The sequence below is a fragment of the Pseudodesulfovibrio aespoeensis Aspo-2 genome (assembly GCF_000176915.2).
Taxonomy (GTDB): domain Bacteria; phylum Desulfobacterota; class Desulfovibrionia; order Desulfovibrionales; family Desulfovibrionaceae; genus Pseudodesulfovibrio; species Pseudodesulfovibrio aespoeensis.
The window spans coordinates 3,138,231-3,368,916 of record NC_014844.1; the positions used below are offsets into that span (position 1 = coordinate 3,138,231).

At 63.6% G+C, this 230,686-nt stretch carries 207 protein-coding genes, 2 tRNA genes, 1 other RNA gene, 2 pseudogenes and 1 riboswitch (2 of these 213 only partly in view); of the genes and pseudogenes, 98 read left to right on the forward strand and 114 right to left on the reverse strand.

Annotated features, from left to right (window positions below; translation table 11 throughout):
* From ald to DAES_RS14635, 15 genes are all read right to left on the reverse strand, one after another.
* Nucleotides 1-1,101 carry the 5' portion of an alanine dehydrogenase gene (gene ald / locus DAES_RS14565; protein ID WP_013515800.1) on the reverse strand. It extends 3 nt beyond the left edge of the window, so 1,101 of the gene's 1,104 nt are visible here — the first part of the coding sequence; the start codon lies at nt 1,099-1,101; the stop codon falls past the left edge of the window.
* A 44-nt stretch (nt 1,102-1,145) separates the two neighbouring features.
* Nucleotides 1,146-1,628 (reverse strand): Lrp/AsnC family transcriptional regulator, encoded by a 483-nt coding sequence (locus DAES_RS14570; RefSeq protein ID WP_013515801.1) that lies wholly within the window; start codon nt 1,626-1,628, stop codon nt 1,146-1,148.
* A 324-nt stretch (nt 1,629-1,952) separates the two neighbouring features.
* Nucleotides 1,953-2,411: a glycine zipper domain-containing protein gene (locus DAES_RS14575; RefSeq protein WP_013515802.1), complete on the reverse strand. Its 459-nt coding sequence runs from the start codon at nt 2,409-2,411 to the stop codon at nt 1,953-1,955.
* A gap of 187 nt (nt 2,412-2,598) precedes the next feature.
* Nucleotides 2,599-4,932 carry a hybrid sensor histidine kinase/response regulator gene (locus tag DAES_RS14580; RefSeq protein WP_013515803.1) on the reverse strand — a complete coding sequence of 778 codons (2,334 nt, stop codon included), beginning with the start codon at nt 4,930-4,932 and terminating at the stop codon, nt 2,599-2,601.
* Nucleotides 4,933-4,948: 16 nt separating this feature from the next.
* The gene (locus DAES_RS14585; protein WP_013515804.1) at nt 4,949-6,319 is read right to left on the reverse strand and encodes an SPOR domain-containing protein; all 1,371 of its coding nucleotides are present in this window, start codon (nt 6,317-6,319) and stop codon (nt 4,949-4,951) included.
* A gap of 68 nt (nt 6,320-6,387) precedes the next feature.
* Complete coding sequence (locus tag DAES_RS14590) at nt 6,388-7,341, reverse strand: type II secretion system F family protein (protein ID WP_013515805.1); 954 nt, start codon at nt 7,339-7,341, stop codon at nt 6,388-6,390.
* An 11-nt stretch (nt 7,342-7,352) separates the two neighbouring features.
* Complete coding sequence (locus DAES_RS14595) at nt 7,353-8,327, reverse strand: type II secretion system F family protein (protein WP_013515806.1); 975 nt, start codon at nt 8,325-8,327, stop codon at nt 7,353-7,355.
* 2 nt (nt 8,328-8,329) lie between these two features.
* The gene (locus DAES_RS14600; RefSeq protein ID WP_013515807.1) at nt 8,330-9,760 is read right to left on the reverse strand and encodes a CpaF family protein; all 1,431 of its coding nucleotides are present in this window, start codon (nt 9,758-9,760) and stop codon (nt 8,330-8,332) included.
* Nucleotides 9,757-10,956 carry an AAA family ATPase gene (locus tag DAES_RS14605; RefSeq protein WP_013515808.1) on the reverse strand — a complete coding sequence of 400 codons (1,200 nt, stop codon included), beginning with the start codon at nt 10,954-10,956 and terminating at the stop codon, nt 9,757-9,759. Before DAES_RS14605 ends, DAES_RS14600 begins: the two co-directional genes overlap by 4 nt.
* Nucleotides 10,957-11,000: 44 nt before the next feature.
* Nucleotides 11,001-11,279: a hypothetical protein gene (locus DAES_RS14610; RefSeq protein WP_013515809.1), complete on the reverse strand. Its 279-nt coding sequence runs from the start codon at nt 11,277-11,279 to the stop codon at nt 11,001-11,003.
* Nucleotides 11,280-11,287: 8 nt separating this feature from the next.
* The gene (locus DAES_RS14615; protein ID WP_013515810.1) at nt 11,288-12,724 is read right to left on the reverse strand and encodes a type II and III secretion system protein family protein; all 1,437 of its coding nucleotides are present in this window, start codon (nt 12,722-12,724) and stop codon (nt 11,288-11,290) included.
* A 9-nt stretch (nt 12,725-12,733) separates the two neighbouring features.
* A complete protein-coding gene (gene cpaB / locus DAES_RS14620; RefSeq protein ID WP_013515811.1) occupies nt 12,734-13,555 on the reverse strand; it encodes a Flp pilus assembly protein CpaB in 822 nt (273 codons plus the stop codon).
* A gap of 15 nt (nt 13,556-13,570) precedes the next feature.
* Entirely contained in the window at nt 13,571-14,116 is a 546-nt protein-coding gene (locus tag DAES_RS14625; RefSeq protein ID WP_013515812.1) for an A24 family peptidase, read from the reverse strand.
* Between the two features lie 147 nt (nt 14,117-14,263).
* Nucleotides 14,264-14,446: a Flp family type IVb pilin gene (locus tag DAES_RS14630; RefSeq protein WP_013515813.1), complete on the reverse strand. Its 183-nt coding sequence runs from the start codon at nt 14,444-14,446 to the stop codon at nt 14,264-14,266.
* Between the two features lie 421 nt (nt 14,447-14,867).
* The gene (locus tag DAES_RS14635; protein WP_013515814.1) at nt 14,868-16,292 is read right to left on the reverse strand and encodes a sigma-54-dependent transcriptional regulator; all 1,425 of its coding nucleotides are present in this window, start codon (nt 16,290-16,292) and stop codon (nt 14,868-14,870) included.
* A 267-nt stretch (nt 16,293-16,559) separates the two neighbouring features.
* Here DAES_RS14635 and DAES_RS14640 point away from each other — a divergent pair, with 267 nt between their 5' ends.
* The 5 genes from DAES_RS14640 (at nt 16,560) to DAES_RS14660 (ending at nt 20,422) form a co-directional block, all read left to right on the forward strand.
* Nucleotides 16,560-16,946 (forward strand): TadE/TadG family type IV pilus assembly protein, encoded by a 387-nt coding sequence (locus DAES_RS14640; protein WP_013515815.1) that lies wholly within the window; start codon nt 16,560-16,562, stop codon nt 16,944-16,946.
* Nucleotides 16,852-18,180, forward strand: a complete 1,329-nt coding sequence (locus DAES_RS14645; RefSeq protein WP_083808671.1) for a VWA domain-containing protein — start codon at nt 16,852-16,854, stop codon at nt 18,178-18,180. Before DAES_RS14640 ends, DAES_RS14645 begins: the two co-directional genes overlap by 95 nt.
* Nucleotides 18,181-18,189: 9 nt before the next feature.
* Nucleotides 18,190-18,660, forward strand: coding sequence for a TadE/TadG family type IV pilus assembly protein (locus DAES_RS14650; protein WP_013515817.1), 471 nt, complete (start codon nt 18,190-18,192; stop codon nt 18,658-18,660).
* Between the two features lie 222 nt (nt 18,661-18,882).
* Nucleotides 18,883-19,653 (forward strand): tetratricopeptide repeat protein, encoded by a 771-nt coding sequence (locus DAES_RS14655; protein WP_013515818.1) that lies wholly within the window; start codon nt 18,883-18,885, stop codon nt 19,651-19,653.
* Nucleotides 19,654-19,663: 10 nt separating this feature from the next.
* Complete coding sequence (locus DAES_RS14660; RefSeq protein WP_013515819.1) at nt 19,664-20,422, forward strand: substrate-binding periplasmic protein; 759 nt, start codon at nt 19,664-19,666, stop codon at nt 20,420-20,422.
* A 10-nt stretch (nt 20,423-20,432) separates the two neighbouring features.
* Here the strand turns inward: DAES_RS14660 and DAES_RS14665 are convergent, their stop codons facing one another.
* Nucleotides 20,433-21,251: a nitroreductase family protein gene (locus DAES_RS14665; protein WP_013515820.1), complete on the reverse strand. Its 819-nt coding sequence runs from the start codon at nt 21,249-21,251 to the stop codon at nt 20,433-20,435.
* Nucleotides 21,252-21,514: 263 nt separating this feature from the next.
* Between DAES_RS14665 and DAES_RS14670 the strand changes: the two genes are divergently transcribed.
* The 5 genes from DAES_RS14670 to DAES_RS14690 all read left to right on the forward strand — a co-directional run bounded on the left by DAES_RS14670 (nt 21,515) and on the right by DAES_RS14690 (nt 28,840).
* Complete coding sequence (locus tag DAES_RS14670; RefSeq protein WP_013515821.1) at nt 21,515-23,290, forward strand: glutamine--tRNA ligase/YqeY domain fusion protein; 1,776 nt, start codon at nt 21,515-21,517, stop codon at nt 23,288-23,290.
* Nucleotides 23,291-23,407: 117 nt separating this feature from the next.
* Nucleotides 23,408-23,884: a cation:proton antiporter regulatory subunit gene (locus tag DAES_RS14675; RefSeq protein ID WP_013515822.1), complete on the forward strand. Its 477-nt coding sequence runs from the start codon at nt 23,408-23,410 to the stop codon at nt 23,882-23,884.
* A 66-nt stretch (nt 23,885-23,950) separates the two neighbouring features.
* The gene (locus DAES_RS14680) at nt 23,951-25,126 is read left to right on the forward strand and encodes a cation:proton antiporter (protein WP_013515823.1); all 1,176 of its coding nucleotides are present in this window, start codon (nt 23,951-23,953) and stop codon (nt 25,124-25,126) included.
* A gap of 51 nt (nt 25,127-25,177) precedes the next feature.
* Nucleotides 25,178-26,866, forward strand: coding sequence for a potassium channel family protein (locus tag DAES_RS14685; protein WP_013515824.1), 1,689 nt, complete (start codon nt 25,178-25,180; stop codon nt 26,864-26,866).
* 348 nt (nt 26,867-27,214) lie between these two features.
* Nucleotides 27,215-28,840, forward strand: coding sequence for a glutamate synthase-related protein (locus DAES_RS14690; protein WP_013515825.1), 1,626 nt, complete (start codon nt 27,215-27,217; stop codon nt 28,838-28,840).
* A 113-nt stretch (nt 28,841-28,953) separates the two neighbouring features.
* Here the strand turns inward: DAES_RS14690 and DAES_RS14695 are convergent, their stop codons facing one another.
* The 4 genes from DAES_RS14695 to DAES_RS14710 all read right to left on the reverse strand — a co-directional run bounded on the left by DAES_RS14695 (nt 28,954) and on the right by DAES_RS14710 (nt 32,286).
* The gene (locus tag DAES_RS14695; RefSeq protein ID WP_013515826.1) at nt 28,954-29,991 is read right to left on the reverse strand and encodes a hypothetical protein; all 1,038 of its coding nucleotides are present in this window, start codon (nt 29,989-29,991) and stop codon (nt 28,954-28,956) included.
* 39 nt (nt 29,992-30,030) lie between these two features.
* Nucleotides 30,031-30,690, reverse strand: coding sequence for an IS1595-like element ISDae1 family transposase (locus DAES_RS14700; protein ID WP_013515367.1), 660 nt, complete (start codon nt 30,688-30,690; stop codon nt 30,031-30,033).
* Nucleotides 30,691-30,931: 241 nt separating this feature from the next.
* Nucleotides 30,932-31,594: a flavodoxin family protein gene (locus DAES_RS14705; protein ID WP_013515827.1), complete on the reverse strand. Its 663-nt coding sequence runs from the start codon at nt 31,592-31,594 to the stop codon at nt 30,932-30,934.
* An 11-nt stretch (nt 31,595-31,605) separates the two neighbouring features.
* Nucleotides 31,606-32,286 carry a substrate-binding domain-containing protein gene (locus tag DAES_RS14710; protein WP_013515828.1) on the reverse strand — a complete coding sequence of 227 codons (681 nt, stop codon included), beginning with the start codon at nt 32,284-32,286 and terminating at the stop codon, nt 31,606-31,608.
* 400 nt (nt 32,287-32,686) lie between these two features.
* On the opposite strand from DAES_RS14710, the gene DAES_RS14715 reads away from it, so the two are divergent.
* Both DAES_RS14715 and DAES_RS14720 read left to right on the forward strand, forming a co-directional pair.
* Nucleotides 32,687-33,499: a restriction endonuclease gene (locus tag DAES_RS14715; protein WP_201764304.1), complete on the forward strand. Its 813-nt coding sequence runs from the start codon at nt 32,687-32,689 to the stop codon at nt 33,497-33,499.
* A complete protein-coding gene (locus DAES_RS14720; RefSeq protein ID WP_013515830.1) occupies nt 33,496-34,158 on the forward strand; it encodes a hypothetical protein in 663 nt (220 codons plus the stop codon). Before DAES_RS14715 ends, DAES_RS14720 begins: the two co-directional genes overlap by 4 nt.
* A 189-nt stretch (nt 34,159-34,347) precedes the next feature.
* Here DAES_RS14720 and DAES_RS14725 read toward each other — a convergent pair.
* The 3 genes from DAES_RS14725 to DAES_RS14735 all read right to left on the reverse strand — a co-directional run bounded on the left by DAES_RS14725 (nt 34,348) and on the right by DAES_RS14735 (nt 36,006).
* Nucleotides 34,348-34,424 (reverse strand) — tRNA-Asp (locus DAES_RS14725).
* 42 nt (nt 34,425-34,466) lie between these two features.
* Nucleotides 34,467-34,542: transfer RNA gene (locus tag DAES_RS14730), tRNA-Val, on the reverse strand.
* Between the two features lie 180 nt (nt 34,543-34,722).
* Nucleotides 34,723-36,006, reverse strand: a complete 1,284-nt coding sequence (locus DAES_RS14735) for a class I SAM-dependent methyltransferase (RefSeq protein ID WP_013515831.1) — start codon at nt 36,004-36,006, stop codon at nt 34,723-34,725.
* A gap of 200 nt (nt 36,007-36,206) precedes the next feature.
* On the opposite strand from DAES_RS14735, the gene DAES_RS14740 reads away from it, so the two are divergent.
* The 10 genes from DAES_RS14740 to DAES_RS14785 all read left to right on the forward strand — a co-directional run bounded on the left by DAES_RS14740 (nt 36,207) and on the right by DAES_RS14785 (nt 46,039).
* Nucleotides 36,207-37,880, forward strand: coding sequence for an FG-GAP repeat domain-containing protein (locus tag DAES_RS14740; protein ID WP_013515832.1), 1,674 nt, complete (start codon nt 36,207-36,209; stop codon nt 37,878-37,880).
* A 55-nt stretch (nt 37,881-37,935) separates the two neighbouring features.
* Nucleotides 37,936-38,952 (forward strand): TRAP transporter substrate-binding protein, encoded by a 1,017-nt coding sequence (locus DAES_RS14745; protein WP_013515833.1) that lies wholly within the window; start codon nt 37,936-37,938, stop codon nt 38,950-38,952.
* Nucleotides 38,953-39,001: 49 nt separating this feature from the next.
* Nucleotides 39,002-39,490, forward strand: a complete 489-nt coding sequence (locus DAES_RS14750) for a TRAP transporter small permease (protein WP_013515834.1) — start codon at nt 39,002-39,004, stop codon at nt 39,488-39,490.
* Nucleotides 39,490-40,794, forward strand: coding sequence for a TRAP transporter large permease (locus DAES_RS14755; protein WP_013515835.1), 1,305 nt, complete (start codon nt 39,490-39,492; stop codon nt 40,792-40,794). Before DAES_RS14750 ends, DAES_RS14755 begins: the two co-directional genes overlap by 1 nt.
* Before the next feature lie 48 nt (nt 40,795-40,842).
* A complete protein-coding gene (locus DAES_RS14760; protein WP_013515836.1) occupies nt 40,843-43,296 on the forward strand; it encodes an intermembrane phospholipid transport protein YdbH family protein in 2,454 nt (817 codons plus the stop codon).
* Nucleotides 43,297-43,306: 10 nt separating this feature from the next.
* Nucleotides 43,307-43,516: a YnbE family lipoprotein gene (locus tag DAES_RS14765; protein WP_013515837.1), complete on the forward strand. Its 210-nt coding sequence runs from the start codon at nt 43,307-43,309 to the stop codon at nt 43,514-43,516.
* A complete protein-coding gene (locus DAES_RS14770; RefSeq protein WP_013515838.1) occupies nt 43,506-43,868 on the forward strand; it encodes a YdbL family protein in 363 nt (120 codons plus the stop codon). Before DAES_RS14765 ends, DAES_RS14770 begins: the two co-directional genes overlap by 11 nt.
* A 54-nt stretch (nt 43,869-43,922) precedes the next feature.
* On the forward strand, nt 43,923-44,840 hold the full coding sequence (locus DAES_RS14775) for an RluA family pseudouridine synthase (RefSeq protein ID WP_013515839.1): 918 nt from the start codon (nt 43,923-43,925) through the stop codon (nt 44,838-44,840).
* 81 nt (nt 44,841-44,921) lie between these two features.
* Entirely contained in the window at nt 44,922-45,476 is a 555-nt protein-coding gene (locus tag DAES_RS14780; protein ID WP_013515840.1) for a BON domain-containing protein, read from the forward strand.
* A gap of 8 nt (nt 45,477-45,484) precedes the next feature.
* Nucleotides 45,485-46,039: a C40 family peptidase gene (locus DAES_RS14785; protein WP_013515841.1), complete on the forward strand. Its 555-nt coding sequence runs from the start codon at nt 45,485-45,487 to the stop codon at nt 46,037-46,039.
* A 59-nt stretch (nt 46,040-46,098) separates the two neighbouring features.
* On the opposite strand, the gene groL is transcribed toward DAES_RS14785, so the two are convergent.
* Together groL and DAES_RS14795 are read right to left on the reverse strand one after the other, a co-directional pair.
* On the reverse strand, nt 46,099-47,688 hold the full coding sequence (gene groL / locus DAES_RS14790; RefSeq protein ID WP_013515842.1) for a chaperonin GroEL: 1,590 nt from the start codon (nt 47,686-47,688) through the stop codon (nt 46,099-46,101).
* 33 nt (nt 47,689-47,721) lie between these two features.
* Entirely contained in the window at nt 47,722-47,982 is a 261-nt protein-coding gene (locus tag DAES_RS14795) for a co-chaperone GroES (protein ID WP_013515843.1), read from the reverse strand.
* Nucleotides 47,983-48,200: 218 nt separating this feature from the next.
* On the opposite strand from DAES_RS14795, the gene DAES_RS14800 reads away from it, so the two are divergent.
* Both DAES_RS14800 and DAES_RS14805 read left to right on the forward strand, forming a co-directional pair.
* Nucleotides 48,201-49,673, forward strand: coding sequence for an alpha,alpha-trehalose-phosphate synthase (UDP-forming) (locus DAES_RS14800; RefSeq protein ID WP_013515844.1), 1,473 nt, complete (start codon nt 48,201-48,203; stop codon nt 49,671-49,673).
* A 15-nt stretch (nt 49,674-49,688) separates the two neighbouring features.
* Nucleotides 49,689-49,922 (forward strand): hypothetical protein, encoded by a 234-nt coding sequence (locus DAES_RS14805; protein ID WP_013515845.1) that lies wholly within the window; start codon nt 49,689-49,691, stop codon nt 49,920-49,922.
* 55 nt (nt 49,923-49,977) lie between these two features.
* Here DAES_RS14805 and DAES_RS14810 read toward each other — a convergent pair whose 3' ends face one another.
* Nucleotides 49,978-50,919: a sensor domain-containing diguanylate cyclase gene (locus DAES_RS14810; protein ID WP_013515846.1), complete on the reverse strand. Its 942-nt coding sequence runs from the start codon at nt 50,917-50,919 to the stop codon at nt 49,978-49,980.
* A gap of 211 nt (nt 50,920-51,130) precedes the next feature.
* Here DAES_RS14810 and DAES_RS14815 point away from each other — a divergent pair, with 211 nt between their 5' ends.
* The 10 genes from DAES_RS14815 to DAES_RS14860 all read left to right on the forward strand — a co-directional run bounded on the left by DAES_RS14815 (nt 51,131) and on the right by DAES_RS14860 (nt 61,301).
* Complete coding sequence (locus tag DAES_RS14815; RefSeq protein WP_236608420.1) at nt 51,131-51,592, forward strand: hypothetical protein; 462 nt, start codon at nt 51,131-51,133, stop codon at nt 51,590-51,592.
* Between the two features lie 153 nt (nt 51,593-51,745).
* On the forward strand, nt 51,746-53,785 hold the full coding sequence (locus DAES_RS14820) for an ATP-binding protein (RefSeq protein ID WP_157864875.1): 2,040 nt from the start codon (nt 51,746-51,748) through the stop codon (nt 53,783-53,785).
* Nucleotides 53,786-53,952: 167 nt separating this feature from the next.
* A complete protein-coding gene (locus DAES_RS14825; protein WP_013515849.1) occupies nt 53,953-54,471 on the forward strand; it encodes a YqiA/YcfP family alpha/beta fold hydrolase in 519 nt (172 codons plus the stop codon).
* Entirely contained in the window at nt 54,468-55,676 is a 1,209-nt protein-coding gene (locus tag DAES_RS14830; RefSeq protein ID WP_013515850.1) for a rhodanese-like domain-containing protein, read from the forward strand. The genes DAES_RS14825 and DAES_RS14830 overlap by 4 nt, the downstream gene beginning before the upstream one ends.
* 3 nt (nt 55,677-55,679) lie before the next feature.
* A complete protein-coding gene (locus DAES_RS14835; RefSeq protein WP_013515851.1) occupies nt 55,680-56,654 on the forward strand; it encodes an ABC transporter substrate-binding protein in 975 nt (324 codons plus the stop codon).
* Nucleotides 56,651-58,585 carry a SpoIIE family protein phosphatase gene (locus tag DAES_RS14840; protein WP_013515852.1) on the forward strand — a complete coding sequence of 645 codons (1,935 nt, stop codon included), beginning with the start codon at nt 56,651-56,653 and terminating at the stop codon, nt 58,583-58,585. Before DAES_RS14835 ends, DAES_RS14840 begins: the two co-directional genes overlap by 4 nt.
* Nucleotides 58,586-58,597: 12 nt before the next feature.
* Entirely contained in the window at nt 58,598-58,927 is a 330-nt protein-coding gene (locus DAES_RS14845) for an STAS domain-containing protein (RefSeq protein ID WP_013515853.1), read from the forward strand.
* Nucleotides 58,928-58,931: 4 nt separating this feature from the next.
* A complete protein-coding gene (locus DAES_RS14850; protein ID WP_013515854.1) occupies nt 58,932-59,339 on the forward strand; it encodes an ATP-binding protein in 408 nt (135 codons plus the stop codon).
* 189 nt (nt 59,340-59,528) lie between these two features.
* Entirely contained in the window at nt 59,529-59,828 is a 300-nt protein-coding gene (locus DAES_RS14855) for a phage regulatory CII family protein (protein ID WP_322785281.1), read from the forward strand.
* A gap of 204 nt (nt 59,829-60,032) precedes the next feature.
* The gene (locus DAES_RS14860) at nt 60,033-61,301 is read left to right on the forward strand and encodes a class II fructose-bisphosphate aldolase (protein ID WP_013515856.1); all 1,269 of its coding nucleotides are present in this window, start codon (nt 60,033-60,035) and stop codon (nt 61,299-61,301) included.
* Between the two features lie 93 nt (nt 61,302-61,394).
* On the opposite strand, the gene ychF is transcribed toward DAES_RS14860, so the two are convergent.
* On the reverse strand, nt 61,395-62,492 hold the full coding sequence (gene ychF, locus DAES_RS14865; RefSeq protein ID WP_013515857.1) for a redox-regulated ATPase YchF: 1,098 nt from the start codon (nt 62,490-62,492) through the stop codon (nt 61,395-61,397).
* A gap of 294 nt (nt 62,493-62,786) precedes the next feature.
* Here ychF and DAES_RS14870 point away from each other — a divergent pair, with 294 nt between their 5' ends.
* From DAES_RS14870 to DAES_RS14880, 4 genes are all read left to right on the forward strand, one after another.
* On the forward strand, nt 62,787-63,440 hold the full coding sequence (locus DAES_RS14870; RefSeq protein WP_013515858.1) for a TetR/AcrR family transcriptional regulator: 654 nt from the start codon (nt 62,787-62,789) through the stop codon (nt 63,438-63,440).
* 10 nt (nt 63,441-63,450) lie between these two features.
* Nucleotides 63,451-63,573, forward strand: a complete 123-nt coding sequence (locus tag DAES_RS18060; RefSeq protein ID WP_013515859.1) for a hypothetical protein — start codon at nt 63,451-63,453, stop codon at nt 63,571-63,573.
* Between the two features lie 374 nt (nt 63,574-63,947).
* On the forward strand, nt 63,948-64,196 hold the full coding sequence (locus DAES_RS14875; protein WP_013515860.1) for a phage regulatory CII family protein: 249 nt from the start codon (nt 63,948-63,950) through the stop codon (nt 64,194-64,196).
* Between the two features lie 158 nt (nt 64,197-64,354).
* Nucleotides 64,355-64,903: a tetratricopeptide repeat protein gene (locus DAES_RS14880; RefSeq protein WP_013515861.1), complete on the forward strand. Its 549-nt coding sequence runs from the start codon at nt 64,355-64,357 to the stop codon at nt 64,901-64,903.
* A gap of 17 nt (nt 64,904-64,920) precedes the next feature.
* Here the strand turns inward: DAES_RS14880 and DAES_RS14885 are convergent, their stop codons facing one another.
* A complete protein-coding gene (locus tag DAES_RS14885) occupies nt 64,921-66,945 on the reverse strand; it encodes a methyl-accepting chemotaxis protein (RefSeq protein WP_013515862.1) in 2,025 nt (674 codons plus the stop codon).
* Nucleotides 66,946-67,227: 282 nt separating this feature from the next.
* Between DAES_RS14885 and DAES_RS14890 the strand changes: the two genes are divergently transcribed.
* Complete coding sequence (locus tag DAES_RS14890; RefSeq protein WP_013515863.1) at nt 67,228-68,526, forward strand: hypothetical protein; 1,299 nt, start codon at nt 67,228-67,230, stop codon at nt 68,524-68,526.
* 206 nt (nt 68,527-68,732) lie between these two features.
* Entirely contained in the window at nt 68,733-69,014 is a 282-nt protein-coding gene (locus DAES_RS14895) for a DUF2325 domain-containing protein (RefSeq protein WP_013515864.1), read from the forward strand.
* A 46-nt stretch (nt 69,015-69,060) separates the two neighbouring features.
* On the opposite strand, the gene DAES_RS14900 is transcribed toward DAES_RS14895, so the two are convergent.
* The 3 genes from DAES_RS14900 to DAES_RS14910 form a co-directional block, all read right to left on the reverse strand.
* Nucleotides 69,061-70,017, reverse strand: a complete 957-nt coding sequence (locus tag DAES_RS14900; protein ID WP_013515865.1) for a chemotaxis protein — start codon at nt 70,015-70,017, stop codon at nt 69,061-69,063.
* 190 nt (nt 70,018-70,207) lie between these two features.
* Nucleotides 70,208-71,299 (reverse strand): N-acetylneuraminate synthase family protein, encoded by a 1,092-nt coding sequence (locus DAES_RS14905; protein WP_013515866.1) that lies wholly within the window; start codon nt 71,297-71,299, stop codon nt 70,208-70,210.
* Nucleotides 71,300-71,301: 2 nt separating this feature from the next.
* A complete protein-coding gene (locus DAES_RS14910) occupies nt 71,302-71,922 on the reverse strand; it encodes a winged helix-turn-helix transcriptional regulator (protein WP_236608421.1) in 621 nt (206 codons plus the stop codon).
* Between the two features lie 323 nt (nt 71,923-72,245).
* Here DAES_RS14910 and DAES_RS17705 point away from each other — a divergent pair, with 323 nt between their 5' ends.
* From DAES_RS17705 to DAES_RS14940, 7 genes are all read left to right on the forward strand, one after another.
* Nucleotides 72,246-72,404 carry a hypothetical protein gene (locus DAES_RS17705; RefSeq protein WP_157864877.1) on the forward strand — a complete coding sequence of 53 codons (159 nt, stop codon included), beginning with the start codon at nt 72,246-72,248 and terminating at the stop codon, nt 72,402-72,404.
* 52 nt (nt 72,405-72,456) lie between these two features.
* Nucleotides 72,457-74,166, forward strand: coding sequence for a long-chain-fatty-acid--CoA ligase (locus DAES_RS14915; protein WP_013515868.1), 1,710 nt, complete (start codon nt 72,457-72,459; stop codon nt 74,164-74,166).
* Between the two features lie 367 nt (nt 74,167-74,533).
* A complete protein-coding gene (locus DAES_RS14920; RefSeq protein ID WP_013515869.1) occupies nt 74,534-75,715 on the forward strand; it encodes an ABC transporter substrate-binding protein in 1,182 nt (393 codons plus the stop codon).
* A gap of 135 nt (nt 75,716-75,850) precedes the next feature.
* On the forward strand, nt 75,851-76,762 hold the full coding sequence (locus DAES_RS14925; RefSeq protein WP_013515870.1) for a branched-chain amino acid ABC transporter permease: 912 nt from the start codon (nt 75,851-75,853) through the stop codon (nt 76,760-76,762).
* A gap of 13 nt (nt 76,763-76,775) precedes the next feature.
* Nucleotides 76,776-77,846: a branched-chain amino acid ABC transporter permease gene (locus DAES_RS14930; RefSeq protein ID WP_013515871.1), complete on the forward strand. Its 1,071-nt coding sequence runs from the start codon at nt 76,776-76,778 to the stop codon at nt 77,844-77,846.
* 10 nt (nt 77,847-77,856) lie between these two features.
* Complete coding sequence (locus DAES_RS14935; protein WP_013515872.1) at nt 77,857-78,624, forward strand: ABC transporter ATP-binding protein; 768 nt, start codon at nt 77,857-77,859, stop codon at nt 78,622-78,624.
* The gene (locus DAES_RS14940) at nt 78,621-79,358 is read left to right on the forward strand and encodes an ABC transporter ATP-binding protein (protein ID WP_013515873.1); all 738 of its coding nucleotides are present in this window, start codon (nt 78,621-78,623) and stop codon (nt 79,356-79,358) included. Before DAES_RS14935 ends, DAES_RS14940 begins: the two co-directional genes overlap by 4 nt.
* A gap of 94 nt (nt 79,359-79,452) precedes the next feature.
* Here DAES_RS14940 and DAES_RS14945 read toward each other — a convergent pair whose 3' ends face one another.
* The 8 genes from DAES_RS14945 to dsrA form a co-directional block, all read right to left on the reverse strand.
* Entirely contained in the window at nt 79,453-79,947 is a 495-nt protein-coding gene (locus DAES_RS14945) for a peptidylprolyl isomerase (protein WP_013515874.1), read from the reverse strand.
* 145 nt (nt 79,948-80,092) lie between these two features.
* The gene (locus DAES_RS14950; protein ID WP_013515875.1) at nt 80,093-80,482 is read right to left on the reverse strand and encodes a hypothetical protein; all 390 of its coding nucleotides are present in this window, start codon (nt 80,480-80,482) and stop codon (nt 80,093-80,095) included.
* A gap of 2 nt (nt 80,483-80,484) precedes the next feature.
* Nucleotides 80,485-81,615: a DegT/DnrJ/EryC1/StrS family aminotransferase gene (locus DAES_RS14955; protein WP_013515876.1), complete on the reverse strand. Its 1,131-nt coding sequence runs from the start codon at nt 81,613-81,615 to the stop codon at nt 80,485-80,487.
* Nucleotides 81,616-81,636: 21 nt separating this feature from the next.
* Nucleotides 81,637-83,928 (reverse strand): STT3 domain-containing protein, encoded by a 2,292-nt coding sequence (locus DAES_RS14960; RefSeq protein WP_013515877.1) that lies wholly within the window; start codon nt 83,926-83,928, stop codon nt 81,637-81,639.
* A 14-nt stretch (nt 83,929-83,942) separates the two neighbouring features.
* Nucleotides 83,943-85,388 carry a cobyrinate a,c-diamide synthase gene (locus DAES_RS14965; RefSeq protein ID WP_013515878.1) on the reverse strand — a complete coding sequence of 482 codons (1,446 nt, stop codon included), beginning with the start codon at nt 85,386-85,388 and terminating at the stop codon, nt 83,943-83,945.
* Between the two features lie 90 nt (nt 85,389-85,478).
* The gene (locus DAES_RS14970) at nt 85,479-85,727 is read right to left on the reverse strand and encodes a dissimilatory sulfite reductase D family protein (protein WP_013515879.1); all 249 of its coding nucleotides are present in this window, start codon (nt 85,725-85,727) and stop codon (nt 85,479-85,481) included.
* Between the two features lie 68 nt (nt 85,728-85,795).
* Nucleotides 85,796-86,941, reverse strand: a complete 1,146-nt coding sequence (gene dsrB / locus DAES_RS14975) for a dissimilatory-type sulfite reductase subunit beta (RefSeq protein ID WP_013515880.1) — start codon at nt 86,939-86,941, stop codon at nt 85,796-85,798.
* A gap of 18 nt (nt 86,942-86,959) precedes the next feature.
* On the reverse strand, nt 86,960-88,279 hold the full coding sequence (gene dsrA, locus DAES_RS14980; protein WP_013515881.1) for a dissimilatory-type sulfite reductase subunit alpha: 1,320 nt from the start codon (nt 88,277-88,279) through the stop codon (nt 86,960-86,962).
* A gap of 545 nt (nt 88,280-88,824) precedes the next feature.
* Here dsrA and DAES_RS14985 point away from each other — a divergent pair.
* Both DAES_RS14985 and DAES_RS14990 read left to right on the forward strand, forming a co-directional pair.
* Nucleotides 88,825-89,490, forward strand: coding sequence for a YkgJ family cysteine cluster protein (locus DAES_RS14985; protein ID WP_013515882.1), 666 nt, complete (start codon nt 88,825-88,827; stop codon nt 89,488-89,490).
* Complete coding sequence (locus DAES_RS14990; protein WP_013515883.1) at nt 89,490-89,744, forward strand: hypothetical protein; 255 nt, start codon at nt 89,490-89,492, stop codon at nt 89,742-89,744. Before DAES_RS14985 ends, DAES_RS14990 begins: the two co-directional genes overlap by 1 nt.
* 128 nt (nt 89,745-89,872) lie before the next feature.
* Here the strand turns inward: DAES_RS14990 and rdgB are convergent, their stop codons facing one another.
* A complete protein-coding gene (gene rdgB, locus DAES_RS14995; RefSeq protein WP_013515884.1) occupies nt 89,873-90,481 on the reverse strand; it encodes an RdgB/HAM1 family non-canonical purine NTP pyrophosphatase in 609 nt (202 codons plus the stop codon).
* Between the two features lie 60 nt (nt 90,482-90,541).
* Nucleotides 90,542-92,023 carry a two-component system sensor histidine kinase NtrB gene (locus DAES_RS15000; RefSeq protein ID WP_013515885.1) on the reverse strand — a complete coding sequence of 494 codons (1,482 nt, stop codon included), beginning with the start codon at nt 92,021-92,023 and terminating at the stop codon, nt 90,542-90,544.
* 102 nt (nt 92,024-92,125) lie between these two features.
* Between DAES_RS15000 and rimO the strand changes: the two genes are divergently transcribed.
* From rimO to serS, 3 genes are all read left to right on the forward strand, one after another.
* Nucleotides 92,126-93,457, forward strand: a complete 1,332-nt coding sequence (gene rimO, locus DAES_RS15005) for a 30S ribosomal protein S12 methylthiotransferase RimO (protein WP_013515886.1) — start codon at nt 92,126-92,128, stop codon at nt 93,455-93,457.
* 264 nt (nt 93,458-93,721) lie between these two features.
* Nucleotides 93,722-94,789, forward strand: a complete 1,068-nt coding sequence (locus DAES_RS15010; RefSeq protein ID WP_013513773.1) for an IS110 family RNA-guided transposase — start codon at nt 93,722-93,724, stop codon at nt 94,787-94,789.
* A gap of 783 nt (nt 94,790-95,572) precedes the next feature.
* On the forward strand, nt 95,573-96,850 hold the full coding sequence (gene serS / locus DAES_RS15015) for a serine--tRNA ligase (protein ID WP_013515887.1): 1,278 nt from the start codon (nt 95,573-95,575) through the stop codon (nt 96,848-96,850).
* A 79-nt stretch (nt 96,851-96,929) separates the two neighbouring features.
* Here the strand turns inward: serS and DAES_RS15020 are convergent, their stop codons facing one another.
* The 6 genes and pseudogenes from DAES_RS15020 to DAES_RS15045 form a co-directional block, all read right to left on the reverse strand.
* Entirely contained in the window at nt 96,930-97,118 is a 189-nt protein-coding gene (locus DAES_RS15020; RefSeq protein ID WP_013515888.1) for a hypothetical protein, read from the reverse strand.
* Nucleotides 97,119-97,132: 14 nt separating this feature from the next.
* Nucleotides 97,133-97,606, reverse strand: coding sequence for a hypothetical protein (locus DAES_RS15025; RefSeq protein ID WP_013515889.1), 474 nt, complete (start codon nt 97,604-97,606; stop codon nt 97,133-97,135).
* Between the two features lie 132 nt (nt 97,607-97,738).
* Complete coding sequence (locus tag DAES_RS15030) at nt 97,739-99,058, reverse strand: malic enzyme-like NAD(P)-binding protein (RefSeq protein ID WP_013515890.1); 1,320 nt, start codon at nt 99,056-99,058, stop codon at nt 97,739-97,741.
* 257 nt (nt 99,059-99,315) lie between these two features.
* Nucleotides 99,316-100,344, reverse strand: a pseudogene (locus tag DAES_RS15035) (TAXI family TRAP transporter solute-binding subunit).
* A 223-nt stretch (nt 100,345-100,567) separates the two neighbouring features.
* The gene (locus DAES_RS15040) at nt 100,568-102,496 is read right to left on the reverse strand and encodes a TRAP transporter permease (RefSeq protein ID WP_013515891.1); all 1,929 of its coding nucleotides are present in this window, start codon (nt 102,494-102,496) and stop codon (nt 100,568-100,570) included.
* A gap of 229 nt (nt 102,497-102,725) precedes the next feature.
* On the reverse strand, nt 102,726-103,694 hold the full coding sequence (locus DAES_RS15045; RefSeq protein WP_013515892.1) for a TAXI family TRAP transporter solute-binding subunit: 969 nt from the start codon (nt 103,692-103,694) through the stop codon (nt 102,726-102,728).
* A 483-nt stretch (nt 103,695-104,177) separates the two neighbouring features.
* Here DAES_RS15045 and DAES_RS15050 point away from each other — a divergent pair, with 483 nt between their 5' ends.
* From DAES_RS15050 to DAES_RS15080, 8 genes are all read left to right on the forward strand, one after another.
* Entirely contained in the window at nt 104,178-104,924 is a 747-nt protein-coding gene (locus DAES_RS15050) for an RNA methyltransferase (protein ID WP_013515893.1), read from the forward strand.
* Nucleotides 104,925-105,000: 76 nt separating this feature from the next.
* Nucleotides 105,001-106,179, forward strand: a complete 1,179-nt coding sequence (gene dinB / locus DAES_RS15055) for a DNA polymerase IV (RefSeq protein ID WP_013515894.1) — start codon at nt 105,001-105,003, stop codon at nt 106,177-106,179.
* Between the two features lie 129 nt (nt 106,180-106,308).
* The gene (locus DAES_RS17080; RefSeq protein WP_013515895.1) at nt 106,309-107,556 is read left to right on the forward strand and encodes a hypothetical protein; all 1,248 of its coding nucleotides are present in this window, start codon (nt 106,309-106,311) and stop codon (nt 107,554-107,556) included.
* Between the two features lie 84 nt (nt 107,557-107,640).
* The gene (locus DAES_RS17825; RefSeq protein WP_013515896.1) at nt 107,641-107,811 is read left to right on the forward strand and encodes a hypothetical protein; all 171 of its coding nucleotides are present in this window, start codon (nt 107,641-107,643) and stop codon (nt 107,809-107,811) included.
* A 15-nt stretch (nt 107,812-107,826) separates the two neighbouring features.
* Nucleotides 107,827-108,267, forward strand: coding sequence for a flagellar export protein FliJ (fliJ, locus tag DAES_RS15065; RefSeq protein ID WP_013515897.1), 441 nt, complete (start codon nt 107,827-107,829; stop codon nt 108,265-108,267).
* The gene (locus tag DAES_RS15070; protein WP_013515898.1) at nt 108,248-108,931 is read left to right on the forward strand and encodes a MotE family protein; all 684 of its coding nucleotides are present in this window, start codon (nt 108,248-108,250) and stop codon (nt 108,929-108,931) included. Before fliJ ends, DAES_RS15070 begins: the two co-directional genes overlap by 20 nt.
* A gap of 213 nt (nt 108,932-109,144) precedes the next feature.
* Nucleotides 109,145-109,921, forward strand: a complete 777-nt coding sequence (gene truA, locus DAES_RS15075; RefSeq protein WP_013515899.1) for a tRNA pseudouridine(38-40) synthase TruA — start codon at nt 109,145-109,147, stop codon at nt 109,919-109,921.
* Nucleotides 109,918-110,850 carry a DMT family transporter gene (locus DAES_RS15080; RefSeq protein ID WP_013515900.1) on the forward strand — a complete coding sequence of 311 codons (933 nt, stop codon included), beginning with the start codon at nt 109,918-109,920 and terminating at the stop codon, nt 110,848-110,850. Before truA ends, DAES_RS15080 begins: the two co-directional genes overlap by 4 nt.
* A gap of 47 nt (nt 110,851-110,897) precedes the next feature.
* Here the strand turns inward: DAES_RS15080 and DAES_RS15085 are convergent, their stop codons facing one another.
* The 6 genes from DAES_RS15085 to cbiE form a co-directional block, all read right to left on the reverse strand.
* The gene (locus tag DAES_RS15085) at nt 110,898-111,410 is read right to left on the reverse strand and encodes a cache domain-containing protein (RefSeq protein WP_013515901.1); all 513 of its coding nucleotides are present in this window, start codon (nt 111,408-111,410) and stop codon (nt 110,898-110,900) included.
* Between the two features lie 104 nt (nt 111,411-111,514).
* The gene (locus DAES_RS15090) at nt 111,515-112,027 is read right to left on the reverse strand and encodes a cache domain-containing protein (protein ID WP_013515902.1); all 513 of its coding nucleotides are present in this window, start codon (nt 112,025-112,027) and stop codon (nt 111,515-111,517) included.
* A 102-nt stretch (nt 112,028-112,129) separates the two neighbouring features.
* Nucleotides 112,130-112,528 (reverse strand): secondary thiamine-phosphate synthase enzyme YjbQ, encoded by a 399-nt coding sequence (locus tag DAES_RS15095; protein WP_013515903.1) that lies wholly within the window; start codon nt 112,526-112,528, stop codon nt 112,130-112,132.
* A gap of 8 nt (nt 112,529-112,536) precedes the next feature.
* Nucleotides 112,537-113,328: a precorrin-4 C(11)-methyltransferase gene (gene cobM / locus DAES_RS15100; RefSeq protein WP_013515904.1), complete on the reverse strand. Its 792-nt coding sequence runs from the start codon at nt 113,326-113,328 to the stop codon at nt 112,537-112,539.
* Nucleotides 113,328-113,867 carry a 3'-5' exonuclease gene (locus DAES_RS15105; protein ID WP_013515905.1) on the reverse strand — a complete coding sequence of 180 codons (540 nt, stop codon included), beginning with the start codon at nt 113,865-113,867 and terminating at the stop codon, nt 113,328-113,330. Before DAES_RS15105 ends, cobM begins: the two co-directional genes overlap by 1 nt.
* Nucleotides 113,868-114,121: 254 nt before the next feature.
* Nucleotides 114,122-115,366 (reverse strand): precorrin-6y C5,15-methyltransferase (decarboxylating) subunit CbiE, encoded by a 1,245-nt coding sequence (gene cbiE / locus DAES_RS15110; protein ID WP_157864878.1) that lies wholly within the window; start codon nt 115,364-115,366, stop codon nt 114,122-114,124.
* Between the two features lie 174 nt (nt 115,367-115,540).
* Here cbiE and fsa point away from each other — a divergent pair, with 174 nt between their 5' ends.
* Nucleotides 115,541-116,188, forward strand: a complete 648-nt coding sequence (fsa, locus tag DAES_RS15115) for a fructose-6-phosphate aldolase (protein WP_013515907.1) — start codon at nt 115,541-115,543, stop codon at nt 116,186-116,188.
* A 99-nt stretch (nt 116,189-116,287) separates the two neighbouring features.
* Here the strand turns inward: fsa and DAES_RS15120 are convergent, their stop codons facing one another.
* Nucleotides 116,288-117,058, reverse strand: coding sequence for an exodeoxyribonuclease III (locus DAES_RS15120; RefSeq protein WP_041271862.1), 771 nt, complete (start codon nt 117,056-117,058; stop codon nt 116,288-116,290).
* A gap of 327 nt (nt 117,059-117,385) precedes the next feature.
* Here DAES_RS15120 and DAES_RS15125 point away from each other — a divergent pair, with 327 nt between their 5' ends.
* On the forward strand, nt 117,386-118,582 hold the full coding sequence (locus DAES_RS15125; RefSeq protein ID WP_013515910.1) for a BaiN/RdsA family NAD(P)/FAD-dependent oxidoreductase: 1,197 nt from the start codon (nt 117,386-117,388) through the stop codon (nt 118,580-118,582).
* Nucleotides 118,583-118,697: 115 nt separating this feature from the next.
* On the opposite strand, the gene cmk is transcribed toward DAES_RS15125, so the two are convergent.
* From cmk to DAES_RS15140, 3 genes are all read right to left on the reverse strand, one after another.
* The gene (cmk, locus tag DAES_RS15130) at nt 118,698-119,360 is read right to left on the reverse strand and encodes a (d)CMP kinase (RefSeq protein WP_013515911.1); all 663 of its coding nucleotides are present in this window, start codon (nt 119,358-119,360) and stop codon (nt 118,698-118,700) included.
* Nucleotides 119,353-120,453, reverse strand: coding sequence for a histidinol-phosphate transaminase (gene hisC, locus DAES_RS15135; RefSeq protein ID WP_013515912.1), 1,101 nt, complete (start codon nt 120,451-120,453; stop codon nt 119,353-119,355). Before hisC ends, cmk begins: the two co-directional genes overlap by 8 nt.
* A gap of 125 nt (nt 120,454-120,578) precedes the next feature.
* Nucleotides 120,579-121,019, reverse strand: a complete 441-nt coding sequence (locus tag DAES_RS15140) for a universal stress protein (RefSeq protein ID WP_013515913.1) — start codon at nt 121,017-121,019, stop codon at nt 120,579-120,581.
* A 298-nt stretch (nt 121,020-121,317) separates the two neighbouring features.
* Between DAES_RS15140 and DAES_RS15145 the strand changes: the two genes are divergently transcribed.
* The gene (locus tag DAES_RS15145; protein ID WP_013515914.1) at nt 121,318-121,794 is read left to right on the forward strand and encodes a hypothetical protein; all 477 of its coding nucleotides are present in this window, start codon (nt 121,318-121,320) and stop codon (nt 121,792-121,794) included.
* Nucleotides 121,795-121,922: 128 nt separating this feature from the next.
* On the opposite strand, the gene DAES_RS15150 is transcribed toward DAES_RS15145, so the two are convergent.
* From DAES_RS15150 to aprB, 14 genes are all read right to left on the reverse strand, one after another.
* Nucleotides 121,923-122,648: an ABC transporter ATP-binding protein gene (locus DAES_RS15150; protein WP_013515915.1), complete on the reverse strand. Its 726-nt coding sequence runs from the start codon at nt 122,646-122,648 to the stop codon at nt 121,923-121,925.
* Nucleotides 122,649-122,819: 171 nt separating this feature from the next.
* Nucleotides 122,820-124,010 carry an ABC transporter permease subunit gene (locus DAES_RS15155; protein WP_013515916.1) on the reverse strand — a complete coding sequence of 397 codons (1,191 nt, stop codon included), beginning with the start codon at nt 124,008-124,010 and terminating at the stop codon, nt 122,820-122,822.
* Complete coding sequence (locus tag DAES_RS15160; protein ID WP_013515917.1) at nt 123,991-124,893, reverse strand: branched-chain amino acid ABC transporter permease; 903 nt, start codon at nt 124,891-124,893, stop codon at nt 123,991-123,993. The genes DAES_RS15155 and DAES_RS15160 overlap by 20 nt, the downstream gene beginning before the upstream one ends.
* A 70-nt stretch (nt 124,894-124,963) precedes the next feature.
* Nucleotides 124,964-126,115, reverse strand: a complete 1,152-nt coding sequence (locus DAES_RS15165) for a branched-chain amino acid ABC transporter substrate-binding protein (protein ID WP_013515918.1) — start codon at nt 126,113-126,115, stop codon at nt 124,964-124,966.
* A 38-nt stretch (nt 126,116-126,153) separates the two neighbouring features.
* The gene (locus tag DAES_RS15170) at nt 126,154-126,909 is read right to left on the reverse strand and encodes an ABC transporter ATP-binding protein (RefSeq protein WP_013515919.1); all 756 of its coding nucleotides are present in this window, start codon (nt 126,907-126,909) and stop codon (nt 126,154-126,156) included.
* A 413-nt stretch (nt 126,910-127,322) separates the two neighbouring features.
* Nucleotides 127,323-128,351 (reverse strand): glycine betaine/L-proline ABC transporter substrate-binding protein ProX, encoded by a 1,029-nt coding sequence (proX, locus tag DAES_RS15175; protein WP_013515920.1) that lies wholly within the window; start codon nt 128,349-128,351, stop codon nt 127,323-127,325.
* A gap of 47 nt (nt 128,352-128,398) precedes the next feature.
* The gene (locus DAES_RS15180; RefSeq protein ID WP_013515921.1) at nt 128,399-129,226 is read right to left on the reverse strand and encodes an ABC transporter permease; all 828 of its coding nucleotides are present in this window, start codon (nt 129,224-129,226) and stop codon (nt 128,399-128,401) included.
* Nucleotides 129,227-129,337: 111 nt separating this feature from the next.
* Nucleotides 129,338-130,552: a glycine betaine/L-proline ABC transporter ATP-binding protein ProV gene (gene proV / locus DAES_RS15185; RefSeq protein WP_013515922.1), complete on the reverse strand. Its 1,215-nt coding sequence runs from the start codon at nt 130,550-130,552 to the stop codon at nt 129,338-129,340.
* A 694-nt stretch (nt 130,553-131,246) separates the two neighbouring features.
* Nucleotides 131,247-131,906 carry a hypothetical protein gene (locus tag DAES_RS15190; RefSeq protein WP_013515923.1) on the reverse strand — a complete coding sequence of 220 codons (660 nt, stop codon included), beginning with the start codon at nt 131,904-131,906 and terminating at the stop codon, nt 131,247-131,249.
* 51 nt (nt 131,907-131,957) lie between these two features.
* Nucleotides 131,958-133,229 carry a quinone-interacting membrane-bound oxidoreductase complex subunit QmoC gene (gene qmoC, locus DAES_RS15195; protein ID WP_013515924.1) on the reverse strand — a complete coding sequence of 424 codons (1,272 nt, stop codon included), beginning with the start codon at nt 133,227-133,229 and terminating at the stop codon, nt 131,958-131,960.
* 10 nt (nt 133,230-133,239) lie between these two features.
* Entirely contained in the window at nt 133,240-135,522 is a 2,283-nt protein-coding gene (locus DAES_RS15200; RefSeq protein WP_013515925.1) for a hydrogenase iron-sulfur subunit, read from the reverse strand.
* Nucleotides 135,523-135,525: 3 nt separating this feature from the next.
* Nucleotides 135,526-136,761, reverse strand: a complete 1,236-nt coding sequence (locus tag DAES_RS15205) for a CoB--CoM heterodisulfide reductase iron-sulfur subunit A family protein (protein WP_013515926.1) — start codon at nt 136,759-136,761, stop codon at nt 135,526-135,528.
* A gap of 166 nt (nt 136,762-136,927) precedes the next feature.
* A complete protein-coding gene (aprA, locus tag DAES_RS15210; protein ID WP_013515927.1) occupies nt 136,928-138,925 on the reverse strand; it encodes an adenylyl-sulfate reductase subunit alpha in 1,998 nt (665 codons plus the stop codon).
* Nucleotides 138,926-138,994: 69 nt separating this feature from the next.
* Nucleotides 138,995-139,495, reverse strand: coding sequence for an adenylyl-sulfate reductase subunit beta (gene aprB, locus DAES_RS15215; protein WP_013515928.1), 501 nt, complete (start codon nt 139,493-139,495; stop codon nt 138,995-138,997).
* A 621-nt stretch (nt 139,496-140,116) separates the two neighbouring features.
* On the opposite strand from aprB, the gene sat reads away from it, so the two are divergent.
* The 11 genes from sat to DAES_RS15270 all read left to right on the forward strand — a co-directional run bounded on the left by sat (nt 140,117) and on the right by DAES_RS15270 (nt 156,450).
* Nucleotides 140,117-141,397, forward strand: a complete 1,281-nt coding sequence (gene sat / locus DAES_RS15220) for a sulfate adenylyltransferase (protein WP_013515929.1) — start codon at nt 140,117-140,119, stop codon at nt 141,395-141,397.
* Nucleotides 141,398-141,583: 186 nt separating this feature from the next.
* Nucleotides 141,584-143,338, forward strand: coding sequence for a chorismate mutase (locus DAES_RS15225; protein WP_013515930.1), 1,755 nt, complete (start codon nt 141,584-141,586; stop codon nt 143,336-143,338).
* Nucleotides 143,307-143,609 carry a hypothetical protein gene (locus tag DAES_RS15230; protein ID WP_013515931.1) on the forward strand — a complete coding sequence of 101 codons (303 nt, stop codon included), beginning with the start codon at nt 143,307-143,309 and terminating at the stop codon, nt 143,607-143,609. Before DAES_RS15225 ends, DAES_RS15230 begins: the two co-directional genes overlap by 32 nt.
* 113 nt (nt 143,610-143,722) lie before the next feature.
* Nucleotides 143,723-145,669: an aconitate hydratase gene (locus DAES_RS15235; RefSeq protein ID WP_013515932.1), complete on the forward strand. Its 1,947-nt coding sequence runs from the start codon at nt 143,723-143,725 to the stop codon at nt 145,667-145,669.
* A gap of 89 nt (nt 145,670-145,758) precedes the next feature.
* The gene (locus DAES_RS15240; protein WP_013515933.1) at nt 145,759-147,657 is read left to right on the forward strand and encodes a SurA N-terminal domain-containing protein; all 1,899 of its coding nucleotides are present in this window, start codon (nt 145,759-145,761) and stop codon (nt 147,655-147,657) included.
* 159 nt (nt 147,658-147,816) lie between these two features.
* Nucleotides 147,817-149,031 carry a CgeB family protein gene (locus DAES_RS15245; RefSeq protein WP_013515934.1) on the forward strand — a complete coding sequence of 405 codons (1,215 nt, stop codon included), beginning with the start codon at nt 147,817-147,819 and terminating at the stop codon, nt 149,029-149,031.
* A gap of 33 nt (nt 149,032-149,064) precedes the next feature.
* Entirely contained in the window at nt 149,065-150,474 is a 1,410-nt protein-coding gene (locus DAES_RS15250) for a glycosyltransferase family 9 protein (protein WP_013515935.1), read from the forward strand.
* Between the two features lie 203 nt (nt 150,475-150,677).
* Nucleotides 150,678-152,438: a flagellar hook-length control protein FliK gene (locus DAES_RS15255; protein ID WP_013515936.1), complete on the forward strand. Its 1,761-nt coding sequence runs from the start codon at nt 150,678-150,680 to the stop codon at nt 152,436-152,438.
* 12 nt (nt 152,439-152,450) lie between these two features.
* Complete coding sequence (locus tag DAES_RS15260) at nt 152,451-153,194, forward strand: flagellar hook assembly protein FlgD (protein WP_013515937.1); 744 nt, start codon at nt 152,451-152,453, stop codon at nt 153,192-153,194.
* Nucleotides 153,195-153,252: 58 nt separating this feature from the next.
* Nucleotides 153,253-154,917 carry a flagellar hook protein FlgE gene (locus DAES_RS15265; protein WP_013515938.1) on the forward strand — a complete coding sequence of 555 codons (1,665 nt, stop codon included), beginning with the start codon at nt 153,253-153,255 and terminating at the stop codon, nt 154,915-154,917.
* Between the two features lie 606 nt (nt 154,918-155,523).
* Nucleotides 155,524-156,450 (forward strand): flagellin N-terminal helical domain-containing protein, encoded by a 927-nt coding sequence (locus DAES_RS15270; protein ID WP_013515939.1) that lies wholly within the window; start codon nt 155,524-155,526, stop codon nt 156,448-156,450.
* Between the two features lie 106 nt (nt 156,451-156,556).
* Here DAES_RS15270 and rnc read toward each other — a convergent pair whose 3' ends face one another.
* Entirely contained in the window at nt 156,557-157,249 is a 693-nt protein-coding gene (rnc, locus tag DAES_RS15275) for a ribonuclease III (protein WP_013515940.1), read from the reverse strand.
* 16 nt (nt 157,250-157,265) lie between these two features.
* Between rnc and DAES_RS15280 the strand changes: the two genes are divergently transcribed.
* The 3 genes from DAES_RS15280 (at nt 157,266) to DAES_RS15290 (ending at nt 160,950) form a co-directional block, all read left to right on the forward strand.
* The gene (locus DAES_RS15280) at nt 157,266-159,368 is read left to right on the forward strand and encodes an acetate--CoA ligase family protein (RefSeq protein ID WP_013515941.1); all 2,103 of its coding nucleotides are present in this window, start codon (nt 157,266-157,268) and stop codon (nt 159,366-159,368) included.
* A gap of 77 nt (nt 159,369-159,445) precedes the next feature.
* The gene (locus tag DAES_RS15285; protein ID WP_013515942.1) at nt 159,446-160,510 is read left to right on the forward strand and encodes a phosphotransacetylase family protein; all 1,065 of its coding nucleotides are present in this window, start codon (nt 159,446-159,448) and stop codon (nt 160,508-160,510) included.
* A gap of 137 nt (nt 160,511-160,647) precedes the next feature.
* A complete protein-coding gene (locus DAES_RS15290) occupies nt 160,648-160,950 on the forward strand; it encodes a DUF4911 domain-containing protein (protein ID WP_013515943.1) in 303 nt (100 codons plus the stop codon).
* A gap of 61 nt (nt 160,951-161,011) precedes the next feature.
* On the opposite strand, the gene DAES_RS15295 is transcribed toward DAES_RS15290, so the two are convergent.
* A complete protein-coding gene (locus tag DAES_RS15295) occupies nt 161,012-162,385 on the reverse strand; it encodes a M48 family metalloprotease (protein ID WP_013515944.1) in 1,374 nt (457 codons plus the stop codon).
* A gap of 172 nt (nt 162,386-162,557) precedes the next feature.
* Here DAES_RS15295 and DAES_RS15300 point away from each other — a divergent pair, with 172 nt between their 5' ends.
* Nucleotides 162,558-163,280: a glutamine amidotransferase gene (locus DAES_RS15300; RefSeq protein WP_013515945.1), complete on the forward strand. Its 723-nt coding sequence runs from the start codon at nt 162,558-162,560 to the stop codon at nt 163,278-163,280.
* 119 nt (nt 163,281-163,399) lie between these two features.
* Here the strand turns inward: DAES_RS15300 and sppA are convergent, their stop codons facing one another.
* The 10 genes from sppA to DAES_RS15350 form a co-directional block, all read right to left on the reverse strand.
* Complete coding sequence (sppA, locus tag DAES_RS15305) at nt 163,400-164,302, reverse strand: signal peptide peptidase SppA (RefSeq protein ID WP_013515946.1); 903 nt, start codon at nt 164,300-164,302, stop codon at nt 163,400-163,402.
* 9 nt (nt 164,303-164,311) lie between these two features.
* Nucleotides 164,312-166,183, reverse strand: coding sequence for a 30S ribosomal protein S1 (locus DAES_RS15310; RefSeq protein WP_013515947.1), 1,872 nt, complete (start codon nt 166,181-166,183; stop codon nt 164,312-164,314).
* A gap of 371 nt (nt 166,184-166,554) precedes the next feature.
* Nucleotides 166,555-167,220: a phosphate signaling complex protein PhoU gene (gene phoU, locus DAES_RS15315; protein WP_013515948.1), complete on the reverse strand. Its 666-nt coding sequence runs from the start codon at nt 167,218-167,220 to the stop codon at nt 166,555-166,557.
* 100 nt (nt 167,221-167,320) lie between these two features.
* Entirely contained in the window at nt 167,321-168,082 is a 762-nt protein-coding gene (gene pstB / locus DAES_RS15320) for a phosphate ABC transporter ATP-binding protein PstB (RefSeq protein WP_013515949.1), read from the reverse strand.
* Nucleotides 168,083-168,209: 127 nt separating this feature from the next.
* Nucleotides 168,210-168,974 carry a hypothetical protein gene (locus DAES_RS15325; protein ID WP_013515950.1) on the reverse strand — a complete coding sequence of 255 codons (765 nt, stop codon included), beginning with the start codon at nt 168,972-168,974 and terminating at the stop codon, nt 168,210-168,212.
* Nucleotides 168,975-169,100: 126 nt separating this feature from the next.
* Nucleotides 169,101-170,060, reverse strand: a complete 960-nt coding sequence (locus DAES_RS15330) for a glycosyltransferase (protein WP_013515951.1) — start codon at nt 170,058-170,060, stop codon at nt 169,101-169,103.
* Nucleotides 170,057-170,395 carry an Hpt domain-containing protein gene (locus tag DAES_RS15335; protein WP_157864880.1) on the reverse strand — a complete coding sequence of 113 codons (339 nt, stop codon included), beginning with the start codon at nt 170,393-170,395 and terminating at the stop codon, nt 170,057-170,059. Before DAES_RS15335 ends, DAES_RS15330 begins: the two co-directional genes overlap by 4 nt.
* Before the next feature lie 17 nt (nt 170,396-170,412).
* Nucleotides 170,413-171,213, reverse strand: a complete 801-nt coding sequence (gene budA, locus DAES_RS15340; RefSeq protein ID WP_013515953.1) for an acetolactate decarboxylase — start codon at nt 171,211-171,213, stop codon at nt 170,413-170,415.
* 49 nt (nt 171,214-171,262) lie between these two features.
* Nucleotides 171,263-171,808, reverse strand: coding sequence for a chemotaxis protein CheD (locus tag DAES_RS15345; protein WP_013515954.1), 546 nt, complete (start codon nt 171,806-171,808; stop codon nt 171,263-171,265).
* A gap of 81 nt (nt 171,809-171,889) precedes the next feature.
* Entirely contained in the window at nt 171,890-173,047 is a 1,158-nt protein-coding gene (locus tag DAES_RS15350; RefSeq protein ID WP_013515955.1) for an MFS transporter, read from the reverse strand.
* 134 nt (nt 173,048-173,181) lie between these two features.
* On the opposite strand from DAES_RS15350, the gene DAES_RS15355 reads away from it, so the two are divergent.
* The 3 genes from DAES_RS15355 (at nt 173,182) to DAES_RS15365 (ending at nt 175,716) form a co-directional block, all read left to right on the forward strand.
* On the forward strand, nt 173,182-173,643 hold the full coding sequence (locus DAES_RS15355) for a DUF523 domain-containing protein (RefSeq protein ID WP_013515956.1): 462 nt from the start codon (nt 173,182-173,184) through the stop codon (nt 173,641-173,643).
* The gene (locus tag DAES_RS15360; protein ID WP_013515957.1) at nt 173,640-174,350 is read left to right on the forward strand and encodes a M48 family metallopeptidase; all 711 of its coding nucleotides are present in this window, start codon (nt 173,640-173,642) and stop codon (nt 174,348-174,350) included. The genes DAES_RS15355 and DAES_RS15360 overlap by 4 nt, the downstream gene beginning before the upstream one ends.
* 154 nt (nt 174,351-174,504) lie before the next feature.
* A complete protein-coding gene (locus tag DAES_RS15365; RefSeq protein ID WP_013515958.1) occupies nt 174,505-175,716 on the forward strand; it encodes a methyltransferase domain-containing protein in 1,212 nt (403 codons plus the stop codon).
* A gap of 96 nt (nt 175,717-175,812) precedes the next feature.
* On the opposite strand, the gene DAES_RS15370 is transcribed toward DAES_RS15365, so the two are convergent.
* Together DAES_RS15370 and DAES_RS15375 are read right to left on the reverse strand one after the other, a co-directional pair.
* Nucleotides 175,813-176,820 (reverse strand): HD-GYP domain-containing protein, encoded by a 1,008-nt coding sequence (locus DAES_RS15370; protein WP_013515959.1) that lies wholly within the window; start codon nt 176,818-176,820, stop codon nt 175,813-175,815.
* A gap of 77 nt (nt 176,821-176,897) precedes the next feature.
* Nucleotides 176,898-177,028: riboswitch (cyclic di-GMP riboswitch) on the reverse strand.
* Between the two features lie 106 nt (nt 177,029-177,134).
* A pseudogene (locus tag DAES_RS15375) lies at nt 177,135-178,251 on the reverse strand (ISAs1 family transposase).
* A gap of 294 nt (nt 178,252-178,545) precedes the next feature.
* Here DAES_RS15375 and DAES_RS15380 point away from each other — a divergent pair.
* Both DAES_RS15380 and uvrA read left to right on the forward strand, forming a co-directional pair.
* A complete protein-coding gene (locus DAES_RS15380) occupies nt 178,546-178,917 on the forward strand; it encodes a hypothetical protein (RefSeq protein ID WP_013515960.1) in 372 nt (123 codons plus the stop codon).
* A gap of 109 nt (nt 178,918-179,026) precedes the next feature.
* Nucleotides 179,027-181,795: an excinuclease ABC subunit UvrA gene (gene uvrA / locus DAES_RS15385; protein ID WP_013515961.1), complete on the forward strand. Its 2,769-nt coding sequence runs from the start codon at nt 179,027-179,029 to the stop codon at nt 181,793-181,795.
* 93 nt (nt 181,796-181,888) lie between these two features.
* Here the strand turns inward: uvrA and DAES_RS15390 are convergent, their stop codons facing one another.
* Entirely contained in the window at nt 181,889-182,575 is a 687-nt protein-coding gene (locus tag DAES_RS15390; protein WP_013515962.1) for a response regulator transcription factor, read from the reverse strand.
* A gap of 280 nt (nt 182,576-182,855) precedes the next feature.
* Here DAES_RS15390 and DAES_RS15395 point away from each other — a divergent pair, with 280 nt between their 5' ends.
* On the forward strand, nt 182,856-183,071 hold the full coding sequence (locus tag DAES_RS15395; RefSeq protein WP_013515963.1) for a hypothetical protein: 216 nt from the start codon (nt 182,856-182,858) through the stop codon (nt 183,069-183,071).
* A gap of 79 nt (nt 183,072-183,150) precedes the next feature.
* Here DAES_RS15395 and DAES_RS15400 read toward each other — a convergent pair whose 3' ends face one another.
* Nucleotides 183,151-184,314, reverse strand: a complete 1,164-nt coding sequence (locus DAES_RS15400) for a DegT/DnrJ/EryC1/StrS family aminotransferase (RefSeq protein WP_013515964.1) — start codon at nt 184,312-184,314, stop codon at nt 183,151-183,153.
* An 84-nt stretch (nt 184,315-184,398) separates the two neighbouring features.
* The gene (locus DAES_RS15405; protein WP_013515965.1) at nt 184,399-184,902 is read right to left on the reverse strand and encodes a hypothetical protein; all 504 of its coding nucleotides are present in this window, start codon (nt 184,900-184,902) and stop codon (nt 184,399-184,401) included.
* A 281-nt stretch (nt 184,903-185,183) separates the two neighbouring features.
* Here DAES_RS15405 and hisI point away from each other — a divergent pair, with 281 nt between their 5' ends.
* Together hisI and hisG are read left to right on the forward strand one after the other, a co-directional pair.
* Nucleotides 185,184-185,558: a phosphoribosyl-AMP cyclohydrolase gene (hisI, locus tag DAES_RS15410; protein WP_013515966.1), complete on the forward strand. Its 375-nt coding sequence runs from the start codon at nt 185,184-185,186 to the stop codon at nt 185,556-185,558.
* Nucleotides 185,558-186,436 (forward strand): ATP phosphoribosyltransferase, encoded by an 879-nt coding sequence (gene hisG, locus DAES_RS15415; protein ID WP_013515967.1) that lies wholly within the window; start codon nt 185,558-185,560, stop codon nt 186,434-186,436. Before hisI ends, hisG begins: the two co-directional genes overlap by 1 nt.
* A gap of 121 nt (nt 186,437-186,557) precedes the next feature.
* On the opposite strand, the gene rfaE2 is transcribed toward hisG, so the two are convergent.
* Both rfaE2 and DAES_RS15425 read right to left on the reverse strand, forming a co-directional pair.
* On the reverse strand, nt 186,558-187,061 hold the full coding sequence (gene rfaE2, locus DAES_RS15420; protein WP_013515968.1) for a D-glycero-beta-D-manno-heptose 1-phosphate adenylyltransferase: 504 nt from the start codon (nt 187,059-187,061) through the stop codon (nt 186,558-186,560).
* Nucleotides 187,062-187,064: 3 nt separating this feature from the next.
* Complete coding sequence (locus DAES_RS15425; protein WP_013515969.1) at nt 187,065-187,832, reverse strand: YkgJ family cysteine cluster protein; 768 nt, start codon at nt 187,830-187,832, stop codon at nt 187,065-187,067.
* A 180-nt stretch (nt 187,833-188,012) separates the two neighbouring features.
* On the opposite strand from DAES_RS15425, the gene selD reads away from it, so the two are divergent.
* Nucleotides 188,013-189,059: a selenide, water dikinase SelD gene (gene selD / locus DAES_RS15430; protein ID WP_083808674.1), complete on the forward strand. Its 1,047-nt coding sequence runs from the start codon at nt 188,013-188,015 to the stop codon at nt 189,057-189,059.
* Between the two features lie 7 nt (nt 189,060-189,066).
* On the opposite strand, the gene DAES_RS17085 is transcribed toward selD, so the two are convergent.
* On the reverse strand, nt 189,067-193,632 hold the full coding sequence (locus DAES_RS17085) for a PAS domain S-box protein (protein ID WP_013515971.1): 4,566 nt from the start codon (nt 193,630-193,632) through the stop codon (nt 189,067-189,069).
* 214 nt (nt 193,633-193,846) lie between these two features.
* On the opposite strand from DAES_RS17085, the gene DAES_RS15440 reads away from it, so the two are divergent.
* Genes DAES_RS15440 through DAES_RS15450 form a run of 3 tightly spaced genes read left to right on the forward strand, consistent with a single transcriptional unit; the run spans nt 193,847 to nt 195,212 of the window.
* Nucleotides 193,847-194,095, forward strand: a complete 249-nt coding sequence (locus DAES_RS15440) for a hypothetical protein (protein WP_013515972.1) — start codon at nt 193,847-193,849, stop codon at nt 194,093-194,095.
* Nucleotides 194,092-194,583 carry an acyl-CoA thioesterase gene (locus DAES_RS15445; RefSeq protein ID WP_013515973.1) on the forward strand — a complete coding sequence of 164 codons (492 nt, stop codon included), beginning with the start codon at nt 194,092-194,094 and terminating at the stop codon, nt 194,581-194,583. Before DAES_RS15440 ends, DAES_RS15445 begins: the two co-directional genes overlap by 4 nt.
* Nucleotides 194,584-194,615: 32 nt before the next feature.
* Nucleotides 194,616-195,212, forward strand: coding sequence for a VOC family protein (locus DAES_RS15450; protein WP_013515974.1), 597 nt, complete (start codon nt 194,616-194,618; stop codon nt 195,210-195,212).
* Nucleotides 195,213-195,231: 19 nt separating this feature from the next.
* On the opposite strand, the gene DAES_RS15455 is transcribed toward DAES_RS15450, so the two are convergent.
* Entirely contained in the window at nt 195,232-196,497 is a 1,266-nt protein-coding gene (locus DAES_RS15455; RefSeq protein ID WP_013515975.1) for an HDOD domain-containing protein, read from the reverse strand.
* A 143-nt stretch (nt 196,498-196,640) separates the two neighbouring features.
* On the opposite strand from DAES_RS15455, the gene sfsA reads away from it, so the two are divergent.
* From sfsA to DAES_RS15475, 4 genes are all read left to right on the forward strand, one after another.
* The gene (gene sfsA / locus DAES_RS15460) at nt 196,641-197,360 is read left to right on the forward strand and encodes a DNA/RNA nuclease SfsA (RefSeq protein WP_041271471.1); all 720 of its coding nucleotides are present in this window, start codon (nt 196,641-196,643) and stop codon (nt 197,358-197,360) included.
* Complete coding sequence (locus DAES_RS15465) at nt 197,357-198,205, forward strand: DMT family transporter (protein WP_013515977.1); 849 nt, start codon at nt 197,357-197,359, stop codon at nt 198,203-198,205. Before sfsA ends, DAES_RS15465 begins: the two co-directional genes overlap by 4 nt.
* A 166-nt stretch (nt 198,206-198,371) precedes the next feature.
* The gene (locus DAES_RS15470; RefSeq protein ID WP_013515978.1) at nt 198,372-199,703 is read left to right on the forward strand and encodes a tetratricopeptide repeat protein; all 1,332 of its coding nucleotides are present in this window, start codon (nt 198,372-198,374) and stop codon (nt 199,701-199,703) included.
* 91 nt (nt 199,704-199,794) lie between these two features.
* The gene (locus tag DAES_RS15475) at nt 199,795-201,315 is read left to right on the forward strand and encodes a tetratricopeptide repeat protein (RefSeq protein ID WP_013515979.1); all 1,521 of its coding nucleotides are present in this window, start codon (nt 199,795-199,797) and stop codon (nt 201,313-201,315) included.
* Between the two features lie 20 nt (nt 201,316-201,335).
* Here DAES_RS15475 and metW read toward each other — a convergent pair whose 3' ends face one another.
* From metW to DAES_RS15505, 6 genes are all read right to left on the reverse strand, one after another.
* The gene (metW, locus tag DAES_RS15480; RefSeq protein WP_013515980.1) at nt 201,336-201,956 is read right to left on the reverse strand and encodes a methionine biosynthesis protein MetW; all 621 of its coding nucleotides are present in this window, start codon (nt 201,954-201,956) and stop codon (nt 201,336-201,338) included.
* Nucleotides 201,946-203,187, reverse strand: coding sequence for a homoserine O-acetyltransferase MetX (gene metX, locus DAES_RS15485; RefSeq protein ID WP_013515981.1), 1,242 nt, complete (start codon nt 203,185-203,187; stop codon nt 201,946-201,948). The genes metW and metX overlap by 11 nt, the downstream gene beginning before the upstream one ends.
* Nucleotides 203,188-203,239: 52 nt before the next feature.
* On the reverse strand, nt 203,240-203,641 hold the full coding sequence (locus tag DAES_RS15490; protein WP_013515982.1) for a rhodanese-like domain-containing protein: 402 nt from the start codon (nt 203,639-203,641) through the stop codon (nt 203,240-203,242).
* A 3-nt stretch (nt 203,642-203,644) separates the two neighbouring features.
* Nucleotides 203,645-204,478: a GNAT family N-acetyltransferase gene (locus tag DAES_RS15495; protein ID WP_013515983.1), complete on the reverse strand. Its 834-nt coding sequence runs from the start codon at nt 204,476-204,478 to the stop codon at nt 203,645-203,647.
* Between the two features lie 46 nt (nt 204,479-204,524).
* Nucleotides 204,525-205,388, reverse strand: a complete 864-nt coding sequence (locus DAES_RS15500; protein WP_013515984.1) for a 4-hydroxybenzoate octaprenyltransferase — start codon at nt 205,386-205,388, stop codon at nt 204,525-204,527.
* A gap of 64 nt (nt 205,389-205,452) precedes the next feature.
* Entirely contained in the window at nt 205,453-205,887 is a 435-nt protein-coding gene (locus DAES_RS15505) for a DMT family transporter (protein ID WP_236608423.1), read from the reverse strand.
* A 162-nt stretch (nt 205,888-206,049) separates the two neighbouring features.
* Between DAES_RS15505 and DAES_RS15510 the strand changes: the two genes are divergently transcribed.
* The 3 genes from DAES_RS15510 (at nt 206,050) to DAES_RS15520 (ending at nt 210,195) form a co-directional block, all read left to right on the forward strand.
* Nucleotides 206,050-206,400 carry a TraR/DksA family transcriptional regulator gene (locus DAES_RS15510; protein ID WP_013515986.1) on the forward strand — a complete coding sequence of 117 codons (351 nt, stop codon included), beginning with the start codon at nt 206,050-206,052 and terminating at the stop codon, nt 206,398-206,400.
* 31 nt (nt 206,401-206,431) lie between these two features.
* On the forward strand, nt 206,432-208,879 hold the full coding sequence (locus DAES_RS15515; protein WP_013515987.1) for a glycosyltransferase: 2,448 nt from the start codon (nt 206,432-206,434) through the stop codon (nt 208,877-208,879).
* Between the two features lie 248 nt (nt 208,880-209,127).
* Nucleotides 209,128-210,195: an IS110 family RNA-guided transposase gene (locus tag DAES_RS15520; RefSeq protein WP_013515988.1), complete on the forward strand. Its 1,068-nt coding sequence runs from the start codon at nt 209,128-209,130 to the stop codon at nt 210,193-210,195.
* 545 nt (nt 210,196-210,740) lie between these two features.
* Here DAES_RS15520 and DAES_RS15525 read toward each other — a convergent pair.
* The 4 genes from DAES_RS15525 to DAES_RS15540 form a co-directional block, all read right to left on the reverse strand.
* Entirely contained in the window at nt 210,741-212,987 is a 2,247-nt protein-coding gene (locus tag DAES_RS15525) for a vitamin B12-dependent ribonucleotide reductase (protein WP_013515989.1), read from the reverse strand.
* Between the two features lie 421 nt (nt 212,988-213,408).
* Nucleotides 213,409-214,101 carry a hypothetical protein gene (locus DAES_RS17710; RefSeq protein ID WP_013515990.1) on the reverse strand — a complete coding sequence of 231 codons (693 nt, stop codon included), beginning with the start codon at nt 214,099-214,101 and terminating at the stop codon, nt 213,409-213,411.
* A gap of 12 nt (nt 214,102-214,113) precedes the next feature.
* Complete coding sequence (locus DAES_RS15535; RefSeq protein ID WP_013515991.1) at nt 214,114-216,498, reverse strand: PAS domain S-box protein; 2,385 nt, start codon at nt 216,496-216,498, stop codon at nt 214,114-214,116.
* 197 nt (nt 216,499-216,695) lie between these two features.
* Nucleotides 216,696-217,427, reverse strand: a complete 732-nt coding sequence (locus DAES_RS15540) for a class I SAM-dependent methyltransferase (RefSeq protein ID WP_013515992.1) — start codon at nt 217,425-217,427, stop codon at nt 216,696-216,698.
* 393 nt (nt 217,428-217,820) lie between these two features.
* Between DAES_RS15540 and DAES_RS15545 the strand changes: the two genes are divergently transcribed.
* On the forward strand, nt 217,821-218,993 hold the full coding sequence (locus tag DAES_RS15545; RefSeq protein ID WP_013515993.1) for a pyridoxal phosphate-dependent aminotransferase: 1,173 nt from the start codon (nt 217,821-217,823) through the stop codon (nt 218,991-218,993).
* A gap of 92 nt (nt 218,994-219,085) precedes the next feature.
* Here DAES_RS15545 and tyrS read toward each other — a convergent pair whose 3' ends face one another.
* The 12 genes from tyrS to atpA form a co-directional block, all read right to left on the reverse strand.
* The gene (gene tyrS / locus DAES_RS15550; protein WP_013515994.1) at nt 219,086-220,369 is read right to left on the reverse strand and encodes a tyrosine--tRNA ligase; all 1,284 of its coding nucleotides are present in this window, start codon (nt 220,367-220,369) and stop codon (nt 219,086-219,088) included.
* 54 nt (nt 220,370-220,423) lie between these two features.
* A complete protein-coding gene (locus DAES_RS15555) occupies nt 220,424-221,197 on the reverse strand; it encodes a TIGR00282 family metallophosphoesterase (RefSeq protein ID WP_013515995.1) in 774 nt (257 codons plus the stop codon).
* A gap of 136 nt (nt 221,198-221,333) precedes the next feature.
* A complete protein-coding gene (locus tag DAES_RS15560; RefSeq protein ID WP_013515996.1) occupies nt 221,334-222,251 on the reverse strand; it encodes a CheR family methyltransferase in 918 nt (305 codons plus the stop codon).
* Nucleotides 222,252-222,421: 170 nt separating this feature from the next.
* A complete protein-coding gene (gene rny / locus DAES_RS15565) occupies nt 222,422-223,978 on the reverse strand; it encodes a ribonuclease Y (RefSeq protein ID WP_013515997.1) in 1,557 nt (518 codons plus the stop codon).
* A gap of 167 nt (nt 223,979-224,145) precedes the next feature.
* Nucleotides 224,146-224,328, reverse strand: a non-coding RNA gene (ssrS, locus tag DAES_RS17450) — 6S RNA.
* 40 nt (nt 224,329-224,368) lie between these two features.
* Nucleotides 224,369-224,626: a cell division protein ZapA gene (locus DAES_RS15570; protein WP_013515998.1), complete on the reverse strand. Its 258-nt coding sequence runs from the start codon at nt 224,624-224,626 to the stop codon at nt 224,369-224,371.
* A 12-nt stretch (nt 224,627-224,638) separates the two neighbouring features.
* Entirely contained in the window at nt 224,639-224,815 is a 177-nt protein-coding gene (locus DAES_RS17830; protein ID WP_013515999.1) for a hypothetical protein, read from the reverse strand.
* A gap of 31 nt (nt 224,816-224,846) precedes the next feature.
* Nucleotides 224,847-226,223 (reverse strand): bifunctional UDP-N-acetylglucosamine diphosphorylase/glucosamine-1-phosphate N-acetyltransferase GlmU, encoded by a 1,377-nt coding sequence (glmU, locus tag DAES_RS15575; protein WP_013516000.1) that lies wholly within the window; start codon nt 226,221-226,223, stop codon nt 224,847-224,849.
* Between the two features lie 220 nt (nt 226,224-226,443).
* Nucleotides 226,444-226,866 carry a F0F1 ATP synthase subunit epsilon gene (locus DAES_RS15580; RefSeq protein WP_013516001.1) on the reverse strand — a complete coding sequence of 141 codons (423 nt, stop codon included), beginning with the start codon at nt 226,864-226,866 and terminating at the stop codon, nt 226,444-226,446.
* Nucleotides 226,867-226,878: 12 nt separating this feature from the next.
* Entirely contained in the window at nt 226,879-228,276 is a 1,398-nt protein-coding gene (gene atpD, locus DAES_RS15585) for a F0F1 ATP synthase subunit beta (protein WP_013516002.1), read from the reverse strand.
* Nucleotides 228,277-228,290: 14 nt separating this feature from the next.
* A complete protein-coding gene (locus DAES_RS15590) occupies nt 228,291-229,166 on the reverse strand; it encodes a F0F1 ATP synthase subunit gamma (protein WP_013516003.1) in 876 nt (291 codons plus the stop codon).
* A 14-nt stretch (nt 229,167-229,180) separates the two neighbouring features.
* Nucleotides 229,181-230,686, reverse strand: the 3' portion of a protein-coding gene (atpA, locus tag DAES_RS15595) for a F0F1 ATP synthase subunit alpha (RefSeq protein WP_013516004.1). 3 nt of this gene lie beyond the right edge of the window; the window shows 1,506 of its 1,509 coding nt (coding positions 4-1,509); the start codon falls outside the window, past its right edge — the gene reads right to left on this strand; its stop codon occupies nt 229,181-229,183.

Here is a 230,686-nt window from a genome sequence, read left to right on the forward strand (position 1 = left end):
GAGCACGTCCGCCGGGGTCACGGAGTCGATGCCCAGCGCCTGACCCACGGCCGGGCAGGTCAGCTTGCCCTCGAAGGTGTTCAGGCCCAGGGCCAGACCAGGGTCCTTTTTCAGGGCGCCCATGCCGTCGCGGGCAATGCGCATGGCGTAGGGCAGGGTCTGGTTGACCAGGGCAAAGGTGGAGGTGCGGGGCACCGCGCCGGGCATGTTGGCCACGCCGTAGTGGACCACACCGTCCACGGTGTAGACCGGGTTGTCGTGGGTGGTGGCCTTGATGGTCTCCACGCAGCCGCCCTGGTCCACGGCCACGTCCACGATGACCGAGCCTTCCTTCATGGTCGGCAGCATCTCGCGGGTGACCAGCTTGGGAGCCTTGGCGCCGGGCACCAGCACAGCGCCGATAACCAGATCCGCACTCTGAATGGCAGCGCGGATGTTGGGCTCGGTGGAGGCCATGGTGGTCACCCGGCCCTGGAAGATGTCGTCCAGGTACTGCAACCGGCGATGGGAGAGGTCGAGGATGGTCACCTGCGCACCCATGCCCACGGCGATGCGGGCCGCGTTGGTGCCGACCACGCCGCCGCCGATGACCACCACCGAGGCCGGGGCCACGCCGGGCACGCCGCCCAGCAGCATGCCGCGTCCGCCCTGGTTCTTCTCAAGGTAATGCGCGCCCACCTGGGTGGCCATGCGTCCGGCCACCTCGCTCATGGGGGTGAGCAGCGGCAGGGAGCCGTCGGGCAGGGTCACGGTCTCGTAGGCGATGCCAATGGTGCCCGCCTTGAGCAGGGCGCGGGTCAGGGATCCGGCAGCGGCAAGGTGCAGGTAGGTGAAGAGAATGAGGTCCTTGCGCAGGAAGCCGAACTCGGACTCCAGCGGCTCCTTGACCTTGATGACCATCTGCGCGCCCCAGGCCTCGGCGGCAGTGACCATTTTGGCTCCGGCAGCGGCATATTCCTCGTCGCTCAGACCGCTGCCCAGGCCGGCGCCGGCCTCGACCAGCAGGGTGTGGCCCTGGCGCACCAGGGTTTCGACCGCGCCGGGGGTCATGGCGACACGATTCTCCAGTGTTTTGATTTCCTTGGGAATACCGATGATCATGACAGGCTCCTTGGTGTTAAAAAATTCGTCCGCCTTGCTGCGGGTTAAGCGTTGAACTCTTTGACCACGGCGTCGGGCAGGAAAAGCCACTTGCGCCGTGATTTCATGACGACGAACGACTCGCTGGAATTGACCCCGCCCACCTTGGAGAGGTCCTGGTCCAGAAAGTCGTAGAGGTCTCCGATATCCTCGGAGCAGACGATCTCCACGATGATGTCGTAGCGGCCCGTGACCACAGCGCACCAGTTGACGCGCGGCAGGGAGCCGATCTGGGCGAGCTTTTCGTCCAGCTGCTCGTGGCTGCTCAGCGAGATGCCCACCAGGGCCACGGTCAGGCCGCGCGCCTTCATGGGGTCGATCAACCCGGCGACCTTGAGCACTCCGGCGCAGATCAGATTCTTCATGCGCGAGCGCACCGTGGGCGCGGTCACGCCCATCTCCTCGGCCACCTTGCCGGGCGAGAGCTGCCCGTCCGCGGTCAGGGCCGCAACCAGCTTCCTGTCATGGGGATCAAGGATGTTCTTCACGAGTGCCTTCCGCGCTTAAATCTTGCTTTTTGAAAATCGGGATGTCTTTTTTTTACAGAACAGATAAAATCATTGTCAACTTGTATTTTATAAAGAAATGCCGCGGCGCCGAACCGTCGGGTTGCAACGCAGCGCGTCAGGCACTGCCGGACTCGCCGCAGGGCGCGGCCCGAACAGGCCTTTGCCGTGAACATAGCACGCCACGTCCGGTGCGCATACCAATGGCCGCCAATAATCACCCCCGACGCGCGACCGCGCCACGGAACGCGGAAAGGGCCGCCCACCCGGACGGCCCCTGATCGCGAGCAGGTCGGAACGCGCGGCCTACTGGACGAGCTGCCAGCTGCCGTCGGACTGCCGGTACGCCCTGGCGTACACGGTCTCGGTCCGCCCGTCGGCCATCTGCGCCCGGAGGGTCACGTCGCGCTCGACCCGTCCGTCGTCGTGAAAGCGCGGCTGCCGGGGAATGGCCTGGTAGTGGGTGCGGGTGTCCGGGTTGACCCAGGCGGTCGGCTGGCCCGAGGGCATGGTCTCCAGCGCGTGCGCGACCTGGGCGCTGTCGGACTTGTCCATCTCGTTGCCCACGAGGTAGCCCACGAGCAACCCGGCCCCGGCCCCGATGGCCGCGCCAGAGACCTTGTTCTTGAAGGTCAGCGCGCCCAGGGTGGACCCGGCCAGGGTGCCGAGCATGGCCGCATTCTGGGCCTTGGTGGTGGTGCAGCCCGCCAGGATCGAGAGGGTCAGGACCAGGACCAGCGCTGGCCTCAGGGGGGTGATCGGCATGACAGTTCTCCTTTTCGGCCCGATGCGGCCTTGTGTCGTTGCCGTCAGGATTGCAACGGACGTGCCTGATCAAAAATGCTGGAATAACTGCGTATTTTGTGCGCACAGTGTGCAAGGCAAAGGGGACGTGGAAAAAGTGTGCGCACCGGAATGCAAAAATCGTCGCGCGCCCTGAGGGAGGAAGGCGCTACTTGGGCGACAGCAGGCGGCTGAGGCTCCCGATGAGGTCATGCTTGAGGATGGGCTTCATGATGAAATCCCCGATGCCGATGTCGCGCAGCCGGTCGTAGGAGACCGCGTCCGAGAACCCGGTACACAGGATGATGGGCATGTCCGGGCGGATCTTGAGGATTTCGCGGGCCAGCTCCATGCCGGTCATGTTGGGCATGGTCTGGTCGGTGATGACCAGATCATAGTCCTCGGCCCGGTGCCGGAACGCCTCCAGGGCCTCGATGCTCGACGTGCGCGTGACCACCTCGAACCCGCAGGATTCGAGCATCTCGCGGCCTATGTCCGTGAGCGGCTTCTCATCGTCCACGAACAGGATGCGCCCGTCGCGGAAGACCAGATCGGCGGCGACCTCGGCCACGGGCCGCTCGGCCATGGATATTCTGGGCAGGAGAACATGGAAGGCCGCGCCCGCGCCCGGATGGTTCTCCAGCTCCAGATAGCCGTCGTGCCGCTTGACGATGCCGTGGACCATGGCCAGCCCCATGCCCGTGCCCTCGCCCTGGGGTTTGGTGGTGAAGAACGGATCAAAGATGCGGCCTACCACGTCCGGGTCGATGCCCGGCCCGGTGTCGGCCACGCTCAGGCGCACGAACCGCTCCGGGCGGCCCAGATCGGCGGGCGGCAGCACCGGGTCTGCGTCGCGCACGTCGGTCAGGGTCACGGTCAGGGTGCCGCCGCTCTCGCCCATGGCGTGGGAGGCGTTGCCGCACAGGTTGAGCATGATCTGGTGCATCTGGGTGGGGTCCACCAGCACGTTGTCCTGATCGGTCTCGATGCGCGAGATGATCTCCACATTGGCGGGCACGCTGGAGCGCAGGAGTTTGAGGGCCTCCTTGATCAGCGGGGTCAGGGTGACGGGGTGGCGCTCCTGCGGCCCCTGGCGCGAAAAATTGAGGATCTGGTTGACCAGGTCGCGGGCGCGCTTGCCCGCCCGGCTGATCTCCCGGACCCGGCGCTCCAGCCCGGAGTCCGGCTCGGCCCCGCTCTCGATGATCTCGGCATAGCCGAGGATGACGCCGAGGATGTTGTTGAAGTCGTGGGCAATGCCCCCGGCCAGGGTGCCCAGCGCCTCCATCTTCTGCGACTGGCGCAGCTGCTCCTCCATGCGCTTGGGCTCGGAGATGTCGAAGAGGTAGCCGCGCAGCTCGTCCAGCTCGCCCTCCTCGTCGCGCACGGCGTCGAAGTTGACGATCAGGTGCCGCCGGAGCCCGCCGCGTCCGAGCACCGCCTCGTGGTTGGTCAGGCGCGAGTCGTCGCCCAGCAGGTCGCGCAGGGGCTCGGGCGCGCCCATGGCGTCCCAGAGCTGGTACAGGTTCACCCCGTGGGCGTCCTGGGGCGAGGCAAAACCGAAGAGGTTGGCAAAGGCGGTGTTGCAGTCGAGGATCAGGCCGTCCTTGTCCGCGGCCAGGTTGCCGGTGATGTCCTTTTCGAACAGCAGCCGGTACCGCTGCTCGCTGGCCCTCAGCTCGCGCAGCACGGCGGCGCGCTTGGAGATGTCCAGGCGCAACCTGCGGTTGGCCGCGTTCAGCTCCGAGGTGCGGGCCTCGACCTTGCTGGCCAGGGTCTCGTTGAGGTCGCGCAGCCGGTTCTCGGCGTCCCACTTGGCGCACAGGGACATGGATATCTGCTTGAGTTCTGGCGAGCGAAAGGGTTTTTGGATGTAGAGGAGCTTTTCGGGCGGGGTGACGCGCTTGTTGATCTCCTTGAGGGGCACATCGGCCCGCGAGGAGAGGAGCACGATCTCCACATCCGGGTCCAGGGCGCGCAGACGTTCGGCCAGCCGCAGCCCGGCCAGCGGCTGCCCGCCCGCCTCAAGGTGCATCTCCACCAGGGCCACGGAAAAGAGTGCGCCCTGCTCCACGGCCCTGGTCGCCTCGCGCCAGGCCGCCTCCGCCGTCAGACAGGGGACCACCTCAAAGACCGGCTTGTCCGCCTCGGCTTCCACCTCCTCGCGCGAGGGCAGCTTGACGTCGTCGCCAAAGAGCGCTTCCAACTCGGACGGTTCCTCGCTCTCATAGCAGAGCACGTCGCGATAGAAGGTGAGCATGTCCTCTTCGTGATCCACGGCGAGGATGCGAAAACTGCGTCTGGTGTCGGCGGCCACGGGTCGTTCCCTTGCGCAATCCGGACCGGCTGCCCGGATGCGCCTGTTTTCCAGAACATAATGAAACGATCTGGAAAAGGAAAGGGCCGGCCCAGGCAGGACCGTGTCCCGATCCTGGCCCAGCCGCCCCTCCTCATGCGTTGTGTCCGCAGCGGGCCGCGCCCCCTGCCTCGTCCTGGCCGCCATCGCCCGCTCCGACCGGCTACAGGTCCGCGCCGTCAGCCGTGGGGATCATCCGCTCGTAGACCATGGCCCGCTCAAGGCCCAGGGCCGAGAGGATGGCCGGACGCCCGGCCTGGGCCGCGCCCACCGAGTCGTAGCTGCCCACCAGCACGCGGAACCAGACGCCCTTGTCGCCGAGATCGATCCGGTTGATCCACGGCTCGTACCCCTGCCCCCTGAGCGTGGCGCACTGGGCAAAGGCGTGGTCGTGATCCTTCCACGAACTGACATGCAGTCCGTAGGTCTTCATCCGTATCATGTCCCCGGAACCCTCCCCGGAGCCGGGCGCATGCGCGATGACGCGGATGACGCCCTGGGGTGGCGGGCCTGCGGCGGCGGGTGTTGCCGCAGGCCCGCCGGGGATCTGCCCGGCGTCGGGGAAAGACGCCTTGGGCAGCGGGTTCGGGGTGGAACCGTCCAGATTGCGCGCCGTGGCCGACTTCCGGAAACGGGCGGCCAGCCGGGCGCGGTTGAGATTTTCGGCGGCCTTGACGTAGTAGCTGGGGGCCAGCTCCACGGCCCGCTCAAAGTACGGCACGGCCTTTTCAGGCTGGTCGTCGGTGAGCAGGACATAGCCGAGGTTGTTGTTGGCCCGGAACGCGCCGCCCGCGTACTTGAAGGATTCCAGGGCCTCGTCCAGCCGGTCGAGCCGGGTCAGGGCCAGGCCGAGGTTGTTGTAGGTGCGAGGCGAAACGTCGCCGTCCTTGAGGGCGCGGCGGAAGGCATCGACAGCCAGCCCGTATTCCTTGCGGGCGATGTGGACCACGCCGAGGTTGTTGTATATCTCGCCAGAGCCGCTGGCAGGGCCGTGGGCCAGGGCTGCGGTGTAATGCTCCACGGCCCGTTCGTGATCCCCGGCACGGTCGCTGAGTATGCCCAGGTAGTTGCTGGCCCGCCACAGGGTCGGATCAAGGCGCGCGGCCCTTTCCAGGTGCGCGCGCGCCTCGCCGTAGAGCCCGGCCCGGAAGTAGACCGCCCCGGCGGCCCCGTTGGCCACGGCGTGGTCGGCGTCGCGGGCCAGCACTTCGAGATATTCGGCCAGGGCCTGCTCGTCCAACCCCTTGAGGACCAGGAGGTCGCCCTTCTTGACCCGGACCGAGAGGTTGTCCGGATCAAGACCTATGGCCGTGTTGTAGTGCATGAAGGCCATCTCCGGCTTGTCGCGGCGCAGGAAGCCGTCGGCCACCTGCTCGTGCTGGGCCGGGGTCAGGGTGACCGGCCCATCCTCGCCATAGGCGAACTCCTTGAACGACTGGTCATGCTTCGCGGACCCGGCGCACCCGCCGAGCAGCAGCCCGGCCAGCAGCAGCCCGGCCAGTTGCGCGGCTGTGATGACGATACTTCTCTTCATGGCCTTTTCTCCTTTCCCTTGTCCGGCCCGTGGCCAGACCCGTGAACACGGCGACGGCGCCCGGCCCGTCACATCTTGATCCGTGCAAAGACGTCGATGAACAATATGACCGCCGGCCCCATGATGGCGATGAACAGGGCGGGCAGAATGAACCCGATGAGCGGCAGCAGGAGCAGGACCGGCAGCTTGGCCGCCTTTTCCTCGGCCCGCTGCGACCGCTTGGTGCGCATGGCGTCCGAGTAGACTCTGAGCGTGCGCCCGACGCTGATGCCGAAAATGTCCGCCTGGACCAGGAGCGAGGTCAGGCTGTTCAGGTCGTCGAGCCCCACCCGCTCGGACAGCCCCCGGAGCGCGTCGCCGCGCCCCTTGCCCGCCCGCAGCTCCAGGGTCAGGAGCTTGAACTCCGCGCTGATGACCGGGCCCGAGGTCCGCATCTCGTGGCAGACCCGGTCCAGGGCCTGATCAAGCCCCATGCCCGATTCCACGCAGACCACCAGCAGGTCCAGCGCGTCGGGCAGCTCGTTGGCCACGGCCAGCCGCCGCTTGGTGGTGCGCCGTCTGAGCCACACCTCCGGGCCGTAAACGCCCAGCGCGGCCAGCCCCACGGCCACAAAGCAGGTCAGGGACACGGACAGGTCCGAGAGAGTGAAAGAACGCACGACCAGGAACAGGGAGGACAGGCACAGCGCCAGGGCGACCTTGGTCCCCTGAAACTTGATGACCGCGCCGGGCGAGCGCAGCCCGGCCTGGACGAGCGCCTTGCGCGTCCTGTCCGCCTCGTCGGCGTCCTTTGGCGCAACCTTGGACCCCAACCGCTCGAACGCCCCGCTCACGGCCCGGCGCAGGCCGTCGAACAGAGGCCGCGATTCGACGGACCGGCCAGTCGGGCCGCCCGCCACGCGCTCGCGCAGCCGCGCCGCCTGCCCCGCACCGCCGAAATATCCGGCCATGCCCAGCCCGGCCACAAGTACCGTGGCAAAGGCCAGCCCTGCGGCAATGAAAGGGATGAGCGCGCTGTCCATGGTGTCTGCTCCTAGACCTGTATCTTGACCATGCGACGCATGACCACGATGCCGACGATCATTGAGGCGACCGCGCCCCAGGCCATGGAACGCCCGAGTTCGTTGGTCCACAGCAGGCTGATGTAGTCGGGATTAATGAAATAAAGCACGCCTGCGATGAAAAACGGCAGGGCCGAGAGCAGCAGGGCCGAGATGCGCCCCTCGGCAGAGAGCACCCGGACCTTGCCGAACAGGGCGAACCGCTCGCGCACCAGCCGGGCGATGTTGGCAATGATCTCGGCCAGGTTGCCGCCGGTCTCGCGCTGGATGTTGACCGAGACGACGAAGAACTTGAGGTCTTCCACATCCACCCGCAGCTGGAGATTGGCCAGGGCGCGGTCCACGTCCATGCCGTAGTTGATCTCGTCGAGCGTCTTGCCGAACTCGCCGCCAATGGGGTCCGCGAATTCGTTGGCCACCATGCGCATGCCCCCGCCAAAGGTGTGCCCGGCCTTGAGGGCGCGGCTCATGAGGTCGAGCGCCTCGGGCAGTTGCGCCTGGAACCGGCCCATGCGCCGTGCCTTGAGCCTGCGCAGATGCCACACGGGCATGGAGCCGAGCAGCCAGGCCAGGACCATGCCCACCCACAGCCTGTCGGCCATGGCCAGGCCCGCGTACGCGCCGAGCAGCCCGAGCAGTCCGCAGGCGAGCAGATACACGCCCGCCGTGCCCCTGGCATTGGCCTGGCTGATGGTCCGCTTGAGACCCGCGGCCAGACGCATGCCCGAGAGCATCCGGTTGAACCACGGCATGGAGCTCATGGCCGATTGCTTGAGCACCAGATCAATGGCCCCGGCCTCGCTCCCGGTCAGGGCAAACCGGCGCAGCCTGTGCTGCACCCGCTCGCGGGCGGCGGCCTGGCCCGCCCGCGTGAGCGACGCCACGCCGGTGAGCAGCAGAAAAACGATAACGCCGCCGCCAAGGGCAATGAGCAGTGACACGGGCATGGCTACCCCCGTCTCCCGGCCAGGGGCGAGACCTCGAACATGTCGCGCGGGAACGTGTGGCCCATGCGTTCGAGCTTCTGCGCGAACCTGGGCCGGATGCCACGGGCCGTGAAATACCCCTCCACCTTGCCCTCGGCGCTGACGTTGGTCTGCTCAAAGGCGAATATCTCCTGCATGGTGATCATCTCGCCCTCCATGCCCGTGACTTCCTGGATGGAGATGACCTTTCTGGTGCCGTCCACCAGCCGGGTGGCCTGGATGATCACTTCGATGGCCGACGAGATGTACCGCTTCATGGAAATGGGCGAGAGGTTGAGCCCGGCCATGGAGACCATGGTCTCAAGGCGCATGAGCGCGTCGCGCGGGGTGTTGGCGTGGACCGTGGTCAGGGAGCCGTCGTGGCCGGTGTTCATGGCCTGGAGCATGTCCAGGGCCTCGGAGGCGCGCACCTCGCCGAGAATGATGCGGTCCGGGCGCATGCGCAGGCAGTTCTTGACCAGCTCGCGCTGGCCGATCTCGCCGCGCCCCTCGATGTTGGCCGGGCGCGTCTCCAGCCGGACCACATGGTCCTGCTTGAGTTGCAGCTCGGCGGCGTCCTCGATGGTGACGATGCGCTCGTCCTCCGGGATGCTGCGCGACAGGCAGTTGAGCAGCGTGGTCTTGCCCGATCCCGTGCCGCCGGAGATGACCACGTTGAGCCGCGCCTTGACGATGCCGTCCATCAGCTCGGCCATGGGCTGGGTCAGGGAGTTGAAGGCGATGAGGTCGGATGTCTCCAGCGGGTCCTTGGAAAACTTGCGGATGGAGAGCGACGGGCCGTCGATGGCCAGCGGCGGGATGATGGCGTTGACGCGCGAGCCGTCGAGCAGGCGCGCGTCCACCAGGGGCTGCGACTCGTCGATGCGCCGCCCCACCAGGGAGACGATGCGGTCGATGATCCTGCGCAGGTGGTTGTCGTCCTTGAACCGGGCCGGGGTCAGCTCCAGCTTGCCCGCCCGCTCCACATAGACCTGGCGGTAGCCGTTGACCAGGATGTCGTTGACCGTGGGGTCCTTGATGTACGGCTCAAGCGGCCCCAGGCCGATGACCTCGTCCTGGATCTCGGAGAGCATCCGCTTGCGCTCGGCCAGGTTGAGGGGCGCGTTCTGGAACTCCTCCCAGAGCAGCCCCTCGGCCACCCTGGCCACCTCGGCGCGCATGTCCGCCTCGCCCAGGGCGTCGAGCAGCGAGAGGTCGATCATGTCGATAAGCCGGTCGTGGATGCGCGTCTTGATCTCGAAGTAATGGTCCGCCATGTCCGCGCGCACGGACTTGGCCGCGCCGCGACCAGAAGCGGAGGCAGAAGCAACGGAAGGGGCGGAAGAAGACGCCGTGGTTCCGGCCTTGGCCGCAGTGCGGGCGGGCCTGCCGCTCAACCTTGCAGCCAGGCTCATGACGCCGCCCCGGCCAGATGCTGGCCCGCGCCCCGCCGCCTGCCAAACAGCGCGCCAAGGGAGAAGGACGCGCGGGCTGGCCCGGCCATCTGCCGGTGGTCGAGGTCTGCGGCCATGCGCTCGATGGCCCTGGCAGCGGGCGACTTGGGGCAGGCTCCGGTCAGGGGCGTGCCCTGGTTGAGGGAGGACAGGGCCGAGGCGAAATCCTCGGGCACCACCCAGGCGATGTCGCGGCCCAGGACCTCGGCGGCCTCGGCCACGCCTATGGTGGAGTCCCTGATTACCCGGTTGGCCACCAGCCTGACCTTGGCCTCAAGGGCCGGACTGTGGCGGCGGACAGCCTCCAGCAACCGCGTGGTGCGCGACAGGCACGGCAGGGTCAGGTGCAAAGGCAGATATAGGGTGTCCGCCGTGTCCATCTCGGCTGGCAACCCGTCGCCTGCAAGAGAGGCGTCCTCAGGAAAGGCCGTGTCCACGACGATGAAGTCATAGCCGAAACGGAGCTGTTCGAGGATCTGGGACAGGGCGCCCCGGTCGGGCGCGGTGTTGTCGGTCGGGCCGGGCAGCACGGCCAGCCCGGACTCGTGCCCGGTGACCACGCTGTGCAGATAGGTGGCGTCAAGGCGCGAGATGTCCTCCATCAGGTGGCCCCAGGTGTACTCGTACTTGAGGTCCAGAAAATATGGGATCTCGCCCACGGGCTGGCGCAGGTCCAGGAGCAGGGTGCGGCCCGGCGCGCGCCGGTTGAGCGACCAGGCCAGGCTGGCGGCCAGGGTGGAGACGCCGACCCCGGCCTTGCACCCGGCCAGGGTCACGATCCGGCCCCGCTCGCCGTCGTCGCAGTGCTGGCTGCGGCGCATGGCCGTGCGCATGATGGCGGCGCGGAAATCCTCCTCGGCCACCGGAAAGGGCAGGAACTCGCGGATGCCGCTACGCATGGCCCTGATGAGGATGTCCGGGTCGGCCCGGTGGCCGGTCAGGTAGACATCGTCCACCCGGCCCGATTCCAGGGCCTTGATGATGTGGGACAAATCCTCGTCCACAGCAGCGCCTGGTTCGTACACGAGCACGCCGGTCTCGCCCGCGTCCTCGTCGGCCAGCCGGACCATGTAGCTGGCGGCCACGATGCGCTCCAGCCGCTTGCGCTCTTCCTTGTCGGCCAGTGCCAGCGTGACGGGCATGATCCTGTTGTCCATGGATTTCTCCCTCTCTTTCCTGTCCCGGTCGTCGGCCTGCCGGGCTATCGGCCTTGAATAATGATTTCAGAGACGCTCTGGCCTTCGCTCGAGTCGGTCTTAGGCCCTTCCTGATAGGTGGTGCCGACCTTGGCGGCGTAGCGGCCATCCAGGCCCACCACGGGCGCGTCGGTCCCGGCCTCCGGGTTGAGTATCTGCTGGTTCAGGGCCTGGCGCACCGAAGCGCCGAACGGCGCGGCGGATTCCTCGTGCCGGGTCAGGGGGCTGCACCCCATCTGGAGCATGATGCCGAGAACAGCGGCGTAGACGAGCATATTGCGCATGGTTTCTCCTATCTCGGCCAGGCGTGGCCGAAGTCTCCGTCAAAGCCCGTTGTCGGGCGAACAACCGCCTCGGACCCGCTGCGGGCCTGCGCGCCGACCATGGCCGCCGGGGACGCGCCCTGGCCCTCAAGCAGACCGAGCATGTAGAATTCGTAGTCGGTCGGCTCCTTGAAGCCGTCTCCGGGCAGGGTCTGCCCGGCCATGTCCAGGGGCTTGACCAGATGGGCGGTGACGATGATCACCAGCTCGGTCTTGTTCTTCTGGTAGTCGGAGCTTCTGAAGAGCGTGCCGAGCACCGGGATGTCGCCCAGCACCGGGAAGCGGTGGTTGTTTTCCTTCAGGGACTCGCTGATCAGCCCGGCGATGGCAAAGCTCTGGCCGTCGGCCAGATCGACCACGGTGGACGCCTTGCGGGTGGAGATGGCCGGGATCTCGTAGCCCTGGTAGCGCAGGGCGTTGGTGTAATCGAGCTCGGACACCTCGGGGCTGACGTGCAGGTTGATGGCCCCTGAGCTGAGCACCGTGGGCGTGAATTCGAGGCCCACGCCAAAGGGCTTGAACTCGATGCTGACCGTGCCGAGCGCGCCGGGCTTGGGGATGGGGATTTCGCCGCCCACCAGGAAGTCCGCCGACTCGCCGGACACGCAGGTCAGGTTGGGCTCGGCCAGGAGCCGGGCCAGCCCGTGCGCCTTGAGGGCGTCGAGCATGCCGACCACGTTGGTCGATCCGCTGTTGTAGCGGACCACGCTGTTGATCTTGTCGGTCAGCTCGATGACGTTGGAGCCTGTGTTGGCCAGACTGCTCAGGTTGTTCAGGAAGGAATAGACCGTGAAATTGGAGAAAGTGGCAGCCAGGTTGATGCCCATGCGCTTGAGGGCGGTGCGGCTCATCTCGGCCACGCGCACTTGGAGCATGACCTGCTGCACGCCGTCCACGCGCAGGAGGTTGACCACCTTGCCCGGAGCCTCGGCCTCGGCCAGGGAGAGGACCGAGGTCAGGTCGCCGGTGTTGGAGACCGAGCCGGACAGGGTGATGGACTCGCCCGACGAAAGCACCTGGACCGACCGCTCGCGCGGCAGGATCTCGTGGATCATGCGCTTGAGCCGGGTCACGTCCGGGGTGATGACCAGATCGTACACGCCGCTGACCTGCCCGCCGGACCACAGGGTCAGGGTGGTGGTGCCGAGCTTCCTGCCGGTGATGTATATCTGGGTGGGCGAGAGGACCACCACCGAGGCGGTCTCGGGCTGGGCCAGGGAGACGCGGCTCACGGGCGCGTCTGCGGTCAGGATGGTGGACTTGGAGACCACCAGGCTGATGACGCCGGGGGCCTCGGTGTTGAGCACGTCCACGTCGGCCACAGCCAGGGGGACCAGACCCGAAACGGTCACGGCCAGGGCCATCAGGAAAGCCAGGAGGAAAGAGCGGGGGGGGCGGGTCTTCATGGCGGCCTCCTAGAACTTCAGGGTCGTGGTTTCGCCGCCGGTGATGACCTCGACCGAGACCTGGTTGCGCCTGACCGGCGCGGGCTTGGGGGCCGGACGCAGGGCGGCCAGGGCCTTGTTGACCGTGACGCCGTCGGTCAGCACCTTGTCCGTGTCCGTGGCGTTGCGCAGGGCGAAATTCAGCGTTCCCTGGGTGGCGGCCAGGGCGAGGCGCTCGCTCTCGTCCGGGGTCAGCTCCAGGGTGTAGACATCGACCGAGGCGGCCTTGCCCTCTGTGTCCGGGGCCTGCAATTCGGTGCCCGTGGCCAGGACCTTGACCCGCTCCAGCACCAGCTTGGTCACGGGCTCTTCCTGGTTGCCGCGCCCCTGGACCAGCGAGACGATGACATCCACCCGGTCGCCGGGACGGACGAATCCGGCCAGCCCCATGACCGCGTTGCCCTTGACCGACATGGCCCGCTTGCCCGGCTCGATGAGCGCGCTCACACCGCCGCCGATGACCGAGGCATCGGCCAGCTTGGCCTCGGTCACGGCCTCGTTGGCCCCCACGGCCACGCCCAGCACGCGCCCGTCCAGCAGGCCCGGCTCGCCGAACGCGCCCGAGGGCCGCGAGTCGGGGGTGAATTGACGCGTTTCAAGCATTGCCGGGGTCAACTTGATTCCGGGACGCAGGTCTGTCAGGGCCACCACCACGGGCACGGTCTCGGCCCTGGGCGCGGCCACGGGCTGTTGGGTCACGCCGCTGGTCCACATGAAGATGAGCACGCCCGTGCCAAGGGCGAGGATCAGGGAAATGCCGATCTGGATGAGTGCGCGGGCCGATCTGCTCATGAGCATCTCCCCTGGTTAGCGGGCCAGGACCGAGCCGGTCTGGGCCACGTTGACGACCATGGCGGCCACGGTGCCCACGGCAATGGCCACGCCGTAGCACAACCGGGGCATGGACTGGGCCTCGACCACGGGCGTGTACTCGAACCTGCGGGTGGACGCGGCCAGCAGAAAGGTGGCCCAGATGTTGACCAGCACGGCCTTGAACTGGTCAAAATGGCGCGCGAGCACGACCACGGCGTAGAACCCGCCCGCAAGGCAGGTGAAGAGAAAGGCGGTGAAGGCGGCCTGGGCGCCGAGCCACGCGCCCACCCCGGCCATGAGCTTGACATCGCCCGCGCCCATCAGGCCCAGGAAAAACGGCACGACCATGACCCCAAGGCCCAGGGCAAACCCGCCGCTGCTGAGCAGCAGGCCGTCGAGCCCGGCGTGCAGGGTGTGCGCGGCCAGCCCGGAAAGAATGAGCGGGAAGGTCAGCCAGTTGTAGATGCGCTGGCGCCTGATGTCGGTGACAGTGGCCACGGCCAACGCCGCGACGAGCATAGTGGCAATGAGATGGTCCATGGTTCCCCCGATGATCAGAGCGCCTTGCCCTGCCGTCCGTTTTCCCCTCGGACGACAGGACCGGGGCTGGCGGGCTGCATTCCCGCGCGCCCCGGTCCGGCTGCTCTGCTGCTTCCGTTATACGGATTCGCTTGTTGGACGCCCGGCCTACGGAGCGGTGGCGGTGGCCGCCTGCATGCTCGTGGCGATGGAGCTGAAGGTGGTGGACACGACGCCGCCCAGGGTGGTGACTGCGCCGACGATGGCCGCGGCGATCAGGGCTGCGAGCAGACCGTATTCAAGAGCGGTCGCGCCTTCTTCATTCATGATCAGGTTCATGATCTTGGACATTGCTTTTCTCCTTGGTTTCTTTTTTTGGTCCCGACCCTCAAGGGGCCTGAAATTCGTTTTGCGAGGATTCGCACCAGCCACGCCCCGACAATAGCAACCGCTGTGCCACCGCCGCAGACCGATGAAAAAACACACATCAACATGCTGTAATTTTTACAATAAAAATTTCTCAGCGCACGAATTGCCCTCCTCGCGACCCTTTCGGCCCCAGGCACGAATCCACGATCAGTGGACTGCTCCGGGCTGCCGAAGCCGGGCTGCTTCCCTGAAAACTCCAAATGATTCGGGAGAATACGCAAATACACGAAAAATGGATGGCGCACCCAGGAGTCGGAGAGGGGTGCGTTTGCGGGCGCAAAGGCACGCGAAAAAGGGGCTGCGCCGAAGCCCAGCCCCTTGCGGAGACATCTGTGTCCTGTCGCTATCCCTTGAAGGCGGTCGGATCCATGCCGTGCTTCTGGAGCTTGTTCCAGAGGTTCTTGGCCGAGATGCCCAGGCTGGCGGCAGCATCGGTCTGCACGCCCCTGGCCCGGCGCAGGGCGTCCTCGATGCGCGCCCGCTCGAAGCGGACCAGGGCCTGCCGGAGCGGCAGCCCGTCCGCCTCGGCTGCGGCCTGGGCAATCGTTGCGCCGGGCGCGGCTTGCGGCGGGCACGGGTCGCAGGTTCCGGCGGGCCGCTTGTTGGAGAACGCCTGATCCACGTCGCCGGGGGTAATGACTGTCGAGGTGCAGAAGATGGCCGCCCGCTCCACCGCATTGGCGAACTGGCGGACATTGCCCGGCCAGTCGTAGTTGAAGAATATCTCCATGGCCTGCTGGGAGATGGCGCAGATGTCCGTGCCCAGCCGCCGGTTGGCCCGGTCCAGGAAGAACTCGGCCAGGAGCGGCAGGTCGTCCTTGCGCTGGCGCAGCGGCGGCAGGAGCAGAGTGGCCACGTTGAGCCGGTAGTAGAGATCGCTGCGGAACGCGCCGCTCTCCACGCGCCTTTCCAGCTCCTGGTTGGTGGCCGCGATGATGCGCACGTCATAGGTCACGGGTTTGGCCCCGCCCAACCGCTCGGCCTGCTTCTGCTCCACGGCGCGCAGCAGCTTGGGCTGGAGATTGAGCGGCATGTCGCCGATCTCGTCCAGCAGGATGGTGCCGGACTTGGCCTGCTCGAACTTGCCCGCCTTGGCAGCGGCGGCCCCGGTAAAGGCCCCCTTCTCGTGGCCGAACAGTTCGCTCTCGATGAGATTTTCCGGGATGGCCGCGCAGTTGATCTTGACGAACGGCCCCCTGGCCCGTGCGCTCAGGGTGTGGATGGTGTCCGAGACCAGCTCCTTGCCGGTGCCGGTCTCGCCCAGGATCAGGACATCGGCGTTGAGCCCGGCCACCCTGGCGATGCGCTCCTTGAGGGCGCGCATGGGCGCGGACTGGCCGATGATGGCGTTGAGCGGGCTCTCCTTGCCGCGTTGCTTGAGCTCGGCCAGCTCCTGCTGGAGCCGCCGCTTCTCCAGCGCGCGGCGCACCACCACCTCCATCTCCACCAGGGAAAAGGGCTTGGTGAAGTAGTCGTAGGCCCCGCGCTGCATGGCCTGCACCCCGGAATCCTTGGACGCGTAGCCGGTCATGACGATGACATCCACGCCCGGCGCGGCCTGGGCCAGATGCGCCAGGGCGTCCAGGCCCGACATGCCCGGCAGCTTGATGTCGTGCAGGATCAGGTCCGGCCCCATAACCCCTGCCTTGCGGATGCCCTCCTCGGCGGTGGACGCGGTGTCCACCGCATACCCCTTCTCGATCAGGGCCTCCACCAGCATCCCCTGAAACGCGCGGTCGTCGTCAACGACCAGTATCCGCTCGGCCATGGTTCCTCCCCTCTTCCCCTCTGTCTTGCCGACACGATACACGGTCATGGCAGGGAAATCCATGAAAAATGGATATCCATGTTTGAACACCGGGCCCGCGCCGGACCCGGCTGAGGGACGATCTTTCAAATATCAATGAATAACAGCGATATGCAATGAAACGTTGCCCGGCACCCCATGATGGCACACCCATTGCTATGACAAGGGCGTTCGGCCCGCTGTCAGGGCCGTTGCACGGAGCCTGTCCTTTGTTAAGGAGATATGCACATGAGGAAGCGGGACGATTCACGCCGGGGACTGGCCGCAGTCGAATTCGCGCTGATGCTGCCGTTCATGGCCCTCTTGCTCTTCACCCTCGTGGAAGGTGCCGGGGCCATGCACGCCTATTCGAGCGTGGTCCAGGCGAGCCGCGAGGGCGCGCGCATGGCGCTCATGGACGGCACGGCCTCGGACATCGAGGCCCTGGTCCAGGCCGTCACTCAGGGACTCAAGAGCGAGGCCGTGACCACCTCCGTCACCGCCGACTCCGCCTCCAACACTGTCACCGTCGAGGTTTCCTATGCCTACCACCCGTTCATCCAGAACGCCCTCGAGCTGCTCACCAGTCAGGCGTCCCTCGAACTCGTCGCCCAGACCACAATGCCCCTGCCCTAGGTCCGAGAGCGGCGCGGCCAGCACCTTCATCGCCCTGCTGCTGCCGGTGCTGCTGGCCGTGGCCGGGCTGGCCGTGGACATGGGCAACATGTACGTCACCCACACCCGGCTCCAGGCCGCGGTGGACGCGGGCGCCCTGGCCGGCAGCCTGGAGCTGCCCTATGACCCGGACCTGAGCAAGGGCATCGTCCAGCAGGCCGTGAGCGACATGATCCACACCAACATGCCCGATGCCGTGGTCGAGAGCGTCTCCCCCGGCACCGAGGTGCGCAGCGTGGTGGTCACGGCCAAGGCCAAGGTCAACCTGCTGGTCATGGGCTTCCTCAACCTGGCCGACCAGTGGGTCGAGGCCGGGGCCGCAGCCGGGTTCAACAAGCTTGAGATCGTCTTTGTCATCGACAACTCCGGCTCCATGAAGGGCACGCCCATCAACCTGGTCAAGGAGGCGTCCATCGGCCTGACCGACCTGCTCATCCCGGACGGGCAGCAGCCGGACACCAAGGTCGGGCTGGTGGCCTTTCGCGGCAAGGTGCGCCTGGGCGGCGACGTGGACGGGCTCGAAGCGGGCTGCCGCAACGCCGACGGCTCGGTCAACACCGGCATCCACGAGGATTTCATGAGCATGTACTGGGCGCTCTCGTCCTACTACAGAAACCAGATCGACCTCGACACCTGCTCCAGCATCCCGGAATCCAGGCCCCTGAGCCAGGACAAGGGCGACATCGTCGAAGGCATCAACTCCCAGACCGCGCTGGGCAGCGCGTCGGGCACGGTCATCTCCGAGGGCATCAAGTGGGCGCGCCACATGCTCACGCCAGAGGCCCCCTACACCCAGGCGGGCGACAAGAAGGACTTCCGCAAGATCATGATCGTGCTGACCGACGGCGACACCGAGGACGGCGAATGCGGCGGCTCCTACCGGGCCTCGTTCAGGCCCAACAACTACTGGACCAACGCCTATTACGGCATGGGCGTGGACACTGCCCACTGCCAGGACGGCGGCGTGCTCAACCAGGACATGCTGGCCGAGGCACAACTGGCCAAGGACGAGGGCATCGAGATCTTCGCCATCCGCTTCGGCGTGTCCGACAACACCGACATCTCCCTCATGAAGCAGATCGCGTCGAGCAAGGCCGGGACAAACGACCACTATTTCGACGCCCCGTCGGTCTACGACATCCCGGATGTCTTCAAGAAGATCGGCAAGCAACTGGGCTGGCGGCTCCTGAACTAGGAGGAACACATGCTGCACCAACACTCCACAGACTCCCGCCGCCGGGGCATGACCACCATGGAATTCGCCCTGATCCTGCCTTTCATGCTGGCCATGGCCATGGCCACCATCGAGGCCGGGACCATGTTCTACTCCTGGCTGACCATCCAGAAGGCGGCCCAGAGCGGCGCGCGCTTCGCCTCCACCGGCCAGGGCGACGAGCAGGGAACCCGCATGGCCCAGATCCTCGCGACCACCGAGTCGTGGCTCGAACACCTCGACAATGGCGGCACCGAAATCACCGTGCGCTCCTGGCCCGAGACCGCGGCCACGGGCGACGGCACGGCGGACGACGCAGGCGGCCCCTGTCAGCTGGTCGAGGTGGCGGTGATCTACAACTACCACCCCTTCACCCCGCTGATCGGGGCCATGCTGCCGAGCGTCATCCCCCTGGCTGGCTCGGACCGAAAGCTCAACGAACCCTGGCGGCCCTGCGAGTGATCCCGACCGGAAACGGGACGCACACGGCACCACCCGCACCCTCCTCCCGGCCAACCACCCCGGCCACCAGAAAAGCCCCGACCGGGGCTTTTCCCGTCGCGGCCGGCTGCTCCCCGCCCGGCAAGACAAGAAGAGTTATTGCTTTTTATTACTGGCTGGAATATATTTTCATGTCATATCCATTCGCCACTCGTCGACGGCCACAAGGGTTTCCGGATACGAATGCGGACAGACCGCGGGGAGAGATTCAAAGTGAGCAACTATCCATTGATCCTGGGCGTATATTCCCTTTTGCTGGATGCGGACATCGGCTCTGGCGGCACGCAGGGCAAGCATCAGAACCTGACCCACTGGTACGCGCGCCAGCTCTCGGCCACCGAGTTCGAAGTGCAGCCGCTCAACGCCCACCACGTCCCGTCGGGCGTGCGCAGCGTGCTCGGCGAGATGGACTTTCTCAAGCAGTACACCCCGGAGCCGACCTACTACCGCATCCACACGGTCCCGGCCCTCGAAACCCTGAGCCGCAAGCTCAAGATGGGCGAGGACGCCTTCAAGGCGGGCAACCTCGACGAGGCCGAGCGGCAGTTCATCAAGGCGCTCATGATTGACGACAAGAGCGTGGAGGCCAACTACGGCCTGGGCGAGGTCTACTCGGAGAAAAAGGACTTCGACAAACTCAAGAAGGTGCTGAACACCCTGCTCGGCGTCAGCGAGGCGTTCACCTATGAACACCGGCAGAAGTTCAACCAGTTCGGCATCTCCCTGCGCAAGAACGGCCACTACGACGAGTCCATCCGCTACTACACCAAGTCCCTCGAAATAGTCGAGGACGACGAGAACGTCTATTTCAACCTGGCCCGCGTCTACTACGAGAAAGGCCTCAACGACCTGTGCGTCGAGAATCTGGAGCAGGCCCTGAGCCTCAACCCGGAGTTCATCGAAGCCCAGAAATTCCTCAAGCACTGCAAGAAGCCACTGCAACCCAGGGCCTAGCGGGCCGGCCATGCCGCGCCTGATCGCCGCCCTTGGCCTCCTGTGCCTCCTGGCCTCCACGGCCCTGGCGGATCAGCCCCTGCGGGTGGCAGTGGAAGACCATTATCCGCCCTACAGCTATGCGGACGAGGCGGGCCGGATGGCCGGGTTCAACGTGGACATCGCCCACGCCCTGGCCAGGGCCATGGGCCGGGAGTGCGTCATCGTGGCCCTGCCCTGGAACGAACTGCTGCCCGGACTGGCCCACGGCCAGCACGACGCCATCGTGGCCTGCATGGCCGTCAAGCCCGACAGGCTTGAATTCGCGGACTTCACCAACTACTACCTGCGCTCAAAGACCGGGTTCATCGGGCGGGCGGGCATGGACCACGACACTTCGCCCGAGGCCCTGCGCGGCTGGACCCTGGTCTCGCAGGAGGACACGGCCCAGCTCGCCTACCTGCGCGAGACCTACGGCGCAGTGGCCGTGGTCGAAGGGCATCCGTCCATGGAGGAGGCCTTCCTGGCCGTGGCCCGTGGCCGGGCAGACCTCTGCCTGACCCCGCTCCTGGCCGGGCTGGAGTTTCTCAAGGGCGAGGCGGGCAAGGGGTGCGACATCATCGGCCCGGCCCTGACCAACGAGCAGTTTGCCCACGCCCCGGCCCACATCGCTGTGCGCAAGGGCGACACCGGACTGCGCGACCAGCTCAACCAGGGGTTGAGGACCATCCGGGCCAACGGCGACTTTGCCGCCATCAGCCGCCGCTACTTCCCCTTCAGCGTCTATTGATCCGGGACCGTCACAGCCAGCGCACGTCGGCCCTGGGCCGTGGCGGCGCGGCCACGAAACGGCGGGCGGGCCTGCCAAGGGTGAGCGCGCCGCAGCAGGTGTGGTCGTCCGGGATGCCCAACAGGCGGCGCACGCCCGCATCGTGCAGGGCCGCGGCGCGCAGGTAGCCGCACCAGCACGCGCCAAGCCCGGCTCCGGACGCGGCCAGCTCCAGATAGGTCACGGCGATGATGCCGTCCTCAAGCGGGGTCACCCCGCGCGTGGGCGCATGGGCCACGGCCAGCATGGGCGCGTCCCGGCAGATCATGTCAACGCCCGCATCAAAGGCAGCCACCAGCCCGGCCAGGTGCAGGGTCGCGGCCAGCGGGGTCTCCCGCTGAGCCTCGTCGCGCATCCAGTCCACGATGGCCTCGGCCACGGTGCGCACGCCCTGCGGGGTGGAAACCACCACCCAGCGCACCGGGCGGGCGTTGTGGCCCGAGGGCGCGTACTGGGTCAGGTCGAGCAGCCGCGCCACCAGATCGCGGTCCGGCGGCTCGGGCTTGTAGGCGCGCATGGACCGCCGCCCCAGGAGCAGCTGCTCCACCTGCTCAAGCGATGGCCTGTGCCCGCTGTCGAGGGACACCGGTCCGGCGGGGAACCGGTCCAGGTGCAGCGCCCCGTGGGGACAGACGGCCACGCAATGGCCGCACCCGATGCAATAGGCGAACTTCTTCTCATGGGGCACGGGCAGTTCGCCCGGCTGCCAGTCGATGCACCCGGCAGGGCACACCGAGGCGCACAGGCCGTCGCGCGCGCACGTTTCGGCATTGACGGTGAACAGGGTCATGGTCTTCCTCCATATTCTCTTGCCGCCCATTGTGTCTGCTTTCGCCCGCAAGGACAAGAGCGCGTCCCAGACAAAGGCGCATCCCAGACAAGGGCGCGTTATAGACAGGAGCGCGTTGCGGGCAGGGACGCGTTGACCAGCCAGCGGTTTTCCCGTATTTCGTTGACCCGGCGCGATTATCATTCCCCGTTTCATCAGCACCCGGCAATCAACATGGACAGGGCAGCGCCCGCCCGCCCCAAATGGCAGCAAGGAAACCGCACATGAGCAACACGCCAGAGGCCCCCGAGAGAGGCAAGGACTTCATCCGCACCATCATCGACAAGGACAACCAGACCGGCAAGTACGATGGCCGCGTGCACACCCGCTTCCCTCCCGAGCCCAACGGCTACCTGCACATCGGCCACGCCAAGTCCATCTGCCTCAACTTCGGCCTGGCCCGCGACTACCAGGGCAAGTGCAACCTGCGCTTCGACGACACCAACCCGGTCAAGGAGGATGTCGAGTACGTGGACTCCATCAAGGAGGACGTGAGCTGGCTCGGCTTCACGTGGGACGCCAATTTCTACGCCTCGGACTATTTCGAGAAACTCTACTGCATCGCCGAGCTGTTCATCAAGATGGGCAAGGCCTACGTGGATCATCAGAGCGCCGACGAGATCCGCGCCAACCGGGGCACCCTCAAGGAGCCGGGGACCGACTCGCCCCACCGTGACCGGAGCGTGGAGGAGAACCTCGCCCTGTTCCGGGCCATGCGCGCGGGCGAGCTGCCCGACGGCGCGTGCATCCTGCGCGGAAAGATCGACATGGCCGCGCCCAACGTCATGCTTCGCGACCCTGCCCTGTACCGCATCAAGCACGCCACCCACCACCGCACCGGCGACGTGTGGTGCATCTACCCCATGTACGATTTCACCCACGGCCTGTCCGACGCCATCGAAGGCGTCACCCACTCCATCTGCACCCTGGAGTTCGAGAACAACCGCCCCCTCTACGACTGGTGCGTGGACACCCTGATGCAGGGACTGCGCATGCCCGCGCTCTTCGGGCGCAACGCCGCCGTGTACGAGGAGCTGGCCGCCCTGCCCGGCTTCAACGAGCGGCCCTACCAGTATGAATTCGCCCGGCTGAACATCACCGGCACCGTGCTCTCCAAGCGCAAGCTCATCCAGCTGGTGCAGGAGGGATTCGTCTCGGGCTGGGACGACCCGCGCATGCCCACCATCTGCGGACTGCGCCGACGCGGCTTCACCCCATACTCCCTGCGCGATTTCTGCGACCGCATCGGCGTGGCCAAGTCGGACTCCACCGTGGAATACGCCCTGCTGGAGCACTGCGTGCGCCAGGACCTGAACGACCGCGCCCCGCGCTATCTCGGCGTCATGGACCCGGTCAGGCTGGTCATCGAGAACTATCCCGAGGACGGGCTGGACGAATTCACCATGCCGCTCCACCCGGAGGACGAGTCCATGGGCTCGCGCGTGGTCCCCTTCACCCGCGAGCTGTGGATCGAGCGGGCCGATTTCATGGAGGAAGCGCCCAAAAAGTTCTTCCGCCTCGCGCCGGGCCGCGAGGTGCGGCTGCGTTTTGCCTACTACGTCACCTGCACCGGATTCGACCGCGACGCGGACGGCACCATCACCGAGATCCGCGCCACCTACGATCCAGAGACGCGCGGCGGCTGGTCCAAGGATGGCCGCAAGATCAAGGGCACCCTGCACTGGGTCTCGACAGCCCACGCCCTCAGGGCCGAGGTGCGCAACTACGCCAACCTCTTCACCTGCGACAACCCCAATGCCGTCGAGGAGGGCAAGAGCTTCACCGACTATGTGGACCCTGCCTCCCTTGAAGTGCTGGCCGACTGCTGGGTGGAACCGGCCCTGGCCCGCATGGAGCCGGGCGTCAACTTCCAGTTCGAGCGCACCGGCTACTTCTGCTCGGATACGCGCGATCACGTGCCGGGCGGGCGGCTGGTCTTCAACCGCACGGCCACCCTGCGCGACTCCTGGGCCAAGATTCAGCAGAAATCGGACGGCTGACCTGACCACGGCACCCCCGAGCGCTCGCAGTGCAAGAACGCTGACGCCGCTATCCGTTTACAGGGCCTTTGTTCACAGGTATACAGAGACTTGCACACAACGACGCTGGAGGTCAGCATGGAAGTGAAAACAACGGATCTGCCCGGAATCGGGAAGAAATATTCCATGACAACGGTGAGCGGGAAGCACATCGTGGTCCTGCTGCACCTCACGGGCAACAGGGAGATATACTATTTCGACGACCCGGACGACGATCCGCTGACCACTGTCCAGTTTAGCGACGAGGAGTCCCGCAAGCTCGGCGCCATCCTGCTCGGCGTGGACTACCAGCCAGTGGCCGACGACCGGATGGACCTGCTGCTCAAGTCGGTGCGCATCGAGTGGCTCAGGATCGAGCCGTCGAGCCAGCTCCTGGGCAAGACCATCGCCGAATCCCAGATCAGGAAAATGACCGGCTCCACCATCATCGGCATTGACCGGGGCGGCATAATCATCGGCAGCCCCGACATCTCCGAGGTCATCACTGCGGGCGACGTGCTCATGGCCATCGGCTCGCGCGAGCAGATCAAGGCCCTCGAAGACCTCTGCCGGTAAGCGGGCACAGCCTCCCGGCCTTGTGGTCCGGATCGCCCGAAACCAGAGACGCCCAAGCGAGACATTATGGACAGCCTGCCCTTTTTGCTTCTTGCCGGGATCGTATTGATCACTTTTTTCGGCGCCTCCCTGACCTCCATGAAGATCAAGGTGCCGTCGGTGCTGGTGTTCATCCTCCTGGGCATCGTGCTGGCCGGACAGTTGAGCCACAACGACCACATCCACGAGGCCGCGGAAATCGGCATCGTCTTCCTGTTTTTCATCGTGGGCCTGGAGTTTCCGCTCATCCGGATGATGGACGTGGGGCGGCGCATCTGGCCCGCCGGGCTGCTCGACGTGGCCCTGAATTTCGGCGTGCCCATGGCTTTCGCCACATGGCTCGGCCTTGATCTGCTGTCCGGGTTCATCATCGGCTCGGTGGGCTACGCCACCAGCTCGTCCATCACGGTCAAGATGCTCGAAGAGGAAAAACGCCTCGCCAACCCGGAGTCCGAGTTCATCCTGGGCCTGCTCATTTTCGAGGATCTGGTGGCGCCCCTGCTGGTCACCTTCATCGCCGCCACCCAGGGCGGCGGCGAGATGACCGCCGGATTCGCCGGACTGCTCACCCTCAAGATCGTGCTCTTCGTGGCCGGGGCCGTGCTCATCGCCTTTTTCGGATTCCGGCGCATGTCCGTGTTCGTGGGCAGGCACATCCAGAAGGACTTCATGCCCCTGTTCGCGGCGGGCATCGCTCTGGGATACGCCGGACTGGCGCTCTGGCTGGGACTGTCCGAGATCCTGGGCGCGTTCCTGGCCGGGGTCATGCTCTCGGAGACCGGCAAGGCGCATGATCTGGAGCAGCTCTTCATGCCGCTGCGCAACATCATGCTCCCCTTCTTCTTCTTCTGGTTCGGCACCACGGTCACCCTGGGCGAAGGCGTACCCATGCCGATTCTGCTCGGCCTGTGCGTGGTCTGGGCCGTGGCGGGCAAACTCTTGACCGGCTACTTCGGCGGACGCATTTCGGGCCTGACCCCGAAGATCGCGGCCCGCGCCGGGCTCTCCCTGGTGGCGCGCGGCGAGTTCTCGGCCATCATCGCCAGCCTGGCCGCGCCGCAACTGCGGATATTCAGCGGCGTCTACGTCATTGTCACGGCCATGATCGGGGTGTTCCTCTTCCAGAAGGCTCCGGCCTACGCCAACCATCTGCATGAGTGGAAAAAACGCCGCAAGGCGGCCAAAACCGGCCAATCCGCCTGATTCCATCTGGCCCCAATGTCCAGGATCTGACAAAACCACGGGACCAACGCCATGAAGTTCATTCCGTCCCAGATACTCTACCTCATTCAGGACCGGCGCGCCCAGCGCAACCTGGGCTCCCTGGTCAAGTTCATTGTATTCCTGCTCTTCTTCATCACCCTGTACAGCTTCCTGTTTCATGTGCTCATGGAGCGCGAAGGACAGGAGTTCTCCTGGATCACGGGCTTCTATTGGACCCTGACAGTCATGTCCACACTGGGCTTTGGCGACATCACCTTCGCCACGGACCTGGGCAGGATATTCTCCCTGGTGGTGCTGCTTTCGGGCATCGTGTTCCTGCTGGTCATGCTCCCCTTCACCTTCATCCAGTTCTTCTACGCCCCTTTTCTGGACGCACAGTCCAAGTCCCGCGCCGTCCGCGCAATGCCCGAGAACGCGTCCGGCCACCTGATCATCGTGGGCGCCGACCCTGTGGCCCTGGCCCTGGCCTCGCGCCTTGGTCAGTTCAACTTCGATTACTGCATCCTGGTCCCCGACGTGCATCACGCGCTCGACCTGATGGACCAGGGATACAAGGCCGTGGTGGGCGACTCGGACGACTCTGAAACCTATGCCCGGCTTCGGACGAACAAGGCCGCCATGGTCGTGGTCCTGAGCGACGACATGAAAAACACCAATGCGGCCTACACCATCCGCGAGGTGGCCCCGGACGTGACCATCGTGGCCAACGCCGATTCCGGCGAATCCGTGGATATCCTGCAACTGGCCGGAGCCAGCCACGTCTACCAGTTCATGCGCATGCTCGGCGAGATGCTGGCCCGGCGGACCCTGGCCACAGGCACCCGGAGCAACGTCATCGGCAGCTTCGACGAGCTGCGGCTGGCCGAGGCCCCGGCCCAGGGCACCCCGCTGGTGGGGCGCACCATCCGGGACTGCGGCCTGCGCGACGCCACGGGCATGAACATCGTGGGGTTGTGGGAGCGAGGCCGCATAGAAACACCCCGCCCGGACACGGTCATCACCCCCAACTCGGTCTTTGTCCTGGCCGGAACCCAGGAACAGCTGGACGCCTTTGACCGGTTCGCCGGACCGCCGCCGCCCGTGGCCGCCCCGGTGCTCATCCTGGGCGGCGGCAGGGTGGGCCGCGCAGCAGCACAAACGCTCTCCCAGCAGGGCGTGGAATACCGCATCGTGGAGAAGAACCCCAAGCTCGTCGGCGATGGTGACCATTTTGTCCACGGCAGCGCCTCGGATCTGGACGTGCTCGTGGCCGCAGGCATCAACGAGGCCCCGTCGGTCTTTGTCACCACCCACAACGACGACCTGAACATCTACCTGACCATCTACTGCCGCAGACTGCGCCCGGACATCCAGATCATCAGCCGGGCCACCCTGGACCGCAACATCAACGTGCTGCACAAGGCCGGGGCCAACCTGGTCATGTCCTACTCCACCATCGCCGCCAACACGGTCATCAACCTCCTCAGCCCGGGCAAGGTGCTCACCCTGACCGAGGGGCTGAACATCTTCCGGGTCCGGGTCCACTCCTCCCTGGCGGGCAAGAGCCTCATGAACAGCCAGCTGCGTCAGGACACCGGATGCAGCGTCATCGCCGTGGTCCGTGGCGAAAAACTCGAAGTCAACCCCGACCCGCACGCCCCCCTCGACGACGCCGACTCGCTCCTGGTCATCGGCGATGCCACCGCCGAACGGCTGTTCATGGAATCCTATCCGGGATAGTCGACTCCAGGCATCAGGCCCCGGCTCCGGGGTTTCGCCTTGAAAAAGGCCCCCTCCATCATGACCGTAAGACCAGGACGCCACCCTGCGCTGTCCTGGCCCGCTTCACGCCAACCCGTTTGCTCCCATACGCCTGTTTGCCGCTGCCTGCCATGCGGCCACGCCCCCTCCCTCACAGCCCGATTGTCCACAAAGGGCAAATATTTTGCCCTTTGCCAGCGGCAAAACTACACATTCTACAAGTTTGTGGTTTTTCAATTTTCACAGCTGATTATTGGTGACAAAGAAGGGCATAATTGCTAATTGTGTCTCCCGAAAATCTACACTTTTGAAGGGAGTACCGATCAAATGAACTGGCCAAAAAGCAATGATGTGCTTGGAAGTGTGAACCGCGGCAACGCGATCGAGTCCGGGCTGTGTACCCTGTGTCGGGCAGACTGTCAGGGCAAATGCGAGACCTGGATGTCGTCCCTGCGTGGCCGCGAGATTCTCTATCCCCGCGATTTCGGCTTGGTCACAGCCGGAAGCGGCAACACCACCCATGTGGGCGTGTCCTACAACTCGCTGCGCATCCAGGGGCTGAACTACGGCGCCATGGGCTCGGTCAATACCGAGCAGGACCTGCTCTTCACTGATGTCAGCCTGGAGACCTCCTTTGGCGCGCAGGAGAAGACCAAGTGTCGCGTGCCGTTCATGACCGGCGCGCTCGGCTCCACCTTCATCGCCGCCAAGTACTGGGATTCCTTTGCCGTGGGCTGCGCCCTGGTGGGCGCTCCCATCGTGGTGGGCGAGAACGTGGTCGGCGTGGACCGCAAGTCCGAGATCAACAAGGGCCGCATCACCAAGGCCCCGGAGCTTGAGCGCCGCATCGACACCTACATGAATTACTACGACGGCTACGGCGCGATCATCGTCCAGATGAACGTGGAGGACACCCGCAACGGTGTGGCCGAATACCTGGCCGAGAAATATGGCGACAAGGTCATCCTTGAACTCAAGTGGGGCCAGGGCGCCAAGAACATCGGCGGCGAGATCGAGGTCTCCAGCCTGGATTATGCCCTGTTCCTCAAGCAGCGCGGCTATCTCGTGGACCCGGACCCGGAAAAGCCGGAGGTGCAGGAAGGCTACAAGCGCGGCTCGGTCAAGCATTTCGCCCGCCACAGCCGCCTTGGCTACACCAACCTCTCCACCTACGAGCAGGTCCACGAGGAGTTCATGAACTCCATCAAGTACCTGCGCGGCCTCGGCTTCAAGCGCATCTCGCTGAAGACCGGCTCCTACGGCATGGAGGCCCTGGCCATGGCCATCAAGTTCGCCTCCGAGGCCGAGCTCGACCTGCTGACCATGGACGGCTCTGGCGGCGGCACGGGCATGAGCCCCTGGAACATGATGGAGAGCTGGGGCGTGCCCTCCATCCTGCTGCACGCCAAGGCCCACGAGTACGCCAGCCGCCTCGCGGCCAGGGGCAAGCGCGTGGTGGACATGTCCTTTGCCGGCGGATTCGCCAAGGGCAGCACCATCTTCAAGGCCCTGGCCCTAGGCGCGCCCTACACCAAGCTCATCTGCATGGGCCGGGCCATGATGATCCCCGGCTTCCTCGGCTCCAACATCGAGGGCGTGCTCCATCCCGAGAGACGCGAGCAGGTCTGCGGCAACTGGGACAAGCTGCCTGCCGCGGTCTCCTGCTACGGCAGCTCCGCCGAGGAGATCTTCGCCTGTTACCAGGATGTGGAGAAGAAGGTCGGCAGGGACGAGATGAAGCGCGTGCCCCTGGGCGCCATCGCCATCTGGTGCTTGGTGGACAAGCTCTCCGCCGGACTCCAGCAGCTCATGTGCGGCGCACGCAAGTTCGCTCTGGAGGACATCGCCCGCCACGACATCGCCTCGGGCAACCGCGAGACCGAGCGCGAGACCGGCATCAAGTTCATCACCGACGTCATGGACGACACGGCCAAGAAGATCATCGACATGTAGGCTCTCCGCCTCGCCAACGACAAAGGCCCGGACTTAGGTCCGGGCCTTTTTTTATGCGACAGAGCCGGTGTGGCAAGACCCGACGGCCCTGCCCACCAGCGGGCAGTCCGGAGTTACCCTCCGGCGTGCAGGGATTGCCAGTCGGCCCTGATGATGTCGAGCAGCCCCTGTCCTTGCGGCGAGAAGAGCTTGATCTTGTCGAAGTCCGGCGTTCCCGCGACCTTTTGCAGGAGCAGCCCGTCCCGGTCATACCACTGGGGAAGCAGGCCGCCGAAGAAATAGCCCCTTGCCCGGGCCGCTTCCACGGCAAGGGAACAGCCCGGACGCCACAACGGCAACACGAGCTGATAGACATGCATGTCTGGCTTCGCCCGCTCCATTTCGGCAAGGTGCCGGGCAAAGTCCACGCCCACCGCCTCCACGGTCAGCTTGGCCAGACTGGCGTCCTCGATCACCAGTGTCGAGGCCACAGTGTCTGACTGCGGCGGCACATCCTCCACAAACGTCCGCGTGAGCCCCTCGCCCTCGCAAATGGCGCGAAGCGCGTCCGCGTACCGGGTCGGCAGGAAAATATCGTGGGGCCGGTCATGCAGAATGCAGAACTGGTCGAGCAGGGAGATGCGGCCATAGGCCCCGCCCTCCGAGATCGGCCTGGGCGGCATCGGTTCTATTTCCAGGGCACAGGTACACGCGCCGACGACCTTGCCGAGCTTCTGGGTGGTCAGGTGGTCGCACACGCATTGCCCGGAAATGACATCAAGCCCGAGATGCTCCGGCGGCTTGTTGTGGATCTTGCGGGCCAGACGCAACCCCAGCGACGTTGTCCGGTAGTCGGGATGCACGATCCACGATCCAGCCTCCATGATCTTCCGGCCCGGAGGATTGCGAAACAGGGCGTAGAGCCCCACGATGTCGCCCTTGTCAGTGCGGCCAACAGCCTGATACAGGTCATCGCCCGCATTGATCCGAGCCAACTCCTGCGGGTCGTAGACATGATCGATCGGGAACATGTCCCCGTATACCCTGTAATACAACCGGGCCACGCCAAGGGCGTCCCCTGGCCGGAAATCGTCCACCACGAACTTCTGCCCCGGCTCGACGACATACCCCTCCTCGCACAACTGCGCGAGGTTATCCTTTCTGGTCTTCATTCTCTGCCATCCCAAAAAATTAGGGGCTGTCCTAGCTAACTAGGATTTTCCCCGCTGATTAATCCACTTTTTCAGTTGCTTGAGTAACATTTTATGGTCACCACAATTGAACCGCCACTCACACTCTTTAAGGAACAGGAAAAAACTGTCCCTGGGGATGCCGTTGAACCGGCGGAGGTGGCGCTTGGCTTGGTTCCAAAAGTTCTCAATCCCATTGATGTGGTTTTGCCTGTCCACGAACCTTTCAGAGTGATTGATCCGCACATGGTGGAAGTCCGAGACATCCAGCGCATCATAGCTTCTGAAAGCGTCAGTGTACACGATACTGTCCGGCAAGATCATGCGCTCCATGATGGGGAGAAGTGTCGTGCTCCGGGCGTTTGGGATCATGACCGTATAAACCCGCCCTCCACGCTTCAACAAGCCGAAAACAGGGACTTTCCCTGCAGCACCTCGACCGCGCTTGCCTTTCCTGACTCCTCCGAAATAGCTCTCATCAACTTCAATCTCACCGTCGAATGGCGATGCCTTTTCCATCTCATCGGCAATGATTTTCCTCAGCCGAGTGAAAAACGTGGCCGCCGTGTTCTTGTTGACGTCCACCAGTTGAGCGGCAGCACGTGCCGTTGTGCCGGCAATGAAGTGCTCAATGAGCCTGGCCCGCTTCTGTGGGCTGAGCCTGCTTTTCCTTTCGTACATGATGCCATCCTAAGCCTAAGCGGAGTGCTTAGCTAGGACAGCCCCAAAAATTATTACGTTTTCACAAGGTACAGCCCATGCATCCAAGCCAAATCAGGACGCACACCGCTGTGTTCAACTACAGGAAGAGCAGGGATTGAAAAGCTTTTTACGCTCCTGGACTTTTTGCTTCCTGGAAAAAATCAGCGGCAACGGATGCCAAAAATCGCAAGAGAGGGACCGCGTCCTTAGCCGCCCGGGATCAGCCCCAGCCCCTTTTCTCCCAGTATTCGTACTGGTAGGGCCATTGCTCTTTATATTGGCGAATTTTAGCCTGAAAGTCCAACCTGTTTGCGTCGATGGCCACGTGTTGGTCGAAATAGGGCCGTTGCGAAACAATATCGTCCGCCAGGGCTTGCCCCAGGGAGAAAGACAGGATTTCGGCTCGCGCCACGGCTGCTTCACCTTCCGTGACCAGGGCCCCGGCCGTTCCCGTGACATAGGCTCCGAGGTCGTTGAAGTTGTTGGCGAGAAAACGGGTGATGATGGCATGATCGCGACCGGCCGTGCAGACGGCGGCGCAGTATTTGCCGTCGAAATACTGGCAGTGGATGACGTCGGCCATGCGGTCGATGAGCGCCTTCATGGGCGCATTCACACAGAAGGAGTAATTGGGAGAGCCCCAGACCATGCCGTCGGCCGCCAGCATTTTTTCCAACAGCGGGGCATAGTCGTCATCGAAAACGCACTTGCCGGTGGCAAAGCATTTGCGGCAGCCAATGCAGTACTCGATTGTGTACTTGCGCAGATCAATGTATTCCGTTTCCGCGCCTTTTGCCGCTGCGCCGTCCAAAACCGCCTGGACAAGCCGCCGGGTCTGGCTGGCCTTTCCCTTGGGGCTGGAGTTGAGGCCGAGTATGCGCATTCCTTTCTCCTTCAGTACGGCTCGTACCCATTTTCAAGAAACACGGCTCGGGCCTCGTCCGTTTCCAGGAATTTCAGAAAAGCCCTGGCCAGGTCCGGGTGGGGCGCGTTTCGCATCACCGTCACCGGAATCCGGCGCAGCCCCTTGGGGCCGTCGATGGGGATGAACTCGCCCTCGCCGGGGTCAAGCTGCTCGGCCCAGGTTTTGTATGTCACCCAGGCGTCCAGGTTGTTGTTTGTCTTCCAGGCCGTAAAACCCTGGCGGCCCGTGGTGACAAACACCGTTGTATTGGCGTTGGCCTTCCCACGAAGGTCGGCCATGTTCTCAAGGCTCACGTCCAGGATGCGCATGCCGGGCGCGGCCAGATCGCCCAGGCTTTGCACGCCCTTCGGGTTGCCCTGCCGCACGATGATCCCCACCCGCCGGGCGGCAGGATAGATGATGGCGGATTCGTCGAGAAGCGTCGGGTACTCCCGGATGAAATCGTCCATCATGTATTCCGCGCCGGTGTAATAGACATCGCCGTTCTTCGCAGCCTGATCCGCCTGCTTGGCCGGTTCGCCGAATTGCACATCCACTGCCACGCCCTGCCTGGCACCGAAGATCTCCGCGCATTTGCGAATGGCCGGATAAGGCCCGCCCGGTCCGTAGACCGCAAGCGAGGCGGCCCTGGCTTCACCATTCAAGACCATACATACACTCCATAACGCCATGACGGCGCACGCCAACACGCGAGATCGCATGCCCTGGCGCAAATTCGCCCCCGGCGAGCCGCGTTCTGTTTCTTGATACATGGAACCGTCATATTGGAGAAAACAAATGAAATCAAGATAACGCTGATCCGCGTTTAAGGAAATGCAAAAAAGAAACGCATTTGCCTGCCCACAAGCGCCTCACCCCCCAGGCCGGCTGGAAGCAGAACCATACTTCCCTGGGTGTTATAGCGAAGAACGGCAAAACAGGAGCCGGGTAGTTTGCCCAAGCATCATCATTTATTCTTTTGGATATTGGCTTCCCTAAGGCGATGATATATATCGACTGAAAACCTCAACCCACTACACCATGAAAAATATACCACAATACCACGAACTGATGATTCCGACGATCCAGGTCATTGACGAGCTTGGAGGATCAGGAACCAACCAGGAAATCGCCGAGGGAGTGATCCAGTTCCTTGGCCTTGCCGAAGAAATCACTTCCCAACCCCACAACCCGGAAAAGTCCAGCCAGAACGAAGTCGAGTATCGTCTCGCCTGGGCCAGGACCTATCTCAAGAAGGTCGGATTGATCGACAACTCCGAGCGGGGCGTCTGGTCATTCACGGAAAAGTACCAGCGCGGGATGAAGCTTGATGCTGAAGAGATTGTCCAATCTGTTCGCGGTCTCAGCAAGAACTCGAAGAAGAAGGTGATCAACGAAGCCCCGGAGGCCATCCCTGAAACGGGCGATTGGCGCGAGGTCATGCACCAAACAATTCTAGCCCTTGACCCCAATGCTTTTGAACGCCTGACCAAACGCCTCCTCCGTGAAATCGGTTTCGTTCAAGTCGAAGTCACTGGCAAATCCGGTGACGGTGGCATTGACGGGAAAGGGATCGTGAAGATTCAGGATGTCCTGAGCTACCACGTTGTCTTCCAATGCAAACGCTACAAGGGCTCCGTAGGGCCGGGAGCAATCCGGGACTTCAGGGGGGCCATGGTGGGCAGAGCCGACAAAGGGCTATTCATCACCACAGGGACGTTTTCACGCGAAGCCACCAGGGAAGCGACCCGTGACGGGGCTTCACCGATAGACCTGATCGAAGGCGATGACCTCGTTGAAATGCTCAAGAAGCTTCGACTCGGTGTGAATGTTCGGATGGTTGAGGAAGTTGAAGTTGATGGGCAGTGGTTTGAAAAGATATGAAAAACTCACCTCAATCACAAAATTTCATCCTTGACCTGAGATATCTCGAAATTGAAGCAAGTTTAAGCGACCTTCTTGGCCTACATAAAACTCAATTAAAACAGATGGATATCTTCATCGGCAAAGCCCAGGAAGACATGCTTAGCTGTGAGGATCAAGATGAGTTTAGACTCTACCAAGGTATTTATGAGTATACGAAAGATTTTATTGCTCCACGCTTTTTTCTTCATGGAACAATTCTGTTTGCATGGTCAACATATGAAACAATCATATCAACATTTGCTAGAAGACTCGCAGCAGACAAACACCCAAAGTTGAAGATAACCCCACAAAAGCTAAAAGGCTGTTTTCTTGAGCGCATTCAGCTATTTTTTTCCGACATACTAAAAATGCCTGATATACATTCAAAGGAAGAATGGGCTTTTTTAGAGGACGTTTATAAAGTTCGAAATGCTATTGCGCACGAGAATGGTGACTTGACCCTGATGAATGACAACACCATTGAACAACTTAAAAAGATTGATAAAAACTCAACTCGATTTAACTTTGACGGAAGCCATTTCATCGTAGCGAAAGAATATACCGATGAAATAATTTCCAACATACACAGGCTCTTGTCAGAAGTGTTTGTCAAATTTAAAACCGAGCTAGATACCTGACCCATCCCACCCCTCGAACAAATCCGAGAGGATGTGTGTATCTACCCAGAAGCCGTAATAGAAACCAACATTCCAACCCTGCACGATTGCTACCTAAAATCAATACTGTGTCCGTGGCTTTGTCCGACAATTCCCGGACCGCACAAAAGAAAAAGGACACCAACTTTCATTGATGTCCTTGATCTTTAGTGGCGGAGCCGAAGGGACTCGAACCCTCGGCCTCCGGCGTGACAGGCCGGCGTTATAACCAACTTAACTACGGCTCCGCATCTATATAAAGCGCGTTAAGTGACGCTTTACTGCAATTCTGGTAGGCGGAACAGGGCTCGAACCTGTGACCCTCGGCTTGTAAGGCCGATGCTCTCCCAGCTGAGCTACCCGCCCGCAGGAAGAGTGTCTTTAGCTTGGCCCGGAGATTTTTGTCAACCCATTTTGGCGGGGTGGCACGGTCTCCTGGCAGAACCCTCATCCACATTCAGCGAAGGGGATACTGCCCACACGCGTTGTTTTTGTCAACGCTTTTTCAAAAAATTTAAGCAGCACTCAGGCACCTGTAATCACAGACTATTTCATCGACATTACGACCCGGTTGCCTTTGCGCGACAGCCAGGCCAGGGGCACGTCCCGGTAGTAGAGGCCCACCGGCCCCTTGCCGGGCGCGTGGGGCAGGCTCTGGCCCGAAAGCAGCCGCTCAAGGTCGGCGATATCGTCGAGGCGCAGGGCGTCCGGCCCGTTTCGCGTTCCGGGCGGCGGCAGGAGTATGCGGGCCGCCCCGTCGGGCCTGAAGCGCGCATCCCGGCCCTGGCCCGACACCTTGCCAAGGGCAAACCCCTGCCAGCGCAACGACTGGGGAATCCGCGCCAGCCCCTGCTCGTGGAGAAAAAACGCCTTGCCGCCAAAGTCGTATACCTCGCCCGGCGGCAGGCCCGGCAGGTGCAGGATATCGCTCCCGGCCATGCGCGAGAGGTCCAGCCGGTGGCCGGGCAGCTCCGTTTTTTGCGCTCCAGGGTCGAGGGTTGCGCACGCGCCGCCTTGCTTGCGGAACCGGGCCAGGAAAAATCCCTGCCCCTCGGAATCCGCGGCCACGCGCAGCACGCCGTCCATGCCCGGCAGCTCGGGCTGGCCGAAGATGAAGCCGGGCGGCGCGGCCAGGGGCTCCAGCGCGAGGTCGAGGGTGTCCAAAGCCCAGGCCACCTGGGCCTCGTTCTCCTCCACATTGGTGGTGCAGGTGGAGTAGAGCACGCTGCCGTCTGGCGCGAGCAGGGCCGCGGCCTTGGTCAGGAGCGTCTTTTGCAGGGCCACCAGCGGGCCGGTCTTGCCCTCGCCCCACAGCTCCATGACCTTGGGGTTCTTGTCCACGGTTCCCCAGCCGCTGCACGGCGGGTCGAGCTGGATGCAGTCCCACGAGCCGTCGGGGAACGGCAGGTCCTGCGCCTTGGCCTTGGCCGTGGCCGTGTTGACCGAACCGGTCCGGCGCAGGTTGGCGCGCAAGGTGCCCAGCCGGTCGGCGGAAGGCTCGGACGCGAAGACGAACCCCTCGCGCCCGACCAGGCGCGATAGCAGGCCGGTCTTGCTGCCCGGAGCCGAACACATGTCGAGCACGCTCGCGCCTGCCTCCGGATCGAGCAGCAGGGGCGGCAGCATGGAGGAGCGGTCCTGAATGTAGATGAGCCCGAAGCGGGCGGCCAGGCTGTCGCCCAGGGCAAAGGGCTCCCGGATAAGCCTGCGGGCCAGCGGGTAGAACGGCTCGGGCTCGAAGGCGAACCCCTGAGCGGCCAGCAGCGCCTCGACGTGCGGCACGGCGTGGTCGTCGCAGACAAGCCTGAATGTGCGAAGTGTGGCGGTCATGAACCTCTCCGGGCAGCCGGACGCCAGGCCCGCCCCAGCGGCGGCGGTCGCCCCAGAGGGACCAATACAGCCTTGCCCGGAGGGAGGCAACCGCAGACTGCCTTTGCATCCCGGCGCAGAAACTGGTACAAGTGCCTGCCATGCAACGCCACGCGTTGCCCAGCCGCAAACGCGCAACCCGCCCCACCACGGAGGAATACATGTTGAACCGTCGATTCGCCGCCCCCATCATCGCCGCCCTGGCGGTGCTGCTCATGGCCGCCCCGGCCCTGGCGCAAGGCGCGAAAAAATTTGCCGTGATCCCGTTCTCCTACAACGGGCCCCAAAAATACGCTTATTTTCCCAAAGCCTTACAATCCAGCCTGGGCAGCAGCCTTGAATGGGCCGGGCATGTGACCCCGACCAGCGACGCGGCCATAGACGGCATCGCCGCGCCCAGGAACAAGGCGGACGCCATCAACGCCCTGCGCAGCACCGGGCTTGACTACCTCGTCTCGGGCGACATCGCCATCCTGGACACCACGGCCACCCTGCACATGATGGCCGTGGGCACCGACGGCTCGTTCTGGGAAAACAAGGGACAGATGGGCATCAACGAGATCACCACCTGGCTCGATGCCCAGAGCCGGTCGATCATGGGCGATGTCTTCAAGCGGCCCGGCTTCAGCGCCGGCGAGGTGACGGCCAAGGCCACGGATATCAAGGACGGCGTGGCCAGTCCCACGGAGCCGGCCAACACCCAGTTCCTCATGGCCAATGACGACCAATACAAGGCCGACACCCTCAACCCCCAGTTCCGCTACGAGGGCGGCTCAGAGACCGAGGGTCGCTGGCGCAGCCAGACCCTGCGCTTCTTCTCCACCAGCATGGTGGTGGCCGACGGCACGGGCGACGGCCAGAACGAGGTCTTCATCCTCCATAAGACAGGCATCTCCGCCTACAGCTACGATGACGGCAAGCTCAAGCACCTTGACACCCTCGAAATGAACCCGAACACGCAATATCTTCGCCTGGAGGCGGTGGACCTGGACAGGGACGGCGCCAATGAACTGGTCGTGGGCACCTACCAGAGCCAGTACCGCAGCGCCCTCAAGGCCCCGGAAGGCTGGCCCAAATCCCACGTGCTCTCCTTCAAGAGCGGCAAGTTCCAGTTCCTGGTCAAGGATTACGGCAAGTTCCTCGGCGTGCTGCGGATGCCGCCCACCTACACCCCGATCATGGTTTCCCAGGACCAGGGCGTCAGGCACCTGTTCTCCACCAAGATATACGAGGCCTATCTCAAGGGCGGTTCCATCGAGCTTGGTCAGAGCATCCCTTCGCCCGAGTTCGGCTCCATCTACAGCATGGTCTACCTGCCCGACGAGTTCGGCTTCAAATACGTGGTCCTCGACGACTTCCACCGGCTCAAGGTGTACGGCCAGACCATGGAACGCCTCTCGTCCACGGACGACGACACCTACAACAGTTCCGGCATCGGCATCGAGACCAGCGACAGGCCGCTCGGCATGGGCCCCGGCGCGGTGGATTCCAAGACCACCACCTTCAACGTCCCGTTCCGGATGCTCGCCACCTCCCTGACCCAGAAGGGCAAGTACGAGCTGCTGGTCAACAAGGACCTCTCCATCGCCGCCCAGGTGTTCGAGCGCTTCAACTACTATACCCAGGGCGAGGTTCACGCCCTGACCTGGGACGGCGTGGGCATGGCCCTCTCCTGGAAGACCCGGCGCATCAAGGGCCAGGTCTCGGACATCGCCGTGGCTGACCTGAACAACGACGGCAAGATGGAACTGTGCGTACTGCTCAACACCTTCCCCGGAGGCATGGGCTTCACCAACCGCCAGACCGTGGTATTGGCGTACGACCTCAATATATAGCCATGCGGACGCGCCCTGGCGCGTCCGGGAATCAAGCACCTTCAAGGAGAGAGTGATGCGAAGACCGATCATCCTGCTGGCCGCCGCCATGACCCTCGTCTGTCTGCTGGCCGCCACCGCCATGGCGGCGACCACGCTGACCTACGCCAACTTCCCGCCCGCCACCACCTTCCCGTGCATCCAGATGGAGCATTGGAAGGAAGAGGTGGAGAAACGCACCGGCGGAGCCCTGGCCATCCAGACCTTCCCCGGCTCCACCCTGCTCGGCGCCAAGAACATGCTGCGCGGCGTGCAGACCGGACAGGCCGACATCGGCTGCATCAGCCTCCCCTACTATCCCGGCGTGTTCCCGGCCATGTCGGTCCTGAACCTGCCGGTGGCTTTCACCTCCACCAAGGTGGCCAGCCTGACCATGTGGGACGTCTACCAGAAGCACCGGCCCGCCGAACTCGGCGATGTCAAGGTGCTGACCCTGTTCACCTCGGCCCCCTCCAACATCATGAGCAAGGAACCTGTCAGACAGCTCTCCGACCTCAAGGGCATGGAGCTGCGCGCCTCGGGCTCCATCCTGAACATCCTGGCCGGGCTGGGCGCACAAGGCGTGGGCATGCCCATGTCCCAGACCCCGGAGGCCCTGCAAAAGGGCGTGGTCAAGGGGCTGGTCTCCTCGTTCGACGTGCTCAAGGACTTCAACTTCGCGGAGCTCTGCCGCTTTGAGACCATCACCAACATGCCAGTCTATCCCTTTGCGGTGATCATGAACAAGGCCTGCTGGGACGCGCTGCCCGACGACGTGAAAAAGACCCTCGACGACCTGGGCCGCGAGCAGGCGCAGTGGACCGGAGAATACCTGGACAAGCACATCAACGACTCCCTGGCGTGGTCCAAGGAGCAGTATCAGGTGGAGGTCTTCACCCTGACCGAGGCCGAGCACGAGGAGATCAGGGTCAAAAGCGCCGGGCTTGTGGACGAGTGGAAGGGTGAGGCCGCCAAGGCGGGCCTCGACGCCGACACCATCCTGAACGACATGCTCGCCTTCAAGGCCAAATACGAAGCCGAGTTCGGCAAGTAATCCCCGCGTCCCCTCCGGCCCCTGGCCGGAGGGGACGCCCTGATGCGCCATGATAGACATCCTCGACAAGACCAGCGCGTTCCTGGCCCGGACGCTGACCGCGCTGGCAGGCATATTCCTCGTGGCCATGGTCGTCCTGGCCTGCGCCAACATGGTCCTGCGGGCCGTGTGGGTTCCGGTCCAAGGCACCTTTGAACTGATGGGCTACCTGGGCGCAGTGGTGGCGGCCTTTTCCCTGGCCTTTGCCCAGCGGCAGCGCTCGCACGTGGCTGTGGGCATCCTACTGGCCCGATTCCCCAGGGGCGTGCGCCGGGCTGCCGAGGCAGGCACCAGCCTCGTCTCCTGCCTCTTCTTCGGACTGGCCGGACTTGAGACCTGGAAATGGGCCGCCTTCCTCGTGGACACGGGCGAACTCTCCGAAACCCTGGGCATTGTCTTCCACCCCTTTGTCTATGCCACTGCCTTCGGCTGCCTGGCCCTGGCCTTCGTGCTCATGGTGGACACCCTCAAAACCCTGACCTCCGAGACGGTGGACTAATGGACCCGATCACCGCTGGCATGGTCGGCACCGCCGTCCTGCTGCTGGCCATCTTTTTTCTGCGCATCCCCGTGGGCTTTGCCATGGGCATCATCGGGTTTGTCGGCTTTGCCTACGTCCTCAACTGGCAGGCCGCCACAGGCATGCTCGGCACCGAGCTGTGGGACGTGTTCTCCAACTACGGGCTGACCGTCATCCCGCTGTTCATCCTCATGGGGCAGATATGTTTCTACTCCGGCGTCAACGAGCGGCTCTACCGCTCGGCCTACGCCTGGATGGGCGAGGTCCGGGGCGGGCTGGCCATGACCACCATCCTGGCCTGCGCCGGGTTCTCGGCCATCTGCGGCTCCAACTCGGCCACGGCGGCCACCATGTCCACCGTGGCCCTGCCGGAGATGAAGAAATTCAAGTACAGCCCGGTCCTGTCCACCGGCTCGGTGGCTGCCGGGGCCACCCTGGGCGTGGTCATCCCGCCCTCGGTGGTGCTCATCATCATTGGTCTGCAAACCAGCCAGTCCATTGCCCAACTCTTCCTGGGCGGCATGGTGCCGGGCATCCTGCTGACCCTGCTCTTCATGGCCACCATCTGGTACCTGTGCCGCAGACACCCTGCGTGGGGTCCGGCAGGCCCCAAGACCACCCTGGCCGACAAGCTGCGCTCCCTGCCCGGCTCCATCGAGATGGTGGTCATCTTCCTCATGGTCATGGGCGGGCTCTTCCTGGGCCTGTTCACCCCCACCGAAGCGGGCGCGGCAGGCGCGGGCATGGCCCTGATCCTGGCCACGGCCACGGGCCGCATGAGCCTCGACAAGTTCCGGATGGCGGTCAACGACACCCTCAAGATTTCCTGCATGATCATGGTCATCATCCTGGGCGCGGTCATCTTCGGCAGGTTCCTGACCATCACCCGCATGCCGTTCGAGGCAGCGGCCTGGGTGGCCGGGCTGCCCATCCCGCCCATGGTCATCATCCTGGTCATCTGCCTCATCTACGTGGTGGGCGGCATGGTCATGGACGCCCTGGCCCTGCTCCTGGTGACCATCCCCATCTTCTTCCCGGTGGTCACGGCCATGGGCTACGACCCGCTGTGGTTCGGCGTGCTCATCACCGTGGTCACCTCGCTGGGGGCCATCACCCCGCCGGTGGGGGTGAACATGTTCATCGTGGCCTCCATGGCCAAGAACGTGCCCATGACCGATGTCTTCAAGGGCGTCTCCTACTTCATAGTCGCCTACTGCGTGTGCATCGCCCTGATCATGGCCTTCCCCCAGCTTGTGACCTTTGCGCCAGGGCTGATCCGATAAGCGCGGTCTTCCTTGCCAAGAACGGGCCGGGACGGCTATGCTCCGGGAATGTCGAAATCCCTGGCCAGACAGTTGCTCAAGTGGACCCTGCGCATCACGCCGTGGGTGTTGGCCCTGGCCCTTGGCGCGGGCTGGGCGCTTTCGGCGTGGACACCCACCTATCTTGAGCGGCTGATCCCGCAACTGGCGCGGGACATGGGTCTGCCGGTCACGGAGTTCCATATCCGCAGCGCCGGGCTCTTCTCCGCCGACATCGGCCCGGTGGAGCTGGCCCTGGCCACCGGCGATCCGGACGACGGCCTGCGGCTGGAAAGCGTCCGCGTCACCTACACACCCGCCTCCCTCAGGCTTGGCCGCGTCCACCGGGTGGTCATCCGGGGCGTGTCCCTGGCCGGCTCCCATGACGGCCAGACCTTCCGCCTGCCCCTGCTCGACCTGTTCCAGGCAGCCGAATCGGGCGCAAAGGCGGGCAAGACCCCCCTGCCCGTCCTGCCCTTTGACCAACTGGTCATCGAAGACTCCATCCTGACCCTGGACACCCCGGCTGCGCGCCTGTTCATCCCCTTTGCCGCCACCGTGACACCGCCCGGCGCCCCAGGGGAGCCGATGCGCGTCACTGCGGCCCTGCGCGTCCGTGATCAAGACATATCGATAAGCGCCGATCTGGGGCCTACTCTGGACGACCTTACCCTGACCGTCGCCGCGCAAGGACTGCGACTGGCCAGTCTGGGCGACCTGCTGCCCCTGGCCGTGGACGGCCTTCTCGACCTCGAACTGACAGCCGCTCTGGACCTCTCCCGGCCCGAGAGCATCGTGGCCTCGGCTTCGGTCACCCTGCGTCAGGCGGATCTCGCCTGCCTGGGTGCGACCCTGGCCGACGACACCCTGCGGCTTGCCGCTGCCGTGGCCGAAGAGGGGGTGGCCGTAACCCTGGCCCCCCTGGCCTTGACCGGCCCGCATCCCCTGACCCTGCATGCGTCGGAGATCATTATCTCCGGCGACATGGTGCGCGCCGACTTCACCCTGGCCTCGGCCGCGACCCTGCCGGAAGGGACCGTCATCCCCGGCGCCTTCGAGGCCAGGCGCGAAAACGGGGGCTGGACCGTGGCCCTGACCATGGAGAAGAAGGATAGCTTCCGGGCGGCAGCGGGCGGACGATCCCTGCGCCTGGGCGGACTGACCCTGGCCCTGCGCGGCGCGGTCTCGCCCGCTGCGACCGAAACGCAAACAGGCGTGAGCGCGGCCATGGTCCTGGAGGCGCGGACCCGCTCCTGCTCGCTGGATGGAGCGGATTTCGCCACCGGTTCCGCGACCCTGCGTCTGCCCCTGGCCTGGCCCGCGCCCGCGCGCCACGAGCAGGGGCGGCTGACCGTGGCCGCAATACGCTCGGGGGCGCGCCGACTCGGCTCCCTGAACGCGGCCCTGTGGCAGGAATCTCTGGGCGTTCGCTTCACCGGCGATTTCAACACTGACCTGCTGCCGAAATTGCGCGCCTCCCTGGCCGGGAATGCCTCCCTGGCGGACGGAACCGCCTCGGCGACCTTTGCGGTGAAGGGCTACCCCCTGCCCAAGGGGTTTGACCCCGGCACGCTCGCGCCCGGACTGGCCGGGGTGGCCGTAGCCGGAACGCTCGACGCCGAAGGCGCGGTCCACTACAACAAGGCCGGACTCAAGAGCCGCCTGGGCGTTTTTGTCACCGACGGCTCCCTGGTCTATGGCGGCGAGGGGCAGGATAACGACGGGGTGCGCCTGGACGGACTGCACCTCTATTTCGAGTCGCCGGACATCGTCGATTTCCGCAGCGATCCGGCCCAGGTTCTGACCTTCGAACGGCTGCGGACGGCGGACATCGAGATGACCGACGGCGTGATCGCCTTCCAGGTGGAGCCGGGCGGCGTGACCCTGGTGGAGCGCGCCCGATTCGCGTGGTGCGGCGGCCATGTGGAGAGCCGGGCCTTCCGCGTGGTGCCGGGCCGCGACGAGTATGATGTGACCCTGCACTGCTCCGGGCTGCGCCTCTCCGAGCTGCTGGCGCAGCTGGGGCTGGCCAGGGCCAGGGGCGACTCGACCCTGAGCGGCGAGCTGCCCGTGGTCTGGAAGGGCGGGCAGCTGTCATTCCATCAGGGGTTCCTGCACTCCACGCCCGGCGAGGGCGGCGTCATCCAGGTGGAGGGGCTGGACAACCTCGTGGCCGCCATCCCGGAAGGCACGCCCGAACGCGCCCAGATCGAGCTGGCTCGCGCGGCCATGCAGGATTTCGAATACAACTGGGTACGCCTGCGCGCCGACACCGTGGGTCGCGACCTGCTCATGCGCCTGTCCGTGGACGGCAAGCCAGCCAAGATGCTCCCCTTTGTCTACCGCAAGGATTTCGGCGGTTTCGTCAAGGTCGAGGGGGACATCCAAGGGTCGAATTTCCAGGGATTGCGCCTGGACGTGAATTTCAGCCTACCGTTGGACCGGATATTGCTTTATAAGAACGTCATCGGACGCATCGAATAAGGGGATCATCATGAAACACGGACTCGCCATCATTGCCGCCGCCCTGCTGCTCACGCCGTACGGCTGCGGCTCGACCCACAGGGTGGAGGTAGCCCCGGTTGAGGTCAAGCCCATCCACATCACCATTGATGTCAACGTCAAGGTGGACAGGGAGCTCGACGACTTCTTCTCGGACATCGACAAGCAGAAAGAGCAGACGGAGACGCCCAATGCACAATAAAGGACAGCTCATCACCGCCATAGCCCTGATTGTCTGCCTGCTGGCCGCACCGGCCCTGGCGGAAACGCTCAAGGACCGGATGCTTGCACGGCTCCCGGCCATCACCGCCCTGCTGGCCGACGGCACGGTGGGCGAGAACAACCAGGGCTTCCTCGAATTCCGGGGACCGGAAAAGCAGGCGGACGTGGTCCGGGCCGAGAACGCGGACCGGGCCGAGGTCTACGCCGCCATCGCCCGCAAGACCAGCACCACGCCCGACCTCGTGGGCCAGCGCCGGGCCGACCACATCGCCCGGCAGGCTCTGGCGGGCACCTGGCTCCAGGACCCGTCCGGCCTCTGGTACCGCAAATAGGCTGACACGACCCGGCGGCGCGCCCCAGCAGGCGGCGCGCCGCCGCACCCCCCCATGCACAGCGCACAATTCGTCACCGTCACCCCGGCGGAATCAGGCCAGAAGCTCCTCCAGTTCCTGGAGCGCAGACTCGACGGCGCAGTGCCGCGCACGGCCATCCAGCGCTGGATACGCAAGGGGCAGGTGCGCGTGGACAAGGGGCGCAGCAAGCCCTTTGACCGCATCGAGGCGGGCCAGACCGTGCGCATCCCCCCCTATGAACCGGGAGAAACGGGCGGGGGGAAACCCGCCGCCCCGGGCGGCCCCCTGGAATTCGTTTACGACGACGACCGGATGCTGGTCATCGCCAAGCCAGCCGGGCTGGCCGTGCACGGCGGCGACGGCATCAGCGACTCGGTGGCCGGGCGGCTGGCCGCCGCCTTTGCCGACGCGGACTTCAAACCCACCCTGGCCCACCGGCTGGACCGGGACACCTCCGGCCTGCTCCTGGCGGCCAGGACCTACGACGCCCTGCGCGACCTCAACGACCGGTTCGCCGCCGGAACCATCGGCAAGCTCTACCTGACCTGGGTCACGGGGCGCTGGCGCGAACCGGGCACGGTCCTGCTTGAGGATCAGCTGGAGAAGCGCGGTGCGCCGGGCAGCGAAAAAGTCGAGCCGGTCCGGGACGGATCGGGTAAGGAGGCCCTGGCGCGGGTCGCCTGCCTGCTGGCCGGGGAGAAACGCAGCCTCCTGGCCGTGCGGCTGCTCACGGGCCGCACCCACCAGATCCGCGTCCAGCTTGCCTCGCGCGGCCACCCGGTGGCGGGCGACGGCAAATACGGCCCGGCCAGGCAGCGGACATCCCTTCGACTGCACTGCTTCGCCCTGCGCCTGGACGGCCAGACCCTGACCCTGCCCCCGCCCTGGACAGGGGGGTGGGCCGCGACGCCCGACGCCCTTGAGGCGGCCCTGGCCCTGCTCGGCGCCTGAAGGCCGCACCCCGCGCCCCTCTTGCGGTCCCGGAGCAAACACTATAATGAAAGAGCCTAGATAACACCCAAGGAGTTGACCATGCGGCGCACCGCTTCATTTTTTGCAATCCTCGGCCTGCTGGCCGTGCTCGCCCTTTCCGCTGGCTGCACCGTCTACGACGTGGCCGTGGAGGAGCGCGACCTCGGCGACTGGACCAGCGACAAGAACATCAGCTACGCCATCGAGCGGGAATATCTGCGGGACGATCTGGTCAAGTACATGGACTTCGACGCCTTCAGCTACGAGGGCCATGTCTTCATTGTCGGCGAATACGAGAGCCGGGACCAGATCGACCGGGCCGTGTCCATCGCCAAGGGGGTCAAGGGCGTGCGCAAGGTGACGACCCACCTCATCCCCAAACGCGCCAACGATGACTGCAACACGGCGGACAACCTGGAACTCTACACCATTGTCAAGCAGCGACTGGTGACCGACACACAGGTATGGTCCACCAACATCGACATCAAGACCATGCAGTGCAACATCATCCTGCTCGGCATCGTGGGCTCGGCCACCGAGCGCGACAGCGCCATAGCCCACGCCAGATCGGTCGAGGGCGCGCGCAGCGTGGAATCGTTCCTCATCGTCAAGTAGCGACCCCCATGCCAAGGCACGCCGCACCCTTCACACGCTCCTGGCCCGCGCTCCGGCCCGCCATGCTGGCCACGATCCTGATCGCCGCCCTGATCCTGGGCGGTTGCGCCACGGTCTCCGCCCCGCCGCCGGGCGCGGTTCCGTCAGCCACAGCACCCAGCCACCAGCAGGCCACAGGCAAGGCCGCGGCAGTGGTGCGCACGGCCCGCTCCCTGGTGGGCGCGCCCTATGCCTGGGGCGGCTACTCGCCGGCCACCGGGTTCGACTGCTCCGGGCTGGTCTGGTACACCTATCATCAAAACGGCGTCTCCCTGCCCCGCATGTCGTGGCAACAGTTCGGCGCGGGCAGCCCCGTGGCCGCCGACCAGCTGCACCCCGGCGACCTGATCTTCCATCAGGTGGAGACCAAGGGCAAATCCCTGCATGTGGGCATCGTCACCGACCGTGGCACCTTTGTCCACGCCCCCAGCTCCGGCAAGCCGGTCATGGAATCCGCCCTCTTCGACACCTTCTGGGGCAAGCACTTCATCGGCGCCCGCCGGGTGCTGGAAACCGAAAAATAATCCACGAAAAAGGCCGGGCATCACTGCCCGGCCTTCTGATTCATTCGTGCGCGTGAGCGCTATTTCTTGTCCTTGGGGGCCTCGGAGATGGCGCATTCGGTGGTCAGGAGCATGCCGGAGACGCTGGCCGCGTTCTGCAGGGCGATGCGGGTGACCTTCTTGGGATCAATGACGCCCTCCTTGACCAGGTCCACGTACTCGCCGGTGGCCGCGTTGAAGCCCATGGAGCCCTTGAGGCCCTTGACCTTCTCCACCACCACGGAGCCTTCGAGGCCGCAGTTGTTGGCGATCTGCTTGAGCGGCTCCTCAACGGCGCGGGCGATGATGCGGATGCCGGCCATCTCGGTGTCGTCCTCGACCTTGAGCTTGGCCAGGACCTTGCCGGCCCGGATCAGCGCAGTGCCGCCGCCGGGCACGATGCCCTCGTCGACAGCGGCGCGGGTGGCGTTGAGCGCGTCCTCGACGCGGTCCTTGCGCTCCTTCATCTCGATCTCGGTGGGCGCGCCCACCTTGATCACGGCCACGCCGCCCACCAGCTTGGCCAGACGCTCCTGGAGCTTCTCGCGGTCGTAGTCGCTGGTGGAGCTCCGGACCAGGCTGGAAATCTCGTCGCAGCGGCCCTTGATGGCCTTCTTGTCGCCAGCGCCGCCCACGATCAGGGTGTTCTTCTTGCCGATCACGACCTTCTTGGCCGTGCCGAAATCCTCGGGCTTGATGGATTCGAGGGTCACGCCCGCGTCCTCGGAGATGACGCTGGCGCCGGTCATGGCGGCGATGTCGCGGACCATGTCCTTGCGCCGCTCGCCAAAGCCGGGGGCCTTGACAGCGCAGACCTTGAGCGCGCCGCGCATGGCGTTGATGGTCAGTCCGGCCAGGGCGTCGTTCTCCACGGTCTCGGCGATGATGAGCAGGGGACGGCCAGCCTTGGCCACGGCCTCAAGGATGGGCACCAGCGGCTTGATGCTCGAAATCTTGCCCTCGGAGAGCAGGATGAACGGCTTCTCGAAGATAGCCTCCTGCTTGTCCTGGTTGGTGACGAAATAAGGGGAGAGCCAGCCGTTGTCCCACTGCATGCCCTCGACCACGTCCAGCACGGTCTCCAACCCCTGGGATTCCTCCACGGTGATGACGCCGTTGTCGCCGACCTTCTCGACCGCCTCGGCCAGGATCGCGCCGATGGACTCGTCGTTGTTGGCGGAGATGGTGCCCACCTGGGCGATCTCGGAGCTTTTCTTGACCGGCTTGGCCATGGAGTCCAGCTCGGCCACCACGGCCTCGACCGCGATGTCGATGCCGCGCTTGATGGACATGGGGTTGCGGCCAGCGGCCAGCAGCTTGACGCCCTCGTTGAAGATGACCTGGGCCAGGATGGTGGCGGTGGTGGTGCCGTCGCCAGCGATCTCGTTGGTCTTGGAGGCGACCTCCTTGACCATCTGGGCGCCCATGTTTTCGAGCTTGTCCTCAAGGGTAATCTTCTCGGCCACGGTCACGCCGTCCTTGGTCACCTGGGGAGCGCCCCAGGTCTTCTCGAGCATGACGTTGCGGCCCTTGGGGCCGAGGGTGACCTTGACGGCGTCTGAGAGGATGTTCACGCCGCGCTGCATGCCCTCGCGGGCGATCGCTTTGTAATCTATCGATTTTGCTGCCATTGCATTGCGTCCTGTTGCTGGGGTTGGAAGGGGTTAGGCGAACACGCCGAGGATGTCGTCCTCGCGCATGATGACGAGGTCGTCTCCATCCATCTTGAACTCGCTGCCAGCGTACTTGGCGAAGAGGATGGAGTCACCCTTCTTCACGGTCTCGCACTCGGGTCCGGCGGCCACGACAGTGCCGGCCTGCGGCTTTTCCTTGGCGGAATCGGGGATGTAGAGGCCCCCGGCGGTCTTGGTCTCTCCTTCCTTTCTCTTGACAATGACGCGGTCGTGCAGGGGTTTCAAACTCATCGTTTCTCTCCTTTATGAAATGACAGGCCGCTCCGGGCGGCTCCTTGGTGTGGACTGCGCGTAGAGATAAGAACCCTGTCCTTCTTGTCAACATCAACCGCGAGAAAATTTTTTGCCGACCAGGATCGATCAGCCCGACCTTGTCATCACCGGCCAGGAACGGTATCTTCCCGTATATGAAGGATCAGCACGCACACAGACCGGGGGAGGCGCAACCCATGGAAACAGGAATGAGACGGCTCGTGGTGGTGTCCAACCGGCTCCCGGCGGCTTTGAGCCGCGAGGACGGCCAGTGGAAGGTCAACGCAGGCTCTGGCGGACTGGTCACGGCCCTGGCCCCGGTGCTGCGCAACCGGGGCGGCATGTGGATAGGCTGGTCCGGCACGTCGGAAGAGGACGCGGACGTGGAGGGGCTGCTCTCGGATTTCTCGGCAGAGGCGGGGTACGACCTGCGCACAGTACCCCTGACCAGCGACGAGGTGGCGGGCTACTATTTCGGCTTTTCCAACGAGATCATCTGGCCGCTGTTTCATGACCTGCAAACCCGCTGCCGGTTTGAACCGGACTCCTGGCGCATGTACCTCGACGTGAACTTCAAATTCGCCGAGGTGGTGGCGCGCAGCACCACCCAGGACGACTTCGTCTGGATCCACGACTACCACCTCATGCATCAGGCCTTCTTCCTCAAGAGCATGGGCGTCAAACGCAGGACCGGGTTCTTCCTGCACATCCCCTTTCCGCCGCCCGACATCTTCATGAAGCTGCCCTGGCGGTGGAAGCTCATCCAGGCCCTGACGGAATTCGACCTTGTGGGCTTCCAGACCATCCAGGACCGCAGGAACTTCACCAACAGCCTGCACCGGCTCATGCCCGAGGCCTCGGTCAAGGGACGCGGGGCGGTGGTCACAGTGGACATGGGCAGCCACCAGTTCCGCCTGGGCACCTTCCCCATCTCCATCGACTACAACCAGTTCGCGGCCATAGCCAACCGGCCCGAGGTGGCCCGCGCGGCCTTTGACATCAAGGAGGCCCTGCGCCACCGCAAGATCATCCTCGGCGTGGACCGGCTCGACTACACCAAGGGCATCCCGGAACGCATCCGCTCCATCCAGACCCTGCTGCGCCGCTACCCCGACCTCCACGGGCAGCTCAACTTCATCCAGATCGCGGTGCCCAGCCGCGAGGAAGTGGACGAGTACAAGGATCTGCGCACCGAGATCGAACAGCTCGTGAGCCGGGTCAACGGCGAATTCTCCTTCCCCGGCTGGGTGCCGGTCCATTACCATTATCGCAGCTTTCCGCCCGAGGAGCTGGTGGCCTATTACTGCGCCGCCGATATCGCCCTGGTCACCCCCCTGCGCGACGGCATGAACCTGGTGGCCAAGGAATACTGCGCCTGCAACGTGTCCGGGGACGGCGTACTGGTGCTCAGCGAATTCGCCGGGGCCGCGGCCCAGCTGCAAAAGGACGCCTATCTGGTCAACCCCTATGACCTTGAGGGCGTGGCCAAGGCCCTGCACCGCGCCTTTCACTGGGACAAGGGCCAGCGCCAGAGCCACATGAGCCGCCTTCGCGACCTGATCAGGAAAAACAACATCTACTGGTGGGTCGATTCGTTCCTCCAGGCGGGCATCGACCGAAAGCTCGGCGATTTCCCGCCCGTGGACACCATGACCTACGAACGCGGCTGACCGCGAGGCAACGCCATGCTCATTCTCAAGTGTGCGGCCTGCCGCCGCAAGCTGTGGCGATACAACAAGATCGGGCCGGGCGAAGTGCACCGCTGCCACAAGGACCGCATCGACAGGGTCTGGAACCTGGAGGAGCGCGACGGCAAGGTGTGGTGCCCGTGTGGCCGGGCCGTGGGCATAGACAGGGACGGCTATTACACCATGGACAAAAAGGCCTTCACCTATTCCGGGACCAAGGCGACTGGCTAGGCATTCCGGCAGCCCGTGCCACCGTCGTTGTTCAGGGGCTTGAGGAGGGGGGAAATCAGTCCAGGCAGGGCTCGTCGCCCAGGCCGTCGATATGGAAGGCGAAGTTGTTCTTGCCCCCCCGCTTGACCAAATACATGGCCCGGTCCGCCGCTTCCATGAGTTTTTCCGCAGTCTCCCCGTCGGTGGGGTAGAGGGCGATGCCCAGGGACGCGCCGGTGTTCACGCGCTTGTTCTCGATGATGTACTGGGCCCGCAGCCGCTCCACCAGCTGTCCGGCTATCCCGGCCACAATGTCGCGGTCCGCCTTGGGAATGACCACCACGAACTCGTCGCCGCCCGGACGGTAGGTGTCGCCCTGCTGACCCACCACATAGTTCATGCGCCGCGCGGCCCGCACGAGCAGGGTGTCGCCCGCCTTGTGGCCCAGGGTGTCGTTGACCGCCTTGAATCCGTCGAGATCGATGAACAGGACCGCCACCCTGGAGTCGGCCTCCTGCGCCTGGGCCAGGACGCTGGGCAGATCCCTGCCCAGTGCCAGCCGGTTCTTCAGGCCGGTGAGCACGTCGGTGTAGGCCAGCCGGTCGGCGTCCCTGGCCGGATCGAGCACGGTGCAGAAATAGGCGTTGTGATCGGGGGAGAAAATGACGTTCCAGTTCAGCTCCACATGCCTTTCGCCCTTGCACAGGAAACGGAACGAAAAGGTGGTGGAGCCGATGTCCGAGGTGATGAGCCGCTGCATGTCGGCCAGGGCACGCTCGCGGTCGTCAAAGTGGATGTGCTCGATGAGGTACGCGCCCTGGAGCTTTTCCCGGCTGATGCCGGTGGTGCGCTCCCAGTGGGTGTTCACGTCCTCGAACTGGCCGTCGATGGAGATGACGGCGCACATGTCGGGCGAGAGCGAAAGCCACGCGTACCGCTCGACATAGAAGAGCCGTTCAAGGGTATAGGGGTCTGAACATTCGTTGAGGAGCCAGTTTACATCCATGGAGAGGTTCATACAACGAACCCGCAGCCGTTTCCAGCAAAACCAAGAAAAATTGAAAAGTGTCACATTGCACAGCCCCTCTGGGTAACACCTTTCGCAAACCGGTTGACAGGGCTGGCCCTGTCCGTGAAAGTGCCTTGAGCTGCACAAGGGCAGACACGTGATCACTGCGATGGAGAAGATTCGTTTGAAAGAGGACTTTGGTTTGAAGGAGGAGACTGGTTTGAAAAAGACACTGTGCGCCCCCCTTGCCCTGATGATGTTCCTGCTGGTCGCGTCCGGGGCCGCGGCCCAGAGCGGGGAATGCAACGCCATCCCGTGGGGCGAGCCGCTGTCCGCCCTGGAGCAGCTCGAATACTCCCATACGGGCGACGGCATCCGCTACTACCGGGTGACCAAGGTCGAGGCCTGCGGCATCTCCAAGATCGAGGACACCCGCGTCACCTACGGATTCCGGGACAACAGGCTCTACACCACCATCGTCGAGATCGACAAGGCCAAGGATGTCAAGGATGTCATCGCCCTGCTCATGGACGAGTACGGCCTGCCCACCCACAAGAAGGAAGACGGCTGGGACAACTACCAGTGGGAGAACGAGACCCTCAAGATCAAGCTCAAAAGCCAGTACCTGACCGACCGCATCAAGATCGGCATGTACTACAAACCGCTCATTCCCAAAGATTAACACACCTTTTCCGACATGTCCGGCAAGGCCGCTCCCGACCGGGGGCGGCCCTTTCCGCCTGGGTGCGCGATTCCCGGCCAGATCGTGACAATCTCCCGATGTTGCTCCCCGTTCTTGCACATTCCCCCACAAAACCGTATTCAATGAAGGAACATGCGCGACAACTCCGGAGAGACACAGGGAGCCAGGGGGCAGGCCATGACCAATCCGCGTTCGCTCAGCCGGAGAGTGACCCTGGTGCAGACCGCCGTGATCACGGCGGTGGTGCTCCTCTTCTCCACGGCCACCATATCCTGGAACGCCTACCGCCTCACCCGCCAGCTCGACGACAGGATCGCGCAGACCCTCAAGCTGGCCGAGACCACCCTGTCCACCGCCGTGTGGCAGCTGGACCATGACGCGGCCAGGGACATCCTCGACGCCGTGTTCATGGACGAAGCCGTGGTCTTTGCCCAGGTGGTGGCCGGGCAGGAGACCGTTGCGGAAAAGACGCGCCCACCTTTCTCCCGGCTCAACGCCGACGAGGTTGGAAATCCGCCGTGCTGCCTGTCCAGGACAACCGTCATCAAAAAATACGGCGAGCCCATCGGCAGCTTCAACCTCGTGGTCTCCAAGGCCCCGGTCCGCAGGGACATCCTGGTCAACGCGGGCTCGACCCTGGCCCTGGCCCTGGCCCTGATCCTGATCCTGGTCATCACCCAGGCCACGCTCCATTTCGCCCGCAAGCGGCTGATCATCCCCCTGCAGCGGCTGGAGGCATCGGCCACGGCCATTGCCGAAGGCAACCTGGACATTCCGGTGGACACCTCGCCCGACTGCGAACTGCGCAACCTGACCCGCGCCTTTGAAGACATGCGCGAGTCCATGCGCCACCTCATCAAAGACCTCCAGACGGCCAACGCCAAGCTTGAAGACCACCGGGCCCACCTCGAAACCACGGTCAGGGAGCGCACCGAGGAACTGGAGCACAAGAACGATTCCCTCAACACCGCGCTGGACGAGCTCAGGAACGCCACCCTGGTCGCCGAGCGGGCAAACCTTGCCAAGAGCCGGTTCCTCTCCAGCATGAGCCACGAAATCCGGACCCCCATGAACGCGGTCCTCGGCATGGCCGAGATCCTGGGCGAGACCGAACTGACGCCGGACCAGACCCGCTATGTCCAGATCATCAGGGCAGCGGGCGAAAGCCTGCTCGCCATCTTGAGCGACATCATCGACCTGTCCAGGATCGAGACCGGCAGCCTGCGCCTCGACGAGACGCGCTTCACCCTTTCCGAGACCGTGGACAAGGCGTTCGCGATCATCGAACCCAGGGCGGGGCAGAAATCACTCGAACTGGTCTGCACCCTGGCCCCGGACGTGCCCAACAGGCTGACCGGCGATCCGAAGCTGCTGACGCAGGTGCTCGTTCACCTGCTCGGCAACGCGGTCAAGTTCACCGAGGGCGGCACGGTGCGTTTGAGCGTGTCGCGTGCGCCGGGCAGGGATGGCGGGGTTGCGGTGCAGTTCTCCGTGTCCGACACCGGCCCCGGCATCCCGGCAGACAGGCTGGGCGCAATCTTCGACTCCTTCACCCAGGCCAACAACTCCACCACCAGGGAGCACGGCGGCGCCGGGCTTGGCCTGACCATCAGCAAGCGGATCGTCCACATGATGGGCGGGCGCATCTGGGCCGAAAGCTCTGTCGGCCTCGGCAGCACCTTCCACTTCACCGCCGTCTTCGGCAATGCCAGCGACACGGAAACACTCCGGGCCGACCTCCTATGCAGGGATGAGGACAGGGGCGCGCCGTCCGACCTTCCGCCCCTGCCCGCCTCGTCGATCCTGATGCTGGAGGACTCCCGGTACAACGCCTTTGTCATCGAGACCTACCTCAAGGACACCCCCTGCCGCCTGACCGTGGCCGAAAACGCCGAGAAAGGACTTGAGCTGTTCCGCCAGGGCGGGTTCGACCTGGTGCTCATGGACATCCAGATGCCAGGCATGGACGGCTGCGATGCCACCCGCACCATCAGGCAGTGGGAGACCCGCCAGGGCCTGCCCGCGACCCCGGTGGTGGCCCTGACCGCCTACGTTCTGGACAGCGATGTCAAGCAGTGCCTCCTGGCCGGGATAAACCACCACCTGGCCAAGCCGGTGAAAAAAAGCGCCCTCTACGACATCATCACCAAATTCGTCCGATCCGGCCAGTGACCGGACACCGGCCAGGGTCGCATCCCGCACGCCGGGGCTGCGCTCTTTTCGGAACACAGCGGCCAGCGGCTTTTCTCCGCCTGACGGCTTGAACGATTGCAGGCAGTGTACTATAGAAGGCCAGGACGCGCGGCCAGAAACCGAACTGGACCGCAACGGAGCCCACCATGAACGACCCCTGTCTGATCTGGTGCCACGGCGCTCTCGCCACGCCCTGGGGGAACAAGAGCAGATCGCTGGCCGACACGGCCAAGCGGCTCGGACTCGCCATGGAGGCCATGGACTTCCAGGATCTGGACGACCCGGACCAGCGGGTCGGGCGGCTCGCGGCGAAGCTCGGCAAGGAAGGCAGACCGGCCATCCTCGCCGGGTCGAGCATGGGCGGCTATGTGGCTGCGGCGGCCTCGATCCGGGCAGACGTGCGCGGCCTCTTTGTCCTGGCCCCGGCCTTCTACCTGCACGGCTACGCGGTCCAGGACTTCGCTGGGCTGCGGGAGAACGTTGCCGTGGTCCACGGCTGGCGCGACGAAGTGGTGCCGGTGAGCAACGCCATCCGCTTCGCCCGGCACCACGCAGCGGCCCTGCATGTTTTTGACGACGATCACCGCCTTGCGGACAGCCTGGACGAAATCAACGCCCTCTTTGCCCGGTTCCTCGAAACAGCCCTGGCACGGGAAAAACCATGACGTCTCGCCCGACACGCTCCCTGGCCGAAACCCGCATGGCCGCAACCCGCATGATCAGACCCCTGCTGGCCGCCGTCCTGATGGCGATCCTGGTCACGATGACACCCTCCCTGGTCGCCGCCCAGCAGGAGAACTTCCCCCTGCGGGCCTACTACCCGGAGGTGCCCTACATCACCACCGCCGACCTCTTGGTCGGCTACGACGACATCATGGTCCTCGATATCCGCTCGCGGTTTGAACACGATGTGGCCAACATCAACAAGGCCATCCTCCTGCCCCTCAACGACCCGGACTTTGCCGACAAGCTCGAAAAACTCCGGCCCAAGACCTCGGACACGGCCATGGCCTTCTACTGCAACGGCCACTCCTGCGCCAAGAGCTACCAAGCGGTCCAGGTGGCCCTCTCGCTCGGTTTCAATAACGTTTGCGTCTACGACGGCGGCATCTTCGACTGGATCGACGCGGCCCCGGACAAGGCCACCCTCATGGGTGAGACCCCGGCCAGGGCCGACCGCGTCATCGCGCCGGTGGAATACCTGACCCGGCTGCTCGACTACGACGCCTTCGTGGAAAAGGCGCGGGAAAAGGACGTGGTGGTCATCGACATCCGCGACCCCTTCCAGCGCGACGTGATCCCGAACATCGACACCGTCAAGCCCATCCCCCTCGACCCGCTGCTCAACCTGGTGGTCTCCCGCATCTGGACCGAGAAGCACCTCCTCTTCTTCGACGCCGTGGGCAGCCAGGTGCGCTGGCTCCAGTATTTTCTCGAATCCTATGGCTATTTCGAATACTCGTTCCTCAAGGGCGGGATAGAGGCCATCGCCAACGACCCGGACAAGATCAGGCCGGTCATCGAAACCAACCGCTCCATCGTCAGCAACCAGGAGATGCTGCTCAAGCTCACGGGCGACCTCCGCTTGGACAACAGCGACCGGAAGATTCTGGGCTACCTGCTGGCCAACGTGAAATTCAACAACTACATTGTGGTGGATATGGCCACGGCGGGCAAGGCCCTTGGCGTGTCGCGCGATCTCCTGATGGCCTCGGTGCAGAAACTGACCCGGTACAGGTACGCCACCCACTCCACCATGCAGGACACCCTCATCGTCCAGGTGGACCCGAGGCTGGGATGGAAGGGACGGGTCGGCGACAAGGCGTGGGATGACACAATGAGCGAATTTGAAAAACAGGTGCAGCAGTAGCCTATGCCATCATCACTCCGACATGCGGTAGCCCTGCTGTGGCTCGCGGCGGCCCTGCTGCTCGCGCCCGCGTCCGCCCTGGCCCAGGAAAAGACCTCCGTGGTCCTGCACTGGCTGCCCCAGGCCCAGTTCGCCGGGTTCTACATGGCCGAGGCCAAGGGGTTCTACGCCGAGGAAGGGGTGGAGGTGACCCTGATCCACGGCGGACCGGACATCCTGGCCAGCGAATACCTCGAATCGGGCCGGGCCGATTTCGCCACCCTGTTCCTGAGCTCCGCGCTCCAGCGGCGCGCCACCCTACCCATCATCAACGTCGGCCAGTTCGTGCAGCATTCAGCCCTCATGCTCATCACCAAGACCGCTGACAACATCGAGACCATCGACGACCTGAACGGCAAAAAAATCGGGCTGTGGGCCAACGAATTCCAGATCCAGGCGCGCGCCCTGTTCCGCCAGCGGGGCCTGAAGGTCACGGTGGTGCCCCAGTCCGAGTCGCTCGACCTGTTCATGCGCGGCGGGGTCCAGGCAGCATCGGGCATGTGGTACAACGAATACCACACCCTGCTCTCCTATGGCATGGAGGAGAGCGAACTCAAGCCGTTCTTCTTCAGCAGCTACGGGCTTGATTTTCCCGAGGACGGCCTCTACTGCCTCGAAGTAACGGCCAACACCCGGCCCACGCTGGCCCAGGCCGTGGTCCGGGCCACGGTCAAGGGATGGCAGTACGCCTTCGGCAACCATGAGGAAACCATCGAAGTGGTCATGAAACGCATGGCCGAGGCCGGGGTGGCGGCCAGCCGCCCCCACCAGCGGTGGATGCTCAAGCGCATGGAAAACATCATCAACTCGGACAAGGTCCCGGCCATGGGCGTGCTGCGCCAGGAGGACTACGAGCAGGTCAAGCAGACCCTCATCGACACCGGCTTCATCGACGCCGCGCCCATCTTCCCCGAATTCTACAGGGGGCCGGTCCGATGAAACGACACGGCATCGCCTACCGGCTGGCGACCCTCATCCTGTCCTGCGCCTTTGTCATCCTGGCAGCCATCCTGGGCTACAACTACGCCTATTCGCGGGCCATCATCCTGCGCCAGTCCGAGACCAACTCCCGCCATCTGGCCCAGGAGACGGCCAGCCGCATCGACTCGGTCCTGCTCTCGGTCCAGAAGGTGGCCAACAACATCGCCTACGCCCTGGAGGACACCTCCCTGAGCAAGGACGACGTGCTCAAGCTCAACAAGCGCGTCATTGCCAACAACCCGGAAATATACGGCATGGCCATCGCCTTCGAGCCCTACGCCCAGGAGCCGGAGAAGCTCTATTTCGCCCCCTACCATTTCCGGTCCGGCGGGCGCATCGCCTTCACCATGCTCGGCAATCCGGACTACCGCTATTTCTACATGGATTGGTACCAGATACCCAAGGAGCTTGAGCAGCCCATCTGGACAGAACCTTACAACGACCAGGGCGGGGGGGGCGTGGTCATGGCCACCTATGCCGTGCCCTTCTTCCGCCACGAGAACGGCAAAAAGGTCTTTGCGGGCGTGGTCACGGCGGACATCTCGCTGGAATGGCTCCAGGACATGCTCGACGACATCCACATCTTTGACACGGGCTACGCCTTCCTGCTCTCACGCCAAGGCACCTTCATCGCCCACCCCAACCGCAAGCTGATCATGAACCAGACCATATTCTCGCTGGCCGAGGAGATGGAAGCCCCGGCCTTCAGGCAGATCGGGCGCGAGATGACCGCGGGCGGCAACGCCTTTGTCCAGATAGACGAGTCCGTCTTCGGCACCGAGCGGTATCTCTTCCACGCCGGCCTGGAATACGGCGGCTGGTCGCTGGGCATCCTCTTCCCCAAATCCGAGATGCTGGCCGATGTCCACCGCCTCTCCAACGTCATGACCCTGATCGGCCTTGCCGGGTTCGTCCTCCTGGCCCTGGTCATCACCGCCATCGCCCGGCGCATCACCAAGCCGCTGACCGAACTCTCCGAATCCGCCCTGCAGATCGCGTCCGGCAACCTGGACCTGATGCTGCCCGAGGTGGACTCCAACGACGAGGTGGGCGATCTGGCCAGCTCGTTCAAGATCATGAAAACCTCGCTCAAGGAGTACATCGCCAATCTGACCAACACCACGGCGGCCAAGGAGCGCATCGAGTCCGAGCTGCGCATCGCAAGAGAGATACAGATGGGCATCCTGCCCAAGCTCTTCCCGGCCTTTCCGGATCGCACCGAGTTCGAGGTCTTCGCCTCCATCGAACCAGCCAAGGAGGTGGGCGGCGATCTCTACGACTTCTTCTTCGTGGACGACACCCACTTCTGCTTTCTGGTGGGCGATGTGTCGGGCAAGGGCGTACCCGCCGCCTTCTTCATGGCCGTGACCAAGACGCTGCTCAAGGTGGTGGCCGAAAAAGGGCTTGACCCCGGCCAAATTCTGAGCAAGGTCAACGCCGACCTGGCCTCGGAAAACGAGTCGTGCATGTTCGTGACCCTGTTCCTGGCCATCATTGATATAGAGACCGGCGAGACCCGCTACGCCAACGCGGGCCACAACCCGCCCATCCTCCTGCCCTGTGGCGGCGAGCCGCAATGGGTTCCGCCCTTTGGCGAGCCGGTGGCCGGCATCATGGACGGCATGGAATACTCGACAAAGACCATGACCATGGAGCCGGGCGACATCCTGTTCATCTACACCGACGGCGTGACCGAGGCCATGGATCCGGAGCAGACCCTCTACTCCGAGGACCGGCTCATGCGTACCGTGGCCGAGATTCCGGACCGGCTCGCCCCGGCCCTGGTCAAGACCGTCAACGACTCAGTGCTCCGGTTCGCACGCGGGGCCGAACAATCGGACGACATCACCATGCTCGCCATGCAATATTGTGGCAAGTGCAAAAAATAAAAGGAGATTATAATGGATTTCAAGAACAAAAAAGACGGGGACAAGCTCGTGGTTTCGGTCAGCGGCCGCCTGGACGCCATCACGGCCCAGGAGTTCGACGCCCAGTGCCGGGAATGGCTCGCTACGGGCGATGTCAACGTCATCGCTGACCTTTCGGGCCTCGAATACATCAGCTCCGCCGGGTTGCGCAGCATCCTTTCGGCGGCCAAGCAGCTCAAGGGTGCCAAGGGCAGCCTGACCTTCTGCAACCTTTCGGGCATGGTGGAGGAAGTGTTCGTGGTCTCGGGATTCGCCGCCATGTTCACCCTGCATCCGACCCTGGAAGACGCACTGGCCAGTTGAGCCCATGCCCGTCTTCGACGCCACCCCCGACCTTTCGAGCCTGCCCCTGGTTCGCGAATTCGTCCTCTCAGAGGCCGCGCAGGCCGGGGTCGCCCTGGCCGCAACGCCCAGGATCGACCTCGTGCTTGAAGAAGCCCTGGTCAACGTGGCCCATCATGCCTACGGCGGCAAGGAGGGCCGGTTCGAGGTCGAGTGCGCGGTGAGCGACGCCACGTTCTGCTGCCTGATCCGGGACTGGGGCACACCCTTCAACCCTCTGACCGCGCCCAGACCCGACATCTCGGCCAGCGTGGAGGAGCGCGCCGTGGGCGGACTGGGCATCCTCTTTGTCACCACCATGTCCGACGCCTGCTCCTATGCCCGTACCGGCGACGCCAACGAGCTCACGGTCTGCTTCTCTCTCGGCCTCTGATCACCGCTTCGACAACAACCATCCGTAACCGCTCTCTTTCTTCCTCAGCCTGTCCCGCACCCGGGACAGGCTGTTCCAATATTTTGCCTGAATTTCTGTTTTTCGTTGACGAAATCCGTGAATGCTGGGTAATAATTAATACTAGGCCACAAATTTCAATCAGTGGGGGATCTCATGTTTGAAAAGAGCTTGACCAAAAAAGTTCAGGACATGGTGCTTGAGGGGCGCATCCCGGCAAAACTGGTATGCAAGACGATCAAGAAGCCGTATTCGACGCTGCTTCGTGAGCTCAATCCTTTCGACGCCCATGCCAAGCTGGGTGCAGAGACCATGTTCGAGATCGTCAAGGCCACGCACAATGTCTCGGTGCTCGAATTCATGGCCAGGGAGCTGGGCTACACCCTGATGCCCCTTGAGCCCATGGCCGAGCCCAAGGTGACGAGAAAGGGCACGGATACGCCAGCGCGGCACCCAGAAGCCACCATGTAGCCACGGCCAAAAGCGCACAGGACCACGCGGCTCCTGCGCGCTTTCGGCCATCTCCCGCCCGCCATCCCGGCCTGCGCCGCAAACGCGCCGGGAGGACGGGCGGCTGTGTGCACAGGCCAGGAAATGCAGACGATCCATTTTGACTTTCAGGGACAATTCGTTCTATTTTAACGGTTGCACACAAACTCTCCAAGGAGGAAGGGCATGTCCCAGGATACGTTCAAAAAAGCACTCTCGGTTGGTCGGCCGCCGAACGTGGTTCAGAATTTTCCCAATTCCGAAGCGCTCATCGTCAGCGGCAAGGTGATCGACCGGGCCATGCTCAAAAAGGGCGGGGCCATGACCATCGCCGCCAACGGGCGCAACATCTTCATCATCGAGGGCGCGCTCCGCGCCGCCCAACGGGCCAACGCGGCCATCATCATCGAGATCGCCCGCAGCGAGGCCACCTATTGCCCGACCACCCTGTGGAACATCGCCCGGCGCGTGGACTACCTGTGCAACATGCTCGGCATCACCGTGCCGGTGGCCGTGCACGCGGACCATTACTTCATGAAGAAATGGGATGACGTGGCCGTGGCCAAGGCAGAGATCCCGTCGCTGTTCGACGCGGGCATCACCTCCATCGCGCTCGACGCCTCGCACATGACCGACGACCTGAACCTGCTCGCCAATATCGAGGTCTCCCCGACCATCCCGTCGTGGTCCGGCTACGAGACCGAGATCGGCGAGATCAAGGGCGCCTTTGGCCTGTCCACCCCCGTGGAGGCCAAATACCTCTGCCAGGGGCTCAACGCCCACGGCCTGTGCCCGGACTGGATCGCGCTCAACAACGGCACCACCCACGGCATCGAGGCCTCGGGCACCGGCATCCAGGTGGAGCTGACCGCCGAGATTCACAAGGCTCTGACCCCCTACGGCACCTCGGGCGCGCAGCACGGCACCTCGGGCAACGACTCCCAGCGGCTCAAGGAGATCGCGGCCAGGACCAACACCACCAAGGCCAACGTGGCCACGGCCCTGCAGATGATCTCCTGGGGCGTGCGCGTCAACGATTTCGGCAACGCCATCATGACCGAGGATGGCCTGTTCGACAAAATCAAGGGCGAAGGCGTGGATGACGCCCTGTGGGCCGAAATGGTGGCCTACGCCGTCGACAAGAAGCTCAGCGGCGGCGACTACAAGAAGCTCAACCTGCCCTTTGAGCGCCGCTGGCAGGGCCAGGACGCGCGCGTGCGCCAGCGCATGGCCGGGGCCGTGGAAGACTTCGTCCACCACCTGCTGGTGGATGTCTTCAACGCCGCAGACACCGCGCCCATCGCCTGCGAGCTCATCGTCAAGGCCGGCTCCCACGATCTCGGCCCCAAGGCGGAAGCCTTCGAGGACGTTGCCGAGTGGACTGTGGAGAAGATCAAGGCCCAGGCCGCAGCCATCGGCACCGACAAAGGCCCCAAGGGCAATTTCGACGACTAACCGACCACTGCCAACGCAAGAAAAAAGGCTCCTGACCGCGTTGCGGTCGGGAGCCTTTGCTTTCACGAAGTCAGGCCCGATCAAACATTGAGATCAAACATTGAAGAGAAAATGGACCACGTCGCCGTCCCTGACCACGTACTCCTTGCCCTCCACGCGCAGCGCCCCGGCAGCGCGGCACCTGGCCTCGGAGCCGTGCGCCACGAACTGGTCATAGCCGATGACCTCGGCCCGGATGAAGCCGCGCTCGAAATCGGTGTGGATGGCTGCCGCCGCCCTGGGGGCCTTGTCCCCGTCATTGATGGTCCAGGCACGGACCTCCTTGACCCCGGCGGTGAAATAGCTGATCAGGCCCAGGGAGCGGAACCCGGTACGGATGATCTGGTCAAGCCCGGACTCGGAGATGCCGTAGGACTCCATGAACTCCTGGTACTCGTCCTCTTCAAGCCCGACCAAATCCTCTTCCATCTTGGCGGAAATATTGACGAACTCGGCCCCGCGCTCCATGGCAAGGCCGCGCACCAGCCGGACATGGTCGTTGTCCTCAGCCACGCCCTCCTCGTCCACATTGGCGCAGTAGATGACCTTCTTTGAGGTGATCAGCCGCATCTCGGCCAGCAGCTCGGCCAGCACCTTGGACTCCTCGGCAAAGGATGAGGCCGGGCCGCCCTGGTTCATGTGGGCCAGCAGCCGCTTGGCCACCTCGATCTTCGGCCCCAGCCCCTTGTCGCCCTTGAGCTGCTTCCCCATCCGCTCGATGCGGGTGTCGAGCGCCTGGACATCGGCCAGCAGCAGCTCGGTCTCGATGATCTCGATGTCGCGCAGGGGGTCCACGGAGTTGGACACATGGATGACGTCGTCGTCGTCAAAACAGCGGACAACGTGCAGGATGGCCTGGGTCTCGCGGATGTTGGCCAGAAATTTGTTGCCAAGGCCCTCGCCCTTGCTGGCGCCGGCCACCAGCCCGGCGATGTCCACAAAATCCACCGTGGAGTGCTGCACCCGCTGCGGGCGGACCAGATCAGCCAGGACCTGGAGCCGGGGGTCCGGCACCGGGACCACGGCCTTGTTGGGCTCTATGGTGCAAAAGGCATAGTTGGCGCACTCGGCGTTCTGGGCCTTGGTCAGGGCGTTGAAAAGGGTGGACTTGCCGACATTGGGCAGCCCGACGATACCGATGCTCAGTGACATGGATGCTCCCCGGAAAAAGGACTGCCGGGGAGGGTTCCCCCCGGCGCGGGCCACTCACTACCGTCCCTGGGCCATCCAGGCAAGCATCTTTTCGGCAACGATCGCGGCCAAACCGCCCCAAAGGAGGCCCTGAGCCACTCCGGCAGCGGCCAGACCAGGGGAATTGCCGTGCATCCCGGCCCCAAAAAAATCATCACAATCCCCTTGACACTGATTGCACAATCAATCTATTGAGGAATCAGAACACTGATTGCACAATCAATCTGTCCCAGAACCGGCAGGAGCGGCCAGAGCATGACCAGGAAGGAAAAGATACTTCGCGCAGCCCAGGAGGCCTTTGGCCAGCTGGGATTCTCAGCCACCACGGTCAAGGACGTGGCTGGTCGCGCCGAGGTTTCCTTTGGCCTGGTCTCCCACTATTTCGGCAACAAGCAGCAGTTGTTCCTGGCCGCGGGATTCGACATGGCCGACCGCCTCTACACCCGGCTCGAAGAGGCCGTGGCAGGCGACAGGACCGGCCTTGAAAGCGTGGTCAGCTACATGACCGCCTACTTCGACTTCACCAATCGCCACCGCCACAGGTTCCCCATCCTGCTGCGCTGCTCCCCTTTCAGCCACATGGAGCCCGAAGTCGATGCCACCAAGGTGGCCGCCAAGTTCCGCCACTTCATCGACGTGCTTGCCCGCTGCGTCAGCCGGGGCATGGCCGACGGCTCCATCCGCCCGCTCCCGGTGGAGGACACGGCACTCATCATTTATGGGAACATCATCGGCAGCGTCCGCACCAGTCTCCTGACAGCCTACCGCAGCGAGGATCTGTTCGGCGAGACCATCCGACACGTGGAACGCAGCCTGAAAACAGCGCACGCCGAGGCCGCTGTTACCACAATGCCCGGCACGGCGAGGGACCTGATCGCATCACAACCCGACTCAACCCGTCATTCGTAAGGAGAGCGCCATGTTTTCCAAGCTGAACATATCCAAGATTCTCGACATCATCATCGGACGCCAGTGCTGGCACCCGTACATCGAGTCCTGGAAGTCCTGGGCCCAAGATTGGGTCAAGGATTCCAACTCTTAAGCCCGAACCAGCCGAACACCTCCAACGGCACCTAGGAATGGACCGCAACCCACACCCCTGAAAGCCTGTGAATGGTTCGGGCGCCCGGTCAAACGGGCCTCCCCCCAAAGGGAGCCGCTTCGGCGGCTCCCTTTCCTTTGCCCTGCCCATGGCAGTGTCGCAATGCGACACATGCGACACATTAGTCGCACATGTCGCATTGAATGCGACACATTTACGCCACTCCCCCGCAATCACTGGAAGTTTAGACTTTTTATAACCGTTAGATTTTGTGGGACATACCGGAAATCAGCCGTGGTTGGCACGCCGATTGCTCATAGGAAATCAGATTTCAACCGCATCTGATTCGCCAATGCAACCATGTGGAGGGAGTGATGTTTGAGAAAAACGTGACCAAGGTCGTCCAGGACTGCATTCTTGACAGCGGCATCCAGGCCAAGGTCGTGGCCGAGAAGATCAACAAGCCGTATTCCACCCTCATGCGCGAGATCAATCCCTTTGATGCCAGCGCCAAGCTCGGCGCAGAGACGCTGCTCGAAATCATGAAAGTGACGCGCGACATCCGCCCGCTCCAGTTCATGGCCACCGAGATGGGATACTCTCTGGACGGCATGCGCGCCTGATACGCAGACCATCCTGGCCGTGTCCCGCCACGGGATGCGGCCAGTCCGTTCCCGCCGGGCAGACATCGGGACGATGCTGTCCGGGCGCATTTCCCACCTCTCAAGGCCGGTCCATGCCGACAGGTTGCCGCTGCCGCTGCAACCCGCTATGATCCGGCATGTCCCTCCTCTCCCGATTCATCCCGGCCTCCCGCAGGGGCCAGCGAAATTTCGAGCGGGGCCGCGCAGCCGAGCAGCGGGGCGACATCAATGCTGCGCTGGCGTGTTTTCGCCAGGGCGCGCTCGACTACGACACCCATCTTGACGCCAGGGAAAAGGCGTGGCGGCCCGTGCATCCGTCCCATCTCGTCCGGGCGGGCATCTGCTATGTCCGCATTGGCCGCGACAGCGACGCCCTGCGCGTGTTTGAGCGCGCCCTGGCCGCCAAGGAAATCCCGGACGCCTTTCTCCACGCCGGATACGCCGCAGCCAAGCTGGACGACAGGGAGGGCGCGGTCAGATTCTGGTCCGGGTACCCGGCCTGGGCCGGACAGGTTGTCATCGCCAGGACGCTCAAACTCCAGGTGGCGGCCATAGCAGCGGGCGCGGACCTTGCCGCGGCCTGCCGGGCCGTGGCCCACGCCGTTCGCGGCCAGGACCGCGAAAATGCCAAGGCCCGGCCAACCCTCCGCCATTCGCGCCCGGTGCCGCCCCACCGGGGGTACTGAGCAAATCCCAAACCGACTTACTGCACCACCGGCCCAGGCAGGGCTGGCTGCGCAGGACGCCGCACCGCGACCTGGGCCACGGCCTCCTCGACGCGGAAATAGCGCATCGCGTCCTGCAGAGCGCAAGCCTGCCCCGCCAGCTCCTGGGATGTCGAGGCCATCTCTTCTGACGCCATGGCGTTTTGCTGAATGACAGCATCGAGCTGCTGCATGGCCCGCTCGATCTGGCTCACGCCGTGGTTCTGCTCGGCACAGACCTGGGCGACCTCCTTGATCAGGATCGCGGTCCTGGCAATCTCCGGGGTCAACTTGTCAAAGAGTTCGCCGGTCTGCTCGGCCACCACCACACTGGTGGCCGACAGGCCGCGAATCTCCTGGGCAGTGCCCGCGCTGCGCTCGGCCAGCTTGCGGACCTCGGCGGCGACCACGGCAAACCCCTTGCCCTGCTCCCCGGCCCGGGCCGCTTCGATGGCCGCGTTGAGGGCGAGCAGGTTGGTCTGCCGGGCGATCTCCTCGATAAACACGATCTTGTCCGCGATCTCCCGCATGGCCGACACGGTCTTGCGCACAGCCTCGCCGCCCGCCTCGATATCGCGATTGGTGGAGTCCGCGATCCGGCTGGTGGTCTCGGCGTTCTCGGCGTTCTTGCGGATGGACCCCACGATCTCGACCAGCGAGGCCGAGACCTCCTCGATGGACGCGGCCTGCTCCACCGTGGACTGGGACAGGGTCTCGGACGCGGCTGAAAGCTCCTCGCTGCCCGACGCCACGTTGTCCGTGGCTGCCTGCACCTCGGAGACCACGCCGCTCAAGTTGGTCGCCATCTCCCGCATGGACTTGAGAATCCCCCGCTCCTTCCCGCCACTGGCCGAGGCGATGGTCAGGTCGCCGCCCGAAACGCGGGCCGCGATGCCCGCGATGTCCACCGGCTCACCGCCGATGGTGCCGGTCACAGACCGTGAGCCCGCGATACCCGCGCCCACGCCGAGCAGCGCCAGGACAGCGGACACGCCCAGGACTAGCAGCAGCATAGAGCGGATGGTCTGGTCAAGCGACTCCTGCCGCGCCAGCACGGCCTTGTCGATGTCGTCGAGATACACGCCCATGCCCACGACCCACCCCCAGGGCTTGAAGAGCTGGACATAGGAGAGCTTGGGCACGGCCTCCCCCTTGCCGGGCTTGGCCCAGGAATAGTCGATGAAGCCCTCGCCCTGGCCCCTGGCCGCCTGGGTCATGTCCACGAACAGCGCCTTGCCCTGCGCGTCCCGGGTGCCGGACACATCCGTGCCGTCCAGCTCCGGACTGATCGGGTGCATGACCATCCGGGTATTGAGGTCCGTGATCCAGAAATAGTTGCCGTCGCTCTGGCGCATCTTGGCGACCTCGGCCAGGGCCTCGGCCTTCATCTCCACCGTGATGTCCTCGATCCACGCGCCGGTGCCCACCACCCAGTCTGTGCCGGGCACGAGCCTGACATAGGAAATCTTGAGCTTGGCCTCGCTCTCGCCCGGCCTGGGCCACAAGTAGGAGGTCATGCCCTCGCCGTCGCGCCGGGCCAGCTCGGCCATGTCGCGGATGACATAGGCGCCCTGGTTGTCCTGCAGGCCGCTGGCGTCCTTGCCCATGAGTGCGGGCGAGGGGTGGACAAGCATGACGCTGTCCAGGTCGTTGACCCAGACATAGTTATCGCCGTCGTACCGGGCAGGAAGCACGATCTCCGCCAGCCCGTCGAGCAGCTCCCGGCGAGTCAGGATGTCCCGGTTCTGCTCGTGGAAGGCCTGGACCTGACCGTGGACCGTGTCCACGACCCGTTTCAGCTCGGCCCGCTTGGCCTCCATCAGGGCGTCGACATCCTGCGACCGGTCATGGTAGCTCTGGATGATCCCTTCGGCCATCTGGACAAAGTCCTTGAGCTGGGTCTTTTCCTCGGCCAGCGCCTGCTGGCGGAAATCCTCCATTTCGGTCCTGGCGTATCCAGTGATCTGGCTGACAAAAACCCAACACAGGGCCACGATGGCCGCAGTCACCGTCGCAACCTGCATCAATGTCATCCTGGTACTCAAACGCATGGCATCCCCCTCAGACTGTGACGCCCGACATTGTCGGGCGAACCGCTACACGCAAAAGACACTTTTCGAGATCATAACTATACGCCACTTCCAACCACGGATACAAGCGACCCGTTCAAAAAATAACTCCTTGGAATATTGCCATCCGGCCAGCCTTCGCGTCAACCTGCAAAGGTGTTTGAGTATCCTCGGCAAACCATGTAAAAACCAAAGACGTAGCAGCCGCAGGCCGCCAACTTCCACGCCGGAGACCCGATGCACAGGCTTATTCCCGTTCTCGTCATGCTTCTCTTCCTGGCCCGGCCAGCCGGTGCCAACCAGGCCGTGACCGGCACAGGCAATCCGACCCAGGATGTTGCCAACGTCCAGGCCGCGGCAGACCAGGGCGGTCTGGTCATTCTGCGCGGCACCTTCAACTTCGGCCCGGACGGGCGGGTCAGGATCACCCGCGACACCCGCATCCAGGGCGAGGCGGACGGTGCGGGCGAACCTCTCACCCGGATCATCGGCGGGTTCTGGACCTTTTACTCCCCCCTGCCGGTCAAGGGCGCGCCCCCGGCGGGCAAGGGGCCGCTGGTTGTGGTGCGCTCCATCCGCTTCGAGGGGGCCAAGGGCACCCCGCTCCACTTTCCCCATGTGGGCGGGCTTGATGTCCGTGACTGCACCGTGAGCCGCGTGACCCCGCAGGAGCTGCCCGTCAAGTGGGCCGGGGGCGACACCCTGCGCTTCCAGGCGGGCGTGGTGGTGGGCAACCGGCTCGACTCCCCGGCCAAACCCCTCAAGAACGCGGCCACCGGGACCATCCGCATCGAGGACAACCGGTTCAACATGACCACCGACGCCCCGGAAAAGACCGCGGGCTACGGCATCGTGGCCGACTGGACCTGGGGCGCGGACATGGTCATCAAGGGCAACCTGATCCACAAGGTGTCGCGAAACGGCATCGAAACGCTGGACAATGCCCTGAACGACAAGGCCCAGGGGGCCATCGTCATCGAGAACAACCAGATCATCACCGCGGACAGCGGCGTGGAATACCCGCACAAGTACGGCCCCAACGGCATCGAGGCCGGGTGGTACTTCGACACCAGCGGGGGCGCGGATTTTGCGCGCAACAACCGCATCACCCTGACCGGCAACCGCATCGAGGCGCGCGGCGACGGCTCGTCGGGCCTGCTCCTCTACGCCAACGACATCGTGGCCACCTGCAACGACATCGTCATGGGCGGCGGCTCCGAGGCGCGCGGCATCATCCAGACCGGCTCGCGCGGCTTCTTCGCCAACAACCGGGTGCGCGGCCAGGCCCGCTACGCCCTCTACTGCTACCCCTTCGAGGCGCTCACGGCCACGGCCAACACCTTTGCCTGGACCGAGCTTGGCGACTTCACCGGCTCCACCAGCCAGGCCCTGCTCGGCGGCACGGCCAACGTCATCATCGGCGCGCCCCCCCTGCTCCTCGACCGCGGCAAGGGCAACCGCGTGGTCCGCATCCCGTCCTGCGTCCTGCCCGAAATCGACCCCGAAGGCGAAAGCTGGGACTTTGTGGAGGAGTAGGATTTCTGAACATCTGAGACGCTTCGGGCCGGAATTGACAGAGAACACAGTCAGTTCATTGAATTATCTTTAAAAAAATCATACCGTGGGCGCGCAAATTTTCAGATTTGTGACGTTTTCACTTTCCCCCATCTCCGTGGTTGACAATCCCTGCGGCCCCTCGTATTGGTTGAAAACGATTTTCAATTTCAACCACGGAGGCCAGCATGTGCGCGGCATTGATCGGCGGAATGGACAGGCTCAAGCGGGAATACATGACCGAGGCGGAGAAGAGTGGCATCAGGCTCAAGTGCTACACGGGCAAGGAGCGGTCCATCTCGGGCTCGCTCGGAAATGTGGACTTCGTGGTCCTGTTCACCAACAAGGTGTCCCACAAGGCGCGCAAGGACGTGATGGCTGCCCTGCGCGGCACGAACGTGCCCGTGATCATGCGCCACTCCTGCGGCGTCAGCACCCTGCGCGAAGCCCTGGGCGAAGCCACCCTGTAGGCCTTTGGCCGGGAGCGGACAGGCGCAGGGCGGCGGAAGGCGCTCGTCAGGCCGCAGCCTCGGCCTTCCAGCGGCGGATCAGATCAATGACTTTTGCCGTCAGACCATGGAACTCCGGCTTGGTCACCTGGGCGTCGGCCTTGACCGCATGACCCTTGTGCTCCACACCCTTGGAGATGAGCGACGAGAACAGGGCTACCGGCAGCACCTTGAGGACAGGGTCCTCCTTGATCTTGCGGGTCAGGGTGTAGCCGTCCATGCGCGGCATCTCGATATCCGAGACCACGGCGTCGAGATGATCCAGCGGGCTCCCGCCCTCCTGCTCGACCCTGGCCTTGATGGCCAGCAGACGGTCCCACGCCTCGGCCCCGTCGCCGACCAAGGTCACCTCGAAATTCGCCTCCGTGAAATTCCTGCGCAGCAGTTCGCGCACCGAGGTCGAGTCGTCGGCCACCAGGGCGCGGTAGCGCTCCTCCGAGTAGACGCCCGGCCCGGAGGAGTGGGCTTGGCTGTCGCCGTCGAGATCGGCCAGCATCCGCTCCAGATCGAGCATGAGCACGAAACGGTCGTTGAGCTGCACCGTGCCGGTGATGCAGTTGGTGTCCATGCTGGCCACGTACTTGCTGGGCGGCTCCACGTCCTTCCAGTTGACCCGGTGGATCTGGGTCACGCCGGAGACGAGAAACCCTGTGATGGTGGCGTTGAACTCCGTGACGATGATCGGCTCGTTGACGCTCTTGGCCCGCTCCACGTTGAGCCAGACGCTCAGATCCACCACCGGCAGAATGAGATCGCGCAGGGGAATGGTCCCCAGAAAGCTCGGATGCGTGGCAGCCTCGGACCCTTCCAAACCCTCCGGAGCCTCGACCACCTCGAGAACCTTGGCCACGTTGACCCCGAAATAATGGGTCCTGGGACCTTGCTCGGTCTTCTCGTGGACAAAAAATTCAATTATCTCAAGCTCGTTTGTACCTGTTTCCAGCAGAATGTCCTGTCCGCTCATGGTCCCTCCTGTGCGCGGTGCATGCATTAACCAACCGCATACCACTCCCGCACCGGGAGTTGAATGATTTTTTACACTTCGCGCACTCCCAGCCCGACCCAAGGGCGCAATAAAGACGCAAAAAGGCCGCCGCCCGCAGATGCGGACAGCGGCCCGTGGATTCACAGGGTCGCGAACCGGTCGCTCCACTCTAGGAGCTGGCCGCGCCCACGCACTCCTCGGCAAGCAGACGCAGGGTGTCCCACTGCACCGGCTCCTCGTGCTTGACGGACCGGCCCAACGTCGCGCCCAGAACCTCGTCCCAATGGACTGGCGACACGCCCACGCGCGGGCTGCGGGTGGTCAGGTCCGACTCGGTCAGCACATGCCCGGCAGGCAGATCGCGCGAAAAGACGATGCACTTGCGCAGCTTTTTGGCAGCGGCCTGCTCCTCGGGAAAAACCTTCTTGCCCTTGACGCGCATGGCCTTTTCCACTTCCTGGATCATGCCCACCATCCGGGCCAGCTCTTCGGGCTCCAGGGAGGCCTGATGGTCGGTGCCCTTGAGAGTCTTGTCCAGGGTGAAATGGCGCTCGACAACGCAGGCGCCCAGGGCCACGGCGGCCACGCTGGGACCAATGCCCTGCTCGTGGCCGGAGTAGCCTACAGGCAGGCCGTACCGCTCGCGCAACCCCTCCATGACCGGCAGGCCGATCTTCTCCTCGGGGCAGGGGTAGGTGGAGTTGCAGTGCAGCAGGACCACGTCGTCGTGGTAGGCGCGGATCTCGGCCAGGGCCACATCGATGTCCTCAAGGGAGCTCATGCCCGTGGACAGGATGATGGGGATGCCCGTGGCCGCGTACTTGCGCACCAGGGGAACATTGACCAGATCGGCCGAGCAGATCTTGAGCAGCTCCACATCAAGGCCGAGCACCTGCCGCAGGCTGGGCTCGTCCCAGGCCGAGGCGAAGAAGACCAGGCCGAGGGACTCGCTGTACTCCTTGAGCTGGCCCATCTGCTCGATGGAAAGCTCCAGGGCATTGCGGTGCTCCCCATATGTGGGGCCAAAGCTGTTGCACCCTGTGTAGGGGGCGGCGCGACCCTCTCTGGTCAGCAGCGCCTCCATGTCGCGTTTCTGAAACTTGACGCCCTGGACACCTGCGGCCGCGGCCTCGTCGATCATCTGCCGTGCCACAAGAAAGTCGCCCTGGTGGTTGTTGCCGATCTCGGCAACGACGAAGCAGGGATGGCCTTGGCCGATGGTGACGCCGGAACGCAGCGTAACGGACTGAATCTGTTTCATAATCAAAATCTCACGATTTGGAATCCGCGCTTTTCGGAGAGTGGCTTTATCTGCTCGTATATCTCGGCCTGCTTGCCGAACGAGGTGATGACCACGGCATCACAGTCGACCTGATCCAGAACATGCGGCGCGGAAACCACATGCCCGTTGAAAATCTGCCCCTGTTTTCTGGAATCGTTGTCAAGAAGCACAACCACCTGAAAATCGCTGTCTCGCAGGGCGGACAGGACGACCTCACAGGTCTCGGACGCGCCAAAGAGCGCGAGCCGTTTCTTCCCCTTGTCGCGAAGCCCGGTCAGCTTCGACATCACGAAATCCTTGATGGTGGTGTACAGGCGCACGGTCTCGGACGAATAGTCGGAGAACATCCTGCGCCTGGACTGCTTGCCATGGTCCGTGAGGGCGTAGCGGTAGCTCTTGCCGTTGACCGGCAAAAACTCGACCAACCCGCCCGACTGGAGCTGCTTGAGATACTGGTTGACCATGGCACCGGAGAGATTGAGCTGCTTGCCGAGCTCGAACTGGGAAAGCGCCGAATCACGGGACAGGGCGTCCAGAATGGCCAGGACGCGGGTGCTCTTGCTGGGCTTGAGGTAAAAGCCGTCCGTGATCAGCATACCCATATTTGCATTCACATGATCTGACATTGAATCTCTCAGTCGTTCGCTCGGTCAATGATTCATTCCGGTGAGAAGCGGATTCTGGCACGGGGTGTGCCACTCTAGTCTGGCACAGGAACCCTGTCAACTTGACGCCCGGCAACGCTTTGCCGGTCCTCTCCGCCCCTTGCCCTTGATTCGCCCCAAAGGGTGGATCGTTGACATACTGAATAATCGGTTCATCCGGCACATTACTTTATGAGGCTGGGCAATCATTTCCCCACCTGTGCCGTTCTTTCGACTAGCAAAATCTCTGCCAAACAAGATTTAAATTGCTCGGACTCGGAATGATGAAGAATAACAATTCGCATTTATTCATCTTAATTTTTCGTTCGGCCTTGGGGCGCACAGCGGGAGGAAAAACGGACTTCGTGCTGGCCGCCAGCGTCAAATCCGCGACAGGTGCGTGTTTCAAACATGCCGTATTGACCGAAATCCGCCTCTAATATACCTTCTTCAAGCCCATTGCCGGGCAAAATCACTCCCAAAGGACGCCCAATGGAGCAGATAGACCGCCCCTGGCTCAAATCCTATGATGCCGAGGTTTCCCCGACCCTGGACTATGAAAAACTCCCTCTGTTCAAATTCCTGGACAGGGCCGCCCACAAGTGGCCGGGACGCAAGGCAATCGTCTTCAAAAACTGGTCAGTGACCTACGCCAGGCTCAAGACCATGACCGAGGTCTTTGCCGCCAACCTGCGCGAGGCCGGGGTGCGCAAGGGCGACCGCGTGGCCCTGATGCTGCCCAACCTGCCCCAGACCATCATCGCCGTGTGGGGCACCCTGCGCAGCGGAGCCATCGCCGTGATGACCAACCCGCTCTACATGGAGACGGAGATCATCCACCAGTTCAACGATGCTGACGTGCGCACCTGCATCACCCTGGACCTGCTCTGGCCCAAGCTCGACAAGCTGCGCCCGGTCATTCCGGTGGAGAAATTCTTCGTCACCTCCATCGGCGAGGGGCTCAAGTTTCCCCTGAATCTGCTCTACGCGCTCCAGACGATGAAAAACGGGTCCGCGCCCAAGGTGCCCTATGACAAGACGCGCGTCCTGCCCTTCAAAACCCTGACCAAGGGGAGCAAGACCTTCACCAACGAGCGCGTGGACCCGGACGACACGGCCCTGCTCCAGTACACCGGCGGCACCACGGGCGTTGCCAAGGGGTGTGTCCTGACCCACGTCAACATCGGGGCCAACATCCAGCAGTGCCAGTCCATGATGCACACATTGGGACAGCGGCAGGAGACCTTCATCGGCGTGCTGCCCTATTTCCATATATACGGCTTCACCACCTGCCTGGCCTGGCCCACCAGCATGGGCGCAACCCTGACGCCCTTCCCGCGCTATGTGCCGCTGGACGTGCTCAAGGGCATTCAAAAGCTCAAGCCCACGGTCTTTCCCGGCGCACCCTCCCTGTATGTCTCGCTGCTCCAGCAAAAGGACATCGCCAAATACGACCTCTCCAGCATCAACTGTTGCGTATCCGGCTCCGCACCCATGCCGGTAGAGCACATGGAGCAGTTCAAGACGCGCGCCGGCACAGCCATCGCCGAGGGATACGGCCTGACCGAGGCCTCGCCCGTGACCCACTTCAACCCCATCAAGGGCGTGCGCAAGCCCGGCTCCATCGGCCTGCCCTTCCCGGACACCGACGCCAAGATCGTGGACATGGACGTGGGCGGCGAGGCGCTGCCGCCAGGCAAACGCGGCGAGCTGGTCATCCGCGGCCCCCAGGTCATGCAGGGGTACTACAACCGCCCCGATGCCACTGCCGACGTGCTCAGAAACGGCTGGCTCTACACCGGCGACATCGCCTACATGGACGAAGAGGGGTATTTCTACATCGTGGACCGCAAGAAAGACCTCATCATCTCCGGCGGATACAACATCTACCCCCGCGAGATCGACGAGGTGCTGCACACCCACCCCAAGATCGAGGAGGCGGTCAGCGTGGGCATCCCCCACGACGCCAGGGGCGAGATCGTCAAGGCCTACGTGGTGCTGCGAGAGGGCGAGAGCCTGACCCGCAACGAGGTCATGGCCTACTGTAGAGAAAAGCTCGCCAGCTACAAGGTTCCGCGTCAGGTGGAGTTTCGCGCCTCGCTGCCCAAGACCATGGTCGGCAAGGTGCTGCGCCGCGCCCTGCGCGAAGAGGAGGCGGCCAGATCCGCAGCCAGAAAAAACAGAACCGCGCGAACCGACTAGGCGGAACGGTCGGGGTGTGACAGCATCCACCCGGCCCCGACGCATGTGCACCGCGAATGCACCGCTCTCCCACAGCAGGCACCGTGTCCGCTCCAAGCACGGATTTGCGTTTCACGCCCCGCTGGCGGCCCTGGCTTTCAGGGGGCGTTGCATTCTTGACATTAATGAAAAAATTCATTCGCCGTAAATTTGTTTTGCACGACTTTTCCCTTGCCAATACTCAATTTATGCGAAGTTTATTCAAGCATACTGCGGTTTTTGCAAAAATGTCTGGCGCAAAACCCCTTTTACAGATGTCTCTTTTGGTGTATAGATCAGTCTTGTTTTCCGTTGGGACACTACGTAATTCATATGAGAGGAGGAAATGATGAAAGGTTTTCTTAAAGGTGTAGGCTTGCTTAGCCTCATGCTCGTGTGCAGCGCCTTTCTTCTTGCCGGTTGCGGCGAAGACAAGGCTCAGACCATCAAGATCGGTTTCAACCTGCCCCTGACCGGTGACATCCCCGAAGTGGGCGAAGGCTCCAAGAACGCTGCCGAGATGTACCTCAAGGACATCAACAGCGCGGGAGGTCTCGAAGTCGGCGGCCAGAAGTACCCCCTCGAATTCATCTACATGGACAATGAGTCCAAGGCCGAATCCGCCACCAACGTGGCCCTGAAGCTCATCGACCAGGAGAAGGTCGTGGCCATCATCGGCCCCAACTCCTCCAAGCAGGCCGTGCCCGCCGGCGGCACCTGCAACGACAACCGCGTGCCCATGATCTCCCCGTGGTCCACCAACCCGAGCACCACGCTTGACCGCCCCTGGGTCTTCCGCGCCGCGTTCCTCGACCCGTTCCAGGGCCCGGTCGTGGCCGACTTTGCCGCCAAGAAATTCAACGCCAAGACGGCTGCCGTCCTCTTTGACGTGTCCAACGACTACTCCAAGGGTCTGGCCGAAATCTTCAAGGCCTCCTGGGAAGCCAAGGGTTTGGGCCCGGTCGTGGCCTTCGAATCCCACGGCACCAAGGATCAGGACTTTTCCGCCCAGCTGACCACCATCGTGGCCGCCAATCCGGACTTCATCTTTGTCCCTGACAACTACAACCAGGTGGCCCTGATCGTCCGTCAGGCACGCGACCTCGGCTACAAGGGCCCGTTCATGGGTTCCGACGCCTGGGGCACCCCGGACCTGGTCACGCTGTGCGGCGAGCAGTGCTACGGCAACTACTTCTCCACCCACTACGCCGCTGCCGGCGCGCAGGGCGCCACCAAGGTCTTCATCGACCGCTACCAGGAAGCCTACGGCGCGGTCCCGGCAGACTATGCGGCCCTGACCTGGGACTCCATCGGCATGATGGTCGAGGCCATCAAGAACGCGGGCAAGGTTTACTCCGACCCGGTCGAGATGCGCACCGCCATCCGCGACGGGCTGGCCGCCATCAAGTCCTTTGACGGCATCACCGGCTCCTCCAAGTTTGACGCTCAGGGCGATCCCATCAAGTGCGCCGTGGTCGTCAAGATCAGCGACACTGGCGAGTTCGTCTTCGAAGAGTCGGTCTGCCCGTAGAGACCACGCAGCAGCCACGACACCGGGCGGGGGCCTCATGGCCCCCGCCCTTTTACGACTCAACGGGCCGTTTGCCTGACAGGTCCCCGCGCACCGGGACCGGCCCAAGCATCCACTACCCAAGGAACAACCGCCGTGGACTTCATCATTCAGAACATACTCAACGCCCTCCAGTGGGGAAGTTTCTACGCGCTCATCGCCCTGGGCTACACGCTTGTCTATGGCGTCCTGACGCTGATCAACTTCGCCCACGGCGACATCTTCATGGTGGGCGCGTATATCGCCTTCTTCGTCGCCTCCTGGCTCCTGGGACCGGTCTTCGGCCTTGACCCGACCATCACCTTTGTGCTGGCCATCCCGCTGACCATGATCCTGACCGCCTGCGTGGGCGTGACGCTCGAGCGCATCGCCTACCGCCCCCTGCGACGAAAGGGGGCCCACCGCCTCTACGTGGTCATCACCGCGCTCATGTGCGGCCTGATCCTCGAATACGGCAACCTCGCAGCCCTGGGCGCCAGCCGCAAGAAATTTCCCGACCTGCTCGACAAGGTCATCTGGGACATCGGCGGGGTGTCGGTGACCAACCTCAAGGTGCTGGTGATTTTCGCCGCCATCGCGGTTTTCATCTTCCTCAACTTCATCGTCACCAAGACCAAGATTGGCATGGCCATGCGCGGCATCTCCTACGACAAGTTCGCCATCCCGCTCATGGGCATCCCCATCGACGCCATCATCGTCTTCACCTTCATCCTCGGTTCGAGCTTTGCCGGACTGGCCGGGCTGCTTTTCGCCATGTCCTACCCCATCCTGGAGCCCTTCATGGGCGCGCTCATCGGTTGGAAGGCGTTCATCGCGGCAGTGGTCGGCGGCATCGGCGACATTCGCGGGGCCTTCTACGGCGGCTTCCTGCTCGGTTTCATCGAGGTCGGCGTGGTCACGGTCTTCCCGTCCACCTACCGCGACCTGTTCGCCTTCACCATCCTGCTCGCCATCCTCTGGATGAAGCCCACGGGATTGTTCGGCGTCGCAAAGCACACCAAGATCTAGGGCAGGACGAACAATGCAGAAATACACCTTCAATTTCGTCCTGGCCGCATCCTGTCTGTTGATGCTGGCCATGGCGCAGTATGGCCTGATCGACAACTACATCCAGGCCGTGTTCATGTTCGTCGGCATCAACATCATCATGTCCACCAGCCTCAACCTGGTGAACGGCAACATGGGCGAGTTCTCCTGCGGCCATGCGGCCTTCATGTGCGTGGGCGCCTACGTCTCGTCCGTCCTGTCGGTGCTGTGCTTCGGCAAGCTGCTGGGCGGGCCGCTGCTCCCGGCGTCCATGGCCGTGTTCGTCTTCCCGCTGATCATCTTCATCGGCGGCGCGGTGGCGGCCCTGGCTGGCATCATCGTGGCCCTGCCCTCCTTCAAGACACGGGGCGACTATCTGGCCATCATCACCATCGCCGTCAACTACATGATCATCTCGGCCATCGAGAACATGCCCAGCATCGGCGGCTCGCGCGGCTTCCAGGGCATGAAGGACACGGTCTGGGCCATGGTCGACACCTTCAATGGCCCCTGGATGCTCCTCTGGGTCATCCTTTTCACCGTGTTCACCGTGTGGATCATCCGCCGGTTCATCTCGTCCACCTACGGCAAGGGCGTCAACGCCATCTGCCAGGACGAGATCGCCGCCGAGATCATGAGCGTCAACACCGACCGGATGAAACTGGTCACCTTCATGCTCTCCAGCGGCCTGGCCGGTATCGCGGGTGGCCTGTTCGCCCACATCGTGGGCTACGTCAACCCGCAGTCCTTCAACATCCTCAAGTCCACAGAGGCCATGGTCATGGTCTACCTGGGCGGCATGGGCTCGCTTTCGGGCGCGGTCCTCTCAGCCATCCTGTTCACCGGCCTGATGGAGGTGCTCCGGAGCCAGTCGCTCATCGAGTTCATCCTCTCGCCCGTGACCTTTGTCTTCCCCGACTGGGAACCTTCGGCAGGCGTCATCAAATGGGTGCTGATCCCCCTGATCCTGGTCCTGCTGATGCAGTTTCGGCCCGAAGGCATCATGGGCAACAAGGAGCTGTCGGACGTGTTCCCGAAGCTGAAAAAGTACTACTCGTTCAAGTAAGGAGCCTGCAATGTCGCTACTCAAAATCGACGGACTGACCCAGAGGTTCGGCGGGCTCCAGGCGGTTTCCGAATTCTCCGTCGAGATGCAGGGCGGGGAGCTGATGGGCCTGATCGGTCCCAACGGGGCCGGCAAGACCACCATCTTCAACCTCATCTCGGGATTCTACCAGCCCACCGAGGGGACCATCACCCTGGACGGCACGCCCACTGCGGGCCTCAAACCCCATCAGGTGACCTCGCTCGGCGTGGCCCGCACCTTCCAGAATATCCGGCTGTGGCACGACATGACCGTGCTCGACAACATCCGCATCGCCCAGCACTACCGCATGGGCTACACGGTCTGGGATTCGTTCCTGCGCACCAAGCGGTATCGCGAATGCGAAAAGCGCATCGAGAACATCGCCTTCGAGCTGCTCGAAGCCATGAGCCTGGCCGACTACGCCCAGGAGCTGCCCAAGAACCTGCCCTACGGCCTGCAGCGGCGCGTGGAGATAGCCAGGGCCATGTCCATCAAGCCCAAACTTCTGCTGCTCGACGAGCCCGCCGCTGGACTCAACTCGTCGGATGTCGAGGGGCTGATCAAACTGGTGCGCTGGATTCACGACAACTTCGACATCACCATCTTCATGATCGAGCACCAGATGAAGGTCGTCACCAGCCTGTGCCAGTGGATCAAGGTCATCGACTTTGGTGCCACCATCGCCGAAGGCACGGCGGAAGACATCCAGAGCAACCCGGCGGTCATCAAGGCCTATCTCGGAGACGACACCATATGAACATCCCACTTCTCGAAGTCGAAAACCTCCACGTCAAATACGGCAACATCGAGGCCCTGCACGGTATCTCGTTCACCGTGGGCCAGGGCGAGATCGTCACGCTCATCGGCGCCAACGGCGCGGGCAAATCGACCACTCTGATGGCCGTGGCCCAGCTGCCGCCGCCCGAAGCGCCCAAGATCATCAGTGGTGACATCCGCTTTGCCGGCCAATCCATCCTGGGCATGGCCCCTGACAGGGTGGTGGCCGACCTGCACCTTGTCCTGGTCCCTGAAGGCCGCCACATCTTCGGCAACCTGACGGTGGAGGAGAACCTCAAGCTGGCCACCTACGCCCGCAAGGGCGACGTCAACGACATCAACCGCGACTACAAACGGGTCTACCAGCTCTTCCCGCGCCTGAACGAGCGCAAGAAGCAGCGTTCCGAGTCCCTGTCGGGCGGCGAGCAGCAGATGCTGGCCGTGGGCCGCGCGCTCATGTCTGGCTGCAAGTTCATCATGCTCGACGAGCCGTCCATGGGTCTGGCCCCGCTGCTCATGTACGACATGTTCCGCACCCTCAAGGAGCTCAACGAAGAGGGGATGACCATCCTGCTCATCGAGCAGAACGCCCACCTGGCCCTCAAGTTCGCCCACCGTGGCTACGTCATCGACACCGGCGAAATCGTGGCCCATGGCCCGTGCGCCACCCTGATGGAAAACCCGGAAGTGAAGAAGGCCTACCTCGGCGGGTAGCGCCTTCAAGACAATGCCCACAAAAAAAGGCCGGAGGAATCGCTTCCTCCGGCCATCTTTTTTTAGAACCGAGTCTGGCCCCTGCGGGCAGGCTCTATTCGACCACCGTGGCCTTGACGATGAAGACCGGCTCGACCGGCACGTCGTCGTGAAAGCCGTGACGGCCCGTGGGCACACCCTTGATCTTGTCCACCACGTCCTTGCCCTCGACCACCTTGCCGAACACGGCGTAGCCCCAGCCCTGGGGGTTCTTGCCGGAGTGGTTGAGAAACCCGTTGTCCTTGATGTTGATGAAAAACTGCGAAGACGCGGAGTGCGGGTCCATGGTCCGGGCCATGGCCAGGGTGTAGCAGTCGTTTTTCAGGCCGTTGTCAGCCTCGTTCTCGATGGGGGCGCGGGTCTCCTTTTCCTTCATCTTCTCGTCCATGCCGCCGCCCTGAACCATGAAGCCATTGATGACGCGGTGGAAGATGAGGCCGTCGTAGAAGCCGTCCGCCACATACTGCTGAAAATTGGCCGCGCTCTTGGGGGCCTTGTCGAAATCAAGCTCAATGACGATATCGCCCATGCTGGTTTCCATCTTGATCATAGTCGTTCTCCTTTGGGCCGGACCCTCGGCCCGGCGTGATTGCGTTGTGCTCGCCCCCCTACCAGAAGGTGCGGGCCGAGGCAAATCGGTCGCACCAGGCCAAAACCGCCAGCCTGGGGATCTGTCAGGGATGACGGAGCCTGGGTCACTGGGCCGGGGTCACTGGTACCCCGGACACGATGCCCCTCATTTTCCCGGCCCCAACGCCCGCGCCCTGCGGCGCGGGGGACAGGGTCGTGGCATTGTCGTCCTCGCCCCGGACCACGGGCCGGACTTCGAGCCGGGCCAGCGGATTGTCCGCCGGGGACGTGGCCCGGACATTGGACAGGGGGGAGCCGAGCTTCATGATGTTCTTCTCGACCACCATGTCCACCTGGGGCTCCACGATCCTCGCCTGGGCCGAGGCGTTGGGGCTCCTGGGCTGGAACTGCACAGGCGCGGGCCGGTCCACGAACGCGGTCACCAGATAGGCCAGGGCTATCCCGGCCAGGAGCGGCTTGAGCATCCGCACGATGAAACCGCGATCCGTCGACATGGCTACCCTTTCATGGCCGCGGCCACGGCCTCCTGGTCCTGGCCGCTCAGATAGGGGTGCATGGGCAGGCTGAAGATGCGCCCGGCCACATTCTCGCTGACCGGAAAATCCCCCTTGCCATACTTGAGACCAGCAAACGCCTTTTGCAGATGCAGGGGTTTTGGATAATAAATGGCGGTGGGAATATCCGCCGCCCTGAGCCTGCCCATGAGGGCATCCTTGTGCGCCGCGTCTCGGGCCAGCACGGAATACTGCGCCCACACCGAGGTGTTGCCCTCGGACACGGTGGGAACGGTCAGTCCGTCGATGTCGTCCAGCAGGGCGGCGTAGCGGTCGGCCACCTGCTGCCGTTTCTCTATCTCGCCCGGGAATATGGCGAACTTGGCCAGCAGGACGGCGGCCTGGATGGAGTCCAGCCTGCCATTGATGCCAAGGCGCACGTTCTCGTACTTGTCCTCACCCATGCCGTGGACGCGGATGGAGACGAGCAGCTTGTGCATGGCGTCGTTGTGGGCAAAGAGCATGCCGCCGTCGCCATAGCAGCCCAGGGGCTTGGCAGGAAAAAACGAGGTGCAGGCCACATCGCCCAGCGAGCAGACCGGCTTGCCCTTGTAGGTGGCCCCAAAGGACTGGGCCGCGTCCACGATGAGGAACAGACCGTTGTTGTGGGCCACGGGCTCTATCCGGGCATAGTCGGCGGGCTGGCCAAAAAGGTCCACGGCAATGACGCCCTTGGGGATCAGATCCTTGCGGGTGTCCTTGACCTCGCCGATCTTGCGGCGCAGCTCGTCGGGGTCGATGTTGAAAGTCACGGGATCGATGTCCACAAAGACCGGGGTCGCGCCGAGCAGCGCAATGGCCTCAGCTGTGGCCATGAAGGTGAACGGGGTGGTGAACACGGCGTCGCCCGGCCCGACCTCAAAGGCCATCAGGGCCATGACCAGGGCGTCGGTGCCCGAGGCGCAGCCCACGGCGTGGCGCACGGCGCAAAAGCTCGACAGCCTCTCCTCCAGCTCTGCGATCTCAGGCCCCATAATATAGGCACCGTGACCGAGAACCCTGTCGATGCCTGCCCTCACGGACGCCTCGACCTGCTGGTACTGCGTTTTCAGATCAATAAATGGTATACTCATCACTATCTCTCTTTCTTCAGATTATTGAACCACTTCATAGATTCGCGCAAAGGGCAGCCTGTCAACGACAAGCGTGAAATATGGGGCGATGTCAGGGTCGTCGGGGTCTGCCGTGAGCAGCCGGGCCATGGTGGAGCCATACCCGATGGAGTCCAGAACCACGCTCTGCTTGCTGACCATGTTGATGATCAGATGGTGGACCTTGGGCAGAAGCTGGGGCGAAAGCGCGTTCAGGGGGTATCCCCTGCGGTTCACGCCGTCCGGCTCAAGGACGGTGATGTCCTTGACCAGCCCACCGCCGCCCTTGCGGTCCATGACCCCGCCGCGCTCGACGTTGAAGCCCAGCTCGCCGGGCTGGTAGATATTCACCTTGGCCTCGCGTGTGGTCCCGGTCTCAAGGTTCCAGTTGCCGAAATGGCTGATCCACTTGGCCAGGGTCAGGTCGTTCCAGGTGACAATGAAATACTGCCTCGGAGTCGCCGGATAGTCCTGCCTGGAGAGCTGCCCTTCCAGGGTCTCGACAATCTGGTCGCGGGGGATCGAGTCCCACTCCCGCGCGGGGGCCAGACCGATATTCGGCGGCGTTTCCGGATACTGTGCGCTGAAGGCGATCATCCGGTTGGCGAGCTTTGGCGACGGGGTGGTCATGGCAAAGGCGATCGGGTAGACATCCCGCCCGGCGTGCTTGCCGCCGTCGGCCACGGTTTCCAGCCCGGCGTAATATTGGGCCGCGTAGCCCCAGTCCCACCAGGTCCAGACCATGGAGCCCGGCTCACTCCGTTTCCCGAGTTCCTGCATGGCCTCGGCATGCTGCCGCGAGAGCACGGGCGTGAGCGAGAGCGACGCGTATTGCACGTGGCAGTAGACGAGAAACCCCGCACCCAGGACCGCCTGAACGGCAAAGTCGATCACCGCCTTGCGTTCGAACCGGCAGGAGACCGCGCTGACAAGCCAGTAGACACCCACACCCAGCATGACGCACAGGGCCGCCCCGCCGAACATGGAAAACCGGATGCCGAGCTTGACGCTGGCAAGCTGCAGGGCGATCAACGGCAGCAGAAAGGCCGCTGCCGGTCGCAGGGCCACGACCACGACCCCGAACAGCACGGCCACCCAGCCGAGCCAAGGAAAGAACGCCCCGCGCTCCATGATCGCCGACAGCGGCTCAAGCCGGACCTCGATGATGCTCTGGAGGATCGAGGGATAGATGGGGCCGAGGAACTCCGCACCCGCGGCCCCGGAATCAATGGTTCCTGCGGCACCGGTCAGGTACGAGACCAGCTTTGCGGCAGAGTAGGCCACTGATTCATCGAGCAGCCTGGTGGCCAGGACCACGGCGAACAGAACCAGGGCGCTGGCCCAGACAGAGCTGAGGAACTGGAATCTCCCCCTGGCACTGTTTTTCCAGAGAAAGATCAGCCCCAGGGCCAGGGCCAGAGAAGTACCTATGATTACTGGGTAATAGGGGATAGCCAGCTCTGAAATCACCTGTCTCGTGAGAGGCCACAACTCCAGCCTCCCAAAAGCCCCGCCCGGAAAGGCGGCCAGGGCAAAGATGGCGAGCCCCTGGAGGGCGGGCGCACGCTGGCCGGGCCGGCAGTTGAGCATGACCACGGCGATGGTCATGAAGAAATACAGGATCACGATGTTGAGGATGTCATTGTGCCAGATGCAGGCAAACCGGGTCGCCAGACCGAAGGCCAGCGCCATCCAGAGGGTCTGCGCGGCGTTTGAGGACGCCGGCTCCGGATCACGGGTGAACCAGCCCGAACGCATGTGCTGTCGCGCCCAGAAGGCCAGCAGCCAGGCAATCAGCATGGGCATCAGCAGGGTGAACATGTCGGTGTCGAAATATCCGAGCCGGGTGCGGTAGAACAGCCCTGGCGTCAGGGAGCCGATGAGCCCAGCCAGGACACCGGCGTTGACCCCGCCAAGGAGCCAACCCCAGAGATAGCAGACCACACCCACCAGGGAGACGACGATGGCCGGACTCCAGAACCCGATGGCACCAAGCCCGGCCCCGGTGACCTGATTGACCAGCGCAGCGAACTCGGCCAGGGCATACCCGGACAAAACGCCGAGCCCCTTGGCCTTGGCCAGCCAGTAGTAGGCGTCGTGCGTGGCCAGGATGCGCTCCCCGGCGACCCACAGTTCCGGGTGGTCCCAGCGACCGGCAAAGCTCAGGCGAAAGGCGAGAACTATGAGATAGACGCAGACCCCGTAGACCCCCACCGTGCGCCAGTCGGCAGACCAGGAAGGCGCAGGCCCCGCATGTTTCAATCCACGGTGGTACATTTCGCCAGGAATTCGCACACTCACCTCTTGCTTCAGGTCTGTTCTTCGCTCAGGCCGCTGTCCACACTCCCACGCCAGCGGGCCGCGGCAGCCACGAAACGCGGTGCCCAGGCCGGGGCCGCCAGCGCGTGAATATGGGTATACCCTGCAAACGTGTTTTCATAAAGCACTCCGTCGCGGCCACCCCCGATGCCGCTGCCGCGAAGCATCCGCAGGCTGAAGGGGAGCGGCGCGCCCGGGTCGGCAAGACAGACGGAATAGTGAAACTCATGTCCAAGGACCGTCTCACCCGGCAGGAAAAATGGCGACCCTACCTCGACCACCGACTCGGTATACCCCAACCCCTGCGGCTTGGCGCACAGGGACGTTGCAGCGGGGATCACCCCGGTCATGACGTGTGGTCCGGCCTTCCCTGCCGCGTCCACGCAGTCGAGCGATTCGCACAGGACCATGAATCCGCCGCATTCGGCGTAGATGGGCATACCGGCCTGGGACAGGCTGCGAATGGTCGCGAGCACCCGTTTGTTGGCCGCAATGCGCCCGGCGAACACCTCGGGGAACCCGCCGCCGAGATACAGGCCGTCCATGTCAGGCCACGGGTCTTCCGCGAGCAGGCTCAGGCGGACCAGTTCGGCACCGGCATGGGTCAGGGCGTCAAGATTCTCGGGATAATAAAACCACAGGGCCGCATCGCGCACATAGCCAATGCGCGCAGAGACTGGAGCAGGCGGTCCGGGAAACAGCGGTGCGGGCTCGGCCTTGAACGGCGGCGCGCACTCGGCAACGGCCCGGATGGCGTCGAGATTGAGCCACTCCTCGGCCATTGCGGCCAGCGAGTCAAGGGCTGGCTGGCCCAGGTCGCTACCTCCGTCCCTGAATTCCTGATCCGACATCAGCCCCATGTGCCGCTCCGGGATGGGGTTGTCACCAATCTTGGGCAGCATGCCCAGGACCGGGATATCGGTGTACTCCTCGATGCTGCGGCGCAGGACCGAGCGATGGCGCTCGCCAGCCGTGCGGTTGAGAATGACCCCGGCCAGACGGAGGTCTGGCTCGAAACTGGCGCACCCCAGCAGGATTGCGGCCACGGTGCGGGTCATCTTGGTGCAGTCGATGGTCAGGATCACCGGCGCGTCGAGCTTGCGGGCGAGTTCGGCAGTGGAACACGAGCCGTGCTCGTCCTTGCCGTCGAAAAGGCCGCGGTTGCCCTCCACCAGGCTCAGGTCACTGCCCTGGGATTTGTGCCAAAAAAGCGAGCGGATGACTGGGTCGGCGTGAAAGAAGGGATCGAGATTTGAGCAGGGGCGGCCTGCGGCCAGGGCGAGCCAGCGGGCATCGATATAGTCGGGCCCCTTCTTGAAGGGCGCGACGCGCAACCCGCGCCGACTGAAGGCGCGGGCCAACGCCAGCGAAACGATGGTCTTGCCGGTGCCGCCCGAAAGCCCGGCCAATATGAATCGCGGAAGGATGTGTTGCACGCGGCTGCCGTTTCGGCTGACGTTGAACCAAGAAAAGCCTTGCCCGCCGAAGAGACGGGCAAGGCCTTGTTGACAGGTAGGGGTCGGAGTCTATCCTTCGCCCTCGGAAGCGGCCTGCTTGCCCGCACCGGCCAGACCATACATGGTGGTGGACCCGGAGGACCAGAACACCATCTTTTCTTCCTGAACCAACTGGGTCAGCAGCTTTTTGACGTCACGGGTCTTCTCGTCCGGGAAGAGCTTGGTGAAGTCATTGAAGTAGAACTTCGACTTGCTGGCTGATTTTTCTTCGCAAAATTTGAGGATTTCGGCTTTTGCTGCTGCGGGATCGAGTGCCATGACGGACTCCTTTTGGTTTGAAAAATGTCGGGGTACGACGGTGCGTCGTACCCCGACATGTCATTATTCTACCACTTGAACTGAGAAGTCTGGCGCCAAGTGTAGTAGGCCGGGTCGCGGAAGTCATCGATCAGGTGAGCGGTGAACTCCAGCTCACACTTCTCGAAGAAGCGCTCCCAACCGATGCGGTTGGCCCAGTCGCCCAGCCGCTCGTACTTGTTGGCTTCGGCGGCGTAGGTGTCGAGAATCTTCTTGATCACCTTGGTCAGCGTGGGCCAGCGGGGCGGCTCGTTGGGAATGAAGGGAACGACGACCTTGGAGAAGGCCGGCTTGGTGATGCGGTTGGAGATCTTGCCGCCAACCATGATGGCGATGCCATCGCCTTCACCATCGGACAGGGGCAGGGAGGGGCACATGGTGTAGCAGTTGCCGCAGAACATGCACCGGTCTTCCTTGATGGCCACGGTCTTGTAGGTCTTGCCGTCAAGCTCGACCTTGGACGGGCGCACTGCACCGGTCGGGCAGGCAGCCACGGCCAGCGGAATCTCGCACAGGTTGTCCAGGTACTCGTGGTCGATGAGAGGCGGTTTGCGGTGGATGCCCAGGATGGCTATGTCGGAGCAGTGCACCGCGCCGCACATGTTCAGGCAGCAGGCCATGGAGATGCGGACCGGGGCCGGCAGCTTCATGTTCTGGAAGTCGTCGAAGACGGCGTCCATGGTGACCTTGACCGTGCCGGAGGCATCGGTGGCCGGGGTGTGGCAGTGGACCCAACCCTGGGTGTGCACGATGTTGGTAACACCGGCACCGGTGCCGCCGACCGGGAACTTGTGGGAACCACCGGGGAACTTCAGGCCGTTGAGGTACGCCTTCAGGTCCAGGGCGGCCTTTTTGTTATCGACGATGAACTCGATGTTGTTACGGGTCGTGAAACGCAGATTGCCGCCAGCGAACTTGTCGGCGATCGCGCAGATTTCACGAACGTGGGACACGGTGATCAGGCGGGCGGAGCCGCAACGCACGGTGTATGCCTTGTCGCCGGAAAGGGCGGTGTGGCACAGAACGCCGGGCTCAAGGATCTCGTGATAGTCCCACTGGCCGAAGTTTTTCGCGATGACCGGGGGCAGGAACTCACCAAAGTGGCGAGGACCGATGTCGGAAATCCGACCTTCCATCGGTTTGCCGGGATTGTATCCGGAAGAAATGAAAGCCATGTTGTTTTCCTCCAATCTTTAGCGCTGGTGGCGTTTACGGAATGCGGCGAGATCGCGGTCCCAACCACCCTTGACGTCTTCCGCCTTCCAGAAGATGTAGGGGTTGTGGCGGGGCTCCTGAACGTGGCGGGGATCGGCCGCGATGCCGGCGGCGCTGGCCAGGGCGGCGAAGCCGAGACGTTTCATGGTCTCACCGATACGCTCGCGGTTCTTGCCCTCTTCCATCCACCAGTCCCAGACACCTTCGATGATGTCTTTGATACCCTGGTAGTCGTCGTCCTTGTTGACTTCGATGAAGGGCACCAGCAGGGAACCCATCTGGGGACCGTCGAGGATCGGGGCCTTGGCGCCGCAGAAGATGGACACTCCGCGCTCGTCACCGATCTTCAGGGCCTGGGGCATGGTGTTGATGCAGTGCATGCAACGGACGCATTCCTTGTGGTCCATGATCAGCTTGCCGCCTTCAAAGCTCAGGCACTTGGACGGACACAGATCAACGACTTCCTTCTGGATGTCGAACTTGCCCCAGTCGCGACCGGCATGAGCGCCGGCGTTGGGGGCGATGTCACCGCCAACGTAGGCGGCAACGACTTCCTGGTTGATCTTGATGGGGCCCTTGAAGGTGCCGAGGAAGCCGAGGTCGGAACGGGCGATGGCAGCCACGCAGCCGTTGGGGCAGCCGTCGAACTTGAATTTGAACTTGTAGGGGAACGCCGGGCGGTGCAACTCGTCCTGGTATTCCAGGGTCAGGTTGTAGCAAAGCTCCTGCGAGTCGTAGCAGGCGTATTCGCAACGGGACATGCCCATGCAGGAGGCCGGGGTGCGCAGGTTGGAGCCGGAACCGCCGAGGTCGACGCCCATGTTATGGGTCAGTTCCCAGAAGATCTCCTCAAGCTGCGGGGTGGACGTGCCAAGCAGCACGATGTCGCCGGTGGCGCCGTGCATGTTGGTAAGGCCGGAGCCGCGCAGTTCCCAGATGTCCATGAGGCTGTTCAGGAACTCGGTGTTGTACCACATGCCCATGGGCTGGGCAACACGCACGGTGTGGAAGTGAGCCACGCCGGGGAACATCTGGGGCTGGTCACAGTAACGACCGATAACGCCGCCGCCGTAACCGAAAACGCCGACGATGCCGCCGTGCTTCCAGTGGGTCTCACCGTCGGTGTAGGACATCTCAAGAACGCCGAGCAGATCGTCAGGGCAGTCGGCTGCAACCTGATACTCAATGCCCTTCTCATTCTTAGCGCGAGATGCCGCCTCCTGTTTGATGTCGGATACGAAGCTGGGCCACGGGCCGCTTTCCAGCTGATCCAACAAAGGAGTTTTGTGTTTCGCCATTCCCTTAACCTCCATTGTTTGATTAAGATGTTGCCATCAACCATTCTAATCCGGGCCGTTTCTCACACTGACTGATCGACCAGAACCCGGATGCCTTTGCTACAGTACGCGAAAAACGCTGAACCGGCACATGCGCCGTAATTCACAAGATATGTAGGGATGACAATGTACTGGATGCTCCGGCTTTTTGTCAACCGGTAATTCCCAAAAACATCTTGCCAATCCTTAATTTACGAGCCAAAGCCCGCGTTGCGCCGGATGCCTGTTCCATCTCCTCGCGATGTACAAAGGGCGACATGGTCCAATGGATCACACCAGGGTATCCGCTCCTAAATCGATACCCCAAAAGATTTTCATGGGCAACACAAACTTCCATTCTCCACACTGGCACTTCATTTTCCCGTCCGCTGGCCCTTTTGCCCCTTTTCCCACACCCCTCACGCCGGATCGGCTTGCCCTTGCGAAAATCGTCCCGGAGTTGTATCGACCCCGGACATGACAACGCCGACACGCTCCCGGCCCAAACCCAACGGATGCCAAACGCCATGACACCAGAAGCCACCTGCAAGCGGTGCGGGGACTGTTGCCGCAACGGCGGGCCTGCCCTGCACCGCCAGGATCTCCCCCTGATCCAGGACGGCACCATTCCCCTTGCCGATATCGTCACCCTGCGCCCCGGCGAGTGGGCCTATGACCAGCCCGCCAAGCGTCTGCTCCCCCTTGGCGAGGAGATTCTCAAGATCAAGGGGCGCGACAGCGCCTGGACCTGCATCTACTACAGCCCCGAGGGCCGCGCCTGCGGCCTGTACGAGACCAGACCCATCGAATGCCAGCTGCTCTTCTGCCGCGACATTGAGCCCATCGCCGCCATGTACGACAAGGACCGCCTGACCAGGGCCGACCTGCTCCCGACCGGCCACCCCCTGCTCGATCTGGTCCGCGGGCACGACGAAAAATGCGCCCCCCTGCGCATGGAGGAGGCCGCCAAGATGGCGCGGGCAGGCGACGCCGAGGCTGGCGCGGACCTCAAGGAGATGGTGGTCTTCGACATGGAACTGCGCCGCCTGACCCAGGAAAAATCGGGCATGGCGCGCAACATCAACGATTTTCTCTTCGGCAGGCCGCTGCGGACCCTGCTGCGAGCCATGAACATCAACGTCTACGAGGTGGGCGGCTCTGTCCGCTTCGGTTTCGATCAGGAAGGCAAGTGATGAAAGACGAACGCGGCCACTACTACACCCCGTCCCTGCAAAGCCCGGAAGTGCGTATGTATGTGCGCGACAACAACGGCGTCATCGAGTTCCGGCTCTACAACCCCGCCGAGCCCATCATCTGGGAGAAGCACCAGTGGGTCCCCTACCCGGCCATCCTCAAGGCCTCGGAAATGTTCAAGGAACGCGGCACTGGCCGCAATCCGCTGGCCTTGTACGACCTTGAAATCGCGAAAAAGCTGCTAAGCTGCTGAGGCCGCCGGTCCGGCCCGCTGGCGTGTGCCGCCAGGGCCGGGCACCCTGCCGCCACCGCCACACGCCAACAACGCGCAACGCCCCGGCAGGGGCTTCCCGTCGGGGCGTCGTGCGCGTCGCCTGTCCGCTATTTGCCGACCCTGGCCCAAAAGTCCGGCCATTTGGCGAGCAGCCCGCGCATGGCCTTGCCCCGGTGGGAGCGGAGGTTCTTGACCTCGGGATCAAGCTCGGCCACGTGGCAGCCAAGCTCCGGGTCCACGACAATGACATCGTAGCCGAAGCCGCCGCTGCCCTTGTAGCCATGACCCACGCGGATATCGTAGCTGCCGTCCGCGTCGATGCACTCGCCTGACGGGGCCACGGCCACCATGACGCAGCGGTAGCGACCCATGCGCTGCTCGTCTGGCACGCCGCGCAGCTCGGCCAACATCTTCTCGTTGTTGGCGTGGTCGTCGCACGCCTCGCCCGCGTAGCGGGCCGAATACACGCCGGGCCGGCCATCCAGGGCGTCCACCTCGATGCCCGAATCGTCTGCCACGGCCACCAGCCCGGTGGCCCCGGCCACGGTGCGCGCCTTGATCAGCGCGTTTTCCAGAAAGGTCTCGCCGGTCTCGGGTATCTCCCCGATCTCCGGGAACTCGGACAGACTGCGCACCCGGACCCCGAACGGCTCAAGCATGACCGAAAGCTCGCGGATCTTTCCCTTGTTGCCGGTGGCAAGGACAATGGCCTCCACGGACACCCCCTGTGATTCTGTGCGTGATCGCGCCGGACGCACCCCGGCACAGGGGCGTGTTTACGCGGACTCCTCGGAATCCGCAACCGCCAGGATGGGCGGCAGGAACAGGGTGATCTTGGTGCCCGCGCCCACGCGGCTGACCAGATCCACCTCGCCGCCGATCTCGTCGATGATCTTGCGCGTCTGGGCCAGCCCCAGGCCCGCGCCCTTGCCCCTGGTGGAAAAGAACGGGCTGAAAATCTTGTCCCTGATCTCGAGCGGGATGCCGTGGCCCGTGTCCTCCACGGCCAGCACCGCGTAGTTGTGGGTCATGGTGGTGGTCACCAGCAGTCTGCCGCCGCCGTCCATGGCCTCCAGCGAATTCTTGACCAGATTGATCAGGCACTGCTTGATCAGGTCGGGGTTGGCGCGCACCCTGGCCACGTTCTCGTCCAGGTCCACCGTGGCCGTGACGCCCTGGTTTTCGCAGGGCAGGCTCATGACGCTCATGGTCGCGGTGACCAGCTCGTTGATGTCCACCTCGGCCACCTGGGCCTCGGTGGGCCGGGTGAAGTTGAGCAGACTCTTGAGTATCTCGTCGAGCCGCCTGGATTCGTCGAGGATGATGCCGATCTTCTCCCGGACTTTGTCGTCCAGGCCGCCCGAGCGCATGAGCGAGTTGGCAAACCCGCTGATGGTGAAGAGCGGGTTGCGGATCTCGTGGGCCATGTAGGTGGACAGCTCACCGATGGAGGCCAGCTTTTCGGCCTGTTGCAGCCGGTGCTCCATGGACGTGCGCTGGGTGATGTCGCGCCGGATGGCGACCACGTGGTTGACAGCGCCCTCCTCGTCGAACACCGGATGGGTGTAGACGCGGAAATACCGCACCCGACCGTCCGCGCCCACCTCGCTGGTCATGGTTTCCGCAGGCCCCCTGGTCTGCATGGTTTTCCCGAAGGGGTCCTTCTCGAACCCGCACTCCGGCTTGTCCGTGCCCGTGAACACCTCGCAGTACGAAAGCCCGACAATCTCGCGCTTGGCCTTGCCCAGCCTGTCGAGCACCGTCTTGTTCATGCCCACGATCTCGCCCCGGTTGTCCAGAAAGAGAATCTCGTGGTCCATCTGGTCGATGATGGTCTTGAGCATATTCTGGGTGTGCAGCAAGTCCAGCTTGCAGGCCACCCATATCTTGTCGGAAGCGAGCAGATTTATGAAGAAATTCGCCGCATTGCGCTCAACAAGCGTAACCCTGGCGGGCAGATGGGCGCGCAGATCCTGAATCAGCCCGGACCGGCCCGTGGACTCGATGACCAGGTTGATCTCCGGATGGCTTTCTAGCATCTCCCGATATCCCGCATAGGTCGGGATGTGTCCGTTGACACCCCGGTCGTCCTCGGGCAGCGCACCGCCGCCGGGCAGGGCCACGGCCACGATCCCGATCTCCTGAAGCACCGCGTCATTGGCCTTGTCCTTGAACATCTGCCAAAATGTCAGTAGAGCCGGGATGTCGCCGATGACGCCGATGACGTACCGTTTGTCCTCGCCGTATGTTGCTGACACTGTGACCTCCTGACCGGAAATGTTCTCCCCCTCCCGACAATCAAGAGGGGGGCATTTACGGATACTAATATATTATGACGCCCTTTTCAAAGGATTAAAGACATGGCGCACCATTCTGTCCCTGCTGTCAAGGTGTTCACGGTCAGCCTCGGCTGCCCCAAAAACCTCGTGGACACCGAGCGGCTGCTCGGCGCGCTCGGCCCGGCCATGCTCCCGGCGGACACCGTTGCCCAAGCCGACCTGGCCCTGATCAACACCTGCGGCTTCATCCAGCCTGCGGTCGAGGAATCCGTGGCCGCCATCCTCGACGCTGTGCGCGATGCCGACGAAACCCGCGAAAGCACCGGCAGACGCCCGCTGGTGGCCGTGGCCGGCTGCCTTGTCAGCCGCTATGGGCAGGACCTGCGCGAGGAGCTGCCCGAAGTCGATCTCTGGCTCTCCACCGACCAGCTCCACCTCTGGCCCGTCATGATCGCCCAGGCCATCACCCACGCCCGCCCCATCCCGAACGCGCCCCGCCGACTCTCCACCGGCCCGGCCTACGCCTATCTCAAGATCAGCGAAGGGTGCTCCCACAACTGCCACTTCTGCACCATCCCCTCCATCCGCGGTCCGCACAGAAGCCGCCCGGTGGAAGCCCTCCTGGACGAGGCGCGCACCCTGGCCGCCAGCGTCCCTGAAATAATCATCGTCGGCCAGGACTCGACCTCCTACGGCTCGGACCTCGGCGGCGACAACACCATCAAGCATCTCGTCTCCGGCCTGGCCGACCTCCCCGGCCTCGCCTGGCTCAGGCTCATGTATCTCTACCCCGCCGGGCTTACCGACGACCTGCTGGGCTTCCTCAAATCCATCGGCGACCCCCTGCTGCCCTACTTCGACATCCCGCTCCAGCACGCCCACCCCGACGTGCTCGCCTCCATGGGCCGCCCCTTTGCCCGCAACCCGCGCAAGGTCATCGACCGCGTGCGCGCCCACTTCTCCGATGCCGCCCTGCGCACCACCTTCATCGTCGGCTATCCCGGCGAAACCGACGAACACTTCGACCACCTGATGCGCTTTGTCGAGGAAACCCGCTTCCACCACCTCGGCGTCTTCCCTTACTGGCCCGAGGACGGCACCCCCGCCGCCGCCCTGCCCGATCCGGTGGACGACCAGACCAAACTCGACCGCCGCGACGCCCTCATGGCCCTCCAGGCCGACATCAGCCGCGAGATCATGGAATCCCACGTCGGCCAGACCCTGCCCGTGCTCATCGAAGCGCCCTCCCCGGAATGGCCCGGGCTCTTCACGGGCCGCACCTGGTTCCAGGCCCCGGAAGTGGACGGCACCACCTACGTCAGCACGCCGCCCGACACCACCCTCACCCCAGGAACCATCGTCACCATCGAAATCGACAAGGCCGACACCTACGACCTCTCGGGGCTCGTCTGAGGCATCGCGGCAGCGGCAGGCTGGCCCCAAGTACACTCGTGCGCCGCTGCTTCTAAATATCCACGCCGACCACGCCAATTTCGACGTCACTGGCGGCAGCAAGCTATGGGCAAGAGCCGTCGCTGTCGCTCCTCCAAGCTAAAGAGCCCTCCCGGCGGGGTTCTTTTTTGGCTGGGCCGCCCCAAAAAAGAACCAAATACCATGCTGGCCTTACCTGAGGTAGTCTGAGTTTGAACGACAACTTAGAACCGCAGGAGGCACAGCATGGCAAAGTATTCAGTATCACGAATCAGCGATTTTCTGGAAGCGTTTGAAGGCCGGGAGATTCACGTCGGCGTGGACGTTCACAAACTCAGTTATCATGTGGCGGTGCGTCGCGAGGATGGGGCTTGTGAGACATGGGTAGCGCCTGCCAAGCCATATGATTTGGTCCTGGCGTTGCTCGAATTGGGGCAGCCAATAGCACAGGTCACTTATGAATCCGGCCCAACGGGTTTTGGGCTATGTCGGGCCATGGAAGAGGCTGGCATAGATTGCTGCGTGGTTGCCCCGAGCAAGGTTCCCCGTGCTGTGGTTGCGGGGTCAAAGACAGATCGGTTGGACTGTATCAAACTGGCCGACTATGCCGCCAAGGGCATGCTTAAGGGGATCGCCGTGCCTACTCCTGCCGAGGAAGGAGAGCGCAGCCTGATTCGCCGCAGGTCGCAGATTGTCGACAACATCCGCCGCGCCAAGTTACGGATCAAGTCGTTGCTGCTTTACGTCGGCGCGGAGGAGCCGCCAGGGCTATCGCAGTGGTCCGGGCAAGCCGTTGGGAGACTGTCGACTCTTCAAATCGAGCCTGCCGCCAAGTTGACGCTGGACAGCCTGTTGCGCGAGTTGTCTTGGCAGAAGGTGGAGCTAAAAGAGATCGAGGCGACTCTGTCCATGATCATGGTAAAACGGCATGAAGAGGCTATGAAGCGGCTGCGGACGGTCCCCGGCGTCGGCCCGACGGTCGCCACCACGTTTTTGCTGGAGGTCTTTCGTCCGGAGCGTTTTCAGTGTCATGAACAGGTCGTGTCGTATCTCGGTCTTGCGCCGACGGTTCGCCAAAGTGGTGAGCGATCATCACGCGGCCGACTTGTTCCTGTCGGACAAAAACGATTGCGAAGCCTCCTGGTCGAATCCGCTTGGATATGGCAGGCAAAAGTTCCTAAAATCAAAGAACGTTACAACCAGCTTGTCGCAAAAACAGGAGTGCCGCAAAAAGCCATTGCAGCCATAGCTCGCCTCCTGGCAATCGTTTTATGGCGTTTGAGTCTTTCGGGCCGTTGTTATCAAAGTTCATAACCTGAATCACCAATCTGCGCGGGCGTTTTTCGGCTGTTTAGACAGCGTGAACCAAATGGCGCAATAATGATTTTGTACCGAACGAATGGTACTTGGTGCCAGAGAGCACGAATAGGAAAAGGCTATACACAGATTCCCTTGACGGTGGGCCACATAGGAAAAAACGCGGCTTTTTAGCTTGGCCGCCTGCACTCCACGGCCAAGAAGCTGATCAAATCGCGCTGCTCCCGAATCAAGTCCTCCGCTTCGCTCCGTCCGTGATTCGAAAGAGCCGCAGCTTGCGATTTGTCAGCTTCTAGGCCTTAGGAGGCTTAAGGGCTGGGACGGACGAAAGATGAAAAGACAGTGGCCGCAATGGGATGGTCTGCGCTCTTCATGTCCCACCTAGCCACACCATCCCCGCTCTCCCTCTCGTCAGCCCCGCAATGGGCGGGAGCGTCGAGGCACCAGTTGCCTCGGCCTGCGGCCAGGGCGAAACCCGGCGGAGGCGGAGTCTTCGACGCCGACAACTGTTTCGCCAGCGGGTCGAGGCTACTGGTGTCCGACGCGGGAGACCCGATCACACATTCTTAAAAAGCGGTTTTTGCTTACTTTTGGCCGCTTTGGCCCAAAAGTAAGTCGCAACGGAGGAGCGAAATCCCCCCATACTCTTCATCCCGCCAAAGGCGGCTTCCTTATTCCTCTTCCTCTTTCCCTCCCCTCAACACACCCCACCACATGAGGGCTTCAAATCCATCCCGACTTGCTGTACTACGGTGAACGAATCGAACCGAGGAGACCTTGATGCTTGATCTCAAATTGATGCAAAAGACCCCGGACCTGGTCCGGGAAAGCCTGAAAAAACGCGGCTCGAAAATCGACGTGCAGGAATTCCTGACCCTCGACGAACGCCGCAAGAGCCTCATCGCCGAAGGCGAAACCCTCAAGGCCGAGCGCAACGCCGCCGGGCCTGAAATCGCCAAATGCAAAAAATCCGGCCAGGACGCATCTGCCCTGCTCGCCCGGATGGCCGAAGTCTCCGAGCGGGTCAAGACCCTGGACGCCGAGCTGACCGAGGTCGAGACCGCCGAGCGCGACTGGCTCATGTCCGTGCCCAACATGCCGCACGAGTCCGTGCCCGTGGGCGCGAGCGAGGCGGACAACCCGGTGGTGCGCTCCTGGGGCGAGAAGCCGGTCATGGATTTCGAGCCCAAGGAACACTGGGAGCTTGGCACGGCCCTGGGCGGCCTGGATTTCGAGCGCGCGGCCAAGCTGGCCGGTTCGCGCTTTGCCTTGAGCTTTGGCTGGTGCGCCCGGCTGGAGCGCGCCCTGGCCCAGTTCATGCTCGACACCCAGACCACGCTGCACGGCTACACCGAGGTCATCCCGCCCTACATCGTCAACCGCAGGACCATGACCGGCACGGGCCAATTGCCCAAGTTCGAGGAGGACCTGTTCAAGCTTGAGGGCGTGGACTCTTTTCTCATCCCCACCGCCGAGGTGCCCCTGACCAACATCTATGCGGGCGAGGTCATCGACGAGGCAGCCCTGCCCGTCAAGTTCTGCGCGCATACGCCCTGTTTCCGTTCCGAGGCAGGCTCCTACGGCAAGGACACCAAGGGGCTGATCCGGCTGCACCAGTTCCACAAGGTGGAGATGGTCAACTTCGCCCACCCGGACACATCCTACGAGGCCCTGGAGGCCATGACCGCAGCAGCGGAAAAGATATTGCAGTTGCTCGGCATCCACTACCGGGTCATCGAGCTGTGTACCGGCGACATGGGCTTTGGCGCGACCAAGACCTACGACATCGAGGTCTGGCTGCCCGGCCAGAACCAGTACCGCGAGATATCCTCCTGCTCCAACTGCGGCGATTTCCAGGCCCGCCGGGCGGACATCCGGTTCCGCTCGCCCGGGTCCAAAAAGAATCAGTACGTGCACACCCTCAACGGTTCGGGCCTGGCTGTGGGCCGCTGTCTGGTGGCGGTCATGGAGAACGGCCAGCGGGCCGACGGCTCCATCGTCATCCCTGACGCGCTCAAGCCCTACATGGGTGGCCTTGAGGTGGTTGAGGCCAAGTAGGCGGGTGATTCCCATCGACAAAAAAGGCCGGAGCGCACATGCGTTCCGGCCTTTTCCTTTGTGGACATAAACGGGCTGGCTATTCGTCGGAAGAGGCCGGGCTGTCCGGGGAAGCGGCAAAGGCGTCGATATCGCCGAGCACGGCGGCCACGGCAAGGGCCAATTCCGGGGGCATGTCCACCGAGGCGAATCCGGCCAGGAGTCTTTGCGGGTCGATGCCGTGCTCTCCGGCCAGGGCGCGGATGGAGTCTTCGAGGGGCTTGTCCATGAATATTTCCTTGTCTACCGCGCGACCAGGAATCCCTTGAAACCGGCCTCGGTGCGCACATTCTCCGGCGCTGCCGCCTGATCGAGCTCCATCCTGGCGGCCCGGCCCACGAACGAGGCCGGGGTCTTGGCCACGATGCGCCATTTGCGGGCCGATTCCGAGGTGCAGACGAGGTCGAGCACCTCGGCGTCGCCCGAAGGCTCGATGGCCAGGACCGAGACCGCGCGGGTGATGACGCCTGCGGCCTCGTCGGACGAAAAGATCATCATGGAATACTGATACCCGGTGCCGAGGTTCTCCCACTTGACCGGGGTGCGGGTGGGCGCGGTGTCCAGGGCGTGGGCCAGATGGCGCACGTCATCGTCCTGCATGTAGTCGCCCACATATTCGGGCCCGCCCAGGTTGAAGGCGTCCAGGGTGGCCTGCTTGCATCCCAGGGGGAGCAGCGTCAAGGCCAGAAGGGTCAAAGCTGTGACAAAACGTTTCATGGTCGTCTCCTGTATGGCGCTCAACGATAGACCTTAGAGGACATTGGCGCGACAGGCAACTGACATATGAACGGGGAAAAAACACGGGGTCGGGACCATGCCCGACCCCGTGGGATCATGCGGAAGGCGAATCTAGATGTCGTAGTTGAAGGAATCGACCACCAGCTTGGTGCGCGCCTTGGAGGCGGCCATGCGGGCTGTGAGGTCCTTCTTGTACTGTTCGAGGTCGAGCTTGATACCGGCCACGCCGGTGTCCATGGCGGCCTTGGCCACCGCCGGGGCCAGCCAGGTCAGCACGCGCGGATCAAGCGGCTTGGGGATGATGTAGTCGATGCCGTATTCCAGCGTGTCCACGCCGTAGGCGTCGCAGATTTCCTGGGCGACCGGCTCCTTGGCCAGGGCGGCCAGGGCCTCGGCGCAGGCAAGCTTCATCTCCTCGTTGATGATGACGGCCCGGCAGTCGAGCGCGCCGCGGAAGATGTAGGGGAAGCCGAGCACGTTGTTGACCTGGTTGGGGAAGTCGGACCGGCCCGTGCCCATGATGATGTCGGGCCGCACTTCCTTGACCGCCGGGTACGGAATCTCCGGGTCCGGGTTGGCGCAGGCGAAGATGATGGCATTTTTGGCCATGGTCTTGACCATGTCCTGGCTGATGGCGTCTTTGACCGACAGGCCGAGGAACATGTCCGCGCCCTTCATGCAGTCGGCCAGAGAGCCGTGGTCCTTGGCCTGGGCGTAAGCCGCCTTGAAGGTGTTGAGGTCGGTGCGGCCCGCGTGGATCAGGCCGCGCGAGTCGAACATGAAGACATTCTCGCGCCTGACGCCCATGTGGACATAGAGGTTGGAGCAGGCGATGGCCGCCGCGCCCGCGCCCGAGACCACGATCTTGATGTCCTCGATCTTCTTGCCGGAAATCTCCAGGGCGTTGATGATGCCCGCAGCCGAGATGATGGCCGTGCCGTGCTGGTCGTCGTGAAAGACCGGGATGCCCATCTCCTTCTTGAGGCGGGTCTCGATCTCGAAGCATTCCGGAGCCTTGATGTCCTCAAGGTTGATGCCGCCAAAGGTGGGCTCAAGCATCTTGCAGAACGCCACGACCTCGTCCGGGGTCTTGGCGTTGATGTTGATGTCATAGACATCGATGTCCGAGAAAATCTTGAACAGGACGCCCTTGCCCTCCATGACCGGCTTGCCCGCCTCAGGCCCGATGTTGCCCAGGCCGAGCACGGCGGTGCCGTTGCTGACCACAGCCACAAGGTTGCCCTTGTTGGTGTATTCGTAGACTTTTTCCTTGTCCGCATGGATTGCCCGGCAGGCTTCCGCAACGCCCGGGGAATAGGCCATGGACAGGTGTTTCTGGTTGTCGCAGGGCTTGATGGAGATGACCTCCAACTTGCCCTTGCGCTTGGTGGAATGGTACCGCAACGCTTCTTCTTTCGTGAACAATGCCATGATCAGGCCTCCCTTGAAGCTATTTTGCCCAAGTGGTACGAGGGATTTTCAGTTTCAGTCAAGAACAATTTCCCTTGAACGCCAACATGTTCCGGCTGATATGGCCCCACCCTGAACCATGCCTGTCTGAGCGGCCAATCAATTCAGCCGGTTGAACGCCGGGCCGCTCCATGGCACACCAAACCAATCCGAAGCTCACCGGAAAGGGCCCGGTCCAGAATCGGCGGATCAGGGGAGGCGACGGCTCGGTCGACCGTTCAGGGAAGAAGCGCTTCCGGGATATCCAGCCCCTGCTCTTTCCAGAAGCGGACCGCGCCAGGGTGCAGGGGGATGGATATGCCCCGCAGCCCGGAGGAGACGGCCATGTCCCTGGCCGCGCTGTGCGCCATGCGGATTGCCTCAAGCCCCTCGGAAGAATAGACGGCCCTGAGACAGTCGTAGGCGGTCTCCTCGCCCATGTCCGCGCTGGCGCACTAGAGGGAGGCATCCTGGAAGGTCGCCACGTCCGCGTCCTGGCCCGCATAGGTGCCTGCCGGGATGGTGACCTCGGTGTAGAAGGGGTAGGCCTCGTAGAACCCGGATGCCACGGCCTCGGCGTGCAGGTCCACAAGCCGGACCGGCACCCGCGCGGCTGCCTCGATGATGGCGGAGTTGGGGTATCCCACCAGCAGCCAGAAGGCGTCCAGCCTGCCCTCGACAAAATCCGTGGCCGCCTGGGTGTAGCCCAGCCCCTTGGGGGTTAGGCTCTCCCAGAGTCCGAGATGGTTGAGGAACCGCTCGGCAGACAGGGCCGCTCCGGAGCCGGGGTTGCCTATGGCCACGGTCCTGCCCTTGAGATCACGGGCCGAGACGATGCCGGAATCGGCCCGGACCACGAGCTGGGCCGGAGCGCCGTAGAGGAAGGCGAGCGCCCGGACTCGGTCGTAGTGAGCCGGGTCCCCGGGCAGCGCGCCGGTGCGTCCCAGGAAGGCGTCGCCCGAATAGACGATGCCGAGGTCAACGGCGTCGTTGTTCAGGCTGCGCAGGTTCTCGACGGAACCTCCCGCGCCCTTGGGCGAAACCTCAAGATGCCCGTGCGCGTCGGCAATGACGCTCGCCATCTTGTTGGCAAAAAAGTTGAAGGTGCCGCCCGTTGGCCCGCCGCCAAAGGCGAGGTAGCGTTTCTGCGCCTTGGCGCCGGACGCGGCCTGTCCGGCGTCTTCGTCCATATCGGACGAGCAGCCCAGGGCCAGCAGCAGCGCTGCGACCGCCACAAGGGGGATAAGCCGTGTCAGCAAGCGTTCCATACGTCCTCCAATGCATGAGCCGGGCAGGGACAAAGCGCGATCACCCGTTGCGACCGCCTCGGCGCACCCTGAAGCAGGTGGCGCACCGTTGATTATTACACCACCGGGCAGAAAAGCACAACGCGCCGCAGTGTCACGGAAACAGACCGGGGCGGGCCGGGCGCGCTTGTCGGCAGGAAGTGAAAGGCCCGGAGCAACGCGCTCCGGGCCGTGTGTTTGCGCGTCAGACCGCCGAGGGCAGCAGCCGCCGCTTGAGAGGCCCGTACCAGATGCCGCTCAGGAACCAGGCATAGGCAAAGACCGCCAAGGCTATCGCCGGGAACCAGAGGGATATCTCCAGCCGCGAGGCGTCCAGGGAGAAGGCCGGGACGTAGGCGAACAGGAACGGAGCCAGATACAGGAACTTGGCGAACTTGAACGAGGTGAATGCCGTGCGCCACATGTTGGCCCCGGCAATGGTGGCGCCCGCAAAGGCGGCGATGCACACCGGCGGGGTGATGTTGGAATCCTGCGACAGCCAGTAGACGATCATGTGGGCGGCCAGCTCGTTGACGCCGAGATGGGTCAGGGCGGGCACGGCCACCACTGCGGTGATCAGGTAGGCCGCCGTGACCGGCACGCCCATGCCCAGGATGAGCGAGGCCAGGGCAATCAGGAAGATGGTCATGATCAGGTTGCCGTCGGCCAGATCGATGACGATGTCGGCAAAGGTGAGGACCAGCCCGGAGTAGGTCAGCACGCCGATGATGATACCGATGACGCCCACCGTGGCGCCGATCTTGAGAGAGTTGATGGTGCCCATGCGCGCGGCCACCACAAAGCCCTCCACCTCGCCCTTCATGCCGCGCAGGGTCTGCCTGCGCACGACAAAGACGATGGCCGAGGCGACCAGACCGTACACGAGCAGAATCCGGCCTGACATGTAGGGCTTGACCGCGGCCACGACGTCCGGCCCCGCCGCCATCCCGGCCAGCTTGACCAGCCAGGGGCAGACGACCATGAAGCTCATGATCAGCAGGATGGTGGGGTCGATGGGCTTGCTGTCGCCCTTGAAGGAGAGGGCGATGCAGGAGGCCAGGCCGATGATGGCCGAGTAGCCCGGCGAATAGCCGGCCAGCATGAAGACCGTGATCAGGACCAGAGGCAGGATGTAGAACCATTCCTTTCTGAATATCTCCATGGCGCTGTACTTGTAGCGCTCGCCCACCACGTTCTCCTTCTTGGCCTCGTAGTGCACCATGACGAAGACCGAGAAGAAATACATCAGGGCCGGAAAGATGGCCACCAGCATGATGTACGAATAGGGCAGGCCGGTCATCTCGGCCATGATGAACCCGCCCGCGCCCATGATCGGAGGCATGAACATGCCGCCGATGGAGGCGGCGGGCTCAATGGCGCCCGCCACATGGGGCTTGAACCCGGCCTTTTTCATCATCGGGATGGTGAAGGTGCCGGTGGACACGGTGTTGGCGATGGCCGAGCCGGAGATGGAACCGAACAGGCCCGAGGCAATGACCGCGACCTTGGCCGGGCCACCGATCTTGTGGCCCACCGCGGCCAGGGGGAAATCGATGAAGAACTTCTGCGCCCCGCACTGCTCAAGGAAGGCCCCGAAGAGTACGAACAGGATGATGTAAGTGGCGAGCACGTTGGCCATGATGCCGAACACGCCGTCGCTGCGGTAGAAGAGCGAGGTGCACAGGTCCGGGAAGCTTGCCCCGGCATGGGCCACCAGCTCCGGCATGTGCGCCCCGTACATGCCGAAAAGCAGCATCAGCACGCCGATGAGCACAAAGATGTTGCCCACCACCCGGCGGGCCAGCTCCACGCCGATGAGCACGCCGATCATGGCCATGGCCTTGTCCGTGTCGTTTTCAATGCCGGTGCGGTAGTTGATGGCCTCGAAGTTCATGATCCAGTAGCCCACCGAGACCACCGAGGCGGCCATGAGCAGATAATCGAGGATGCGGAAAATCAGGTGTTTCGACTTGTAGATCAGAAAGACGAGAACATAGGTGATGATGACGTAGATGCCGCGATGGTACTGGGTGGCCGCCGGTTCGAACACGGCAGACCATGAATAGAACAGGACCAGTGCCACAGACAGGAAATCAAAGAGATATTGCTCTATCCGGGATAATTTGTCGTACATTGCGCACTCGCGACTGCCGCACGGGCAGTGGTTGAAACAGTGAAGCCACGCCGCATGGCCCGCGCGCCGACCAGCGGCAAGGGCCGACAAGCCGGTGCGCCGCGCGGATTCCGGCGGCGGTCACGAGGCAGGGCCGCCAAGGCAGACCCCAGCCCCATGAAGGGAGCCTGGAAGGCGGGCAGGGCTCGCGCCCCGCCCGCATGGCCGACAGGGTAACAAGGAATCGCGGCTACTTGAGGACGCCCATCTCCTTCCAGAACCTTTCGGCACCGGGGTGCAGGGGGGTGGCGGCGGGGTTCACACCCAGCAGGCCGTCCTTGACGCTCATGACATCAAAGCTTTTCTTCTGCTCGACCATGTGCTTGAGCCCGGCGTCGGACCAGATGGCCTTCATCAGTTCGTAGACATGGTCCGCATCGACACTGGCGTTGGTGACCAGCAGGGCGGAGTCGGAGAAGGACGGGGTGTCATGGTCCACGCCGCGGTAGGTTCCGGCGGGAATGGTCACCTTGCCGAAGTAGGGATATTTTTCAAAGTAACCGGACGCCTCGGCGTCGGCGGCCACGTTGATCAGGTCGATGTCGTTGGTCTGGGCGGCCATCATGACCGCGCCAGCCGGGGCGTTGGTCAGCAGCCAGAAGGCGTCGAGCTGCTCGTTGCCAAAGGCCTGGGCCGCATCGTCGTAGCCCATGGCGTTGCGCTCGATCTTGTCCCAGACGCCCAAGTGGGTGAAGAAACGTTCACAGTTGGCGAACGCGCCGGAGCCCGCGTTGCCCACGCCCACCTTTTTGCCCACCAGATCCTTGGTGGTGTTGATGCCCGCACCCTTGCGGACCACAAGCTGGGCCGGGGCACCGAAGAGATAGCCCATGACCCTGATGTTGTCATATTTGTTGGGGTCGCCGGTCATCATGCCGTTGCGGCCCAGGTAGACCTCGCCCGCATACACGGTGCCGAACTGGACCCGCCCCGCGTTGACGGTGCGCAGGTTTTCGGTGGAGCCGCCGGAGGACTGCGCCTTGATGGAGAAGTCCGGGTTGTCCTTGATGGGGTCGTAGACCTGGACGGCGTTGGCCACCACCTGGAACGTACCGCCAGCCGGGCCACCGCCGAATACGTAGCGTTTCTTCGCCTCAGCCGAATACGACATGCCGAGCACCACGAACAGGGCCAGGGCAATGGGCAGAATCCGTTTCATGTTTCCTCCTTGGACCGCAATAATGTTGGATTGGACCGCAACTCTTTCTGCCAGACACAGTGTGATCAGGCAAAAAACACCCAGGTCGGATGGGACTCCAACCGGTAGCATGTTGTGGCACAGAACGACAAATGTTTCAACGCATTTCATAGAGCGCGGCTATCGCCACACGTTGAATTGTATAGAGATTCAATATCATTGCCTTTTGACGGAGCAATCAGTCAGACGGACTGCGCAGCCGATGGCCCGCCCAAGACTTGACTGACCAGTCAATCACAGAACCCGGCATGCACCTTGGCGTGGCAGTGCATTGACTGAGCAGTCAATCGCACGCCACTGCATTGCCGGATGCGGGGATGGGCTTCACAGCGCATGGCCGCCTGCCGCTGGGCGGAGTGGCCGCGCCCTTTGACATCCGCCCGCCATGTGCTACATGGCCGGGGTCCGGGACGCCCCGGCATCCGCGCACCTTGGAGGGAAGGCATGCTCGACGATCTGGCCGTGATCCTGTTCCGGCCCAAATATCCGGAAAACATCGGCTCCGCGGCCCGCGCCTGTCTGAACATGGGCGTGTCGCGGCTCATCATCGTGGCCCCTTACAACCTCGACATGGACAAGGCGCGCCCACTGGCCACGGCCCACGCCCGGCACATCCTCGACAGCGCGCGCGTGGTGGAGACCCTGGCCGAGGCCGTGGAAGGGTTCACCTCGGTCTACGGCACCACGGCCCGCACCGGCGGCTGGCGCAAGGGCATCATGAGCCCGACCACCCTGGCCGGGGTGGTGGACGAACGGCTGCGCTCGGGTGGGCGGGTGGCCATCCTCTTCGGCCCCGAGGACACGGGACTGACCAATGACGAAACCTCGGTCTGCTCCGGGCTGATGACCATTCCCACCAGCCGCGAGGGCACCTCCCTCAACCTGGCCCAGGCCGTGGTGGTGGTCCTCTACGAATGCTTCAAGCGCGCCCTGGACGCGCCCTTCACCCCAAACGGCCCGCCCACGGAGCGCGCCACCACGGTGCAGGAGCAGGAAGCCCTGTTCGAAAACCTGCGCGAGAGCCTGCTGGCCATCGACTTTCTCAAGGGCGACAACCCGGACTACTGGATGCTCCCGGTGCGCCGCTTCTTTGCCAAGATCAACCTGCGGCGCAACGAGTTCAACCTGCTCATGGGCGTGTGCCGCCAGATCCAGTGGTTTGTGACCAAATACGGCCCTGACCGGAAATAGTCCCCACGCGATTGCCCGGCACACTGGCAGCCCCAACGCCCTTAACAAACCGCACGCCACCCGCTATACAGATCCCATGCAGACGTGGATCCTCCATATCGACATGGACGCCTTCTTCGCCTCGGTGGAGCAGCTCGACCACCCCGAGTACCGGGGCAAGCCCCTGGCCGTGGGCGGCACCTCGGACCGCAGCGTGGTCTCCGCAGCCAGCTACGAGGCTCGCAAATGGGGCGTGCGCTCGGCCATGAGCGTGGTCAAGGCGCGCAAGCTCTGCCCGGACCTCCTGCTGGTCTCGGGCCGCATGGGCCGCTACAAGGAAATCTCCAACCAGGTCATGGCCGCGCTGCACGAATTCTCACCCACCGTGGAGCAGGCGAGCGTGGACGAGGCGTATCTCGACGGCACCGGGCTGGAACGGCTCTTCGGCCCCATCGACCAGGTTGCGCGGCAGATCAAGACGCGGGTCCGGGAAGTCACGGGGTTGACCTGCTCGGTGGGCGCGGCCCCGGTCCGTTTCCTGGCCAAAATCGCCTCGGACGTGAACAAGCCCGACGGCATGTTCATCCTCCGGCCCGAGGACGTGGCCGGATTCCTGCGCACCCTGCCCGTGGGCCGGATTCCCGGCGTGGGGGCCAAGCTGGCCGAGACCCTCAGACACATGGGGGCCCGCACCTGCGGCGACATCCTGGGCAGGCCGCGCAGCTACTGGGAACAGCGCGTCGGCAAATACGGCGGCGCGCTCCACGACCGGGCGGGCGGCATCGACCCCAGCACCGTGACCCCCACCTCCGAGGCCAAGAGTTGCAGCGCGGAAAACACCTTCCACGAGGACACCACGGACCGCGAGGTGCTGAACCGCTGGCTTTTGGCCCAGTCCGAGCGGGTGGGGTCGGACCTGCGCGGCCACGGGTACAAGGGCCGCACCGTGACCCTCAAGGTCAAATTCGCGGATTTCACCCAGATCACCCGCAGCCGCAGCCTGGACGCGCGCACCGACAACACCGCCCTCATCTGCGAGACCGCCCGCGACCTGCTCGGCCAGCTGGACCTGCGGCGCGCCGTGCGGCTCATCGGGGTCGGAGTTTCCAATTTCTCCCCCCGCCCCCGCCAGCTCACCCTGTTCGACGACGCTCCGGGCGAAATCGAGGCCACCAGCGGGCTCGACCTGGCCGTGGACGCCGTGCGCCGCAAGTTCGGCCCGCGAGCGGTCACCCGGGTCGATCTCCTGGACCTGAAGAAAAAAAACACGTCGTGACAGGCAGATGACGCTGCCCGCCCCCGTGTGCCCGGCCCTCTTGCCAAACAGCCCAAACATTACTATCTAGGGAGAACATCTACTCATCACCCCGAACCCGCCGCAGGCGGGGAGGAAATCTATTACCGCATGAAAAAAATCATTCGCATTTTAGCCCTGTCGCTCGTCCTGGCCGTCTGTTCCGCGCTGCTCCCGGCAGCGCCTGTCCTGGCCGAGGAGGAGGACGGAGGCATCATGGGCGTCAAGCTCTCCATGAAACCCACACCCCTGGACGCGTCCGTGGAAACTGGCATCGACCACCTGTTCGATGTCCTGCACGACCCGGCCAAGCCCTTTGACCAGAGCCAGGTCCGGGCCATGCTCGATTTCGTGACCACCATGCAGGACGACCCCAAGGACATCGAGCCCGCCCGGCGCTTTGGGGGCCTGGGCGTGTGTCTGCGCAAAGAGGTTCCCACCTCCCTTGAGACCATCCTGCGCTACTTCTACAACCCGGACATTCCCAATTTCCTGCTCTGCCCCGCGGTGCTGCGCCTCTCTGGCTGGCGCGAGGGCAGCGAGTTCCTGACCCGCGGGCGCACCCTGTGGGACGAACTGCCCACCCTGGACGCGCCCGTGCTGGTGCGTGGCCGGGAGTTCGAGGTCAACACCCCGGATTCCTTTGCCGAGGCCTACTACCGCTATGACCTGGAGCGGCTGATCATCCTGCTCAAGCATGACGGCAAAAACGTGGCCATCTCCATCTCCGAGCAACCCGAGCAATCCGACGTGGGCCGCAAAGGGGCCATCCTGGACGACCAGCAGTGGGACTACTTCTACTCCGGCATCGAGGGGCTGAACAAGGGCATGATCGGCTGGATGGACACCTTCATGTACCGCTCCGGCTCGGTCCAGGTATTCACCGAACACGACGCGGTCGCGCCCAGGAGTTCGGTCTTCCTGTTCAAGTGGCTCAAGGCGGGCTGGGCGGGCATGAACGTGGTCAAGCGCAGCCACATCTACGACGGCAGCCTGCGCTACGCCCGCAGCTTCAGCACGGTGCTCGAATCCGCCAGCCTGACCCCGGACGAGGTGGCCGCCGGCATGCGCGCCGTGGCCGCCCTGCCCAAGGCCGAGGTGGACGCCCAGATCAGCGAATACGCCAGGAACTTCGAGATCCGGTTCAAGGACAACCCGAAGCTCCAGAAAAAGGAATACGCCAGCGTCATCGCCGATGGCCGCTACGGCGATGTGCTCGACGCCGACGCGCGCAGGAGCGTGCTCGCCCTGCAAAAGCTCAAGTGCCTGATCGGCATGGACGCCCTGCTCGACATGTGCGCCTCGCCCGTGGCCTCGACCACGGAACCGGCCAAGCCCGAGCCGACTCCGGGCAGCTAGCCAACAGGGCCGAACAACGGTATCATGACGGCGCGCGGCAGAGATGCGGCGCGCCGTTTTTGTCTGCAACCCAAGGAGTGCGCCGTGCCGACCAGCGAGAGCGAAGCCAAGTTCAAGTTCTGTCCTCTGCTCAAGACCAGCGACGACAAGATGAAGATGTGCCAGGGGACCATGTGCATGATGTGGCGCTGGGCCGACACCGCCCGCCAGCTCGGTTACTGCGGGCTGGCCCCCTTGGCCGCGCCCGGCGCGTAGGCAGCCGGATATCTCATGGCCAAGCCGTTTTCCTTCAAGCTCCAGAGAGTGCTGGACTACCGGACCCTGCTCGAAGAGCAGGCCAAGGGTGCCCTGGCCATGGCCAAACGGGCTTTTGACGCCCAGGCAGTCAAGGTGACCGACCTGGAGACGAGCCTGTCCGCCCACCTGGGCAAGGCCGCCCAGATGAGCGGGAGCGCCAACGACCTGTGGCTCTGGCGGCAATACAAGGCGGCCCTGGAACAGGACCTCTCGCGGGAGCGGATCGCCCTGACCCAGTTGGAGCACAAATTGCATAAATGCCGCCAGCAAGCCGTGGACCGCTCCAAGGATAAAAAGCTGCTCGAAAAGCTCAAGGAAACCCAGGCCAGGAAGCACAATGCCCATGAAACAGCCCGCGAGACAAAAGAAAACGACGAGATGGCAACCATTCGGTATGAACGTAAAGATATCTAGGGTTCTTGCCAGCCTCGTTCTTCTGGCCCTGCTCAAGCTCGCCGTGTTCGGCATGCTCAGCGTCGATTCCGTGACGCTTCGCATCATGCAGGCCCTGATGCCCGAGACTGTCCCGACCATGGCCCTGGCCGTGGCCCAGGCGCAGGAGCAGGCGCCTGCCCCGGAATCCGCAGCAACCACCACACCCATAGCCGACACCGCCGACTCCGCCGCCAATCAGGCCGCCACCCAGGAGACCGAGGCCGACAAGGCCGCCGCCGAGGTGCGCACCGAACAGAGCCTGCCAAGCGAATGGCGGGTCCTCAAGAGCAAGGAAGAGGAACTGGCCATCAAGGAGCGCACCCTCAAGGAGATGGAAGTGTCCATCCGGGCCGAGGCCGTCAGGGTCGAAAAGCTCCACGCCGAAATCCGCCAGATGCTCGACGAGGCCCAGAACATCAAGGACAAGCGCGTCCGCCAGCTGGTGGACATGATCTCCAACACCAAGGCCAAGAAGGCCGCGGAAATCCTCCAGACCATGGACACCGATCTGGCCGTCAAGGTTTTGTCGGGCATGCGAGGCCGTCAGGCAGGCGAGATCCTCTCCTTTGTGGAGGCCAAAAAGGCTGCCGAGCTCTCCGAGCGACTGACCCTGCTCCAGATTCCGTTCATGGAGGAGCAATAGCCCGCGCCGCCACAACCCGATCATCAGGGCGGGCTTTGTCAATACTCTAAGGGCGGGACCATCATCAGATGGTCCCGCCCTTGCCGGTGGCCGCCCCGACCCGACGCCCCTCCCGATGGCAGAAATTGGCGCTTCAAAAACATCGCGTCCTGGCGTAAGTGAATACCCGGCCCCTTCATCGGCCCAGGACACCCGCAACACACGGACCACGCCATGCCCCGCTTCCTGCTCACCCTGGCCTACGACGGCACCGATTTTTCCGGCTGGCAGCTCCAGGCCAGGGACCGGACCGTGCAGGGCGTGATCGAAACAGCCCTGACGGAAATCATGGGCTCGCCCGTCCGGCTGCACGGCGCGGGACGCACCGATGCCGGGGTCCACGCCCTGGGCCAAACCGCGCACTTCGACTGCCAGGACATCCGGGCCTCGATCCCGTGGCAATGCGCCCTGAACGCCCGGCTTCCCGAAGACGTGCGCGTCCTCGCCTGCCGCCGGGTGGCCGACGACTTCCACGCCCGCTATCAGGCCCAGGCCAAGACCTACGAATACACCCTGTGGCACACCCGCGAGTTCTGCCTGCCCCAACGGCGGCGATTCGCCTGGAATTGCGGGCCTCTCGATTTCACGGCCATGGAGGCGGCGGCGCGCCTGCTCACGGGCGAGCACGATTTCGCCTCGTTCCAGAACACCGGCACCCCGGTCCGTTCGACAATCCGCACCGTCACCGCCATCTCGCGCCATCCCGGCCCCACACCCCATGAAAGCGTGTGGCGGTTCACGGCCAACGGCTTTCTCAAGCAGATGGTGCGCAACCTCGTGGGCTGCCTTGCGGCCTGTGGCCGGGGTCGGCTCGCGCCCGACGAGGCGGGCCGCATCCTGCTCGCCGCAGACCGCGCCCTGGCCCCGGCCACGGCCCCGCCCCAGGGGCTGACCCTGATCTCGGTGGCGTATCCGGACCAAACACTTGATTTGACGGAAGGATTACTGTGAAGATCGTGCTTGTCGGCATCCTGGCCGCCCTGTTCTTCAGCACCACCTTTGTCCTCAACCGGGCCATGAGCCTGGAGGGCGGCCACTGGGTCTGGTCGGCCAGCCTGCGCTATTTCTGGATGCTCGCCCTGCTGGTCGCCGGGCTGCTGGCCTTTCGCCGCCCCCTGCTGGTCGAGACCCTGCGGCTTTACGCACGCCACGTCGTCTTCTGGACCCTGGCCGGGGGCGTGGGTTTCGGCGTGTTCTACGCCCTGATCACCTTCAGCGCGTCCTACACGCCGGGCTGGGTGGTGGCCGCCACCTGGCAGACCACCATCCTGGCCACGCCCGTGGTCCTGCTCGCCTTTGGCCGGACCGTGCCGCTGCGGGCCATGCTCCTGACCCTGCTCATCTTCGCCGGGGTGGTGCTGGTCAACTGGGAGCAGGCCGCAGCCGGGTCGTGGCGCGACGTGCTCCTGGGCGCGGTGCCGGTGCTGGTGGCGGCCTTTGCCTATCCCTTTGGCAATCAACTGGTCTGGGAGGCGCGACAGGGCACCCTGCGCCGCCTGCCGAAGCTCGACTCCCCGGCCATGGACGACCCCTTCTGCCGGGTGCTGCTCCTGACGCTGGGCTCGCTCCCCCTGTGGATCATCCTCATCGCGGCCACCACCCCGCCGCCCCCGGCCCTGGATCAGGTGGTCAACACCGCGCTGGTTGCCATATTCTCAGGCATCGCGGCCACCAGCCTGTTTCTCTACGCGCGCCACGCGGCCCGGTCCGCGTCCGAGCTGGCCGCCGCCGACTGCACCCAGTCCATGGAGGTGATCTTTTCCCTGGCGGGCGAGGCGATCCTGCTGGGCGGCGTGCTGCCCGGCCCCCTGGGCTGGCTCGGCATCATGCTGACCATGCTCGGCCTGGCCCTCTACATCCGGGTCCAGAATGTCAGGTAGCAAAAGGCTCCGCCTCTGGGATCGCCAGCGACAAGAATCAATCGATATCATTCTATTTCAGGAAGATAGAGACCAGACCCGATAATGAGGTCCGTGCCGGGAATGGGCAGGACATAGCCAAGCTTCTCATGGGGTCCGACAGCGTCCGGCTTTTCCCATTGGTATTCCAGGAACCCGCCCCCGGCCATTCCCAGCTCGATGATGGTCCTGATCACCGGGAACCCGTTGCCGTCCCTGTAGTCCATGAGCGAACGCCCGACCAGCGCGGGGTTGGAGCCGTGGGCAACGCAGACGCCCAGGGTGTCGTAAACAAAGAAATACCCGTTGTGTTCCGGAAAGAACCGGGACGAGGCGACAAAGGCGCGCAAGAGGCGAATCTGCTCGTCCCTGTCGGCCACGACCGCGAACAGGCCGCCCAGGCCGGTGGCCGCGACAGTGACCACCAGCTCCACGTCCGGGCGGGTGGTCCGCGTCTTGCCCCGGACCTCGGCGGCGCTCCCCGTGGGCCAGAGCGCGGTCAGCAGACACAGGGCGGCAAAGGTCAGGAGCAGGCGCGGCATGGCTATCCCCCTGTGTGACGGGTGAGACATGTCCCGACCATACGACACCGGCCAATTCTCACCATTATTATCGGAAGCGGCAGCCTGCGCCGTGGGCCTCGTCCCTACTGGCCGTCAGGCAGGTACAGGCCCGATCCGATGATGAAGTCCGTGCCGGGAATGGGCAGGACATAAGCGACTTTCCTGTGCGTTCCATCCACATCGGGCTTGTCCCACAGGTATTCCAGAAATCCGCCCTTGGCCTGGCCCAGGTCCACGATGGTCCGGATCACCGGGAATCCGTTGCCGTCCTTGTAGTCCATGAGCGGGCGACCGATCAGCGTCGGGTCGCTGCCATGGGCAACGCAGACACCCTTGGTGTCGTAGACAAAGAAATATCCGGTTTTGTCGGCAAAAAAGCGCGAGGTGGTCACGAACTCGCCGATCACCCGAAGCTGCGCCTCCCTGTTTGCCACCCCCTGGACCTGCCCGGCCAGCCCGGACGCGGCCACAGTGACCACCAGCTCCACATCGCTGCGCACGGTCCGCGCCTCGGCACTGGCCTCGCCGCTCAAACCAACAAGACACCACGCGGCCAGCACCACGACAAAGAGGGGGGTCCGAACCAGACAAGACATGTTGCGCTCCGGGTTTTGAGGGTGAAACATCAACGTTTGCCCGACCATACAACGCCGACCAATTTTGTCCATGTATTTTGGCGTGTCATCCATGGCGGGCCGTTACGCCCCAGCCACGAACTTGACCCACAGCGAGCGCGCTCTCGGTCCGTCGAACTCGCAGAAATAGACCTTTTGCCAGGTGCCGAGCCGGATGTCGCCGTCCTCCACCATGAGCATCTGGTCGCAGCCGAACAGGCTGGACTTGATGTGGGCGTCGGAATTGCCCTCGGCGTGGCAATAGTCGCCGCGCTGGGGGACAAGTTTGCCAAGGTTGACCACCATGTCGCGGGCCACGTCCGGGTCTGCGCCCTCGTTGACGGTCACGGCCCCGGTGGTGTGCGGGCAGTGGAGGAGCAGCAGACCGTCGGTCCAGCCCTGGGCGCGGATCAGGGAGCGCAGCTGCCCGGTAATGTCGACCATCTCCTCGCGCTGACCGGTACGGATCTGCACTGTCTCCATGGCGTCTCCTAGGTGCGGAACATGTGGGAAAATCCGGGATCGTAGAGCAGGGAGCGGGCCTGTCCGGCGTCGTGAGCGCCCTGGCCGGGCAGGATCAGGAAAACCGTCTGGCGGGTGAAGCCACGCTCGCGGGCCGTGGCGGCCAGATGCGCCAGATCGGTCTCGACCACGGCCTGATCGGGCCAGCCCACGCGCCGCGCAATGACCACCAGGGTGGCCGGGGCCAGCCCACCGGCCAGCAATTCACCCTGCACGCCCGCCGGATCGCCCGCCGAGAGATAGACGCACATGGCCGAGCCGTGGGCGGCCAGGGAGCGCAGGGATTCGGTCTCAGGCACCGGGGTCTTGCCCGCCAGCCGGGTCAGGATCAGGGTCTGGGTGACTTCCGGCACGGTGTAGGACCGCCCGGCCAGAGCTGCGGCGGCAAAGGCCGAGGTCACGCCCGGCACCACGGCGCAGGGCACGCCGTCACGCGCCAGCAGGTCCATCTGCTCGCGGATGGCCCCGTACAGGGAGGGGTCGCCGGTGTGGACGCGGGCCACGGTGCCGCCCTGGCGCACGGTCTCCATGATCAGGGCATGGGTCTGGTCAAGGGACAGGGGCGCGGAATCGACCACGCGCGCGCCGGGCCGGGCGCAGGCCACCACCTCGGGCGGCACCAGCGATCCGGCATAGAGCACGAGGTCTGCCCCGGCGATGAGCCGCTGCCCCTTGATGGTCAAAAGCTCGGGATCGCCCGGCCCCGCGCCGATAAAATGGACCATGCCCATGTCGTGGACCATGCCCTTCTCGTCGCCCATCACAGCACCCGGCTCAGGAAGGCGGGGTTCTCGCGCAGTCCGCTGACCGCGATGCGCGCGCACGCCTCGGCATCAGACGCGGCGTGGTGGTGGGTGAGTGTGATGCCGAGATGGCAGCAGACATTGGGCAGCTTGTTGGACGGCAGCTGCCAGGTGGTGCGCGCCAACTGGACAGTGCACAGAAACGGCTGCACAGGCGGCAGGCAGCGCGACTCGCGGCAGCAGGCGGCGAGCACGGACTTGTCGAACGAGGCGTTGTGGGCCACGAGAAAATCCGCGCCCTCAAAGAGTGGGGACAAATCCGGCCACAACTCGCCAAAGGCGGGCTGATCGGCCACGTCCTCCCAGTGGATGCCGTGGACCTGGACGCAAAAGGGGTTGAACCGCCGCCTGGGGGGCCGGATGAGGCGATAGTCGCGGGCCACGATCTCGCCCCGGTCCACCACCACAAGGCCCACGGCGCAGGCCGAATCGCGCTTGGCGTCCGCAGTCTCGAAATCTATGGCCACGAATCGGGTGGTCTCAACGGTGGGTGTCATGGCGCTCCTTCACTCAAGTTCGTGCCACCGGGATACACCAAAGGCGTCCCCACGCCAAGCCGCCCGGCGGGCAGTGAATTTGGCCGAAGCAGCATATGGTTACGCCCCACCCCCCACTGCCCGCAACGCACTGGCGGCGGGAAATGGTTCGAGTGCTAGGCGCGAGAAACAGGAAAGACCGAAGCGTATTCCTCATACGCGAGGGTTTCCCTGGTTCGAAGCAACGACGCAATCGGGCCGTTTCCCGCCGCCAGTCAGGGTTTTTCGGCCCAGAGGATAAATACGGGATTTTGCGCCTTGAAGCGGAGATCGCCTGCCAGAGAGTCGGTGGCCGAGGCCTGGAGTTGGGTGACGCCGAAGTGCCAGCCCAGGGACTGGAAGTAGTCCTTGGCCGTGTGCAGCGTGTCGAGGAGGATGCAGTGGACGACCATGCGGCCACGCGGCTTGAGGCGGTTGCAGGCGATTTCGAGCAGGGTGGTGTCCTCATTGGATGGGCCGCCAAGGCCGCCGCCGATGAAGACACGGTCGGGCCGGGGCAATCCTTCGAGGCAGCCGGGCATGGAGCCGAGGACCACGTCCACCAGCCATGCGCCGGTGCGCCGGATGTTCTCGCGGATCATGGCCGCGCGGGTCTTGTGCCGCTCCACGGCAAAGACGCGGCCCTGCCGGGCGAGGTGGGACGCCTCGATGGAGACCGAGCCGCAGCCCGCGCCCAGGTCCCAGATGGTGGAGGACGGCTCCACGTTGAGCAGGGCCAGCCCCGTGGCGCGCACGGGCAGCTTGGTGATCAGGTTCTTCTGGTGCAGGTAGAAGTGGTCGGGAATGCCCAGGGTCAGCTCGATCTCAGGCGGGTAGAGCCGCTCAAGGATGATGAGGTTGAGGTCCGCGAATTCCATGCCCCAGGTCTCGGGCAGGGCCAGGGGGCGGATGCGCTCCTGCGGGGTGCCCAGGTCTTCGAGCACGGTCATGGCAAAGCATTCGGCCCCGCGTTCGAGCAGGGCGCGGGCCACCTCTGCCGGGGTGTTCTCGGCATCGGTGAACACGGCGATGAGATCGGCGCGCACCAGGGCGGCGTAAAGCGGCGAGAAGTCGTCGCGGCCATGCAGGGAGACGAAGTCCATCTCCTGCCAGGCCAGACCGAGCCGGGCCGCAGCCAGCTGCATGGTGGAGAGGTTGGGCTCCACCAGCAGGTTTTCGCTGCCCAGCTCCTCGGCCAGCCGCTTGCCAATGCCGAAGAAGAGCGGGTCGCCGTCGCAGAGCACGGCCACGGTGCGCCCCTTGGCCGCAGCCTTGCGGATGGCTTCGAGCACCGGCGCGAGCTTGCCGGTGATGGGCAGCCGCTCGGCCCCCTTTTGGATCAGATCGTCCGGGCAGGCGGCCAGGAGCCGTTTGCCGCCCGCGACAACATCGGCGCGGGCCAGCACCTCACGGGCGTGCGGGGTCATCTGGAGCGAACCGGGCGCAAGCCCGATGACATGGACAGGTTTCATGGTCGGCATTATCGGCATGGTCGCCAATGTAGCCAAAATCCGGGCCGGGGGAAAGGGGAATGCGCCTTGGCCGCCACTTGGCCCAGATGCGCCCCTCCCGTTTGACCGGATCGATTATTGTGCTATGGGTAAGGCATTGTGAAAGAGGTCAACGGGTTGTCGACACAGCGCCAAGGAGAGCAGATGCAGTTTTTTCTGGATACGGCCAATGTGGATCAGATTCGTGAGGTGCAGGGGCTGGGGCTGCTGGACGGCGTGACCACCAACCCGACGCTGCTGGCCCGACAGGGCGGCGACTGGCGCGAGCAGGCCTCGCTCATCTGCTCCATGGTGGACGGCCCGGTGAGCCTTGAGGTCATCGCCACCACCCATGAGGAGATGATCAAGGAGGCCAAGGACCTGGTCTCGTTCGGCGAGAACGTGGTGGTCAAGATCCCCATGATCGCCGAGGGGCTCCGGGCCATGCGCGAGCTTGGCGAGCGCGGCATCCGGGTCAACGCCACCCTGGTCTTCTCGCCCGCCCAGGCGCTGCTGGCGGCCAAGCTGGGGGCCACCTACGTTTCGCCGTTCGTGGGTCGGCTCGACGGGCTCTCCCAGAGCGGCATGGAGTGCGTGGAGCAGATACGCACCATATTCGACAACTACGACTTCAAGACCCAGATCCTGGTAGCCAGCGTGCGCCACCCCATGCACGTCCTGGACGCGGCCCTCATCGGCGCGGACGTGGTCACCCTGCCCTACGCCACCCTGGCCCAACTGATCCGCCACCCCCTGACCGACTCCGGCCTGGCCGCCTTCCTGGCCGACTGGGAGGCATTCCAGAAGGGGTAGGCGGACGATCAATACCTGCATGGCAACGCAGACGTCAGGTCGAGGGAGATGAACACTCTATGCACAATGACCCTATTCCCCTGACACCCCTCCCGCCCCTCAGTGGGTATCTATCTCCACGCCGATGGGGCAGTGGTCGGAGCCGGGCACCTCGGGCTCTATCCAGGCGCGCACCACCTTGGGGCGCAGCTCTTCGGAGACAAAGAAGTAGTCAATGCGCCAGCCCGCGTTGTTCTGGCGGGCGTTGAAGCGGTAGGACCACCAGGAGTAGTGGCCGGGGCCGTCCTCGAACAGGCGGAAGGTGTCCACATAGCCGTGGGCGATGAAGCGGTCAATCCAGGCGCGCTCCTCGGGCAGGAAACCGGAGCGCTCCGCATTGGCCTTGGGGTTCTTGAGGTCGATCTCGCAATGGGCGGTGTTGAAGTCGCCGCCGACCACGATGGGCTTGGTCTTGCGCAGGGCCTGGGCATGGTCCAGGAAGGCGTCGTAGAAGCCCATCTTGAAGGCCAGCCGGTCGTCGCCCATCTGGCCGTTGGGAAAATAGATGTTGAAGAGGTGGAAGTCGGGATATTCTAGATGCAGCACGCGCCCCTCGCCCTGAAAACGCGCGTCGGGCAGGCCGATGGTCACGGCCAGGGGCTCTGGGTTGGCAAAGCAGGCCACGCCGGAGTAGCCCTTTTTCTTCCTGGACCAATTCCAGTAGTGGTTGGCGTAGGAGTCGGGCTCGCGCTCTTCGGGCGCGAGCTGGTCCGGGTGGGCCTTGGTCTCCTGGAGCATGACCACATCGCCGCCGCAGCCGTCGAGCCAGTCGCGGAAGTTCTTCTTGATCACGGCCCGGTAGCCGTTGACGTTCCATGAATAGATGATCACGCCGAACCCTCCAAAGGCAAAGGGGAACCGCACCAGCCGATTCCCCTTGCTACCGCCGGTCTCCCGGCAAAAACTTTGCATCGCGCCGCCCGTGACCGGGTGACGATGACAGCCGTCTGCCGACTACTTCTCGTTGGGGGTGCTGACCTTGATCATCACCAGCGCGGCGATGGTCATGCCCAGGCCCAGGAAAAACCAGAAGAAACCAATCATAGCCACATCCTCCTCTTTTGCTTGGTCGAACTTCCTTCCTAGCAGAATCCGTGCTGCTTGAAAAGGCGGTTTTGCCCTCTGGCCCATACGGACCTTCCCTGTTAGTGTCGCGCCATGTCAACACCAGCACACTTTGATGTCATCATTCTGGGCGCAGGGGCTTCAGGCCTGTATTGCGCCATGCACGCGGCCATGCGCGGCCTGCGGGTCGCCATCATCGACCACGCGGACAAGCCTGGCCGCAAGGTCCGCGTCTCGGGCGGGGGCAAGTGCAACTTCACCAACCTCGACGTGACGCCCGCCAACTACCTGTGCGCCAATCCCCACTTCGTCAAATCAGCCCTGGCCCGCCACTCTCCGTGGGACGTGATCACCTTTTTCACCGAGCACGGCGTGACCTTTGAGGAGCGCGAGCACGGCCAGCTCTTCACCCTCAAGGGGGCCGGGCATCTGGCCGGCATCCTGGTGGACCGCTGCCACAAGCTCGGCGTGGACATGCTCCTGGGCCGGACCATCGAGGCCGTGGACGGCCCCGGCCCGTTCCGGGTCAACACCGGGGGCGAGATATTCAAGGCGGACGCCCTGGTCATCGCCCTGGGCGGCCCGTCGTGGCCCCAGGTGGGAGCCACGGACCTCGGCTTCCGGCTGGCCGGGCAGTTCGGCCTGCCCCTGGTCAGGCCCAAGCCGGGGCTGGTCCCCCTGGTCTTTGCCAGGGACGAGCGCGAACTGTGCGAATCCCTGGCCGGCAACGCCCTGGACGTGACCATCGAGTGCAACGGCGCGCGCTTCACCGACGCGTTGCTCTTCACCCACAAGGGCATCTCCGGCCCGGCCACGCTCCAGATATCGTCCCACTGGCGCGAGGGCGACCCGGTGATCATCGACTTCCTGCCCCGCATGTCCGTGGCCGATCTGGTGGAAGCGAACCGCACCTCCACCATGCAACTGCGCACCCTGCTCAGCCAGGAGCTGCCCAAGCGGCTGCCGTCCGCCATCCTGTCCGAGTCTCTGGCCGCCACCGAGGTCAGCCAGCTGAGCAAGCGGCAGATCGAGGTGGCCGCCAACCGCGTCCACCGCTTCAGCGTCACGCCCGCCAGCACCGAGGGCTATGCCAAGGCCGAGGTGACCGTGGGCGGCGTGGACACCTCCTGCATCTCGTCCAAGACCTTTGCATGCACCACCGTGCCCGGCCTGCACGTCATCGGCGAGACCCTGGACGTCACCGGCCACCTGGGCGGCTACAATCTGCACTGGGCCTTTGCCTCGGCAGTCGCCTGCGCCGAGGGGCTGGCGGAAAATCGGAACAGTTGACAGCACAACCGCCAGAATCAGGCCCACGAAAAGACCGCCTCCCCCATGTGAAATTCTGCGGGGGAGGCGGTCTTTTCGCGCCCGGAATCAGGCGACCGGTATCAGCCAATCGGAATCAGGCGCGCACACCCCGGACCAGGGCCGCGAAGGCCTCGTCGATGGTCAGGCTGGTGGTGTCGACAATCACGGCGTCGGGCGCGGGCCGGAGCGGGGCCTCGGCCCGGTTGCGGTCCTGGTGGTCGCGCCGGGCGATCTGGTCGCGCAGCTCGTCGAGATCGGCGGGCTGGCCCATGTCCGTGAGCTGCCGGAAACGCCGCCGGGCGCGCTCGTCCGGGGTGGCGTCGAGGAAGAACTTGCGGTGCGCGGCCGGGAAGACCACGGTGCCCATGTCGCGGCCCTCGGCCACCAGGGAGAAACGCTCGCCCAGAGCCTGCTGGGCCGTCTTGAGACTGGCCCGGACCACGGGCAAGGTGGCGATGTTCGAGGCCCACATGCCCACCTGCTCGGTGCGCACCTCGTCGCCGATGGGCGCGCCGTCCAGGGTGAGGACCGAATCCTCGCCGATGCCGGACAGGGAAAAGACCATCCCGGCCAGCACCGACGCCAGCTCGGCCTCGCCGCGCTCCCAAGCCCCCTGGCCCAGCCGCCGGGCAATGGCCCGGAACATGGCCCCGGTATCGAGATACGGGATGGACAAGGCGCGCGCCAGCCGCTTGGCCACCGTGGATTTGCCCACGCCAGCCGGGCCGTCGATGGTGACGATGAGCGGGCTATGCACCGAGAATCTCCGCCAGGGCGGCGAGGAAGGCCCGGTTCTCGCCATCGGTGCCCACATTGACCCGGATCATGGCCCCCAGGCCGAAGCTGGCCAGCGGGCGGACGATGATGCCGCGCTTGAGCAGCGACTCGAACACCTGCCGGGCGGGCATGGGCGGCTCGAACATGACGAAGTTGGCCTGGCTGGGCCACACCCGGCAGCCGAGGCGGGGCAGCTCGTTCAGGAAATACTCGCGGCCATGCATGACCACGGCCAGGGTCTCGTTGTAGAAGGTGTCGTCGTCCAGGGCAGCGATGGCCGCTTCCTCGGCCAGCAGGTTGACCGTGAAGGGGATGCGGGAGTTCTTCATGTGCGCGGCCACTGAGGGCGGCATGATGCCAAAGCCCACGCGCAGCCCGGCCAGCCCGTAGGCCTTGGAGAAGGTCCGCAGCGCCACCAGATTCTCGAACCGGTCAAAGGCCTGGACCGGGGTGTAGGACTCGGGCGGCCAGACGAAATCAATGTACGCCTCGTCCACCACCAGCAGGCAGTCGGGCGGCAGCACCCCGGCCAGCACCGAGAGGTCCTCGACGCCTGCGGCCTGTCCGGTGGGGTTGTCCGGGCTGGTGACGAAAACCATGATGGTGTTCTCGTCCGCAGCCTCGGCCATCTTGTCCAGCGGCAGCTCGAAATCCGCGCCCCTCTGCACCTCGCGGTATTCCACGCCGGTCAGCTGGGCGCACATGCGGTACATGGAGAAGCAGTGCTCGTAGCAGACCACGTTGCTCTTGCCCGGAACGGCCCGGATGCGAAAGAGCATGTCGATGATCTCGTCAGACCCGTTGCCCACCACCACGCACTCGGCGGGCACGCCCACGGACCGGGCGATCTCGGCCACCAGCCGGGGCGAATGGTTCTCGGGATAGCGGAAGGTGCGGGCCGCGTGGCGGGCGATGACCTTCTGGACCACGGGCGAGGCGCCCAGCGGATTCTCGTTGCTGGCCAGCTTGATGACCGTGTCGAGCCCGTAGAGCTCCTTGATCCTCTCGATGGTCAGCCCCGGCGTGTACGGCTCGAAATCGCGTATCTCGGGACGGACGCTGAAGTCTTTCATGGGTACCCCCTCCCCAAATGGTGTCTGGATCGACCGCAGCCGCCGAATCCCCTGTCGGCAAAAAAAGGAACGGCCTGAGCCGTTCCCTTATAATCTTTACCCGCCCCCGTAAAGGGGAACGCAGGCTAGCTGGGCCGGACGGTCAGCACCGGAACCTTGGAGGACTTGACCACCTTCTCGGCCACGGAGCCGAACAGGATGCGGTCGATGCCCTTGCGGCCATGGGTGCCCATGACGATCATGTCGCACTTCTCGGCCTCGGCGATGGACAGGATCTCCTCGGCTGGGTAGCCGGTGACCACCTTGCCCACGGTGGTCAGATCCTTGAAGTTGTCCTTGACGAACTCGGTCATGGTGTCCTCGGCCCCGGTGACGATCTCGCCCACGAAGTTCTCTATGGAGCTGGGCGGCACATGAAAGCCCACATATTGGCTCAAGGAAGGCGCCACATAAAGCACTACCACTGTGCCGCCGGAGCAGCCCGCGATCAGGTTGGCGTACTCCGCAACCCTGGGGCTGTAGTCCGAAAAATCAACCGCGCACAACACTCTCTTGACATTGGCCATTGTCATTCTCCTTGGCTTGCTGTTACCTGACCTGAGGCCCCCATCGCGCAACGCGCGCCCACAGGGCCGGAATAAACGGTATCTTCCATTTATTTTCTGCCAGAGCGCGCCAGGATAGACAACCTTTTTCTTGTGCATTACCATCCAACCCACAGAGGGTGGCCGTCCCCGTGGATACGGCATTTTTTTCCCACTGTCTACGGATCAAAGCAATCAATTCCGGCATGATAGCGTATAAAGCCACCTTGGCAGGCTCCTTGCATCAATGCAGGCAAACCACAGGATAGGAGTGAGAACCATGAAGATCCGTCCTGATCAGATCGAGGGCATACAGCCGGAACAGACGCAGCGGAGGACAGCCACCCAGTCCACGCCCGGTCAGGCCTTTGGGGAGTTCCTCAATCAGGAAGTGGCCAGGGGGGAATCCCCGACGGCTGCCGCGGCTGTTATGCCGCCCCTGATGGCGAACCCCCTGCTCGCCACAGGCGCGCTCGACCAGGTCCAGTCCGTGGACAAGACCGGGGCAGCCGTTGCCGGACAGGTTGAATCCATCCTCGACAAGTGGGACAGCTACGCCGCGACCCTCCAGACCTCCGGGGCCAGCCTCAAGGCCGCCTACGGCACTCTGGACGAGATCGCGTCGGGCGTGGAAGCCATCAGGACCGACGAGCCCGACCTGGCCTCCACTCACCCGGGCCTGAAGTCCATTGTCGATGAGTTGGACGCCATGGCCGCCACCGAGCGGTTCAAGTTCAACCGGGGCGACTACATCTAGCCGCCGCCCCCCTTTCTGCGAAACCCGGACAGCCACCGCGTTGTCCGGGCCTTCGTGCGCGTTGTGGCGAGCACGGCAAAGCCCCCTTCAGACCTTGGTCCGAAGGGGGCTTTGCCGTGCCTTGCGCCCTATTCGCCGAGGTATGCCTTGCGGATGTCGGGGTTGGCCAGCAGGGCCGAAGCCTCGTCCTCCATGACCACTGAGCCGGTTTCAAGAACATAGCCGCGCTGGGCGCACTGGAGCGCCAGATTAGCGTTCTGCTCCACCAGGACCACGGTCACGCCCTGGCCGTTGATGGTGGCGATGATTTCGAAGATCTGCTTGACCAGCAGCGGGGCCAGCCCCATGGACGGCTCGTCCAGCAGCAGCACCTTGGGCCGCGACATCAGGGCGCGGCCCATGGCCAGCATCTGCTGCTCGCCGCCCGAGAGCGTGCCGCCCTGCTGTTTGCGCCGCTCGCGCAGCTTGGGAAACAGCTCGTACACCCGCTCGCGGTCGTCCTTGATGCCCGCCTGATCGCGGCGGAAAAAAGCGCCCATGTCGAGGTTCTCGGTCACCGTGAGCCTGGGGAAGATGCGCCTGCCTTCCGGCACCTGACACAGCCCCCGGGTGGGCAGGATGTCGGGCGCGACATCGTTGATGCGCTCGCCCCGGTAGAAGATGTCGCCCTCCGCCGCCCTGACCACGTTGCACATGGTCATCAGCGTGGTGGATTTGCCCGCGCCGTTGGCCCCGATGATGGTCACGATCTCGCCGTCATACACCTTGATCGATATGCCCTTGAGCGCCCTGATCCGGCCATAGGCCGAGACCACGTTTCGCAGTTCGAGGATGGGCTGCCTGTCTTGATCCATTGGGGAATGCCTCCGGCGGCTTAGGAAACCTTTTGAAAAAGGTTTCCTAAGCACCTTCCAAAACTTTTTGGGTAAATGGCGCTGGCAGGGCTGTGGCCAGCCAAGGTTCGGACGCGCCGTTTTCTTCATTCATTGTCATTTGCCCAAGGCGCGCCCAACTCCGGCCTCTCCCTACTCCATCTCCTCGGACCTGCGGCCCACGCGCTTGGCGGGCCACAGCCCTGCCGGGCGGATGAGCATCATGGTGCACATGACCCCGCCGAACACGAGCATGCGGTAGAGCTCGAAATCGCGGAAAAGCTCGGGCAGGGCCACCAGGGCCAGCACGCCGAGGATGACGCCGGGGATGGAGCCCATGCCGCCGAGCACGACCATGGCCAGGACCATGGCCGATTCAAGAAAGGTGAACGACTCCGGGCCGACAAAGCGCATGCGCGCGGCAAAGAACGCCCCGGCCAGCCCGGCGAATGTCGCGCCCATGGCATAGGCCAAGAGCTTGAGAAGAAAGGTGTTCACGCCCATCAGCTCGGCAGCGGTCTCGTCCTCGCGGATGGCCTCCCAGGCGCGGCCAATGCGCGAAAAATTGAGCCGGTAGACCGCCAGCACGGTGAACACGGCGATGCCGAGAATGACGTAATAGAGCGAGGAGAGCGAGGCAAAGCCGAACCCGAACAGCTCGGGCCGGGGAATGGCCAGGATGCCGTTGGGACCGTTGGTCAGGGACATCCAGTTGTTGAGGATCAGGCGCACGATCTCGCCGAACCCCAGGGTGACGATGGCCAGATAATCGCCGCGCATGCGCAAGGTCGGGTAGCCGATGATGCAGCCGGAGATGGCGGCCAGGAGCGCGGCCACGGGCAGGCAGGCCCAGAACGACAGGCCGAAATGCAGGCTGAGCAGCGCATAGGCGTAGGCGCCCACCCCGTAGAAGGCGATGTAGCCGAGGTCGAGCAGTCCGGCCAGCCCCACGACAATGTTCAGGCCCAGGCCCAGACAGATGTAGATGAGCACCGAGATGGCCACATCGTTGCCGTAGCGGCCCGCGAACTGGGGGTAAATCAGGGCCGCGACCAGAACCACGGCCAGGAGCGCCCAGGTGGGGGCATTCTCGTAGCCGCTGCGCACCGCGTCGCGCGCCTTGGCCAGGGGCGTGCCGATGAAGTCGAGCCTGCCCAATCGGTGGGCGTGATAGATGGCCACGATAACCACCGCAGCCACCGCGATCCGGCTGAAGACCGCCCAGGTCTCGGAAAATTGCAACCCTTCGGGCCTGATGCCCAGCAGCGGCCACAGCAGCATCAGGAACCAGAAAAGCCCGATGCCAAGGCCGATCCACAATCGCTTAGACTCTTGTATCGTCAACGTTCTCTCCCATGATGCCGGTGGGCTTGAAGTAGAGCACTGCGATCAGGATGACGAAGGCGAACACGTCCTTGTACTCGCCGGAGATGTATCCTGCGGCAAAGATCTCGACCATGCCGATGATGAGCCCGCCGAGCATGGCCCCGGTGATGTTGCCGATGCCGCCGAGCACGGCTGCGGCAAAGGCCTTGATGCCGGGCACAAAGCCCATGGAATAGCTGACCGTGCCGTAATACAGGCCGACCATGATGCCCGCGGCAGCGGCCAAGCCTGCGCCAATGGCAAAGGTCAGGGCAATGATGTGGTTGGCGTTGATGCCGACCAGGGCGGACATGACCTTGTCCTGGGCCGTGGCGCGCATGGCCTTGCCGATGCGCGTCTTGAAGACCAGGAGGTTGAGGGCCAGCAGCAGGAAGGCGGTCAGGGCCACGATCAGGCACTGCATGTAGGAGATATAGAGCCCGCCGAGCTGGAACCCGCCCGCCGTGATCTCGGTGGGATAGGCCACGTCGTACTGGCCCTGGGTGAGCATCAGGCCATTTTGCAAAAAAATGGACATGCCCAGCGCGGACAGGAGCACGGCCAGGCGCGAGGCCTGGCGCAGGGGGCGATAGGCCAGCCGCTCCACGGCCATGGCCAGCAGGGCGCAATAGAGCATGGCCAGGACCAGCCCGATGCCCAGGCAAAGGTAGGGGTGCACGCCCTGGGCCGCCAGCCAGGAGATGAAGATGACGCCCATGTAGCCGCCTGCGGCAAAGAACTCGCCATGGGCGAAGTTGATGAGCTGGATGATGCCATAGACCATGGTGTAGCCCAGGGCGATGAGCGCGTACACGCCGCCCAGCGTCAACCCGTTGATGAATTGCTGAATGAAATAATCCATGAGGTTCCAGGAGTGGCGGAGCCCTGCGCGCGCAGGGCTCCGCTCTCGAAGTTGCAGGTGTCCTTGCGGGCTAGTACTTCTGGCCGGTCAGGGAGTTCCAGTAGGGGACGAACTGGCCGTCCTTGACCTGGTAGACCGTGTAGTTGGAGCCGGAGTCGCCCTTCTCGTCGTAGCTGACCTTCTTGGACGCGCCGTCAAAGGAGAGCTTGAGCAGCTCCTCGCGCACCTTGGCCGGATCGGTGGTGCCAGCGGCCTTGACGGCCAGCATGTAGGCCATGGCCGAGTCGTAGGAGTAGGCGGAGTACGCGCCGGGCTCGGAGTACTTGGACGAGTAGTTGGCCTTGAAGTCCTTGTAGCCCTGGGTGTCGGTGTCGATGTCGCCGAAGGTGCAGAACATGCCTTCGGAATCGGCCTTGGCAAACTCGATGAGCTTGGGATGGTACACGGCGTCCTGGCCCATGAGGATGGCGGTGATGCCCATGCGGCGGGCCTGGATGACCATGGTGGCACCCGAGGACGAGTTTTGCAGGGAGATGTAGAAGAGGTCGGGGTTCTTGTCCTTGACCATGGTCAGGACGGCGGAGAAGTCCTTGTCGCCCTGGTTGACGTGGTCGTGACCGAGCACCTCGATGCCCGCTTCCTTGGCGGCAGCGGCCACGCCGTCGGCCATGCCCTGGGAGTAGGTAGTCTTGTCGTCCACGATGAAGACAGTCTTGACGTTCTCGACTTCCTTCATGAACTTGACGGCAGCCGGGGCCTGATGGTCGTCACGGCCACAGGTGCGGAACATGTAGGGCAGCCCGCGCTCGGTGACGGTGGGGCTGGTGGAGGCCGGGGTGATCATGATGATGTTTTCCTCGGCCAGGGTCTCGGAGGCCGGGATGGTTGCGCTGGAGCAATAGGCGCCGATGACGGCGGGAACCTTGTCGTTGATCAGCTTGTTGGCGGCGGCCACGGCCTGCTTGGGATCGCAGGCGGAGTCGGTGGGCACCACGACGATGTCGGTATAGCCCGGAATGCCACCCTGGGCCTTCATGACCGCCACGGCGGCCTCGGTGCCCTGCTTGATGTCGTTGCCGTCAGCGGCATAGGGACCGGTCAGGGGGGACAGGGTTCCGATCTTGAGGATCTGATCTGCCTTTTTCTCCTCACCGCCGCCGCAGCCCGCCAGGACCAGGGCCAGAGCGGCCAGGGCCACTCCAAGTACGAATAACCTTTTCATTGACACTCTCTCCGTTGTTGCGGTTGAGACCAGCCTCTCTACTGGCCCAGATATGCCTCAATCACGTCGGGGTTGCGCTGAATCTCCTCAGGCCGCCCCTCGGCGATCATTACACCGTGGTCAAGCACGACGATGCGGTTGCAGATGCCCATGACGACCTTCATGTCGTGCTCCACCATGAGCACGTTGATGCCAAGCTCGGTAATGTGGCCGATGGACTGCATCAGCTCCATGGACTCCGACGGGTTCAGGCCCGCGGCAGGTTCGTCGAGCAGGATGGTCTGCGGCTCGCTGGCCAGGGCGCGGGCGATCTCGAGCCTGCGCTGATGGCCGTAGGGCAGGTTGGACGCGATCTCGTCCGCCCGGTCGCCAAGGCCCATGAAGTCGAGCGCCTGCTGAGCCTTGGCCTGAATGCGCGCCTCTTCGCGGCGCTGGGCCGGGCTGCGCAGGATGGCACCAACCACGCCCGCGCCAGAGCGGCTGTGCTGCGCCACCATGCAGTTCTCAAGGGCGGTCATGTTCTGGAAAAGCCGGATGTTCTGAAAGGTGCGGGCAATGCCCATGGACAGGACCTGAAAGGGCCGCAATCCGGTAATCTGCCTGCCGTCATAGGTCGCCTTGCCCGAAGACGACTTGTACACGCCGGTGATGACGTTGAAGACCGTGGTCTTGCCGGCTCCGTTGGGGCCGATCAGCCCCACCACCTCGCCCTCGGTCAGGGAGAATGAAACGTCTGTCAGCGCCTGCAAACCGCCAAAGCGCACACAGATGTCGTCAAGAATGAGCTTTGCCATAACTATCCGGGCAGAAAGTAAAAAACACCAGTTTTTCCATGCAGCACGATCGCCGCCACAACGGGCCGGCCCGCCAGAGGCGGTACATGTGTGGGACAGGACGAATATCCCTACCCCATTTGCAGAAAAATGTCTAATCCTCGCCGCCGCACACGTGCTGGCGATCAAAGTTTCTGACAATTGCAGCAATTCGAAACTTTGTTCTGACAGAACACTCAACCGCCGCGCGCCATTCGCCATGCGCTGGCCCAAGGTGTTGATTCACCCAAGCAACAGGCGTGACTCCGACCAACGCGTTATAGCCCATGTGCCGGGAGCGACACGCAAAAGCCGGGGCCGGAGCCTGTGCTCCGCCCCTGGCACCGGGCTTTCGTCACTCCCCTGGGATGGTGTTCCAGGGGTCTGCCGCCGGGCTACTTGGCCGCGTCGCGCGCCGCCTTGAGCCAGCCATCCCAGGTGGTCTTGTTTGCGGCGATCCATGCATCGACATGCGTTTCGATGAACTTCTGGGACTTCTCGCCCTCGTTCATGCGGGCGTTCTGCGCATTGATGTCGGCAAGGGGCAGGGTGAAGTCCTCGAAGAACTTCCGCGCCGCCGGGTTGTCGTTGAGAAACCGGCTGTTGGCGACAATCCGGATGTCCGAAACCACGAAACCGAGCTCGATGGGGTCGGAGACCGCGCCCTCGACACCAGCGACGGTCATGCGATCCACGGCGGATTTCTGGGCCTCGCTCGGCTTGATGCCGGGCACGTTGATCCACATGACATCCACACCGGGCTTGAACTTGAAGGTGGTCCAGTTGGGGGTCCAGGTGTAGAAGAAGACCGGCTTTCCGCTCTTGTACGCGCCCACGGCATTGGCCATGCCCGCCTCGTAGGAGGCCTTGACCGGGTTGATGAAGTCGCGCAGGCCATACGCGTCCATGTGATGGTCAATGACCTTTTCGCAACCCCAGCCCGCAGGGCAGGCGGTCAGGTCGGCCTTGCCATCGCCGTTGGAGTCGAACGCCTTGATCACTTCCGGGCGCTTGAAGTCGTCCAGGGACTTGATATTGAACTCCTCGACATGCTTCTTGGAGACCAGATACCCCTGGAGTCCGCCAGCCTTGGCCACATATCCGACGAGTTCTGCCTTGGCCGCGAAATCGCCCGGCAGCTGGGCCTCGTGCATGGGGAACCAACCGTTGGTCCAGTAGTCCAGATCGCCCAGGGCGATGGACGTGTAGGCCAGGGGATTGGCGAGATCCTTGGGCTTCTTGACCGTGTAGCCAAGCTCTTCGAGGCCGCGGCGCACGAGCGCCTCCTGGAAGAAGCCGGTATTCCAGGTGGCCCTGGCCGGGCTTGCGGTCACGCCCTGGCCGGGTTTGTCGGCAGAGGCCGGGGCCGTGGATGCCAGCGCGAGCACGCAGGCCGCGGCGAGCAGGATCTTCTTCAGTTTCATATGTCCTCCTGATGGTGGGGGTTGAACACCGCCTTACTGGCAGCGCGTTATCTCCGGGCCATGGACTGGGTGATGCGGTCGAGAATGATGGCCATGAGCACGATGCCCAGACCGCCGATGACCGCCCGGCCTATGTCCAGGGTGTTGAGGCCGAGCACCACGGGCGAGCCGAGTCCGCCCGCGCCGATGAGCGCGGCGATGACGACCATGGACAGGGCCATCATGATGGTCTGGTTGAGCCCGGCCAGGATGGTGGGCATGGCCAGGGGCACCTGCACCCGCAGCAGCACCTGGGTCCGGGTGGCCCCAAAGGCCTGGGCAGCCTCGATCAGTTCGGGGTGAACCCCCCGGATGCCGAGGCTGGTCAGCCGGATGATGGGCGGCAGGGCAAAGATGATGGTGGCCAGCACCCCGGCCACGTTGCCCACGGAAAACAGCATCACGATGGGCACGAGATAGACAAAGGCCGGGGTGGTCTGCATGGCGTCGAGCACTGGACGCAGGGCCGACTCGAACCGGTCGCTACGGCCTGCGGCGATGCCCAGTGGGATGCCGACCACGAAGCAGAAGACCACTGACGACAGGACCATGGCCAGGGTGGTCATGGAATCCTCCCACAGGCCGAGCAGGCCGATGAGGACCATGGACCCCAGGGTGAAGACCGCCATGCGCTTGCCCACGAACCGCCACGCGACAAACACCACCGCCGCGATGACCATGAGCGGATGCAGGGCGTTGAGGCCAGCGTCAAGGCCGTTGAGGGTCTGCTCCACCGGCCACTTGAGGGCCTGGAAAATGTCGCGGTGGTTCGTGACCAGCCAATCGACGCCGTTTGACACCCAAAGATCGAGGGGAATGACTTGTTCTTCAAACATATGCGCTCCTGTGCCGTGACAGGCGATTGAATTGAGGGATGGGGCTGCTCGAGAATGTGCGTGTGCGTCGCGCGGTGCGACGACGTACCCGGACATCTTCGAACAACCGGCCTATGCCGGGGCCGACATCTCCTGCTCAGTGCGGTGCAGTGTCCTGAGGAACCGGTTCTTGGACACCACGCCCCTGTATTTGCCATCGGCGTCCACCACCGGGATCGGGTATGGCCGCGAGGCGACCAGGGGCAGAATGTCCTGCATGTTGTCGGTCATGACCACCGGAACAGCGCCCTCGATGAAGGCCTGATCCAGGGGCGAATCCGGAGCGCCGCGCTCCATGCACTCACCGATGGAATCCGCAGAAACCACGCCCAGGAACCGCCGCTTGGGGTCGAGGATGTAGGCGTAGTCTCGGTCGCTGCCGCTGATGATCTCGTGCACGGCCCGCAGGCTGCCCTGCTTGGCCCTGATGACCGTGGGGTGGCTGTCGCGGGCGATATCACCAGCCGAGATGACCCCGGTGGGGTCCACCCCGCGGAAAAAGGCGCGCACATAGTCGTCCGCCGGGTTGCGCAGGATTTCTTCTGGCGTGCCCACCTGGACCACCCGGCCCCCTTCCATGATGGCGATGCGGTCGCCGATGCGCAGGGCCTCATCCAGATCGTGGGAGATGAAGACAATGGTCCGCTTATGCTCCTCCTGGAGCTTGAGCAGCTCGTCCTGCATCTCGGTGCGGATGAGCGGATCAAGGGCCGAGAACGCCTCGTCCATGAGCAGGATGTCCGGGTCCACGGCCAGACTGCGGGCCAGGCCGACCCGCTGCTGCATGCCGCCCGACAGCTCCTTGGGATACGACTCCTCCCACCCGGCCAGCCCCACCTGGGCCAGGGATTCGCGGGCGCGCCCGTAGCGCTGCTCGCGCCCCACCCCGGCCAGTTCCAGCCCAAAGGCCGCGTTGTCGAGCACATTGAGATGCGGCATCAGGGCAAAGGACTGAAAGACCATGCTCATGTTATGCAGACGAAAGGTGACCAGTTCGTCGTGGCCCATGGCGGTCACGTCCTGGCCGTCCACAAACACCGTGCCCGCCGTGGGTTCGATGAGCCGGTTGAGCAGCCGCACGATGGTGGACTTGCCCGACCCGGACAGCCCCATGATCACGAATATCTCCCCGGCCTCGATGGAGAAGGAGGCGTTGTCCACGCCCACGTTCATGCCGGTTTGCTCATGGACCGAGTCCTTGTCCTGCCCCTGCCGCAACAGGCCCATGGCTTTTTGCGGATTGGGACCAAATATCTTGTACAATCCTTCAACACGTATTTTTTCCATATGATTCTCCATGAATGATTGGGCAGGGGCGGACTGTTCTGGGCCAGATTGTTTCTGGGCCAGCCAGAAAACACTTGCAGGGGCGGGAGGCTCAGAGCACCGGGTAACGGTCGCGAAGGCCCCGGAACGCGGTGGGAGAGGAAGTAGACCTGGGCGCTGCCGGCCGCCGGTCGCCGGGGAACAGTGCATGGCCTCGCGCAGTGGCGCACGTCCGGCAGACTGCAACTTTTCTATGCAATGCTTGCTGCAACAAGAGTTTAGTCATGCACTAGATGTGAGTTGACAATGTATCGAACGCAAATACAACAATATACATTGCCATTTTTCCCGGTTAACAGCGAAGCATTCTTTAGTTTTGACTTCAGTGATTGAAATCAACTTGTTGAGACAACTGGTCACGGTAAAACGCCACTTCGACAGAATAGACAATATATAAATCGAAGAGTAATGTCAAACGCATGAAAACCTGCAATTCATACGTCACCCGCGACACGCGCTTAACCGTTGTACGCCAAGGGTATCCGCTGGCTGCGGATTCTGCTGCCGCCCTCCCTGCCGCCCTCCCTGCCGCCCTCTGGCGGCCAAGCCCTGACTCAACACCCGGCCCATCATTCCACCACACGCAAAAGGCCCCTGCACGCGGGGTGCAGGGGCCTTGATGATGCGATCGATCAGGCGCGGACGAAACTGGCGCTTACCAGGTGTCGCCGCCAAAGGCGTCGCCGCCGAGGCCGAAGTCGGCTTCGGGCTCGCCGCCCACCTGGGGACCGGTGGACATGTCGGCAGAGGCGGCGGCACCTGCGCCTGCGCCACCGGCAACACCGGCGACAACCACGCCCTGGCTCTTGACCTTCTCCACCTCGGCCATCAGGTCGGTGAGCTTCTTGCTCATCTCGTCCAGCTTGCTGGAGGCCACGGTGACCTTCTGCTCGCCAGCCGCGTTCTGAGCGGCCACGGTCTTGGCCTGGGCCTCCAGCGGGCCGATCTTGGCGGCCAGATCAGCCTTCTCGGCGGTCAGGGCGACCACCTGGGCCTTGAGGGCTTCGTTCTCGGCCTTCAGGGCACCGAGCACGGCCAGCACCTTCCTGGCGCGGGCTGCCTCGCCCTCGGGCAGGGCTTCGATCTTGACCTGGTTGCCGAGCTTGGCGATGTCGCCCTCGGCGTATTTGGTCAGGCCGGGCTCCTGCTCATAGATCCAGGCCTTGGACAGGGACTGCGCCACCGGGGCGAACTCCGCGTCAAGGGTCTCGGCCTGGGTGATGTATGCCAGCATATCGAGTTGAGTCTGGTCAGCGGCGTCGCCGCGCAGAACAGACACAAAAGAGTTCATGGGGAATACCTTAGCTTCAGCCATTTGATGCCTCCTTAACTAAGTAAGCTTCTTTAAGTATGTTCACCCGGACGACTATCTGTCGGCGCCCATGGGGATGCGGCCAATCTTCTTGGCGTAGGACAGTGCCACAGTACGGTACACGAGGTGGCCCAGCTTGGACCAGGGCAGGTACGCAAGCATCATGAAGACCGCGATCAGGTGTACGTAATAGGTCGGGTAGGCAAGCACCTCGGCCCCGACGACCCGGAAGATCATGGCGCCGATGCCGGTGCCGAAGATGACCCAGACCAGGGTGATCAGGTACCAGTCATACCAGCTGGAGGACTGCTTGGCAGCATCCAGGTTGACCCGCCGCCGGGTCAGCGCCACGAGACCGTACACGCCCAGACCCGCGCCGAACAGGGCCAGCAGCTTGATCGGGTGGTAGAACGGCATCGGGGTGTGGCCGATGGCGGACACGATGTCGCCCAGGCCGGTGATGCCCAGGGCCCGGAGCAGCCAGCCGCCCCAGTGGCCTGCGGCCACGGTGCCGGTGACGATCAGGAGGGCGATGAAGGCAAACATGAGCCAGCGGTGGCCCTGGGCGCGCTTCACGTCCAGTTCGTCGGCATCGGCAGCGTTGCAGTCGTTGAACTGGGTGTGCTGCAGGATTTCGTACTGCACGGTGTCGATCAGCGCCTGGAGCATGGTCGGGGCGGACTTGCGGCCCACGATGAACGTCTTGGGCTGGGAGTCGAACGCCTTGAGCATGTTGCGAACACCGGCGAAGAACGCCCAGACCATGAACGCGAACACGAGCATGAAGACCGGGTCGATGGTGTAGTCGCCGGGGAACAGACCGCCGAAGACGATCTTGCCGTCAGCAGCCGGAATCCAGGCATGGTTCGCCGCGTCCCACTCGAAGCGGGGCAGGAACGAGCCGACCTTGCCGGCCATGACCACCCAGATGATGCCGTAGAGCAGGGCCGGGATGGCTGCCAGAGGCAGCAGTCCCGCCGGGCTGCTCATCCACTTGCCAATGAGGGGCAGCGGGCCCAGGTTGCGGTAGGCCATGTTGCGAAGCGCCGAGAGCAGGTCGCCCGGCTTGGCACCGCGCGGGCACAGGTCGGAGCAGGTGCCGCAGTTGTGGCACAGCCAGATGTCTATATCATTGACCAGGCGGTCCTTGAGACCCCACTGGGCCCAGACCATCTCCTTGCGGGGATAGGGGTTGTCGTCCGGCGAAAGCGGGCAGACAACCGAGCAAGTGGCGCACTGGTAGCATTTCTTCAAAGAGTCGCCGCCGACGGCTTGCAACTCTTTCACGAACTTAAGGTCCGGTTGTACCTTTACGGTGTTGGACATTCCGTACCTCCTAGTAGCCCTTGAACGGGTTGGGGCCGAAGTTGGTGACAATATTCGAGACGAATGCATCGATCATGTCGGGTACCTTGTCGTACATGTCGATGGAAACCTCGTACTGCTCGACGCGTTCGGGCTCGACACCGAGGCGGCCCAGAGACTCGGCGATGTTCTCCTTGCGGCGGTTGCACAGCTCGGAGCCCTTGACAAAGTGGCACTGGTAGTCGTCGCCGAACTTGCAGCCCAACAGCATCAGGCCGTCAACGCCCTTGCTCATGGCATCGGCCACCCAGATGGCGTTGACCGAGCCGAGGCAGCGCACCGACAGGAAGCGCACATAGGGGCTCCAGTTGCGTCCGCGCATGGCGGCCATGTCCAGCGCCGGGTAGGCGTCGTTCTCGCAGACCAGGACGATGACGCGCGGGCCGCCAGCGTCCAGGGTGTCGGGTACCTTGACTTCCTTGATGGCCGAACCGATCTGGTCGATGCCGTAGTTGGCAAAGGAGATGACACGCTCCGGGCAGGCACCCATGCAGGTGCCGCAGCGGCGGCAGCGGGTCGGGTTGGGCATCGGCGTTCCCTTCTCGTCGTCATCCAGCGCGCCGAACGGGCACTCCTCGGTGCACCGCTTGCACTGGGTGCAGCGCATGAAGTTGAACTCCGGGAAGCTCAGGTCGCCCGAGCGGGGATGCACGGACATGCCCCGGTTGGCCGACTCGATGCACTGGATCGCCTTGAGGGCGGCTCCGGCCGCGTCCTCGGCGGCGAGACCCAGGCCCATGGGCTGGCGCACGCAACCGGCGGCGTAGACGCCGGTACGGCGGGTCTCGTAGGGGAAGCAGATGTAGTTGGAGTCCGCAAACCCGTCGAACAGCTCCAGATCCGGGAAGGCCGGACCCTGGCGGTAGACGAAGTTCATGACCGGATCAGCCGCCGTGGTGGGCACGATGGCCGTGGGCACCACAACGATGTCGGCGTAGATGGCGATGTCGTCGCCAAGCAGGGTGTTCTTGGCCTTGACGACCACTTCCCCGCCCGCTTCCTCGACTGCGGTGACAGTGCCCTTGGTCAGCATGACGCCCGGATCGTCCTGGGCGGTCTGGTAGTATTTCTCGTTGATGCCCGGCACCATCATGTGGTCGTAGATGATGTAGGCCACGGCGTCGGGAGCCAGTTCGCGCACGTAGTTGGCCTGCTTGAGCGCGACCAGGGAGGTCAGCTCCGAGCTGTAGGCCAGGTGCTTGGCGGATTCCTTGTCCTCGTACGCGAAGACCTCGCACGCGTCGGACGCGTCGGCGGGCTGGTCTTCCTTGCAGGGCATGTCTTCCGGGGCTGCGCAGGCTGCGCCGCACGCATCGTAGTTGATGCCCTTCATGAGCAGGCTGGTGTCCACGATGAAGGCCACGGAGGACGGGGTCTTGCCTGCAGCGGTCTTGATGCCGCCATTCTTGGCCATGGCCTCGAACTCGGCAGTGGTGACCACGTTCTTGATCTTGCCGTAGCCGAGCGGGGCCAGGAACTTGCCCTTGCCAGGCACCCAGCCGGTGGCCATGACCACAGCGCCGATCTCGTATTCGGCACCGGCGATGGTGGCCTTGTACTTGGCCGGGGCTCCGGCCAGGGACTCGACCGTGGCACCGGTGATGACCTTGATCTTGTCGTTGGCCTGCACATCGGCGATCAGTTCCTTGACGCCGATCTCCTGGGTCTTGTCACCAAAGGAGCCGGACAGGGGGAACGACTTGTACATGGTGGCAGCCTTGCCGCCCAGGGTGTCGGATTTCTCGACCAGGACCACCGGGTAGCCCAAGCTGGCGACGTTGAGCGCGGCGTTCAGGCCCGCGTAGCCGCCGCCGACCACCAGCACAGTCTTGAAGGCGTCAGTAATTTCAGGATTGGGAATCCGGCTCTTGGTGAGCTTGGAGATTCCCATGTTGATGTAATCCTTGGCGATGACTTCCATCTGGCCAGGGAAGGCCGGGTCGTTCTGGAAGGACCACACGCAATGCTCGCGCAGGTTGACCCGCTCCACCTGGATTTTGGAGCCGAACTTGAACACGTCCCACTTGGCGCGGGGCGAACAGGCGCAGCAGACCACACCGTCCAGACCGTGTTCAGCGACATCGGCTTCGATTTGGGCCTTGCCCTCGGGGCTGCACAGCACCGGGTTGGACTTGGCCACCGCGACCGCAGCGGAGTGCTTGCCTCCGGCTGCGAATTGGGCCAGGGCGTCGACATCGAGACTCGCTCCGATGTCGCAGCCTCCACAGATATATACTCCAAGCTTTTCAGCCATTGGTTACCTCCCTACCACGGTTTTGATTGCCCGCATCGCGGCGGCGGTGCCGGACTGGGCAGTCTTCATGACGTCAAAGGGCTGCTTGGCGCAACCGGCGGCGATGATGCCATCGCCGTCAATGACAAAACCGTCGGCATCGACAGCGCCGGCAGGGACCCTGAGGCCCGCGATGCTCGGCTGCATGCCGGTGGCGAGGACCACCATGTCGAACTTCTCTTCGGTCTTGATGCCGGTGATGGCATTCTCCACAGTGACCACGGGGTTGCCTGCAGCGTCCTGCACGATGGCGGCAACCTTGCCCTTGACCAGGGTCAGTTTGTCGTCCGCCTCGGTCATGACCTTGAACTTGTCGTAGCGGCCCGGAGTGCGCAGGTCGATGTAAAAGACCGTGACATTGGCGTCACTGCGCTCGCGGACGTAGCGGACATGCTTCAGGGAAGCCATGCAACAGATATAGGAACAGTAGTTGAGATGGTTCTGGTCGCGGGAACCGGCGCACTGGACAAAGGCGATCTTCCTGGGCTCGACACCGTCGGAAGGGCGCAGGATCTTGCCGCCGGTAGGGCCGTTGGGGGCCGCCAGCCGCTCAAACTGCATATTGGTGACCACGTTCTTGAGCTTGCCGCCGCCGAGGTTGGTCAGGTTGGCGACATCATAGGGCTTCCAGCCGGTGGCCACGACAATGGCACCGACCTTGAGCTCCACGGTCTTGGCCGCATCGTCGAGGTCAACCGCGTCATACTTGCAGGCGTCCCTGATGGCAGCCAGCTCGGAATCGGACGCGTTGTCCGCGTCCACCACGTAGCGCATGGGAAACATGAACGGATGGGTCTTGTAGGCAACCTTGCGGGTGCCGACACCAAAATCGAACTCGGAAGAGACTGTGGTGGAAGCGGCCTTCTCGCAGTCGCCGCAGGCGGTGCAGCGCTCGTTCACGTAGCGCGGACGCTGCGTGATCATGACATCGTAGTTGCCGGCGGAACCGGAAACAGACGTCACGCTGGCCATGGTCAGGACCTTGACTTTGGGGTTGTTCTTGATGCGTTGAAACTGGATCTCCAGACCGCAGGACGGGGGACACAGCTTCGGGAAATACTGATTGAGCTGCGCAACCCGTCCACCGAGGTAGGGATTGGTTTCAACGATGTACACCTCGTAGCCCACTTCGGCAGCTTCGAGGGCGGCGGTGATTCCTGCGAACCCTCCGCCTACAACGAGAATACTGTTATTCGACATTCTCTTCATTCCTCCCGAATAATGTTGAGGCTCAGCCAAAAAATGGCCTAAACCCGGACCGGGAGCGGCATCCCGGCCCGGATTCAGACCATTTTAGCCCCGGCAGATGGGAAAGTGACCGCGGGCCGGGGGCCCGCGGTCACGGGTCGATCACTACCTATGCAGCTTAGGCGTCGGGGATGATCTTGACGTAGGGCTTCTTGAAGATAGTGGTCACGCCAGTGGCGGGATCGTACTTCGAGTTGCAGAAGCACTTCCACTTGGTATCGTCCAGGCCCATGAAGTCGCCGCGGTAGTAGAAGCCCGGGTAACGGGATTCCTCGCGGAACTCGATGTGCTGCATGTGCAGGCGGACGGTCCACAGGCGGTGATACTGCTCCCAGCAGCGCATCAGTTCGTGCAGGTCACGAGCCGCGAGCTTCTTGGAGTCTTCTTCCATCATGCCGAGCAGCCAGAAGCCGGTGCTCAGCAGAGCCTTGGAGGTCATGTACAGGGTGATAACGCCGCCGCCGTACTCATCGGTGCACTTGACAAGGCGCATCATGAAGTTGTGCGGGGTGATGTAGGCCGGGTTGACGACCGGGTCGGTGGAACCGCCCTTGTGGGCCTCGTAGGTGTACCAGGGCTGGTAGATTTCCTTGGCCAGGTCGGCAGCCTTTTCCTTCAGCGTGGGCTTGAAGTCCTTGTGGTCAACGCACCAGCGGACCATCTGCTTGCCGACGATGCGGCCTTCAGCATGGGAACCGGAGGAGAACTTGTGACCGGAAGCGCCGACACCGTCTGCACAGGTCCAGAGACCGTTGACGGTGGTCATGCGGTTGTAGACCTTGCCGTTGTCGGCCTTGATCTTGTAGGACTCAGGAACCCAGGACTCGTCCGGACCGGAGCACCAGATACCGCAGCAGCCGGAGTGGGAACCCAGGAGGTACGGCTCGGTGGGCATGATCTCGGAACCGCGATCCTCGGGAGCGCAGTTGGTGGCGGCCCACAGGTTGGCCTGGCCGACGCACATGTCGAGGAAGTCTTCCCAAGCCTCGGACTCGAGGTGCTTCCACTCGGGACCGGTCAGGTCGCCGTTGACCGTGTTCAGCAGGGCGGTCTTGGTGTCCATGAAGATCGGGCCGCGGCCTTCACGCATTTCACGGAGCATCATGTGGTTGCGCAGACAGGTGGGGATGATGTGACCCTTGGCGTAGCCGCGATCCTCGTAAGGCTTCAGCATGGCGCGGTTGGTGACGCAGTAGTCCTCACCCTTGTAGTTGGTGGCTTTGGCCTTGAAGAGCAGGAACCAAGCGCCGACCGGACCGTAACCGTCCTTGAAGCGGGCGGGCACGAAGCGGTTTTCCATCATGGTCATCTCGCCGCCGACCTGGGCAACCATGGTGTAGGTGGAACCAGCGTTCCAAACCGGGTACCAGGCGCGGCCCATGCCCTCACCGGTGGAGCGGGGGCGGTAGACGTTGACAGCGCCGCCGCAGGCGACGACGCAGGCGTTGCAGGTGTAGACGTACACCTTGTTCTCGCGGGTGGAGAAGCCGACGGCACCGGCAATGCGGTTGGGCTGCTTGGCATCCAGGAGCATCTTGACGATGAAGACACGCTCAACGTAGCGGTCCTCGCCGATGGCGTTCTTGGCGGCCTCGGCCACGATGCACTTGTAGGACTCACCGTTGATCATGATCTGCCAGCGGCCGGAACGGACCGGCTCGGCACCCTTGCGGATGGCCAGGCCTTCGGCCTTGGCCTTGCCGCCGTCAACGTTCTTGCCGTCCTTCTTGACCCAGACGGGGAGGCCCCATTCTTCGAAGAGGTGGACGGAATCGTCAACGTGGCGGCCCACGTCAAAGATCAGGTCTTCGCGAACCAGGCCCATGAGGTCGGTGCGGACCATGCGGACGTAGTCGTCCACTTCGTTGGCGCCGATGTAGGTGTTGATGGCGGACAGGCCCTGGGCCACGGCGCCGGAGCGCTCGAGGGCAGCCTTGTCAACCATTTCCAGGGTCAGGCTGGGGTCAACCTTCTGGATCCAGCGCATGGCCTCGAAAGCCACGCCGCAGTTACCCATACCACCACCGACGAGCAGGAGATCGACGTGTTTCTCGACGATTACCGGCTCGGCCAGTGCCACACCTTTGGAAGCTTCTTTGCTGGGAAGCAGAGGCATAATTTCCTCCTAGGATTATTCTTGTTTCAAGCAGTCAAAAAACGACAAATCAACGCAAGCGCCCGTGAATTACACGAGGTTCGCGTAGTCTTCCGCCTTCCACTCTTTCTTCAGATCAGCCTCGGTAACGGCAGCCTGCTCGCTGATGGCGGCCTTGGGGGCGACCAGCGCGGTCTCGGTGAAGAGCAGCTCGTTTTCGAGGTCGGTCGGCTCGGGCTTGCCCTCAAAGGGCTTGATGGAACCTTCAGGGGTGGTGCGGATGGGGAATTTGAAACGCTTCACGTTGCCATTGCGGAACTTGACGGTCCACATGATGTCTTCAGCGGAGCGCATCGGGATGGAGGTACCACCCATGGGGGCGAAGTCGGCGTACGGACGGGCTTCAATAGCGCCCTGGGGGCAAATCTTCACGCAGGAGTAACATTCCCAGCACGCAGACGGCTCCTGGTTGTATGCCTTCATCGCGTCGGCATCCAGGATCATCAGATCGTTAGGGCAAATGTACATGCAAGCGGTCTTTTCGCCACCCTTGCAGCCGTCACATTTTTCCGGGTTAACAAAGGTCGGCATAACTTCTCCTCCTAAATAGGGTTTTATTATTCACAATAACCGACGTCCTCTACCTAAACAAAAATTGCTCCACCCTTGTGTGTTGGATGGGAATTTCGGATTACCAAGACTGCAACCCCCTTGTCAACGTGAAAGTGAATTTTTTAACAAGCTCACCACTTTCACCCCTGACAAGGGGCGTTTTCCCTCCCTGCCAAGGACAATTCAGCTCCACTCTGCCATAAACAGGGGTTTTGAGGCCGTCTGACAGGGTCTGACCACTCAGTATTACCATGTTTCTTAGTGTAATTTTCGAGCCCAGTGCAAGCGTTTTTTGACCTCAGCGGGAAACAATCTCGTGAACAATGCAATCCACCGGAAAACCACCTTAAAAAGGCCCCTTTCCCGGCCTCCGAGTCTAGAAAAAATCGCGAACTATTCTAGCTTTTCCAACACCACTGCCTGATGCGCGAACGTCACCCTTGCGCCGGAAAAAACCGCTTGACACGACTTTCACAAACGTACGATAACAGCGTACCCTGCAATCTGGGAAATAATCATGGTCAAAAAGCGCTCACTTGAACGCGCCATGAACATTAAGGCAATGGATTCTTTCAACAAAACATTCATTAGGAGGCTTACATGTCCAAACTCGTAGCACCGCACGGTGGAAAAGGGCTCGTCTGCTGCCTTCTCGAAGGCGCAGAACTCGCTGCTGAAACCAAGAAGGCCGCTGGCCTCAAGAAGATCGAAATCTCCTCCCAGGAGAAGGGCGATCTTATCATGATGGGCATTGGCGGCTTCTCCCCGCTCAATGGCTTCATGGGCAAGGCCGACTGGAAGAGCGTCTGCGAGAAGATCACCCTGTCCGACGGCACTTTCTGGCCCATCCCCGTCATGCTCGCCACCGAGGACGCCTCCATCAAGTCCGGCGAGGAGATCGCCCTTGAGCGCAACGGCGTTGTGATGGCCACCATGAAGGTCACCGAGGTTTTCGAGCTTTCCAAGGATGAAAAGACCTGGGAATGCGAGAAGGTCTACAAGGGCGAAGGCGCTGACAGCCAGGGCGACTTCATGGGCGTTGCCACCAAGGACCACCCGGGCGTGCAGATGGTTCTGGCCCGCAAGAAGTTCTGCCTGGCCGGCCCGGTGAAGGTGCTCTCCGAGGGCGACTTCCCCACCAAGTTCCCCGGTGTCTACAAGACCCCTGCCCAGCTGCGCACCGAGATGGACGCCAAGGGCTGGGGCGACGTGGCCGCCCTGCAGCTCAGGAACCCCATGCACCGCTCCCACGAGTACCTGTGCAAGATCGCCGTGGAAGTCTGCGACGGCGTTGTCATCCACTCCCTGGTGGGTGCCCTCAAGCCCGGCGACATCCCGGCTGAAGTCCGCGTCAAAGCCATCGACACCCTGGTCGAGCACTACTTCGTGAAGGATAACGTGATCCAGGCCGGCTACCCGCTGGACATGCGCTATGCTGGCCCGCGCGAGGCCCTGCTCCACGCCACCTTCCGTCAGAACTACGGCATGAACAAGCTCATCGTCGGTCGTGACCACGCTGGCGTCGGCGACTTCTACGGCATGTTCGAGGCCCAGACCATCTTCGACAAAATTCCCTACGCCAACTCGGCCTGCCCCGATCCTGGCAAGGCTCTGCTCACCAAGCCCCTGAAGATCGACTGGACCTTCTACTGCTACAAATGCGACGGCATGGCCTCCCTGCGCACCTGCCCGCACGCCAAGGAAGACCGCGTCATCCTGTCCGGCACCGCCCTGCGCAAGGGCCTGTCCGAAGGCGCCCCGATTCCTGATCACTTCGGTCGCGAAGAGGTTCTGGACATCCTGCGCGCATACTACGCTGGCCTGACCGAAAAGGTCGAAGTCAAGATGCAGAAAGCCGCCTCCGGCGCTTCCATGAAGTAAGCAGGCCCACGCCTGACGGCTCTACGGGGAGGCAGCCACGGCTGCCTCCCCTTTTCACATCCGGCCTTGCGGGGCCGGAAATGTCGCCCCCCAGGCCGGGGCTTGCCACTCCGTGTCTTTCAGTATAGAGAACCGGTTCCCCTTTTTTGGGGGACCCATATCATTAATAAGGAAGACGGCAAGACGATGATCAAAATCCGCAAGGAAGACGGCAGGGGTGTCTCCGGCGACAGCCGACGCAAGAGCGACAGGCGGCCAGGCCGCGACGGCGCGCCCAGGAATTTCACCAAACGCCCCCCCCGGCCCGAAAGCAGACGCGACGCGGCAGGCGACCACATCGAATCCGACGAGGATTTCGCGGACAAGTCCGTGGATGTAGCCCAGCACCGGTTCACCGACATTTCCGAGATCGACACGCAGATTTTGCAACTGCTTGAAAAGCGCTCCTTCCTCATCCGCAAGGAAGGCGCGTGGCGCAAATCCCGGCAGAAATCCCTGGTCGATCCCAAGCTCGAAAAGCTCCTGCGCGGCTCCCTGGACCAGACGGCCAGTGATCTGGGCCTGGATGCCAAGCTGGCCCGCTCCCTGTTCACGCTGCTCAACCAGTTCTCCCTGGCCGACGCGCGCAAGAAGTTCACCGGCGACGGCTACAAGCTCGCCCCGCGCGTGGAGCCTGTGGATGCGGCCATCACCGGCCCGCGATCCTTCCGCCACACCCGGATGATGCTGGCCATGGCCGCCAGCTCCGGGGCACGCGCCATCCTCGCGCCCGTGACCATGAACGCGCCCAACAAGGACTTGGCCAAGGCGCTCAAGCAGGTGGGCGCGCCCATCCACTGGGACGACGACTTCATCCGCAACGACGGCGGCAGCACCCTCGGCTTTGAGGGAAACATGGTCTTTGTAGGCGAGGATTCCTTCAATTTCTACCTGCTCCTGGCCCTGGCCCTGGGCCACGCCGGGCGGTGCAAGTTCACCGGCAAACCCGGATTGCAGCTCATGGACATCGCGGCCCTGAACAAGGTGCTGCCGAGCCTGGGCGCGCGTCTGGTGCCCATGAATCCCAACAACCCCGGCCTGCCCGCCCGCCTCGAATGCGGCGGCGTCATGGACAAGGCAGTCACCCTGCCCGGCTCGCTCGACCCGGACTTTGCCGCGGCCCTGACCCTGGCCGCCTGGTCGTATCCGGGCGGGCTGACCATCAGGGGGCTCGGCCCGGACGCCCGCGAGCGCGTGGCCGAGGCCGTTGAAGTGCTCACCAGCTGCGGCATCAAGGCCGAGCTGTCCGGCGACACGGTCACGGTCAGCCACGGCATCCCGGTCATCGAGGAGGAGCCGCTGCTCCCCCTGTCCGTGTCCCTGTGCAGCATGCTCATGGCCCTGCCCATCATGTCCGGCGGCTCCATCAACATCCAGGGCACCTGGCCTGCCAGCGACAAGGCCATGCGCATTGTGAAAGAGCTCACAAGCCTGGGCCTGCGCATCGACATGGCCACCGAAAACCTCATTGCCACCAAGGTGGCCGACATGCCCGCCGATGCGGCCATCACCCTGGGCCGCGACCCGGAGCTGCGGCCCCTGGCCCTGGCCCTGGCCCTCAAGGGGGGAGCCGCGACCATACAGGGCGCGCCGGACGACACCATCATCGAGCTGCTCGACCGCATGGGCGCGGCCTATGAGGAGAGCAAGGACAGCATCACGCTCAAGCCCGGCTCCAAGACCTGGGACGGCACCTGGTTCAGCCCGGACCCGGTCTGGTCCATGGGCTGCGCCCTGGCCGCCTACGCCGTACCCGGCATCATCCTTGAAAACCACGGCGAAGTGACCTCCACCTGGCCGGAATTCTGGAACTTCTACAATTCCCTCCCCTCCGGCAAGATGAAACCCAAACCGGTCACGGAGAAGAACGATGACACACGCAGACGAATCAAGATCCGATAATCCCCGGCTGTCCGAGGATATCCCCACCCTGCAGGCCGAAATAGCCAGCCTCACCCAGGAGCGCGAGAAGACCATCCAGACCATCCGCGCCCTGATGGCCGCCGAAAGGCCCAAGGAAGGCATCTACCACAACGCGGAAATTTTCGAGCTCCAGCGCGACAAGCTGCGCCTGGACGTGGACATCCAGTTCCGGGTGAACAAGATCAACCGGATAAACCTCGGCATCGACGGCCTCAGCCCCAGCGAACCGAGAGACGGATTCCTGTTTTAACGATCCCCGCAGGCGCGCGGGCCGGGTTGTGAGAGGTCCGGCCTTTTTCCGCACAGGGCGCGCACGCGGGACACGAGAGACCCGACACCTTTAAGACCTTGCAGGAGCGGCAGATGGGCAAGAGCATCACCCACAAGATCATTGAGAAGCACCTCGTCTCGGGCGAGATGATCCCCGGCCAGGAGGTCGGGCTGCGCATAGACCAGACCCTGACCCAGGACGCCACCGGCACCATGGCCTGGCTTCAGTTCGAGGCCATCAACATCGGCCGGGTCCGCACCGACCTGTCGGTCAGCTATGTGGACCACAACACCCTGCAGATGGGCTTTCGCAACCCGGACGACCACCGCTATCTGCGCACCGTGGCCGCCAAATCCGGCGCGATCTTTTCCCCGGCTGGCACGGGCATCTGTCACCAGCTGCACCTGGAGAACTTTGCCAAACCGGGCGCCACCCTGATCGGCTCGGACTCGCACACGCCCACGGCGGGCGGCATCGGCTCCATGGCCATGGGCGCTGGCGGCCTGTCCGTGGCCCTGGCCATGGCCGGCGAGCCCTACTTCATCCCCATGCCCAAGGTGGTCAAGGTCCACCTGACCGGCGCGCTGACCGGCTGGGCCCAGGGCAAGGATGTCATCCTCCACCTGCTCGGTCTGCTCACGGTCAAGGGCGGGGTGGGCAAGGTCTTCGAGTACGCCGGGCCGGGCGTGGCCGCCCTGTCCGTACCCGACCGGGCCACCATCACCAACATGGGCGCGGAGCTGGGGGCCACCACCTCCATCTTCCCGTCCGATGCTCGCACCCGCGATTTTCTGGAAAAGATGGGCCGCAGCTCCGACTTCATGGAACTTGTGGCCGATGCGGACGCCGTCTACGACGAAGTCATCGAGATAGACCTCTCCAGGCTTGAGCCCCTGGTGGCCCAACCGCACATGCCCGACCGGGTCTGCACGGTCAAATCCCTGGCGGGCAAGGCCATTGATCAGGTGGCCATCGGCTCCTGCACCAACTCGTCCTACTCGGACCTGAAAAACACCGCCCAGATCCTGGCCGGACGCCGGACCCCGCCCCAGACCGACCTGCTCATCTCGCCCGGCTCCAAGCAGGTGGTGAAACTGCTGGCGCACGAGGGGCTCATCGAGCCGCTGCTCGACGCCGGGGCGCGCATCCTCGAATGCACCTGCGGCCCGTGCATCGGCATGGGCGGCTCGCCGGTCAGCGCGGGCGTGTCCGTGCGCACCTTCAACCGCAACTTCGAGGGCCGCTCCGGCACCCAGGACGGCCAGGTCTACCTCGCCTCTGCCCAGACTGCGGCCCGGCTGGCCCTGGACGGACAGTTCACCGACCCCGCCACCTGGGGCGACGCGCCCGAGCGCGTGGAGCTGCCCATGGACGTGCCCTCCATCCGCGACCTGTTCGTGTTCCCGCCCAATGAGGTCGGAAAAGACGCCGGAGATGGCGCCGGGTCGGTGGTCATCCTGCGCGGCCCCAACATCGTGGCCCTGGAGGAATTCGACGCGCTGCCCGCCACCATCGAGACCACCGTGGCCCTCAAGGTGGGCGACAACATCACCACCGACCACATCCTGCCCGCGGGCGCGGAGATCACGGCCCTGCGCTCCAACATCCCGGCCATCAGCCAGTACATCTTCAGCCGGGTGGACAAGGAATTCGTGGCCCGCATCACCCAGGCGGGCACGGGCGTCATCGTCGGCGGCGAAAACTACGGCCAGGGATCGAGCCGCGAGCATGCGGCGCTTGGCCCGCGCCACCTGGGGGTCAAGGCGGTCATTGTCAAGTCCCTGGCCCGCATCCACCGGGCCAATCTGGTCAACTTCGGCATCCTGCCGCTCCTGCTCGTCAACCCCGGCGACTACGACGCGCTGGCCCAGGACGCGGGCCTGACCATCCCGGCCTCGGCAATCACGCCCGGCGGAACCGTGGACATCCGCCTCGCCAGCGGCGAATCCGTTGCCGTCACAAATGATTTGACCAAAAAGGAACTGGAGATTATCCAGTCAGGTGGCCTTCTCAATGCGGTTCGCAAGAACCAGGCATAGGGAATGCCCCGAAAAAAGAACCTGCATGAATGAAACCGCCGCCACGGACACCGGTCCGAGCGGCGGACAACAGGCATCGTGGAGTAGCAATGCTAGAGATAATGCGTGAAAACGCCTCCGGGTGGATCGTCAAGATCCTGTTTGGCATCATCATCGTGGTCTTTGTCTTCGCCTTTGGCATGAGCGGCCTTGAGACGGGTCAGGACCCGATCCTGGCCACGGTCAACGACCAGATCATCACCAGGGCCGAGTTCGAGGACGCCTTCCAGCGCGCCGCCGAAGGGGTGCGCACGGCCAACCCCGACGTGACCCCGGCCCAGTTGCAGGACCCGCAGTTCAAACAGATGGTCCTCGGCGAGTTGATCAACAGCCGGCTACTCCTGCACGAGGCCGCCCGCCTGGGCATCTCCGCCTCGGACGAAGAGGTCTTTGCCGCCATCACCCGCCAGTCCTACTTCTGGAATCAGGCCGGGGCCTTTGACCGCGACATCTACATGGCCGCCCTGCGCTCCATTCGCATGACCCCTGCCCTGTTCGAGGCCAACTTCAAGAACGAGATGATCGCGGGCAAGGTTCAGGACATGGTCCGCAAGACCGGCGTGGCCACCCCGGAGCAGGCCCGCCAGATATTCGACTGGGTCGGCGAGGAGGTCCGCGTGGACTACATCCTCTCCTCCCCTGCCGCCTTCGCGCCGCAAGTGCGTGTGGACGCCAAGGAGGTGGACGAATTCTACGCCAGCAACCAGGACAAGTTCATGGTCCCGGAGCAGGTCCGCATCCGCTACCTCGCCTTCACGCCCAAGGACCTCGCCGCCCGGCAGGAGGTCAGCGACCCGGAGATCGACGCCTACTTTGCGGCCAACTCCGCCAGCATGAAGCAGGAGGAACAGGTCAAGGCCAGTCACCTCCTGATCATGACCAGCGACTCGGATTCCGACGAGGAGCAGGCCGAGGCCCGCAAGAAGATCGACGCGGCCTACGCCAAGGCCAAGGCGGGCGGAGATTTTGCCACCCTGGCCCGCCAGAATTCCGAAGGCCCCAGCGCGGCAGGCGGCGGCGACCTCGGCTGGTTCGGGCGCGGCGACATGGTCCCGGAGTTCGAGCAGGCCGCGTTTTCCACCCCCAAGGGGCAGGTCAGCGAGCCGGTCAGAACCCAGTTCGGCTGGCACATCATTTACGTCGAGGACCGCAAGGAGGCCAGGGAACTTGCCCTTGACGAGGTCAGAAAGGACATCGCCATAGCCATTGCCGAAGAAAAGGCGGCGGAACGGGTCACGGACCTGCTTGATCAGGCCATGGACCGCCTTGTCTCCGGCATGACGCTTGACGCCGTGGCCGACGAGCTGGGCATGCTGGCCGTGACCTCCAGCCCCCTGCCCGAACAGGGGCTGGTCCAGAACTTCGGCCTGACCCCCGAGGCCGCCACGGTGGTCATGGACATCCAGAAGAACGAGTCGCACAAGACCCCGCTCTCCATCAACGGCGGCTACATGCTGGTGGAAAAGGTCGAGGACATCCCGGCTGCGCCGCTGCCCATCGACGAGGTGCGCGACGCCATCGAGGGAGCCATCACCCAGCAAAAGGCCGCGGCCCTGGCCATGACCGAGGCCCAGGAAATCCTGGCCCAGCTGACCGGCCCGGACAGCGCCGAGGCCGCCGCCAGATACGCGGCGCGCATCAAAACCTCCGAGCCCTTTGACCGCCAGGGCAATGTCCCGGCCCTGGGCCAGAGCCAGGCCCTGGCCGAAGCGGCCTTTGGCAGCGCGGGCAAGGAGTGGCTGCCCCAGCCCTTTGCCATGCAGCAAGGGATCATCGTGGCCCGCCTGAGCGAAGTCATCCCGGCTTCCGAGGAGACCTGGGCCGAACAGAAGGACGCCTGGATCGATCAGGCCAGCCAGAACTACCAGCTGGAAGTGCTCAACGCCTACATGACCGGGCTGCGCCAGCAGGCCGACATCGAGATCACCCGGCCCGACCTGCTCAACTAAGCCGGTCCGCCCCAAGGCAATCCCCCGCCCGCGCCGGTTCATGCCGGTGCGGGCGGTTTTCTTGGACCACCGGCAGGAAGGCGTCTCATCAGCTGCCATGACGCGCCATTTCACTCGCCGGAGTGGACAAAAGCCGGGCCTGCCGTTAGTGAGGGAACCATGCAAGCGTCCCCGAACACCTGGCCCAAGTTCCGCCGCACCACCCCGCGCATTCTGCTGCTCACCAGCCAGTACTTCCTGACCGGCGAGCTGGAGGCCGCGTGCCGTCGGCTGGGCGTGGAGCATCAGGTCATGGATTTCGGGGCCAGGGAGATGGACCTAGACACCTTTGTCTCCAGCATGCTCGCCGTGCTGACCGCCTTCAAACCCGACTTCGTGCTCACGGTCAACCACCTGGGCGTGGACCGCGAGGGCGTGCTGGCCGCCCTGCTCGACCGCTTCGACGTGCCCCTGGCCTCCTGGTTCGTGGACAACCCCCACCTCATCCTGGGCGCTTACCAGAACCTGCACGGCATGCGCACCGCCCTCTTTTCCTGGGACGCGGACAACATCGAGTCCTTGAAAGCCATGGGCTTCCGCCACGTCTTCCACCTGCCCCTGGCCGCAGACCCCACCCGGTTCACGCCGGGCCGGTCACGCCCTGTTGAGGCATGGCGGGCAGGCATCTCCTTTGTGGGCAACTCCATGCTGGGCAAGACCATCAAGCGGCTGGAAGCGGCCAACCCGTCGCCCAGGCTGGTCCAGGCCGGGATCATGGTGGCCCGTGCCTTCGGCGAATCCGAAGAGCGCTGCTCAGGCCGGTTCCTGGTCAGGAACTACCCGGAGCTGCGGACCGACTACGAGGCCCTTGGCACCCCGGAGCGCACCCAGGCCTTCGAGACCTTCATCACCTGGCAGGCCACGCTCCTCTACCGCCTCGACTGCGTGCTGCGCATCCTCGACCACGCCCCGCTCATCGTCGGCGACCCCGGCTGGAAAGAGCTGCTCAAGGGCCGCGACGACTGGCGATACCACGCCGAGCTCTCCTACTACGGCGATCTGCCGAACTTCTATCCGCAAAGCGAGATCAACTTCAACTGCACCAGCCAGCAGATGAAGGGCGCGGTCAACCAGCGCGTCTTTGACGTGCCGTGCTGCGGCGCGTTCCTGCTGACAGACTACCGCAGACAGATGGAGGAGCTGTTCGAGCCGGGCCGCGAGATCGTCTTCTTCAATCACCCGGACGAGATCCCCGGACTGGTGGACCTCTACCTGAACGATCCGCAAAAACGGCAGCGCGTGGCCCTGGCCGCCCGCAAGCGCGTGCTGGCCGAGCACACCTACGACCACCGCATGACCCGACTCATGGACATCATGCACGACACCTTCGCATGACCGCACCCAGGCCCTGACCCGCCGCGAGACCCTATGAGCGCCAAACGCCCCATACTCATACTCCAGATGCAGCGCATGGGAGACCTGATCCTCTCCTTTCCGCTCATGCTCTGGCTCGCCCGGCAGTTTCCGGGCCACCCACTCTTCGTGGCCGCGGAGGCGATGTTCTACAAGCCGCTGATGCGCTTCTCGCCCAAGGCCACCTATTTTCCCTGGGACAGCGCCCACCAGCTCAGGCAGCACGCCTTTGAGCTGGTCATCAACCTGAGCATCCGGGAGCAGGCCGCCCTCCTGGCCGACGAACTGCGCAGCGAGGCCAGACTCGGACCGACCCAGGCCAGGGACGGCAGCCGGTTCGTCCACGGCCCCTGGCAGCTCTACCGGACCTCCCTGGTGCGCAACAACCGCTACAACCGCTTTCACTGGGCCGACCTCAACGCCCTGGACATCGTCCCGGAGCAGGCCATGACCGCCACCCGGTTCGATCCGCCGCGCACCCTGCCGCCCGATTCCGCCTCGGTGGGCCTGTTCCTGGGCGCGAGCGAGCCGGGCAAGCGGCCCACGGCCCGCTTCTGGGCCGCACTGATCCATGAGCTGCTGGGGCGCGGCCTGCGGCCCGTGCTCTTCGGCGGCCCGGCAGAGGTCGGGCTGGGCCGCGAGGTGACAACCCTGGCCAAGGCCCCGGTCCTCAACCTGTGCGGCACCCTGGCCCTGGAGGAATTCGGCGTGGTAGGCCAGACCCTGGCCCTGTTCATCACCCCGGACACCGGGCCCATGCATCTGGCCGCCTGGACCGGTCTCAAGTGCCTCAACCTGTCCATGGGCCACGTCAACCCGTGGGAGACAGGCCCCTATCCGCCCGGCCATTTCGTGCTCCGGGCCGACATGGCCTGCGCCAGCGGCTGCTGGCAATGCACAGGCGACAGGCTCCTGTGCCACGACCCCTTTGAGCCCGGTCGCGTGGCGGTGCTGGCCGCGCGCATGGTGGCCGGTGACCCGGCAGCCAAGCTCGCGGGCATGAATCTGCCCGGCCTGACCCTCTTTGAGACGGCCAGGGAACAAGGGCTGTGCCGCCTGCGCAGGCTCGACAGCGCGCCGCCCGACGAGGAGCGGCTCGTCTCGCGCTTCTGGCAGACGTTCTTCGGGGCTCGCCTTGGCGGGCGGGACGAGGCGCGCGCAGCCACAGCCTGGAAGGACGTGACCGCGTCCGCGCCCAAGGCGGCCACCGCCCTGCTCGGCCACATCCCTGAGATGAGCCGCCAGTTCACGCACGGAGTGCGCACCGGCTCGCTGTTGCACGAATCCTTCTGGGCCGACAGCCCGCCCGTGGTCAGACCCCTGACCGGCTATATCCAGATGGCCCTGGCCAACGGCTGCCACTCCCGGCGTGCCTGGGCACAGGCTCTGGAGCTGGTGGAGACGCTCATCGCCAACTGCCGCTGACCCCGGCCCGACCACTCCCGCGCACTTTTCCAGGCCCGGTCATGATCCGGGCCGGCCCGCACCCGGCAAGGAACGTCCCCTGCCCGGACCACCGCCTCGCAACAGGCGGTTTCTGCCTACTCCTCATTTCGACAATACGCCTGAATTACTGAATTTCCCCTTTGGCACGGCTTTTGATTGTATGGATGCCGAAGGAGCAAACCATGCAAAATATTCCCGGCATCGCTTTGGAACCCATCACGGACAAGATCAAGAACCCGAACGTATCGGGATTTGGCAGGAATGAGCAGCAGGGGCTGTTCGCCGAGGTCTTTGCCCAGCATTCCACGGCTATCGAGAATGAACTCGCCATGGCCCCTGTCACCACCACCGACAAGATGCTCGAATCCGCGCCCCTGCCCCAGGAGGAATCCAAATCCGTGGTCACGGCCAGCACCAAGGTCAAGGCCAGGGAAGAGCGCGTGGTCAAGGAGGACCAGGACGCAAAGACTCGCAACAGCGAAGAACGCATGACCCGCGAGGACATGGAAAAGGTCAAGGAAGACCTCGAAGCCTATGGGATGAGCGCCGAGGAAATCGCCGAGATAGAGAAGAAGGTCAACAGCGAAAAAGGCATGACCTGGAAGGAATTCGCCTCCACCCTGGCCGACAAGATGGAATCCATGCGCAAGGCGAGCATCAGCGACGACCAGCGGGAAAAGCTTGCCACCTTCTTTGCCAAGTTCGGCTTCACCACCGAGGAGTCCGACACCCTCATCGCCCGGCTTGAGAATGGCGAGCAGGACAAGGTCGTGAGCGCCATGCAGACCAAGCTGGCCGAGCTGCCCAAGGCCCAGCAACTGCTCCTGACCAAGGACGAGGTCGAGGCTTTCTCATCCGCCATGCGCTTCTCCACCGAGTTCACCGCCAAGATCAAGGAGATGGTCGGCACCAACTCCACGGCCAAGGAGGTCAAGGAAGCCTTCACCCTGATCCGTCAGGAGCTGGCCGGGATGGACGCCAAGGACCGCCAGTTGGTCAAGGCCGTGGGCAGGGAATTCGCGCAGTCCATGGGCGAAACCTTGAAGGCGAGCAGCGCGGCCAGGGACATCGAGGCTGCCGTGGACCTCAAGCCCCGCGTGGCCGAGGACAGCCCCAGGACCGAGGGCAAGTCCGGCACCCAGACCGATGCGAAGACCGAAACCAGGGGCGATGCCGAAGCGCGGACGCAGGTGCGTGAAGATTTCAAGGGCGCGGTCGAGACCCGCAAGGAGTCCATGCCCGCCGAGACAGCCAAAAAGAGCGCGAGCCCGATCCTGCCCGAGAAGTCCGGCTCCGACACCACCGATGGCCGCAACGACAACGCCAAGGCCGAGGACCCGTGGGGCAACCTCTTGGCCAAGCTCAAGGACGACTCGTCCCGGCCCAACTCCACCCGGACCGCGACCGACACCACTGAACAGTTGTTCAAGACCGACACCTCGGACCTGGTCTCCAAGAACCAGAACAGGGTCTGGGACAAGGTCGATGCGCCCAAGGTCATGCGTCAGGTGGAAACCGCCATTTTCAAGAACCTGTCAAACGGCACCAAGCAGCTCACCCTGCAACTGACGCCCGAGAACCTGGGCAAGCTGAACATCGTGCTCCAGGTCCAGGGCAAGGAAGTCAACGCCGTGATCAGGGCCGACAGCGCGGACGCGGCCAGAGTCATCAACGAGAACATCGAGGCGATCCGCTCCTCCCTGGAAAGCCAGGGACTCAAGGTCGAGAAGCTCGAGGTGCAGACCGGCCTGACCGGCAACCAGGACAGCAACGACTGGGCTGGCAGCGAACAGCACAACCTGGCGCGCGATCGCGAGGTCATGACCGCCATGCGCAAGCACATGCGCGCCATGCGCGGCGACGCCACCGGGCTGGGCCCGGTCTCTGCTGACACGCCCCCCCGCAGCGCCCGCACCGAACAGGGCATCCACGTCATCGCCTAAGCGAGGTTTATCATGGGATACACAGACACCACCGGCGTCTATATCGGCGCACAGGAAGACCGGCTTGCCGCCTCCAACACGCCGACCAGCAAGGCGAGCCTTGGGCAGGCGGATTTCCTGACTCTGCTGGTAGCCCAGCTGACGCACCAGGACCCGCTCAACCCGATGCAGGACACGGACATGACCTCGCAGTTGGCCCAGTTCTCCAGCCTTGAGCAGCTGACCAAGATCAACGACGGCGTCCAGTCGTTGAACACGGTCATGGGCAAGAGCGACCTGCTCTCCGCAGCCAGCTACATCGGCAAGGACATCAAGGCCGAAGGGTACAAGATCAGCGTCGCCGAAGGCAACGCCTCGACCATCTACTACGGGTTCGGCGAGTCGGTCACTGAGATCTTCATGAACATCTACGACTCCGAGGGTGCCATTGTCCGCACCGTGGAGCTCGGCAGCAAGGAAGCCGGCACCTACCAGTACAAGTGGGATGGCAGGGACGAGAGCGGCAACCTGGTGGACGACGGCACCTACGGCGTCGGCATTCTCGGCAAGGACGCAGGCGGCAAGGCCGTCATGGTTCAGACAGAAATTTCCGGAACGGTCGATGCCGTGGTCAATGAGAGCGGGACCCAGTACCTGCGGCTCAAGGATGGCCGTTTCGTGAGCTTCCTCAACGTCAAGGAAATCGTCGATCCGGGCAGCACGAGCGTCACGGACGATTCGGACACCACCGACGAAGCGGAAGAGACAGGCGCATAGGCAAATCACGCCCGGGCGAGACCGCCCGGACATCTTGGAGAAGAGACAGGAGGTAGTTATGGGTTTAGGGTCATCACTTTACGCGGGCATCACCGGCCTGACCGTGCACTCCGAGCGCATGACGGTCATCGGCAACAACCTGGCCAACGTCAACACTGTGGGCTTCAAGGGCACCTGGATGCAGTTCGAGGATCTCCTGAGCCAGGACTTCGCCACGGTCAACGGCGTGGGCCAGATAGGCCGGGGCGTGCGCGTTTCCACCATCTATTCGGATTTCGGCCAGGGCTCCTTCGAGTCCTCCACCGAGGCCACGGACGTGGCCATCTCCGGGGACGGCATGTTTGTTCTCTCCCCCAAGGGACTGGATTCCAAGTTCTACTCCCGCGCGGGCAACTTCCGCTTCGACAACGACGGCTACCTTGTGGATCCGCACGGCTACGTGGTCCAGGGTTGGGCCGTGGAACAGGCCACCACCTCGGTGTCCTCCACCTCCGCGACAACCACCAGCACGGTCAACTCCACCCGCATCGTCGGCACCCCCACCGACATCCGGCTCGACAACTTCCAGTCGTCGCCGAAAGCCACCAGCTCCATGTCCGTGGTCACCAACCTCGACCCCACGGCCACGGACAAGTCCACCAGCGCTACCCATCCCTATTTCGCCATGTTCGAGAACTGGGACGGCACCGAGGACACCCCCCTGGACGCCACCCGCTACTCCTACTCGACCACCATGAAGGTGTTCGACGACATCGGCACAGCCCACAACGTGACCGTGTACTTCGACCCGGTTACCTTGAGCAACGCAGGCGGCGACACGGTGTGGGAGTACATGGTCACGGTCAACCCCTCCGAGGACCGGCGCATGCTCAGCGGCGCAGACGGCAATATCACCTCCATCGGCAAGGGGCTGACCGAAGCGTCGGGCGTGCTCATGGTCGGCACCCTGACCTTCACCACCGGCCAGCTCACGGCAATGAGCGCCTTCACCCTCAAGTCCAACGGCGGCATGACCGGCGGTCCCGATGACCTGCGCAACTGGACTCCGGCGGACTTCTCCACCGGCGGCTATCCGGTCTTCACCGCCAACTTCCTGGGCAAGTCCAACGCCAGCACGGCCGAGGCGGCCAACGCCACGCCCATCCAGATGGACTTTGGCATCTCCAACAACGACCTCTCTGGCAACGGCTGGACCGTGAGCCTTGGCACCATGCCCTCCAACGCGGCAGCTGCCCAACTGGCCATTACCAACAGCACCGGGTATCTGCCCAGCTTCAGGGATCCGGCTGTGAGCGCCCTGGCCACCCAGAGCTACAACACCGGCGGCTCGTCCACCCTGTTCCAGGGGCAGGACGGTTACTCCGCAGGCATCCTGCAGAACATCTCGGTCTCGCGCGAGGGCGTGCTCACCGGCCACTACTCCAACGGAGAAGTGATCGAGCTCTATGCACTGACCCTAGCCACCTTCACCAACAAGCACGGGCTGCGGCGCGAAGGCGGCAACCTCTTCTCCGAGACGCGCGAGTCCGGCCCGGCCCTGACCGGCCAGGCAGGCTCCAGCGGCAAGGGCACGGTGGACGGCAACGCCTTGGAGCTGTCCAACGTGGACATGGCCACCGAATTCGTGCGCATGATCACCACTCAGCGCGGGTTCCAGGCCAACACCAAGGTCATCACGACCACGGACTCCATGCTCGGCGAAGTCATCGCCATGAAGAGGTAGCGCGGCGCACCAAGGCCACAGCCCTTAACAATTGCAAAAAAGCGTCCGGCTCATGCTGCGCGGACGCCCTTCTCCAAGACAGCTCCGCGTCTGACCCGCGCGGGGCGCGCACAACAGGCCGGCCCGGCAGGACATCCCTGCCGGGCCGCTTCGCGTTCACTGGTCAGACCCTGCCTGCGTCCAGTCCAACCAGGGAAACCGTCCGCCATCGCCTGCGTCCGCGCCTTTGATCACGCCCCCAGCCCTCTGCCCGGCCACAGCACCCCGTGCGGGTCCAAGGCCCATGCCAGCCCCTGCCGCCCCCTGGTTTGGCACCCGACTTGGCAGAGGGTCCGGCCCCTGGTCCAATCTAAAGCTCCAGGCCGAGTCTCAAAAGCGGTCCGAGACCCGGCCCGCACCGACCCCGGCAGGGCATTTTTTGCTGCCCACCACCGGCGATCCTTTGACAAACCGCCCTGTTGGACAGATTCCGACTTAGGCAAAAAAGGACTGTCTAGACTTTTTATAAACTGACAATGCCTTAATATACCTTAATAAAGCACAGTTGGCACGCATACTGCTAAAGACAGCGCAAATGGATTTGAAGTTTGAACAAGGAGGGTTCTGATGTCTTTAGTTATCAACCACAACCTGATGGCGATGAACGCCCAGAGGAACCTGAGCGAGCACTACAGCCGCCTTGGCACCTCGACCCGGCGTTTGTCTTCCGGTCTGCGCGTTGGCACGGCTGCCGACGATGCCGCCGGACTGGCTATTCGCGAACTCATGCGCTCGGAAATAAGCTCTCTGCACCAGGGCATCCGCAACGCAGCCGACGCGATTTCACTCATCCAGACGGCGGACGGCGCGCTGCAGGTCATCGATGAAAAGCTCATCCGCATGAAAGAGCTGGCCATGCAGGCGTCCACCGGCACGTACAACTCCGACCAGCGCCTGATCATCGACTCCGAGTATCAGGCCATGTCCTCGGAAATCAACCGTATCGCCAACGCCACGGACTTCAACGGAATTTACCTGCTCAACGGTAACCTGTCCGGCAATCCGGGCACGGACCACAACGGCAGGGGCATTTCGCCCACCGGTCCCTTGAAGATCCACTTCGGCACAGGCAACGACAGCTCGGAAGACTACTACTACGTAGCCATCCAGGGCTCCACGGCCTCTGCCTTCGGCCTGGGCCACGCCGCCACAGCCAAGGCTGGGGCCACTGCCGAGGAAATCAACGCGGGCAAGGCCATCTCCACCCAGGCGCTGGCCCAGGCAGCCATGGCCGCCATCAACAACGCGATCATTTCCAAGGACAAGATCCGCGCCAACCTCGGTGCCATGCAGAACCGGCTGGAGAACACCATCACCAACCTGGAAATCCAGGCCGAGAACCTGCAGGCTGCCGAATCCCGCATCTCCGACGTCGATGTGGCGCAGGAAATGACGGAATTCGTGCGCAACCAGATCATGACCCAGTCCGCTGTCGCCATGCTGGCGCAGGCCAACTCCCTGCCGAGGATGGCCATGCAGCTCATCGGCGGCTAGCCGCACCGGGCAGACTTTCGCGGCTGAAGACGATCGGAACCGGACCGGCGGCCACTGGCCGCCGGGCTCCGGTTCCCGGTCGTTTGCCCGCGCCCATAAGGCCGGGCTATTCGTCGTCGGGAACGTTGAGGGCGCGCAGGCCCAGCCTTGCGGCCTCCTGCTCGGCCCGCTTGACGCTGCTGCTCACGCCGCGAAAGCAGGCCCCGGTGGGCAGGGTGGCGTCCACCATGAACACCTTCTCGTGCTCCGGGCCGCTGGTTCCGGCCAGCACGTACACGGGCCGGTCGCGAAACCGCTCCTGGGCCACCTCCTGGAGGCGGCTCTTGTAGTCCTTGGTTTCAGGCAGCATCTCGGCCTCGGGCCATTTGTCCCCGAATATGTGCAGGATGCTCTTCCTGGCCGCCGCAAATCCCCCATCCAGAAACACCGCGCCCATGAGCGCCTCGAAGGCGTCGGCCAGCAGGGCGTCGCGGTCGCGCCCGCCCTGGAGTTCCTCGCCCTTGCCAAGCAGAATGTGCCGGTGCAGGTCCAGGCTACGGGCTATGGCGGCCAGGCTCTTCTCCTTGACCAGTTGCGACCGGATCCTGGTCAGCTGCCCCTCCGGAGCATGCGGAAAGCGGCGGTAGCCCTCCTCGGATATGCACAGCTCAAGCACCGCGTCGCCGAGGAACTCGAGCCGCTCGTTGTCGCCGTCCCCCTCCTGCTCGTTGGCGTGGGAACTGTGGGTCAGTGCTGCCTCCATAAGCTTGACTTGCCCAAACCTATGGTGAATACGTTGTTGCAGGTCGCCGGTATCCATTCAACCCCCGTGGTATATGCAATCAGACACTCGCCTTCGCACCCTGTTCAATCCCGATTCCGTCGCCGTCATCGGCGCATCGAGAAATCCGGGCAAGCTCGGCCATGTGGTGCTCGCCAATCTGGTGGGCGCAGGGTACAGGGGGAAATTGTTTCCCGTCAATCCCGCAGGCGGCGAAATCCTCGGTCTGAAGACGTATTCCGCCATCAACAGGCTGCCGCATTCGCCCGATCTGGCCGTGGTGGTCCTGCCGCGCCAGGATGTGCTGCGCACCCTGGACGAGCTGGCCGAGGCGCGCGTCGGAGCCGTGTGCGTCATCACCGCCGGGTTCCGCGAGACAGGCCGCGACGGGTTCGAGCTTGAGATGCGCATGGCCGATCTGGCCCGGCGCAAAAACATCACCCTGCTCGGCCCCAACTCGCTGGGACTTATCAACACCGAGTGCGGTCTCAACGCCACCATTGCCCAGGCCATGCCCGCCAGGGGGTCCATCGGGTTCTTCTCCCAGTCCGGCGCCCTGTGCTCGGCCATCCTCGACTGGGCCGACGGCGAGGGGGTCGGCTTCTCCAAGTTCGTCAGCCTGGGCAACAAGGCCGCCCTGTCCGAGGCGGACGTGCTCGAAGCCCTGGGCGACGACCCGGACACACGGGTCATCATCGGCTACCTCGAAAGCGTGGACGACGGCGAAAAATTCCTGCGCAAGGCGCGCGCCGTGACCGGGACCAAGCCGGTCATCATGATCAAGGCGGGCACCACCCCGTCGGGCGCGCGGGCCACGTCGAGCCACACCGGCTCCATGGCCGGGTCGCTGGTGGCCTCCACCGCCGCCTTCCGCCAGGCGGGCATCATCGAGATGCACGACCTGGAGGCGCTCTTTGACCTGGCCCGCGCCTTTTCCGAGCAGCCGCTGCCCAAGGGGCCGAACCTGACCGTGATCACCAACTCCGGCGGCCCCGGCATCCTGGCCGCGGACGCCTGCGAGGGAGCCGGGCTCAACCTCGCGCGCCCATCGCAGAAGACGCTGCAAATCCTGACCGAGGCCCTGCCACCCTTTGCCGCCATCTACAACCCCATTGACATCATTGGCGACGCCAGGGCGGACCGCTACCGGGCCACCCTCGAAGCCGTGGCCCAGGACGAGATCACCCACGCCATCCTGGTGCTGCTCACGCCCACGGCATCCGCCGAGATCGAAGCCACGGCCCAGGCGATCATCGACACGGCCAAGGCCTGCGACAAGCCCGTGTTCGCCTGTTTCATGGGCCACGAGCGCATCAAACCGGGCCGCGACATGCTGCTGGCCGCGGGCATTCCCTGCTACGCCTACCCAGAGCCCGCCATCCGCGCCATTTCCTCCATGCTCGCCCACTACCGCTGGCTCAACCGGCCCTATCCGGTGGAGGTCTGCTTTCGCCGGGACAAGGGCAAGGCCGAGCATGTCATCGCCAAGGCGCGCCGGATCGGCCTGCAAGAGCTGCCCTTTGCCGACGCCATGAGCGTGGCCGCCGCCTACGAGCTGCCCGTACCCGAGACCCGGCTGGTGCGCACCAGCGACCAGGCCGTGCGCGCGGCCAAGAAGCTCGGCTACCCCGTGGCGCTCAAGATCGTCTCGCCCCATATCCAGAGCCGGGCCGACGTGGGCGGCGTGGCCATTGATCTGCACACCCCGCGCGACGTTCGCGACGCCTGGCTCGACATCACCAGCCGCACCCAGCGCAAACGGCCCGATGCCTACATCGCGGGCTGTCTGGTCCAGACCATGGGGCCGATCAAGGCGCGCGAGGTCGAGGTGCGCTTCACCCAGGACCCGCAGTTCGGACCGCTGCTCTCGTTCTGTCTGGCCGGGCCGCTCTCCGAGATGCTCGGCGATGTCAGCTACCGGCTGGCCCCGCTGACACTCCAGGACGCCCAGGACATCATCCGCGAGATCCGCTCGTTCCCCCTGCTGCGCGGGGCGCGCGGCGAGGAGCCGGTCAACCTGACGGCCATCGAGGACATCCTCCTGTCCATGTCACAGCTGGCGACCGACTTTCCGGGGATTCAGGAGGCCGTGCTCAGCCCGGTCCTGGTCAATGCCGAGGGTGCGTTCGTCTCGGACCTGCGCTTGACCATCGGCTGATTATTCCGCAATGTAATTTTGATGGGCCGCAAGCCGCGCGCCGCGCGCCCGTTTCACAACCAGGGAGGAAATTCGGCATGGCTGGTCTCTACATTGGTTCGACTACCGGGTATTCAGGCAAGAACATGATCGTCATGGGCCTGGGCCTCAAGCTCCAGAAGGATGGCTTCAACGTCGGCTACATGAAGCCTGTCGGTGCCATGCCCATAGAGGTCAACGGCAAGCTCGGCGACGAGGACGCGGTCTTTGTCCAGGACGTGCTGGGCATCGGCGAGGACCCGGAACTGGTCTCGCCCGTGGTCGTGACCCAGGATTTCAAGGTCAAGGCCTTCTCCGGCAACATGGAAGGGCTGCTCGACAGGATCGTGGAGAGCTACAAGACCCTGGCCGAGTCCAAGGACGTCACCCTGGTGGCCGGCTCCGGCTCCATGTACTCCGGCAAATATTGCAACACCGACGCCATCTCGGTCATCAAGCAGCTCGGCATCAAGGCGATCATCATCGACCGCTTCCAGAAAGAGCTGAAATACGACTACCTGATGGTCATGAAGGAGCAGTTGGGCGACCAGCTTCTGGGCGTCATCCTCAACGACATCCCGCCCCATTTCATGGACGAGGTGGACCAGCTGCTCGGCCCGGCCCTGGAGAGCAAGGGCGTGAAGATCCTGGGCGTCATCCCGCATGACCCGCTCATGGGCGCCATCAAGGTGGGCGATCTGGCCGACCGGCTGGGCGGCAAGATCATCTCGGCCCACAACAAGTCCGAGCGCGTGGTCGAGACCTTCCTCATCGGCACCATGCAGGTGGAAAACTTCATGACCCACTTCCGCAAGAAGAAGAACTCGGCCATCATCGTGGGAGGCGACCGCTCGGATGTCCAGCTGGTGGCGCTCGAGGGCGACTGCCCCTGCCTGGTGCTGACCGGCAACCTCTACCCCAACGACATCATCCTGACCCGCTCCGAGGTGCTGGAGACCCCCATCATCATGGTCCGCGAGGACACCTTCACCGTGGCCAAGAAGATGGACGACATCCTCTCCCGCCACAAGCTGCGCGACGCCATCAAGATCAAGCAGGGCGCGGAACTGGTGGCCGACCACATCGACTTCCAGCACATCAAGAAGGAACTGGGGCTCAAGTAGTCCAAGCCATCGAATCAATGCCAAAGGCCCCGGTTCCGGGGCCTTTTTTCATGCCTACCTCTGAGTCTTGCGGTGTGCGCCCCCGCCTGGTTGCCAACCGGGCCGAGACGGGCTAGGACAAGGGCCGGGAGCAACGCATGAAGAACTCGTCCAGAACAAAGCCGCGCAAGCGGGCCTGTCCGCCGCCGCCCCTGCACTCGGCGCGGACCTATGTGCGGGTGGAGCCATCCAAGATCGGGCTGTTCCGCTTCCTGCTCGAAGCGCACGACAACCTGGGCGTGTTCACGGTGACCAACCGGTTCACCGGCATCCTGCAACTGCGCTACAGCCCGCACCTGCGCCGCGAGATGCGCGCCTTTCTCGACGCCGCAGCCACCGAGATGACGGTGGAGATCGTCATGGACCCTGGCGGCGCGGTCTCCCGGCCCCGCCGAGCCTGACGCGAATCCTGACGCCGGGCCTGACGCCGGGCCTGACGCCAACTCCGGCCCGAATCCCGGACTAGACCAGCCCCTTCAGGGGATTGGCCACGGGCTCGGCCCGGCCCTGGATATAGCCCCATTCCACCAGCCGGTAATAGGCGTGCTTGGCCTGCTCGCCCTGGTTGACCTGCTGGAGAAAACGCACATACTCCTCGGCGGCCTCGCGGGTGCTGCCCATGCCCTCCTTGCAGTAGCCCTTGTAGAAGGCGCTGTAGGGGTTGCCGGGCAGCGCCTTCTCATAGGCCGCGAAATTGGCAAAGGCCTCGTCATACTTCTTGGTGGCCACCAGCAGCAGCCCGTTGAGCTGCATGGCCTGGGGTTCGCCCGGATACGCTTCGTGGGCACGCTGGGCATAGGGCAGGGCCGTGGCGTACTGCTCCTGCGCCGCCTTGCACTTGGTCATCAGCAGCAGCCCGCAGTAGTCGCGAGGCGACTGCTTGATGGCGGTGGCGATATGTCCGTCGGCCTTGGCGTATTCCTTTTCGCGGATGAGCTTCTCCGCGGTCTGCAACTCCTTGATGGCAGGCTCCGTGGCGCGAAGCGACGCGGTGTTGTCCATGTACCGCTCGCGATAGAGCGAATACTCGCGGGCCGAGAGGTATTTCGAATTGGCGGCCTGCCGGGCCGTGGCCAGCCGCTCGCTGCTCATGGGGTGGGTGGAGAACATCACCTCCAGCGCGCTCGGCTCCTTGTCGTGCTGGGTGTTGAGCATCTCCATGAGTCCGGCCATGCCGTCGGGGTTGTATTCGGCTTTGGTCATGTATTCCATGCCCAGGCTGTCCGCCTGACGCTCGTCGTCGCGGCTGTAGGAGGCCAGAAGCGCACCCACGCCGATGCCGCCAAGCCCGCCCGCCAGCGCGCCCCAGTCGCCGCCGTACCTGGCTCCCACCACTGCGCCGCCGACACCGGCCAATGCGCCCACCACCATGGAGGTGCTCATGCGCGAGGCCGTGTGCCGGGCGTTGACGTGGCCGATCTCGTGGCCGAGCAGGGCGGCCAGTTCAGCCTCGTTGTCAATGCCCAGCATGATGCCGCGCGTGCAGGCGATGGTCCCGCCGGGAAAGGCGTAGGCGTTGACATAGTTGGCGTTGACCACCCGGAAGCTGTAGGGCATGTCGGGCCGGTGGCTCGTGGCCGCCAGCCGTTGGCCCACGCCCGAGACATAGCTGTTGAGCGCGCCGTCCTGCACCGGACCGTAGTCGGCAGAGAGCTGGTGCGGCGCGGCCTGCTTGTCCAGGTTGACCTCATCGGTCTCGCTGACGAGCATCAGCTGGCTCTTGCCGGTGACCGGGTTCTTGGCGCAGCCCCCAAGAGCCACGGCCATGGCGGTCATGGCTCCTGCCCTGAGAAATCGGCGGCGGCTCCAGGCTCCGGCACATGCGGACTTGTTCATGATCACTCCGTTGAGACTATGCAGTTTCTCTACATATATGCAGACTCTGTATTGATACCGCAAACCCTGCATAAACTTCAAGGGGTGTTACCCATCTGGAACTTGACTTGACCCCGCTCCACGGGCCACCATCGCTCCGGCGTTCAACCAACAACCGCAGGATCTTGCCACCATGCCGTCCTCCCGTCCCATCCTTGTGCTCAAGACCGGCTCCACCTTTGACCATCTGATCCCGGCCAGGGGCGATTTCGAGCATTGGACCGCGCGAGGCATGGGCCTTGCCCCTGACCAGTGGATCTGCGCGGACGTGCGCCGGGGCGACCCGCTGCCCGATCCCGCCATCCTGACCGGATGCGTCATCACCGGCTCCCACGACATGGTCACGGACGACGCGGACTGGATGCTGACCACGGGCCGCTGGCTGGCCGGGGCCGTGGACGCGGGGCTGCCCATGCTCGGCATCTGCTTTGGCCACCAGCTCATGGCCCATGCCCTGGGCGGGCGGGCCGACTACCACCCGGACGGCCCGGAGATCGGCACCGTGCCCGTCACCTTGACCCACGAGGCGGCGCGCGATCCGCTCTTCTCGTCGCTTCCGCCCGTGTTCGCGGCCCACGTCACCCATTCGCAGACCGCCAGCGTCCTGCCCCCGGCCTGCGTGGTCCTGGCGGCCAGCGACCACGACCGGCATCAGGCATTTCGCCTGGGCCGTCACGCCTGGGGCGTTCAGTTCCACCCGGAGTTCGACGCCGAGGCCACTCGCCACTATGTGACGGCCCAGGCCGCTAAGATCGCCGCCCACGGCAACGACCCGGACGCCCTGCGCGACTCGGTCCGCGAGACCCCGGAGTCCGCCGACCTGCTGCGCCGGTTCGCAGCGTATTGCCTCGCCTGACAGGACCAGCGGCCTGTTGAAAACAGCGATCTGCGTCGCTGCACTGCAAAGCGCAACAAAGGGACGAGCCGGAAAAAAGATAGGGAAACCGGAACGAAAGGCGGAGGGGAAGGCGGGGATTACCGGTAGGAGAAAGTCCAGCCCTGGCCGGTGGAGGAGGAAAGGTCTATCTTCAGGGAGCCGACGAACTTCTCGAGCAGGGACTGCTCCTTGACCGGTCCCTTGACCAGCACGGCGCGGCCCTCGATGGAGCACATGGCCTTGAGCTTGTCAAACGCCTGGGATTCGCTGCCGAGCATGTCCACCAGCCCGAGCTCCAGGGCCTGCCGCCCGGTGACACCCCGCCCGTCGGCCACGGCGGCCACGCGGGCAAAGGGCATCTTGCGGGCGCGGGCCACATCGCCCACGAACTGGTCATGCAGGTCGCGCATCAGGTCCAGGAGCTGCTCGCGCTGCTCGGGAGTCAGCTCGCGCATGGGGGTGCCTGCGGCCTTATACTTGCCCGTGGTCAGCACCTCAGGCTTGATGCCGAGCTTTTCCAGGGCCTCGGTCACGGTGACAAACTCGGCCATGACCCCGATGGAGGCGGTGATGGAGCCGGGGTTGGCCACGATGACGTGGGCCGGGGCAGAGGCGTAGTAGCCCCCGCTGGCAGCCACGGTGCCGTAGGAGGCGACCACAGGCTTGACTTCGGCCAGGGCGGACACCGCCTGATATATCTCCTGGGAGGGCGCAATGGCCCCGCCCGGCGAGTTGACGCGCAGGAGCACGCCCTTGATGGACGTGTCGTCCTTGAGGGTGCGTATCCACTCGACCACCTCGGCGGAGTCGAGGATCACCCCTTCCACCGAGACCATGCCGAGCCTGTCGCCGCCCATGCCCACCGAGTGTGGGGTCCAGCCCATGGAACGGAAAAAGGCCGTGGCCCCCATAACGAGGACCACGGCCACTAGTATCATCATCACCCCAAACACAAAGGGGTGGCGCTGGGAGAAACGAGAACGGGTTCCTTCCAGGCGCATGGTTTTGCCCTACTTGCCTTCTTCGTCGTCGGCAGCTTCAACAGCGGCTTCGACAGGCGCTTCAACAGGCTCTTCAGCAGGCGCTTCAACAGAAGCCTCGGCAGCTGCCTCGGCCCTGGCCTCTTCCTCGGCGGCCTCTTCAAGGGCTTCACCCGCGGCCTCTTCCAGCTTCTCGCGGAGCAGGTCGCCCAGGGTAGACCCGGCATCGACACCGCCGCCAAAGCTCTTGGGCTTGCGGGCACCGCCTGCGGCAACGGTGGGAGCCTCTTCCTTGGTCTGCTTGATGGACAGGCCCAGGCGGCGCTCGTCAGCCGAGACGTGGATGACCTTGGCCTCGATGGTGTCGCCTTCCTTGTAGATCTCGGAGGGGGACTTGATCTTCTTGCGGCTGATCTCGGAGACGTGCACCAAACCTTCGATGCCTTCCTCGACCTCGACGAAGAGACCGAAGTCGGTGATGTTGGTCACCGTGCCGGTGATCATCTGGCCCACGGGGTACTTGCCCGGAACCTGGGTCCACGGGTCTTCGGTCAGCTGCTTCACGCCCAAGGTGAACTTCTCGTTCTCCTTGTCCACGGTCAGGACCTTGGCCTGGACCGCGTCGCCGGACTTGTAGACCTCGGAAGGATGGCGGATCTTCTTGGTCCAGGAGATGTCGGACACATGGATGAGACCGTCGATGCCCTCCTCGATGCCGATGAACACGCCAAACTCGGTGATGTTCTTGATGGCGCCCTCAAGGACGGTGCCCTCGGGGTACTTCTCGGCCACCACATCCCAGGGATTGGGGCTGATCTGCTTCATGCCGAGGCTGATGCGCTTCTTGTCCTGATCCACGCCGAGGACGACCACCTCGACCTCGTCGCCGACCTTGACCATCTGAGAAGGGTGGCGCAGCTTGCGGGTCCAGGACATCTCGGAGATGTGGACCAGACCTTCCACGCCGTTTTCCAGCTCCACGAACGCGCCATAGTCGGCCAGATTGGTGATGACGCCGGTGAAGCGGGCCCCTTCGGGGTACTTCTCGGCGATATTCTCCCACGGATCGGACACCAGCTGCTTGAGACCCAGGGAGACCTTCTGCGCGTCGCGGTCGAAGCTGAGGATCTTCAGCTCCAGCTCGTCGCCCAGCTGGACCATTTCCTTGGGATGCTTGATGCGCTTCCAGGACATGTCGGTGATGTGCAGCAGGCCGTCGAGACCGCCCAGGTCGATGAACACGCCGTATTCGGTGATGTTCTTGACCTTGCCGGTGACAGACTGGCCGTCTTCGAGGGTGTCGAGCAGCTTGTCGCGCTGTTCGCTGCGCATCTCTTCGAGAAGCACGCGGCGGGAGACGATGACGTTGCTGCGGCGACGGTTGATCTTGAGGATCTTGAAGTCGAACTTCTTGTTGACCAGGGCGTCCATGTCAGGGACCGGACGCAGATCGACATGGGAACCGGGCAGGAAGGCCTCCACGCCGCCGAGATCGACGGTGTAGCCGCCCTTGATGCGACGGAGGATGCGACCGATGACTTCGCCGTCCTTCTCCATCAGCTCTTCCAGTTTATCAAAAAGCTGCATCCGCTTGGCCTTGTCGCGGGACAAGTAGATGGTGCCCTCGGCTTCGTTCTTGCGGGCCACGAACACGTCGACCCTTTCGCCGATCTGGACGTTCACTGTGCCGTCTGAGTCGGTGAATTCGCTGGCGGGAATCTGTCCTTCGGACTTGAAATTCACGTCGACGAGCACGTAGTCCTTGTCAATCTTGACGATTTCACCGGATACGATGGTGCCTTCGTCAAGGTCCCCGAAATCGGAGTTCAAATATTCGTCGAGCGCGTCGGCGAAATTCATCTCCATCTCAGGCGATTCAATAGCTTCGTTCGTTTTTTCCATGAGTTACCTCCACAACGGACCTCGGACAATGTATTTTAGCGTATATTGTCAAGAGGAGGGTACCGGCGCACCCGAAGGTGGATCGTTCCGAGGCAGTCGAGCCTTTGGATGCGCGGTCGGCAAAGTGCCGCTTCCGCCCTCTTTACGCTCCTTGTGCCAGGATGAGCTGCCATTTCGGCTGATTACGGGCGCACCGCCCCATCCTGAATAAAGAAGAATCCTGCTTGTATCGGAAATCCGACACCGTGTAAACTCATTTCTCCCGGCGGATATGGCCGAGACAAAGACGGCGGGCCGGTCCGCGGGGGCGGAAAAAACAACCGGACCGGAGGGATGGCTCCCCCCGGTCCGGACCTGGTCGCGAAAGAAATCTATTCCTTGCAGTTGTGCTTCATGCTCGTGCCTTCGACGATGAAGACCACCGACTCGGCCACGTTGGTGGCCAGATCCGCGATGCGCTCCAGGTGGCGCGCGCCGATGATGGCGTGCACCCCGCGCTCCACGATGCGCGACTCCGAGACCATCTCGCTGACGTACTGGCGCAGGATGGCGATGTTCAGATCGTCCGCCTTGTCGTCTGCCCGGCAGACCTGCCCGGCCAGGGAGACATCCTCGTCCACATAGGCCTTGAGCGCGTCGGAGAGCATGAGCTTGGCCGTGGCCGCAAGGCTCTCCATCTTCGGGTTGTGGGGCAGGGGCGGGCGGGTGCTCAGGAACATGGCCCGGTGGGCGAGATTGACCGCCTCGTCGCCCAGCCGCTCCAGGTTGACCGTGATGCGCTGCCCGCCGATGATGGTGCGCAGGTCCACGGCCATGGGCTGGTCGAGGGCCAGCAGCTCCAGGGTGAAGTTGTCCAGGTTGTCCTCAAGCTTATTGATGGTCGCGTCGCCAAGGATGACCTCTTCGGCCAGGTCGGCGTCGTTCTCGAGAAACGCCTTGACCGCCTTGTGGATCGCAGACTCGGACAAGGCCGCCATGCGGAGAACTTCAATTTTCAAATCTTCAAGCTTCTTGGAAAAATGTGCGCGCTGTTCCATATATTCCTCCAGATCCTGTCCCTGCACTCGAACCGGCGTCGTTAGTCTTCAATTGCTGCTGATTGCATGCAAGCCCCTGGCTGTCAACGGGTGTCGCGGCCTAGCCGAAACGCCCGGTGATGTAGTCCTCAGTCTGTTTGTTGCCCGGCTTGGTGAACATGGACTTGGTGTTGTCCACCTCGATGAGCCTGCCCATGTAGAAAAAAGCGGTGCGGTCGGAGACACGGGCCGCCTGCTGCATGGAGTGGGTGACGATGATGATGGTGAAATTCTTCTTGAGCTCGTGGATGAGGTCCTCGATCTTCTGGGTGGCGATGGGGTCGAGCGCCGAGGCGGGCTCGTCCATGAGCAGCACCTCGGGCTGCACGGCCAGGGCGCGGGCGATGCACAGCCGCTGCTGCTGGCCGCCGGAAAGCCCCAGGGCCGAGGTGTGCAACCGGTCCTTGACCTCGTCCCACAGGGCCGCTCCCTTGAGACTCTCCTCCACGGCCTGCTCCAGGAACGCCTTGTCCTTGATGCCGTTGACGCGCAGCCCGTAGGCCACGTTCTCGAAGATGGTCTTGGGAAACGGGTTGGGCTTCTGAAAGACCATGCCGATGCGCCGCCGAAGCGAAACCACATCAAGACCGGGGGCGTAGATGTCCTCGCCGTCGAGGACCATCCTGCCGACCACTTTGGTCCCGGGAATGAGATCGTTCATGCGGTTGATGCACCGAAGATATGTGGACTTGCCGCAACCCGACGGCCCGATCAGCGCCGTGACCCGGTTGGTCTGAAACTCCAGGCTGATGTTCTCCAGCGCCTTGAAGTCCTCGTAGTAGAAATCGAGATTGGTGGAAGCCACCTTGATGGCGTTGCTCATGCCGCTCAAAACTCCCCATGTGGAATGGTTGATCCCCGCCCTGCGGGACGAGTGAATCCACGCTCTCTATCCGGGCGGGGTTACGTCTGCATGACCCGTTTGTTACGATTGCGAAACGGAGTTCCGACTACCGGGCCAACGGCACTGTCAAACGCAGGGTGGAGCCGTCGCGCTTCACGACCGGGGTTCCGGTCCGGACGCCAGCCGTGTCGCGGAAATGGACCACGAACCGCATCTTGTCCGGATGCGTGCCGATGACCACATGGACAACCGGACCGCTCTCCTCACGGATAACGTTGGGCGCGGTCAGCCGCCAGGAACCGGACATGTCGAACACAAACCGGGCGGGCGAGGACAGGGCCAAATGCGCCGTGTCCCCCGCGGGCCGGTCGCAGACAATGGTCAGGACAAAACTGTCCGGGGTGGCTTTGAGGGAGGCCCCGGTGACCGTGCCGGACACGGCGGATTCTCCGGCTGCTGACGGTTTTTGGGGCGCGGAGGGCTTTTGGGGCGCACCGGCCCTGGCCGGAACCTTGGGTGCCGGGACTTTCGGGGCCGTTGTTTTCGGGCCAGAGCCCTCTGGCGCAGGGGCAATGGGCTCGACAGGCCCGGTCTGGGCTTCCTTGGGCGCGACGGCTTCGCCCGCCCGATCGGGCAGGGCCGCGTCGGGCAAGCCCTGATCGGCAGGAACTGCTTCGGGCGGGAGCAAGCCCACGGTGTCGCCGGAGATGACCGTGCTGTCCACCTCCATGCGCACCTGGCCGGGAGAGGATGACGAACCTGCGTCCGCCCCGGTGGTCAGGCCCATTCCCCCGTGCAGGATGAAGGCCACCAGCCCGGCCACCATGAGCATGGCGGCCAGCAATATGCGTTGCCCCTTGGTCTTCTTCATATATCTTCCTTGCGGCTGCGCCTTGGATTGCGGCGCAGCGTCTTCGACTGAGGACTATACTGAAATCCGGGCCGAAAGGCAAAGGCGACAGCGAGCCGCCCGACGAAAACCGCCATCCGGCCCATGCTACAGGTGCTCGTAGAACCGGGCAAGGCGATCGGCCACGATCCGGTCCGACCACCGCTCGACCATGAACTGACGCGACGCCTCGCCCACGACCCGGCAGCGGTCGCGGTCCGCGGCCAGCTCGCGCAGCCGGGCTTCCAGTTCAACCCGGTCGCGGGCCACCACCCAGGGCAGGTCGTCGGTGCCGACGAACCGGGCCACCTGCTCGCGGTTCCAGGCATCGAGCCCGGCGATGACCGCCAGCCCCTGGGAGAGGCCCTCCAGGCTGCTCACTCCGTAATACCCCTGCATGTGGTCGAACAGGACATGGCTCCGCCTCTTGCGGGCCAGACACTCGCTGTTGGGCACGTCGTCGATGAGGTCCACGGCCAGCCGGTGCGGGCCGCCCTCCATGGCCTTGACCACGGCCAGAAAATCATCGGTGTTCTTCAGATCCTTGCGGGTCGGCGAATGGCAGACCCGCAGCGGGCCGGGGCCGCCGAAACGGCCCGGCAGGGGCGTGAGCAGCGGATCGTCCACGGGCACGAGATTGGGCAGCCAGCGCGCCTCGGGCAGCAGCCGCATCAGATCCGGGGTGCTCACCAGCAGGCTGGTGCGCCCCAGCCGCCGGTACTTGTCGCGGAAGGATTGCGGATTGGTGCGGAAATCGTGATGCCCGTGGTGGTGGTGGACCACGGCCTTGCCTGCCAGATGGTCGGCGGGCAGATACGGGCCAAAAGGCTGGCGCTCGTCGCAGGTCATGTGGAAATGGAGCACGTCGGCCTCGCGCAGGAGGATGCCAAGCTCCTCGACGCCGTCCGGCCCCAGGTCGGGCAGGTGAAGGTCCTTATCCCAGGCGTGGGTGTAGCGGGTCTCCAGGGTCGCCAGCCGGGCAGTGTGCGGGGTGTGGCGGTTGAGCGCCCGGCAGAACTGGATGGCCGTGCCTGCCGGATCGTTGATGGCGAGCATGAGGATGTTCACGGGGTCTCGCCTCCAGGTGTCTCCCCTGCGCCCTGGCCGCCATAGGTCACGCGGACATTGTCCAGGAACCGGCCCACCTCGTCGGCCAGCCGGGCCGCGCCCTCCAGGTCGCCGCCAAGGGCGGCCCGCTCAATGGCCGCGCCCAGTTCCGTGAGCCTGGGGAACCCGTAGGACGCCCCGGTGCCCTTGAGCCGGTGGCCGAACATGCGCGGCACATCGGCATCGCCCTGCGCCACGGCCTGCCCGATCACGGCCAGCTCGGCCCGCTGCAGCTCGAAATACCTGGGCATGATGGCGGCCAGTTCCGGCTCGACCACCACGGTGAAACGTTTCATGCCGTCCCCGGAAGAGGTCATTGGCTTCCCGTGGCGCCCTTTTCCACCACATCCAGCTCCCCGCTCTTGTCGCCCGTCAGGTCAAGCCCGTCGAACTCCTTGGACTGGGGCAGGCGGACCGTGAACTCGCGCAGGGTGTCCAGCCGGGCCGTGGTCGGCTCGATCGAGCAGTCAAGCACGTGGCCGCCGCCCGTGCGGTCGCTGGTCAGGAAATGCCAGTGAAAGCCGGGCACGTTGACGCCCTTGACAAAGGGGGGCGAATAATAGCCGACCAGCGTGCCCTCGCCAGAGAACTGGACCACCACCTGCTGTTTGACCGCCTCGGCCAGGGGTGCGTAGGGGGTGTTCTGCCTGGGGATGGCGCGCGCCTTGACAAAGGGGAACCGACCGTCGATGCGGATGGCGCAGAACGCGTTGCGCGAGGGCAGCCCGGCCTCCACTGCAAGGTTCAGGGCTTCCAGGGAGCCGACCCTGCCCAAGGTGAGGATGGTGTCCTCCTGGAAAAAGGAAACCGTGGCAAAGGGGGTGCGCGCCGAATCAGCCGGAACCTGCGCCTGACCGCCCGCCGCCACATGATACGCCTGCCCGTCGAGGACCACCAGCTCACCGTCCAGCCCGTTAAGGGTGCCCAGGCCGAAATCGCCCTGATATTTCAGATCCTCGATGCTCATCTGGCCATCGTACAGCCCGGCCAGAAGCGCATCGATGGTGGAATACTGGAAGAGGGTGTCGCCCGCTGCGGCCACCCCGGCGGGCAAAGCCAGCCAAAGGCACAGGCACAAGGCCGAAAGTGTTCTGCATGATGATGCCAAGCGCATGTATTCTCCTTGCTGGTCAACCGTTGTGGCTGGGCACGCATTGCCCGCGCTAGAGTTTGGTGCCCGGATTGCCGCCGTTGTCCTGGCCCTCGAACATGGTCTGGTTCAGCCGCTTGAGCCAGACTTCGCCGGAATGGGTGTTGAACATGAGCTTGCGGCCCTGGTTGCCCCCCACGTCCTGGACGGCAATTTCAAGACGGGCGAAACGCAGCAGCTTGCGAGCCATCTCCACATTGCGCCGCCCGATGTCAAAGGAGGTGTACTCCATGCCGCGCACCGCGATGCCAGAGGAACCGCCAAAGAGCTTGATCACCAGATCGCGCCTGGGCACGCCGACCTTGTCCATGGTTTCGAGCATGTTCTGCAGGGCGGTGTCCACAAAGCGGCATATCTGCGGCTCGGAGCTGCCGCGCTTGGCGTCCGAACTGTCCGGGAGAAAGGCGTGACAGATGGTGCCCAGGCCCATTTTCGGCGCATGCATGGTCGCGGCCACGCACGAGCCGAGCACCGTGGTCACCAGCGTCGGCTGAACGCCGAAAAAACAGTCTCCAGTCTGGAGGAAGACCTTGGGCAGCCCCTGTCCAAGTCCTTTCATGACGAATTCCGCATCAGTGTGACAGCTTCCTTTGGTCAGGGAAGAAACCAGCGTCCAATTTGGCCTTTGGCGCGTCCCAAGTCAACCCTTGGCCCCGGCTTTGGTCAACTCCGCATCCACAAACTGGCTGAGCACCAGGGAGGCGACGCTCAAGGCCGCCGCGCCGACAAACACGGCCCGGTAATCGACGAGCCAGACCAAGCCGCCCAGCAGGGGGATGATCACGGCAGCGATGTGGTTGATGGTGAAGCCCACGGCCATGCCCGAGGCGATGTCGCCCGGATCGGCGATCTTGTGATAAAAAGTCCGGATGCCCATGGCAAAGTTGTAGAACACGTTGTTGACCACATAGAGCGCGCCTGCCAGGAACGCGCTGTCGATCAGGGCGTAGCCCAGGAATATCAGGGCCAGCCCGGCATATTCCACGCTCAGGACCGCCCGCTCGCCGAAACGGTTGACCGCCCTGCCCGTCAGGGGCGCGGCAAAATAGTTGACCACGTTGTTGGCCACGAAGAGCATGGTCACCTGCTCGATGGTGTAGCCGAACCTCTCGACCAGCAGAAAGACGGCAAAAGCCACGAATATCTGCCGTCTGGCCCCGCCCAGGAAGGTCAGGGCGTAGTAGAGCCAGTACCTGACCTTGAGGACCATCTTCCTGTCCTGGGGCGGGATGTCGATCCTTGAGGGATCGCGGGTCACGGCCCACAGGCCCGCGGCCACGGCCACCCCGCCGAGGATGGCGAACATCTCGGCATAGCCGAGCGTCCTGGCCAGGAAATAGATGCCTCCGCCCACCGCGACATTGGTCAGGGCGGCCACGCTGCGCAGCCGCCCCAGGACCAGCGGCGCTTCGGTGCGGCTGAAATACTGGAGCGTCAGCGACTGGTTCATGGTCTCGAAAAAATGAAACCCGAAGCTCATGAGCAGGGTGGTGAAGACGAGTCCCGCCGTGGTGGGCATCAGCCCGGCCAGGGCCACCCCAAGGCCGAGCACGCAGACCGACAGCGCGGCCAGCCGATGCTCGCTCATGATCATGATGACATACAGGGCGAGCAGGGACAAAAACCCTGGAATCTCGCGCACGGACTGGATCAGGCCGATGTCCAGGCCCGACAGCCCGCCCACCTCCACGGCAAAGTTGTTAAACAGGGTGCGCCAGCCCTGAAACCCCACCTGCGCGCCCACCACGAGCACGAGCAGGAAGATGTACATGTTCCGCCGTCTGTATGAATCGTCCACTGGCACCTCTGCTGCGAGGGGCACAATAGGGCTTTGACACCACAAAAATCAAGGCTAGAATCCGCCTGCGCCGCCGGGAAACCGAACCCCGGTGCCCGACCCGTGAACAGCACGCCAACCCGGAGACCACGCCAATGATGCGCCCCGCCCCGGATCACATTCTTGATGACGCCCCGCTGCTCGTGAGCGCCTGCCTGATCGGGCAGCCATGCCGCTACGACGGCGCGGCCACCCCGACCACGTGGGTCATGGACCTCGTGGCCCAGGGCCGGGCCATTCCCTTCTGCCCGGAGATCGCGGGCGGCCTGCCCACGCCTCGCACGCCGTGCGAGCTGCGCCGGGGCAAGGTGGTGGACCGGGACGGCATCGACCACACCGACGCCTTCCTGCGCGGGGCGGAGCAGGGTCTTGCCCTGGCCCGGCTGGCCGGATGCGCCGGGGCCGTGCTCAAGGCGCGCTCGCCCTCCTGCGGCCTCGGCCAGATCTACGACGGCACCTTCACCGGCCTGCTGGTGCCGGGCAATGGCCTCTTCGCCGCCCTGCTCCTGGCCCACGGCATCCCGGTGCGCACCGAGCTCGACCAGGACCGCCCGTGACCAGCTATTGCGGCCTGCCCCTGTCCATCCGCGCCCACGCCCGCGCCCGCAGGGTGCTGGTAAAACTGGTGCCGGGCCGGGGGCTTGAGGTGGTGGTGCCGCCCGGCTTCGACCCGGACCGGGTGCCCGCCATCCTCGACGCCAGACGACCGTGGATCGAGCGCGCCAGGGCAACCATGGAGGCGCGCGGCACGGACCTGACCGGACGCGCCCCGGCCCTGCCCGAAGTGGTGGAGTTCAGGGCCGCGGGCCGGACCTGCCGGGTGGACTGCCTCGACCGTCCGGGCCGGGCCACGGTGACCGAGAACGGCCCCAGGCTGATGGTGCGCGGCCCCCTCGACGACCAGGACGCGCTCGTTGCCGCCCTGGTCCGGTTCACGGTGCGCAAGGCGCGCGAGTTCCTGCTGCCGCGCCTGGACGAGGCGAGCGGCAGGCTGTCCATGCCATACTCGGCCATGCGCGTGCGTCGCCAGCGTTCGCGCTGGGGCAGCTGCTCGGCCAGGGGCGTCATCAGCCTCAACGCCAAGCTCCTGTTCCTGCCGCCCGAGCTGGTGGACCACCTGCTGCTCCACGAGCTGTGCCACACCCGCCACCTCAACCACTCCGACGCCTACTGGGCCCTGGTGGCCGACCTGCAGCCCGAATACGCACGACTCGAAAAGGCGCTCAACCAGAGCATCGCCCTGGTGCCGCCCTGGTTTTGCTGATTACCGGACCCGGTCCAAAGCCGCAGACCGTCACGGCGCGCGGGGAAGCACGGTTGGGGTTGCCTTTTCCCTTTCTTCCGTTACAATAATCCTCCACCCTCGGACATTGCGCCCCCATCCGGGCGGCGACCGAGGGCATCAGCGAGGAGACGTTGTGGCGCACATCACACAGGATTCGGTTGTCACCGCATATTTCGAGATTTCATGGGAGAGCGCGCACGCGGCCCATGTGGAGCGGTATCTGGCCCGCGAGGTCAGCTTTGTCCGCGACATCCTGCCTCTGGGGCTGAAAAGCCGCATGCGCGGGCTTGGGCCGGGCGACTCGGTGGAGCTGGCCCTCGACCCCTCGGAGATCCCCGGATTCAAGCCGGGCAAGGTGCTGGACATGCCCATCGCCCGGTTCAAGGCCCCGTTCATCCACAACCGCAAGCTCAAGCCGCGCCTGGGCCGCTTCTACCCGCAGCACCTGATCGTGGACGTCCCCGGCACCCGGCCAGACTCGGACGCCCCCTTTCGCGTGGTGGACACGGACAAGACCGGATTCAAGGCGGACCTCAACCACCCCATGGCCGGACGCGACGTGCGCGTCAAGGCCACGGTGATGGACATCCGCCCGCCCTCGGGCAAGACCGGCACCCTGCGCCGCTGGTCTGACATCCTGTTCAACGGGCCGGGCATGCAGGCCCAGTTGCCGGACACGCCCACCGACTTCTTCAGCGAGGAACCCTTTGCCAGGGCCGACGAGTCGGACGACGCCCGCTTCTACACCCGGCCAAGGCCGGTGGCCCACCTGGACAGCCAGGCCATGGAGAACCTGACAGCCACCTACGCCGCGCTGCTGACCAATGCCACGGACCTCCTCGACCTCATGGCCGGGCACGACTCGCACTTACCTGAAGGGCTGTCCCCGCGCTCGGTCACCGGCCTGGGCATGAACGCGCAGGACATGGCGGCCAACCCGGCCCTGACCGCGTCCGTGGTCCATGACCTCAACCAGGACCCGGAGCTGCCCTTTGCCGATGCCAGCTTTGACGCCATCCTCTGCACCGTGTCCGTGGAATACCTGATCCACCCCTTCGAGGTCTTCGAGGCCGCGGCCCGGACATTGCGGCCCGGCGGAATATTCGTGCTCTCCTTTTCCAACCGCTGGTTCGAGCCCAAGGTCATCCACGTCTGGAGCGAGCTGCACGAATTCGAGCGCATGGGACTCGTCAGCCAGTATTTTTCCCATTCGGGACGATTCGGCGACGTGCGCACCATCAGCGAGCGCGGCTGGCCGCGCCCCGGCGACAGCCAAGACCGGCACTTTCCCCACCAGGCGGAAAGCGACCCGGTCTACGTTGTCTGGGCGCGGTTGGAGCAGTGATCTGGAAGGGCTTCCAGACAAACACCAGCGGGGCGGGGAATGATCCCCGCCCCGCTTGTTTCAGGCTGGTTGCCGGACAAACCGCCGGGCCATGCGTCAGGCCAGCTGGGCCTTGGACAGGGTGGCGATGAGCCGCTTGAGCAGCTCGGTGTCATAGGCCCCGCGCTGGGACTTGATCCGGGTCAGGGCCTCGAACGGAGTCAGCGCCTTGCGACCCGCTGCGCCGCGCACCAGACCGTCGTATTCGTTGCACAGGGCGATGACCTTGACATAGGAGGGGAGCATGGCCCCGGACGCGCCCGACGGGTAGCCCATGCCGTTCTCGCGCTCGTGGTGGAAGAGGATGCACTGCAACGTCTCCTGGGGCAGGGGCAGGGACGAGCATATGCCCACGCCCAAGGCGGGATGGGAGCGGATCATGTCCAGCTCGGCCTGGCTCAGGGTGTCGCGCCGCCGGGTGAAGAGCTCGCCCGGCAGCTCCAGCTTGCCGATGTCATGGAGCATGGCCCCCATGCCCACGGCCACCAGCATGTCCGCGTCGTCCCTGACATAGGACGAGAGCACGCTGACTGTCAGGACCATGACCCCGATGCCGTGCTTGTAGAGTTCGCTGCCCTCGGCGATGAACCTCGACAGCTCCTTGAGGGCATCGTCTCGCGCCAGGAACCTGAGGCTGCTGGCGATGAGCGAGCGGATCCGGGCAAAGCCTCGCTTGTCCATGGATTTTGGCAGGCTGGTTTCAAAGGCTTCACGGGCCAGCGAGACCGTGGCGTCGTTCCAGGCCCTGGCCCGCTCGCGCACCGGGATGGTCTCGTCGTCCAGGAGTTCGAGCAGGTTGTCGTGCAGGTAGTCCGCGTAGCGGCGGTAGTCCTCGGCGCGCACGTAAAGGTGGTCCACGCCGAGCCGGGAGAGCCGCTCCTTGTGCTCGTCCGTGAACAACTCGCCCTTCTCAGCATAGAGAACATAGGTCTCATCCTGCTTGAGAAACAGGGAGAAGCCGCCCACCCTGGATGGTATGACCATGTACGGGGAGACCTTGAACAGGCTGCCCGTCTTCTGCTTTCCGGTATCATTGCCGTTTCCGGCGGGTGCGGTGGTTCCCATGACTCCCTCCTGGGTCGCCGGGGAAATCGCCTGGACACCGGGAAGCCGCATAGAAGCGGCCCGCCGGCGGGTGATGCTCTGGCAACCCGGCTGTCTTTGCGTACCCCTTCGCTCCCATGTCCCGGCACCGATGCCGGACAGAGACCGAAGCGGGCAAAGACCCGTGGCTTTCCGTCCCCGTCTCGCGACGGGTTTGGCTTGTCTTACCCATGACCATACGCCCGGTCGAGCGCCCTGTAAACCTCGGACATGTCTCCCCCTGATCCGGGAAAAAATCCCGAAACAGGCAGCAGTTTATCCCAGGGCAACCGCATCTAATTTCCAGTCAGCACCTTGATAAGAAACGAGTTGTCCCAGCCAGCCATTTTGCGCTTTCTCTTCATGCTGGTTTTCGTAGACTCTTGTTTCACACAATTGAGCGCTATTTTCCTCAACATTGAGAGGTTTTCCGGCGAATTATCCTTTCGTATACGACTTTGGTCCTCGCCGAAACTGACATCGAGCACCCAATGGACTGTGTTTTCTATCCCCCAGTGCTCACGGACGGCATCGCCGAAACGTTGAGCGTGCCCGTTGATACTCATGATGAAATATCTTTTTTCTATTCGATATGGTGTTGCCAACTTCGCGTTTTGATTCAACCATGCCGATGGCATTGAGATTGTCCCACCCTGTTATTCCTGCCAGAAGACCGTCACCCACAATGGTGCTGTATTCACGGGTTTCGATTCGGCCATGGCCGGAATCGATTGTCCGGCGCGTCTGATGTAGCAAAGATGTATTGACCTTGGACTCGTTAAACAAAGATCAATATATTCATAAAGTTCTGGCTGGTTCTGTTTTACGGCAAGCACATAGTCGGCTTTTTGATCCGATCTGCTTGGCTATGGCTTTTTGGCACCCCATGGCATCAATGGTGACAATTGCACCTTCAAGATGCAGCATTTCAAGCAGCTTGGGGATTGCAGTAATTTCATTCGACTTGTCATCCACTTTCACTTGGCCAAGGATAAGGTTGTCCTGTGAAAGCCATGCGTTGACCAAATGAAGAGAGTTTTTTTGCGTTGCCCTATCGAACGATCGCCGCACCGTCTTTCCATCAAACGCCACAACTTTGCCGCGCATTTCGATCTGTAGGGCCGAAAGCCAACTCGACAGCGCTTGTTGCAATTCGATGGGCTCCAGTCTGGCAAAGACGCGCGCAAACGTGTCGTGGGATGGAATGCCATTTGGAAGCTCAAGAAATGTTTTCAGCCATTTTTCCCTCGTTATTCCAAAGCATTCTATATCCTCCCACCCCTCAGCATTGGCAATAACTGCGCAAACGGCAATGACCAGTATGTCAATAAGGTTATGTTTTTTTGTCCTGTCAATTCGCGGGTCTTTGACAATGGACAGATGGGTGATCAACGACTTGTCGCAATTTGGCATCTGCACTCCCTTTTGGAGTGCACCATACACTATATCAGACTAAAATCATTATGAATGCTTTGACACATGGCATTTGAGTCAAACGAATAAATGAAGTCAGGAGGCACTTAACCGACAAAAACGCGTCAGACGCGATCCTGAGATGCGTCAGCCCTGCAGTTTATCCCATCGGCCATTGATTTCCTGCCCGGAGCCGTATACGTATATCGACACTCAGAGTCGCGCGGCCTTGATCCGACTGAATAGTTTGTCGGGATTATCTCCTGAAACCATCATGAGGCTCCACAGACCAGCATGCCCCTCACAACAACTTTCACCGTGACCGACCGGTACCTCCTGGTCATTGCGCAGGGCGCGGCGCAAACCGCCGACGAACTGACCGAGTATGCGCTGAGCCTCGTCGAAGAGGCCCGCAAAACCGGCCAGACCCGAATCCTGCTCGACGAAACCCGGGCCGCCATCACCCCCGACACCTTTGACATCGTCCTCCTGGCCGACAGGCTCGACGCATTGCGCGTGGCCAACCTGGGCATCCGCACCGCCGCCGTCTGCGCCCCGGACAACTGCGAGGTCGAACGCTCCATCGAGACCGCCCTGCGCAACCGGTCCATCAGCTACAGGGTCTTTGACGACAAAGCCGCCGCCGAGGCGTGGCTGCTGGCCTGACCGCTCGCCAGCCCCTAAAACAATTCAGACAATTATTTCCACAAACCTTGCCGGGGGGCTTTTTCATCGCGCCCCTTGCCTTCGATCTGGGAATGTTTATCATCCGGCCATGCAAAGCACCGCCCCCAAGAACGTCATCCATATAGAAGGCGCCCGGCACCACAACCTCAAGAACCTGACCCTGGACATCCCCCGCGATCAGCTGGTGGTGGTCTGCGGGCCGTCGGGCTCGGGCAAGTCCACCCTGGCCTTTGACATCGTCTATGCCGAGGGACAGCGGCGCTACGTGGAGTCGCTCTCGGCCTACGCCCGGCAGTTCCTGCCCCAGATGGACAAGCCGGACGTGGACAAGGTGGAGGGGCTCTCCCCGGCCATCTCCCTGGAGCAGCAGACCGCCACGCGCAACCCGCGCTCCACCGTGGGCACGGTCACCGAGGTCTACGACTTCCTGCGCGTCTTCTACGCCCGGCTGGGCAAATTCCACTGTCCGCAGTGCGGCAAGCCCATCGCGGCCCAGACCACGGACGAGATCGTCAACACTGTCCTGGCCCTGCCCCAGGGGACCAAGTTCATGATCCTGGCCCCGCTGGTGGAACACCAGAAGGGCACCCACAAGGACCTCTTCGCCAAGCTCAAGAAGGAAGGCTTCGCGCGCGTGCGCGTCAACGGCCAGCTTTATTCCCTGGACGGCGCGCCTGAGCTGGAGAAGAACAAGAAGCACACCATCCACCTCGTGGTGGACCGGCTCGTCATCCGCGACGCCATCGGCAAGCGGCTGACCGACTCGGTGGAGCTGGCCCTGATCCGCGGCGATGAGCGCCTCATCGTCTCGGTCCTCGACAGCGACGGACCGGGCCGCGACATCTTCATGTCCACCCTGTCCACCTGTCCGGCGTGCAAGATATCCATGCCTCGCTTAAGCCCGCAGCTCTTCTCCTTCAACTCGCCCCAGGGCGCGTGCCCCACCTGCAACGGCATCGGCAGCGTGGAATACTTCGAGCCGGATCTCATCGCGCCCAACAAGGGCCTCTCCCTCAACAAGGGCGGCGTCATCCCCTGGAAATCCGCCTACCGCCAGACCCAGTACGGCCCCATGCTCAAGAAGCTCGGCACGGCCCACGGCTTCACCCTCGACACCCCCCTGGCCGACTACACCTCCGAGGCGTGGCACGCCCTGTTCCACGGCCATGCGGCCACGGGCTGGCCCGGCGTGGTCCCCCTGCTTGATCTGAGCATGCAGCAGGCGGGCGTGTGGGATCACTGGACCGCCCAGTTCCGCCAGAGCCGGCCCTGCCCGGTCTGCGACGGCGCTCGGCTGCGGCCAGAGGCCCTGGCCGTGCGCGTGGCCGACAAGAACATGTTCGAGTTCTCCTCCCTGTCCATCCAGCGCGCCCTGGACTGGCTCGAACACCTCGAATTCATCGGCCATGAGACCCGCATCTCCGAGCCGCTGCTCAAGGAGCTGACCCACCGCCTCGGCTTCATGGTCAACGTGGGCCTCGAATACCTCTCCCTTGGCCGCAACATGACCACCCTGTCCGGCGGCGAGGCCCAGCGCATCCGGCTTGCCTCCCAGCTCGGCAGCGGGCTGGTGGGCGTCACCTATGTGCTCGACGAGCCGTCCATCGGCCTGCACCCGCGCGACAACGAACGCCTCCTCCAAACCCTGCGCTCGCTCCAGAGCCGGGGCAACACCGTGCTCGTGGTCGAGCACGACGAGCCCACCATCCGCCACGCCGACCACGTCATCGAGATCGGGCCCGGCTCCGGCTGGCTCGGCGGCGAAATCGTCTTCCAGGGCCCGGTGGACCAACTGCTCAAAGCCGACACCCTGACCGGCAAATACCTGCGCGGCGACCTCTTCATCGCCCCGCCAGATACGCGCCGCACGGCCAGCACTGTCCTGGCCCTCAGGAACGTCGCCACCAACAACCTGAAAAATCTCGACGTGACCATCCCCCTTGGTGTCATGACCTGCGTCACCGGGGTGTCCGGCTCGGGCAAAAGCTCCCTGGTCATGGACTCGCTCTACAAGCATCTGCTCCTGCACATGGGCCAGAAAGTCAACAACCCCGGCAAGATCGGCGGTATCACCGGACGCGAACTGGTCGAAAAGGTCATCTCCATCGACCAGACGCCCATAGGCCGCACCCCGCGCTCCAACCCAGCCACCTACACCAAGATATTCGACGACATCCGCAAGATATTCGCCGGATCAAAAGAGGCGCGCACACGCGGCTACCAGCCGGGCCGGTTCTCCTTCAACGTCAAGGGGGGCCGCTGCGAAGCCTGCAAGGGCGACGGCCAGATCCGCGTGGAAATGCACTTCCTGCCCGATGTCTACGTCACCTGCGAGGCCTGCAAGGGCAAACGCTACACCGCCCAGACGCTTGAGGTGGAATACCGGGGCAAAAGCATCGCCGACGTGCTCGACATGACCGTGCGTCAGGCGCGAGAATTCTTCGCCAACCACCCCGCCCTGGTGCGCCGGCTCGACGTGCTGGGCGAGGTCGGCCTTGAGTATCTGCGCCTGGGCCAGCCCGCCACCACCCTGTCCGGCGGCGAAGCCCAGCGCATCAAGATCTCCCGCGAACTCGGCAAACGCAACCTGCCCGGCGCGCTCTACATCCTCGACGAGCCCACCACCGGCCTGCACATGCACGAGGTCGGCAAACTCATCCGCGTGCTCCACGCCCTGGTTGACAAAGGGGCCACCGTCATCGTCATCGAACACAACACCGCCGTGATCATGGCCTCGGACCACGTCATCGACCTCGGCCCGGGCGGCGGGGAACACGGCGGCCAGATCGTCGCCTCCGGCACCCCCGAACAGATCATCGCCAGCCCCGACTCGGCAACCGGCCAGTTCCTGGTGTAAATGTCTCCGAAGGCCAGAACCGCATGAACGAAATCGGCCCGGCATCCACAAGGATGACCGGGCCGATTCCGCTTCATGAGACGCGGATGAAACTCAGGAACGAAAACGGTACCCGACGCCGCGAACGGTTTCTATCCACTCGGCATAAGGGCCGAGCTTCTGGCGCAGCCGACGCACATGGGTGTCCACGGTGCGGGAGTAGCCTTCAAAATGGGTGTCCCAGACCGTGTCCAGCAGGTTGTCGCGGGTCTGGACCTTGCCGCTGCCCGAGATGAGCACGGTCAGCAGCTTGAATTCCGTGGCGGTCAGGGTCGCCTCTTCTCCGTCCACCGTGATCTGGTGGGCCTCGAAGTCGATGCGCAGCCCCTCGCGCTCCCACGCCTTGGGGGCCTTGGGCTCACGCCCGCCCGCCCGGCGCAGCACGGCCTTGATGCGCAGGACCAGCTCTCGCGGCGAGAAGGGCTTGACGATGTAGTCGTCCGCACCCAGCTCAAGGCCCACGATCTTGTCGATCTCCTCGCCCTTGGCCGTGAGCATGATCACCGGGATGCGCGACAGCGAACTGTTGCCCTTGATCTGGCGGCAGACCTCAAGTCCGTCCATGCCCGGCATCATCAGGTCAAGCAGCACGATGTCCGGCTTGAACGCCTCGGCCAGGGCCAGGCCCGATGCGCCGTCTTCTGCCGCAGCCACGTCGAATCCGGCGGCGGTCAGGTTGTATTTGAGCAGTTCCCGGGTGTCTTTGTGGTCTTCGACCACCAGTATCTTGTGGGCGGACACGGCGCGTCTCCTTGCTGGCGATGAATTGTTACGGCCTGCTATACCCAAGTCCCTTCATGCCGGTGTTACAATCCAGTAACTTTATCGCAACAAAATGTCACCTGTTCAGTGGTTGACCACGCAAAGAGAGGCGTGGCGGAACGCACTGCCCTGCCCAGGCGGCACCCCTATCACCCGCCTGGAACAAATGTCGATTTTTCCCCTTAAGCGGTTCACCAAACAGGCCGATATGGAGTGTGGAGCAGGCGCGACGCCACACTCTCGACTGGAGAAAAAACGCATGTACTACCACGGCTTCGACAAGAAATTTCCTTCGGGAAGCAAGTATTGGACGGTATACGATGACCAGCTCATCGGCATGCTGTTTTCAAAGATAGTGAACAAGACCATGAGTGTGGAGATGGCCGGAGCGGATTCGGAGGAACTGGTCGACGAGATGGTGCACAATCTGTTCGACCTGTGCTTCTACATCAACAAGGATTTCCACGACTGCTAGCAGCAGAACCCTTCTCATCCATTTGGAAAAGCCCGGCGCGAGCCGGGCTTTTTCGTGGATCAGGCAAAGCTGGCCGAGGTCAGGCGTTCAGGGTGCGCTTCACGGCTTCGATGACGTCGGCCACATCGGCGTCAGTCAGCTTGGCCGAAAGCGGCAGGCTCACGGTCTGGCGGCCTATGCGCACCGCGTGGGGCGTGTCGGCCAGGGTCCAGCCGAACCGCTCGCGGTAGTAGGGCTGCTCCGGAATGCTCAAATAATGCACGCCCACGCCGATGCCCTCCCTGGTGATGCGCGCCAGGAACTCGTCGCGCTCGACCCCGCAGGCGTCCGGGTCCACCAGGATGGTGTACAGATGGCGCGCATGGCAGGTGCCCGGCTCCTCGGGCGCGGGCAGGCCCAGCGGCAGGGCGGCAAAGGCGTCCTGGTACCTGTCCCATATCTCGCAACGGCGCACGAAATATTGCTCCACCCGCTTGAGCTGGTGGATGCCGATGGCGGCCTGGAGGTCCATCATGTTGTATTTGAACCCGGCCTCGATCACCTGATAGTGCTTGTAGCCCTCGTCCGAGAAACGCTTCCAGGCATCGGCGCTCATGCCGTGCAGGCCGAGCACCTTGACGTGGCGGATGGCGTCCTCGCCCGCGGCCACGACCATGCCGCCCTCGCCGGTGCAGACGTTCTTGGTGACGTAGAAGCTGAAGCAGCCGAAGTCGCCAAAGGTGCCTGCGTGGCGCCCTTTCCAGGTGGTCTCGATGGCGTGGGCGCAGTCTTCCACCACCTTGAGATCGTGCTCGCGGGCAACGGCCATGATCCGGTCCATGTCGCAGGAGCGGCCCGCGAAGTGCACCGGCAGGATGGCTCTGGTGCGCTCCGTGATCTTCTCGCGGATGCATTCGGGGTCGATGTTCTGGGTGACCGGGTCGATGTCGGCCAGCACCGGGGTGCATCCGGCGTGGATGATGGCGTTGACCGAGGCGCAGAACGTCAGCGGCGTGGTGATCACCTCGTCGCCGGGCTTGAGCCCCAGGGCCACCAGGGCCAGATGCAGGGCCGCGGTGCACGAGTTGCAGGCCGCGGCGTAAGGCGCGCCCACATAGGCGGAAAAATCCTTCTCGAACCGGGCCACCTTGGGGCCGGTGCCGAGCCAGCCGACCTCCATGGAGGCCACCACCTCGTCGATCTCGTCCTGCTCGATGCGCGGGGAACCGAAAATGAGAAAATTCTCTTTTGAACGAACGGGCATGCTCGGGAGTGCTCCTTGTGAAGGTCGTTTGCGGACGCGCGAGATTTAGCAGATATCGGACGGGTGGTAAATGGCGGCGATGGGCTAGAAATCCCAGGCGACGCCGGTGGTCAGCGCTATGTCGGGCGCGGCGTAGTGCTCGTTGCCCAAGGCGAAGGTGATGCGGGAGAAGGTCTCGGTGTGCCGGTTGGGCTTGTACTTGAAGCCGCCGCCCACCTCGGCCCAGTCCTGATCCACCGGGCCGCCGCCGTAGCTGAACCGGCTCATGCCGATCAAGTCGCCGTCCATGGAAGGCCCTCTGCGTTCGAAGCGGTGTGACCATGCGGCCCATGCCCACAGGTCGAGGTCGTCGCTGGCGGCATTGGCCTGGGAATTCGCACCGCCCAGGGTGCCAAGGCCGACCGCCGCATCCTTGCTGTCGCCTACCACGGCGCCACCTGTCGAGACGCTGTATCCATAGGTGTCGCCAGCGATCAAATACCCTGGCTGGACCAGCTCGGCGGCGTGGGCGATGCCGCCGCTTGGCGCGAGAGAGAGGTTCAGTGCGAGCAGGAAGACGAGCGCGGCCCGAGCGGGCGCTCCGGTCATGAGCCAGCCTCAAAAGGAACTGTCTGCGAGATGAGAGCCATCAATGCCCCTGTTCCCGTTCATCTCCATGGGTGCGCACCGGGTGTTGCCTATCATTCTCACACCATAGTACGAGGGGCGTTATCAGCATATTGCCGGGGAGGTAAATCCGGCGGCCATTCTTCAGAGTGGCATCCGGGTGACACATATCGCCGACGGTTGCGCTTTATTGGGGCTTTCGCTATGTAACTCGCCCGGCCCGCACCTGGACCGGACCAAAACCATCTGATACGAGGTACCGCATGATCAGACCGGATTTTGAAAAAATGGACGGGCTTGTCCCGGCCATCGCCCAGGACGCCGAGACCGGCGAAGTCCTGATGATGGCCTACATGAACGAGGAAGCGTGGAACAAGACCCTGGAAAGCGGCGAGGTCCATTACTGGAGCCGGAGCCGTCAGGAGTTGTGGCATAAGGGCGGTACCTCAGGCCATACCCAGACGGTGAAGTCCATCCGCATCGATTGCGACGACGACACCGTGCTCTTTCTCATTGACCAGATCGGCGGCGCGGCCTGCCACAAGGGCTATCGCAGCTGCTTTTATCGCGAACTCAAGGACGGCGAGGTCCGGGAATGCTCCCCCCTCGTCTTCGACCCCAAAGAGGTATACAAATAATGTCCACTCAGTTTCTTCGTCTCGGCGTGCCCAAAGGTTCCCTTCAGGATGCGACCATCAAGCTGTTCGGCAAGGCCGGATGGAAGATCAAGCTCCACGACCGCAACTACTTCCCGGATATCGACGACGAGCGCATCAAGTGCTCCCTGGCCCGCGCCCAGGAGATGTCCATGTATGTGGAAAACGGCACCTTTGATGTCGGCCTGACCGGCATGGACTGGATCAAGGAAAACAAGTCCGATGTCGTGATCGTCGATGACCTGATCTACTCCAAGGTCAGCAACGGCAAGGCGCGCTGGGTTCTCTGCGTCAAGGGCGACTCGCCCTACAAGCGGCCCGAAGACCTCGAGGGCAAGAAGATCGCCACCGAGCTGGTCGGCTTCACCCGCGAATACTTCGAGTCCCTGGGCGTCAACGTCGATGTCTCGTTTTCCTGGGGCACCACCGAGGCCAAGGTGGTCGAAGACCTGTGCGACGGCATCGTGGAAATCACCGAGACCGGCACCACCATCCGGGCCAACGGCCTGCGCATCATCGCCGAACTGATGCAGACCAACACCCAGCTCATCGCCAACAAGGCCGCCTGGGAAGACCCCAGGAAACGCAAGCTCATCCAGGAGATCAACCTCCTGCTCCAGGGCGCGCTCAAGGCCGACAGAATGGTCGGGCTGAAAATGAACCTGCCCAAGCACAAGCTGGCCGAACTCAACGGCTCCCTGCCCAGCCTCAACTCGCCCACCGTGGCCGAGTTGCAGGACCCGGCCTGGCTGTCTGTCGAAGTCATGGTGGAGGAGAAGATTGTTCGGGATCTGATTCCGCGGCTCAAGGAGTTCGGGGCAGAGGGAATCATCGAGTATCCGCTGAACAAGGTCATCTGATCCGTTGGGAATATGTTTGAAGCGAAAGCCGGAAGATCCGAAGGGGTCTTCCGGCTTTTTTGATTGAGCCAGAGCAGGGAGCGGGAAGAGAAGCGGGGAAAAGATACGAAAGCCGCCTTCCCTATCCCTCTTCCTTCACACCGCCCTTGCGAATCCTCGCCACAAACCCGGTGGTGGAATACCCCGGCAGCAGCGGCAGACTGCGCACAACCCCGCCAGACTGCTCCACCACCTCGCGCCCGACGATAGCCTCCGGCGTCCAGTCGCCGCCCTTGACCAGCACCTGGGGCCGGACCGCCTTGATCAGCTCAAGGGGCGTGGATTCATGAAACACGATGATGCAATCCACACAGGCCAGACCAGCCAGGACAAAGGCGCGCTCCTCCTGGGTGTTGAGAGGGCGGTCGTCGCCCTTGCCGAGCCTCTTCACGGACTCGTCCGAGTTGAGCCCCAGCACCAGGGAGTCGCCCAGGGCGCGGGCGCGCGCCAGCAGGTCCACATGGCCGGGGTGCAGGATGTCAAAGCAGCCGTTGGTGAAGACCAGCCGGTGGCTTGGCGGCAGCTCCGCCTTCTTCTTGAGAAAGGTGCGGATGGACATGAGCTTGGGGTTGGCGGGCAGGGCCATGCGCTATCTCCTGGGCTTGAGGTTCGGGGTGGCATGAAAAAGCATCAGCTCGATCCAGTCCATGGCGAATTCCAGGGCCGTCTCCTCGTCCTCCAGTATCGCCTTGTGGCGGTTTTCGTCCAGGTCCAGACGGTCGAAGAGGTGCGTCTGAATGATGAACCGCTGGAACTCGTCGAGCTTGTACAGGGCCAGGGTGGCCAGATGGCCCATCTTCTCGGGCACCGGGGCCCCGGTCTGGCGGATGCGGGCCAGGATGTTCATGTAGCGGTCGTTGCTGGCCGTGTAGGCCACGAACCCCTGATCCTGCTTCCACGACGCGCCGGTCCACTCGTCCTTTTCGTTGAAGCCGAGACAGTGATCCTCCCGGACGATGAAGAACTGCTCGCTCACCCCGCCAGCGCCGTCAGGCCGGGTGGCGCGGCCCAGGGGATACATGCGGCAGGCGCCGGGCCTGTCGGCGTAGACCGAGCATCCCTGTTCGCGGACAAAGGGGCAGGCGCGGGCCTCGTTGTCGGTCATGCGCAGGCGGAATTCGGGAAAGTTGGTCTCCGGGGCCATGTGCATGGTGGTGTGGCTGCGCAGGAACTCGACACTGCCCATGTTCAGGCTGCGGCGCAGGCGCAGTATGTCGTAGGGGGTGAGCACCAGGTTCAGGTCGCTGCAACAGGCGTTGAAGCAGGCGACGCCGGGGCGACATTTGAAATGGTATGTCTTTCCTTCTTCCAGCTCAGGCAGGCTGGCCAGGAATTCCTTGGTCTGATCGTCGCTCATGATGTCTCCTGGATGGGCCGCCCCCATGCGGGGCTGCCGGCGGCAGGAAAATTCCCGCCGCCGGCAGGGGTGTCCTAGCACGGTGTCGGCCTGAAGGCAAAGTGTGCAAAGGCATGGCCCGCGAAGACGGCTTTGCATTCGCCCGGCTCTCTGATAGGACGGGGAGGCAAAGGAGGGCACATGCCGAAGCTGAAGCTTGTGAGCATGGTCAAAGCGGCCGGCTGAGCCGCCAAGATCGCTCCGGGGGACCTGGAGCAGGCACTGTCGGGCATGTATGCCCGCAAGGACGACCGCGTGTTGGCCGGAGGCCCCGGCGACAACGAGGACGCTGTGGTGTTGTCCTTTCCCCCTGGCAAGGCCCTGGTCCAGACCGTGGACTTCTTCACCCCGGTGGTCAACGATCCCTACCGGTTTGGCCGCATTGCCGCTGCCAACGCCCTGTCCGATATCTATGCCATGGGCGGCACGCCCTTTTCGACCATGAACATCGTCTGCTTTCCCATGAAAAAACTCTCGGGCGCGGTCTTGCGCGAGGTCTTGCGCGGCGGACGCGACACGGTGGAGGAGGCCGGGGCCATCCCCTCGGGCGGCCACAGCGTGGAGGACGACGAGATCAAGTACGGGCTGGCCGTGTCCGGCGTGGTCGATCCCTCCCGGTTCGCCTCCAACCGGGGCGTGCGTCCGGGCGACCGGCTCATCCTGACCAAGCCCATCGGCACCGGCGTGCTGGCCACGGCCATCAAGGGCGAGATGCCCGGCTGCGACGCGATGGAGGAGACCCTGTTCGAGGTGTGCGGGCGGCTCAACCGGGCTGGGGGCGAGGTCATCGCCGCCCTGGGCCTGACCGGGGCCACGGACATCACCGGCTTTGGCCTGGGCGGCCACCTGATCGAGCTGGCCGACGCCAGCCGGGTGACCATCGACCTGCACATGGAGTCTGTGCCGCTCATTCCCGGCGCGCTGGAGCTGGCGGCCATGGGCATGCTCCCGGCAGGGTCCATCTGCAACCGCACCCACTATCTGCGGCGCACCACTGTGGCCCAGGGCCTCGACCCGGTTCACCTGGACATGATGTTCGACGCCCAGACCTCGGGCGGGCTGGTGCTGGCCGTGCCGCCGGACGCGTTCGACCGGGCAGTCGCCATGCTTGAGGCCGCCGGAGACCTGGCCGCCCCCATCGGCACGGCCAGGGCCAGGAGCGACAACACCCCCCTGACCATTCTCTGATCTCTGCTCACCGACCGGATTCGAGCAGCACCCGCTCCAGTTCGTCCTGCAATTCCGGCAGATCAAAGGGCTTGGCCACATAGCCCTGCATGCCCGCGTCGAGGAACCGCTTGCGGTCGCCCTCCATGGCGTGGGCGGTCAGGGCGATGATCGGGATGTCGAGGCCCAGGGTGTCGCGGATGGCGCGGGTGGTCTCCACCCCGTCCAGACCGGGCATCTGGATGTCCATGAGAATGCAGTCAAAGGCAGCGGTGGCCAGTATCTCGATGGCCTCCTCGCCGCTCTCGGCGCAGGCGGCCTCGTGGCCGAGCTTGCCGAGCAGCCGCTGGGCCACGGCGCGGTTGGTGCGCTCGTCTTCGACCACAAGGATCGACAGCGGCCTGAACACTCCGTTTTGGCCGCTGACAGCCGGGGTGAAGGCGGCGTGATCGACGCGCCGGGCAGCCACGGTAAAGACCACGGTGGTGCCCGCCCCAAGCTCGCTGTCCACCGCGATGGTGCCACCCATGAGCGCCACCAGCCGCCGCACGATGCCAAGGCCCAGGCCCGTGCCCTGATACTTGCGGGTAAAGGAGCCGTCCACCTGGGTGAAGGGGTCGAATATCTGGTCCATCTTGTCGTCCGGGATGCCGATGCCGGTGTCGGAAACCGAGAAGAAAAGCTGCGCCCGGCCATCGGGCATGGGGTGCGCCAGGGGGTATGCCTCCACCAGCACCGAGCCGGATTCCGTGAACTTGGTGGCATTGCCCACCAGGTTGAAGAGGATCTGGCGCAGGCGGACCTTGTCGGCCAGGAAGTGGCGCGGCAGGGTCTTGTCCATGACCAGCGCCACCTCGATGCCGCGCATCCGGGCCTGATGCCGGAAAACCGCGACCACGGATTCCGCCACCTCGCCCAGGTCGAGTTCCTGGTCGTCGAGTTCGAGCTTGCCCGACTCGATCTTTGAAATGTCGAGGATGTCGTTGAGAATCTGGAGCAGGCTGCGCCCGGAGCTGAGGGCTATCTCCAGGAATTCCCGCTGCTCGCCGCCCAGGATGGTGAGCTGGAGCAGCTGGAGCATGCCCAGCAGCCCGTTGAGCGGCGTGCGTATCTCGTGACTCATGTTGGCGAGAAACTCGTTCTTGGCCAGGCTGGCCGCCTCGGCCTTGGCCATGGCCCGCTTGAGCTCCTGCTCCATGACTTTGAGGTCCGTGATGTCCGTGGCCATGTGCATGTGCACCAGCCGCCCCTCAAGCCACTCGATGGCCCGATCGTGGTTGAGATACCAGCGGCCCGTGATCTGGCTGTGCCACTCCCGGACCAGGGTGCCGACCGGCGCGCCGCGCCCGTTGAGCAGGGCGGGCTTGGGGCAGACCTGGCACTGCCGGGACTCGCCCCGAAGGATTTCGTGACACAGGGAATCCTGGCCGCTGGTGCCGTAGGTCTCCTGAATGTGGGCGTTCATGAACAGCACCTCATGGCTGTCCAGCTCCGAGACGTAGATGTTGGCGTCGATGCCGTCCAGGATGGTCAGCAGCCGCTCGTGGGACTGGGCCAGTTCCCTGGCCGCCTGCCGCTCCTGGGTCACGTCGCGGGTGGAGCCAAAGACGCGTCTGAGCCTGCCGCGCCCGTCCGTCTCCGGGATGGCCACGCCCACCAGCACCCCCTGGGAGCCATCGTCCCGGAGGCAGCGGAACTCGACTTCAACTGGCCGCATGTCTCGAAGCAGGCTTGTCCACGCCTCGACGAGCCGGGGGGTGTCGCCCGAATGAATGTGCCGATTGAGGATGTGCCCGATGTCCGGGGCCGACCCGTCCGGCTCCAGGCCGAAGAGGCGGAACTGCCCGTCCGTCCAGTGGTTCGCGCCGGTATCGAGGTCGTGCTCCCAGCCGCCGGTCAGGCTGATGCGCTGCACCTCGTTGAGCAGTTCGCGGCTCCAGCGCAGGGCCTGCTCGGCCTGGTGCCGCTCGGTCAGGTCGTAGGCGTAGACAAAGAGATACTCCTTGCCGCCGTAGACCTTGTAGTGGCTGACGATCTCCACGGGCAGTTCGCGCCCGTCGCGGCAACGGTGGACCGTTTCGAACCGCCTGATGTCCTCAAGCCGCCGCGCGTTCCAGTATTCGGCCCAGGTATCGGGTGAGAACAAGGGGCAGATATCCGATACGGTCATGGCCAGCAGGTCGTCCTGCCCGTAGCCGAGGCTGGAGCAACCATGGTCGTTGACGTAGACGTACCGCCCGCTCCTGTCGATCCAGTAGATGCTGACCGGGGCCATGTCCACGGAGAACTGGGTCAGCCGGAGCGCCTCCTCCACCCGCTTGCGCCCGGTGATGTCGATGATGCTGCCCTCGAAGAGTTCCGGCTCGTTGCCCAGCCCCCGGCTCAGCCGGCTGTTGATGGACACCCAAAGGGTGCCGCCCCCCTTGCGCCGGATGAGAATCTCGAACTGGCGGACCTCACCGTGCTGGATCAAGGCTTGGACCAACCTGTCGCGGTCCTTGGGATCGTAATAGAATTGCGTGGTGATGTCGGTGATGGCGTCCATGAACTCCTGGGGCGAATCGTAGCCCGTGAGCCGGACCAAGGCCGGATTGACGCTGACGAACCGCCCCTGCGGGGTGGACTGGTACAGCCCCTCCACTGAATTTTCAAAGAGATTGCGGTAGTTGCGCTCGCTCCTGACCAGCTCGGCCTCGGCCCGCTTGCGCCCCGATATGTCCGCGGCCATGGCCAGGACACCCTGGTAGCGCCCGTCGTCGCCCAGAATCGGCGAGGCCGAGACCAAAGCCCAGACCGAGCTGCCGTCCTTGCACCGGTAGCGCTGTTCGAACTGGTCCGAGAGCCCCTGCCGCCTGCGCACCAGGTGTTCTTCGAGCCGGGGAATGTCCTCAGGGTAGAGAAGCGCGGACACGGGTTTGCCCAGCAGCTCGTAGACCGCGTAGCCGAGCATCCGGCACAGCACCTTGTTGGCGAACCGGATGTTCCCGTTGGGACCGATGGAGATGATGCCCTCGTTGGCCGTCTCCACTATGCGCCGGTAGCGCGCCTCGCTCTCGCGCAGGCTGCGCTCGACCATCTTGGCCTCGGTGATGTCGGCGATCATGACAAAGGCTCCGGCGTATTCCCCGACATCGGTCCTGATGGGCGTGGCCGAGACACGGCCCCAGGTCCTTGTCCCGTCCCGGCGCACGAACCGCTGCTCGTAGCGCACCCCGCCGCTCTTGATGGCCTGGGCGCGCCGGACGTATTCGGAATGCTCATCCGGCGGCATCAGGTCCGGCAGGGTCGCGCCGATGATGTCCTCGAAGTCGTGGCCCATAAAATCAACCATGGTCTGGTTGGCAAAGGCAATGCGGCCATCGGCGTCCATGCTCAGGATGCCCTCGTTGGCTGTCTCCAACATGCGCCGGTAGCGCGCCTCGCTCTCTCGCAAGGCCTCCTCCGCCCTGGTCCTCTCGGTCGTGTCCTTGGCAAAGATAGCCACCCCGTCAACCTCTCCGTCCTGGCCGAACACGGGGTAAAGGGTGAGATCGAAGTGCCTTCCCTTGAGATGGCCCTTGCGCGACACCGGCCTGCCCGTCTGAGCCACCTGCCTGAAGGACTCTCGCCAACTCTCGACCCTTTCCTGAGGCAGATGGTCGAACAGGCTGAGCCCGGCAGCTTCTTCAGGGTCAAGATCAAGCCGTGCGGCCATATTCCCATTGATGATGCTGATGGTGCCATCCGTGCCATAGAGGCCGACATCCTCGACAGTGGCATCAAGAAGGGCGCGCAGGGCGCGTTCGTTGCGGCGCAGCCTTTGCTCCACTTCCCTGCGGTCGCCGATAGACCGAGTGGAGCCGATGAACCCGACGCACGCCCCGGCATGGTCCAGCAGGGGGCGGGCCACAGCCTCCACCCACACGGCGCTTCCGTCTGCGTGTTGCACCTCAAGCTCCATGCGGGCCAATGGGCTTCGTTCTCCCCTGGCAACGGCGCGTCTGACGCCGTCAAGAGCCTCAAGGACCAGGGGCAGAGTCTGCGGGGTCACGAACTGGTCGACGCACCGCCCGACCACGTCTTCCGGCACTATGCCGCGAAGTCTGCCCACCGAGGGGCTGACATAGGTGTACCGAAGGTCGTTATCCACAGTCCAGACGACATCCTCGGTGTTTTCGGCCACCAGCCGGTGTATCCGGGCGTCCCCGGCCACGGTCCGGGCGTCGGCCTCCCCCTGGGGATACAGGAAGTGGGCAAGGCTGAACCCGGCCCCGGCTCCGTCAGGGCGACGAATCTCGGCCCGGACCTCGACGGCGCAACCGTCCCTGCCCAGCATGGTCAGACAAACCGGGCTTTCCGGGCTGGAGCCGTCGGCTGCCCACACCTGGGGCGGACCAGCCAGAAAGTCGTCAAGGGGTCGGCCCGTGGCCTCTTCCCGGCTGAAGCCGAGCAGGGCGAGCCAGGCCCGGTTGACGGCCACGATCCGGCCTTGGTCATCCAGACAGTGGCACGGCAGCGGCACCAGGTCGAAATACGGCCCGGCAGGCCCATGCGCCGCCGGGTCGGTCGCTCGGCCATGGTTCGCCGCCTCTGATTTCGTGCCTTTCCTGCCCATGGATCACGCTCCTGTCCGGTCGTGGTTGGAATTGGGTCCGGTCCTTGCCCAACCTGTACCATTTTACAGATCAACATGTGATTATTTTACCGGAAAAGCCTGTCCGGATGCGGGGCAGGCTGCTTCGCCCCTCTGAGTGGCCCGTCCGCTTGACACCGCGCGGCACGCTCTGTCATCAAAAAGCATGACAGCCTGAAATCAGCGGGAGGCCCAGATGAGCAGAAAAGTGCGCTCGGTCCGTGTACCCAGGGAACTTGAGACAATGAACCTGTCCAGCCTCGTCCACGAGTGCGAGAAGCATCTGCGCGATCTTGAGTCCGCGACCCTGTTGCGCCAGCAGGGCAATGCAGAGGCCGCCGAGGCGCTCATGCGCACGCGCCAGGCCGACCTGGGCCGCAAGGTGGGCAAGCTCGTCTGGGAAGCGCGCGTCCAGTACGGAAGAACCAAGGGAGAACAGGCATGAAGCCGAAGTCGGTCAAGGAATCCGAGGTCATCATGACCCATCTCGTGCTGCCCCAGGACGCCAACCCGGCAGGCAACCTGCACGGCGGCGTCATCCTGCGGCACATCGACACAACGGCGGGCGTGGTGGCCAAGCGGCACACCCGCGGCAACGTGGTCACCGTGTCCATCGACCGCATGGCCTTCAAGCAGCCGGCCTACATGGGCGAGCTGCTCACCTTCAAGGCCAGCCTCAACCACGTGGGCCGGTCGAGCATGGAGATAGGCGTGCGCGTGGAGGCCGAGAACCTGCGCACCGGCGAGGTCCGCCACACCAACTCCGCCTACCTGACCTTCGTGGCCCTGGACGACAACGGCAAGCCCACGCCCGTGCCGCCCCTGCTGCTGGACACCCCCACGGCCCAGCGCCGCCACCGCGAGGCCGAGCTCCGGCGCGAGCTGCGCCAGCGCGAACGGGCCCTTGAGGAGGGCAGGGAACCCCACGCCTGATCCACGGCCCGATCAAAGACCAAAGGAGCGTCATGGCAACCTACACCGGCATCAACCACCTGGCCATGGTCACCGGCGACATGGACGCCACCCTGCGCTTCTGGCGCGACCTCCTGGGCATGCGTCTGGTGGCCGGGCTGGGCCACCCCGGCTACCGCCACTATTTCCTGGAAATCTCCGGCCACGACATGATCGCCTTTTTCGAGTGGCCCGGTGTGGAGCCGGTGCCTGAAAAAGACCACGGCTTCCCGGTCAGGGGGCCGGTCTGCTTCGACCACGTCTCCTTCGAGGTGGCGGGCGAGGACGACCTGTGGGAGATCAAGGACACGCTCGACGCGGCGGACATCTGGTGCTCCGAGGTGGTGGACCACGGGTTCATCCACTCCATCTACACCTTTGATCCCAACAACATCCCCATCGAATTCAGCGCGCCCGTGCCCGGCGTGGACATCCGCAAGACCCCGGCCATGGCCGACACCGCGCCGAGCGCCGAGGCCCTCAAGGGGTTTGAGCGGCAACCCGGCGTCTGGCCGCCAGTAAGGCGGCCCACGCCCAAAGACGAGCGCGCGGCCTACGAAGGAGAGGGGGAAAAGATTCTTGAAGCCATCAGGAAGCGGACAAAGGGGTGATCGCGCCGATCCGGGCGACTCAGCCGTCTTCGGGAAAAAAGGCGGTCATGACATCCGAGGCCTGACGCTCGGCCTGGCGCACGATATCCGGCAGGTCGGCCTCGCGCAGGCCGAGCTTCTTCCACGCCCTGGGGTCGAGCTCCGGGACCAGGGATGCGCCGCTTGAGCCGATGCCAAGGCCGTGGATGATGAAATCGGCCACATGGATGACCGAGGCCTCGGCGGGCATGGACGCCTCCATGGGGGTGTGGTGGTGGTGGACCAGCGCTTCGAGGAAAGGGGTCAGCCGCCAGCTCTTGAGCATCCGGCCACCGATCTCGGCGTGGGTGCAGCCCCAGACCGCCCGTTCCACGTCCACCAACGCGCGACGCCCGACCTTGGCCGGGCGCAGCACCTCGATGGTCGCCTTGAGGTGGTTTTTGAGCATGACCAGCCGCCCGATGTCGTGGAGCAGCCCGGCCACGAAGAATTTCTCGTCCCCGGCCAGCCCGGCCCGCCCGGCCAGCAGCCGGGCCACGATACCGCAGGCCACCGAATGGAGCCAGAACTCCTTGAGGGTGAAGAACTCCTCGGGCACACCCTCGAACGCGGCGATGACCGACACGCCCAGGGCCAGGTTGGTCAACTGGTTGGTGCCCACCACGGTCACGGCCCTGGACAGGGTGTCTATCCGACTCGAAAACCCGTAAAATGGCGTGTTGACCAATTTGAGCAGCTTGGCCGAAAGGGCCACATCCTTGCTGATGACCTCGGCCACGTAGGAGGCGGAGCTGCGCGGATTCTTCAGGCTCTCGGTGATCTGGAAAAAAATGTTGGGCAGCGAGGCCAGCTCCATCTCCTGCCTGACCACCGCCTCGGGGCTGATGTTCGCCTCGGTGGTGGGCGACGGGGCAAAGATGTCCACGGAGTCATCGTGCTGGCAGGCCGAGAGCATCCAGCGCGCCTGCTCCGGGCTCAGCCCGCGCGCCTGATGCAGCACGTAGAGCCGGGCCATCTCCTTGACTACGGGCTGGGACGCGCTGTTGAGCACGAACCGCTGGGCCGCCATGATCTTGCAGACTTCAAGCACTCCGGGATCGATCTGGTCAAAGGAGGTGAAGCGACCGTTCCCGGCCTCCTCCTCGCCCTGGATGTCGGCCTCGACGATGCCCCAGACCCGGCAGGTGCGGATATGCGCCTCGGTCAGCATGGCCCCGCGCGGCAGGAGCATCCGGCCCTCCCCTGTGGTCAGGTCGTCGGCCAGGATCATGCCGGGCTCAAGTTGCGATAGATTCATTTTCGGCATGCGTTTCCCTCCCCGGACGGCTATCCCCTCTGGCCCTCTTAGTCCATTTCCAACGCCCCGGCAACCCGATAAACCTTGCCTTGACGGCAAAATGGTGAGAAATCGGTTGGTTGAAGACACAAGGAGCGCCTGTTGTGGCTGGCATGCCCTGCTCAATACCCCATCCCGGCCCCTGCTGCCGGGCCCGCCTCATCGCGCGGCACAAGCGGTTCACCGTGGAGGCTGAGGCTCTGGACGGCCCTGACGCCGGACGCATTGTGCTGGCTCACACCAACAACACCGGCTCCATGCTCGGCCTGCTCAGGCCCGGCGTCACGGCCCTGCTCTCGCCCGCAGCCAGCCCGGCCCGCACGCTGCGCCACACCCTGGAGGCCCTGGAGCTGCACGGTCGGTTCGTGGGGGTCAACACCCTGACTCCCAACCGGATGCTGCGGCGCGCCTGGGAGACCCGAGCCCTGCCCGAACTCGACGACTACGACACCTTTCGCGCCGAGGCCAAGACCGGCGACAGCCGCCTGGATGCCCGCCTGGACGGCCCGCGCGGCACGCTGTGGGTGGAATGCAAGAACGTGACCCTGGTCGAGGACGAGGTGGCCTGCTTCCCTGACGCCGTGACCGGGCGCGGCCAGAAGCACCTGCGCGAGCTGATGGCCCTGGCCGCCACTGGCGCGCGCGTGGCCCTCTTCTTTCTTGTCCAGCGCACGGACGGGCGTTGTTTCGGCCCGGCGGACGTGGTGGACCCGGTCTATGCCGACCTGTTTTACGAGGCTCTGGACCGGGGCGTGGAGGCGTGGCCCTGCGTGGCCCAGGTGGACGAAACCGGCGTCAGCCTGGCCGACAGGCTCCGGGTGGTGCGGTCATGACCGGGTTCGTCATCGGGGCCGTGCTCATCAGCTTCTCGTCGGTCATGGTCAAGCTGGCCAACGTGCCGCCCGACGTGGCCGGATTCTACCGCCTGTTCGCGGGCGGCCTGGGCATGACCGTGATCCTCTGGAGGCTGGGCAAGCTCCGCCGGATGACGCCCCATGTCTGGCGCTGGTCCCTGGTCTCGGCCCTCTTCTTTGCGGCGGATTTCTTCTGCTGGCACCGATCCATCGGGCTGGTGGGGCCGGGGCTGGCCACCATGCTGGCCAATTTCCAGGTCATCGTCCTGACCGGGGTGTCCATCCTCTTCCTCAAAGAGCGGGTGTCGCGCCCGTTTCTGCTGGCCATCCCCATGGCCATGGCCGGGCTCTACCTCATGGTCGGCGTGTCCTGGGCCTCGTTCACGCCCGATTTCAGGCTGGGCGTGGGCTACGGGCTGCTCACCGCCCTGTTCTACTCCCTCTACCTGCTCGCCCTCAAGTTTTCCCTGACCAGGGCCGGGGCCGATCCCCTGGCCATGGCCGGGTCCGTGGCGCTGATCACGGGCCTGATGCTCGGCGGGCTGGGCGCGGCCCAGGGCGACTCCTTCGCCATTCCCGACACCCGCTCCCTGCTCGCCCTGGCCGCCCTGGCCCTGATCTGCCACGCCATCGGCTGGTACCTGATCACCCGGGGCATCCAGCAGGTGCGCACCTCGCTGGTCGGGCTGATCCTGCTCCTGCAACCCACCCTGTCCTATGTCTGGGATATCCTCCTGTTCGACAAGCCCACCAGCCCGGTGGAACTGACAGGCGTGGCCCTGGCCCTGACGGCCATCTACCTTGGCTCCCTCAGGCGCGAGTGAAACCCCTGCTGCGGACATCGCGCCCCAACCGGTCCGACATTGTTTCGTAACAAGAAAATAATTCTCTTCCGATGGGCTTTGTTTCATGAGACACTTGCGCCGGGGGCAACCGTATTCAACAAACACCCGCAGCCTTCGAGGGAAGAGGCACGCGCAAGAGGAACCCATGGCGGACAAGAAATACGATTCCATTGTCTACGATTTTTTCGAGAGCAGGAACGGGGCGGTCCTGCTCCTGAGCGAGGACCCGCTCTTCAAGAAGACGCTTTCCTCCACCATCTTCAAGATCCTCGGCACCAAGCGAGACTGCTTTTTTGCCTTTGAAAACGCCCAGTACGGGCTGCGCAAGCTTCAGGATTTGCGGAAAAGCAAGGTCGAGTGCATCTTCTTCATTGAACGACTGATAAACGGCAGGCCGAGCACCGACACCATCCTCACCATCAAGCGGCTGCTGCCCGACCTCAAGGTCATTGTCCTGGTGGGCGAGACCAAGCGCGAGAACATCGCCTATTTCTACGAGATCGGCGTCAACAACGTCATCTCCAAGCCCGCGTCCATGAACAACATCATCGAGAAGATGGCCTTCACCATCAAGCCCCAGGGCAAGCTGAGCGAATACATGAACCTGGGCAAGCGGTTCCTTGAAGCGGGCAAGTTCAAGGAGGCCCTGGAGGTGGGCGGCAAGATCCTCGAAGCCAAGCCCAACAGCCCGGCTGGGCTGATGCTGCGCGGCGATGTGTTTCTTGAGATGGGCAAACGCGAAGAGGCCGTGGCCAACTACATGAAGGCCCACGAAAGCTCGCGCCTCTACCTGGAGCCGCTCAAGCGGCTGGCCCTGGCCTATGAGGGAGTGGACGACGAAAAGCACCTGGAATATCTCAAGAAGCTCGACAGATTGAGCCCGCTCAACACCGAACGCAAGACCGACATCGGCAAGGTACACATGGCCCGCAAGGAGCTGGACCGGGCCGAAAAGTACTTTGACCAGGCCATTGAGACGGCCACCCGCGAGGCCATGAGTCTTGTGGGCTCTGTGGCCGAGCAGATATCCGAGGCCGTCAGCCATGCATCGCCGGAAATGTCGGAAAAATACCTGCTCAAGGTCATCGAGACCAAGGGCCAGTCGCTGAACAAGGACGACATCGCCCTGTTCAACAAGCTCGGCATCGCCCTGCGCGGCCAGGGCAAGTGGCGCGAGGCCATAGACAACTACAGCCGCGCCCTGGCCATCTCGCCTGACGACGAGGGGCTGCACTACAACATGGGCATGGCCTACTTCGACGGCGGCGACAAGCGCATGGCCGCCCGCTGCTTCGACACCGCGCTGGAGAAGAACCCGGATTTCCATAAGGAAAGCGAGGTGGCCTCCCTGAACCTGGGCACCATCTACGCCGAGCTGCGCCAGCCCGACAAGGCCATCCCGTTCCTCAAGAACGCCCTGGCCCTCAATCCGGGCAATAGCGCAGCCAAGCAGAAGCTCGACGCCCTGAGCCGGTAGCCCGCCTCCCTTGACCCAAAGGGTGCGCTTCCCTTAGGGTGGAGCCTTGCAAGGCAACCGTCACGGGCGCTTGGCGCGCCGCGGAGGGCCAATGGCGAGCCACCAATTCGACCAGATAGTCCGGTCTTTCCTTGAAACCGGAGCCATCGTCTATCTCTCTGACGACGCGGTTTTCATCCGGGCGCTCAGGAACATCGTCAGCCGCGTCATCGGGTTCAAGGGCGATGCGCTCTTCCCCATGGCCCAGACCCAGGCGGCCCTGGAAAAGTGCCTGGAACTGCGCGACGCAGGCGTTCCCTGCGTGGTCTTTGTGGAGCGGATGCTGGGCGACAAGCCGACCACCGACTTCATCATCCGCCTCAAGCGCGAGTTTCCCGTAGTGCGCATGATCGTGCTCACCTGGGAGGCCACACGCGAAACCGTGGCCTACTTCTTCGAGCTTGGCGTCAGCCAGGTGCTGGTCAAGCCCGCCTCGGCCAACAAGGTCATCGAGGATCTGGCGGCCACCATCCACCCGCCCTCGGTGCTCAAGAAGCAGATGGACCGCTGCGCGTCGCTCCTTGACGCGGGCGAGTACGACGCGGCCCTGGAAGTGACGGACCGCATCCTGCTGCTCAAGCCGGACTGCGCGCCCGGACTGGTCATGCGCGGCGATGCGCTCATGGGCATCGGGGAGGCGGACAAGGCTGTTCAGGCATACATGGCCGCCCACGAGAGCCGACCCATCTTCATGGCCCCGCTGATCAAGCTGGCAGCCGCCTTTGACAGGATGGAGGACGAGCGCGCCCTGGCCTACATGAAGGAACTCGACGAGATCAGCCCCCTCAACCCGGAACGCAAGATAGAGCTGGCCAGACAGCACCTGCAACGCGACGAGACCGAAAAGGCCGAGGCGTACCTGACCGAGAGCGTCGAGCTGGCCGAGCGCGAGCATCTCAGCATCACGGGCGACCTGACCGAGCGCATCGTGGACGCCGTGGCCGCCCGCGCCCCGGACCTGGCCGCCAAGTACCTGATGCGCGTCCTTGACGGCAAACGGGTGCTGGGCCGCGACGACCTGGTCCATTTCAACCGGCTGGGCATCGTCCTGCGCGGCCAGGGCCGGTGGAAGGAGGCCGTGGATGTCTACAAGAAGGCCTTGAATATCGCCCAAGACGATCCAGCCATCCACTACAATATGGGCCTGGCCTACTGGGAGGGCGACGAGCGGCGCACCGCCATGGGGTGCTTCGAGGCGGCCCTCAGGCTCAACCCCCGCTTCTATGAGGGCAGCATGGGCGCGGCCATGAACATCGGCTCGCTACACCTCGATCTGCGCCAGTACGAGGACGCGGTCCCCTTCTTCGAGCACGTGCTTGAGCTTGACCCGCAAAACGACACCGCGCGCCGCAGGCTGGACAGGGCCAGAAAGCGTCTTCCCCCGGTTGACAGGCGCAGCCAGGAGCGCGAAGCCCAAGCCCGCGACGAGTACAACGTGGACGATCTGGTTGCAGCCCCGACCAAGGGCCAAAGGGACAAAGGCCAAAGGGACAAGAGACAAAAGGACAAAGGACAAAAGGACAGCGAGACGAAGAAGGGCCGCTCCGGCAAGATCACCCGGCTCGACTTCTGAGCCAGAAGCGGCCTGCCCGCCTAGCTTGCCGGACCCTGCGCGCCGGGCTTTCCAAGCATGAAGATGCCAAAGGCGGCCAGCAGGTTGGGCAGCAGGGTGATGACCCGCCCCCTGGTGTCGTGATGGTGGGTGGAGATGGCCACCTCCCTGACGATGGGCACGCCGAGATCCCGGCAAAACCGCCTGAAATCCGTGATGGGAATGACCCGGATGTTGGGGCTGTCGTACCACTGGTAGGGCAGCTCCCGCGATACGGGCGCGCGCCCGGTGAAGAACATCTGGAGGCGGTTCCGTATGTGCGTGAAGTTGGGGAACGAGACGATGCACCGGCTGCCCACGCGCAGCATCTCGCGGATGAGCATGGCCGGGTCGTAGACCTGTTGCAGGGTCTGGGAGAGGATGACGTAGTCAAAGGCGTTGTCCGGATAGTCCCCGATCTCCTCGTAGATGTCGCCGTGGATGACCGAGAGCCCTTTGGCTATGGCCTCGCCCGCGGCCTTTTCGTCGATCTCTATGCCCGTGCCCAGAGTCCCCTTTTCCCGACGCAGATGATTGAGCAGCGAGCCGGTGCGGCAGCCGAGGTCGAGCACCCGCGAGCCGGGCTCGATCCAGGAGGCGATGACCTGGAGATCAAAGCGCATGGGTTCCTCTCTCTTCGCACTCCCCGGCGGAGCATTGGCCGCGCACCCTGTCGAGGAATCCCGCAATGAGCGCGTCAAGGCGCGGGTTGGGCAGCAGAAAGGCGTCGTGACCCCACGGGGCCTCGATCTCGCAAAAGCTGACATCCAGCCCGTTCTTCTTCATGGCCTTGACCATGGCCTTGGACTGGTAGGTGGGGTAGAGCCAGTCCGAGGTGAAGGAGACCACCAGGTAGCGGCAGCGCGCCCTGGCAAAGGAGGCCACCAGCGAGCCGTCGCCGTGCTGGTTTTCCAGGTTGAAGTAGTCGGCGGCCTTGGTCAGGTAGAGAAAGCTGTTGGCATCAAACCGGCTGACGAACTTGTTGCCCTGGTAGCGCAGGTAGTTCTCCACCTGAAAATCCGCCTCGAAATCAAAGGAGAGCTCGCACCGGTCCTGGAGCCTGCGGTCGAACTTGTGGCGCATGGATTCGTCGGAGAGATAGGTGATGTGGCCGATCATCCGGGCCACGGCCAGCCCGTGCTCCGGGCGGCCCGTGGCGTAGTAGTCGCCGCCGTTCCAGGCCGGGTCGGCCATGATCGCCTGCCGGGCCACCTCGTTGAAGGCGATGGCCTGGGCCGAGTGCTTGGTGGTGGTGGCCAGTGGCAGGGCCGCGCAGACCCGCTCCGGGTAGCGCACCGACCATTCGAGCACCTGCATGCCGCCCACCGATCCGCCCACCACGGCCAGCAGCCGGTCAATGCCCAGGTGGTCGATCAGGCGGCGCTGGCAGCGGACCATGTCGCCGATGGTGACTACCGGGAAGCGCGTGCCGTAGGGCGCGCCCTTGGTCGGGCCGTCGGTCGGGCCGTCTGTCGGGCCATTGGTCGGGTCTGGCGACATGGGCCCGGTGGAGCCCATGCACCCGCCGATAACGTTGGAGCAGATGACGAAATATTTGTCCGTGTCGATGGGCTTGCCCGGGCCGACCATAATGTCCCACCAGCCCGGCTTGGGATCGTCCTCCTGGTAGCGGCCCGCCACGTGCGAGTCGCCGGTCAGGGCGTGACAGACCAGCACCGCGTTGTCGCGCGCCGCGTTCAGGCTGCCGCAGGTTTCAAAGGCCAGGGCCACCGGCCCCAGCGAGCGCCCGCTCTCCAGGGTCATGGGCTCGTCCGCCGAGCCAAAGGTGAAGGCCTGTTTTTCCACCAGCCCCACGCACGGCCCGGTGTCGAGGTCGTCGAGATATTCGCTCATGGAATCATGGTACGGTCGCGGCCCGGCCCGGTCAATGGCGCAGTGGGCGGTCTCACGGCCCGGAGACCGTCTCGCCGCCCAGGATTTTCCAGGCGAGCATGCCCCAGGTGAGGTTGGTCACGGCGGTGTAGCCGCCTTTCTGCATCTGGCTGGCCACGGGCGAAGAGCGGTGGCCGGTCAGGCAGACCACCACCACGGACAGGGTCGGATCGGGCGAGACCGCGGCCAGCTCGGCCAGAGTGGCCGGGAAGGGCACGTTGACCGCGCCGGGGATGTGGAAGGACTCGAACTCGGAGCGGCTGCGCACATCGATGATCACCGGGGCGCGGCCTTCGTTGACGGCCAGCTTCAGCGCCCTCGGACTCATGGGCGAAACCCCGAACCCAAGCCACCAGCCGACGTCCCACAGGAGAAACCCGGCAAAGAGAAGCACGATAATCCACAACCAGCGCATGGCCTACCCCAGTTCAAAGGATGTGACGCCGAAAAGCCTGCCCATATCCGTGTCCGGCGCGCCGCCCGCGTACATGCGCACCGTGGTGAAAACCCCTGGCATGGACCGGGCCAGGGCCGCGGCCTGAGCGTTGGGCTCGATGACATCAAGGAAAAACTGCTCGCCCGGCACAGCGGCGGCCAGGGCCGCGAGCAGAACCCCGGCCACGTCCGCGTTGTCGGCAAGGAGCGGGCCGATCTTGTGCCCCTCGGCGCAGGGGCGGATGACCCCGAATCCAGCCAGCCGGTCGCCGTGCATGACGCCGTAGCCGGACACGCCCGGCGCGTTGATCCACGCCCGCATGAAGGATTCGCGTCCGGCAGGGAAGCATTGGCGGTCCAGGCGCAGGATCTCGGCAAAGGGGACTTGATCGAGCCGGACCACTCCCTGCGGCATGGACCCGCCGCCTCTGCCCGCGTGGCGCACGCTGCGGTAGGCCGGGACAAAGCCCGCCCTGCGGTAGATCGGCTCCTGGTCCAGGACCGAGTCAAGCCCCACCACGCACCCGTCCAGATAGGCCATGGCGTGACGCCACAGGGCCATGCCATATCCCCTGCCCCGAAACTCCGGCAGGACGATGAACAGGCCGATGAAACCGAAATCGTCCTGATAGCGGACCGCCGAGATGGTGCCCACAGGCCGCCCTTCCACCTCGGCCACGAAAAACCCGTTGGGATCGGCGGCATAAAAACTGTCGGCGTCGGCCTGGCCGGGATTCCATCCCTCCCTGGCCGCCAGCCCGATGGCCAGATCCATGTCCGCGCGCGACATTGTCCTGATGGTCGGCGTCTCAGCCATTGTCCGCTCCTCTGCTGTCAACGGGTTTACGCTCCCACTCTGGCTATCAGCCCGCAAGGAACATATCAAGGAGCACGCCAAAGAAAAGTGCCACGGCAATGACCCCGTTGAGGGTGAAGAAGGCTACATTGACCCGGCTCAGGTCATCGGCCCGCACCAGCCGGTGCTCGAACATGAGCGTCAGCCAGACGGCCAGGGCCACGAAAAAGTAGGGCCAGGAAAGGCCCGCGCTCCATCCGGCCAGGATGAAGAACACCCCGGTCACCACATGGCTCATGGTGGAAACCTCCAGCGCGCAGGCCACGCCGAGCCGGGAGGGCATGGAGTGCAGCCCGCGTCCCAGATCAAACTCCGCATCCTGGCAGGCATAGAGGATGTCGAACCCGGCCACCCAGAAGGTCACGCCGAAGAAGAGCAGCGCGGCAGGCAGGGTCAGGACCGGGTCCACGCACAGCCAGCCCGCCACCGGGGCCAGCCCCAGCACCGCGCCGAGCACGAAATGGCACCACCGCGTCAGCCGCTTGCAAAAGCTGTAAAAGGCGGACAGTCCGAGCGCCACGGGCGAGAGCAGCAGGCACAGCGGGTTCATCAGCGCGCAGGCGGCCACGAAGATCAGGGCCGTGGCGACGATAAAGAGCAGGGTGAACCGGGTGGACAGCTCGCCCGTGACCAGGGGCCGCCCCTGGGTTCTCGGATTGTCGCTGTCGATGTCCAGGTCGGCGTAGCGGTTGAAGGCCATGGCAAAGGAACGCACCGCCACCATGGCCACGGTCAGGACGGTCATGTTCCACAGCCCCGGCCATCCCCCGGCGGCCAGAAAGGCCCCGGCATAGGCAAAGGGCAGGGCAAACACCGAATGCTCGATCTTGATCATCCGGCAGACCGAAGCCAGATCCTTGGCAAAAGGCATGGGTTCCTCCATGGGGCACCAGGACATGGGCTCGGCCCGCCCCTGTCCGGTCGGCTCGCGCCGTCTAATACTTGTTGACCAGCACCGCGCCCGCGATGATCAGGGCCACGCCCGCCACGCGCGGCCAGGTGACCTCGCGCAGGGCGAAACTGACCAGCCCGAAGTGGTCGAGGATCAGGGCGGCCAGGAACTGCCCGGCCAGAAGCCAGGCCATGGTGGTGGCCGCGCCGAGCTGCCCGGCCAGGACAATGGTGGCAAAGACGAAAAACGCGCCGAGCGCGCCGCCCGTCCACGCCCACCAGGGCACCCCGGCGGCCACGCCCGCAGGCGGCAACTCCACCCTGGCCGCCACCACATAGGCCAGCAGGCACACGGTTCCCACCGCAAACGACACCAGCGCGGCCACGACCGGCTCGCCCAACGCATGCCTCAAACGCAGATTGATGCCCGCCTGCAGGGGCATTCCCGCCCCGGCCAGCAGAGCGAAAAGTACAAACATCCATTTCATGCCCGCAGGGTATCGCCGTTTTCCCGTTTCGTCCATGGGGACACGCATCCATTCGATGCGGAATCGTCGGCCCGCCGTCACCAAAGCGTCAATCACCCCAGGGGGCGCAGGGGTAGAGAAAGCCATCATCACTCTCATCCTCCGGAGGAAACCATGACCGAAACGCAACGCCGCGAGATCAAGGACCATCTGTTGAACGGACTGAGCAGCCTGACCGTGCAGGAGGCAGCCGAGACCTTTGCGGTCGAGAACTGCCCCGACGAAACCGACTTCGCCACCCAGCTCGCGCAGCAGGGGGTGAACCTGGCCATGCAGCGCCGCCGCATGGCCCGCATCAAAGAATACGAGTGCGCCATCAAACGGCTGCGCGAGACCGACTACGGCACCTGCGACGAATGCGGCGACCCCATCGGGCTGGCCCGGCTCAAGGCCAACCCCTCGGCCCGGTTGTGCATCGTCTGCCAGTCTGCCGCCGAGGAAGAAGATCACGCCCGCTGCGCCTGAGCGACCGGACCAAACAGAGCGAGGCCACACCATGGCTGATTCCCGGTTCAGGGTGGACATGCACGTCCACTCGAAGTTCTCCACACGCCCCTCGCAGTGGCTCCTGCAAAAGATCGGCTGCCCTGAAAGCTTCACCGAGCCAGCCACCCTCTACGCCATAGCCCGCGAACGCGGCATGGACCTGGTGACCATCACTGATCACAACACCATCAGCGGCAGCCTGGAGATCGCCGGGCTTCCCGGCACGTTCGTCAGCGAGGAGATCACCACCTACTTTCCCGAAGACCGGTGCAAGCTGCACGTCCTGGCCTACGACATCACCGAGGCCCAGCACGAGGACATCCAGCATGTCCGCGAAAACGTCTTTGATCTGGTGGGCTATCTGCGCGGCCAGGACATCACCCACGTGCTGGCCCACCCGCTCTTCGCGGTCAACGACCGGCTGACCCCGGCCCATTTCGAGCAATCCCTGCTCCTGTTCGACGTGTTCGAGGAGAACGGCACCCGCGATGCGCGCCAGAACCAGGTGCTGCGCGACATCCTGGCCCGGCTGACCCTTACGGACATGGAACGGCTGGCCAACACCCACGGCATCGCGCCCCACGGACAAACCCCCTGGCGCAAGGGGCTCATCGGCGGGTCCGACGACCACAGCTCGCTCAACATCGCGCGCATGCACACCACCTTTGCCGGCACGGCGTCGGTCAAGGCCGCGCTGGCCGGGGTGCGCGACCACTCGGCCCGGCCCGGCGGCTCGTCGGCCACGCCCCGGACCATGGCCCACAACCTCTACGGCATCGGCTACGGCTTCTACCGCTCGCGCATCGGGGCCATGAGCCACGCGGCCAGCGAGCACCTGTGCTTCCGCTTCGTCAAGCACGCCCTGTCGCCCGACCGCACCGGGGGCGGCTCCCTGGTGGACCGCTTCCTGCGCCTCATAGGCCGGGGCAAGGCCTCGCTGCACCGGGAATACGGGCCGAGCAAATCCGTGCAGGATATGCTGCTCAAGGAAGCGGGCGACATCATTGCCGGCGATCCCGACCTGATGCGCATCGCCAAAGGCGAGATCATCGACATCCTGACCCTGGAGCGGGAATGGTCCAGGTTCGTGTCCCTGGCCGCCAACCGCGTGCTGGCCCAGTTCGCGGACCGCACCCTGAACGCGGCCCTGGGCGCCAACCTGTTCGACGTGTTCCACTCCATCGGCTCCGCCGGATCGCTCTATGCCCTGCTGGCACCGTATTTCGTCGGCTACGACCTGTTCGCCAGCGAGCGCAAGTTCTCGCGCGAATGCCTGGCCCGGTTTCGGCCCAAGGCGGGCAAACGCGACGCCAAAAATCTCAAGATCGCCCACTTCACCGACACCTTTGACGAGATCAACGGCGTGGCCCGGACCATCCGCCAGCAACTGGCCATGGTCGCCCGCCACGGCAAGGACATGACCGTCATCACCTGCGGGGCCAGCGCCGACATCCCCGGCGCAGTCAGTTTCGCCCCGGTGGGCCGGTTCTCCATCCCGGAATACCCCGGCATCGAGCTGGCCTACCCGCCCTTTCTGGACATGCTCACCCACTGCTTCGAGCAGGAGTACGACTGCATCCTGGCGGCCACGCCCGGCCCCGTGGGACTGGCCGCGCTGGCCATCTCCCGCATCCTCAAGCTGCCCTTTCACGGCACCTACCACACCGCCTTCCCCGAGTACGTGGGTACCCTGACCGGCGACTCGGCCCTGGAAGACGGCTGCTGGCGATACATGAGCTGGTTCTACAACCAGATGCAGATCATCTACGCGCCCAGCGAATCGACCCGGTTCGAGCTGGCCGACCACGGCATCGACCCACACAAGATCGTCACCTACCCGCGCGGGGTGGATACCGACCGCTTTCACCCGGCCAAGCGCAACGGGTACTTTGTCCAGTACGCGGTGGAAGGCCGGACCAAGCTCCTCTACGTGGGCCGCGTGTCGCGCGAAAAGGGGCTTGAGGTGCTGGTGGAGGCGTTTCTCAAGGCGTCCCGGATGCGCGACGGGCTCCAGCTCATCGTGGTCGGCGACGGGCCGTATCTCGACGAGATGAAGCGCAGGCTCCGGGGCGCGCCAGCCACCTTTACCGGGGTGCTCAAGGGCGAGGCCCTGGCCCAGGCCTATGCCAGCTCGGACCTGTTCGTGTTTCCCTCGGCCACGGATACCTTCGGCAACGTGGTGCTGGAGGCGCAGGCTTCGGGGTTGCCGGTCATTGTCACGGACAAGGGCGGGCCGTGCGAGAATGTGCTGCCCAATGAGACCGGGCTGGTTGTCCCGGCAGACGATCCGGACGCCCTGCTCAGGGCAATCCTCCATCTCATCGACGCGCCGGAGCGGATACAGTACATGCGGCAGAAGGCCCGCTCCCATGTGGAGAAGAGGACGTTTGACGCCACCTTTCTCAAGACATGGGAGATATTCGGGTCGCATGTCGGGGAGAGGGAACGCGCCTCTTGAGGACGGAAACAGAAGTGGAAACCGCCTTCGGCGGAATGGGGAGTTGGGTGAGGGGGGGGGCGGCGTTGAGACGGGAAGGCAAGGAAAAGACAAAGAGCCGTCGCTGTCGCTCCTCCACGTTTTTTGATTGCCCTCCCGGCGGGGCTACTTTCTTTTGCTGGCCCAAAAGAAAGTAGCCAAATACCATGCTGGCCTTACCTGAGGTAGTCTGAGTTTGAACGACAACTTAGAACCGCAGGAGGCACAGCATGGCAAAGTATTCAGTATCACGAATCAGCGATTTTCTGGAAGCGTTTGAAGGCCGGGAGATTCACGTCGGCGTGGACGTTCACAAACTCAGTTATCATGTGGCGGTGCGTCGCGAGGATGGGGCTTGTGAGACATGGGTAGCGCCTGCCAAGCCATATGATTTGGTCCTGGCGTTGCTCGAATTGGGGCAGCCAATAGCACAGGTCACTTATGAATCCGGCCCAACGGGTTTTGGGCTATGTCGGGCCATGGAAGAGGCTGGCATAGATTGCTGCGTGGTTGCCCCGAGCAAGGTTCCCCGTGCTGTGGTTGCGGGGTCAAAGACAGATCGGTTGGACTGTATCAAACTGGCCGACTATGCCGCCAAGGGCATGCTTAAGGGGATCGCCGTGCCTACTCCTGCCGAGGAAGGAGAGCGCAGCCTGATTCGCCGCAGGTCGCAGATTGTCGACAACATCCGCCGCGCCAAGTTACGGATCAAGTCGTTGCTGCTTTACGTCGGCGTGGAGGAGCCGCCAGGGCTATCGCAGTGGTCCGGGCAAGCCGTTGGGAGACTGTCGACTCTTCAAATCGAGCCTGCCGCCAAGTTGACGCTGGACAGCCTGTTGCGCGAGTTGTCTTGGCAGAAGGTGGAGCTAAAAGAGATCGAGGCGACTCTGTCCATGATCATGGTAAAACGGCATGAAGAGGCTATGAAGCGGCTGCGGACGGTCCCCGGCGTCGGCCCGACGGTCGCCACCACGTTTTTGCTGGAGGTCTTTCGTCCGGAGCGTTTTCAGTGTCATGAACAGGTCGTGTCGTATCTCGGTCTTGCGCCGACGGTTCGCCAAAGTGGTGAGCGATCATCACGCGGCCGACTTGTTCCTGTCGGACAAAAACGATTGCGAAGCCTCCTGGTCGAATCCGCTTGGATATGGCAGGCAAAAGTTCCTAAAATCAAAGAACGTTACAACCAGCTTGTCGCAAAAACAGGAGTGCCGCAAAAAGCCATTGCAGCCATAGCTCGCCTCCTGGCAATCGTTTTATGGCGTTTGAGTCTTTCGGGCCGTTGTTATCAAAGTTCATAACCTGAATCACCAATCTGCGCGGGCGTTTTTCGGCTGTTTAGACAGCGTGAACCAAATGGCGCAATAATGATTTTGTACCGAACGAATGGTACTTGGTGCCAGAGAGCACGAATAGGAAAAGGCTATACACAGATTCCCTTGACGGTGGGCCACATAGGAAGAAAAAGGCCTTTCCAGCTTGGCCGCCTGCACTCCACGGCCAAGAATCTGATCAAATCGCGCTGCTCCCGAATCAAGTCCTCCGCTTCGCTCCGTCCGTGATTCGAAAGAGCCGCAGCTTGCGATTTGTCAGCTTCTAGGCCTTAGGAGGCTTAAGGGCTGGGACGCGCGAAGGTTGCAAGGACTGCGGATGCGGTTGGATGAGGAGAGAAAAGCTGCTGCCGAAAACTCTTATAAACCCCCTGCCGCATGCAATGGCGCGGGCCTGTCCATCCCGAAAGGGTGGGCAGGCCCGCGTCAGTGTATGCGGCTCTTACCGCCGGAGGCTCGCTTGGGGTCCAGGGCAGCGCCCTGGCCGCCGGAGGCATTAGGTTCGGGTCAAGGGGTTAGCCGCACTTGGTGTAGGCGCAGGCCTTGCAGATATGGCAGCCTTCCTCAAAGACGAGCGGTTCGCCGCATTCGGGGCAGAGGTCTTTGTTCAGGGCCGGGGAGCCCGCGCCCACGCGGTCGCCCTGGAGGTAGCGGGATTCGAAGACGTGGGCGATGGCGTCGGGGATGGATTTGACCAGGTGTTTTTTCATGAACTTGGGGTTTTCGCCGCCGATGCCTTTGAGTTGCCCGACGATTTCGCGGACCTCGACCCCGGAGCGCAGGGCCAGGGAGACGAGGCGACCAATGGCTTCGGCCTTGGCGGTGATGGAGCCGCCTGATTTGCCGATGGTGGCAAAGACTTCAAAGGGTTTGCCGTCCATCTCGTTGACGGTCAGGAAGAGCATGCCCAGGCCGGTGGGGATCTTCTGGGTAAAGCCGTAGATGACATCGGGCCGGGCCTTGACCACGGATTTCCCGGCCTTGGCGTCGTCCATCTTCTTGTCACCATCGCCGGTGCAGAGCACCTGGGAAGTCTTGGAACCGTCACGGTACACGGTGACTCCCTTGCAGCCGTATTCGTAGGCTTTCCAGTAGATGTCCCAGATGTCTTCCCTGGTGGCCGAGCCGGGCAGGTTGACGGTCTTGGACACGGCGTTGTCAGTATATTTCTGGAAGGCGGCCTGCATCTTGAGGTGCCAGATGGGCTCGATGTCCATGGCGGTGACATAGACGCGACGCAGGTCATGGGGCAGGTGTTCCATCTTCCGGATGGTCCCCACCTTGGCGATCTCCTCCATGAGTTTTGGGGAGTAGGCGTCGGCTTGCTTGAGGGCGGTCTCGAAGAAGGGGTTGCTCTCCACCAGCTTGTCGTTGTCCATGACATTGCGCACAAAGCTGAGGGCAAAGAGCGGCTCCACGCCCGAGGAGCAGCCGCCGATGATGGACAGGGTACCGGTGGGCGCGATGGTGGTGGTGGTGGCGTTGCGGTAGGGGCCGAGGTTGGCCTTGCCGAACACGGACTCTGCATAGGCGGGGAACGGTCCACGCTCGGCGGCGAGCTGTTTGGACGCGCTGCGCGCCTCGTCACGCATGAACTTCATGACGCGCTCGGCCAAGTCCACGGCGGTCTGGGAGTTGTAGGCAATGTCGAGCTGGAAGAGCAGGTCGGCCCAGCCCATGACGCCCAGGCCGATCTTGCGGTTTTTGCCGACCATCTCGGTGATCTCGGACAGCGGGTAGACCGAGGCGTCGATGACGTTGTCGAGAAAGCGGACCGAGAGGTGGATGATGCGGCGCAACTCGTCCCAGTTGACCTCGGAATCGTGGCCGTTTTTGCCCTTGGCGTAGCACTTGCCGAGGTTGATGGAGCCGAGGTTGCAGGCCTCGTAGGGGAGCAGGGGCTGCTCGCCGCAGGGGTTGGTGGACTCGATCTCGCCCAGGGCGGGGGTGGGGTTGTCGCGGTTGATGCGGTCGAGGAAGACGATGCCCGGATCGCCGGACTCCCACGCCTTCTGGACCAGGAGGTTGAAGACCTCGCGGGCGTTGAGCTTTTCCACCACCTGGCCGGAGTTGGGGGCCATGAGGTCGAACTCCTCGTTTTTCTCCACAGCGCGCATGAAGGCTTCTGTCAGGCCGATGGAGAGGTTGAAGTTGTTCAACTCGCCGTCGCGCTCCTTGGCCTTGATGAATTCCATGATGTCGGGATGGTCCACGCGCAGGATGCCCATGTTGGCCCCGCGCCGGGTGCCGCCCTGCTTGATCTGCTCGGTGGCGCAGTTGAAGATGCGCAGGAACGAGAGCGGGCCGGAAGCCACGCCGCCGGTGGAGCCGACCACCGAGTCCTTGGCCCGCAGCCGCGAGAAGGAGAAGCCGGTGCCGCCGCCCGACTTGTGGATCATGGCCGCGTGCTTGACCGCGTCAAAGATGTCCTCGATGGAATCGGCCACCGGGAGGACGAAGCAGGCCGCCAGCTGGCCCAGGCCGGTGCCCGCGTTCATCAGCGTGGGCGAGTTGGGCAAAAAGGAGTAGGAGGTCATCAGGTCGTAGAAGTCGCGCGCCAGGGTGGCCGGCTTGCAGCTGGACCCGTCATACTTGGCCTCCTCGGCCGCGATGGCAGACGCCACCCGCCAGAACAGCTCCTTGACCGTCTCGTAGACAATGCCCTCGGCGTCCTTTTTCTGGTAGCGCCGGGCCAGGACTATCTTGGCGTTTTCGTTGATGATCGGATCGGGCAGGCTGGCGGGCATCTTCGTTTTGGACATGGACGGACCTCGTCTGAAAAGCTGAAATGTTTAACTTTTATATGAAAAGCCTGAAAAAAAGGCGGCACAATTAGAGATTGTCTAGACTACAGAAGGAACGACTAAAAGACCAGTTGAAAGTGCGGGTGGAGGGCAAAAAGGCGGCCAGCCCGCGCCGTTCCTGGGCTGGCGGGCGCGGCCAAGCTAGGAATCACTCTTAAATCAGCGGGGCAGCCGGACGGTCATGGTGGTGCCAGCCAGATGGGCTAATGAGGGGCCTTCATCCGAAAAAGCCGTCTGCGATCATAAAGTTGACACTGCCTCCGAACAATCCAACGGATTAATAAATCTGTGGCACTCGAATGCCATTTGACACTCACGGCTTGCAATAGCGGCGTTCTTGTATTGAAGAAAATGCGCCCCTATAACGGCTACCTATAATTTATATCTGGTCAATCATTTTCTGTATAATATCTTCTGTCATTTTCCCATCTACTAGGCTCCACGACGCCAAAATAGTATACAGAAATGCTGAGAGTTTTTTTACGTGATCATAATGGCAGTCAGCATAATTTATTGCTTTGAAAACATTTTCTTGCAATGTAACAAACAGCGAGTGTGAGCCTTCCTCTGAAAAATCTATGTTATTAAGAACATACTCGATATCCTTGTACAGCAACTTAAGATCTATGTGGATATCGCGGATGTACCTGCCGTTTTCATCTAATCCATTTAAAGCGTCATACCATCTTTGAATATTTTCACCGCTGAAGTACTCTTTAAATTGGTTGTGATCACATAGCTCGTTCACTAAATTAGAGTCTGTTGAATGACTATCTGCTGCATAGAGCAAGTTGCAGATCGTGTTTTCTTTAAATGACTTATACCGCTGGCTGATATTTTCCCTTATGATTTTTCTTTTTTTAACTTCTGGCAAATATACAAGTATATACCACAAAAAAATTGAAACTACATACCCACAAGACAGGTTGAACACGATTGAGTTTCCATTGTTCAATGAATAGAACAATGGTTCTACCCAGGTGCCCTGTAGAAAAGGTAGAATTGGGTCATCACTTCCAATAAATATGCCTAGAATTGAAATTGGAAGAGAGAATAGGATTAGCTTTTTCATGAAGATCTTATCCTAGTGTACAGGCAGCCGGAGGGTCATGGTGGTGCCTTGGCTCTCGGAGGTGGTGAAGCTGATGGAGCCGCCCAGGGTGGTGGCGATGAGCTTGGCCGTGTAGGTGCCGAGCCCGGTGCCCTGGCGCTTGCCCGCGGTGACGTATTTTTCGAAGAAGGTGCTGCGGATGGCCTCGGGGATGGCTCCCGCGTTGTGCACGGTAATGACGTGCTCGTCAGCGGCGCGCATGTTCAAGGTCACGGTGGAGCCTTGGGGCGAGGCCTCGACCGCGTTCTTGATCAGGTTGGAGAGGAGTGCGTAGCAGAGCAGCTCCTCGGAGCGGACCATGAAGACGTTGTCCGGCCCGGCTGGTTCGCCGGAAAGGTTCACGGCCATGGATACGCTTGATGCGCGCAGCACGGGCCGCAGGTCGTCGAGCACAGATTCGGCCACGGCCAGCAGGTCCACAGGCACCGGGTAGAGGGTGTAGGTGCCTGCCTCCATCTTGTAGAGGGCGCGGGACATGTCGATGATGTTGAGCATCCTCCGGCTGGCCTGCTTGACGCTTTCGAGCAGTTCGCGCTGGTCGCTGGTCAGGTTGTCGGCCCGGTCAAAGAGGGTGAAGAGGGTCTGCACGGCCAGGGTGGGCGAGCGCAGGTCGTGGCGCACCAGCCGCTCCACATCCTCACGCAGGGTCTCGACCCGCTTGCGCTCCGAGATGTCGAAGACAAAGGCGATGGCCACCTCGGTTCCCTTGAAGAGCAGGTGATAGGCCGAGACCTCCACGGCGAGGCTGGTCTCGTCCTTGCCGCGCACCACGGACTCAAGGGTGACCACCTGATCCTCCTTGAGCCTGGCCCACAGGTCGGGCCAGGTTTCCCTGGTCACGGCAGAGGTCACGTCGGCCACCACCATGCGCCGCAGCTCGCTGCGGGTGTAGCCGAGCATCCTGGCTCCGGTCAGGTTGGCGTAGACGATGCGCCCGGAGGGCCTTACCCGAAACACGCCCATGGCCGCATTGTCCACGGCGAACTGGGTCAGCCGCAGCTCTTCCTCGGCGTGCAGCCGGTTGGTGATGTCCGTGCCGTAGGAGATGGTGGCCAGCTCCTCATCGTCGCCGGTTACGGAGTTGCGCCACAGGATGTGCCGCGTCTCCCCGCTCTTGGTCAGAATGGGGCTTTCAAAAGTGTCGGCCACGCCGCGCGGCCCCTCGTTGACCAGCCGCGAGAACTCGTCCCAGACAAAGGGAAACCGCTCCTTGGGCACCACCAGCTCGAACCAGTTGCGCCCCAGGATCTCGTCGCGGGCATAGCCGGTGACGGTCTCACCCGCCCGGTTGAAGAGCCGCACATGGCCCGCGTAGTCCAGGCCGACGATGATGATGTCTGCGGATTCGATGATCCGCTGGGTGGCCTCGTGGGCGCGCCGGTACTCGGCCTCGGCCAGCTTGCGCTGCGCGATCTCCCTGGTCAGGCGGCGGTTCCACAGGAAAAACAGCGACAGCAGCAGCATCGCGCCCGCCAACACCAGCCCCACCATGCGCCAGACCTGCGGGCGCCCGACCCACTGGCTGTCATGGAGCACGGTCCAGTAGTCGCGGATGCCGGTGCGCTCCTCCTTGGTGATGGAGGCCAGGGCGCGGTTGACCAGGGTCAGCAGCACGGGCCAATCCTTGCGCACGCCGATGGACAGGCGCGAGGAATACTCGGTGATGGCCGCGATGCGGATGTTGGAAATGCCCCGCTCCCTGGCGAGATAGGCGATGGCGGCCTCGGGCGCCACAAGGGCCGAGGCCCGGCCCGAGACCAGGGCGCGCAGCCCCTCCTCGGAGGAGGCGACAGGCATCAGCTGGATGGCTGGATGGTCCCTGGGAATGCGCATGGCCGGAACGTGTCCGGCAGCCACGGCCACCACCTTGCCCGACAAGTCCTTGAGCCCGGAGATGAACGGATAGTCGGCCCGAGTGGCGACGACGATGGGCAGGAGCAGGTACGGCTCGGACACGAGCATGTCGCTCTCGTGCTCCGGCGCGCCCGGCAGCGCGCCCACCATGTCCACCTCGCCCGCCTTGGCCAGCTCCCACAAGGCCGGGAAGCTCGACGCACGCACCCGTGTGGGCGTGAGCCCCAGCTTGCGTATGACGATATCCACATAGGCCGGGGACATGCCCTGGATGGACCCGTCCGACCCCCGGAACACGACAGGCGGAGAGCCGAGCCAGACGCCCAGGCGCAGGTCCTTGTGGGCATCGAGCCAGGCCTGCTCCGCCTCGGTGACGTAGAAGGATCCGACCCGGTTCACCGCGCGGCGGTCCTGCCCGCCAGCGGGCAGGCTCCACGCCAGCGCGGCCAGCAGGGCCAGGACCAGGGCCCACGGCAGGGCCAGACCAAGGCGGCGGTTCGACATGCGCAATCCCGGATCAGCGACTTCAGGGCATGACTCGACAACAGGGCCAACGACGCTCGGCAAACCAGTCGAAATTACACCATATCGCATTTTTCGACCCACGACAAACAGGAGTCTGCCAGCCAGCGAAAAAATAAACAGGATGCGCGCAGTGTGTGCAACCCCTGCTGCAGGCGGATGGATGCTGCCCGGGTCTATCACCTCCTGAAGCAGAGGAACTCGTATCCGTACACGCCGGGATGCGCCCGGTAGAGGCTGATCTCGCGCCGACTGCCGTCGATGACGGCCCGACCGTCCGGGTCATCGCCATAAAGCGTTTCCACCTTGTCCAGATGTCGCTCCAGATCATCGTAAAAGGCATCCCAGCACTCGCGGTCCACAGAAAAGTGGCCGACGGATTCATATCCCAGCGCCTGTCCGGCGCTAACGATGTCCGCGGGCGTGCGCATGGCAGGGTACTCTTCGGCCCAGTAGGCACGCACCTCGTCAGGGACGGAAGTGGCAAGCCAGACCGCGTCGCTGAACACCAGAAAACCGCCGGGCCGCAGGAACCGTTTCCATTCCTCCATGGCCTGGTCCACACCCATGATATAGGCCGCGCCCTCGCACCAGATCAGGTCAAAGCTCTCCGGCTCGAAATCCAGGGCAGCCATGTCGGCCTTCGCGGTCGCGATCCGGTGGGCCAGACCAGCGGCGGCAGCCCGTCCGGCCAGGGTGTCCAGAAACGGCTGATGCACGTCCACGGCCACCAGGCTGCCGCCGGTCAGCCCGGCCAGGGCCAGGGTCGCCCCGCCTGAACCGCACCCAAGTTCCAGCACCCGCGGGCTTTCCGGCAACCCGGCGCACAGGGCCAGGGCGCGCTGGGTCATGGCCCGGCTGCCCGGCCCCTCTCTGTCCAGTCCTTCATATATCTTGAAAAGTATCTCCATGAATCCTCCCTGCCCGCTGCTGCGGCTGCATGTACTCCGGGGCGCGGCTGGCAACCCAACTCCCCCCTTCGCAAAAGAATCGGCCCTGAAGACACACCCCGCCCGTGCGCACCGGACACGGAATGCAGCCTCTCGCATTTCCGGTCATCAATCCAGTCGTATTCCCGCACCGGCAACGACAACGGTCACGGTTTCCACAGGCAAAACAGGCGTTCCTTTCCCCTTGGCGACTCAGGGCAGACACCGGCGCAGCCCCATGAACCCGCCGACAGGGCAACACTCCGGACAACTTTTTTCCCCTGGTGGGGAAAAGCGGATTTACCTCTGTTTTTTTTTGGTCTATTGGGGCTTGGGAACTGCCCGTCTTACCCCTTTCAATCAAGAGAGCGTTGCATGCGTATTTCCGACCGTCTGGAGAGGATCAAGCCATCGGCCACCCTGGCTGTGAACGCCAAGGCGCAGGCGCTGAAGGCCCAGGGCCGGGAGATCATCAGCCTGGCCGTGGGCCAGCCCGATTTCGGCACCCCGACGCACGTCTGCGAGGCGGCCAAGGCGGCCCTGGACGAGGGTTTCACCCGCTACACTCCGGTGCCGGGCATTCCCGAGCTGCGCGAGGCCGTGGCCGCCTACTATGGCCGGTTCTACGGAGCCAGGGCCACGGGCGACAACACCATCATCAGCAACGGCGGCAAGCAGGTGCTCTACAACCTGTTCATGGCCCTGCTCAATCCGGGTGACGAAGTGCTCATCCCGGCCCCCTACTGGGTCAGCTACCCGGCCATGGTCCAGCTGGCGGACGGGGTGTCCGTGTTCGTGCCCACCACCGCGGACCAGAACTTCCTCGTCACCCTGGACGCCCTGGAGGCGGCGCGCACGGACAAGACCCGGCTGCTCCTCCTCAACTCGCCCTCCAACCCCACGGGCTGCTGCTACACCCAGGTCCAGCTCGAAGCCATCGCGGCCTGGGCGCGCGAAAAAAAAGTCTTCATCGTCTCCGACGAGGTGTACGACCGGCTGGTCTACGCCCCGGCAGAGCCCGCCTCCCTGGCCAAGACCTGGGAGGCTTATCCCGAGACCATCGCCATCGTGGGCGCGCTCTCCAAGTCCTTCTGCATGACCGGCTGGCGCGTGGGCTACGCCCTGGCCCACGAAACGCTGATCAAGGCCCTGTCCAAGATCCAGGGCCAGTCCACCTCCAACATCAACTCCATCGCCCAGAAGGCGGCCCTGACCGCCCTGAACGGCTCATGGGACATCGTGGACGAGATGAAGCGCGCCTTTGTCCGCCGCCGCGACATCGCCTACGGGATCATCACCGGCTGGGGCGCGCAGTGTCCGAAGCCGGACGGCGCATTCTACCTCTTCCCGGTGCTCGGCCAATTCTACACCGCCGACGCGCCCGACTCGGCCACCATGTGCGCCAAGCTGCTTGATGAAGCAGGCGTGGCCCTGGTGCCCGGCTCCGCCTTTGGCGATGACACGTGCATCCGCTTCTCCTACGCCGTGGACGACGATACCCTGCGCACCGCCCTGGAGCGCGTGGGCACGGTACTGACCGGCAAATAACCGGACCGCGATCCAGACAAAAAAAGCGGGCCTGCCGGAACAACTCCGGCAGGCCCGCCCTGTGTGCGCTCTTGGCAGCAGTCAGAGCCGGCTCAACCCCGGGTGACGAGGCCGTAGTGCTTCTTGCCCTTGCGGATGATCAGCAGCTCGCCGCCGATGAAGTCGGCCTCGGCCACGCCCTGATCGGCCTCGACCCGCTCGCCGTTGATGTAGACGCCGCCGCTCGCGATGTCCTTGCGGGCCTGCCCCTTGGAGGCAGCCAGTTGGAGGTCCAGCAGCATCTGCGGCAGGTCGGGCACGTTGGAGGGCGCGTAGTGGCAGTGGGGCGCGGTTTCCAGCGCGGCGCGCAGGGTGGCCGGGTCCACGCCCTTGAGCGAGCCTTCGCCGAACAGAGCCTCTGTGGCGGCCATGACGCGGTCCAGCTCGGGCTGGCCGTGGACCATGCGCGTGACCTCCTCGGCCAGCCGCTTCTGGGCCGAGCGCAGGTGTGGTGCCTCGGCCAGTTCCCTTTCCAGGGCATTGATCTCGTCCTGGTCCAGAAAGGTAAAGAGCTTGAGGAACTTGATCACGTCGCGGTCATCGGTGTTGATGAAGAACTGATAAAAGGCGTAGGGCGGCGTGATGTCCGGGTTGAGGAAGATGGCGCCCTTCTCGCTCTTGCCGAACTTCTTGCCCGAGGCCGTGGTGATCAGCGGGAAGGTCAGGGCAAAGACCTCTTCCTGCTCGCCGTCCTCCTGGGCGCACTTCTTGCGCACCAGCTCACAGCCAGCAGTGATGTTGCCCCACTGGTCGCCGCCACCGAGCTGCAACCGGCACCCCTTGGTCTTGAACAGGTGGTAGTAGTCGTACCCCTGGAGGATCATGTAGCTGAACTCGGTGTAGGAGATGCCCACATCGTCGCGGTCGATGCGACCCTTGACCGACTCCTTCTGGAGCATCCAGTTGACCGTGAAATACTTGCCCACATCGCGCAGCAGCTCGATGGCGGTCAGGTCCTTGGTCCAAATATAGTTGTTGGTGATCTCCGGGCGATCACCGGTGTTGCGCTCAAAGAAACGGCGCACCTGCCCCTTGATCTTTTCGGAGCGGACATCAAGGTCTTCCCGGCGCGAAAGCTCGCGCTCCTTGTCCTTGCCCGAGGGGTCGCCGATGAGGCCGGTGGCGCCGCCCAGGAGAAAGATGGGATTGTGTCCGGCGCGCTTCATGCGGGCAAGACACAAGAGCGGGACGAGGTTGCCGACGTGCAGGCTTTCGGCGGTGGGGTCAAACCCGCAATACATGACTGCGCCCTGGTTGGACAGGTAGGTGCGCACCTTCTCCTCGTCAGAGACCTGGTTGATCAGCCCACGCCATTTCAATTCGTCGTAAATGTTCATCGATTCCTCATTGTTTCCGTGCGAATATCACTATCTGGCCCGCATCCGCGCAGCTTATTCCTGCCGGAACGGAACTATGGAAACCGCCGTGCCGGTCGTATCATCTATGTCAAAAACCGCGCCGTGTAAAACCCCTTTGCCCGGTGCCACTTCGAGCACGCCGGGCAGGCCGGTGCGGTAGCGGTCGATGATGATTTCAGGCCGCATGCCGATGCACGATCCCATTGGGCCGCACATGCCCAGGTCCGTTATATAGGCTGTCCCGCCGGGCAGCACAACAGCATCGTTGGTCTGGGTATGGGTATGGGTGCCAAGCACTGCGCTGACCCGGCCATCCAGGAACCAGGCCAGGGCCTGCTTCTCGCCCGACGCCTCGGCGTGAAAATCCACGATGCGGATGACCACGTCGTCAAGCTCGGCCAGGGCCGCCTCGGCTGCGGCAAAGGGGCAGTCCACCGGCGGCATGAAGGTGCGCCCCTGGAGGTTGATGACAGCCACCGGCGCACGCCCCTCGCGCCGAAAGACGCGTACCCCGGAGCCGGGCGCGCCGACTGGATAATTGTGGGGCCGCAGCAGCCGCTCGTCCGTGTCCAGGAGATTCCAGAGGTTCCTGAACTTCCAGGTGTGGTTGCCGCCGGTCATGCCGTCGATGCCCGCGCCAAACAGCTCCGAGGCGTTGCGGGCCGAGAGGCCGAAGCCGCCGCTGGCGTTCTCGCCATTGGCAAAGACCAGATCAATGCCCGCCTGCTCGCGCACCCGCCTGACTTGCTCGCGCACCACCGCGCGACCGGGCCTGCCCACGATGTCGCCAAGAAACAGAATCCGCATGCTCCTCCTCCCCCGCAGGGTAAGGCGTGGTAGCAGATTCGCGCCCAAAAGACGAGTCCCGGAATGTGACAATCGCGGCGCGCCAAGGGAATGTGGTGAGTGGGAAACGGTGATCGGGCCTGGCCCTGGGGCGGAATCAGCCGATCTTCTGGAACACGGTGGGCGCGATCTGCCGGATGGGCAACCGCATGCCGGAGAGGCTCTCGGAATGGCCGATGAAGAGATAGCCGCCCGGCTTGATGTGATTGCAGAACTTGTTGAAGAGCACCACCTGGGTGTCACGGTCGAAGTAGATGACCACGTTGCGGCAGAAGATGATGTCCTGCGGCTCCTGGATGCGGAAATCCTCCATGAAGTTGAGCTGCTGGAAGCTGACCTTGGCGCGCAACCCGCCGTCGATCTTGATGAGCGGCTTGGTCTTGCTTTTGAGCAGGTATTTCTTCTTCATGTTCTGAGGGATCTCGTCGGCCTTCTCAATGGAGTAGACGGCGCGCATGGCCTTTTGGAGGATCTCGCGCGAGATATCCGTGGCCAGGATGGCGAAATCAAAGCCCTGGGAGCGGACCGCGAACTCGGACAGGACCATGGCCAGGGTGTACGGCTCCTCGCCGCTGGAGCAGCCCGCGCTCCAGAGCCGCAGGGGTTTCACCCGGCCAACGCCGCGCTGCCACAACTCGGGCAGGACCATGGTGTTCATGATCTCCCAGTGCTTGGGCTCGCGAAAGAAATGGGTGGTGTTGGTGGTGACCACGTCCACAAGGTGCGAGCGCTCCTGCTCCCGCCCCTGCTCGGAAAAAACGTAGTCGCAATATTCCTTGTAGGAGTGCATGCCCAGGGCACGCAGCCTTTTTTGGAAGCGCGACTGGAGCAGCACTTTCTTGGTGGGCGGCATCTTGATGCCGAACTCGCTCTGGATGAGTTCGCTGAAGCGCTTGAACTCGCCGTCGCCCATCTCGGCGCGGAACAGACTCATGGTCTTTTCCATGGACTTGTTCAGCGCCTCCTTGTCGAGGTGCGGCGCACCGCCTGCGGCGACTCTGTTTTCCTTGCTCATGGGCTGGCTCCAAGGGGCGTGGCGTTCATGCCCCGACCCTCCATCCTTGCTGATCACAAAATCCGTTCCCGCGCCATGATAAATCGGGCCGGACGCAAAGTTCAGGCCGCCCCCCCCAGGGCCACGAAACACGGCCCGGACCTCTGGCGAAGTCCGGGCCGCTCATTGCGCTATTTGGCGTAGCCGACGGCTCGTTTTTCCCTGATGACCGTGACCCGGATCTGGCCGGGATAGGTCATGTTGTTCTCAATCTTCTCGGCGATATCCTTGCACAAGACATAGGTGCTCTCGTCGCCGACCCGCTCGGAATCGACCATGACGCGGATCTCACGGCCCGCCTGGATGGCGTAGGCCTTGGACACGCCGTCAAAGCTGGTGGCCAGCCCTTCCAGCTCCTCAAGCCGCTTGACATAGTTCTCAAGCAGCTCCTTGCGTGCGCCGGGGCGCGCGCCCGAGAGGGAGTCCGCGGCCTGGACCAGATTGGCCAGGATGGACATGGGCGGGGTGTCCTCGTGGTGGGCGGCGATGGCATGGACGATCTCCTTGGACTCGCCGTGCTTCTTGGCCAGGTCCGCGCCGATGATGGCGTGGGGGCCTTCGACCTCGTGGTCCACGGCCTTGCCCAGGTCGTGCAGCAGCCCGGCGCGCTTGGCCTCCTTCTCGTTGAGGCCCAGCTCGGCGGCCATGACGCCGCACAGGAAGGCGACCTCCATGGAGTGCTGGAGCACGTTCTGCGAGAAGCTGGTGCGGTAGTGCAGCCGCCCGAGCAGGTTGACCAGCTCCGGGTGGATGCCGTGCACGCCCACGTCAAAGGTGGCCTGTTCGCCGATCTCCTTGAGTTTGGTGTCCATCTCGCTCTCGACCTTCTTGACCACTTCCTCGATGCGGGCCGGGTGGATGCGCCCGTCGTGGATGAGCCGCTCCAGCGCCTGCTTGGCCACCTCGCGCTTGAGCGGGCTGAAGGCGGAGAGGACCACGGTCTCTGGCGTGTCGTCGATGATCAGGTCCACGCCCGTGGCCGCCTCGATGGCGCGGATGTTGCGCCCTTCGCGGCCTATGATGCGGCCCTTCATGTCTTCGGAGGGCAGGGTCACGGCAGTGACCGTCTGCTCGCCCGCGTAGTCGCCCGCGTAGCGTTGCAGGGCCAGGGAGAGGATTTCGCGCGCCTTCTTGCTGGCGTTTTCCTTGGCCTCCATCTCGATGGTGCGGACCATCCTGGCGGCCTCGTGCCGGGTGCGCGACTCGATCTCGGCCAGGAGTTTTTCCCTGGCCTCCTCCACCGTCAGGCCGGATATTTCCTGGAGCCTGCGCTCGTGCTCGCCAGCCTTCTGCTCAAGGTCCTCCTCAAGCTCGGCCAGCTGTTTTTCCTGCTTGATGAGCTGTTTTTCCAGCTCCACCACCTGGGCTTCCTTGTCTGCGACCTTCTCGCGCTTGGCGTCGAGCCGCTCCTCCTTGCCCTGGAGGCGTTTCTCTTCGTTCTTGAGCTGGTTTTCGCGGTCCTTGAACTCGCGCTCCAGCTCTTTCTTCTGGCTGAAAATCTCGTCCTGCGCCTGGAGCCTGGACTCCTTTTTCAGGGCCTCGCTCTCCTTTCTCGCCTCTTCGACGATCCGGTCGGCCAGCCCGCGCGCGTCGGACACCTGTTTCTCGGATATGTATCGTTGCAGCAGGAACCCGGCCCCAAGGCCTAGGCCAGCCCCTGCGCCGATCATGGCGATTTCTATGAACATGGGGATTTCTCCTTGTGTTATGTTGACAGACTTTGGGCGGTCTGTTGACGCCAACAACGCGCTTGAGGCCTGGGATGCAAGGGCACAAAGAGAGTGTGCATACGCACATGTCGGGAGGGATGAGGAAAGGCTTGGTCACCGTGCCGGTCCGCCGTGCAGCGGACCGCGAAAGCCCCGGGAGGCCGTGTCGCCAGTTGGTTTTGAACCTGGCTATTCCAGGTGGGCATGGCTCGCGCGCCTTCAGGCTTCCCGGCTGACCGGGCATGCACACCAGCACGCTGGAGCCTTCGCCCGTATTACGAGCATTGGCTCAAAAACGCTCCTGGCAATCACTAACGTCCCAGGGTATTTCTCTGCCTGCCTCGGACCCGGTCCGCTCATCGGCCCGGATCATTCGAGGTTTTTTTCCAAAATCTCTCCGATCTTCTCTTCCAGCCGCGCCAGTTTGGCCTCGCCGACCAGATAGTCGTCCGCAAGGCTCAAAAGCAGGAACGTCAACATCTTTTCCTTGCTGAGGTCCCCGGCCCCGGTGGTCAGATCCTTGAACCGTTTTTCCAACAGAGCCTGTGCAGCTTCAATGCGGGTGCTTTCCGCATCCGTCTTGAAGGAGATATCCAGGCCGAACAGGTTCAACGTGTAGCGTGGCATCGTCTATCGCTGTTATTCCAGCTCGCTCTTGATCTTCTCCAAAAGCGTATCGATGCGAGATTCAATGTCGCGCCGCGTTTGCCGCTCGGCCTCGACTTCCTCCCTCAAGCGCTGGTTTTCTTCCCTTAACTCGTTAATCTTGTTGAGCAACCCATTAAACCGCTCTTCAAGTTGGACAATAAGTTCCATACAACCTCTCTATCCTCTTACCCAATACAAATCAAGACTTCTTCAGCCGCCGATGGATATTGACCTGTCTGCCCCTGGCTATGGCCCCGCCCTCGTCAGGCACATCCTTGGTGATGGTGGAACCGGCCCCGACCAACGCATCGCGGCCAACGGTCACCGGAGCGACCAGGGCCGTGTTGCTTCCGATGAAGGCGCCGGGACCGATGGTGGTCGTGAATTTGTTTTTGCCGTCATAGTTACAAGTGATGGTTCCCGCGCCGATATTGGCCCCTGCCCCGACCTCGGCATCGCCCAGGTAGGAAAGATGGCTGGCCTTGGCCCCCTCGCCGAGCACGGCTTTTTTCATCTCCACGAAATTGCCCACCCTGGCCCCGGTGTGCAGGACCGTGCCGGGCCTGAGCCGGGCATAGGGGCCGACCACGGCCTGCGGCCCGACCTCGGCCCCCTCGATGTGGCAGAACTCGCGCACCACGCAGCCGGGCGCAAAGGTGGAATCGGTGATGTGGGTATAGGACCCGAGCCGCGACCCGGCGGCCACGGACGACGCGCCGTAAATCTCGCAATGGCCGAAAATTTCCGCACCCGGCTCCACGGCCACGCGCGGACCGATGATGACTGTCTCCGGGTTGTGGATGAGCACTCCGCGGTCGATATGCGCCTCGACGATCCGGCGGCGCAGCTCGGACTCGGCCCGGATCAGCTCGCGCGGGCTGTTGATGCCCATGAGGCTGATGTCGTCGCCGCACTGGACGCTCTCTACGGCCATGGCGCTGGCCACGGCCAGCCCGATCAGGTCGGTGACGTAGTATTCTCCGCTCTTGTTCTCGTTGCGCAACTGTCCAAGGAGCGTGTCCACGCTCGACACCCGGAGCAGGTAGATGCCTGCGTTGACCTCGCCGGTGACCGGGCCGTGAACGGCCATGCAGTAATCCTTGGCTTCGACAATGGCGCTGATGCGCTGGTTCTCGTCACGCACCACGCGGCCAAACTGCGCCGTGTCGCGCGGGGTGATGGTCATGAAGGCGAGATCGCAGCAGCCTGCCTGACCGGCCAGCCGACCCAGCCCCTCAGCCGTGATGAGCGGCGTGTCGCCGTTGATGACCAGGCAGTAGTCGGTGCCATCGGCCTTGACCGCGTCCCAGGCCACCTGGAGGGCATGGCCTGTGCCGAGCTGCTGCGCCTGGAGCACGAATTGACCTGCCATCTCCGGAAAAGCCTGCTCCACCAGCCCGCTACCGTGGCCCACCACCGTGATGGCGGCCTGACCAAAGAGAGGTTTGATGGCATCGTAGACATAGCGCAGCATGGGCTCGCCCAGCAGGGTCTGCAGCACCTTGGGCCGGGACGAGTGCATGCGGGTGCCCTTGCCCGCGGCAAGAACCAGGGCGGTGATCTTCGGTTTGGTCATAGGCTCTCCGAAAGCGGATTGGTCGGCAAAAGTTTGAACGGTTTTTCCGGCTCATTACCCGCTTGGCCGGGAAAGAACAACCGTGAAATGCAGCAGGCGACTCGCGGCGGCTTGCGCCTGCGCCTGTGCATCAGGGCACTGTCGCCTATCGGTGGGCAAACGAAAAGGGCAGGCTCGAAGGCCTGCCCTTTGGTGTATCAGGGTGTAGGGTCGGATCAGACTAGCAGGTGCCTGCGCTCTTGCCGGAGCGCTGGCAGGACATCCGGGCGATGGCCCTGCGCAGGGCGGCCTGGTTGCGGGCAGCGTCGATCTTCTCCTTGGCCTGTGCGTTGCGCTCTTCAGCGCGTTCGCGGGCCTTCTGGGCGCGGTCAATGTCGATCTCGGTGGCCTTTTCCGCAACTTCTGCAAGGATGGTCACCTTGTTGTTGCTGACCTCGGCGAATCCGCCCGAGACGAAGACATAGTGCGCCTTGCCTTCCTGTTTGTAGTGCAGATTGCCTATCCCGAGCGCGGAAAGGAAGGGGACGTGGCTCGGCAGTACGCCGAACTCACCGAGGATGCCGGGGGCACCCACGTATTCCACGTCCTCGGAAAGCACCTTCCGGTCGGGAGTGACAATCTCAAGCTTCAGAGTATTGGCCATGAAGTACCTCGCTTACTGCTTGGCTTTTTCGATGGCTTCCTCGATTCCGCCGCACATGTAGAAGGCCTGCTCGGGCAGGTCATCGTACTTGCCGTCGAGAATGTCACGGAAGGCCTTAACAGTGTCTTCGGTCTTGACGTACTTGCCGGCAACACCGGTGAAGACCTCGGCAACGTGGAACGGCTGGGACAGGAAACGCTGAATCCGGCGTGCGCGGGCAACGGTCGACTTGTCTTCGTCCGAGAGCTCGTCCATACCAAGAATGGCGATGATGTCCTGGAGTTCCTTGTACTTCTGCAACACGGACTGGACCTCGCGGGCGGTGGCGTAGTGCACCTCACCGATAACGTGGGGGTCCAGGATGCGGGAGGTGGAGTCGAGCGGATCAACAGCAGGGTAGATGCCGAGCTCGGAGATCGCGCGGGACAGAACCAGGGTACCGTCCAGGTGCGAGAAGGTCGTGGCCGGGGCCGGGTCGGTCAAGTCGTCGGCAGGCACGTACACGGCCTGGACCGAGGTGATGGAACCCTTGTTGGTGGAGGTGATGCGCTCCTGCAGGCCACCGAGGTCGGTGCCCAGGGTCGGCTGGTAGCCAACCGCGGAAGGCATGCGGCCCAGCAGTGCGGAAACCTCGGCACCCGCCTGGGTGAAGCGGAAGATGTTGTCAACGAAGAGCAGCACGTCCTGGCCTTCCTCATCGCGGAAGTACTCGGCGCAGGTCAGGGCGGTCAGGGCGACACGGGCGCGGGCTCCCGGAGGCTCGTTCATCTGGCCGTAGACCAACGCGGCTTTCTCCAGAACGCCGGCGTCCTTCATTTCGTGGTAGAGGTCGTTGCCCTCACGGGTGCGCTCGCCAACACCGGCGAACACGGAGATGCCGCCGTGCTGCTTGGCGATGTTGTTGATCATCTCCATGAGAATAACGGTCTTGCCGACGCCTGCGCCGCCGAAGAGGCCCATCTTGCCACCCTTGGGGAACGGGATGAGCAGGTCAACGACCTTGATGCCGGTCTCGAGCAGCTCGACCTTGGTGGACTGCTCGGTGAAGGACGGCGCGAGACGGTGGATCGGCATGCGCTTCTCGCACGGAATCGGACCCATTTCATCGGCAGGCTCACCCACAACGTTCATGATGCGGCCCAGCGAACCGGAACCGACCGGAACAGAGATCGGCTGACCAAGGTCAAGGGCGGCCATGCCGCGGACGAGACCTTCGGTGGCGTCCATGGCAATGGTGCGGACAACGTTGTTACCCAGGTGCTGCGCGACTTCGCAGATCAATACGGGAGCATCCGTATTGTTCGGGTTCTTAATCTCCAACGCGGACAGAATGTTGGGAAGAGTCCCATCGGCAAATTCGACGTCGACAACGGCGCCGATTACCTGTGCAATTTTACCAGTATTAGCCATTTCAATAGCCCCCTTTATCCTTTCAGCGCTTCAGCGCCGCCGACAATGTCCATGAGATCGGCAGTGATGGCTGCCTGTCTGGTCTTGTTGTACAACAACGTCAGAGACTTCGTCAGGTCATCGCAGGCGCGGGTGGCGTTATCCATCGCGGCCATGCGTGCGGCGTGCTCGGACGCGGACGTGTCGAGCAGACCACGGTAAACCTGCACCTTGATGAACCGAGGCAGAAGCTCGGCCAGCAAGCCCTCCACAGACGGCTCATACAAGTAGTCCCCGGAACCGCCTGAGGCGGCTTCGCCAGCTTCCGTCGTAGCCATGGGCAGGACGGTGAGGTCGACAGGAATCTGCTTGGCAATGCTCTTGAATTCACCGAAGACAACATGCACTTCATCAAGCTCGCCAGCGACGTAACCAGCGATGAGCTCGTTGCCGACGCTTGCGGCCAGGGTGAAATCAAAGCTGCCCATCGCATCGGCTTGCGCCCGTACGATTTCGAATTCCGTTTTTCTGAAGGCGTCGCGGGCTTTCTTCCCGATGCAGTACATCTTGACTGCCTTGCCTTCTTTGGCCTTCGATTGAGCCAGCTTCATAGCCTTTGTTATGATATTCACGTTGAATGCGCCGCAGAGGCCACGATCAGAAGTGGTCACCATGATCGCCACGGTTTTCACTTCGTCCCGGACTTCCAGCAGCGGATGTACCGATGCATCCGCACCGGCTGCCAAGTCACCGAGCATCTCGTAAAACTTGTCCGCATACGGACGGAATCGTTCAATACGATCCTGTGCGTTGCGCAGTTTTGCCGAGGCCACCATGTTCATGGCCTTGGTGATCTGCTTGGTTTTCTTGACGCCAACAATCTTGTTTTGGACGTCTTTTAACGATGCCATTGGCTACCCCTTAGTTAAGCGCTGAAGCCTTTCTTGAACTCATCGATAGCAGCCCTGAGGCCCGCTTCGACATCGGCATCAATCTGCTGTTTCTCAACAATGGAGTCGAGCACTGCGGATTTGGCGTTGGCCATGAATTCATGAAACTCGGCCTCAAACTTCTGCACGGAAGCGACAGGAACGTCGTCCAGGTAGCCACGCGTTGCGGCAAACAGAATGGAAACCTGCTGCTGAACGGTCTGCGGCTTGTACTGGGGCTGCTTCAGAACTTCGACCATGCGGGCGCCACGGTTCAGTTTCTGCTGGGTGGCCTTGTCAAGGTCGGAACCGAAGCTGGCGAAGGCGGCAAGCTCGCGGTACTGAGCGAGGTCGAGCCGGAGGGTACCGGCAACCTGCTTCATGGCCTTGATCTGTGCGGAGCCGCCAACGCGGGAGACAGACAGACCGACGTTGATGGCGGGACGGACACCGGCCAGGAACAGGTTCGGCTCCAGGTATATCTGACCATCGGTGATGGAGATAACGTTGGTCGGGATGTACGCGGAAACGTCACCGGCCTGGGTTTCGATGACCGGCAGGGCCGTCAGGGAACCGGCACCAAGGCTGTCGTTGACCTTGCAGGAGCGCTCCAGCAGCCGGGAGTGCAGGTAGAAAACGTCACCGGGGTAGGCTTCACGTCCCGGAGGGCGGCGAAGCAGCAGGGACATCTGGCGGTAGGCAGTGGCCTGCTTGGAAAGGTCGTCGTAGCAGATAAGGGCGTGCTCGCCTTTATCGCGGTAGTACTCCGCCATGGTGGCACCGGTGTACGCGGCGATGAACTGGAGCGGCGCCGGCTCGGAAGCGGTGGCGGAAATGATGGTGGTGTATTCCATCGCGCCATGCTGACGAAGAATCTCGGCAACCAGGGCGACAGAGGCTTTTTTCTGACCGATGGCGACATAGAAGCAATGCACGTCCGTGGTCTTCTGAGCCAGGATGGCGTCCACGCACACCGCGGTCTTGCCGGTCTGGCGGTCACCGATGACGAGCTCGCGCTGGCCGCGGCCAACAGGGGTCATTGCATCGATGGCCTTGAGGCCGGTGTAGCACGGCTCGTGAACGGACTTACGGGCGATGATGCCCGGAGCCTTCATCTCGACCGGACGCGTCTCGGTGGTGTCGATGGGTCCGAGTCCGTCGATGGGCTCGCCCAGGGGGTTGACCACGCGGCCTGCCAGGGCGGGGCCGACGGGAACGGAATAGATCTTTCCGGTACGCTTGACCGGGTCGCCTTCCTTGACACCCCGGTCTTCGCCCAGAAGCGCGACACCGACGTTGTCTTCTTCCAGGTTGAGCACCATGCCCATCAGGCCGCCGGGAAACTCCAGCAGCTCCATGGCCATAACGTTCTGGACACCGTGTACACGAGCGATACCGTCGCCGACATAGAGGACGGTGCCGGTCTCGCTCATTTCAACACGAGACTCATAGTCCTGAATCTGGTCCTGAATGATTTTGCTGATTTCTTCTGCTTTGATCTG

Coding starts and splice junctions, on each gene's coding strand:
- DAES_RS14645 (WP_083808671.1), top strand. CDS start 16,852: ATGCCTACCACCCGTTCATCCAGAACGCCCTCGAGCTGCTCACCAGTC.
- DAES_RS15050 (WP_013515893.1), top strand. CDS start 104,178: ATGCTCGACGATCTGGCCGTGATCCTGTTCCGGCCCAAATATCCGGAA.
- DAES_RS14585 (WP_013515804.1), bottom strand. CDS start 6,319: ATGAAGAGAAGTATCGTCATCACAGCCGCGCAACTGGCCGGGCTGCTG.
- truA (WP_013515899.1), top strand. CDS start 109,145: ATGCCCCGCTTCCTGCTCACCCTGGCCTACGACGGCACCGATTTTTCC.
- DAES_RS14970 (WP_013515879.1), bottom strand. CDS start 85,727: ATGGCACTCGATCCCGCAGCAGCAAAAGCCGAAATCCTCAAATTTTGC.
- atpD (WP_013516002.1), bottom strand. CDS start 228,276: ATGGCTAATACTGGTAAAATTGCACAGGTAATCGGCGCCGTTGTCGAC.
- DAES_RS15125 (WP_013515910.1), top strand. CDS start 117,386: ATGTCAACACCAGCACACTTTGATGTCATCATTCTGGGCGCAGGGGCT.
- DAES_RS14635 (WP_013515814.1), bottom strand. CDS start 16,292: ATGGCCGAGCGGATACTGGTCGTTGACGACGACCGCGCGTTTCAGGGG.
- DAES_RS15450 (WP_013515974.1), top strand. CDS start 194,616: ATGGCAACCTACACCGGCATCAACCACCTGGCCATGGTCACCGGCGAC.
- DAES_RS14860 (WP_013515856.1), top strand. CDS start 60,033: ATGTCCCAGGATACGTTCAAAAAAGCACTCTCGGTTGGTCGGCCGCCG.
- DAES_RS14735 (WP_013515831.1), bottom strand. CDS start 36,006: ATGACCGCCACACTTCGCACATTCAGGCTTGTCTGCGACGACCACGCC.
- DAES_RS14700 (WP_013515367.1), bottom strand. CDS start 30,690: ATGTACGAAAGGAAAAGCAGGCTCAGCCCACAGAAGCGGGCCAGGCTC.
- DAES_RS14805 (WP_013515845.1), top strand. CDS start 49,689: ATGCTCATTCTCAAGTGTGCGGCCTGCCGCCGCAAGCTGTGGCGATAC.
- DAES_RS15245 (WP_013515934.1), top strand. CDS start 147,817: ATGCAAGCGTCCCCGAACACCTGGCCCAAGTTCCGCCGCACCACCCCG.
- DAES_RS15030 (WP_013515890.1), bottom strand. CDS start 99,058: ATGGCATTGTTCACGAAAGAAGAAGCGTTGCGGTACCATTCCACCAAG.
- DAES_RS15560 (WP_013515996.1), bottom strand. CDS start 222,251: ATGAGCAAGGAAAACAGAGTCGCCGCAGGCGGTGCGCCGCACCTCGAC.
- DAES_RS14990 (WP_013515883.1), top strand. CDS start 89,490: ATGAAAGACGAACGCGGCCACTACTACACCCCGTCCCTGCAAAGCCCG.
- DAES_RS15445 (WP_013515973.1), top strand. CDS start 194,092: ATGAAGCCGAAGTCGGTCAAGGAATCCGAGGTCATCATGACCCATCTC.
- proV (WP_013515922.1), bottom strand. CDS start 130,552: ATGGAAAAAATACGTGTTGAAGGATTGTACAAGATATTTGGTCCCAAT.
- DAES_RS14910 (WP_236608421.1), bottom strand. CDS start 71,922: ATGGGTATGCTGATCACGGACGGCTTTTACCTCAAGCCCAGCAAGAGC.
- sat (WP_013515929.1), top strand. CDS start 140,117: ATGTCCAAACTCGTAGCACCGCACGGTGGAAAAGGGCTCGTCTGCTGC.
- DAES_RS14580 (WP_013515803.1), bottom strand. CDS start 4,932: ATGGCGGCCAGGACGAGGCAGGGGGCGCGGCCCGCTGCGGACACAACG.
- DAES_RS14575 (WP_013515802.1), bottom strand. CDS start 2,411: ATGCCGATCACCCCCCTGAGGCCAGCGCTGGTCCTGGTCCTGACCCTC.
- DAES_RS15140 (WP_013515913.1), bottom strand. CDS start 121,019: ATGGCCAATGTCAAGAGAGTGTTGTGCGCGGTTGATTTTTCGGACTAC.
- DAES_RS14780 (WP_013515840.1), top strand. CDS start 44,922: ATGCGGCGCACCGCTTCATTTTTTGCAATCCTCGGCCTGCTGGCCGTG.
- dsrA (WP_013515881.1), bottom strand. CDS start 88,279: ATGGCGAAACACAAAACTCCTTTGTTGGATCAGCTGGAAAGCGGCCCG.
- hisC (WP_013515912.1), bottom strand. CDS start 120,453: ATGAAAGACTTCAGCGTCCGTCCCGAGATACGCGATTTCGAGCCGTAC.
- DAES_RS14720 (WP_013515830.1), top strand. CDS start 33,496: ATGAAAAACTCACCTCAATCACAAAATTTCATCCTTGACCTGAGATAT.
- DAES_RS14930 (WP_013515871.1), top strand. CDS start 76,776: ATGCAGAAATACACCTTCAATTTCGTCCTGGCCGCATCCTGTCTGTTG.
- DAES_RS15260 (WP_013515937.1), top strand. CDS start 152,451: ATGGGATACACAGACACCACCGGCGTCTATATCGGCGCACAGGAAGAC.
- DAES_RS14825 (WP_013515849.1), top strand. CDS start 53,953: ATGAACGACCCCTGTCTGATCTGGTGCCACGGCGCTCTCGCCACGCCC.
- DAES_RS17830 (WP_013515999.1), bottom strand. CDS start 224,815: ATGGAACTTATTGTCCAACTTGAAGAGCGGTTTAATGGGTTGCTCAAC.
- DAES_RS14595 (WP_013515806.1), bottom strand. CDS start 8,327: ATGCCCGTGTCACTGCTCATTGCCCTTGGCGGCGGCGTTATCGTTTTT.
- DAES_RS15270 (WP_013515939.1), top strand. CDS start 155,524: ATGTCTTTAGTTATCAACCACAACCTGATGGCGATGAACGCCCAGAGG.
- metX (WP_013515981.1), bottom strand. CDS start 203,187: ATGAGCGAATATCTCGACGACCTCGACACCGGGCCGTGCGTGGGGCTG.
- ychF (WP_013515857.1), bottom strand. CDS start 62,492: ATGTCACTGAGCATCGGTATCGTCGGGCTGCCCAATGTCGGCAAGTCC.
- DAES_RS15345 (WP_013515954.1), bottom strand. CDS start 171,808: ATGAAAGGACTTGGACAGGGGCTGCCCAAGGTCTTCCTCCAGACTGGA.
- DAES_RS15205 (WP_013515926.1), bottom strand. CDS start 136,761: ATGTCGAATAACAGTATTCTCGTTGTAGGCGGAGGGTTCGCAGGAATC.
- DAES_RS15570 (WP_013515998.1), bottom strand. CDS start 224,626: ATGCCACGCTACACGTTGAACCTGTTCGGCCTGGATATCTCCTTCAAG.
- DAES_RS15380 (WP_013515960.1), top strand. CDS start 178,546: ATGCCCCTCACAACAACTTTCACCGTGACCGACCGGTACCTCCTGGTC.
- DAES_RS14665 (WP_013515820.1), bottom strand. CDS start 21,251: ATGACCCTGTTCACCGTCAATGCCGAAACGTGCGCGCGCGACGGCCTG.
- DAES_RS15335 (WP_157864880.1), bottom strand. CDS start 170,395: ATGAAACGTTTCACCGTGGTGGTCGAGCCGGAACTGGCCGCCATCATG.
- DAES_RS15280 (WP_013515941.1), top strand. CDS start 157,266: ATGCAATCAGACACTCGCCTTCGCACCCTGTTCAATCCCGATTCCGTC.
- DAES_RS15295 (WP_013515944.1), bottom strand. CDS start 162,385: ATGAACAAGTCCGCATGTGCCGGAGCCTGGAGCCGCCGCCGATTTCTC.
- uvrA (WP_013515961.1), top strand. CDS start 179,027: ATGCAAAGCACCGCCCCCAAGAACGTCATCCATATAGAAGGCGCCCGG.
- DAES_RS14590 (WP_013515805.1), bottom strand. CDS start 7,341: ATGGACAGCGCGCTCATCCCTTTCATTGCCGCAGGGCTGGCCTTTGCC.
- cobM (WP_013515904.1), bottom strand. CDS start 113,328: ATGGGCGACGAGAAGGGCATGGTCCACGACATGGGCATGGTCCATTTT.
- DAES_RS15425 (WP_013515969.1), bottom strand. CDS start 187,832: ATGAGCGACGATCAGACCAAGGAATTCCTGGCCAGCCTGCCTGAGCTG.
- DAES_RS14955 (WP_013515876.1), bottom strand. CDS start 81,615: ATGAGTATACCATTTATTGATCTGAAAACGCAGTACCAGCAGGTCGAG.
- cbiE (WP_157864878.1), bottom strand. CDS start 115,366: ATGCCGACCATGAAACCTGTCCATGTCATCGGGCTTGCGCCCGGTTCG.
- DAES_RS15285 (WP_013515942.1), top strand. CDS start 159,446: ATGGCTGGTCTCTACATTGGTTCGACTACCGGGTATTCAGGCAAGAAC.
- rnc (WP_013515940.1), bottom strand. CDS start 157,249: ATGGATACCGGCGACCTGCAACAACGTATTCACCATAGGTTTGGGCAA.
- DAES_RS15265 (WP_013515938.1), top strand. CDS start 153,253: ATGGGTTTAGGGTCATCACTTTACGCGGGCATCACCGGCCTGACCGTG.
- DAES_RS15085 (WP_013515901.1), bottom strand. CDS start 111,410: ATGCCGCGCCTGCTCCTGACCTTTGCCGCCCTGTGTCTGCTGACCGCG.
- fliJ (WP_013515897.1), top strand. CDS start 107,827: ATGGCCAAGCCGTTTTCCTTCAAGCTCCAGAGAGTGCTGGACTACCGG.
- DAES_RS15300 (WP_013515945.1), top strand. CDS start 162,558: ATGCCGTCCTCCCGTCCCATCCTTGTGCTCAAGACCGGCTCCACCTTT.
- DAES_RS17080 (WP_013515895.1), top strand. CDS start 106,309: ATGAAAAAAATCATTCGCATTTTAGCCCTGTCGCTCGTCCTGGCCGTC.
- DAES_RS15025 (WP_013515889.1), bottom strand. CDS start 97,606: ATGAAACGTTTTGTCACAGCTTTGACCCTTCTGGCCTTGACGCTGCTC.
- DAES_RS15440 (WP_013515972.1), top strand. CDS start 193,847: ATGAGCAGAAAAGTGCGCTCGGTCCGTGTACCCAGGGAACTTGAGACA.
- DAES_RS15470 (WP_013515978.1), top strand. CDS start 198,372: ATGGCGGACAAGAAATACGATTCCATTGTCTACGATTTTTTCGAGAGC.
- DAES_RS14885 (WP_013515862.1), bottom strand. CDS start 66,945: ATGCAGGTTGCGACGGTGACTGCGGCCATCGTGGCCCTGTGTTGGGTT.
- DAES_RS15465 (WP_013515977.1), top strand. CDS start 197,357: ATGACCGGGTTCGTCATCGGGGCCGTGCTCATCAGCTTCTCGTCGGTC.
- DAES_RS15395 (WP_013515963.1), top strand. CDS start 182,856: ATGTACTACCACGGCTTCGACAAGAAATTTCCTTCGGGAAGCAAGTAT.
- DAES_RS14835 (WP_013515851.1), top strand. CDS start 55,680: ATGCCATCATCACTCCGACATGCGGTAGCCCTGCTGTGGCTCGCGGCG.
- DAES_RS14625 (WP_013515812.1), bottom strand. CDS start 14,116: ATGGACCATCTCATTGCCACTATGCTCGTCGCGGCGTTGGCCGTGGCC.
- DAES_RS15535 (WP_013515991.1), bottom strand. CDS start 216,498: ATGTCGAACCGCCGCCTTGGTCTGGCCCTGCCGTGGGCCCTGGTCCTG.
- DAES_RS14890 (WP_013515863.1), top strand. CDS start 67,228: ATGCACAGGCTTATTCCCGTTCTCGTCATGCTTCTCTTCCTGGCCCGG.
- DAES_RS15290 (WP_013515943.1), top strand. CDS start 160,648: ATGAAGAACTCGTCCAGAACAAAGCCGCGCAAGCGGGCCTGTCCGCCG.
- DAES_RS15580 (WP_013516001.1), bottom strand. CDS start 226,866: ATGGCCAATACTCTGAAGCTTGAGATTGTCACTCCCGACCGGAAGGTG.
- DAES_RS15200 (WP_013515925.1), bottom strand. CDS start 135,522: ATGGCTGAAAAGCTTGGAGTATATATCTGTGGAGGCTGCGACATCGGA.
- DAES_RS15540 (WP_013515992.1), bottom strand. CDS start 217,427: ATGGAGATACTTTTCAAGATATATGAAGGACTGGACAGAGAGGGGCCG.
- DAES_RS15505 (WP_236608423.1), bottom strand. CDS start 205,887: ATGTTTGTACTTTTCGCTCTGCTGGCCGGGGCGGGAATGCCCCTGCAG.
- hisI (WP_013515966.1), top strand. CDS start 185,184: ATGATCAGACCGGATTTTGAAAAAATGGACGGGCTTGTCCCGGCCATC.
- DAES_RS14710 (WP_013515828.1), bottom strand. CDS start 32,286: ATGGTCTTGAATGGTGAAGCCAGGGCCGCCTCGCTTGCGGTCTACGGA.
- rfaE2 (WP_013515968.1), bottom strand. CDS start 187,061: ATGGCCCTGCCCGCCAACCCCAAGCTCATGTCCATCCGCACCTTTCTC.
- DAES_RS14675 (WP_013515822.1), top strand. CDS start 23,408: ATGGAAGTGAAAACAACGGATCTGCCCGGAATCGGGAAGAAATATTCC.
- DAES_RS15020 (WP_013515888.1), bottom strand. CDS start 97,118: ATGGACAAGCCCCTCGAAGACTCCATCCGCGCCCTGGCCGGAGAGCAC.
- metW (WP_013515980.1), bottom strand. CDS start 201,956: ATGCGCTTTGATCTCCAGGTCATCGCCTCCTGGATCGAGCCCGGCTCG.
- DAES_RS15555 (WP_013515995.1), bottom strand. CDS start 221,197: ATGCGGATTCTGTTTCTTGGCGACATCGTGGGCAGGCCCGGTCGCGCG.
- DAES_RS14615 (WP_013515810.1), bottom strand. CDS start 12,724: ATGAAGACCCGCCCCCCCCGCTCTTTCCTCCTGGCTTTCCTGATGGCC.
- DAES_RS15090 (WP_013515902.1), bottom strand. CDS start 112,027: ATGTCTTGTCTGGTTCGGACCCCCCTCTTTGTCGTGGTGCTGGCCGCG.
- proX (WP_013515920.1), bottom strand. CDS start 128,351: ATGAAACTGAAGAAGATCCTGCTCGCCGCGGCCTGCGTGCTCGCGCTG.
- DAES_RS15520 (WP_013515988.1), top strand. CDS start 209,128: ATGGCAAAGTATTCAGTATCACGAATCAGCGATTTTCTGGAAGCGTTT.
- DAES_RS14775 (WP_013515839.1), top strand. CDS start 43,923: ATGCACAGCGCACAATTCGTCACCGTCACCCCGGCGGAATCAGGCCAG.
- DAES_RS15045 (WP_013515892.1), bottom strand. CDS start 103,694: ATGAAACGGATTCTGCCCATTGCCCTGGCCCTGTTCGTGGTGCTCGGC.
- DAES_RS14950 (WP_013515875.1), bottom strand. CDS start 80,482: ATGTCGACGGATCGCGGTTTCATCGTGCGGATGCTCAAGCCGCTCCTG.
- DAES_RS15070 (WP_013515898.1), top strand. CDS start 108,248: ATGAACGTAAAGATATCTAGGGTTCTTGCCAGCCTCGTTCTTCTGGCC.
- DAES_RS14840 (WP_013515852.1), top strand. CDS start 56,651: ATGAAACGACACGGCATCGCCTACCGGCTGGCGACCCTCATCCTGTCC.
- sfsA (WP_041271471.1), top strand. CDS start 196,641: ATGCCCTGCTCAATACCCCATCCCGGCCCCTGCTGCCGGGCCCGCCTC.
- DAES_RS14695 (WP_013515826.1), bottom strand. CDS start 29,991: ATGAAGACCAGAAAGGATAACCTCGCGCAGTTGTGCGAGGAGGGGTAT.
- pstB (WP_013515949.1), bottom strand. CDS start 168,082: ATGAGCAACGCCATCAAGGTGGCTTCCACCAATCTCGATTTCTACTAC.
- budA (WP_013515953.1), bottom strand. CDS start 171,213: ATGCGCTTGGCATCATCATGCAGAACACTTTCGGCCTTGTGCCTGTGC.
- DAES_RS15230 (WP_013515931.1), top strand. CDS start 143,307: ATGACACACGCAGACGAATCAAGATCCGATAATCCCCGGCTGTCCGAG.
- DAES_RS14705 (WP_013515827.1), bottom strand. CDS start 31,594: ATGCGCATACTCGGCCTCAACTCCAGCCCCAAGGGAAAGGCCAGCCAG.
- phoU (WP_013515948.1), bottom strand. CDS start 167,220: ATGGAACAGCGCGCACATTTTTCCAAGAAGCTTGAAGATTTGAAAATT.
- DAES_RS14850 (WP_013515854.1), top strand. CDS start 58,932: ATGCCCGTCTTCGACGCCACCCCCGACCTTTCGAGCCTGCCCCTGGTT.
- DAES_RS14605 (WP_013515808.1), bottom strand. CDS start 10,956: ATGGACAACAGGATCATGCCCGTCACGCTGGCACTGGCCGACAAGGAA.
- DAES_RS14845 (WP_013515853.1), top strand. CDS start 58,598: ATGGATTTCAAGAACAAAAAAGACGGGGACAAGCTCGTGGTTTCGGTC.
- DAES_RS14740 (WP_013515832.1), top strand. CDS start 36,207: ATGTTGAACCGTCGATTCGCCGCCCCCATCATCGCCGCCCTGGCGGTG.
- DAES_RS14640 (WP_013515815.1), top strand. CDS start 16,560: ATGAGGAAGCGGGACGATTCACGCCGGGGACTGGCCGCAGTCGAATTC.
- serS (WP_013515887.1), top strand. CDS start 95,573: ATGCTTGATCTCAAATTGATGCAAAAGACCCCGGACCTGGTCCGGGAA.
- DAES_RS14745 (WP_013515833.1), top strand. CDS start 37,936: ATGCGAAGACCGATCATCCTGCTGGCCGCCGCCATGACCCTCGTCTGT.
- DAES_RS15400 (WP_013515964.1), bottom strand. CDS start 184,314: ATGCCCGTTCGTTCAAAAGAGAATTTTCTCATTTTCGGTTCCCCGCGC.
- rimO (WP_013515886.1), top strand. CDS start 92,126: ATGGCGCACCATTCTGTCCCTGCTGTCAAGGTGTTCACGGTCAGCCTC.
- DAES_RS15545 (WP_013515993.1), top strand. CDS start 217,821: ATGCGTATTTCCGACCGTCTGGAGAGGATCAAGCCATCGGCCACCCTG.
- DAES_RS15495 (WP_013515983.1), bottom strand. CDS start 204,478: ATGGCTGAGACGCCGACCATCAGGACAATGTCGCGCGCGGACATGGAT.
- DAES_RS15510 (WP_013515986.1), top strand. CDS start 206,050: ATGACCGAAACGCAACGCCGCGAGATCAAGGACCATCTGTTGAACGGA.
- DAES_RS14870 (WP_013515858.1), top strand. CDS start 62,787: ATGACCAGGAAGGAAAAGATACTTCGCGCAGCCCAGGAGGCCTTTGGC.
- hisG (WP_013515967.1), top strand. CDS start 185,558: ATGTCCACTCAGTTTCTTCGTCTCGGCGTGCCCAAAGGTTCCCTTCAG.
- DAES_RS14795 (WP_013515843.1), bottom strand. CDS start 47,982: ATGAGTTTGAAACCCCTGCACGACCGCGTCATTGTCAAGAGAAAGGAA.
- DAES_RS15095 (WP_013515903.1), bottom strand. CDS start 112,528: ATGGAGACAGTGCAGATCCGTACCGGTCAGCGCGAGGAGATGGTCGAC.
- fsa (WP_013515907.1), top strand. CDS start 115,541: ATGCAGTTTTTTCTGGATACGGCCAATGTGGATCAGATTCGTGAGGTG.
- DAES_RS15145 (WP_013515914.1), top strand. CDS start 121,318: ATGAAGATCCGTCCTGATCAGATCGAGGGCATACAGCCGGAACAGACG.
- DAES_RS14770 (WP_013515838.1), top strand. CDS start 43,506: ATGCACAATAAAGGACAGCTCATCACCGCCATAGCCCTGATTGTCTGC.
- DAES_RS15165 (WP_013515918.1), bottom strand. CDS start 126,115: ATGAAAAGGTTATTCGTACTTGGAGTGGCCCTGGCCGCTCTGGCCCTG.
- cpaB (WP_013515811.1), bottom strand. CDS start 13,555: ATGAGCAGATCGGCCCGCGCACTCATCCAGATCGGCATTTCCCTGATC.
- tyrS (WP_013515994.1), bottom strand. CDS start 220,369: ATGAACATTTACGACGAATTGAAATGGCGTGGGCTGATCAACCAGGTC.
- DAES_RS14800 (WP_013515844.1), top strand. CDS start 48,201: ATGGAAACAGGAATGAGACGGCTCGTGGTGGTGTCCAACCGGCTCCCG.
- DAES_RS15255 (WP_013515936.1), top strand. CDS start 150,678: ATGCAAAATATTCCCGGCATCGCTTTGGAACCCATCACGGACAAGATC.
- DAES_RS15180 (WP_013515921.1), bottom strand. CDS start 129,226: ATGTTTGAAGAACAAGTCATTCCCCTCGATCTTTGGGTGTCAAACGGC.
- DAES_RS15525 (WP_013515989.1), bottom strand. CDS start 212,987: ATGTCCAAAACGAAGATGCCCGCCAGCCTGCCCGATCCGATCATCAAC.
- DAES_RS15590 (WP_013516003.1), bottom strand. CDS start 229,166: ATGGCATCGTTAAAAGACGTCCAAAACAAGATTGTTGGCGTCAAGAAA.
- DAES_RS14680 (WP_013515823.1), top strand. CDS start 23,951: ATGGACAGCCTGCCCTTTTTGCTTCTTGCCGGGATCGTATTGATCACT.
- DAES_RS14905 (WP_013515866.1), bottom strand. CDS start 71,299: ATGAAACAGATTCAGTCCGTTACGCTGCGTTCCGGCGTCACCATCGGC.
- DAES_RS14830 (WP_013515850.1), top strand. CDS start 54,468: ATGACGTCTCGCCCGACACGCTCCCTGGCCGAAACCCGCATGGCCGCA.
- DAES_RS15310 (WP_013515947.1), bottom strand. CDS start 166,183: ATGGAAAAAACGAACGAAGCTATTGAATCGCCTGAGATGGAGATGAAT.
- DAES_RS15370 (WP_013515959.1), bottom strand. CDS start 176,820: ATGGGAACCACCGCACCCGCCGGAAACGGCAATGATACCGGAAAGCAG.
- DAES_RS14915 (WP_013515868.1), top strand. CDS start 72,457: ATGGAGCAGATAGACCGCCCCTGGCTCAAATCCTATGATGCCGAGGTT.
- DAES_RS14940 (WP_013515873.1), top strand. CDS start 78,621: ATGAACATCCCACTTCTCGAAGTCGAAAACCTCCACGTCAAATACGGC.
- DAES_RS14985 (WP_013515882.1), top strand. CDS start 88,825: ATGACACCAGAAGCCACCTGCAAGCGGTGCGGGGACTGTTGCCGCAAC.
- DAES_RS14760 (WP_013515836.1), top strand. CDS start 40,843: ATGTCGAAATCCCTGGCCAGACAGTTGCTCAAGTGGACCCTGCGCATC.
- DAES_RS15405 (WP_013515965.1), bottom strand. CDS start 184,902: ATGACCGGAGCGCCCGCTCGGGCCGCGCTCGTCTTCCTGCTCGCACTG.
- DAES_RS15355 (WP_013515956.1), top strand. CDS start 173,182: ATGATGCGCCCCGCCCCGGATCACATTCTTGATGACGCCCCGCTGCTC.
- DAES_RS15475 (WP_013515979.1), top strand. CDS start 199,795: ATGGCGAGCCACCAATTCGACCAGATAGTCCGGTCTTTCCTTGAAACC.
- aprB (WP_013515928.1), bottom strand. CDS start 139,495: ATGCCGACCTTTGTTAACCCGGAAAAATGTGACGGCTGCAAGGGTGGC.
- DAES_RS15455 (WP_013515975.1), bottom strand. CDS start 196,497: ATGCCGAAAATGAATCTATCGCAACTTGAGCCCGGCATGATCCTGGCC.
- DAES_RS15010 (WP_013513773.1), top strand. CDS start 93,722: ATGGCAAAGTATTCAGTATCACGAATCAGCGATTTTCTGGAAGCGTTT.
- DAES_RS14670 (WP_013515821.1), top strand. CDS start 21,515: ATGAGCAACACGCCAGAGGCCCCCGAGAGAGGCAAGGACTTCATCCGC.
- DAES_RS15160 (WP_013515917.1), bottom strand. CDS start 124,893: ATGGATTATTTCATTCAGCAATTCATCAACGGGTTGACGCTGGGCGGC.
- DAES_RS18060 (WP_013515859.1), top strand. CDS start 63,451: ATGTTTTCCAAGCTGAACATATCCAAGATTCTCGACATCATCATCGGA.
- DAES_RS14935 (WP_013515872.1), top strand. CDS start 77,857: ATGTCGCTACTCAAAATCGACGGACTGACCCAGAGGTTCGGCGGGCTC.
- DAES_RS14810 (WP_013515846.1), bottom strand. CDS start 50,919: ATGAACCTCTCCATGGATGTAAACTGGCTCCTCAACGAATGTTCAGAC.
- DAES_RS15325 (WP_013515950.1), bottom strand. CDS start 168,974: ATGAAGAAGACCAAGGGGCAACGCATATTGCTGGCCGCCATGCTCATG.
- DAES_RS15170 (WP_013515919.1), bottom strand. CDS start 126,909: ATGGCAAAGCTCATTCTTGACGACATCTGTGTGCGCTTTGGCGGTTTG.
- DAES_RS14875 (WP_013515860.1), top strand. CDS start 63,948: ATGTTTGAGAAAAACGTGACCAAGGTCGTCCAGGACTGCATTCTTGAC.
- DAES_RS17710 (WP_013515990.1), bottom strand. CDS start 214,101: ATGAAAAAGCTAATCCTATTCTCTCTTCCAATTTCAATTCTAGGCATA.
- DAES_RS14765 (WP_013515837.1), top strand. CDS start 43,307: ATGAAACACGGACTCGCCATCATTGCCGCCGCCCTGCTGCTCACGCCG.
- sppA (WP_013515946.1), bottom strand. CDS start 164,302: ATGCGCCTGGAAGGAACCCGTTCTCGTTTCTCCCAGCGCCACCCCTTT.
- DAES_RS15105 (WP_013515905.1), bottom strand. CDS start 113,867: ATGACACCCACCGTTGAGACCACCCGATTCGTGGCCATAGATTTCGAG.
- rny (WP_013515997.1), bottom strand. CDS start 223,978: ATGTTCATAGAAATCGCCATGATCGGCGCAGGGGCTGGCCTAGGCCTT.
- DAES_RS14715 (WP_201764304.1), top strand. CDS start 32,687: ATGATTCCGACGATCCAGGTCATTGACGAGCTTGGAGGATCAGGAACC.
- DAES_RS14880 (WP_013515861.1), top strand. CDS start 64,355: ATGTCCCTCCTCTCCCGATTCATCCCGGCCTCCCGCAGGGGCCAGCGA.
- DAES_RS14920 (WP_013515869.1), top strand. CDS start 74,534: ATGAAAGGTTTTCTTAAAGGTGTAGGCTTGCTTAGCCTCATGCTCGTG.
- DAES_RS14900 (WP_013515865.1), bottom strand. CDS start 70,017: ATGAGCGGACAGGACATTCTGCTGGAAACAGGTACAAACGAGCTTGAG.
- DAES_RS15190 (WP_013515923.1), bottom strand. CDS start 131,906: ATGGCTGAAGCTAAGGTATTCCCCATGAACTCTTTTGTGTCTGTTCTG.
- DAES_RS15490 (WP_013515982.1), bottom strand. CDS start 203,641: ATGCGCTGGTTGTGGATTATCGTGCTTCTCTTTGCCGGGTTTCTCCTG.
- DAES_RS14785 (WP_013515841.1), top strand. CDS start 45,485: ATGCCAAGGCACGCCGCACCCTTCACACGCTCCTGGCCCGCGCTCCGG.
- DAES_RS14660 (WP_013515819.1), top strand. CDS start 19,664: ATGCCGCGCCTGATCGCCGCCCTTGGCCTCCTGTGCCTCCTGGCCTCC.
- DAES_RS15235 (WP_013515932.1), top strand. CDS start 143,723: ATGGGCAAGAGCATCACCCACAAGATCATTGAGAAGCACCTCGTCTCG.
- DAES_RS14650 (WP_013515817.1), top strand. CDS start 18,190: ATGCTGCACCAACACTCCACAGACTCCCGCCGCCGGGGCATGACCACC.
- dsrB (WP_013515880.1), bottom strand. CDS start 86,941: ATGGCTTTCATTTCTTCCGGATACAATCCCGGCAAACCGATGGAAGGT.
- DAES_RS14820 (WP_157864875.1), top strand. CDS start 51,746: ATGCGCGACAACTCCGGAGAGACACAGGGAGCCAGGGGGCAGGCCATG.
- DAES_RS14685 (WP_013515824.1), top strand. CDS start 25,178: ATGAAGTTCATTCCGTCCCAGATACTCTACCTCATTCAGGACCGGCGC.
- DAES_RS14755 (WP_013515835.1), top strand. CDS start 39,490: ATGGACCCGATCACCGCTGGCATGGTCGGCACCGCCGTCCTGCTGCTG.
- qmoC (WP_013515924.1), bottom strand. CDS start 133,229: ATGTCCAACACCGTAAAGGTACAACCGGACCTTAAGTTCGTGAAAGAG.
- DAES_RS14945 (WP_013515874.1), bottom strand. CDS start 79,947: ATGATCAAGATGGAAACCAGCATGGGCGATATCGTCATTGAGCTTGAT.
- DAES_RS14630 (WP_013515813.1), bottom strand. CDS start 14,446: ATGTCCAAGATCATGAACCTGATCATGAATGAAGAAGGCGCGACCGCT.
- groL (WP_013515842.1), bottom strand. CDS start 47,688: ATGGCAGCAAAATCGATAGATTACAAAGCGATCGCCCGCGAGGGCATG.
- DAES_RS15040 (WP_013515891.1), bottom strand. CDS start 102,496: ATGTACGACAAATTATCCCGGATAGAGCAATATCTCTTTGATTTCCTG.
- DAES_RS15240 (WP_013515933.1), top strand. CDS start 145,759: ATGCTAGAGATAATGCGTGAAAACGCCTCCGGGTGGATCGTCAAGATC.
- DAES_RS15150 (WP_013515915.1), bottom strand. CDS start 122,648: ATGGATCAAGACAGGCAGCCCATCCTCGAACTGCGAAACGTGGTCTCG.
- DAES_RS14600 (WP_013515807.1), bottom strand. CDS start 9,760: ATGAGCCTGGCTGCAAGGTTGAGCGGCAGGCCCGCCCGCACTGCGGCC.
- glmU (WP_013516000.1), bottom strand. CDS start 226,223: ATGACCAAACCGAAGATCACCGCCCTGGTTCTTGCCGCGGGCAAGGGC.
- DAES_RS14895 (WP_013515864.1), top strand. CDS start 68,733: ATGTGCGCGGCATTGATCGGCGGAATGGACAGGCTCAAGCGGGAATAC.
- DAES_RS17705 (WP_157864877.1), top strand. CDS start 72,246: ATGATGAAGAATAACAATTCGCATTTATTCATCTTAATTTTTCGTTCG.
- DAES_RS14655 (WP_013515818.1), top strand. CDS start 18,883: ATGCGGACAGACCGCGGGGAGAGATTCAAAGTGAGCAACTATCCATTG.
- DAES_RS17085 (WP_013515971.1), bottom strand. CDS start 193,632: ATGGGCAGGAAAGGCACGAAATCAGAGGCGGCGAACCATGGCCGAGCG.
- aprA (WP_013515927.1), bottom strand. CDS start 138,925: ATGCCTCTGCTTCCCAGCAAAGAAGCTTCCAAAGGTGTGGCACTGGCC.
- dinB (WP_013515894.1), top strand. CDS start 105,001: ATGCAGACGTGGATCCTCCATATCGACATGGACGCCTTCTTCGCCTCG.
- DAES_RS15500 (WP_013515984.1), bottom strand. CDS start 205,388: ATGCCTTTTGCCAAGGATCTGGCTTCGGTCTGCCGGATGATCAAGATC.
- DAES_RS14690 (WP_013515825.1), top strand. CDS start 27,215: ATGAACTGGCCAAAAAGCAATGATGTGCTTGGAAGTGTGAACCGCGGC.
- DAES_RS15250 (WP_013515935.1), top strand. CDS start 149,065: ATGAGCGCCAAACGCCCCATACTCATACTCCAGATGCAGCGCATGGGA.
- DAES_RS15225 (WP_013515930.1), top strand. CDS start 141,584: ATGATCAAAATCCGCAAGGAAGACGGCAGGGGTGTCTCCGGCGACAGC.
- DAES_RS14750 (WP_013515834.1), top strand. CDS start 39,002: ATGATAGACATCCTCGACAAGACCAGCGCGTTCCTGGCCCGGACGCTG.
- DAES_RS14610 (WP_013515809.1), bottom strand. CDS start 11,279: ATGCGCAATATGCTCGTCTACGCCGCTGTTCTCGGCATCATGCTCCAG.
- DAES_RS15515 (WP_013515987.1), top strand. CDS start 206,432: ATGGCTGATTCCCGGTTCAGGGTGGACATGCACGTCCACTCGAAGTTC.